The following is a 230,686-nucleotide window of genomic DNA, read 5'->3' as shown; positions in this document are numbered from 1 at the left end:
GCCCGATGTCGAGCACATGCTCGCGGTCGACCCCGCCGAGTTCTACGCCGGACTGGCCGCGCGCGGACTGGAATACGGCCCGACCTTCCAGCGCGCCACCGCGATCCGGATCTCGCCGGACACCGTGGTCGCACAACTCGACGGCACCATCGGCCAGGGGGAGCGGTACCTCGCCCACCCCGCGATCGTCGATGCGGCGCTGCAGAGTGTGGCCGCCCTGCTCGCCGGGCGCGGTGGGGCCCACGAGGGTGCGATGGTGCCGGTCGGCGTGCGCACCGTGCGCCGCCTGGCGCCGCTGCCGATCGAGGTCACCGCCGTGGCCCGGTTCACCGAGGGTGACCGGCCACTGGCCGATATCGATCTGCTCGACGCCGAAGGCACCGTGGTCATGCAGATCAGGGGGATGGAATTCGGATCCCTGACTCCGGGCCGCGGCCCACTGCAGCGTATGACCGACATGTTCTACGAGGAACGGTGGGAGCTGCGCGATCCGGTCGACACGACCGCACTCCCCGGCAACGACGGCCTCTACACCTTGGTCGTCGGCTACGGCGAGAACATCGACTCGCGGATCGAGCGGGTGCGCGATGCCGTCGCGGGCGGCGCCGGCTCGGCCGTCCTCCTGCTGGACCCGGCCGATACCGAGCTGGAACAGCGACTGGCACAGCGGCTTCGCGACATCTTCGGCGACGAGGACGTGCGACGGCTGCACGTCTGCGTGGTCCCCGGACACACACCCGACGGTGATGTGGCCGCGCTGTGGATGTTGCGCCGGATCGCGGTGACGCTGGACGGCTATCTCGAGGAGCGGGTCACCGAGCACGACATCGAGATTCCGCTGACCGGCGACGGCTCGATATACGCGACCGTGGTCAGCGCCCACGCCTACGCCCATCCCGCGGACGAGACGGCGCCGGATCCCAGCCAGGCGGCCATCGCCGGCGCTCGTCGCGTCCTGCTCAACGAACAGTCCCGGCTGCGCTGGCGACTGGTCGACATCGATGCCGGCACGACGGTCGCGGACCTGTCCGCGGAACTGGCGATCCCCGGTGGCTTCCAGTACGACCTGGTCGACGAGGCCGTGTTGCGCAACGGCCTGCGCTGGACCACGGTCGTGACCCGAACGCTGCCCGAGCGGCTCGACGCCCTCGACACCGCCGAACCGCTCACCGATCCCGAGGCGAATTTCGAACTGGAACTGCCCCGTTCGCGCACCTTCGCGCGGCTGGGCTGGCGGCGTTGCGATCGGCGCGAACCCGGTCCGGGCGAGGTCGAGGTCCGCATGCGTGCGGTGGGCCTCAACTACAAGGACGCGTTGAAGGTGATCGGCGTCCTAGGCGAACGTGAACTGTCGGAGACGTTCTTCGGCCTGGTGCCGGGCATGGAAGGCGGCGGCGAGGTGGTCCGGGTCGGTCCCGGCGTCACCGACTACGCTCCCGGCGACGCGGTGAGCCTGACCTCCAAGGGTATGGTCGCGCGCTTTCACACCACCTCGACCGATTCGCTCACCCACGTCCGCCCCGACACCGACGCGGGCCGGTGCAGCAGCGTCACCGCCTTCACCACCGCCGAATACTCGCTGCTCGAACTCGCGCGGATCCGGGCCGGCGAGACCGTGCTCGTGCACGGTGCGGCCGGTGGCGTCGGCAGCGCGGCGGTGCAGATCGCGAAATTGCACGGCGCCATCGTGATCGGGACCGCGAGCAGCGAACAGCGGCGCGCCTACGTCCTGGCCGAGGGTGCCGATCACGCGGTCGGATCGCGGTCGCTCACCTTCGTCGACGAGGTTCTCGCTCTCACCGGCGGCCGCGGCGTGGACGTGATCATCAGCTCCGCGCCGGGTGAGATCCTGCGCCAGAACTTCGCGGTGATCGCCGAATTCGGTCGCATCGTGGAGATCGGCAAGGCCGATATCTACACCGGCGGCATGCTGGATCTGTCGGCGTTCGACAAGAACGTCTCCTATTTCTCCTTCGATCTGGATCGGATGCTGCGGCTGCGGCACGCCGAGGTGATGGCGCTGGGCCGCAAGGTCAACGCCAGCTTCGACGACGGCACCTATCGTCCGCTGCCGTTCCAGAAGTACGGAACCGCCGACGTCGCTCAGGCCTTCGAGGAGGTGGCCCGCTCGACCCGGATCGGCCGCGTCGCGCTGGATCTGACCGAGGACCGACCGCTGGTCCGTCCGCGGCTGCCCGAGATCGAGATCGATCCCACGGCCCAGTACCTGATCACCGGCGGTTTCGGCGCCTTCGGCCTGGCCACCGGACGATGGCTGGTGGGCCACGGCGCTCGCCGGCTGACGCTCCTCGGCCGCGGCGGCGCCACCACCGAGGCCGCGGTCGCGCAGCTCGCGGCCTGGGAGGCCCAGGGCATCGAGATCACGATCGAGCGGGTAGACATCACCGATGCCGATGCCGTGGCGGCGGTCGTCGCTCGCGCCCACCGGCCCGAGCATCCGCTGCGCGGGGCGTTCCACACCGCGGGCGCCATCGACGACAAGCGCATCACCGTCATGGATGCCGAGAGTCTGGCCAAGGTGTTCCGGGCGAAGGCCGACGGGGCGCGTGCACTCGTCGCCGGTGTCCGAGCCGCGGGGGCGCGGCTCGACCAGTTCGCGCTGTGGTCCTCCGGCAGTGCGATGTTCGGCGGTGTCGGCCAATACGCTTACACCGCAGCCAATATCGCGCTGCAGGCCATCGGGGATACGGTGATCCGCGCGGGCGGCACCGCACTGGTCGTCGGCTGGGGTCATATGTCCGGCGGCGGTATGGCCGACGACGAGCACATCGCGCGATATCTGCGCAACACCGGCTTCGATTCGATCACCATGGACGAGGGGACCGAATATCTGGAGCAGGCGCTGCGATTGGGCGTCACGCAGGCCTCGATCATTCCGGTCGACTGGGCCAAGGTGAACGCCACCGCGCCGTTCTTCGCCCAGACCGGGCGCACGAAGGAACTGATCGCCGCCGCGGCACAGGATGATTCGGCCGCCGCGCGGCTGCGTGTCCAGCTCGCCGAACTCGACGAGGGCAAGCGCAACGAGGTCGTCGCCTTCATGTTGGCCGAGCAATTGGCGCAGGTCATGGGCGTTTCCGCGGACTCGATCGACCTGACCGTCCCGGTGCCCGAGCTCGGATTGGATTCGCTGATGGCGGTGGAATTCGGTGCGCTGGTCACGAAATCGCTGGGTGTGGAACTGATGTCGATGAAGATGGGCCGCTCGTTCAGCCTCGAACAAGCGGGTGCGCGGGTGGCCGAGGCGATCGTGCAGGGGGCGACGGGATGAGAAGGCCGCAGCCGCCTGCTGCGCCGGAAAGGATGCGGGATGAGTGAATCGGCGCGGGAGCTGGCGCGGAAGTTGTTGTCCGGCACGGCGTCCGGTGGTACCGCCGCGCCGGCGGCCACTCCCGTGACGTCCGTCGGCTCGAGCGGTACGGTCAGGGGCGCCGACACCCGACCGGCCCGCCCGCGCCGCGGCCCCGGACGCCAATTCGCCGACCACCCCGAGGTCGCGGCGATGGTGCAGAAGCGTGCGGCGATCGCTGCCGTGCACGAGCACAGCGGCACCCCGAATCCCATGTTCCTCGTGCGAGAGAGCCCGAACGACACCGTGATTCGGTGGCAGGGCCGCGATCTGGTGAATTTCAGCGCCTACAACTATCTCGGCCTGGGCAACCATCCGAAGGTGGTGCAAGCCGCCAAGGACGCGCTGGACACCTATGGCGCCTCCGCCTCGGCCAGCCGCATCGTCGCCGGGGAGATCCCGATCTACGCCGAACTCGAACAGCGCCTGGCCGCGATGTACGACGTCGGCGACGCGATGGTCACGACCAGCGGCTATCTCACCAACGCCGGCGTGATCGGCTTCCTGCTGGGCGCCGACGACGTCGCGATCTGCGATTCGCTCATCCACGGCAGCGTAATCTCCGGCGTGCAGTGGTCGGGAGCGCGGCGGCTCAACTTCCGCCACAACGATCCGGAGTCGCTGCGTTCGGTGTTGCGCATGTCGCGCGGGAACTTCGATCGCGCGCTGGTCGTGGTCGAAGGTCATTACAGCATGGACGGCACGGTCGGGCGGGTGAGAGAAATAGCCGCCATCGCACGGGAATTCGACTGTGCCGTACTTGTCGACGAGGCGCATTCCCTCGGCGTCTTCGGAGAGCGCGGCCACGGCATCCGCGAGCACTACGGGATGCCCGGCGACGCGGTCGACATCTGGATGGGCACCCTGTCGAAAGCGCTGGGCAGCTGCGGGGGTTTCATCGCCGCCGACGCTGACCTGATCGCGGCGATGAAGGCCGCCGCGCCGGGTGTGGCCATGCTGACCGGCGGCCCCGCACCCTCGACCATCGGTGCCGCGCTGGCCGCGCTCGACGTCCTAGAGGCCGAACCGCAGCGACTGCGCCGGCTCTGGTCCAACGCCGAGCACTTCCGCACCCTGCTCGACGAGCGCGGCATAGACCTCGGCATCTCCGAAGGCACCCCGATCTGCCCGGTGATCGTCCCCGGCGAACTGCGCGCCGGTTACGTCGCCACGACGCTGCTGCAGAACGGCGTCTACGCGGGCGCGATCTCGTCACCGGCCGTGCCCGCCGGTCAGGAACGCCTGCGCTTCTTCCTGACCTCCGAACACGAACCCGCCCAGCTGGAGGCCACCGCCGACCTGTTGCGGGAGGCCGTCGCCGGCGCCGCACAACTGCCGGACCTGGGAGTGACCGGCTGATCGCCACGCCGGCGGATCGGTCCGTGGCGGACCGGTACGTTGGTGCTCGTGGAACTACGAATCTTCACCGAGCCCCAGCAAGGGGCTACCTACGACGATCTGCTCCGGGTTGCGAAGGTGACCGAGGAGGCGGGGTTCGACGCATTCTTCCGGTCGGATCACTATCTGAAGATGGGCGGGGTGTCCGGTCTGCCGGGCCCGACCGACGCGTGGATCACGCTGGCCGGGCTCGCGCGTGAGACCTCCCGGATCCGGCTGGGCACACTGGTCACCGCGGCGACGTTCCGGCATCCGTCGGTGCTGGCGATCTCGGTCGCCCAGGTCGACCAGATGTCCGGCGGCCGGGTCGAGCTCGGGCTCGGTTCGGGCTGGTTCGCCGACGAGCATCGCGCCTACGGCATCGATCTGCCGGATCTCGGTGAGCGCTTCGACCGCTACGCCGAGCAACTGGCGGTCATCACCGGCCTGTGGCAGACGCCGGTGGGGGAGACCTTCGATTTCACGGGCAAACACTATGTGCTGCAGGGCAGTCCGGCCCTGCCCAAGCCGGTGCAGCAGCCGGGCCCGCCGGTGATCATCGGTGGTGCGGGCAAGAAGCGCACACCGGCTCTGGCCGCGCGGTACGCGCACGAGTTCAACCTGCCGTTCGCGGATGCGGAAACGGCTGCGGCGCAATTCGATCGGGTCGCCGCGGCGGCCCGCGACATCGGTCGCGATCCGGGTGAGATCGTCCGCTCGGCCGCGCAGGTGCTGTGCGTGGGCCGTGACGAGGCCGAGATCGCCCGCCGCGCCGAGGCGATCGGCCGCGAGGCGGGCGAACTGCGCAGCAACGGCCTGGCCGGCACCCCGGCGGAGGTGGTCGACAAGATCGGCCGCTACCGCGAGACCACCGGCATCACCCGGCTCTACCTGCAGGTACTGGACCTGTCCGACCTCGACCACCTGGAATTGGTCGCCGGCGAGGTCGCCGCCCAGCTGGGCTGAACGACCCGGTGCGAGGTGGCGGCGTCGGCTCAGCCGACCTTCACCGGACTCCTGGGCTCGTCCGGATCGTCGACGTGGAGCTCGCGCAACCGCGCACCCTCCACGTCGATATCCGGCACGATCCGGCTCAGCCACCCCGGAATCCACCAGGCCGCTCCGCCCATCAGCACCAGCAGCGACGGAATCAGGACCATCCGCACCAGAAAGGCGTCGAACAGCACGCCCGCGGCGAGCGCGAAACCCATCGACTTGGCCGTCGCATCCGATTCCAGCAGGAACGAACCGAAGACCGAGATCATGATGACTGCGGCCGAGGTCACCACGCGCGCGCCGTGGTGGTAACCGGAGATCATCGCGTCGGTGGGTGATTTCCCGTGCACATATTCCTCGCGCATGCGGGTGACGAGGAAGACCTGGTAGTCCATGGCGAGGCCGAAGACCAAGCCGATCAACATGATCGGCAGGAAGCTCACGATCGGCCGGGGTTCGGAGATGAGGCCGAGCGCACCCTTCTGGAATATCAGCACGGTGGCGCCGAACGTCGCCGCCATGGAGAGCAGGAATCCCAACGCGGCGGTGAAAGGCACCAGCACCGAACGGAATACCGCGATCAGCAACAGGAATGCCGCGCCCGCCACGATGGCCAGATAGGGCAGGATCTTACTGAGCAGCGCATGGTCGACATCCGCGTAAATGGCTGTGGTACCGGTGATTCCGTATTCGATGCCATATCGGTCGCGCAGTGCGGATTCGGCGTCGCGGGCATGGCGAACCAGATCCTTGGTGGCCTGATCATTGGGTCCGGTGGTGGGTACGGCGGTCATCAACGCACCCGCGCCGTCGCTGCTCGGCTGCGGCTGGGTCACATAATCCATACCCGGATACGCGGCCAATTCGTCGTGCAGTGCGGTGAGCGCGGCCTGACGCTGATCGGCGGACACCTGCGACAGATCGGCGACGACCTGCAGCTTGCCGTTGCTGCCCGCGCCGAACCCCTCGGTGCGCAGGTCGTAGGCCTTGCGGATGGTCGTGGCCCGGGGCTGGCTGTCCTCACCCGGCAGGCCCAGATTCAGGCTCAACGCCGGGGCGGCAAGCAGACCCAGCACGATGATGCTCGCGACCAGTGTCAGCCACGGCATCCGCCCGATCACCCGTGCCACCCGCATACCGTTGGTGACCACCGAATCGTCCTCGGGATCGTGTTGCGCGATCACCGGAAGCTTCGGCTTGAACAGGTACTTTCCGAAGGCGCCGAGCAGTGCCGGCATCAGAGTGATGGCGGTGAGCACCGCGAACGCCGCCGCGATCGCCCCACCCAGACCCATGAAGGTGAGGAAGCGGATGTTCACGATGGCCAGGGCGACCAGTGCGATGATCACCGTCGCGCCCGCGAACACCACCGCCGAACCGGCCGTGCCCAGCGCCGTGCCGGCGGCTATCTCCGGCGAACTCTGCACGGCGCGTTCGTGTTTGTAACGGGAGACGATGAACAGCGCGTAATCGATCGAGAGCGCGATGCCGATCATCGAGGCCAGGAAGGTGGTGAAGCTCGGAACCGACATGAACGACGTGCCGAGGAAGATCACCGAGGTCGCCAATCCGAGTCCGACGATCGCGGTGATGATCGGCACGAAGGCGGCCACGATCGCGCCGAAGGCCACCACCATCACCACCAGCGCCACCGCCATGCCGATCATCTCGGCCTGCCCACTGGGCTGTTGTTGTTCCATCGCCAGCGACCCGCTCATCTCCACCTGCAGTCCGGCGGCGCGCGCATCGTCACCGACCGCGTAGGCGGCCGCGCGATCATCGGCGGTGATGTCGGTGAACTTCTGGATCGTGAACGGAACGGTCAGCACCGCAACGGTATCCGGATTCTCCTTGTTCAGGACGTTCACCGGCGCGGCACTGCAGCGCGAGACGAATTCCGGCGAACCGCGATCGGGAGCGAAGCAGCCCATCTGTTCGGTGGCGGTGATCGGATCGACCAGGGGAGTCTTGTGGTCGACGATGTTCAGATCGTTCAGCTTGGCGACCGTCCCCGCGACGGGCGCCCGCTGGGATGCGTCGGTGAGTTTCTGCCCCGGTGCCGCCCCGAAGACGTAGGTGCCGGTCACCGCCTCGAAACTGAACGCCTCCGACATCCCCGGAAAGTGTTTGTCCATGATCTCGGTGGCACGTTCCGACGGCAGATTCGGAATCGTGAAGTCGTCGTTCATCGGCTTCTTCAGCTGCGTGCCCAGGCTGCCGATGATCACGAACAGAATCAGCCAGACCGGGAGCACGATCCACTTGTGCCGAAAGGCGAATCTTCCCCACCGATACAGATACACGGACACGAGGCGCTCCTAGTGGTCGCTGGCCTCGATTGGCGATGACTGCGAACCGGGGCCGATCGCTGATCGAGCTGTGCGGTTGCCGGTGCACTCGCCGTTCCGGTCGGTCCGTCGAGTGGCCGAGCTGGAGAGCATTAGGTTCGAGTGTGCTGTTTCATTGCTGCAAGATCAAGATCTTCGCGGTCCGAGATCGGCCGGTCCTGATACGGCACGAGCCCCCATCCGGTGTTCGGATGAGGGCTCGTGCCGTGGGTTCGCGGATCAGCCGACCGGGACCGGCTCCTTCTCCGCCGCGGTCTCGCGGTCACGCTGCTGCAGTTCGCGCAGCTTGGTGCCCTCGACGTCGATATCGGGCAGGATCCGGTCCAGCCACTTCGGCATCCACCAGGCCCACTTGCCCAGCAGCACCAGCAGTGACGGGATCAGCACCATCCGCACCAGGAAGGCGTCGAACAGCACACCGGCCGCCAGTGCGAAGCCCATCGACTTCGCGGTCACGTCCGGCATCAGCACGAATCCGGCGAAGACCGAGATCATGATGACGGCGGCCGAGGTCACCACGCGCGCGCCGTGATGGTAGCCGGAGACCATGGCCTCCTTGGGCGACTTGCCGTGGATGTATTCCTCGCGCATGCGGGTGACGAGGAAGACCTGGTAGTCCATGGCGAGGCCGAACACCAAGCCGATCAACATGATCGGCAGGAAGCTCACGATCGGATGCTGGTCACCGATCAGGCCCAGCTTGTCCTGCTGGAAGATCAGCACCGTGGCACCGAAGGTCGCCGCCATCGAGAGCAGGAAGCCCAGCGCCGCCGTCAGCGGCACCAGCACCGAGCGGAACACCAGCACCAGCAGCAGGAACGCCGCGATCGCCACGATCGTCATATACGGAACGATCTTGCCGAGCAGGGCATTCGACACATCGGAGTAGATCGCCGTGGTGCCGGTGATGCCGTACTCCATGCCGTACTTCGCCTGCAGGTCCGATTCCGCGTCCCGGGCGTGTTTCACCAAATCCTGGGTATCGGAGTTGTTCGGGCCGTAATCGGGTACCGCGGTCAGCTGCGCACCGGTGCTGTTGATGTAGTCCGGCGTCTTGTCCGCGTTGAACTTGTTGGTCGACGGCATGGTCACGAAGTCCATGCCCGGATAGGCGGCCAGCTTGTCGTGCAGCGCCATGACGGCTTCCTGCCGCTGCTCCGGCTTCACATTCGTGAGATCCGCCGCGACCAGCAGGGTGCCGTTGCTGCCCTCGCCGAAGCCCTCGGTGCGCAAGTCGTAGGCCTTGCGGACCGTGGTGGTCTTGGGCTGGCTGTCCTCACCCGGCAGGCCGAGGCTCAGATTCACCGCGGGCGCGGCGAGCAGGCCGAGCACGATCACGCTGGCGCCCAGCGTCAGCCACGGCGCCTTCGCGATCACCCGGGCGAAACGCTTGCCGTTGGTGACGGCGTTGTCGTCCTCGGTGTCGGCGCGCGCGACCAGCGGCAACTTCGGCTTGAACAGGAAGCGGCCGAACGCACCCATCACCGCGGGCAGCAGGGTCAAGGCGACCAGAATCGCGAAGAACGCCGCGAGCGCGCCACCCAGACCCATCCAGGTCAGGAAGCTGACGCCGACGATGCTCAGTCCGCACAGTGCGATGATCACCGTCATACCGGCGAAGACCACCGCGGAGCCGGCGGTGCCGATGGCGACGCCGGCGGCTTCCTCCGGCGAATCCTGTACGGCCAGTTCGTGTTTGTACCGCGAGACGATGAACAGCGCGTAGTCGATCGACAGCGCGATACCGATCATCGAGGCGAGGACCGTCGTGAAGTTCGGGATATTCGCGATGGAGGTACCCGCCATGATCAGCGCGCCCGCCATACCCACGCCGACGATGCCGGTGAGGATGGGCACGAACGCGGCCAGCAGGGCGCCGAAGGCGATCATCATGACGATGAACGCCACGACGTAACCGATCATCTCCGAGGCGCCGCCGGTCTCCATCTGCTCCGTGGCGATGGAACCGCTGATCTCCACGTCCAGGCCGGCCTGACGCGCCTCGTCGGCGACGTTGTAGGCCTTGTCACGGTCGGCCTGGGTCAGGTCGGAGAACGACTTGATGTCGAACGGCACGGTGAAGTAGGCGACGGTGTCGGCGTTGTTGTTCTTGCCGAGCACGTTCAGCGGCGCCAGACCGCATTTGGCGATGAAGTTCGGGTCGGTGCGATCACCCGAGGTACAGCCGATCGCCGACGTGGCGGTGACCGGGTCCGCGAGGACGCCCGGATGCTGCGGGTCGGACTTGATCTTGGACTTGTCGACGATGTCGAGGTTGTTGATCTTCTCCACCAGCGCGGTGAGCGCCTTGTGGTTGTCCGGATCGGTGAGTTTGCCGTGCTGCGCGGCGACCACGTAGGTGCCGGTCACAGCATCGAACTTGAATGCCTCGGAGGCCCCCGGGAATTGCTTGTCCAGGATGTCGGTGGCCTTCTGCGAGGGCAGATTGGGCATGTTGAAGTCGTCTTGGCTCTGTTTCTTCAGCCCGACGCCGACGGCGCCCACGATCACGAAGATCAGCAACCAGACCGGTAGCACGATCCATTTTCGGCGGAAGGCGAACTTCCCCCACCGATAGAGGTACACGGACACGCGGTATCTCCTAGCGATAGCTGATTTGCGGTGCTGAGTTCAGGCCCCGTAGACAGCACTACTGCGGACGCCGCACTGCGATCCGCCTCCATCGACGCTTTCTGCCTACCGTGCGGTAGGTAGACTACCCAATCGATAAGCGGAGGAACAACCTCGATTTTCGGGGCGTGCCCTCCGCTTCGATCGGTGGATGAGAGGATCATCGCATGAGCGCCCGAACTACCTCCGGATCAGTTGTCGCAGGTCAGAGCACCAAGGACGCGATTCGTGAGGCGGCGATCCGGCTTTTTTCGAACAAAGGATTCGAGCAGACCAGCCTGCGCGAGGTCGCGGATGCGGTGGGAATCACAAAGGCGTCGCTCTACTATCACTACGCGTCCAAGCTCGATCTGCTGCTCGCGATCATCGAACCGATCTTCGACGACATGAAGCTCGTGGTCGACGAACTCGACGGGGTGCCGCACAGTCCGGCGGGCGCGCGGGAGGTGCTGAACCGCCAGCTCCGGACCCTGTTACGGCACCGCACCGCGGGCGCGATGTGTGTACGCGACACCGTGGCCATCCTCAACGCGATCGGAGATCGGCACCCCGACATGTTCGATATGCACCGGCGTCTGTGTGTCTGGCTGGCCGGGCCCGACCCCTCGCACGAGGCGCAATTGCGGGCCAGTGCCGCCCTGGAGGTGCTGGGCACGGCGCTGTGGTCGAACGAACTCGTGCCCGATGCCGGCGACGAGGTGATCGAGCGAGTCCTGATCGAGGCCGCTCTCGGCGTGCTGAACGGACCGGGTGGACAGCGCTAGTGCACATCTCGGCAAGGATCGATTACGCGGTCCGCATCCTCTTGGAAATCGCTCGCGCACAACCGAATTCGGTGAAGGCGGAGACGATCGCCACGGCGCAGGACATTTCGCCGAAGATTCTGGAATCCATTGCGGCGCAACTGCGCCGGGCCGATCTGGTGGTCAGCCGCCGCGGCCCCGACGGCGGATACCGGCTGGCCCGCCCGGCCGCTGAGATCAGCATCGCCGATGTGATCCGCGCGGTCGAGGGACCGCTGGCCTCGGTGCGCGGCCAGCGTCCCGAGGACGTGGCGTATTCGGGGGTGGCCGAACCGCTACAGCGGGTGTGGATCGCGCTGCGGGTCAATATCCGTGCCGTGCTGGAACAGGTGTCGATCGCCGATATCGCCACCGACGAGCTGCCGGCTTTCGTCGCCGACCTGGTGGCCGATCCCGGTGCCTGGACGCGGCGGCCCGCCCCCGTCCCGCCCGGCGTCGACGCGTAGCCGGGGAGGTGGGGACCGTGCCGGTCGAGCCGGTTTCACCGGTGTCCGGGCCCTCTTTCGCCGAGCGAAAAATCTTGCCGACACCACCCCGGAATGACGGTAGCCTGCACCCATCATGTTGATCAGGTTGCTGCGCGCCTTTCTCGCCCCCTACCGCACCCAGTTGGCGGGGGTTGTTGTGTTGCAGCTCATCTCCGTCATCGCGATGCTCTATCTGCCCAGTCTGAACGCCGACATCATCGACAACGGCGTCACCAAGGGCGATATCGGCTACATCTGGACCACGGGACTCTGGATGCTGCTGGTGTCGGGCGTGCAGATCGTCGCATCGGCGAGTTCGGTCTATCTGGGCGCACAGGCCGCGATGGGTGCGGGGCGGGAGATGCGCGCGGCGCTGCTGCACCGGGTGGGCACCTTCTCCGCCCGCGAGGTCGGCATCTTCGGCGCGCCGTCGCTGATCACCCGCAACACCAACGATGTGCAGCAGGTGCAGCTGCTGGTCGTGATGAGCGTGACCATTTTGGTGATGGCGCCGATCATGTGCATCGGCGGCATCGTGATGGCCCTGCGCCAGGACCTCGGACTCTCCTGGATCCTGCTGGTCGCCGTGCCGCTGCTCGGCCTGACGATGGCGTTGATCATCTCCCGGATGGTTCCCGGATTCCGGCGCGTGCAGGAGCGCATCGACGCGGTGAACCGGGTGCTGCGCGAGCAGATCACCGGTATCCGCGTGGTGCGGGCGTTCGTGCGCGAGCGCTACGAATCGCAGCGTTTCGGCGTGGCCAACGACGAGCTGACCTCGGCCTCGCTGTTCGTGGGCCGGTTGGCCGCGTTGATGTTCCCGGCCGTGATGCTGATCAGCAACGTGACCACGGTCGCGGTGATCTGGTTCGGCGGGCACGCCATCGACTCCGGCAGTATGCAGATCGGTTCGCTGACCGCGCTGCTGTCCTACATCATGCAGATCCTGATGGCGGTCATGATGGCCTCCTTCCTGGCGATGATCGCGCCGCGCGCGGCGGTGTCGGCCGAGCGCATCGCCGAGGTGCTGGAAACCGATTCCTCGGTGGTGCCGCCGGCGCAGCCGCAGGCCTTCGCCGCCGACCCGGGAACCGTCGAGCTGGCCGCCGCGGAATTCGCGTTCCCGGGAGCCGCGGAACCGGTGCTGCGCGATATCAGCTTCCGGGTCTCGCCCGGGCAGACCACCGCGATCGTCGGTTCCACCGGATCCGGTAAGACCACGCTGATCAATCTGATTCCGCGGCTGATCGACGTCACCTCCGGCGTGGTGCGCGTCGGCGGCACCGATGTGCGGCAGGTGGATATGGAGCTGCTGCGCTCGCAGATCGGTCTGGTGCCGCAGAAGGCCTACCTGTTCTCCGGCACCATCGCGGAGAATCTGCGCTACGGCGATCCCGGGGCGACCGACGAACAACTTTGGCACGCACTGGAAATCGCGCAGGCCGCCGATTTCGTGCGGGATATGCCCGAAGGGTTGCAGACCCCCGTCGCCCAGGGCGGCACCACCGTCTCGGGCGGTCAGCGGCAACGGCTCGCCATCGCCCGAGCCCTGGTGAAGAAGCCCAAGATCTACCTGTTCGACGACTGTTTCTCCGCGCTCGACGTCGCCACCGACGCGCGGGTGCGCGACGCGCTGCGTCCGGAGACGCGCGAATCCGCGGTGATCACCGTGGCCCAGCGTGTGTCGACGATCCGCGACGCCGACCAGATCGTCGTCCTCGAGGACGGTGCCATGGTCGGCCTCGGCACCCACGAACAGCTGTTGCGCGAATGCGAGGAGTACCGGGAAATCGTGGAATCGCAGTTCAGTCCGGAAGAGGCGGCGCGATGAGCTACCTTGGCGCAGCTGCTGATCGGGCCGCCCCGGGTGCGGGTGTCCCGCAGAACACAGCAGGCGGCGCGATGAGCTACCTTGGCGCAGCTGCTGATCGGGCCGCCCGGGTGTGGGTGTCCCACAGAACACAGGAGGCGGCGCGATGAGGCCCGGGGGGCCGATGCCGGGTGCTCCCGGGCAGAAGGCGAAATCGTTCGGACCGACGCTGAAGCGGTTGCTGCGCCGCCTGGCTCCGGACCGGGTGGCGGTGATCGCGATCCTGGTGCTGGCCGTCGCGTCGGTCGTCATGAACACCCTGGGGCCGCAGATCCTCGGCAAGGCCACCAACCTCATCTTCGACGGTGTCGTCAGCAAGCAGTTGCCGGCGGGGCTCACCAAGGATCAGGCGGTGGCGTCCCTGCGCGCGCAGGGCCAGGACCGGCTCGCGGACATGATGTCCTCGATGAACATCAACCCCGGTCACGGCGTCGACTTCGGCGCGGTGGGCCAGGTGCTGACGCTGGTTCTGGTGCTGTACGTGCTGGCCGCGCTGTTCAACTGGTTGCAGGCGTATCTGCTGGCCACGGTGATCAACCGCGCGGTGCAGCGGCTGCGCAGCGAGGTGGAGGACAAGATCCACCGGCTGCCGCTGAGCTACTTCGACACCAACGCCCGCGGCGATGTGCTCTCCCGCGTGACCAACGACGTCGACAATGTGGCGCAGAGCCTGCAGCAGACCATGAGCCAGCTGGTCATATCGGTGCTGTCGGTGATCGGCATCCTGATCATGATGTTCTGGATCTCGCCGCTGCTGGCGGTGATCGCACTGCTGACGGTGCCGGCCGCGGTGATCGTCACGGCCCAGATCGCGAAGCGGTCGAAACCGCATTTCGTCGATCAATGGAAGTACACCGGTCTGGTCAACGCGCAGGTCGAGGAGGCCTTCACCGGCCACGAGGTGGTCACGGCATTCGGCCGCATCCGCGAGGTCGGCGAGGAATTCGACAAGCGCAACGACAAGCTCTACCAGGCCAGCTTCAAAGCGCAGTTCATCTCCGGGCTGATCATGCCGGTGATGATGTTCATCGGGAACCTGAACTATGTGCTGATCGCCGTGGTCGGTGGTCTGCGCGTGGCCTCGGGCAGTCTGTCGCTGGGTGAGGTGCAGGCATTCATCCAGTACTCCCGACAGTTCAGCCAGCCGCTCACCCAGATCGGCTCGATGGTCAACCTGCTGCAGTCGGGTGTCGCCTCGGCCGAGCGGATCTTCGAAATCCTCGATGCCGACGAGCAGGTTCCGGATCCGCGTGCGGAGGACCCGCGTCCGATCGATCGCGGCCGGGTCGAATTCGACGCGGTGTCGTTCCGCTACGAGCCCGACAAGCCGGTGATCGACGATCTCTCCCTGGTCGCCGAGCCCGGCCACGTGGTCGCCATCGTGGGACCGACGGGCGCCGGTAAGACGACGCTGGTCAATCTGCTCGAGCGGTTCTACGAACTGGATTCCGGCGCGATCACCATCGACGGGGTCGACATCACCGGCATCGGCCGCGACCGGCTGCGCTCGCGGATCGGCATGGTGTTGCAGGACACCTGGTTGTTCGGCGGCACCATCCGAGAGAACATCGCCTACGGAAATCCGGAGGCGAGCGAAGAGGAGATCCTCGCGGCCGCCCGCGCCGCCTATGTGGACCGCTTCGTCCATTCGCTGCCGCAGGGTTACGCCACGGTGATCGACGAGGAGGGCTCCGGGGTCAGCGCTGGTGAGAAACAGCTGATCACCATCGCCCGCGCCTTCCTGGCCAAGCCGACCATCCTGATCCTCGACGAGGCCACCAGTTCGGTCGACACCCGCACCGAACTACTGGTGCAGCAGGCCATGGCCGCGCTGCGCCGCGATCGCACCAGTTTCGTTATCGCGCACCGGCTTTCGACCATCCGCGATGCCGATCTGATCGTGGTGATGGAGGGCGGCCACATCGTCGAGCAGGGCGCCCACGAGCGGCTGCTGGCCGCCCGCGGCGCCTACTTCCGTCTCTACAACGCGCAGTTCACCGGTGCGGCGATCGATCAGGATCTGGTCGACGAGGAGCCGCTGGACGTGGTGTAGGGGCCGTGGTCACCGGCCTGGCAGGATAGCGGCGTGTCCGATCCCGACCAGTTCTCCTTCACCGTCGGTACGTCGCTACCGGGGCGCCGCGGCGGCGGGCCGCCTGTCAGACACGGCCGCACCGGTGTGATCACCACCCCGCACGGGCAGATCGCCACTCCGGCGTTCATCCCGGTCGGCACCAAGGCCACGGTCAAGGCGGTCCTGCCGGAGGCGATGGCCGAGATCGGCGCGCAGGCCCTGCTCGCCAACGCCTACCACCTGTATCTGCAGCCGGGTTCCGACATCGTGGACGAGGCGGGCGGTCTGGGCCGGTTCATGAACTGGCCGGGCCCCACCTTCACCGACAGCGGCGGATTCCAGGTGATGTCGCTGGGCGTCGGCTTCAAGAAGGTGCTGGCCATGGAGGCCGTCGGCGTGCGGAGCGACGAGGTGATCGCGAAGGGGAAGGAGCGGCTGGCCGTGGTCGACGACGACGGCGTCACCTTCCGCTCTCATCTGGACGGTTCGAGCCACCGGTTCACCCCGGAGGTGTCGATGGGGATCCAGCACCGCCTCGGCGCCGACATCATGTTCGCCTTCGACGAACTGACCACGCTGTTCAATACCCGTGGCTATCAGGAGAAGTCGCTGCGCCGCACGCACGAGTGGGCGCAGCGCTGCATCGACGAACACGAGCGGCTCACCGCCGAACGCGCGCACCGCCCGTATCAGGCGTTGTTCGCGGTGATTCAGGGCGCGCAGTACGAAGATCTGCGCCGCAAGGCATGTCGCGATCTGGACGCGATGCGGGGAAGCGGCGGAACGGGTTTCGACGGTTACGGCATCGGCGGTGCGCTCGAGAAGGCCAATCTCGGCACCATCGTGGGCTGGTGCTGCGACGAACTGCCGCCGGAGAAACCGCGGCATCTGCTGGGTATCAGCGAACCCGAGGACTTCTTCGTCGCGATCGAGAACGGCGCCGACACCTTCGACTGCGTCAATCCGTCCCGCGTCGCGCGCAATGCCGCGATCTATGTGGCCGCCGGCCGATTCAACATCAACACCAGCCGCTTCCGCCGCGATTTCACCCCGATCGACGACACCTGCGACTGCTACACCTGCGCTCATTACACCCGCGCCTATATCCATCACCTGTTCAAGGCGAAGGAGATGCTGGCCGCGACGCTGTGCACGATTCACAACGAGCGCTTCACGATTCGGCTCGTGGACGATATCCGCGCGAGTATCGAGGGCGGGTACTACGACGACTTCAAGGCGGAGTTCCTGGGGCGGTGGCAGGGCCGGATCCGCTTCGACTGAACGGAAAGGCCCTGCCCCCGGTGCCGCGTCAGCTGTAGAGCGCGGGCTTGTCCAGTGGTGCGTAGCTGGGTTCGTGCTTCTTCAGGTAGGCGATGCAGCGGTAGCTGATCGGCATGATCAGCACCTCGCACAGCGTCTTCCATACGAAGCCGACGATCACGTAGTTGATGAACGCGCCCCAGGTGTTGATCCCGATGGCGGTCGCCGCGATCGAGCAGAACACCAGCGTGTCACCGAATTCGCCGGCGACGGTGGAGCCCAGCAGCCGCGCCCACAGATGTTTCTCCTTGGTGCGCTCCTTGATCAGCACCAGCGTCACCGAGTTCAGGAACTGGCCTACCACATAACCGGCGAGCCCGGCGGCGACGAGCTGCGGCGTGGTTCCGGCGACGGTGCGGAAGGCGTCCTGATTCTCGTAGAACCCGGCCGCCGGCAGTCCGATCGCGATCCAGAAGCAGACCACCATCAGAATCAGCATGCCGAAGCCGTAGTAGATGGTGCGGCGGGCGGCCTTGAAGCCGTACACCTCGCTCAGCACGTCGCCGATCACATAGGCGAGCGGAAACAGGAAGAACGCTCCGTCGGTGGTGATCGGCAGGATTTCGATGGGTCCGAGGGACACCTCGTGGCCGGTGAAGAACTGCACGCCCTTGGTCGCGCAGATGTTGGAAATCATCAGCGTCGCCGTGAACAAGGTCACGATCAACGTGAAGGGACCCCCCGCGGCCTGCGCGAATGCTGCGTGTTCGACCGCGGGGCGTCCAGACTCCCCGGTCGGTGTCGTTTCTTGTGTCTCACTCACGACCTGTGCACGATACCGGCAACCGGGCCCGGTGGAATAGGCTGGACCGATGACGAATCCCGGCGATTCCGACGAATGGTGGAAACAGTACGGCGGCGAAGGTGTCTCGTCCGATTCGGGCGGCCACCAGTCGGTTCCGCCGACCCCGTCGCAGCAGCCCACCCCGCCGCCCAATCCGCAGGCCGGGTACTCCTCGGCCCCGCATCAGCAGTCGTCTCCCTACCAGCAGCCGACCCCGCCGCCGCAACAGCAGCAGTCCTATCCGAGCTATCCGCAGCAGCAGCCCTACGGCCAGCCCGGTTACGGCTATCCGGCCGCGACGCCGTATCAGCCCTACGGCTACGCGGCGCCGCAGCAGGGTACCAACGGCCTGGCGATCGGTTCGCTGATCGCGTCGATCCTGGGGCTGTGCACCTGTATCGGATCGATCGTCGGGATCATCCTGGGTGTGATCGCGCTGAACCAGATCAAGGAGCGCGGCGGCCAAGGCCGCGGTATGGCGCTCGGCGGGATCTGGGTCGGTGCCGTCGGCATCGTGCTCACCATCGTGTGGGTGATCGTCAACATCGCGGCGGCGAACTGGTAGGAGCGGCAGTGCGTCCGGAACACCGGACGCACGTTCGCCGGATCAGCTGTGCCGCAGCGGCTCCGGATGTGCGGGGTCCAGAATCCACGGTGCGTGCGGCACCGTCGCCGGAGTGAACTGATCCAGCAGTGCTCGCGGTGTCTCGCCCCGCAGGCCGAGCGAGGCCGCGAGCATGGTGAAAACCTGACGCGGCGTCTCGCCGAGAGCTGTTCTGTCGCGCAGGGTTACGGCCCCGTCGCGCTTGGCCAGTCGCGCGCCGTCGGTGTTGAGCACCAGCGGGACGTGCGCGTACGCGGGTACGGCGAGTCCGAGGACCGTGGCCAGATAGGCTTGCCGCGGTGTCGAGGGCAGCAGATCGTCACCGCGAACGACCTGGTCGAAGCCCTGTGCCGCATCGTCGACCACGACCGCGAGATTGTAGGCCGCCGTTCCGTCGCCACGCCGCAGCACGAAATCGTCGACCAGCCCTCGGTACCGGCCGTGGATCTCGTCGGTGATCTCGAATTCCGTTGTCTGTGAGCGCAACCGCAGTGCGGCGGGCCGGCCCTCGGCGCGCTTGGCCGCTCGCTGCGCCTCGGTGAGGTCGCGGCAGGTTCCCGGGTAGGCGCCCATCGGGCCGTGCGGTGCGGAGACGGCCTTCTGGATCTCTTTTCGCGTGCAATAACATTCGTAGGTCATTCCGGCCGCGCCGAGTCGCTCGATCGCCGCCGCGTAGCGCGGGGCGCGGTCCGATTGCCGGACCACCTCGCCGTCCCAGTCCAGTCCGATCGCGGCCAGATCTTCGAGCTGGCGCTGCTCCGCACCCGCCCGCACCCGGTCCAGGTCTTCGATGCGCAGCCGGAAATTGCGGGCCGTGCTGCGGGCGAACAGCCATGCCAGCAGGGCGGTGCGGAGATTGCCCAGATGCAGATCGCCGGAGGGGCTGGGGGCGAAGCGGCCGGCGCCGGCGGTGTGCGGAATCATCCGCGCAGCCGGGGGCACAGCGCGTCCTCCGGAATCTCGCGGCCGGCATCCAGATCCGCCAGCAGCCCCTCGGCATGTGCGACGAGCCCGGCCGCATCGATGCCGTACGGCGGCGACGGCGTGGCCGACAACCGGCCGATCGCCCGCTCGAGCAGGGTGCGAGCGCCCTTCGGATTACCGCGCTGGATGTGGGTGAGGCCCACCGCGTACTGGGCCAGACCCTGCCACAGCATCCTTTCCGCGAACGGTCCGTTCTTCCATGCCGCCTCCAGCACCTCGTGTGCGTTGAAGGCCAGTCCGTCGTCCAGGAGGCGTTGGGCATAGTCCAGGGTTTCGGCCGGTGGGAGGTCGAGATCATCCGGAATACGGGCGACGCCCACGCTACCGGGCGGTAGTGGTCGCCCGAACCGGTCTCGAGGACGGGCATTTCGGGCGTGTCCGGCATCGTCGCGATCTCGTTCCACCACTACTCCATGATCCATACCGAGCAACCGCACGGTTTATCCGGGGCAGGGCACGGCCGCGGATGGGAGAATTTCCCGGGCCAGTTTTGTTTAGCGGATCATTCTCCGGTCATTTGGCAATTATCCCGCTATTAGTGAACGGGAATTCTTTACCAGCAATTCGAGTGATTGAAAGTGAAAAGACGCGGGACAGCGATTGTGGGTGCTGCTAGGGTGCTCTCCCGGGATCAATGCGAGGACGCACCACGGCGGTGCGTGCCTCGTGAACCAGTCCGTTCATCGAGTAGTTCGTGCGCTATGACCAGGCGCATTGTGGAGCCGTCGAGTCTCGAGAAGTCCGGGTCCGGCGACGAGGGAAGCACTATTGTCGCGTTATCTACGGTGGTAAAGGAGAGGTTGAGGTGAAGGTTGATTCGACCGGTGCGGTGTGGCGCAAGAGTAAATACAGCGGTCCCGACGGAAACTGTGTCGAGGTCGCATTTCTGGGGGACGGCAATGTCGGGGTTCGCGATACCAAAGACTGCGGCCGCGGGCCGATTCTGGCTTTCACACCCGGCGAGTGGGATGCGTTCGTCTCGGGTGTGACCGACGGGAAGCTGGGTTCCGCCTGAGCGACCGTCAGTGTGGCCGATCCTGATGGTCGCGCAGTGCGGCCGTCAGGCGGCGCTCTTGCTCGTGTGTGGCCGCAGCGACGCGTTCCCGCTGTCCGGACGGATCGGGTCGCAGGAAGCCGCCGCTGCCGGACGCCCCGGACAGGCCCAGCCGGTTGACCTTCTTCGGAACCGGCGCGCCCTGATATTCCAGCGGCACCGGCTGCCCGGCACGATCCACTGGTCCGAGCGGTTGATGGATTTCGATGTACTCGCCGTGCGGCAGCCGGCGCAGGATGCCGGTTTCGATGCCGTGGGCCAGGACGGCCCGGTCCGCGCGCTGCAACGCCAGGCACATCCGGTACGCGAGAAAGTAGGCGAGCGGTGGAACGAGCAGCAGCGCGATCCGGAAGAACCACGTCGTGGCATTGAGCGAGATATCGAATTTCAGCGCGATGATGTCGTTGACGCAGGCCAGTGTCAGGACCAGATAGAAGGCGAGGGCCATCGCGCCGATCGCGGTGCGCACCGGCACATCGCGCGGGCGTTGCAGCAGATTGTGTGACGCACGGTCGCGCGTGAGCCGCTTCTCGATCCACGGATAGCCGATCAGCAGGGCGAACACGAGCGTCATCACGACCGCCACCGCGAATGCGCTCGGCACGGTATGCCCGAACAGATACAGCTCCCACGGCGGGAACAGGCGCAGGAAACCGTCGGTCCACATCAGGTAGAAATCGGGTTGGGTGCCGGCCGAGACGTGGGAAGGGTTGTAGGGACCCAGATTCCAGATCGGATTGATCTGCAGCAGCCCGCCCATGGTCGCGACCACGGCGAGGGTGAACATGAAGAACGCGCCCTGATCCAGGACGAAGACGGGCACGATCCGCGTGCCCACCACGTTCTTCTCGGTGCGCGCCGGCCCGGGGAACTGCGTGTGCTTCTGATACCAGACGATGGCGATGTGCGCGGCGATCAATGCCAGCATGATGCCGGGCAGGAGCAGCACGTGCGCGATGTACAGGCGCGGAAGGATGATCGTGCCCGGGAAGTCGCCCCCGAACATCAACCAGTGCAGCCAGGTGCCGATCAGCGGAATACCCATGGTGATTCCGGCGAACGCCGCCCGCAGGCCCGTTCCGGACAGCAGATCGTCGGGCAGCGAGTAGCCGAAGAAGCCCTCGAACATCGCCAGGATCAGCAACAACGAGCCGATCACCCAATTGCCCTCGCGTGGTTTGCGAAACGCGCCGGTGAAGAATATGCGGCACAGATGCACGACGATCGAGGTGGCGAAAAGCAATGCGGCCCAATGATGCACCTGCCGCACGAACAGGCCGCCGCGCACCTCGAACGAGAGATTCAGCGCCGATTCGTAGGCCCGCGACATCGATACGCCCCGCAACGGCTGGTAGGAGCCCTGATACACGACCTCGGTCATCGACGGATCGAAGAACAGTGTCAGATAGACGCCCGACAGCAGCAGAATGACGAAGCTGTAGAGCGCGATCTCCCCGAGCAGGAACGACCAGTGTGTCGGAAAGACCTTGTTGATGGATCTTCTGAGGAAGGGCGCCGCGCGGAATCTCTCGTCGGCGCCGTCCGGGATTGCCATGGCACTCACCCCGCCCCGGGTGTATGAGAGTGGTCGAGACTGTCTACTACAGAGCGTAGCACTCGAGTTGACCTGCGTCGATAGCGTCGGTGCGGGAATTGTGGACGGATGTGGATATCGTCGGCGGGTGGATCTACTGACGCCGCAGGATGCCACCAGGTTCTGGCTGTCGCGCCGAGCCTGCAACGACCTGTACCTGCTCTACTGCTTCGACGACACCGGACGGTCCGCGGACGCGCTGCGGGCAGCGGTGATCGCGCGCAGCGCCGAAATCCCGGATTTGCGCGTCCGGATCCGCGAACATCGCTTCGCCTATCCCGCCTGGGAGCCTGCGGATTTCGATGACGCGCAGGTCGTCGTCCACACGCTCGCGGAGTCGCTGTGGACGACTGTGGAAGCTTCACTGGGGGAGATTCTCGGGGAAGCGGTACCGGCGCGGCGATACACCTGGCGCGTTCATCTGTATCGCGGAATCCGGGACGCACCGGGTGGCTCCATGCCCGCACTCGTTGTGGTGCTGCAACTTTCGCATGCGCTGGCCGACGGGCAACGGGCCGCCACCATCGCGCGCGAGTTGTTGCGGGGTCTGGATACGGCAGCGCGGGGGGACGCCGATTTCGGTGGCGGTTCGGGCGACACGGGTTCACCCGTCGATGCGGTTTCGCCGGACGGTTCGGCGGTGAATCGGCACCACCGCGGGTGGATCCGCCCCGACCTCGGGCGAAGCGCGAAAACTCTCGCTGTCGAGGCGATCTCGCTGGTGTCGTTTCTGCCCCGGATGGCGCGCACGGTGCGGCGGGGCCTTGTCGCGGCTCGTGCGGATCGGGAACTGCACAGCCTCGCCGAGGCAGGTGAGATTCCGCCCGCCGCACCGAACTTCGCTCCCACCGCACTGAACCGCCCGCCGGCGCCCGCGCGTCGGGTCGTCCGCGTGATCGCGGGGGAGCAGCTGCACGTTCCCGGGTACACGGTCACGGTCGTCGCGTTGACCGCGATATCCGTCGCGATGAGTCGCTATCTCGCCCTCCACGGCGAATCCGGCGACCCGTTGGGTGCGCAGGTCTCGATGGCCGGGCCCGTGTCGGCCGATCGAAAAGCGGTCCCGCGCAACAACTATCGCGACCTCGGCGTCGATCTGTGCGCCTCGGAATCGGACCTGCCTCTGCGGGCGCGCCGCATCGCCGCGGCGCTGGCCGAACGACGAGTCCGCGCCACGCATCCGCTGCAGTCCGCGCGCGACCGCGTCACCGACGCGATCCCCGCCCCGGTTCTCCGTCGCGATATCGCTGGCTACCCGCTGGACCTGGTCCCCGAGCGGATATCGGGTCATACGGTGCTGTCCAGCGTCCACCGCGGCGAGGCGGATCTGTCGATCGCCGGCGGGGTGGTCCGCTTCACCGCCGGTTTCCCCGCCCTCGGCGCGGTGATGCATCTGACCCACGGCCTGCACGGGCTGGGAACGACGGTCACCCTGTCCATCCACGCCGACCCTCAGGTGGTGGATGTGGACGACTACGCGAACATGGTGCGGGCCGCGGTCCGCGAGGTGGCCACGCAGCTCACGGGAGACCGATCCGAGGGGTAGGAGAGACGGAAGAGGGCTCCGCACCTCTTTCCATATTCAATATATAGCGGAGTGGGGGGCTTGCGGCAAGGCCCCGGTTGTGCCGCACAATGTCCCGCCGAGGCCGTGTACCTGCGAAAACGGGAGGAGACGCGCAGCGGCCGAGACGGACACAGGTGTCCACATGAACCATGTCGAGCCAGGGAAGTGAGGGACACATGTCGGATCCGGGGTACCAGGACGAGTTGCGTGCCGAACAGGAGTACGTGTCCGGGCTCTACGCGCGACTTGACGGCGAGCGCGCCGAGGCGAAGCGCCGCTACGCGGCGGCGTTGCGCGGCAACGGGGGTGCGCTGGTGGATCGCGATGTGGAGGTGCGGACGCTGGCGCGCGAGGTGAAGCGGTTGGACGTGGCCGACAACGGATTGTGTTTCGGCCGATTGGACAGCGACTCCGGCGAGCGCTCGTATATCGGCCGGATCGGGCTGTTCGACCAGGACGACGACTTCGAGCCGTTGCTGCTGGACTGGCGGGCCCCGGCGGCACGCGCGTTCTACACCGCCACCGCCGCCAGCCCGGAGCAGATGCGCCGGCGCCGCCAGTTCCATTCCCGTGGGCGTCGCGTCGTCGACTACACCGACGAGATCTTCGGCCGCCCGGGGGCCGGGGAGCGCAGGGATGCGGCGCTGCTCGCGGCGGTCGACGCGCCTCGCGGCGAGGGGATGCGCGACATCGTCGCGACCATCCAGGCCGAACAGGACGAGATCATCCGGCTCGATCATCCCGGCGTACTGGTGATCGAGGGCGGTCCCGGGACCGGCAAGACGGTGGTGGCGCTGCACCGCGTCGCCTATCTGCTCTACACCCAGCGCGAGCAGATGGAACGTCACGGCGTGCTCGTGGTCGGCCCCAATCCGGCCTTCCTGCGCCATATCGATCGGGTGCTGCCGTCGCTCGGCGAAACCAACGTCGTCTTCACCACCACGGGCGATCTGGTGCCGGGCCTGCACGTCACCGCCGAGGACACTCCGGATGCGGTGCGCGTCAAGGGTTCGCTGCGCATGCTGGATGTGCTCGCGGCCGCGGTCGCGGACCGGCAGTGCCTGCCGGCGGAACCGCTGACCATCGAATTGGCCGATGTCACGGCGCGCATCGACGCGGCGACCGCGGAATGGGCGCGGGAGGAGGCGCGTACGAGCGGTCTGCCGCACAACGAGGCGCGTGCGGTGTTCCGCGAGATCGTCACCTATGTGATCACCGAGCGCGCGATCGCCCGGATCGGCAAGGGCTGGATCACCCGTGACGACCGGGAGGCGTGGGAGAACCTGCGCGCCGACCTCGTCGCCGAGCTCGCCGAGAGTGAGCAGTTCACCGCCGCGCTCGACCGGCTCTGGCCCGTGCTCACCCCGGAAAAGCTGTTGGCCGAGCTGTTTTCGTCGTCGGAGCGGCTGCGCGCGGCAGGCGCCGACCCGGCCCTGTGGCGTGCCGACGGCGGCGCGTGGACGGTGTCGGATGTACCGCTGCTCGACGAATTGGTCGACCTGCTGGGCCGGGAGAAGCCGGTGGACGACACCGCGGAACGCGAACGCGCGGCCGAAGCCCGATATGCCGCAGGCGTCTTGGAGCTCATGACCGGGCGCGAGGACTCGATGGACGACGAGGACCACCTCTTCGCCACCGACCTGCTCTACGCCGAGGACCTCGCCGACCGATTCGCCGATCGCGACACCCGCGATCTCGCCGAACGAGCTGCCGCCGATCGGGATTGGACCTATCGCCACATCGTGGTCGACGAGGCGCAGGAACTCTCCGAGATGGATTGGCGGGTGCTGATGCGGCGGTGTCCGGGCCGCTCCTTCACCGTGGTCGGCGATCTCGCCCAGCGTAGGTCGACCGCCGGTGCGACGTCGTGGGATGCCGTGCTCGAGCCCTATGTCCCCGGCCGGTGGCGCTACCGCTCGCTCACCGTGAACTACCGCACGCCGGCGGAGATCATGGCGGTCGCCGCCGCAGTACTCGCCGAGTTCGCTCCGGCTGTGCGCCCGCCCGAGTCGGTGCGCGCCTGTGGCGTGCGCCCGTGGTCGCGCCGAGTGGACGAGAACGAATTGGCCTCCGCCATAGAGGAATTCGTTCGCGACGAGGAAGGCCGTGAGGGCACCGCCGTCGTGATCGGCCCGCCCGGACTGCCCGGAACGGTCCCGGCGTCGGAGACCAAGGGCCTCGAGTTCGATGCCGTCCTCGTCGTGGAACCCGAGCGCATCCTCGCCGACGGGCCGCGTGGCGCGGCCGAACTCTACGTGGCCCTCACTCGCGCGACCCAGCGGCTCGGAGTGCTGCACCGAGCCCCGCTGCCCGCGGCACTCACCGGTCTGGTCCCGGTCGGCGCGCCCGCGGCGGCCGGAAATCGACGCTCCGCGTAGCGATGTCGCGGGCCGTCTACTCGGGCGGCCCGCACCCGCCGCGCATGATCAGCGCATGCGCCGGACACCATTGGGTCACCGGTAATCGACTGCGCCCGTTCCCGGTGCGCAACTCGAATTCCACCAGCCCCAACCACGTTCCGTCCGCCGCTCGCGCCCAGGCATGCAAACGCCCCGGAATACGCCCCGTGATCTCGAGCCCACCCGCCCGCACCGGTCCCGCCACCGCCTCGTGTCCGGCCATCCGTGGATACGTGGGGATAGCGGCAGCCACGTCCACCAGCACCGGCATCGGCGGAACCACCACCCGATGCAACGCGAACTCCCCCTTCTCCGGCCAATGCTCGAACATGTGTTCGATCATAAACCGGAGCGCCGACAAATAGCTCGTGGTTTCCGAGTGTCATCGAGCCCGGAATTCCAAGGCGGTCCGCCCGTCCGCCGCCGGGGCCGAGGTCACCAGGGCCAGGCCACATCGCGCACCGAGCTCGGCTGGCTCCGTACCGTCTGTTCGATCACCACCTATCCGCCGCTACCGCAGCCGCCACCGAATTTCGTTGTGGCGCAGGGGCTGTGCGCGCTCCGCCTCAGCGGCTGACCGTGATCTGCTGTTCGACGCGCGAGAGCTTCTCCGGATTGCGGACCACGTAGAGGCCGGTGATGCGGCCGTCGTCGAGTCGCATCGCCACCACGTCGTCGATGCGTCCGTCGATCCGCACGATCAGCGCGGGGCAGCCGTTGATCTGCACCGCTTCGACGGTCGCCTCGGCGCGCAGTCGTGGCAGTCCGGTGCGCAGGGCACGTGCGACCCGGTCGGCGCCCGCGATCGGGCGCAGGACCGCCTGGACCACGCCGCCGCCGTCGCCGAGCAGCACCACGTCGGGAGCCAGCATGTCGACGAGATTCTGGAGGTCGCCGGTTTCGATGGCGTGCTGGAAGGCTTCGACGGCCCGGCGGGATTCGTCGGCGGACACCGCCCCGCGAGGGCGGCGCGCGGCGACGTGAGCCCGTGCGCGGTGGGCGATCTGGCGCACGGCGGCGGATGTCTTGTCGACGGCCGCGGCGATCTCGTCGTAGCTCAGATCGAACACCTCGCGCAGCACGAACACCGCACGTTCCGTCGGTGCGAGGGTTTCCAGAACCAGCAGCATCGCCATCGACACGCTGTCGGCCAGTTCGACGTCCTCGGCCACATCGGGCGCGGTCAGCAGCGGTTCCGGCAGCCACGGGCCGACGTAGGACTCCTTGCGGCGGCCGAGCGTGCGGAGCCGGGTCAACGCCTGGCGGGTGACGATCCGGACCAGGTACGCACGCTGGTCACGCACCTCGTCGAGGTCCACGTCCACCCATCGCAACCAGGTCTCCTGCAGGACGTCCTCGGCGTCGGCCGCCGAACCGAGCATTTCGTAGGCAACCGTGAACAGCAGGTTGCGGTGGGTGACGAACGCTTCGGTGGCGCCGTCGATGCGCTCGCTCATGGGTGGCTCCTGTCCCTGCTCTGTCGGCTCCGGCACCTCACGAGACGCTCGCCGGCCGCGCGATGTGACACCGCCTGCCAGTGATGTGCGTCACTGTGACCGTCCGGCGATGGCCGGGGCGACCCATGTCGTGAGATAGCGACGTAGTTCGGCGCCACCCCGGGGCGGGCGGCCCGGGTCCACGACGAACGACTGCACGATGCGAAGCATATGTTCGACGAGTTCGTCCAGATCGGCGCCGGACAATCCGGCCGTGGTCCAGTCGACGGCGAAGCGCTGCAGGATCGATCGGCCGAATGTCAGTGCGGTGTCGGAGGTTACGCCCGCGGAGAAGGCCCCGGCGCGGCCGGGGGTGAGCAGCAGGTTGAGGTATTTCTCGTGTGGTAGCCGTTCGAGGGTGTAGGCGATGCCCTCGACCACCGCCGTCGCGGGGTCGCGGATGTCGCTCAGATGCTCGGCCAGCACGTCGAGGAAATGTCCCGTCTGCGCGACGGCCGTCGCGGTCAGAAGGCCCTCGGCGCTGGGGAAGTAGCGGTACACGGTCTGACGGGTGACGCCGAGTTCCCGCGCGACCTCGGCGATGCTGAATTCGCTGCCGGATCGATCGATCGCGGTGCGGGCGGCGGCAAGGATCCGTGCGACGGCTTCGTCGTCGTTCGCGGGCGTCGCCCCCGCCCAGCCGTGCGTGCGCACCGATCGCCTGTCCCTTCCTCGAATCGTGGTGGACCGTACCGATTCTGCCGGGTGACAGCCCTCGCCTCTTGACCATACATACGAACTCAACTGTATGGTCGAGCGGAAGTCCCCGGACAGGAGGAAGACCATGCCGACGACGACGCCACCCCGGCCGAAACAACTCGATTCGCCGCTGCTGCCCAAGATCTTCAAGATCGTGGGCCGTGCGCAGGTGTGGACCTACCGGCGCACCGGCGGCCGCATCGGCGGCAAGTGGCGTATCGGGGCAGGCTTCCGTAAGCCGGTGCCGACTCTGCTGCTCGAACATCGCGGCCGAAAGTCGGGCGTGGTCTACACGACGCCGCTGCTCTACATCGCCGACGGTGCGAACACCGTCATCGTCGCCTCGCAGGGCGGGCTACCGAAGCATCCGCAGTGGTATCTCAATCTGCGCGCCGAGCCCGATACGCACATCCAGATCGGCCGGGACCGCCGGCCCGTCCACGCCGTCACCGCCGACCCGCGGGAACGGGCCCGCCTGTGGCCGCTGCTCGTCGACGCCTATGCCGACTTCGACACCTACCAGGCGTGGACCGAACGCGAAATCCCCGTGGTCGTCCTGCATCCCCGCCCGGCCGGCCGCTGACGTGCCGGACCTCCGACAACAGAAACGCCCGCTACCACTCGGGTAGCGGGCGTTTCGCGGCGGAGGATAGGGGATTTGAACCCCTGAGGGCGTTAACCCAACCCGCGTTCCAGGCGAGCGCCATAGGCCACTAGGCGAATCCTCCGCAGAGCAATATACCGGGTGGACCCCCCGGAACAGCAAACCGGGCTATTTGTGCAGGCCGGCGAGGGCCTTCTTCAGTTGGTCCTTGCAGGTGGTGCCGACGTCGTCGCTGTTGATGCTGCCCTCGGCCTGAATCCGCAGCTCCACCTTGACCGAGACGTTGGAGTCCAGGGCCGCGCAGGTGTAGTCGAGGGTGACGAAGCTCGAGTAGTTCTGCTGGTAGGCCGCGTAATAGGCCTGGCTGCCGATGCCCGCGATATCGCCGGAGGTGCGGCCGCTGCCGGTGGTCTTGGTGTCGTAGTTCTTCCAGCTGTTGAACTGCGGATCGCTGTATTTGCTCTGGAAGTCGGCTTCGAGGTCGATATCGGAGCCGTCGGTACCGTACTTGCCGGCGCCGTCGTAGCGGGCGCGGCAGGTCAGGTTGCCGCCGCCGAAGCTGGCGTCCGGTGCGCGTTCGGTGTGCTCCGGGGCGTCCTTGGGCGTCGGCGCCCACTTGCGCAGGACCGTCGGATCGATGAGTGAGCAGGCGTCGGTGACGTTGGCCATCGAGTAGTTGCCGTCGACACCCTTCTTGTCGCCGAGCGGACCCTTGCCCCCGCTCCCGCTACCGCCGGTGAGCGCGATCACGCCGATCACGATGCCGATCACCACGACCAGGCCGACCACGCCGCCGACGATCCACGGCGCGTTGTTCTTCTTGGGCGGCTGTGGATAGCCCGGCTGTTGTGCATAGGGGGGCGGGAACTGCTGCTGTGGAAAATTCGGCACGGACGGCGGCTGCTGCCCGTAGGGCTGCTGCGGAGGCCCACCGTGATAGGCGTCGAAACCCGCCCCCAGAACCGTCGGATCCGTACCGGTCACGGGTCCGGGCCGCCCGCCCATCACGGTCGGATCGGTACCGGTGAGCGGCTGCTCCGGAGCCGCCGGCGTCGACCACCAGTGCACGGTTTCGTTGGGCGGATGTCCCTGCCCCTGATACTCGGGCCCACCGTGCGGTGGATTGCTGCCTGTCACGTCTTTCCTCCGGTCCTGGCGCGGAAGCCCCCTCGAGAAATGTCGCAGGTGATCGTATCGACTCCGCCCGGATTCCACTCGAGTGGACAGTTGTGACTACACTGGCCGACGGATCCCGCGCGGCGCGCATCCTGTGAACTCCCCCAGGGCCGGAAGGCAGCAAGGGTCAACGGGCTCTGCCGGGTGCGCGGGGTCCCCTTACTTTCTCGGGGGAAATCTTCTTCACTGCCGCGGGGCGCATCCGGCGGGTAACGTGGTCGGCTGGGTCCGCGCCAGAAGCGCACGATCCGTCAACCTGTTACCTCGCTGCTTGAAAGGCTGCTCAGGATGCCCCGGCAAACGCAGATCGGTTTGATGAGCCATGCGGAACTCGTATCGGAACACGAGACGCAGACCGCGAACTACGCGAAGCTCCAGACCGAGAAGCTCACGCTGGATCTGACGAGGGGTAAGCCCTCGCCGGAACAACTCGATCTCTCCACCGGCCTGCTCGCCCTGCCGGGCGCCGACGACTACCGCGACGGCACCGGCACCGACTGCCGCAACTACGGCGGCCTGCACGGACTGCCGGAGTTGCGCGCGATCTTCGGTGAACTGCTGGGCATTCCGGTCGAGAATCTGCTCGCCGGCAACAACGCCAGCCTGGAACTGATGCACGACGTGATCGTGTTCGCGATGCTGCACGGCACGGCCGATTCACCGAGCCGCTGGGCCGACGAACCGATCAAGTTCCTGTGCCCGAGCCCGGGTTACGACCGCCACTTCGCGATCACCGAATCGCTGGGCGTGCAGATGATTCCGATCGCCGTCAACCATGACGGCCCGGATGTGCACGCCATCGCGGAACTGGTCGCGTCCGACCCGCAGATCAAGGGTCTGTGGGCGGTTCCCAACTATTCCAACCCGACCGGCGTGAACTTCTCCGAAGAGGTTGTGCGCGAACTGGTTTCGATGCCCGCCGCGGCGCCGGACTTCCGCCTGTTCTGGGACAACGCGTACGCGGTGCACCCGCTGACCGATACCGCCGCCCCGGTGTTCGACGTTCTCGGACTGGCGGCCGCGGCCGGAAACCCCAACCGGCCCTTCGTCTTCGCCTCCACCTCGAAGATCACCTTCGCCGGCTCCGGCGTCAGCTTCTTCGGCGCGTCCACCGAGAACCTGACCTGGTACCTGAAGTACGCCGCGAAGAAGAGCATCGGCCCGGACAAGGTGAACCAGCTGCGTCACCTGCGTTTCTTCGGTGATGCCGAGGGTGTGCGCCGGCATATGCAGGCCCACCGTGCGCTGCTCGAGCCGAAATTCAAGCTGGTGCTGCGGATCCTGGAGGATCGTCTGGGCGCCTCGAAGATCGCCTCCTGGACCGAGCCCAAGGGCGGCTACTTCATCAGCCTGGATGTGGTCGAGGGCACGGCCGGACGAGTGGTGGCGCTGGCCAAGGAGGCCGGAATCGCCCTGACACCCGCCGGTTCGGCGTTCCCCTACGGAAAAGATCCGGAAGACAAGAACATTCGCATCGCCCCCAGTTTCCCGTCGCTCGCCGATCTGGAGAAGGCGATGCACGGTCTGGCGACCTGCGTCCTGCTCGCCGCGACCGAGAAGCTGCTGGAGAAGTAGAGGCGACGCGGACCGGACAGCCGTGATGTGCGGCTGTCCGGAGGGAATCGACTACTGCGGCTTGTGCGCCAGCACCGCGAACATCGTCACCGAGAGGTGAATGTCACCGGTGCGCGCACCGGCTTCCAACTCCGCCAGCAATTCCCGCCGCTGCGCCTCGGTGATCGCCCCGCGCGCCTCCGCCATCCCGGCGATGCGGGCCACCAGCGCACCGGCGCCGGCGCTCGCGTCCTGCACCAGCGCATGCGAGCCGATATCGTCGACGACCAGTCCGGCTCGGGTGAGCAGGCCGGGCAGCCGCCGTCCCGAGAACGGATTGGTGGTGTTGGTGATCAGGGTTTCGATCACCTCGTGCACGACCCGCCGGTCACCGGGGTGCACGATGGCGGTGCCCCAGTCGCTGTCCATGACGACGACGCGTCCGCCCGGTTTCAGCACCCGGGCGATCTCCCGGGCGGCGCGCTCCGGGGAGGTCAGATGCTGGAAGACCCGCTCACACAGGGCGACGTCGAAGGTGTCACCGCCGAACGGCAGCCCGTAGGCATCGCCGGGGACGAACCGGGCCGGCGAATCGTGCTGGGCGGCACGGTGTTCCGCCCCGGCCAGCAGATTCGGATCGGGTTCGACGCCGACCGCGTTACCGGTCGGGCCGACGGCATCGGCGAAGACCAGCACCTCCGAGCCGGTGCCGGAGCCGATGTCGACCGCGCTTTCGCCCGGAGCGACGGCCAGGGCGTCGTGCGCCCAGCGGCGTAGTCCGCGAATTCCGGGAAGTGCGGCCTGCAGATCGTGCACATCGATGAGTTGGTCGCGGCCCGCGCGGTCGAAGCGGTCCGGCCTCAGTCCCGAGGATGAGGAGTTGTCTGCCGAGGAGCTGTGTGTAGGCGCCATATCTTCCACCGTGGGTGTTGCCAAAGTGTCGGGCATGAAGATTCACCCTACGCGCGCAGAAAATCTACGGGTGGGTAGACATGTGAGTCCGGTCACGCCGGTCGGTGGCGGATATTCGCTCGTCTGCCATGATCGATACATGGTGAGCCGCAAAGTGTGCCTCGCGCAGGAACCGGAGTCGGACAAGCTGTTGTCGGAGGACGACTTCGCCCTCTTGACCGGGATGCTGCTGGATCAGCAGTTTCCCCTCGAACATGCTTTCCGCGGTCCGAAGAAGATCGCCGACCGCATGAACGGTTTCGATATCCACCGGATCGCGGAGGCCGATCCGGAGGAATTCGAGGAATTGGGCGCGACCCCGCCCGCCATTCACCGCTACGGCCGGTCGATGGCCCGGCGCACTCAGGAACTGGCCCGATACGTCGTCGAACACTACGACGGCACCACCTCCGAGATCTGGACTCGCGACGATCCCGACGGCAAGGAGGTGCTGCGCCGGCTGAAGGAGTTGCCCGGCTACGGCGATCAGAAGGCACGCATCTTCCTGGCACTGCTGGGCAAACAACTCGGTGTGCGCCCGGCGGGCTGGGAGAAGGCCGCAGGTGCCTATTCGGAGCCGAATTCCCGCCGCTCGGCCGCAGATATCGTCGACAACGAGTCGCTGCTCGAGGTGCGAGCCTTCAAGAAGCAGATGAAGGCCGCCGCGAAGGAAGCCAAGGCGAAATAGCTTCCGGCGATCCGGCTACTGCGCGGTGTATCCGCCGTCGACCAGGTGATAACTGCCGGTGATGAACGTGGCCGCATCGCTGGCCAGGAATGCGACCAGCCCTGCGACCTCCTCGGGGGTGCCCAGCCTGCCCAGGGCGTGTTTCTGAGCGAGGAAAGCCTGGGTTTCGTCGTCGAGGTTCGCCCCGAGCAGCGGCGTGTGGATGAATCCGGGCCCGACCGCGGTGACACGGACGCCCTGGGCGGCGTATTCGAGGGCCGCGTTCTGGGTCAGGCCGAGCAGGCCGTGTTTGGCCGTGACGTACGCCGACGAATTCGCGAAGCCGACGCTGCCGAGAATCGACGCCATATTGACGATGGCCCCACCGCCGGCGGCCGCGACGGCCGGAAGTTGTTCGCGCAGTGCGTAGAACACGCCGTCGAGGTTCACCGACAAGACCTTGCGCCAGCCGTCCAGCGAATAGTCACCGATCAGCGCGCTCTCGCCGCTGATGCCGGCATTGTTGACCGCGATCCGCAGCGGTCCCAGTTCGCCGGCCGCCGCGACGCTGCGCCGGACGGTATCCGGATCGGAGGCGTCGCCGGCGAAGCCGGCCGCCTGCCCGCCCGCACCGCGAATCTCCTCGACCACGGTGTTCGCATTGTCCTCGTCGAGATCGAACACCAGGACCGCGGCACCGCTGCGCGCGAGTTCGTGCGCGACCGCACGTCCGATCCCGGAGCCGCCGCCGCTGACTATTGCCGCCCGGTTGCTTACGTCGTATACGGCCATGATCGACACCCTCTCCGAGACATCGGGAAGCTCATGTACAGGGTCATGATCGTTCAACGACGAGTGTAGCTATGAGTTAGCGACCACGTCCTCTGTGGAGCGGATTCGGATCTCGATCCGAATTTCTCCGCAGCCGTTTCGAACCAGGCGGCCGTAGTGGGACAGATCGTCGTCGTCCCACTCGATACTCTTTTCGAGCTCCCGGAGTTCGGCGAGTCGATGTTCCAGTTTTGCCGCGGATTTGGTCAGGTTGGCCCGGCGCTCTTCGGGTTCGACGGTGCCGAGCAGGAAGACGCGCAACATTGCCTCGTCGCGGCGGACCGGTTGCGGATCGACGTCGATCATCCAGTGGCGCAGTGCCTTTCGGCCCGCTTCGGTGATCTCGTACTGTTTGCGGTGCGGGCGCCGGATTTCCCGGACTAACTGCTGCTCGCGGTCGCGGTGGCGAACGGTGTTGTGGTGACGCGGTTTTCGCGATGCGCGGGCGGCTGCCACAGTCCGCGGCGCTGCAGGATCGGCAGGACACCTTCGCCGAACCAGTACGCCTCCTCCACATGCGGGTAACCGGAGAGGATGAACTGCGTGATGCCGAGGCGGGAGTATTCGATCAACCGCTCGGCCACCTCTTCGTGCGAGCCGACCAGCGCCGTTCCGGCCCCGCCGCGCACCAGTCCGACACCGGCCCACAGGTTGGGCGCGATCTCGAGCCGATCGGTGTTGCCACCGTGCAGTTCCAGCATCCGCCGCTGGCCCTCGGATTCACTCTGGGCCAGATTCGCCTGCACCCGTTCGATATCCGCGGGGTTCACCGCTTCCAGCAGACGATCGGCCTCGGCCCAGGCCTGCTCCGACGTGTCGCGGGAGATGACGTGGATGCGCAGGCCGTAATCGAGAATTCGGCCCTCGTCCACCGCGAGCCGGCGGATCCACTCCAGTTTCTTGCTCACCGCGAACAGTGGCTCACCCCAGGTGAGGTAGGTATCGGTGTAACGGGCGGCGACCGGTCCGGCGGCGGCCGACGAACCGCCGAAGAACACCGGCGGAATCGGATCCGGCCGGTTGTTCAATTGCGCGTCGCGCACCCGAAGGTGCTTGCCTTCGAACGTCACCGGAGCGTCGGACTCCCACAGCTCGCGCACGATGTGCAGGAATTCACCGGTGCGCTCGTACCGCTGTTCCTTGTCCAGGAAGTCGCCGTAGGCCTGCTGTTCGTGCGGTTCGCCACCGGTCACCACGTTCAGCAACAGCCGTCCGCGCGAATGCCGCTGGAAGGTTCCCGCCATCTGCGCGGCGAGGGTGGGACTCACCACACCGGGCCGGAAGGCGACCAGGAATTTCAGGGTTTCGGTGGTCTCCACCAGCATGGCCGTCGTCAGCCAGGCGTCCTCACACCATGCGCCCGTCGGTGTCAGCACCGCCTCGAAGCCGTTCTCCTCCGCCGCACCCGCGATCTGGTTCAGATAGCGCAGCGAGGCCGGACGGTCGCCCGACATCGAGGTGCCGTGACCGCCCGCGACCAGATTGCGGGAATCGCCATACGTGGGAAGAAACCAGTGGAACGAAAGGCTCATTTCGGACATGATGGCCGATGGCCGGAAGTGTGTCACCGGTTGTAATCGGGCTGGTTCTTAATCTGGCCCATCCGCATCGAACGCCCGCAAACTCCACCGATGCCGTGTGTCTGTGCCGGACACGGCAACCTGTGCTGCCGCGTGCCGGCAGTCGGAAAGTCGAGGAATCAAGCAGTGAAGATGAGGAAATTCGCCGTGCTGACGGCGCTGGTCGCGACGACGTTGGGTGCGCTGGCGGGGACGGTTCAGGCCGCTCCGGCCGCCGACGACGGCGTGGTGAACTATCAGGCGAGGTCCACCGAGAACGCGGCGATCATTTCGACCGACGCCGGGTCGATGGATGTCCAGGACGGCGTCTTCAAGATCAAGGCCGCCAACGGAACCACCGTGGCCGGAACCGAATTGAAGTTCCGGGTCGACGATTTCGAGTTCCCGATCGCGGCCGACATCTCCGGTCGCACGGCGACGCTGACCCCACAGTTCGATCTGCAGCACGCGGTCTACAAGCCGGTCGCGCTCCCCTTCGAGGACAGCGCCCCGTGGAAGACCCCTTACGAGCGTGAGGTCGCCGCCTTCACCCGCCTCAAGGACACCATCGCCACCGGCGCTGCCATCGGCACCGCGGCCGGTGGTATCGGTGGCGCGGTCATCGGCTGCATCGCGGGCGCTGCCCTCGGTGTCGTGGCCACCGGTGCGCTGGCCACCCTGTTCGGCCTCGGCCCGCTCGGCGGCTGTGTCGCCGGTGCCGCCGCTGTCGGCTTCCTGGGTGTGCTCGCCGGCCAGATCTTCGTGACCGCTCCGGTCGCGATCGGCGCCGCGATCCAGTACTTCTCCACCATCAACGAGCCGTTCAAGGCCCCGGCCAAGTGAAGCGGTTGCCGGCCCCACCCCTGAGCCGGTAATTATTTCAGTGGTCGAATTAAAAGGACCCCCGCACTTTCGAGTGCGGGGGTTCTTTTTTAATTTGTGAGATTCGATTTATTTTTCCTCGTCGGGGAATTCGAATCCATCTGGTTATTAACCTCGTCGCTTTTTCGCATTCACCACAAACTGGATAAAGCCGCTCCGGCGGAATGCAATGAGTGATGAGGAAAAAGCAGTGAAGATGAGGAACTTTGCCGCGGTCGCGGCCACGGTGGCCGCCGCCGTCGGCGTGACGGCCGGCACCGTGAATGCCGCACCCGCCGCACCCGACGAGGGTGTCGTCAATTACCAGGCATCGACGAACGAGAAGTCGACGATCATATCCACCGACGCCGGTTCGCTGGACGTGGACAATGGTGTCTTCAAGATCAAGGCAGCCAATGGGACCACGCTCGCCGGAACCGAATTGAAGTTCCGGGTCGACGATTTCGAATTCCCGATCGCGGCCGATATCGCAGGTCGCACCGCCACCCTGACCCCGCAGTTCGATCTGCAGCACGCGGTCTACAAGCCGGTCGCGCTCCCGTTCGAGGACCAGGCGCCGTGGAAGACGCCCTATGACCGGGAAGTGGCGGCCTGGACCCGCCTGACCAGCACCATTACCGCGGGCGCCACGATCGGCACGCTGGTCGGTGGTATCACCGGCGGAGCGGTGGGCTGCTTGCTCGGCGGCATCGCGGGGGCGACCGTCGCCGCGGCCGCGATCGTCGGCCTGTTCGGTGCCTTTCTGCCCGCGGCCGTGATCGGCTGCTTCGGCGGCATCATCGCCGTCGGTGCGCTGGGCACGCTGGCGGGCCAGTTGCTGGTCACCGCGCCGGTGGCGATCGCGGCGGTCACCCAGTACTTCACGACCATCAATGCGCCGTTCACCCCTGCTCCGGCTCCGGCCAAGTAGGGGGAGCGGTATCCCGCCGGGTACCCGGGTCGATCGGCACCGACCTGGGTACCCGGCCTTTGCGGAAAACCTGGTGCCACAGGGTGATTCGGCACATTCAGCGCGGAATCGGGGTGCCGTCCAGCGTGGCGATCGCGATCGTGGCGGCACGGGCGATCGCCGCGTTGTCGTATTCGGCGTCCGGCCGATCGCGGGTGGACAGGATCGTCAGCACGATCGGCGCGCGACCCGGCGGCCACGCCACGGCGATATCGTTGCGCGTTCCGTAGGCGCCGGCGCCGGTCTTGTCGCCGACCTGCCAGCCCGCCGGCGCCCCGGCCCGGATCAGCGCAGCACCGGTGGTGTTGGCACGCAGCAGACCGGTGAGCACGTCGCGATCGTCGGCGGCGACCGACGGGTCGAGCACGTAGTGCCGCAGATCGGCGGCCAGCGCGCGCGGCGTACTGGTGTCGCGCTCATCGCCGGGCAGGGCCTCGTTCAGCGTGGTCTCGGTGCGGTCCATCCGCGTGCTCGTATCGCCGACGGCGCGCAGCCGCTGCTGCAACCCCTGCGGCCCGCCGAGTTCGGCGAACATCAGATTGCCGGCGGTGTTGTCGCTGAACCGCACCGCGGCGTCCATGATCTCCCGCAGGGTCATGCCCTGATCGACGTGCTGTTCGGTGACCGGCGAATTCGGCACCAGATCGGCCCGGGTGTAGGTGACGCGGCGGTCGAGCTCGGCGGGCGGGAGGGAGCTCAGCAGCGCGCCCGCGGCCAGTGCCTTGAACGTCGAACAGTACGGAAACCGCTCGTCCGGACGGTATTCGACGGTCCGTCCGGTTCCGGTGTCGAGCGCGTAGACGCCCAGCCGGCCGTGCAGGCGAGCCTCCAAATCGCGGAATTCGGCCAGCGACTCGGCGGCGAGTGGAACCGTCGAGGTGGGCGCGGTGGCCGATACGGGTGCGGTCGATTCGGGCGCGGCGCTTCGATCGGCACCGCAGGCGCTCAGCGGTACGAGGGTGGCAGCGGCCGCGACCAGCACGGCCGAGCGGGTGAGGCGAGGGGGCATCATAGGCGTTCCTTGTCGGATCGATGGCGGTGAGCGCTCGCAGCAAGGGTGGCAGCCCTCGCGCATGCTGTCCAAGACACCTGTGGCGGTATCCATGCCGATTCGGCATAGACTGCGCGATCGTGGATATGGTCGCCGCCTGTAAGGCCTTCGTCGCGGTGAGCGGTCTCGGGAGTTTCACCGCGGGGGCCGCCGCCGCGCAGATCCCGCAGTCGGTGGCCAGTCGCCGGATCGCGGCGCTGGAACGGCACTTCGGCGCGCGACTGCTCGAACGGACCTCGCGCACCGCCACATTGACCTCGTTCGGCCGCGATATGTTGCCGTCGGCGCGACGGCTGGTCGAGGCGGCCGAGGCTCTGGAGGAGCATGCCGAGCGGGCCCGGCAGCGCCCGTTCCGATTGGCGCTGCCCGCCATCTGCGGACCGGTGCCGCTGGCCGGGCTGGTCGCCGAATGCCGCCGCGCGCGGCTTCGGCTCGAACCGGAGCCCGCCGACCCCGGCCGGCGCGCGGAACTCACCCGCACCCACGAGGTGCGTGCCGCGATTCTGGCCGTGCCCGCCGACCGCGGCATCTGGCGCGTGCCGCTGGGCCTGGCCGGCGCCACGGGCCCGCACAGCACGCCGCTCTACCTGGAAACCCTTCGGGTACTGCGTCTTTCGGAACAGCAACGTCGGCGCAGCGTGTGGATACAGCCCGAGGACGATGTGCCGCACATCCGCGATCGGATCATCCGGCTGCGCGATTCGCTCGGCCTGCGCCCGGCCCAGGTGGTGGTCGCGCGGTCGCTGGTCACCGCGGTCGCCGAGGTACTCGACGGCACCGATCTGCTGCTGTGCTCGCCCGCCCAGGCCGGCGAACTGGGCCTGCACTGGCGGCCGATCGGGGAGTTGGAGCTTGCCCGGGGTTACGACATCGCGGCCGGATCACGCGAGGACGCGGAACGGGTTCGCGCACTGGGCGCCGGACCGATCGGTCGCTGTCTCGGTGTGCCGGACGACAACCGCCGCCACGACGACGTCTCCCACCACGATCTCCCTCACAACGATCTCCCTCACAACGATCTGTGCCGCAACGACTTTCGACACGTCGACGCGCACAACGAGGGGAGCTGACCATGGGCGTCTCGACCGCACTGCGACGCGCGCGCACGGAACTGCGCGACGCCGGACTCGACGGCTCCATCCTGGTGCGCGATCTCGACACCGGTGACGAGCTGGGCCTCGACGCCGAAGTCGAATTGCCGATCGCCTCGCTGGTGAAGGTGCCGCTCGCGCTGGCGACGATGGAACGGGTGATGCGCGGCGAGATCGACCCGGCGACCCCGATCCGGGTACTGCCCGGCCGCAGTACGGTGGCGGGCCCGACCGGGTTGAGCAGATTTCGCCATCCGGCGACGGTCGCGGTCGAGGATCTGATGTATCTGAGCATCGCGATCAGCGACGGCGGCGCGACCGACGCCCTGTTCGAGCTGACTCCGCCCGACGCGGTGACCGCCGAATTGCGCCGCCTGGGCCATGAGGGCATCGCGGTCCGGCATCTGGCCGACGATCTGGTGCGGACCCCGGCCGAGCAGTTCGCCCCGGCGGACGGTCACCTCGCCCACGCCCTGGCCATCGAGGCCGCGACGGCCGGGCGCGGGCATCCGGTCACGCAACTCGACATCAGCCACGCCAACACCGGCACCGCGCGGGCGTTCGTCGATCTGCTCGCCGAACTGTGGCGGCCGGTGCGAGCCCACCACGACGCCGCCGCGCGAGTGCGAGAATTCCTGTCGGGCAACCTGTTACGTCAACGACTCGCCCCCGACTTCAGCTCCGACGCCACCCGGTGGTCGTCGAAGACGGGCACGCTGCTGAATCTGCGCCACGAGGCGGGCGTGGCCGAACACGCCGACGGGCAGACCCTGGCCGTGGCCGTGCTGACCCGATCGCGGGTGCCCGCCGTGGTGCAACCCGGCGCGGAGGCCGCGATGGCGACCGCGGCGCGGATCCTGCACGACGAACTGCGGATGCGGCCGTCCTGAAGGTGACCGCCGCGTGTGACGGATAGTTATGTTCCCGCTGCGTGTAACGGGTGAGCGAATCGCGTTGCCGGGTCATCGTCGGGTATGGCCTCCACAGCACCGCAGCAGATCTCCGATCGCGACCTCGACGACATCTTCGCCCCCGTTTTCGACCGCATCGCCGCCGGGGCGGTGGCGCGTGAAATCGATCGTCGCCTGGCCTACGAGGAGGTCGACTGGCTGCGCCAGGCCGGATTCGGCGCGCTGCGGGTGCCGGCCGAATACGGTGGCTTCGGCGTCAGCGTGCGCCAGCTGTTCCGGCTGCTGATCGACCTCGCGGCCGCGGAATCCAATCTGCCGCAGGCACTTCGGGTGCATTTCTCCTTCGTCGAGGATCAGCTGCTGGCCGAGCCCGGTCCCGCGCGTGAGCACTGGCTGCGCGCGGCCGGATCCGGTGCCCTGGTGGGCAATGCCATCACCGAACCGGGCATCGGCGCGGTCGACCGCTACCGCACCCGGCTGACCCGCGGCTCCGGCGATGACTGGCTGCTCAACGGCACCAAGTACTACAGCACCGGCTCGCTGTACGCGGACTACATCCTCGCCGCGGCCGATCGTGACGGGGAGCGGGTATCGGTGCTGGTGGACGCGAACGCCGACGGCGTACGGCAGAGCGACGACTGGGACGGTTTCGGGCAGCGGCTGACCGCGAGCGGCACAACGGAATTCAATGATGTGCGGATCCCCGGCGAGCGGGTGCTCGGCCCGGGGTACGGCGCGCCCGGTCGCACCTACGCCACCTCGTACCTGCAGCTGGTGCAGTTGGCGGTGCTGGCCGGTATCGCGCAGCGGGCCGAATCCGATGTGCGGGCGTGGGTCGCCGACCGCACGCGCAGCTACACCCATTCGGCGGCCGACCTGCCGCGCCACGATCCGCTGGTCCAGCAGGTGATCGGGAAATTGTCGGCGGCCGCCTTCGGAGCGCGGGCGAGCGTGCTGGCCGTCGCCGACCTGCTGGACGAGGTGCTGGCGGCCGGCGCCCAGGACGACGCGGCGCTGGATGCGGTCGAATTGGCCTCGGCCCAGGCACAACTCGGTGTGATCGACACCGTGCTGACCGCGACCACCCAGCTGTTCGAGGTCGGCGGTGCCTCGATCACCTCCGAAGATCTGCGACTGGACCGGCATTGGCGCAATGCGCGCACCATCTCGGTGCACAATCCCGCCGTGCAGAAGGCGCGGGCGATCGGCGATCATCTGCTCAACGGAACCGAACTCCCGTACGCGTGGAGCGCGGGCAGCCGCGAGAGCCAGGTGCGGTCATGACCCGGCGGATCCGTTTCAACGCCTTCGATATGAACTGTGTGGCGCACCAGTCCCCGGGACTGTGGCGACACCCCGAGGACCAGTCGCATCGCTACAAGGAGCTGAGCTACTGGACCGAATTGGCGAAACTGCTGGAACGCGGCCGTTTCGACGGGATCTTCATCGCCGATGTGCTGGGCATCTACGACGTGTACGGCGGCAACGACATCGCCGCGCTGCGTCAGGGCGCGCAGGTGCCGGTCGCCGATCCGCTGCTGCTGGTCTCGGCGATGGCGGCGGTGACCGACCATCTGGGCTTCGGCATCACCACCGGCACCGGGTTCGAGCATCCCTTCCCGTTCGCCCGGCGGCTGTCGACGCTGGACCATCTGACCAACGGCCGCTTGGGCTGGAATGTGGTGACCGGATATCTGCCCTCGGCCGCCGCCAATATGGGTGAGTCCGAACATCTCGACCACGACGAGCGCTACAACCACGCCGACGAATATCTCGAGGTGTTGTACAAGCTCTGGGAAGGTTCCTGGGAGGACGACGCGGTCGTGCGCGACCGGGCGCAGGGCATCTACGTCGATCCGGCGAAGGTGCATCACATCGGCCACGCCGGAAAGCACTTCACGGTGCCGGGCATTCACCTGTCCGAGCCCTCGCCGCAGCGCACGCCGGTGATCTACCAGGCCGGCGCCTCACCGCGCGGCGTGGCCTTCGCCGCCGAGAACGCCGAGGCGATCTTCGTCGCCGCACCCTCGAAACGGGTTCTGGGACAGACGGTCACCCGCATCCGCGACGCACTGGAGGCGGCGGGCCGTGACCGCTACGCGGCCCGGATCTACGCGCTCGCCACCATCATCACCGACGCCACCGATGAAGCGGCACAACGCAAATACGACGAATACCGCTCGTACGCCAGCGTCGAGGGCGGTCTGGTGTTCATGTCCGGCTGGATGGGCATCGACCTGTCGCGCTACGACCTCGACGACCCGATCGGCGAGGTGAAAAGCAACGCGATCCTGTCCGCCGTCGCCGCGTTCCAGGAATTCGACGACGACGGCCGGGAATGGACCGTGCGGGATATCGCGGCCTGGGCCGGCATCGGCGGGATGGGACCCGTATTCGTCGGCTCGGGGACGACGGTGGCGGATCGGCTCCAGGAATGGGTCGACGAGACCGATATCGACGGCTACAACCTGGCCTACGCGATCACTCCCGGAACATTCGAAGATATTGTGCAGTACGTGATTCCGGTGCTTACCGAGCGTGGCGCCTATCCGAGTGAGTACGTTCCGGGCACCCTGCGCAACGCGCTGTTCGGCGCGGGCGACCGGCTGCCGGACGACCATCGCGGCGCGCGCTACCGGCTCGGCGGACCGGGTTCGACGGCGCTGCCGGACGAGCGGGCGCGACCGCAGGCGGGCGTCACCGCGACCTGACCGATCGGCGGTGCGCGACATCGATTCCCGGTGATCGCAACTGTCAACGAAAGCCACTGGCAAGCGCACTATTTCGTTATGACGAACCAGAATTCGAAACGCACCGCCGCCATCGTCGGCGCCGGCATCGCCGGTGTCACCGCCGCTCTCGGACTGCAGCAGGCCGGGTTCGACGTCACGGTCTACAGCGATCGCGATCAACGCGGTCTGCGTGACGACATCCCTGCCACCGGAACCGCGCTCATCTTCGGTGAGGCCCAGGCCGCCGAAACCGCCCTCGGACTCGACACCTACGTGAATCGGGCCCCGCAGCACACCGGACTCAGTGTGCGGATCGCGGGTCCGGGGCCGGAACGGCCCGAATTGATCGGATTCGACGGCGATTTCGACGGCTTCGTCGGCGTCGCGGTCGACACCCGGCTCAAGGTCGACGAGCGACTGACCGCATTCGTCGAGGCCGGTGGGCGCTTCGTGGTCGAGAAGGTGACCCCGGAGAGCCTGGACACCATCGCCGCCGCGCACGATCTGGTGCTGGTCGCGACCGGTAAGGCAGGTTTGGCGGAGCTGTTCCCGATCGACACCGAGCGCACCGTCTACGACGCGCCGCAGCGCAGCCTGCTCACCGTCACGGTGACCGGATTGGGTTACGAGCCGGAGGTTTTCGCGCACCGCAGCGCCTCCGGCGGGCAGCACAGCGGATTCTCGATCTTCGCCGAGCAGGGTGAGGCGTGGTGGGGTCCGTATCTGCACAAGGACGCCGGGCCGAGCTGGGCCTTCCTCGGCTGGGCGCGGCCGGGCAGCGAATGGGAGAGCCGGTTCGCCGCCGCCGATTCCGCCGAGTCGGCGCACCGCATCGTCACCGAGCTGTATCGGGACTACATCGACTGGGATCTGCCGGAAGTGCTGGCCACCAAGGTGATTGCCGAGGACCCGCACTCCTGGCTGAAGGGTGCGGTGCGGCCGGTGGTCCGGCACGGCGTCGGCCGCACGGCGGGCGGGCATGTCGTGGCGGCGCTCGGGGACACCGCGGTCGCCTACGACCCGATCGCCGGACAGGGCGCGCAGAGCGGACTCATCCAGGCGCAGCGGCTCGTCGCGGCCGCCTCCGCGCACGAGGGGCCCTTCGACGCCGAGTGGATCGAGGAGCAGTACACCGCGTTCCTGCTCGCCCGCTCCGACGCCGCCGCCAAGGTGACTCGCCTGTTCCTCGGCGATCCGGAACTGGCCGAGATCGGCAACCGGTTCTTCGCCGCGGCGGCCGTCGACCCGCGCGTCGCCTCGGTGCTGGTGAGTACCCTGCACAAGCCGCAGCCGCTGCTGCAGATCAACTCCCTCGCCGACGCGGACGCGCTGCTCGAGCAGATCACGGGTGAGAGCGCCGACGAGTTGGTGGCCCGGTTCCAGCCCGCGGGCCGTTTCGAACGCTCGGGCTACGGCTCGGCGGTCGCGCCGGCATAACGGCGGGCCGCGGGCTCGGATGAGCGCCGCTGATCCGATCCTGAGGATTCAAACCCTCGTCCCCGCCGGTCAGCGGTGTTGAAGTGGAGGTGCGCCGGGTGCACGGTTGCCGCACTCGGCGCACCGACCACGGAGTGCGTACCGAACAGCCCGGCCGTCGGCGCGACCGGGTGCGGATGTCCCAACCACAGGAGTGTCGATGACCACCGAGAAGATCGCCGAGCAGACTCAGTTCGCCTACTGGGTGCCCAACGTCAGTGGCGGGCTGGTGACCAGCACGATCGATCAGCGCACCAGCTGGGATTTCGAATACAACAAGAAGCTGGCGCGCACGGCCGAGAACAACGGCTTCGACTACGCCCTCTCCCAGGTGCGTTACACCGCCTCCTACGGCGCGGAATATCAGCACGAGTCGACGTCGTTCAGCCTCGCCCTCCTGGGCGCCACCGAGCGGCTGAAGGTGATCGCGGCCGTGCACCCTGGGCTGTGGCATCCGGCGGTGCTGGCGAAATTCGGGGTCACCGCCGACCATCTGTCCGGCGGGCGCTTCGCGATCAATGTCGTATCCGGTTGGTTCGGTGGGGAGTTCACCGCGCTCGGGGAGCCGTGGCTCGAGCACGATGAGCGGTACCGGCGCAGCGCCGAATTCCTCGAGGTCGTCCGCAAACTGTGGACCGAGGACGAGGTGAACTACGCCGGGGACTTCTACCGGATTCGCGACCTGACGCTGAAGCCCAAGCCGCTCAACACCCCGCAGCGGCCGAATCCCGAACTGTTCCAAGGCGGGAACTCGACGGCGGCGCGGCGCAACGGTGGCCGCTACGCCGACTGGTACTTCTCCAACGGCAAGGATTTCGACGGCGTCACCGAACAGATCGAGGACGTGCGCGCGGTCGCCCGCGAGCACAACCGTGAGGTCAAATTCGGCCTGAACGGATTCATCATCGCCCGCGATACCGAGGCCGAGGCCCGCGACACCCTGCGCGAGATCATCGAGAAGGCCAACCGGCCCGCCGTGGAGGGTTTCCGCGACGCGGTACAGCAGGCGGGCGCCTCCACGCGGGACGGCAAGGGCATGTGGGCCGATTCCACCTACGAGGATCTGGTCCAGTACAACGACGGCTTCCGTACGCAGCTCATCGGCACTCCCGAGCAGATCGCCGAGCGGATCGTCGCCTACCGCGATCTCGGCGTCGACCTCATCCTCGGCGGTTTCCTGCACTTCCAGGAGGAGATCGAATACTTCGGCGCCAAGGTGCTGCCGCTGGTCCGGGAGTTGGAGGCCCAGCGCGAACCCGAATTGGCGGCGAGTCGATGACTGCCGTCGCCGCCGCGCGGATCACCTCCGCCGCCCAGGCTAACGAGACGGCCGCACGCCTGGCCGCGCAGTTCGCGGTCGATGCGGCCCGGCGCGACAGCGCCCGGGAGTTGCCGCACCGGGAGCTGGATCAGCTGTCGGCCAGTGGGCTGCTGGCCGTCACCGTGCCGGCCGAATTCGGTGGCGCGGATCTGGCGCCCGCACAGGTGGCGGAGGTGTTCCGGCTGCTGGCGGCGGCGGATCCGAATATCGCGCAGATTCCGCACAGCCACTTCGTCTATCTGAATCTGTTGCGGCTGGCGGGAACTCGCACCCAGCGGGAACGCTATTTCGGGCGAGTGCTCGCCGGTGCGCGGATCGCGAACGCGCAGTCGGAGCGCACCAGCGCGACCATCGCCGACATCGGCACCACCGTGCGTCCCGTCGACGGCGAATTCGTTGACGGCGAATTCCGGATCGACGGCACCAAATTCTATTGTACGGGTTCACTTTTCGCGGATCTGCTGGCGGTGCTGACCCGTCTGGACGATCCCGACGGTCGCAGCGGTCTCGATCCCGGCGAGTACATCGCCTTCCTGCCCGCCGACACCGCCGGTGTGAGGATCGTCGACGACTGGAACGGCATCGGCCAGCGCACGACGGGCAGCGGGACCGTGACCCTCGATGCGGTGCGAGTGACCGCTGACCAGCTGATTCCGCGGGCAGCGGCGGTGCGCGCCCCCACCGGATACGGCGCCTTCGCGCAGTTGCTGCACGTCGCGATCGATGTGGGCATCGCACGCGGTGCGCTGGACGCGGCCACGGACTTCGTGCGCACCAAGAGCCGTCCGTGGTTCGAGGCCGACGTCGATCGGGCGAGTGAGGATCCACTGGTGATCCAGCGCATCGGCGAACTGGCGGTCACCGTGGCCGCCGCCGAGGCGACCTTCGAGGTGGCGGGCCGGACGGTGGATCACGTTGTCGCGCAGACGAACAGCGGTGACCTCGCCACCGAGACGGCCGCCGCGCTCGCGGCGGAGGCATCGATCGCGGTCGCCACCGCCAAGATCACCTCGGACCGGGCCGCCAACGAGGTGTCCGCCGCCCTGTTCGAGGTGAGCGGAACACGCAGCGCCGCCGCCGATCTCGATCTGGACCGGTTCTGGCGCAATGCCCGCACACATACGCTGCACGATCCGGTGCGGTGGAAGTACCAGCACATCGGGCGAGCGGTGCTCAACGGCACCGCACCCCCGTTGCACGGCGTCGTCTGATTCGACGACCGCGAGTGAGCCGAGAAGTGGTAACCATGTCTGATCTGATCGAAATACCTTCCGACAGTACGGGTTTGCGCCGCGCTTTCGCGCATTTCCCGAGTGGTGTGGTCGCGGTCTGCGCGGAATTCGACGACGTGCCCGCCGGTTTGGTGGTGAGCACCTTCGTGCCCGTATCCCTGGATCCGCCGCTCGTGTCCTTCTGCGTGCAGAACAGCTCGACCACCTGGCCCAAGCTGGTCGGCGCCCAGCGCTTGGGCTTGAGCCTGCTCAGTGCCCACCAGGACGAGGCGGCGCAGCGGATGAGCAGCCGGCACGGCGACCGTTTCGGCGATGTCGACCTGCACCGGGGAGAGGGCGGTTCCATCTTCGTCGGCGGCGCGGCGGCCTGGTTGGAGGGCACCGTGCACACCCAGGTGTCGGCCGGCGACCATCAGGTCGTCCTGGTGCGGATCACTCGTCTGGCGACGCGCTCCCAGCACGAGCCGCTGGTCTTCCACGGCAGCCGGTTCCGCCGCCTGCATCCCGGCGCCGATCCGGCCTCAGCCGAGGTCGCGTAACCCGTCCGAGCCCGGCCGCGAGGGCCGGAAACAGAGCCGTCGCCGAGGTCCGGGATCGGGAGCGGTGTGATCGAGCACCGAGGAGGCGAGTCCGCGCGCTCGCATTCCCGCGCGGTCCATGTCCTGACTCAGCGCGTCCAGGTGAATCAGCGTGTGCCGCAGCAGAAGCGGGCCGATATCGGCCGGTTCGACGCACGCGTCGTGATAGGCCCGCATCGCACGGGGATCCTCGGTGAGTGCGGCGATGCCGCCCAGTCGTACCCGCTGCGTCAATCCGGTCCAGATCCGCTCGTCCTCCGCGTTGCGCAGATCCCGCCAGCCCCCGCGGTAGTCCAGGTCGCGGATGATCGCGTCGGCCGGTTTGCCGGTCCGCGTCTCACCGACGACCGCCCAGAGCGCCAGCAGCCAACTCAGGGCCCAGAGAACGGTATCCGGTTCGCTGCGGTACAGCGTGTGCAGATCCGACCACGCCTCGTACTGGGTGAGCAGATTGGCCCAGTCGAAGACCAGAGTCTCGACCTCACGCAGTAGCGGAGCGGGCAGATCGTCGTTCGAGGGCCGCACGATCTCGACTGCGCGCCCGGACACCGGATCGCGCAGTTCGACCATATCGGTCTCGCCTGTGGCGACCCATCTATACGGTTCCCCGGCCATCCTTCGGATTGAGCCACGAATTCGCCGGGGGTGCAAGCAAAAACGCCTGAGAATTCGCCGAACCCGGTGTCGCGGTGCGGCGCGGTCCGCTCCGCGACACCGGCCCGGGTCAGGGCTGGCCGCTGACGACCGCGTTGACGGCGTCCAGGAACGGCTGGCCGCCCATCGCGTATCCACCCGCGATGGCGCCGACCACCATGCCGATCGGTCCGGTGACGATGCTGAGGAAGCCCATCCCGAGTACGGCGCCGATCAAGCCGCCGAGCACGCCACCGGCCACCAGGCCGACGACGTTCTGATTGATTTCGTTGGTGAGCCGCGCCATCGAATTGATCGGCTGCATCTCACCGATTTCGGTAGCGGTGGCCTTGGGCTCGAGCACGACCTTGTGCCCGTCGTCGCTGATGTGTTGCGCGACATGAACTGTGCTGCCGGCCATCCGGTACGTCAGCGGCACCGTGACGAGGTCGGTGCCGTTGTCGGACTTCAGGGCGACAGCGGTCGCATCCTTGTTCACCTCGAATCGCCCGTGCTCGACGACCGTGGTCAGGACTCGCGAAAAGTCGCTGAGCACAGCGTGGTAGGTGACTCCGCGGTCGGTACCGGAGCTGGTGATCTCCTTGGCGGCGGCCGGTGGTGCGGCCGGGGGACTGGCGTTCACGGTTCCCGCGGTGATCCCGACCGTGGCCACCGCCAGGATCGAGGTTGCGGCGAACGTGCCGAACTTCATTCAGGATTCCTTCTCACGAGACTTCCGGCCGAGCGGCCCGGACGGAAGCTGACAATAACGCGTCGAGCGCTTTTTGCCAGACTCGGGAATTGCGAAACCTCGACGGCGCCAATGTTGCACGATTGTGATCGTCGGAATTAGTGAAAAAGAAAGATTTCTATTTTCCGGCCTCGGGCTCTCGCCGTTGCCTCGACGCGAACGCCCGGATCGTGTAAGCATTTGCGAGGTCTGCAAATCCGCAAGTGTTCTTCGATCATCGTTCGGGGTGGTTCGAAGTGTTACCGCTCTGGAGGACGAGTACGTGTCGCGCCGACGTGTTCAAGCCGGTGTCACCCTGACGGGTTTCGTGATTGCCGCCGCGTTGTCGGCGGCATGCCTGATCGCCGCCGCGCTGTCGTTCACCGCCGGGCGGCATCATTCGGACGAAACCCGTGCCGCGGCAGCGGTATCACCGACCACCACCGTCGCGCCCGTGGCCGCCGAGGCGCCGGCCCAGCCGACCGCCACCAGCGTCACCGCCTCGGCCTCGGACGAGCCGCTGGTGCTGAACAAGGGGGCCGATCAGAAGCATCAGGGTGAGACGGTGGCCGTCGGCGATTGTGTGGCCGCGGTCGTCGCTACCCCCGACGCCGGTGCTCCCGTGCAGAAGACCGCCTGTGCGAGTACCGATTCGCGCTACAAGATCACCGCCAAGGCCGTCGCCGGCGCGCACTGCCCGGCGGACGCGGACCGCTCGGTGGCCGAGACGTTGCCCGGCGGCGCCACCGACACGCTCTGCCTCGACTTCAACTGGGTCACCGGCAGTTGTATGAACATCGCCGACGGCAGCCCCACTCCCGTCGACTGTGCCACCGCCGCCCCCGGCCGGGTGCGCGTGGTGGAGATCAAGAACGGCACCACCGACGTCAACAGCTGCTCCGACGGTGATCGCGGATTCGTCTACAACGAAAGGCGTTTCGTGGTCTGCGTGACGCACTACTGAGTGCCGGGCGCCGGCGCCGGCAGCAGTTTGCTGAACTCGCGGTTGGCAATTCGCGCCACCATCTCGTACGGCCACGCGAACTTGCGGGCGAACCAATACCCGATGCGGATATCGGGCGAGGTGTGCACCAGGAAGCGGTTGTGCCGGACGCCTGCGATGATTCGGTCGGCGACCTTTTCCGGTGAAACCGCGTGTCCCTCGAACAGTTTCACCATCCGCCGCACCCGTGGATCGTCGCGATCCACCCCGACGATCTGCACGGTGCCCACCAGTGGCGTGCGCACCGCGCCCGGCACCACCAGGCTCACGCCGATGTCGTGGCGCTCCAGGTCGAATCGCAGCACCTCCGACACTCCGCGCAGCCCGAATTTCGCGGCGCTGTAGGCGGCATGCCACGGCAGTGCGAGCAGTCCCGCGGCCGAGGAGACGTTGACCAGGTGCCCCCCGCGCCCCGCGGCCACCATCGGCGGCACGAAGTTCTCGATGATGTGGATCGGGCCCATCAGATTCACATCGACCATCGACTTCCAGTGCCGGTGCTCGAGGTTCTCGACCGTGCCCCAGGTGGCGATGCCGGCGATATTCATGACCACGTCGAGGCTGCCGTACTCCTCGTGCACCCGTTTCGCCCATGTGGTCACCGCCTCGTAATCGGAGACATCGAGCACTTGCGTCTCCAGCACCTCGCCCCCGCCGGCGCGAATTCGCTCCGCCGTCTCGGCCAGGCCGTCGGCGTGGATATCGGTCAGCACCAGCCGCATGCCCGCCGCGGCGGCAGCGGCCGCGGTAGCCCGGCCGATCCCGCTGGCCGCGCCGGTGATCAGGCACTTCCGGCCGGACAGATCTTTCATCGTGGTCTCCCCTTATTTACGAACACCGATGTTCACAATAGAGGTTTTCCGTCGCGGCACCAGGCACCCTAGGGGTATTTTCGACTACCGCGCGCGGTGACCTGGTCCGGAAGGGTTCTCCGACAAGCGCCGCGGGAGCGAAGCTCTGGGATCCGTGTACGCAGATTCCGGATGATGTACTGCGGCATGCGGGGGTTGATCCGGCTTCCTTGCGGAGCGGAATCCTTGTCACCGGAAGGCGTTACGGTCTTTCCGCAACAGCATCAACGCACGATGGAGACGACGATGGCTCGCACGACACCGCTCCGGCCCGTGGATGTGGAGGGGCTCTTCCCGGAGCTGGTGCCTCTGCGTCGTACGGCGATACGTCTCCACCCCCGCGCCGGTACCCCGTTCCCGGGTGAGAGCTCGGTCGGCGGGCCGCTGATGTGGCCGGCCGACGAGCCGTGGCCTTCCTGCCCATGCACCAGCCACCCGCAGGGCTGGGACCGGCCGGCGACGGATGGGCCCGTGCCGTTGGTCAGCGTTGCCCAGATCTACCGGCGGGACGTGCCACAGCTTGTCTTCCCCGATGGATGTGACCTGCTTCAGGTGCTCTGGTGCCCGTTCATCGTCGACGGGTGTACCGCGCCGACACCGCGGGTGTATTGGCGCAGTGCGGAGTCGATCGAATGGATTCTCGAAGCGACACCGCCGACCGTGAGCACCGCACCGGAGGACAGCATCCCGGACCCCTGCGTCCTTCATCCCGAGCCGGTGACCGAGTATCCGAGCTGGGACATGCCGGATGATCTGCGCGATGCACTGCGGGAACGCATGGAGGCCATGGAGGCTCGTACCGGCTGGATGTACCACTACCACCTGGCTGACGCGCCGGGAACCAAGCTCGGCGGGTTCCCGGGCTGGACCCAGGAGCCCTGGTGGCCGGAGTGCCCGGGTTGCGGGCAGACGATGGAGCACTTGCTGACAGTGAGCAGTTGGGAGTACGACGGCGAGTCCTGGCGAAGCTGGCTCCCGGCCGAGGACCGCGACAGCGAGACAGGACAGGAGAGGAGGGATCCTGCCGGCAATCGTGCAGCACACAATCCGGCGAATGTGATGATCGGTGATGCCGGCGGGGTCTATATCTTCCAGTGCTCCACGTGCCCGGACCGACCTGTGGAACATCACTGGGACTGCTCCTGAACCAGGCGCGAGCGCGGGAGCGGCCAGGGCATGAGAACTCCCCGGACATGAATTGCGGATTCGGGCCGAGCTCTCAATTCGGCGTCGGGGCCCAATCGCCGGGGAAGGCGCGATAGGTTCCCAGGGGCAGGCGGGCGTCGTAGACCATCTCGCCTGTCGGCGCGAATTCCGAGATGTGCGGTGCCATTCCCCAGCCCACCAGGGTGTTGCCGTTGGGCAGCGGCTGGGCGTCGCCCATGGCGAAGGCGGTCAGGCCGTCGGGGTGGGTTTGGTTGCGTACCAACGTGGCTCGGTGGTTGTCGAGATCCAGGTGGATCCACTGCACACTCGACACACCCAGCGTTTGGAAGCCGCTGGAGTTGTTGTTGAACAGGCGCAGGGTGCTGGGGTCGGCGAACTCCGCATCGTGTTGAAAGGCGAATTCGACGCCGGGGCCGAGAGCGAAAGTCGAGTGCAATCCACCGAGTTGCCAGTTGATGGCACCGCTGTGGACGTCCACGTCGTAGATGGTGGACGTGTCGCGCATCGAGATCACCAGATTGCCGGCGGGGTCCAGCGCGATCGAATTCATGTGGTACGGGTCGTAGGTATCGCTGCCGGGGAGTTTGCCGGGCGTGGTGGTGTCGGTGAGCGGGACGTGCTCGGCGGCGCTCCAGCGCAACAACACTCGCTTGGTCGCCACGTCGACCACCGTGGCGACGGTGTCGTACATTTTGCCGTCCTTCGGGCCGCCGATCGCGGACAGATCGGCGTCCACCTCCTGGTACGACGTGATCAACGCGCGGCCGTCGGGGGTCAGGCGGAATTCGTGCACGTCGCTGGGAACGCCTCCGGCGTCGAGGGTTTCGATGACGTTGCCGTGTTCGTCGACGATGTAGTCGGCGCCCGAACCGTGCCCGCCGACGGTCCCGCCCTGCCACCACGTCAGCACCCGCTTGCCCTGATACGTCTGGGTGCGGAAATTGGAGACGTCCTGCCCGGCGGGAGGGGTGTAGCGCCAGACCTCGCGCCCGGCCTTGTCCACGACGATATTCGCCGGCGCGGTCGCCGGAACGTCCGATAACGCCTCACCCGCCCCGGGCACCAGCGCCGCCGCGCTGACACCGTTGCTGTAGTAGATGTAGCCGGGCGCGGCGGCCGGAGTATTCACCTCCACGGTGTATTCGGGTGCGCCGATCGGGAACGTCGGCAGCGGCGCCGCGCTCGCGGTGAACGCCGTCGACGCCGCACCGACCCCGACCGACGTCGCGACCAGCGTTGCGGCGGCGCGCCGAAGATTCCTCGCGATCCGGGTCATCCGTGTTCCTTTGCTGAATCGACCGACAGTTGCGCAGAGCGTAGACCCGATTTCTGAGGAGGTGATGAAGGCGGCCCCGTACTCGCCGAGCATCGCAAGCCGGATCCAGCGTTCACTTGGACTAGCTCTTACTTAACCTTAAGTCATCAAGGTTAAGTAAGATGGCGGCATGGTTGACGTTCCCGCGAGTACGTCGTGGCCACCCGTTACGTACGAACAACGCCCATGGGCCGTCCAGGACGTGGCGGCCTCGCGGACACAGCTGCGCCGACATGCCGGCCCGTATTCGGCTGCGGTGGTGCCGGCCATCGCGGCGTTGCCGGTCGGGCTGCCGGTGGAACTGTTGGCCGAGGCCGAAGAAGCGGCCGCCGAATTGGCCCGCTTCGACGCACATGTTTCCGCTGAGCTCGGTGGAGACTGCGAACTCGGGCCGATGAGCGCGATCCTGTTGCGGACCGAAAGCGCGGCCTCGTCCCAAATCGAGAATCTCACCGCCGGCGCCCGCCAGCTCGCACTGGCTGAGCTCGGTGAGCACGCCAACCGCAATGCGCACATCGTCGCAGCGAACGTACGGGCTATGGAAGCCGCGCTCGAGCTCGGCCGTGAAGTCCACGCCGAGGCGCTGTTGTCGATGCATCGGGCGCTGATGTCCGCGACGGATCCGGACCATGCCGGACGTTGGCGCACCGAGCAGGTGTGGATCGGGGGTGCGAATCTCGGACCGCATCGCGCCGATTTCGTACCGCCGCATCACGACCGCGTGGTTGTGGCGATGGACGATCTGATCCGATTCGTCCAGCGCGAAGACATTCCGGCACTTGTGCACGCAGCCCTTGCGCATGCTCAGTTCGAGACGATTCACCCGTTCACCGACGGCAACGGTCGTACCGGGCGCGCTCTCGTCCATGCCATGCTGGGCGGCAGGGGACTCACTCGCCATGTGACGGTTCCGATCTCGGCGGGGCTGCTGGTGAATACCTCCGCTTACTTCGATGCACTGGATAGGTTCCGAGCCGGGGACATCCAGCCGATCGTCCGGCAGTTCGTCGACGCGACGTTCTTCGCGATAGGCGATGGCCGCACACTGGTGGAACAACTGCGATCCGTTCGAGCTCGATATCGAGCGATCACCACCGCCCGTGCCGATTCGGTGGTATGGGCGGTGATCGATTCTCTCGTTGCTCAGCCCATCGTCACGACGGCCTACCTGATCCGGACCTTCGATATCAGTGGCGTGGCCGCGCATCGGGCCATCGACCGTCTGGTCGAGGCCGGCGTACTTCGTGAGGTAACTCGGCAAGCCCGAAACCGAGTCTGGCAGGCCGACGAGATACTTGCTGCGCTGGACGAATTCGCCGCGGGCATCCGTCGCGTTCGCGGCCGGTAGCGCGGCGAATCATCGTCCTCGTTACCTCAGGCCGCCTCCAGGGTGCGGCGGGCGTAGGCGCGGACGTCGGCGTCGGTGTCGGCGAGTACGACCTGTAGGGCGGCTCGGACGGCCGCATGGTCGGGCCAGTGGGAGAGCGTCAGGACGGAGGCTTTGCGGACGTCCGGGTGGGGGTCGGTCAGGGACGATTCCAGCGCGGCGGCCGCGGATTCGGGGCCCAGTCCCGCCCAGCCGCGGGCACCGCCCTCGCGCACCTGCCAGGCCGAATCCTTCAGCGCGGCAGCCAGAATCGTCGCGTCGGACGAATCACCGAGCCGGGCCAGCGCGGCCAGGGCGGCCGCGCGGACGAGCGGATCGCGGTCGCCGACCAGGGCGCGGACGGTGTCGGCGCCGCCGGCGCCGACCTCGGCCAGGCCGCGAGCGACAGCCACCCGCACCTCCCGGTTCTCGTCGAATGCCGCGGCGGTGAGTGCCGTCCAGTCGTCGAGGGAGACCAGTGCGCGCACCCCTTCGATGCGCACGCGGTGGTCGCTGTCCACCACAGCCTTGCCGAACAGGTCCGCCGAGCCGCGGCGCTGCGCGCGCAGCAGGTCCACTACCGCGGCTCGCACGAGCGGATCGGGCGACCCCGCGTGTGCGGTCAATTGCTCTGCGGGCGGCAGGATTTCGATCAGCTCACGCAGGCCGGAGACGGCGGCCGCGCGCACCGCCGCGTCGTCGTCGCCGAGTGCGGCGATCAGGGAGTCGGCGAATCCGTCGGGAGTGCCCTCGGTCAACACCGACAGGGCCGTGGCTCGCACCCGCGGGTCGGTGTCGTCCAGGTAGTCCCGGAGTTCGGCGACCGTCGGGCCGTCCAGGCTGAGCAGAATCGCGATCCGGGGTGCGGCGGAGTCGTCCGCGGCAGCGGGGATCGTGATGCCCGGCCGGGGCGCGGCGCCGGTGGCCGCGCCTGCCGTCCGGGGTGGGCCGGCGATCAGTTCCGGCTGTGTCACCGCGACCGGCTCGAGGTCGGCGCGCGGCAGATCCTCCCATTCCGGTACCGGGACGAAATACGGCGCGACCGGGCGCTTCAGGAATTCCATCTCGCCGTCGGCGCCCTTGCGCAGGTTCAGGTGGTAGCGCCAGTCCTCGTCGTTGCGTTCGGGCAGGTCGGCGCGGTCGTGGTACAGACCCCAGCGGGATTCGGTGCGGGTGAGTGAGGAGCGCGCCGCCATCTCGGCGCAGTCGCGGATGAAGTCGACCTCGGCGCAGCGCATGAGTTGGTGCGGGGTGTCCGCGCCCATTTCGGCGATCTCCTGCCGCATGCGCTCGAAGGTCTCCACCGCCAGCGACAGTTTGGTCTGCGTCTTCGGCGGAGCCACATAGTCGTTGACGAAACGACGCAACTTGTATTCGACCTGCTGCTGCGGCGGGCCGTCGGGATGGCGCAGCGGACGGTAGATCAGTTCGTGCGCCGCGGTCAGCTGGTCGGAGGGAAGTGATTGCGGCGCAGCGACTTCCGTGAGAGTCGACGACGCGTGCTCGCCCGCCAGGTCCCCGTAGACGAACGCGCCGATCATGTAGTTGTGCGGTACGCACGCCAGATCGCCCGCCGCGTACAGTCCCGGCACCGTGGTGCGCGCATGTTCGTCCACCCAGACGCCGGACGCGGAATGCCCACTGCACAAACCGATTTCGGAGATGTGCATCTCGATGTCGTGAGTGCGGTAGTCGTGGCCACGGTTGGCGTGGAAGGTACCCCGGGTCGGCCGCTCGGTGGTGTGCAGGATGCCCTCGAGCGCGTCGAGTGTCTCCTCGGGCAGATGCGAGACCTTCAGATAGATGGGCCCGCGCGCGGACTCGATCTCCCGCTTCACCTCGGCCATCATCTGCCCGGACCAGTAGTCCGAGTCGACGAAGCGCTCACCGGCGGCGTTCACCTGATAACCGCCGAACGGGTTGGCGACATAAGCGCAGGCCGGTCCGTTGTAGTCCTTGATCAGCGGATTGATCTGGAAGCATTCGATGCCGGACAACTCCGCGCCGGCGTGATACGCCATCGCGTACCCGTCGCCGGCATTGGTCGGATTCTCGTACGTGCCGTACAGATATCCCGATGCCGGCAGACCCAGTCGCCCGCACGGGCCGGTCGCCAGGATCACCGCCTTCGCGCCGACCGCCACGAACTCCCCGGTCCGGGTGTTCAGCGCGGCGGCTCCGACCGCGCGTCCGTTGTCGGTGAGGACCCGCACCGGCATGAGCCGGTTCTCGATCCGGATCCGTTCCCGCATCTTGCGTTGCCGCAGGACGCGGTAGAGCGCCTTCTTGACGTCCTTGCCCTCCGGCATCGGCAGCACATAGGAGCCCGAGCGGTGCACGCGGCGCACCGCGTACTCGCCGTAGGCGTCCTTCTCGAATTTCACGCCGTAGCGTTCCAGTCGCTGCACCATGGCGAATCCGCGGGTCGCGGTCTGATACACCGTGCGCTGGTTGACGATTCCGTCGTTCGCGCGGGTGATCTCGGCGACGTAGTCCTCCGGCTCAGCCTTACCCGGGATGACGGCGTTGTTCACGCCGTCCATACCCATGGCCAGTGCGCCGGAGTGCCGCACGTGCGCCTTCTCCAGCAGCAGTACGTTCGCGCCGTTCTCCGCGGCGGTGAGCGCGGCCATGGTACCGGCGGTTCCGCCGCCGATCACCAGCACATCGCAGTCCAGCCGCACGGTTTCGGACAGCTCGGGAATCTTCATCAGCACACTCCACAGAGGTGAATGGTCGGGGCGGCGACGCACGCCGGTGCCAGGCGGCCGGAACGGCGCCGCCGTGGCCGGGGCGCCCAGGTGGTGCCTCGTTCGGGCGACGGGCTCAGGCGGCGGCCGGGTGGGACGAATGGTCCAGGGCAGCAAGGATTTCGGCGCGCTCGGCACTGCGGTCGACGTCTTTGACGCGCGGATTCGGCACCGTCAGCAGCGATCGCAGCGCCCGGTCGGTTCCGCCGAGGACCGCGACTCGGTCGCCGAGGGTCAATGCCTCGTCCACATCGTGGGTGACGAACACGACCGTGGTCGGATGTGTCTGCCAGGTCTGGATCAGCAAGCGCTGCATGGTGATCCGAGTCGGTGTGTCGAGGGCGCCGAACGGCTCGTCCATCAGCACCGCCCGCGGCGCGCCCGCCAGACCGCGGGCGAGTTGGACACGCTGGCGCATACCGCCGGACAGGCTTTTGGGCAGGTAGTCGCCGAAGCCGGTGAGCCCGACCTCCTCGATCCAGCGCTCGGCCTGTGCCGCGCGACCGGCCCGCGGCACGCCGCGCAACCTCAGCGCCAGGTCGATATTGGAACGGACTGTGCGCCAAGGCAACAGCGCGTTGTCCTGGAACACCATCGCCCGATCGCGCGAGGGACCGGTGATCTGGTCACCGTCCGCGAGTGCCTGCCCCGAGCGGGGCGGCAGCAGACCGGCCAGTGCGCGCAGCACCGTGGACTTCCCACATCCCGACGGCCCGGTCAGCACCAGGATCTCGCCCGCGCGGATATCGAGTGTCAGCTCGTCCAGCACGGGAGCGCCACCGTAGCGCAGTTCGACCTTGTCGAGTCGCAGACTCATCGCGGTGCCGGTCATTTCGAAACCTCCTGCGCCCGCGGCAGCCAGCGAGTGGCGCGCCGTCCCAACAGTTCGATGGCCGCCGAGGTGGCGAAGCCGAGCACGCCGATGGTGATGATGCCGACGAACACGCCGGGATAGTCGACGATGGTGTACGCCTGCCAGGTGCGATAGCCGACGCCGAGCCGTCCCGAGATCATCTCGGCCGAGACCACACAGATCCAGGCCACGCCGATCCCGACCGACAGGCCGCTGAACACGCCCGGCAGGCTACCGGGCAACACCACCCGCACCAGGACGTCCCAGCGGCTGCCGCCCAGCGTGCGCACCGATTCCTCCCAGATGGTCGGCAGCGCCCGCACCGCGTGGCGCGTGCTCACCATGATCGGGAAATAGGCGGCGAGGAAGGTGATGAAGACGATGCCGGCCTCGTCGGTGGGAAACAGCAGAATCGCCACCGGCACGATCGCGATCGCCGGAATCGGTCGGGCCAGCTCGGTCAGCGGTCCGAAGATATCGGCGAACCAGCGGGAACGTCCCAGCGCCACTCCGGTCGCGACGCCGATCACCGCGGCCAGGCCGAACCCGCTGAGAATGCGGATCAACGACTGCCCGAGGTCCAGCCAATAGGTGTCGGTCTGCAACTGCAGCCGCAGGGTGTGCACGATCTGGGTGACGGTCGGCAGCGTATCGAAACGCACCCACAGCCGAATGTGGTTGGCGGTCAGCAACTGCCAGGCGACGAGCGCGACGGCGATCGACGCCACCCGCATCAGCCGCGACGTCCACAGCCGCGCCGGGGGCACGCCCGCGGTGGTGCCGCGCTCGGCGACGGCGGCGGGAGCAGCGGTGGCCGGAACCGGCGCGTCGACGGGCAGGGTGGTGGCGCTCATGACCGCACCTCACCGATGGCCTGGTCATAACTCACCGCGACCGCGCCGGGGTGGCGGGCCTGATACCGCTGCACCGCACTGGGAGTGATGAAGGGCAGGTACGTATCGCCCTCGCGCACCCACTGCGCCTTGTCCGCGAACCAGCGGGTGCCGAGTTCCGCATCCGGCACGTACGCCGCGCGGACCTTCTTCCCTTGGGCCCGAGCAGTTTTCACCGCACGCAACAGATCGGTCGGACTGACCGCCGGCTGGGCGGTGGACTGGCCGTCGAACCAGATCTCGCCCGCGAGGGCCGGATCGGAGACAGGTTTGCCGGTGCTCGGGTCGGTGCCGGTGATCGGCGCCGGATTGGCGAAGTTCGCCACCGCCGCGTCGTAGTTCGCGCCGCGCTCGGCGAAGACCTTGCGCAGCGGGGCATCGTCGACGAACTTGTCGATGTCGAATTCGGCGAAATCACCGATCGACTTCAGATACGGAACGTCACCCTTGAACGCCTGGACGAGCTGCGGCTTCAGGGGAGTGTCGAACGAGGTTCCCCCGGGTCCGTTGTAGAGGTAGACGACCTCCGCCGGCAGTCCGGAGTTGTCAGCGACCAGCTGCGCGGCTTCGAGCGGTTTCGCGTGCAGGAAATCGGTGGCGTCAAGTTGCGCCTGCAGGAATGCATCGAGCACCTCGGGATGGGATTTCGAATAATCACGACGTGCCACCACTCCGTGGAACGTCGGCACGTTCAATTCGGCACCATCGTAGAGCAGCTTCGCCTTGTCCTGGAAAACGAGCAGACCTGGCCATGCCACGAATTGCGAAAGTGCCTGCACCTGACCGGATTCCAGCGCGGACGCGCCGATCTGCGGTTGCTGATTCAACACGTCCACACCGTGAGCCGGATCGATGTTCGCGCGGCTCAGCGCCTGGCGCAGCGTGCCGTCACCGGCGGAGCCGACGCTCGCGGACACCTTTTTTCCGGCGAGATCCGACAGCGTCGTCGCCGTCGAATTCGGCGCGGTGACAACCATGTTCAGCGATCCGCGCGGCTGGTAACCGGTGATCGAGACCAGTTCGGTGGCCGAACGCTCACTCGCCGACGTGCGGGAACCGTTGATCAGCAACGGATAATCGCCCATCGAACCGATATCGATCTTCTCCGCGACCATCTGCGCGGTGATCGGCGCCCCGGTGTCGTAGTCCTGCCATTCGACCTGATATTTCGGGCCGCCCTTCGCGGTCAGGTCGTTCAGGCGCTTCTCCAGGAAACCCTTGGCGCGCAGCAGAGTTCCGGCGGTGACGGTATTGATGGTTTTGGACTGATAGCCCACGACCACCCGGACGGTGTCCCCGGAACCGGTCTGCTCGAGCGAGCATCCGGCGGCCAGGGTGGCGATCAGGGCGGCGGCGGCCAGGACGCGGGCACGACGGTACTTCATGGTATTTCCTCGAAATCGGGCCGTGGGCGGCCACTGAAAGATTCCGCGGCGCGATTCAGCGCAGCAGATACGGCATGTTCACGGTCACGGCGCCGGTGGGGCAGCGTGCCGCGCACGGACCGCAGTACCAGCATTCGTCGACGTGCATGAACGCCTTGCCGTTGTCCGGATTGATCGCCAGCGAATCCAGCGGGCAGATCTCCACACACAGCGTGCACCCTTCGATGCACAGCGATTCGTCGATGGTTACCGGGACATCAGCCCGCTGATTGACCGACGCCATGGCGGCTCAGCCTCCAATCGTTGCTTTCCGTGGTGCGAATCAGACTGTCGCGCAGGGTGATCCGATCACCACGCATGCGTATGTATTCCAGGTCCACCGGCCGCCCGTCGGCGAGATAGGTCAGTCGCTCCAGCAACAGCAGGGCACTGCCCTCGGGGGCCTGCAGGGTGGCGGCGCTGTGGATATCGGCGGTGATCGCCTCCACCGCCAGATCGGCCGACCCGAGCGACTGGCCGCTGATCTGTTCGATGAGTCCGAAGATGTCCTCGGACCGCAGATCGCAGTCGAGTACCTGCTCGCCGATGTCCGGGGCCAGATAGGTGTGATCCAGGCTGAGGGGGAGATCACCCAGATAGCGCAGCCGCTCCAGGTAGACCGCGGATTCGCCGGGTTCGAGGCCGAGCCGGTTGGCGACCGCGGGCGGCGGTGTGAGGCGCAGTGCCGCGCGCACCTCGTTGCGCACCTCACCGTGGCCGCGCAGCGTTTCCTTCAGGCCGCGCAGGCTTTCCAGGCCGTGATCGTATTTGCGTTGTGCCACGTAGGTGCCGACCCGGGGAACGCGGCCGATGAGGCCTTCGTCGCGCAGCAGTGCCAGTGCCTCGCGCACCGCGTTGCGGGACACCGCGAATTCCGCGGCGAGTTCGGATTCGGTGGGCAGCGGGTCCGGGCACTGTCCGGTGTGGATCTGCTGGCGCAGGACGTCGGCCACCTGGCGGGCCCGATCGGCCTTGCGAATGGTGCGGGCGCCGGCGCCGGGCGCCGTCGTCTCCGCCCCGGCGGACGGGTGGTCGGCAGCGGAGCCGCGCTGCTGCCGCAGGGGTACCGGATCGGCCGTCATCTCCACCTCCTAACGCTTGTGACCTGCGGTTTCCGAGCGTAACGGGGGTGCCGGGGCCGGGTTGCCGCCCGCACGGCCGGCGGCGGCCCGGGGTGCGGTTATCCGCCGCCCGCCCGAGCGGCGGACCTGCTGAAATCCCGGCGATCGAAGGTAATGCGCCACCTGCGGCGATGCGGGTCCGCATTCAAATCAGTGTGAGCGCAATATGTGCCGTGACCATTCGCTGGCGCGGCGCGGAATCGGGATGTTACCGTTTTACACATGTCCACCAGCCGTTCGAACCGCGCACGAGTCACCTACGTGACCGTGGCGCTCGGTGTGCGGCTGCCGCGGCAGCGGGAACTGTGTTGTTCCCGGCCGCGCAGCTGAGACCGCTCCAGTCGTCCGTCTGTCGACCCTTTCGGGCCCTTCTCGCTGCCTTGTTGCCGATGTAGTTCCGTCTCTTCACGAGACTTTCGACAAGGACTTCGCCCCATGACGAGCCCCACCCTCGAACGACAGTCTTCCCCCTCTCGTCCGCGGCCGGTACGTAGTGTGCCGCGGCCGGTGGTTCCGCCGGAATTGCGGATCACCGACAACCCGGCGGCCGCCGTCCTGCGCGCCGCCACCCGCGGGCCGATCTTCCGCGACAATGCTGCTCAGACAACGGGTTTGAGCATCGCCACCGTGAATCGCCAAGTGTCGGCGCTACTTTCGGCCGGCCTATTGCGAGAACGCGCTGACCTCACCGCATCCGGTGCGGTCGGGCGCCCGCGCGTGCCGTTCGAGGTCGAGACCGACCGCTTCGCCACGCTGGGCGTCCACATCGGCGCGAACCTCACCCGGATCGTGGCCGCCGACCTGTCCGGCCGCATTCTGGGCGGCCTGGAGATCGCCACCCCGCAGGCCGCGCAGGAGGCGGCCATCACCATCATCGCCCGCAGCGCGAAGGCCTTCCTCGACCGATTACCGCGGCGCCGGCCGTTGTGGGTCGGTGTGGCGCTGGCCGGACGGGTCGATCCCGTCGCCGGCGTCGTGGATCACCCCCGCCTGGATTGGCAGTCGGCGCCGGTCGGCCCGATTTTCGCCACTGTGCTGGACCTGCCGGTTTCGGTCGCCGCCCACGTGGAGGCGATGGCTGCCGCCGAACTGCTGCTCACCACCGGTACACCGGACCGGTCCGGTGCCCAGGAACGGCCCGGCAGCAGCCTCTACATCTACGGCCGGGAGACGGTCGGCGTGGCGGTCACGCTGCACGATCGCGTCTACACCCCGGCGAACGGCCCGGGTTCGATCGCGCATCTGCCGACCGGATCCGATATCGATTGCTCGTGCGGCCGGCGCGGCTGCTTGGAGGCCACGGTCGGTGAGGCGGCGGTGCTGGCTCGCGCCGTGCGCGCCGGCATCGTGCCGAAGCGGGAGGCGCCGCGGAAGCCGGTGATCGCCGAGTTGTACAAGGCCGCCGAACAGGGGTCCGCCCCGGCTCGCGACATGCTGTTCGAGCGGGCCGAGATCCTCGGCAACACCGCGGCTCTGGTGCGCGACATGTTCAACCCCGATCGGGTGGTCCTGGGCGGTCAGGCCTTCACCGGCTACCGGCCGGGACTCGAACGAGTCGTGCAGGCCTTCGGTCGCGCCACCACCCTCGCCCCGGCCGACCTGCGGATCAGCCGATTCGGCGGGCGGGTCCAGGAGCACGCCGCAGCCGTCACCTCGCTCAGCGTCTGCTACGCCGATCCGCTGTCGGCACTGCGCCGGGCCACGCGCTCGCGCTGAGCCGGCGTATACGGTCGGGGTGGTACGGCCACCCCGACCGAGGGCGCTCAGCTGGGCTTGACGCCGGTCAGCACACCTGTGGACGGCTTGATCGTCCGATAGTCGAAATCCTGAAATCCCTTCTCCCGCAGCGCTTTCCGATACCGTCTGATGTCGATCTCGGCGGGATCCATATGCCTGCTGAGTCGTTTCGTCAGCTGTCCGTGCACGCCCGCTGGCGCCATATCGGCGAGCAGCACTCGTCCGCCGGGCCGTAGTACGCGCCACATCTCCGCCAGCGCGCGACCGCGGTCCGCCTCGGGAATGTGGTGCATACCGAACGTGCAGGTGACCACGTCGAACGCCGCATCCGGCAGCTCCAGCGACTGGGCCACGCCGAAGTCGAAGCGGCAGTTCGACCGGCCCCGGGAGCGCGCGGCGGCGTAGTCGACCATTTCCCGCGCCGCGTCGACACCGACGACTTCGCCGCCCGGGCCGACACGGTCCGCTAGCGCGAACACCAAGGTGCCCGGGCCGCTGGCGATATCGAGCGCGCGCCCGCCCGGCCGGGCGCCACTGGCGGCGGCGAGGGCCGCCGCGTGCCGGCGACGTCTGCCGCCGAAGAAGACACTGGTGAACGCGCTGTAGCCGCGCGGGTTGGTGATCAGGATGCCGTGGGGGTCTTGTTCGATTCGGAACATGTGTTCATGATCTGAGGGAAGTGCCTGCCCCACCAGGAGCAAAAGCACCGAATCCGTTCGATTCCGCACATCCGGAGGCACAGTGTCCGAGAACGATCGCCGCGTCCGACGGACCCGGAGCACCCTGCATCGTGCCCTGATCGAGCTCATGATCGAACGGCCCTACGACCGCATCACCGTGCAGGACATCCTCGACCGCGCCGACGTCGGCCGCTCGACGTTCTACGCCCACTTCCGCAGCAAGGACGACCTGCTCGTGGTGAGTGGCACCGAATTCCTGCGTGCGGCGCTCGCCCGGCGCTCCGGCGACCCGATACGAGCCATCGTCGAATTGGCCGAGGGCCACCGCGAGGTCTACCGGGCGCTTCTCGGCCCGAAGAGCACCATGGTCGTCGTGCGCGGCACCCAGCAGATGATCGCCGGAATTCTGGCCGATCAGGGTAGTACGGAGCCCGACACCACATTCCTGTCGTGGGGATTGGTCGGGCTGCTGCCCGCCGTGGCCGAAGGCCGCACCACCGCTCGGGCGGCCTACGAGGTCGTCCGGCGGATCAGTGACCCGACGTCGTGAACAGCCCCTCCAGTGCGGTGATGAAATACGGGAAATGCCCGGCGAACCGGTGCAGATTCCGGTCGCGATCGAAGCCGCCGAACCAGTAGAGCCCGGCCTGACGGTCGGCCCCGGGATCCACGTCGCGGAAGGTGCGGATCCAGTTGTCGGCCCGGCCACCGATGATCGTGAACGGCAGCGCCCGCGAGAACAGCAGTTCGCGATCGGCCGGCGGGATCTGCTCGGGCCGCTGGGCGTCCAGTCCGTTCTGCAGGGCCTTCACCTGTGCGGCGAGCGCGCGGCCCGCGGCGGTCCGCACCGGCAGATACCGGCCGAGCAGCAGGATGGCCGCACCGCCGAGCGCGACGGCCACGCCGACCAGCGCGTGTCCGCCGGCGATGGCGAGGCCGACGGTGGCCCCCACCCCGATCACCAGCAGCGCGATGCCGATCCAGAAGGCGAGGCCGCGACGGTCGTGATCGAGCAACGTGCCGCGTTCGAGCGCATCGCGCCGCAGCGCCGAGCGGACGGGCTCGGCGGCGACGCGCCCCGGCGCCCGCAATTCCGACAGCAGCACCGAGTCGGCGCCCTCGGGCAGCAGTGTCGTGTACACGTGCTTTTCGTAGCTGCGCAGTTGATCGTCGGCGGGATTCACCCGGGTGATGCGCCAGTCCGAATCGCTCACCGCCGCGATCCACAGGTAGCGCCGCACCGCCAGATCGACCACGGTGGCGGCGACATCGGCGGCATCGGCGGAGCCGTCGAGCAACAGGCCCGCCTCACCCGGCAGGATGCCGTCGGGAGAGACGAATTCGCTGTGTTTTCCGTTGCGCTGCACCGGATCCAGGGTCTCGGTGGAGGTCAGGGCCGCGGTGTCCTGGCGGCGAGATCGGGCCAGATAGGCGCCGAAGGCGGCCAGCGCCGCCAGCAGGACACCGAAGGCGATCAGCACCGGGGCGGTGACGGCGAAGGCGCCCGACCCCCGGCCGCCGCGAATATCGGCGTTGGCCTTCACCGTGCCGGGCGGCACCTGCAGTGTCACATCGAGGATGTCACCCTTGTGCAGGTTCTCCTCGTGCATGGTGAGGACGCCGTCCGGTTCGACGCGGGCGTCGTTGCATTTGCGGGTGCTACCCACCGAGCCGACCGTGCAGTCGGCGATTCCCATCTGATAACTCGGGCTGATCACCGACCCGTCGAACGAGGCGACATCGGTGTTGAGGACCCCCGTCCAGTGGAACAACTGCGTCCCCGGTGCATCGCTGACCGTCCCGTGCACGGTGTACTTGAACGACGATTCCCCCGGCGGCGCGTCCACGCTGAACACATCACCCGCTACCTTCGCCGAACCCGGTCCGGTACTGGAGATGTCGGTCACGCCGAAGCGGCGTTCACTCCCGTCGTCGCGCCCCACTCGCAGCGGCAGCGCCATATGGAACTGCCCACCCGGCGGCACCTTCACGGTTTCGGCCACCTCGAGCAGACCGGCCTCGCTGAGTTTGACATCCGCGATGATCGACACACCCGTGGGCTCCTGCGCCCATGCGGCCGGTGCTGCGGCGAACAGCCCGACCGCGGTCAACAACAGAGCGCCGAATGCGCCCCCCCGAAAGATCAGCATGGGCCAGTAGCTTAGCGGTGGGCCACCGTGCGAGCAGGGGCCGACGAATCCGGCGGCTTGCTATTCTGCGTCGGCGGCTGTCGCCGGAGAGTGGTGGCTGTCGCCGGATGAGGAACGGACAAGGGGGAGTGGGGGAGTGAGTCGACCACCCTACGGGCACGGCCCGAATCCGCCGGGCGGACGGCCGGTTCCACCCTATGGTCCGGGCGGTCCTCGTCGCCCGGGGCCGCCGCCGGGATACGGTCCCCCGCCCGGCCATTCGGCACAGCCCGGTTATCCGCCCCCACCCGGTTATCCGCCCGCTCCGGGTTACGCTGCGCCCGCGGGATCTCCGCCGCGCGGATACCCCACACCGGCCGGTTACGTGGCGAACCCCGGATACGTTGCGGGACAGGGTTATCGGGCCGTCGCGCCGCCCGGGCATCGTCCGCCGATTCCGCCGCCGCGGCCGTACGGCCCGGCAGGCCCGCGACCCGCTCCGCCGCGTAAGCGAGGCGGGGGATTCGGCGCGGTCGCCGTCGTGATCTTGTTGATCGTCACCTCGGGCCTCATCCGCTTCGCCGTGCGGACCGGATTCGACGCCGCCTCCCATACGGGGGAACTCGGCAACTACAGCTACAACCCTGCGCCCGGAAAGGATTCCGCGGGCGTCCCCGAAACCGGCGCCAATCCACTACTGGCCGACCCGGGTTCGCCGCTGAGTCCGGCGCGCTGCCCGTATACCCCGTGGAGCACGCAGGTCGACGCCGCACGCGCGTTCTTCGACAGTGCCGCGGCCTGTCTGGCCGACGCCTGGAAACCGGTGCTGGAGAATGCGAAATTGAGTTTCACGCCACCGAAACTCGTCGTCACCGCGACCACTTCGGGCATCACCACACCGTGCAGCGGCTCCAGCAGCAATTTCGCGGCCTTCTACTGCGGTGCGGATCAGACGATCTACATGCCGATCAGTCAGCTGCAGACCGATATGTTCCACGATCACTGGGAGATCTACCTCTCGGTCTTCGCCCACGAATACGGCCATCACATACAGGCGCTGTCCGGGATCCTCGGCGCCGCGAACAAACAACGCCGCCAGACCGGCCTCTACAGCGACGAGGGGCTCGACCTCTCGCGACGAATCGAATTGCAGGCCAACTGTTTCGACGGCATGTACTTCGCATCCTCGGCCGGGGGGAAATCGCTGACGCCGGTGCAGTCGCAGTCCGCGCGCAAGGACGCCTACGGCCGAGGTGACAGCGCCGGCGACATGCGCAGTCACGGCACCGCCGAACACGCCGGCGACTGGTGGAGTACCGGATTCGACAAGAACGCGACCGCGCCCTGTAACACCTTCATCGCGCCGTCCGGACAGGTGAGCTGAACCGTCATGCCGCAACCGCCGAGATACCCACCGCCGCAGGGGATTCCGCCACACGGTCGCCCGCCCTACGGCCCGCCGCCCGGGTACGGGCCACCACCCGGATACGGCCCGCCTCCGGGGTATCCGCCGCCCGGTCCGCGCCCACCGTACGGTGCGCCGCTACCGCCGCCGGGTGCCTATCCGGTCGGGCCGTACGGCGGACCGCCGTTGCCGCCGCCCGGCTATTACGGCCGTCCCTATCCGCCGCCGCGGTCCGGCGGCGGCGCGGTCGGCGCGGTCCTCGCCGTGCTGTTCGTCTTCGTGGTGGTCGGCGGGCTGGTCGCGTTCGCGACCATGGGCGGTCGTGACAATTCGTCGGCGTCGTCGTATTCGACGTCGGCGCCGAGTTTCACGTATACGACGCCGGCGTGGGCCACGAGCACGAGCGACCCGTCCACATCGAGCGCCCAGGTCACCACGTATTCCACGTCGGCGCGCTCCACGACCACCCGGTCGGCGCCGGGCACCACACGTGCGGCGCCGACGCCGGCGAAGCCGGCCGGACCGCAGCCGGTGGTCGCCACGGCGAGCAATCCGCTGTTCGGCGATCACGACTCGGGCCTGATCAATATCGAATGTGGTTATCCGCGTTGGGGTTCGAGTGTCGCGGCGGCCACTGCCTTCTTCGACGCGGAGAAGGACTGCCTGGACCGGATGTGGCAGCCCGTCCTGCGGGGAGCGAATCTGCCGTTCTCGAGTCCGACGGTCAGCGTCCCCGCGAGCGGTATGGACGCCGTCTCGCCCTGCACCAGCTCGGGCGGCAATTACGCGGCGTTCTACTGCTCGACCAACCACACGATCTACATGCCGCTCGATCACCTGCAGATCGACCGATTCGGTGACCAAGCCGAAATCTATGCCTCGGTGTTCGCGCACGAGTACGGGCATCACATCCAAGGCATCTCCGGCATCTCGGAGAAGGAGAACAAGGATCGCTACGACGCGGGGGCGCGGTCCGCGGCCGGATTGGAGTTGTCGCGCCGCCTGGAGTTGGAAGCGCAGTGCTTCGGCGGAATGTGGGTGGGCTCATCGCAATTCGTCGGCTCGCTCTCCGCGGATCAGGTCGGAAGGATTCGCCAGACCAATTATCGTCGTGGCGACCAAGCGGGCGATATGCGTGATCACGGCACCCCCGACCACTACGGCGCATGGTACGACCAAGGCCACGACAACAACCGGACCTGGATGTGCAACACCTGGAACTCCCCGTCGGATTCGGTGTCGTGACCGGCGCCGGGATCTCCTGGGCCTGAGCGTTACCGGTCCTCGCGCCACTGCGCCAACCGGCGCGCACCCTCGTCGGGGTCCGGTGTCTCCCCGCCGATGATGTCCAGCACCGCATGTCCGAGGCAGGCCGCAGCCATCACCCGGTCGGCGACGGCCTCGGCATCGCCCCACGGCAGATGGGGTTTGGCGATGATCAGTGACGCGATACCGTGCGCGGCGGCCCAGAGCTCGAGCACCAGCGGCATCGGATCGCCGGGTGCGATCACGCCGGCGTCCATCGCCTCCCGTACGGTCTGCGAAAACCGTTGGAAAGCACCACTTCCCAGCACCATATCCACCGCGGAGGGGCCTTCGCCGGGCGAGGCGGCGGTGGCGACGCGGTATTGACCGGGGTGCTGCAGGGCGAAGCGCACGTAGGCCAGGCCCTGCTGACGCAACCGGGACATGGGCGAGACGGTGGGATCGGTCGCGGCGCCGATGGCGGCGTCGAGATCTTCGAACACCTCCGCCACCGCGGCATCGATGAGCTCGTCCTTGTCTGCGAAGTGGCGGTAGATCGACGGTGCGGTGACGCCGACCAGCCCGCCGACCTCACGAATCGACACCGAATCGGCATTACCGGTGCGCGCCAGCAACTCTCGCGTCGCGGCCAGGATCTCGGCGCGTAACTCGGTACCGGAGCCGCGGGCCGAACGGGGACGGCTGGAACGCGTCACGGCCGTCCCGCCGAGGCCGGTTCCGCGGTTCGTCGCGGCGCTGCGGGCGTGGCATGTTCGGTGAGGCCGAACCGTTCGTGCCAGCGCGCCAACGGCCCTGGGGCCCACCAGTTTCCGCGACCCATCAGGCGCATCAGGGCGGGAACCAGCAGCATGCGGATGACGGTGGCGTCGGCCAGCACGGTGATCGTGAGGCCGAGTCCGAACATCTGCATGAACGACACCTTCGCGGTGATCATGGCGCCCAGCACGATCGCCATCAACAGCGCGGCGGCGGTGACGATGCGCCCGGTCCGGGCCACACCGATGGCCACCGAACGGTCGTTGTCCGCGGCGGTGCGGTCGGAGGCCAGCCAGGCCTCGCGGATGCGGGAGAGCAGGAACACCTCGTAGTCCATCGACATGCCGAAGGCCAGGCAGAACATCAGAATCGGCATCGTCGGCACCAGGAAGCCGGTGGGTGTGAAGCCGAGCAGCCCCGAGAAATGTCCCTGCTGGAAGATCCACACCATCATCCCGAACATCGCGGTGAGCGACAGCGAGTTGATCACCACGGCTTTCAGTGGAAGCACCACGCTGCCGGTGAACAGGAACAGGACCACGAAGGTGGCGAGTGCGATCAGCGCGATCGCCAGCGGCAACCGTTGTCCCAATGCGTCGAGCGAGTCCACGTTCATCGCCGCCGCACCGCCGAACAGCGCCGGTGAGGGCGCGGGCACATCGCGCAACGCCTGCAACTGATCCTTGGCCTGTGGCGAGTAGGGATCGAATGTCGATGTGACGGTGAGGTATTGACCCGAGTCGTTGGCCATGCCCGGCGCGGCGCCGCCCATCCGCGCGCCGGACACGTAGACACCGCTGCTGGACAGCACCGCGTTCACGCCCTCGACCTTCGACAACGCCGTGGCATAGCCGCTGATCGCCTGGGGTTCGTTCGGCGCACCCGGCAACACGATCGTCGTTCCCGTTCCGGAATTCACGGCGGGGAACTCCGCTCGCAGTTCGTCGCCGACCGCGCGGCTGGTCGAACCGGTGGGCAGCACCCGGTCGTCGGGATAGCCGAACTTCACCCCGAGGAAGGGCGCGCCGACCGCGAGCAGCACCGCGACGATCGCGACGGAGACCGGCAACGCCCGCCGCATCACCCAGGTGACGGTGCGATACCAGCCGGATTCCCGCTCCGGTCGCGCAGTGGGCTCGGGGCGCCCGAACAGTTTCCGGATCGCCACCCGCAGATTCCAGGAATTGATCCGATCGCCGAGCAGCACCAGCGCCGCGGGCAGGACCACGATCGAGGCGATGGCCGCGGCCGCCACCACCGCGACCCCGGCATAGGCGAACGACTTCAGGAAGTACATGTCGAAGACGCTGAGCACCGCCAGCGCGAGCGCGACCGTCAGCGCCGAGAACAGCACCGTGCGCCCCGCGGTCTGCACCGCGCGCACCGCCGCCGCCTCGTGGCTCGAGCCGGCGGCCAATTCCTCGCGGTATCGGCTGACGATGAACAGGCTGTAGTCGATCGCCAGGGCGAGTCCCAGCGCGGTGGTCATATTCAGCGCGTAGATCGACACATCGGTGAAGAGGGTGAAACTGCGCAGAATCGCGAGTGTGCAGAGAATCGCGAAGATTCCGACCGCCAGCGGCAGCGAGGCCGCGATGACGCTGCCGAACACCAGGATCAGCACGATCGCCGTGAGCGGGACCGCGATGCCCTCGGCCATCGCCAGATCCTTGGTGACCTGGTTGTTGACATCGTGATAGACGGCGGCGATTCCGCCTGCCTGCACGGTCACACCGGGTGTGGAGGCGGGCAGGGTGCTCGCGATCTCACCGGCGGTGCGCTGGGCTTTGTCGTCGCCGCCCGTGAGGTAGGCCATGACCAGTGCGCTCTTGCCGTCGGTACTGCGCAGGGCGGCGGCCAGTTGCGGTGGACTGGTCCAATACGAGCGGACGCCGATGGTATCGGTGCGACTGCCGAGCCGGTCGGCGATATCGGCGCCGACCGCACGGGCCGCCGCCGACTCCACGCCCTCGTCGGCGTGCACGAGCAGTACCAGATTGGGCTGGGCGCCGTTGAACTGATCGGCCACCAGCTGTGCCGCGCGCGTGGATTCGGCCTTGTCCGAGGTGAATCCGCCGGCTTGCAGATGGGCGGTGACCGTCGCGCCGAAGCCGCCGCAGATCAGTGCCAGGGCGAGGGCGGCGAGGAGGACCCGTTTCGGATACCGGGTGGCGAGCCGTGCGATTCGGGTCAGCATGCGTGCTCCTCGGGCGGCCGGTATGGGTAACGGTGTTAGCGTAACGCCGTTACCCCAGCCCGGCGCAAGAGGAGACGCGGATCGGCGTCAGCGATCCCCGTCACCCGCGGGACGCTCCCCGCCGCCATGGGGATGATGGCCGAACAGGCCGCGCGGTGCGTGGCCGTGCACACCCTCGACATAGGCGGTCTCCGCGTGCAGCGCGAAGTCGATACCGCCGACCTCGTCCTCCTTGCTGACCCGGAAGCCCATCACCCGATCGATCACCTTGCCGATCAGATAGGAAACGCCGAACGCCCACGCCGCGACCACCACGACACCGACCGCTTGTTTGCCGAGCTGCGCGAGTCCGCCGCCGTAGAACAATCCGCGCGCTCCGCCGGTCATCACCCGGTTCGCCAGCAGTCCGATCAGCAGGGTGCCGACCACGCCGCCGGTGAAGTGCACGCCGACGACGTCGAGCGAATCGTCATAGCCCGCCTTGAATTTCCAGCCGACGGCGAACGAACAGACCACACCCGCCGCCAGGCCCACGATCACCGCGCCGAGCGCGTTGACCGAACCGCACGAGGGCGTGATCGCGACCAATCCGGCGACCGCGCCCGAGGCCGCACCGAAGGTGGTCGGGCGCCCGTCGCGGATCTGCTCCACGATCAACCAGCCGAGCATGCCCAGACAGCCCGCGACCAAGGTGTTCAGGAACACCGCGGCCGCCAGTCCATCGGCCTTGAACGCGGATCCGGCGTTGAAGCCGAACCAGCCGAACCACAGCAGTCCGGCGCCCAGTAGCACGAACGGCAGATTGTGCGGGCGCATCGCGTCCACCTTGAACCCGATCCGCGGTCCCAGAACCAGGGCCAAAGCCAGAGCCGAAGCGCCGGAAGCGATTTCGACCACCAGACCACCGGCGAAGTCGAGTACGCCGAAGGAAGTCAGCCAGCCGTTCGGACCCCAGACCCAGTGCGCGATCGGAGCGAACACCACCAGTGCCCACACCGGGACGAAGACCATCCACGCGGAGAACTTGGCGCGATCGGCGATGGCGCCGCTGACGAGTGCGACGGTGAGGATCGCGAAGGTCAACTCGAAGGTCGCGTACAGCAGTTCCGGAACGCCGCTGCGCACGGTGCCCGGGGTGATGCCGGTCATCGCGAAATGTTCCAGTCCGCCGATCAATCCGCCACCGGCGTCGTCACCGAAGGCCAGGGTGTAGCCGAACAGCAGCCACACCACGGTCACCAGCGGGATGGAGATGAAGCTCATCATCAGCATGTTCAGCACGCCGGTCGTGCGCACCATGCCGCCGTAGAAGATCGCCAGGCCGGGGGTCATGAGCAGGACCAGCGCGGTGCTGGTCAACAGCCACGCCGTGGCGGCGGGGTCGATGGTCGGGGGCACGGACAACTCCTTTTCCACACGCGTTCGCGTGGCAAGAAACTACCGAACCCCCTGTGTTCCGCCGATGAGCGAGTCTGGTACTTCCGTTCGGATTCAATTTCCGCGCTTGCGGGCCTGCCGGGTCAGCGCGCGCCGACCACGGGCCCCGGGGACCGGCAGATCGTCCTCGAGCGCGAGCCATTGCGCGGTGACGAGCCACCGCTGCTGGGCACGAGCGTCGGCGGTGTCGTTGAAGACGCGTCGGCCGCGGTCGTCGCGCAGCTCGTGCGCGAGGATCGACCAGCGCGGCGGGCGGCCGTGCGTGGTGCGGTAGGTGTCCAGGAACGCGGCCACGAGGGTGCCGATGGTGTTGACCGGACGCAGCGACACGCGGTTGCCGTATTTCGCGGAGTGGAAACGCCGGGCCGCGCACAGCGATCGTGGCGTGGCATCGAAGGCTATCCATCCCGCGCGCTGCGCCCGTTCGACCAGCCACAGATGTTTGACCGCGTTCGGGGCGATATCGCCGACGCGTTCGCGGATCAACGTCACCATCGGTTCGGCGGTGAGAATATCGCGGCGGGTGGGTCCCATAGCGTGGGTGTTTCGATAGTTCTCTGTCAGCTCGGCGAGTGTGCGGCCGAATTCGTCGATACTGCGCTGCGCGCGCCGGCCCAGCCGTTCGATGCGAGCGGCCTCGGCGCGTATCCGATTCTGCGCGATCAGGGTGTCGATGGCCGGCAGGGTCGGAACCTGGCCGCGGTCCAGCAATTCGAGAATGGCGCCCGCGGTGGTCGGATCGGCGGCGGCGGATACCGGCAGCGAATCGCGGTTGCGCGAGAAATCGCGGGGGCTGATGGCGCGGCGGAGCAGATCGGTGGCGGCTCGATCGCCGGCGAAATCGGTGTGTGAGAGCCAGGCGGCGGCGATGTCGTCACACGACGGCACGGTCGTCATTACCCGTCATTACCTCCGAAACGGGCGGGATGTTCGGCGCCGCTCGAGGGGAGAACTCCCGCTGCGCTGCTTTTCATGGCGGTACTGATGATTGGTGCGGTGCTGTTCATTGTTGTGCCCCGGTCGGGATGAGGGACCGACCGGGGACACCAACCTGATGAAGGTTTGGCTACCGAAGTTGCCGAAATCAAACTTAGTGAGCGGAGCGCATCGGGCGCTAATCGGGTGACGGAATCGTTACGTCCAAAATTTCGGTCGCAAACGGGGAGCGAGTCCGAAAGTTTTCGCAGCTCGACGGCTCGCAGACGAAATCGGCATTATCTTTACACCGTTTCCAATTGTCGGGCGCGAACCGATTGTTGGTGTGGTCGGTTGTCCGCGCCGAGATCGGACGAAAAGAATGCTTGTGATATAGATCATAGTTTATTCATGGCTGCGAGCGGTTCGGCTGAGGGGCTCGATACCCGGTGCGCGAATGGTTTCCTGTCGGTGTTCGCCGGTACCCTCGGGCCGTGGCTCTGTACCGGAAGTATCGACCGGCAACCTTCGCCGAGGTAGTGGGGCAGGAGCACGTCACCGATCCGCTGAGTACCGCGCTCGACACCGGGCGGATCAGTCATGCCTACCTGTTCTCCGGCCCGCGAGGTTGTGGCAAGACCTCCTCGGCGCGCATTCTGGCGCGCTCGCTCAACTGCGCCGAGGGCCCGACCTCGCGGCCGTGCGGAGTGTGCCCGTCGTGTGTCGCGCTCGCCCCGGGCGGGCCGGGCAATCTCGACGTCATCGAACTCGACGCCGCCAGCCACGGTGGCGTGGACGATACCCGTGAGCTGCGCGATCGTGCGTTCTACGCACCCGCGGAATCGCGGTACCGCGTCTTCATCGTGGACGAGGCGCATATGGTCACCACGGCCGGATTCAACGCGCTGCTGAAGATCGTCGAGGAGCCGCCGGCCCATCTGATCTTCATCTTCGCCACCACCGAGCCGGACAAGGTGCTGCCGACCATTCGCTCGCGCACCCATCACTATCCGTTCCGGCTGCTGCCGCCGGCCACGATGCGCGGGCTGCTCGGCAAGATCTGCGAGCAGGAGCGGGTGCGGGTCGAGGAATCGGTCTATCCGCTGGTGATCCGGGCCGGCGGTGGTTCACCGCGCGACAGCCTCAGCGTGCTCGATCAGCTGCTGGCCGGCGCCGGCGCCGAAGGCGTCACCTATCCCCGGGCGCTGGCTCTGCTCGGCGTCACCGATATCGCGCTGATCGACGAGGCCGTCGACGCGCTGGCCGCCGACGACGGTGCGGCCCTGTTCGCCACCATCGATCGAGTGGTGGAGGCCGGCCACGATCCACGCCGCTTCGCCACCGACCTGCTCGAACGCATCCGCGATCTGATCCTGCTGCGTGCGGTTCCCGATGCCGTCGAACGCAATCTGGTCACCGGACCCGGCGATGTCATCGACCGGATGTCGGCCCAGGCCGACCGCATCGGCCCGGCCACCCTGGCCCGCTACGCCGAACTGCTGCACGAGGGCCTCGGCGAGATGCGCGGCGCGACCGCGCCGCGCCTCCTGCTCGAGGTGGTGTGTGCCCGCATGCTGCTGCCCTCGGTCTCGGAGGCCGAATCGGCGGCGTTGCAGCGGCTGGAACGTCTGGAGCGACGGATGGAGTCGGGTGGAGCCCCGGCAACCGCGCCTGCCGCCGCGCCGCAGCCCGCCGCCTCGGCTTCGGAGGCTGCCGATGGCGCGGCCCGGTCTTCCGGAGAGCCGCGTCGCCGTGGCGCGGAAGCGCTGGCCGCGCTGCGGGAGAAGAAGAGTGCGCCGCATCCGGCGCAGCGGGCGCAGTCGCCGACCGGCCCGCAATCACCGGCGGCGCCGCAATCGCAGAACGAATCGGAAGATCAACGGCCGCAAGAAGTTTCGGCCGAGCCGCAGGATGCGTCCCCGGCAGCGGCCGATCGCCCGTCTTCGGACGACCGCCCCGCACCCGGTGCCGCCGGCGTTCCGGCGAGCGATGAGCAGATCTCCGCGACCGGTTCCGCGGTGACCGCCGGTGCCGGATCGGCCGGCAGTGAGACCGCCCGCCCGGCGTCGGCCGGTGCGGAAGGGAGTGAAAAGTCCACGGCGGCAACCGATTCCGAGCGACAGGCCGGAGCGGACTCTGCTCTCGATCCGGGCGCACCCGAGTCGGTCGCTGTCGATCGGCCGCCCGCCGCGGATTCCGTGGCCCCGCCGGAATCGTCCGGCCCGACGCCTCCCGCGCCCGGCGACGCCGCCTCCACCGCCCATCAGGGCTCGGTGCCGGCCGGGTCCGATGACGCCGCCGAGCGTGGCCCCGCCCGGTCGACGAGTGCCGCGAGTTCGACCGGTCCGGATGCCCTCGCGGGTCCGGATGCCCACGGTCCCGAAGTCGAATCCGTCACCGATTCTGGTGCTGCCCGGTCTTCCGCTGCCGAGTCGGCCTCGGCCGGCGGCCCGGAGAAGCGGGAGCCGTCGGATGCGGACGGGGCGGACCGGATCGCGGATGAGCCCGCGGCGCCGGTGACCTCGCCCGCCGAGGCGGACAGTGGCGATGTCCTGCGGGAGATCGAGGCCGCCTGGGTCGATATCCGAGCCAAGGCCCGGGAGTCGAGCGCCGCCCTGCCGGCGTTGCTCTCGGGTGCGGTGGGGGCCGTCCGGGTAGAGGGCGACACGATCGTGTTCGCCCATCCGCATGCTCCGCTCGCGCAGCGGTTGTCCATTCCACAGAACATCGAGGCCGTGCGGGCCGCGGTGCACGCGGTGATCGGCCGGCAGTACGGCGTCCGGTGGGAAGTCGGGTCGGGCGATGCCGGTGGTGCGCGCACCGGTGGCGCGGCATCCGAGCGGCCCGCGCGAGGCGGCGCCGAACCGCAGGCAGGCCGTGGTGGGCGTGGGGACAATCCGGGGCAGTCGCAACCGCCGCGATTCGTCCGGCCCAGCCAGAGTCAGGCGCAGCCGGCGGAGGGCGATACCCGCGGCGGTCAGACCGATACCCGGGGCGCCGCGGCCGATCGCCGCGACGGTCAGGGGCAGGGGCAGCGGAGGGAGTTCCGCCCGCCGCGCGGTGCCGGCGCCGCCGACCGAACCGCGCCCGACGACGATATTCCGCCGCCCGAGGCGCCGGACCTCCCGGACGACCCCGGGCCGCCGGACTACTCGCCGGTAGGTTACGACGGTGTCCCACCTGCGTTGACGCCGGAAGAAGAGCAGGAGATGCTCGCGGAATCGGCGCGACCGGTCCCGCCGGAACAGCGCCGCGACCCCGATGAGGTGGCCTTGGAGTTGCTGCGAACTGAGTTGGGTGCCACACATCTGGGTGGTTGACAGTCACCTGCCGGAATACGTTAAGTTAACCGGAGTTCGCATCCCGCTGTACTATGAACGGGTGGTCGTCAGCATCGGTGCTACGAGGTTCTATGGTATGCCCAGGCATACGGGCGCCCCGGAGCCTCGTAGGTCGATGCGTGTCGGCGTTTGTACAGCGTTATGCGCTCGGCGGACTTCCGGAGGAAACCGTGTGTGACCTCCCGGTTCGCCGGTGTGGTGTGCCTGAGGGCTCGCCGGGATCGAACACGGTCGGTCGGATGGCCGGTCGGCACCTTTAAGGAAGGAAACACTCCGATATGACCACAGAGGCCTACATTTTCGAGGCCATCCGCACCCCGCGCGGCCGCAACAAGAAGGGCTCGCTGCACTCGGTCAAGCCGATCGATCTGACGACCGGTCTGGTCCAGGAGCTGCGCAACCGCTTCCCGAACCTCGACGAGGACCGCATCTCGGACATCATCCTGGGTGTCGTGTCGCCGATCGGCGACCAGGGTGCCGACATCGCCCGCACCACCGTGCTGACCGCGGGCCTGCCCGACACGGTCGGCGGTGTGCAGATCAACCGCTTCTGCGCCTCCGGTCTCGAGGCCGTGAACATGGCCGCGCAGAAGGTCCGCTCCGGCTTCGAAGACCTGGTCATCGCCGGTGGTGTCGAGTCGATGTCGCGCGTTCCGATGGGCTCCGACGGCGGTGCGCTGTTCGCCGACCCGACCACCAGCTACGACCTCTACATCGCGCCCCAGGGCATCGGTGCCGACCTGATCGCCACCATCGAGGGCTTCAGCCGCGAGGACGTCGACAAGTTCGCCGTGCGCTCGCAGGAGCTCGCCGCCGCGGCCTGGTCCGGCGGCTACTTCGCCAAGTCCGTGGTTCCGGTCAAGGATCTCAACGGCCTGACCATCCTCGACCAGGACGAGCACATGCGTCCCGGCACCACCGTCGAGGATCTGGCCAAGCTGAAGCCGTCCTTCGCGGGCATCGGCGAGATGGGTGGCTTCGACGCCGTCGCGCTGCAGAAGTTCCACTACATCGAGCAGATCGACCACGTGCACCACGGCGGTAACAGCTCGGGCATCGTCGACGGCGCCGCGCTGGTGCTGGTCGGCACCGAAGAGGCCGGCGCCGCTTCGGGCCTGACCCCGCGCGCCCGCATCGTCGCCACCGCCACCAGCGGCGCCGACGCCACCATCATGCTCACCGGCCCGACCCCGGCGGCGCACAAGGCGCTGGCCAAGGCCGGTCTGTCGGTCGACGACATCGATCTGTTCGAGATCAACGAGGCCTTCGCCTCGGTCGCGCTGAAGTTCCAGAAGGATCTGAAGATCCCGGACGAGAAGCTGAACGTCAACGGCGGCGCCATCGCGATGGGCCACCCGCTGGGCGCCACCGGCGCGATGATCACCGGCACCATGGTCGACGAGCTGGAGCGCCGCAACGCCCGCTACGCCCTGGTGACCCTGTGCATCGGCGGCGGCATGGGTGTGGCCACCATCATCGAGCGCGTCTGACGCCCAACCCTTCACATTCTCCAGGAGAACGAAAAACTATGACAGAGAACATGATCGGCTGGGAAAAGGACGCCGACGGCATCGTCGTGCTGACCATGGACGACCCGAACCAGGGCGCCAACACGATGAACGAGCTCTACAAGAGCTCGATGCACGCCACGGTGGACCGCCTGGTGGCCGAGGTCGACGACATCACCGGTGTCGTCATCACCTCCGCGAAGAAGACCTTCTTCGCCGGTGGTGACCTCAAGAACATGATGAAGACCACTCCGGAGAACGCTCCGGACATCATGGAAGAGCTCACCAGCATCAAGGCCGACCTGCGTCGCCTCGAGACCCTGGGCAAGCCGGTCGTGGCCGCCATCAACGGCGCCGCGCTCGGCGGTGGCCTGGAGATCGCGCTGGCCACGCACTACCGCATCGCCGCCGACGTCAAGGGCGTGCAGATCGGTCTGCCCGAGGTCTCGCTCGGCCTGCTCCCGGCCGGTGGCGGTGTCACCCGCATCACCCGCATGCTCGGCATCGCCGACGGCCTGATGAGCGTGCTGTTGCAGGGCAACAAGTTCAACGCGCAGAAGGCCAAGGCCAAGGGCCTGATCAACGAGGTCGTCGGCAGCGTCGAGGAGCTCGTCCCGGCCGCCAAGGCGTGGATCAAGGCCAACAAGGACAACGCCGAGGCCGCCACCCAGCCGTGGGACCGCAAGGGCTTCAAGATCCCCGGCGGCTCGCCGTCGAGCCCGGCGCTGGCCGCCAACCTGCCGGCCTTCCCGGCCAACCTGCGCAAGCAGCTCAAGGGCCAGAACATGCCGGCGCCGCGGGCCATCATGGCCGCCGCGGTCGAGGGCGCGCAGGTCGACTTCGACAACGCGTCGCTGATCGAGTCGCGCTACTTCGTCTCCCTGCTGACCGGCCCGGTCGCGAAGAACATGATTCAGGCGTTCTTCTTCGACCTGCAGGCCATCAACAACGGTGGTTCGCGTCCGAAGGACGTGGCCAAGCGTGAGATCAAGAAGGTCGGCGTGCTCGGCGCCGGCATGATGGGCGCGGGCATCGCCTACGTGTCGGCCAAGGCCGGCTTCGAGGTCGTGCTGAAGGACGTCTCCCAGGAGAACGCCGACCGGGGTAAGGACTACTCGGTCAAGCTGGAGGAGAAGGCGCTCTCGCGTGGCAAGACCACCGAGGAGAAGTCCAAGGCGCTGCTGGATCGCATTCACCCGACCGCCGATCCCAAGGATCTGGCCGGCGTGGACTTCGTGATCGAAGCCGTCTTCGAGAACCCCGACCTGAAGGCCAAGGTCTTCCAGGAGATCGAGGACGTCGTCGACGCCGACGCGCTGCTGGGCTCCAACACCTCCACTCTGCCGATCACCCTGCTGGCCAACGGTGTGAAGCGGGCCGAGGACTTCATCGGCATCCACTTCTTCTCCCCGGTCGACAAGATGCCGCTGGTGGAGATCATCCGTGGTGAGAAGACCTCCGACGAGGCGCTGGCCCGGGTGTACGACTACACCCTCGCGATCCGCAAGACCCCGATCGTGGTCAACGACAGCCGCGGCTTCTTCACCTCTCGCGTCATCGGCACGTTCATCAACGAGGCCATCATGATGCTCGAGGAGAACATCGACCCGCAGACCATCGAGCAGGCCGGTCTGCAGGCGGGCTACCCGGCCGCGCCGCTGAAGCTGAGCGACGAGCTCAACTTCGAGACCATGCAGAAGATCTTCAAGGAGACCAAGGAGGCCGCCGAGAAGGACGGCATCGCGATCTCCGCCGCTTCGCTGGCCTCGGGCCGCGTGGTCGAGACCATGATCGACAAGTTCGATCGCAAGGGCAAGCTGCACGGTGCGGGCTTCTACAACTACGCCGACGGCAAGACCGCCGGCCTGTGGGAGGGCCTGCGCGACGCCTTCAACTCCAAGCGTGAGCTGCCCGAGGGCGTCACGCTGCAGGATCTGAAGGACCGCATGCTGTTCATCGAGGCCATCGAGACCCAGAAGTGCTTCGACGAAGGGGTGCTGACCAGCACCGCCGACGCGAACATCGGCTCGATCTTCGGTATCGGCTACCCGGCCTGGACCGGTGGTGTGCACCAGTTCATCGTCGGCTACCCCGGTGGCACGGAGGGCTTCATCGCCCGCGCCGAGGAGCTGGCCGCGAAGTTCGGTGAGCGCTTCCAGGTGCCGGACTCGCTGCGCAAGTAAGGTTCTCGCCACGCCGAGATTCCCTGGGACGGCCCGGATCACGTTCCCGCGTGATCCGGGCCGTTTGCTGTCTCGTCGCCCTCACCCGCATGGGCGCGGCCGACGGAAACGGTCGCGACTCGAAGCGACCGGAACTGCGCCCGGATGCGCACGGACCGCGCTACGTTGGAATGAGGGCGGAACGTTCGAGGTGGCCAGATGAACCCACAAACGGGCAAGGGCCCCAGCACGGACGACCCCGCGGCGGACTCGGGGGTAGCCGCGGGGGCGAATACCCAGCGCTACCAACCGATTCGCATCGCCGACGAACTCGAGGCGATGGGACTGTTCGATGCCCAGGAGATCGGGCGCGGCGGTTTCGGGGTGGTCTATCGCTGTGCGCAGCGGGCGCTGGATCGCGTGGTGGCGGTGAAGGTGCTGTCCTCGGAGATCGACGAGGAGAGCCGGGAGCGGTTCCTGCGCGAGGAACATGCCATGGGCCGGCTGTCGGGCCATCCGAATATCGTCGACGTCCTGCAGGTCGACGTCACGCCCAGTGGCCTGCCGTTCCTCGTCATGCCGTTCGCCGCGCACGGCTCGCTGGAACAGCTGATTCGCGATCACGGCCCGCTGAGCTGGTCGGATTCGCTGCGGGTGGGCGTGAAACTCGCGGGCGCGATCGAGAGCGCGCATCGCGTGCACGTGCTGCATCGCGATGTGAAACCGGCGAACGTGCTGCTGAGCCGCTACGGTGAACCGCAGTTGACCGATTTCGGCATCGCGCGCATTCCGGGTGGTTTTCAGACCTCGACCAGCATGATCACCGGATCGCCGGCCTTCACCGCGCCCGAGGTGCTCAAAGGTGAGGAACCGACCGTGCGGTCCGATGTGTACGGTTTGGGCGCCACGCTGTTCGCGCTGCTGACCGGGCACGCCGCCTTCGAACGCCGCTCCGGTGAGCGGGTGGTCGCCCAATTCCTGCGGATCACCACCCAGCCGGTTCCCGACCTGCGGGAACAGGACATTCCGGCCGATGTGGCGGGCGTGATCGAATCGGCGATGGCTCAGGATCCGGCCGATCGCCCGGCCTCGGCCCTGGAGTTCGGGCAGGACATGCGGGCCGTGCAGATCGCGCACGGGGAGACGGCCGACGAGATGGCTCTGCTCGACGGCGAAACCACCGACGGCCGCACGGCCGAACCCGCAACGACGGCTTATCCGATCACCTCGCGCCGCAGCCGCGCTGTCCTCGGCCTGCCCGCGCTGCGCACGCCGGGGCCGTCCGGCCTCGCCCAGCCTGCGACGCTACCGCCTACGGCCGCAACGAAATTCCGTCCGCCGACCCCGGCCCGCGAGCCGATTGCCCGGCCCCGGCTGCTCGATATCCTGCGCACGGGTGGCCGCCGCCGCTTGGCCGTGATCCACGGTCCGGCGGGCTTCGGAAAAAGTACGATCGCCGCACAGTGGCGCACCGAACTCGCCGCCGACGGCATCGCGGTGGCGTGGATCGGGATCGATCACGACGACGACAACGAGGTGTGGCTGCTGGCCCATCTGATCCAGGCGATCCGGCGCGTGGCGCCGGATATCGGTTCCGGTTTGGCGGAGGTGCTCGAGGAACGCCCCGCGGAGGCGGTGCCCTATGCGATCTCCACGCTGATCGACGAGGTCCACAGCGGCGGGCAGGTCGTCGTGGTGGTGGTGGAGAACTGGGATCGGGTCACCGACGAAGGCGCGCACCGGGTGATGGATGCGTTGCTGGAGAACGGATGTCACCATCTGCGCTTCGTGATCACCACCCGCGAGCAGGCCGGTCTGCCGCTGAGCCGGATGCGGGTGTGCGACGAGCTGGTCGAGATCGGCAGTCACGAACTGCGGCTCACGCTCGCCGAGACGCGGCAGATCTTGTTGGAGCGCAACAAGTTTCCGCTCACCGATGAACAGGTCGAGCAGATCCACGCCGCCACCGACGGATGGCCGGCGGCGATCCAGCTGGTCAGCTTGTCGCTGCGCGGGGCAACGACGGGCGCTCCGGTGGATCCGGCGCGGCTGATCGCCCATCTGTCGGGCGGAAACCAGGCCATCCGGGAGTATCTGGCCGAGAACGTGCTGGCGGGGCTCGAACCGCGCATGCTCGAATTCCTCATGTCGATCTCGGTCGCGGAGAAACTCAACGGCGGGCTGGCCGCGGCGCTCAGCGGCGAACCGGATGCCGAGCAACTGCTGGAGCAGGCGCAACAGCGCGAACTGTTCGTCACCCGCGTCGAACACGATCCGGGCTGGTTCCGGATCCAGCCGCTGTTCGCCGAGCAGTTGCGTGCCCGGCTCGAACGAGTGCATCCCGGCAAGTTGAAGTCGTTGCACCGCAAGGCGTCTCGCTGGTACGCCGAACATCAGCAACTGCGCAAGTCGGTGGACCATGCCCTGGCCGCCACCGACCTGAAGATGGCGGTGGATCTGGTCGAGAACGGCGGGATGGATCTGATCGACACCTCCCGCCTGGCGACCCTGCTCGGCACCGTGTCCAAACTACCTGTGCAGCAGGTGACTTCGCGGTCGAAGCTGTTGATGACGCTGGCGCGGGCCAATATCAACCTGCAGCAGTCCGGAGCGGCCCGCACCGCGCTCGGACGCCTGTCGAATATGCTCGCCCGCAGCTCACCCTCGGATGCCGATGCCACCCGCCAGCGGTGTGAAGCCGCGGTGTTGTCGGCCGCCGACCTGGTGGCCCGCGACCGTACCGACGGTGTGCTCGAGAAGGTGCTGCCGTGTCTGGAGGAGCCCGACGAACTCCCGCCGTGGACGGTCTCCACAGCCGCGAATCTGGTGTCGTTCGTGCGCTTGTGCGACTTCGATTTCGACGGCGCGCTGGCCATTCAGGATTGGGCCGCGCCCTATCACAGCAGGTCCAAGGATCCGCTCGGTGTGGTGCTGGGACTGCTCAACACCGGTGCGGTCGCCTATGAACAGCTCGATATCGACACCGCCACTCGGTGTTACGAGAAGGCATGGCAGATCGGGCGGGAGCGCTCGGGCCCGCGCTCGCACGCGGTGCGGGTGGCCGCGGCGCTGCTGGGGGAGCTGACCTATCGGCGCGGCGACTTGGAGGCGGCCGATCGGCTGCTCGAGCAGAGCCATCGGTTGCCGGCGCGGATCGGTGCGGTGGATTTCATGATCACCACCTTCGTCGTGGGTGCGCGGGTCAAGGCGGTGCTCGGCGATACCGAGACCGCCCGCGCCCGGCTCGACGACGGCGCGCGGATGGCCGCCGAGCGCAAACTCCCGCGCATGGCCGCCCACATCCGGGCGGAACGGCTGCGGTTGGGGCTGGTCGAGCCACCCGCCGGGCCGGAGCCGCCGGCACCGGTGCTGCGCCAGTCTGCGGGCACCGTCGCCCTCACCACCGAGGCGGAGGAGGTCGCCGCCGTGCGGGTGCTGCTGGCGCGGCACTATCGCGGTCTGGACGGGGCGAACGCGGAGGCCGAGGGCCTCGAATCGGCGGTGAAACGGGCGCGCGCGCTCTACGGCCGGATGGTCGAACAGAACCGTCCCCGAGCGGAATTGGATGCCGCGCTACTGCTGGTCGAATGCCTGTCGGTCGCCGGATGGAACGGCGAGGCGATCACCTCACTGCTGCCGGCGCTGGACCGCTGTGCCCGATTGGGCTGGACCAGACCACTTCTCGACGCCGGCCCGGAATTGAGCTATCTGCTGCATTCACTGCGTGACGACATGCTGCTCGCCGGTGAGGGCACCGGATCGTTCGATATTCCGCGGCCGTTCCTGAACGCACTGCTGCACTGAGAACGCCGGCGGGCCGGATTCGTCACCACGAATCCGGCCCGCCGGCACCACGTTTCGTGCCGAATCAGGCGTTCCACCAGGGACGCAGCGGCACGTCCCAGGTCTGCTCGTTCCCGAGCTTCATCCCGAGCACCTGGTGCAGCTGCACCACGTTGCGCTCGAAGCCCAGCTGGGAGCCGGCCATGTACAGGCCCCACACCTTGGCCGTGCCCTCACCGACCTCCGCGACGCACTCGTCCCAGTTCGCGACCAGGTTCTTGCACCATTCGTGCAGGGTCAGCGCGTAGTGCGGGCGCAGATTCTCCTCGTGCACCACCTCGAGCCCGATGTTCTGGATATCGGAGATGATGCGCCCGGAACCGATCAGCTCACCGTCCGGGAAGACGTAACGGTCGATGAAGTCGCCGGCCTTGGTCGTGCGGGTGTTGTCGGGGCGGGTGATGCAGTGGTTCAGGAACAGGCCGCCGTCGCGCAGCTTGCTCTTGATGAAGCCGAAATAGCTCGGGTAGTTCTGCACCCCGATGTGCTCGGTGAGGCCGATCGAGGACAGCGCGTCGAAACCGGATTCGGCGATATCGCGGTAGTCGCTGTGGCGGACCTCGGCAAGGTCCTGCAGACCCTCCTCGACGATCTTGGCCTGCGCCCATTCGGCCTGTTCCTTGGACAGGGTGGCGCCGATGACCTTGACGCCGCGCCGGGCCGCGTAGCGGACCATGCCACCCCAGCCGCAGCCGATATCGAGAAGTCGATCGCCTTCTTTCAGCCGCAGTTTCTCGAACACCAGGCGGTACTTGTTCTCCTGGGCCTCTTCGAGGGTCTGGTTCTCGTCGGCGTAGCAGGCGCAGGTGTAGGTCATCGACGGGCCGAGCACCAGTTCGTAGAACCGGTTGGACACGTCGTAGTGATGGTGGATCACCTCGGCGTCGCGGTTCTTCGAATGCCGCAGCCCCTCGAGCGCGATGCGCCGCCAGCGCGGCAGCGTCTCCTGCGGCGGCGGCGCGATCGGCTTGAGAGCGTCCCAGCCCAGCGAGCGCGCGATGGTGACCAGTGCCAGCGCCGAGGGCCGCCGGAACTTCAGGTCGGTCATCGCCTTGAGGATGTCGTACGGGTCGCCCGGGTGGACGCCGTCGACCGCCATATCGCCGGAGATGTAGGCCCGCGCCATGCCGAGATCGCCCGGTGCTGTGGCGATGTAGTTGATACCCCGCGGCGTCGTGATCTCGAGGCTGAACTTCGAATCGTCGGGTCCGGTGCTGCTGCCGTCGTAGGCGGAGAACCGGATCGGGACGCCGCCGTCGACGAGCGTCTCGAAGATGTCGGCAATGCTGAGTTTCGTTCCCAGCTCCGAGAACGGGGGCAGCTGGGAATCCTTGAATGTCGTCACTTGCGTTGCACCGCCTTCGAATACAAATCCAGCAAACGATGATCGGGGTCGTATCGTTTCTTCAGATTCGCGTAGTGATCGCCTCCGTAGAGGCGCGCGAAATCGTCTTCTGCGTAGTAGGAATCCGAGTAGAGGGACTTGTGCCCGTCCAGGCGGGCGACCTCGTCCTCGATCGCGCGATTGGCCGCACCCTCGATCTGCCCGGGCTGTTCGGGCACCGCCGACCAGAAACCGACATTGACGTAGGTGCGATCCGGTTCCAGCGGATACAGCGGCCACGGACGCGACGGATCCTCGGGTTTGCCCGGTACTTCCGCACTGTCGCGCAGCCTGAGCGGGCACAGCCACAGCGGTTCGATCGGAATTTCGCGCAGGAACCAGTGCAGGAAATCGGCGGTGCGCTCGATCGGCACCTCGATGTCCTGTACCACGCGCTCCTGCGGCGGATTTCCCTTGCGTGCCTGGAGCTTGTCGCCGATGTTGTATTTGTGATCGAGTGCGATCAGCTTCCAATAGAAGCTCGAGCGGCGGTACTGCTTCGGCCAGAACCGGCGGATCTTCGGGTTCTGGGTGCCGAATGCCCGTGAGCACCAGAACCAGTCGGTGTCCCAGCGCCACAGATAGTCGTGGATGGTCAGCCGGTCGCGCTTGGGCTCGGCGCTGTCGTGCCGCAGGGACTGGTAGTAGATATCCATCCCGGTGTAGTCGCTGACCGGGCCGGGCTCGTCGGTCTGGCGACCCAGGACGAGATAGCTCTCCTCGGCGGTGAATACCGCGCCGTCGAGATAGTCGACCCGCTCGCCGCCGTAGCTGCGGTCGGTGACGATCTGTGCCATCACGGTTTCGAGTTCGCCCAGATCGTGGAAACGTACATGGCGCAGTGCCACATACGGCTGCACCGATTCCAGTTCGATCTTCAGGCGAGTCGAATAGCCGAGCGTGCCATAGGAATTCGGGAAACCGCGGAACAGATCGGCGTATTCGCCGTCCGGGGTGGCGGTGATGATCTCGCCCGCACCGGTCAGCACGTCGATCTCGAGGACGGATTCGTGCGGCAAACCGTTGCGGAACGACGTCGATTCGATTCCCAGGCCGGTGACCGCGCCACCCAGCGTGATCGTCTTCAACTGCGGAACCACGAAGGGCGCCAGACCGTACGGCAGGGTGGCGGCGACCAGATCCTCGTAGGTCGTCATACCGGCCACATCCGCGGTTTTCGCCTGGGGATCGACCGCGATCACCCGGTTCAGCCCCGAAACATCCAGTCCGGGTGCGGGGTTCTTCGCCCGGGCGCGAAACAGGTTCGACGTCTTTTTCGCCAACCGCACGTTGGCATCCGAAGGAATCGCACGATAGCTGGCGAGCAGACGCTCGACACCTTCTCGGTGCGCGGCAAAACCTGATTCGCGTGCGGCCGGCGCGCGGCCGGCCTTCCCCAACAGACTCACTGCCACCCCCTGACGCTATCTCTCCTGGTTTCCCCCGGCCACCGCGAGGGTACCTATGGGCGCGATTCTTCACGCATATGTTGCATTGCGTTCGATCACGGGCCGGGCCCGCGCTTATGGGTCATCCGCCCAGCTCGCGGACATGTTTCCGAGCGGAATCGTGCGGCTGTGTCCCGTCTCGGGGCTTGTGGCGAACCCGTCGAAATTCGTCGCCCGTCCCGGAACGAGCGTTCCGGATCGGGGTCGATAGGGACGCTCGACACCTCATCCCCCCCGGGCGTAGCCGCGGGCCGAGCGAAACCGCGTCTGCCGGTCCGGAACTGCACCGGACGCGGCGTAGCATGGCCCCGCAGAACGGCCCGAACAAACCCGAACGACCCCGGATCGACTAGGAGCTCATTGTGGGACAGGTCAGTGCATCCAGCTCGACCGTCGTCGCTGCGGAACCGCAGCGTGCGCTGGAAGCGATCGCGGACTATCAGGATGTGCGCCCCCGCATCCTGTCTTCGCACTACCACGACTACAAGGTGCTCGAAGGCGGAAAGGGCGCCGGAACCGTCGCCGAATGGACGCTGCAGGCGACGCAGAAGCGCTCCCGCAACGTCCACGCGGTCGTCTCGGTCTCCGATTCGATGGTGACCGAGCGGGATTCGAATTCCACGCTGGTCACCACCTGGACCGTCACCCCTTCGGGTGAGGGTTCGCAGGTGACGGTCCGCACCAGCTGGAAGGGTGCGGGCGGAGTCCCCGGCTTCTTCGAGGGCATCTTCGCCCCGCTCGGCCTGAAGAAGATCCAGGCCGAGGTTCTGGAAAACCTGAAGCGCGAGCTGAGTTAGTCTGCCTCCGCTTCGCTCCGGCGGGTGATCCGCCGACCCGGGGAGTGCTTGCCTGCACCTTCCCGGAGCGGGTCAGTGCTGGTGGGCGATGTCGAACAGGTTGCCCTCGGGGTCGGTGAGGGTGACCCACTGCACGCCGTATTCCTCGAAGTCGCCGATGTGTTTCGCGCCCAGCGAGACCGCCCGCTCGATCTGAGCGCGCCAGTCCGGTGCGCTCAGATCGAGGTGGACCACGTTCTTGCCCGGGGTCTTGTCGGGAACCTGGATGAACATCAGCCCCGGGCCGCGGTCGTCACCGCGGCCGATCGAGGCGAAATACTCGTTGGCGTCCGCGTCCACCGGACGCTCCAGCAACTGTGCGTAGAAGTTCGCCAAGGCGGCGGCGTCGCGGCAGTCGAAGGTGACGGCGGCCAGATTGATCGACATGAAATGTCCTCTCTTGGTGAGAAATTCGTGAAAATGCCCGGCAGATCGCAGTCGGCCGATCACGCCGGTGCGATCGGCCAGCAGACGTCGGTGCGCTGCGCGGACGGGGCCGCGCAGTCCTGCGGGCCGACCACGTAGATCTCGCGGATCGGCTCCGCCAGCGCGGTATCGTGTTCGGCCACATGCGAACCCAGCGCGCCATAGGTGCGGTCGAAGTCGGTGAACGGCCCGGCGTGGACCGCAATCGCGAAGCGGCGCTGCGGAAATCGCCGCACCGCGACCTCCCGGTGCCGGTCGAAGGCGGCGCCCGGATCCGCTGCCAGCGGAACGAACGCCACCACCTCCCCGATCTCGTTCTCGAAGAAGTCCGCCGAATACGTCGCCCCGCTCGGGCCGGCCGGGGCCACACCCGCCATCGCGAGCACGTCGTACAGGCGGGGGAAGACCGCCCCGCACCACCCCCCGATCTCCGCCCGCGACACCAGTGCGCGAATCGCCAAGGCGGCGAACTCCGGAACCAGGCGGTACCGCACGTCGATCGGCGCACCGGGGGACAGCAGCGCCCGCAGCGAGGCCACCACATCACGCGTCCGCAGCAACTCCGCTTCCATCCGCTCCAGATGTGCGGCCAGTGCGGCATCGCGGGTGGCTCGGTCCGGCGCCGCGAGGACCGCGCGGATCTGCGGCATCGGCATATCCAGATCGCGCAGGCGGCGGATCAGGTGCGCCTGTTCCACCTGCGCGGTCGAATACCGCCGATACCCCGAGCCGGGATCGACCGACACCGGCTCGAGCAACTCGATCTCGTGGTAGTACCGCAGCGTTTTCACACTGAGACAGGTGAGGCGGGAGAACTCGCCGATGGAGACTGTCGCGGGCATGAGGACGAGGGAACACCCTCCAGCAATGGGAGAGTCAAGCCCTATTGCTCGGTGAGGGCGAACGTCAGCAACGAAGTGGTCTGGAAATACCCACGCCACCAGGAGTAACCGAACCAGACGCCGGGGGTGATCTGGCGAATCTCGTCGAGGATCTGTGGCGTGATCGAGGGTGCGTAGTCCAGCAGCCAGGCCGGTTGGCCGTCGATGCGAGAAGGGCCGGCATAGACGTTGGCGGGGAATCCCTCGATACCGGCCGCGGTGATGCGGTTGGTGAGACTACCGCCGTCGGGACCGGTATAGAAGGTCTTGCCGATCCACAACGGGGGCGCGACCGTCTCCATCACGGGCGGACTGGTCACCCAGCCGTCGGTGACGCCGGTCGGGACATCGCCGCGCGGGGCCGCGCGGAATATCGCATATTGCTGCTCGACCGAACAGTGGTCGTGCAGTGCGTCGACCGTCGCGGCGGGATTGTCGGCGTAGAGCACACATCCGCCGCCGTAGTCCTGATCCGCCGCGGCGGTGGGCGCCTGCACGGCGGGGGCGATGCCCAGCACCGCGGCGACGACAACCGCGGCCAAGGCCGACCGTTGCCGGACGCGCGGTCGCCGATTCGTCTCCGCTACCGGACGTGCCGGTGCGAACAATGTGCGCTCGTCTCGATTGCGATACATGGCCGGCCTCCACCGGATGGTTCCCGACCCTGTGTCCGTCCCCGACTCCGCATCAGATGGTAGATCGGCCCGCCTGGGCCGATGCCAACCGCTACCCAAACGTGACTACGCTGGTGCACATCCGCATCCCGCAGAGAGGACATCACCGTGGAGCCTGGTGGACAGCTCGATATGCAGGCCCTGCTCGCGCAGGCGCAGCAGATGCAGCAGGCGGTGATGGCCGCGCAGGCCGAAATCGCCGCCACCGATGTGACGGGTGAGGCCGGCGGCGGTCTGGTGCGGGTGACGATCAAGGCCAGCGGCGAGGTGCAGTCGCTGCAGATCGATCCGAAGGTGGTCGATCCCGAAGACGTGGAGACGCTGCAGGATCTGATCGTCGGGGCGGTCAACAACGCGATGGCCAACGCGCAGCAGCTGGCCGCCGAGAAACTGGGCCCGCTCGCCGGCGGCATGGGCGGCGGTTCCGTGCCCGGCCTGCCGTTCTGAGCGGCCCGATAGGACGAATCCGTGTATGAGGGTCCGGTCCAGGATCTGATCGACGAACTGGGGAAACTGCCCGGCGTCGGTCCGAAGAGCGCGCAGCGCATCGCCTTCCATCTGCTGTCGGTCGAGCCGCCGGAGATCGATCGGCTGCAGTCGGCGCTGCAGAAGGTGCGCGACGGTGTGCGGTTCTGCGCGGTCTGCGGCACCGTCTCCGACGGAGAGTTGTGCCGCATCTGCGCCGACCCCCGCCGGGACCGGACCATGATCTGCGTCGTCGAGGAACCCAAGGACGTCCAGGCCATCGAGCGCACCCGCGAATTCCGCGGCCGCTACCACGTGCTCGGCGGGGCGCTGGACCCGCTCTCGGGGGTCGGCCCGGATCAGCTGCGCATTCGAGAGTTGTTGGCGCGCATCGGAAATCAGGAGGACGGTATCGATGTCACCGAGGTGATCATCGCCACCGATCCCAATACCGAGGGCGAGGCGACGGCCACCTACCTGGTGCGGATGCTGCGGGATTTCCCGGGCCTGTCGGTCACCCGGCTCGCCTCCGGTCTGCCGATGGGCGGCGACCTGGAATTCGCCGACGAACTGACCCTGGGCCGTGCCCTGTCGGGACGGCGAACGCTCTGACGTCGCGGGAGGCGGCGATCGGAACGTCCGTCAGGTCAGAAGGTCACTGCCTCCCAGTCGAGCGCGTCCAGGCGGCCGCGATTCCCGGCGGTCCAGTCCCAGACGAGTGCGGCCACCTGGTCGCCGTCCTCCAGCTGCACCGCGAAATGCCGGTCGGGGCCGCCGTCGCGATACTCCAGCGTGTACAGGCCGGGCTCGTCGCGATAGGTCTGGATGTAGACGTGGTCGGCGCGTTCCACGATCAGATACGGATTCGGTTCCCCGAGTTCGGTGATCCACCGGTGCGCGAGTTGCTCGGTGAGGTAAGGGAATTCGCCCGCACCGCCGTGGGTGACGGTGACGTCGACGCGACCGGTGGGATCGATCAGCCAGTTCAGCTGCGGATCGTAGAGCGCGTAGTCACGCGGGGTCGCGAGTTCGAACAGCAGGTTGCGCACGTGGCCGATGGCGTCGTAGCGGGCGGCGACGTACAGCGCGCCGCCGGTGCCGTCGCCGCCGGTGGCGACACTGAGGAACGCCTCCTCCTCCGGCAGCGCGTCGTTGCGCCGGTTCACCTCGGCCGCGATCGCCGCCACGGTGTCGGTCTGCGGCCGTCCCTGCTGTGCGGCCAGGTAGGTTTCCACCGCATCGGGCGAGGTGGCGATGCCCGCGGGGAGCAGCACGTGGTCGTAACTCATCCGGCCAGGCTACGTGGGGGTGTGGCGAGGGTCCTTTTCCCGGCCGCGGACCGACCTGTAAACTGGCCGACATCATGCAGCGGGCACTCCTCCTCGGCCGCCGCGACGGGGTCTGAATCGGACCGGCTCCCGTCGCGGGGTTCAGCTGTGCCGGTCGACCCCAATACTTGGGACACCCACCCACACCCTCGGAGAAACGCCATGTCACCCGCTGACGCCTTCGTATCCGGCACGCGCACCATCACCGCGCCGTCCAAACCCGCGCCCGCCGATCAGCCCGCGTGGAATCAGCAGAAGAACTCCTCGATGCCGACCTTCCGGTACCGGCCCTTCGCCGAGGAGGTCCCGGGCGGCAGCCCGGCATTCGACGCCGCGCCCATTCCGTTCGACCGCACGTGGCCGGACAAGGTCGTGGACCGGGCTCCCGGCTGGTGCGCGGTCGACCTGCGCGACGGCAACCAGGCCCTGATCGACCCGATGAGCCCGGCCCGCAAGCGCCGCATGTTCGACCTGCTGGTGCGGATGGGATACAAGGAGATCGAGGTCGGCTTCCCCTCGGCCAGCCAGACCGACTTCGATTTCGTCCGCGAGATCATCGAGGACGGTGCGATTCCGGACGACGTCAGCATCCAGGTGCTGACCCAGTGCCGCCCCGAGCTGATCGAGCGCACCTTCGAGGCCTGCCAGGGCGCCGCCAACGTGATCGTCCATTTCTACAACTCCACCTCGATCCTGCAGCGTCGCGTGGTGTTCCGCGCCGACCGCGACGCGGTGAAGAAGATCGCGACCGACGCCGCGACGTTGTGCCTGGAGATCGAGCAGCGCTACCCGGACACCAACTGGCGCTACGAATACAGCCCGGAGTCCTACACCGGCACCGAACTGGACTACGCCCGCGAGGTGTGCGACGCGGTCTCGGAGATCATCGCGCCGACCCCGGACAAGCCGCTGATCATCAACCTGCCGGCGACGGTCGAGATGGCGACGCCGAACGTGTACGCCGATTCGATCGAGTGGATGAGCCGCAACCTGGCCCGCCGCGATTCGATCGTGCTGTCGCTGCACCCGCACAATGACCGCGGCACCGCGGTCGCGGCCGCCGAACTGGGCTATCAGGCCGGCGCCGACCGCATCGAGGGCTGCCTGTTCGGCAACGGTGAGCGGACCGGAAACGTCTGCCTGGTCACCTTGGGGATGAACCTGTTCTCCCGCGGTGTGGATCCGCAGATCGACTTCTCCGATATCGACGAGATCCGCCGCACGGTCGAATACTGCAACCAGCTGCCGGTGCACGAGCGCCACCCCTACGGTGGCGATCTGGTCTACACCGCCTTCTCCGGCAGCCACCAGGACGCGATCAACAAGGGCCTGGATGCCATGAAAGACACGGCAGACGCCTCCGATTCCGATATCGACGACATCGTCTGGGAGGTTCCGTACCTGCCGATCGATCCCAAGGATGTGGGCCGCACCTACGAGGCCGTGATCCGGGTGAACTCGCAGTCCGGCAAGGGCGGCGTCGCCTACATCATGAAGACCGACCACGGGCTGGTGTTGCCGCGGCGGTTGCAGATCGAGTTCTCGCAGGCGATTCAGAAGATCACCGACGGCGAGGGTGGCGAGGTCACGCCCAAGGAGATGTGGGACGTCTTCGCCGAGGAGTATCTGAACCCCGTGCTGCCGCTGGAGCGCATCCGGCAGAAGATGACGGCCGCCGAAACCGATTCCGGCACCGACACCATCACCGCGGTGGTGAAGGTGGACGGAGCCGAACAGGAGATCGTCGGTTCCGGCAACGGCCCGCTGGCCTCGTTCGTCGACGCGCTGGCGACCATCGGCTACGACGTGCGCGTGCTGGACTACTCCGAGCACGCGATGTCCTCCGGTGACGACGCACAGGCCGCCGCCTACGTCGAATGCGCGATCGGGGACAAGGTGACCTGGGGTGTCGGCATCGCGACCTCCATCACCACCGCCTCGCTGCGCGCGGTCGTCTCCGCGGTGAACCGCGCACAGCGCACTCGCTGATCCGCACACCCCGCTCGACAGCAGGGACCGCCCACCGCCGGGAAGGTGGTGGGCGGTGTTCTGCGGCAACCCGTCCGGTACGGGGTGCGGCCCCTGTTCACCGGGGGACTCGTATTCGGCCAGCGTGCTAGCGTTGTGGCGCATTGGCCGCGAGCTCTCTGCTCGAACTCTGTCGAGCAGATGGGGGAAACGTGACGACTAACGACAACTCCACTTCACCGCCTTGGTTGCAGGGGCAGGGAATGGGCGATACAGCTGCCGACCAGGACAATCCGACCTCGCTGCCGTCGCAGGACGAATCCGACGCGGACACAACGGCATCCGACGGGACGGCGAGCGTGACGTCCGAAGCCGAACCGAACGGCGCACCCGCCGACGAATCCGCGGAGTTCGAACACGCGGCGTCCGGGATCATTCCGCCGGTGCCCGACGGTATCGAGCAGACCACGTTCGCACCCGGTCCGCAGTTCGGACCCGATGGCTTCGCCCCGCCCGAACAGGGGGGATTCGCACCGGGCCCGTTCGCGCCGCCGGGAGCGAATCCGTATCCGCCGAATCAGGGTTTCGCGCCGCCGGGTTTCCCGATGAACGACCATGCCGGTCCGTTCGCCCCGCCGGGAGATCCGAGCGGGTTCCCGCCGCCGTGGGCGGGTGGTCCCGGCCCGGACGGTTTCGCGCCCAATGGATTCCCCGGTGAGCAGGGCGGTTTCGCGCCGCCCGGCGGCCCCGCCGATCAGGGTGGCTTCCCGCCGCCGGGACACCCCGGCGACCCGGGTGGCTTCGCACCGGCCGCCTTCCCCGGCGAAGCGGGCAATTTCGCGCCGCCCGGAAACCCCGGCGACCCGGGTGGTTTCGCGCCGGGGGGATTCCCGGGTGAGCAAGGCGGTTTCGCGCCTCCCGGTGAGCAGGGTGGTTTTGCGCCGCCCGGAAACCCCGGGGAGCCGGGTGGATTCGCGCCGCACGGCAATCCGGGCGATCCGGGTGGTTTCGCCGCGCAGGGCAATCCCGGTGAGCAGGGCGGCTTCCGGCCCGGTGCCGGTGAGCCGGGACCCGGGTACGGCGAGGTTCGCCAGGAAACGCCGTACGGTGAGATCCGCCAGGAGATCGGCGCCGACGGTATGGTCCGCCGGGTCTTCGACGAGCGGCAGGGGCCGCCGCCCGGTCCCGAGCAGCAGGGTGGGGACGCCGATGCGGGCGGACCGATCTTCAGCTGGGCGCCGCCGCCGCTGCCGTCGACTCCGCCGCAGCAGCCCCAGCAGTATCAACCGCAGCAGCAGGGCGGCTGGCAGGGCGGTCCCGGACCGCAACAGCAACTGCCGCAGGCGTATCAGCAGCAGCCGCCGCAGTCGACGTTCCAGCCGCAGCACATGACCCAGCCGGTGCAGCCGGGCAATTCGGTCAACGACCTGAATCTGCTCAAGCGGGCGCGGCGTTCACCGCGCAGCGGCTGGCGCCGGGCCGTGCACAAGGTGACCGGTGGCGCCATCAATCCGGGCGAATCGTCGGCCGATGTGATCTACCGCGAACTGGTGGATCGGGTGAATCAGCCGGTGCGCGGTGACTACCGGATCGCGATCCTGTCGCTCAAGGGCGGCGTCGGAAAGACCACGACCACAGTCGGTTTGGGCTCGACCTTCGCTTCGCTGCGCGGTGATCGCGTCATCGCCATCGACGCCAATCCCGACCTCGGGACCCTGGCCCACCGGGTGCCGCGTCAGACCCGCTCGACGGTCCGCAATCTGCTCGAGGATCAGCACATCGGCCGCTACTCGGATGTGCGGGCCCACACCTCGCAGGCGCCGAGCCGGCTGGAAGTGCTTGCCAGCGAACAGGATCCGGCCGTTTCGGAGGCTTTCAGCGAGGCCGATTACCGGCGCGCGATCGGCATCCTGCAGCAGTTCTACAACATCATTCTCACCGACTGCGGTACCGGACTGATGCATTCGGCGATGGCCGGTGTGCTGGATATGGCGAGTTCGCTGATCCTGGTCACCTCCCCGGCCATCGACGGCGCGCGCAGTGCCTCGGCGACGCTGGACTGGCTGGAGCACCACGGCTACAGCAAGCTGGTGGAGCGGACCGTGGTGGTGGTCAACGCCTCCCGCCGCGGCGCCTCGACCGTCGACCTGGACCAGCTGCGCAAACTGTTCCTCGACCGCACCCGCGCGGTGCAGGTGGTGCCGTTCGACGATCATCTCGCCGAGGGCGCGGAGATCGATCTGGAACTGGTCGGCAAGCCGACCCGGCGGGCGCTGCTGGAATTGGCGGCCATGGTCGCCGACGATTTCGGATATCACGTCCCGCAGCCGCCGTTCCCGGGTCCGCAGACCCAGTACCCGGGTCCGCAGGGGCACTATCCGGGCCCGCAGGGCTACTGATTCGCGCCGGGCACCGGTTTGCGAGGATTTCCTCCCCGCCGAATTGCTGCCCGGCCGAATTGTTACCCCAATCGATACGAGGCCCGGCCGCACCGCATACAGTTACCCGCGGTGTGGAGGTCCCGATAGATGGCAGAAAAATACGGGGCCGTCTCGCGAAGGACGGTACTTCGCGGGGCGGCCGGCGCGGGTGTGATAACCGCGGGCGCCATGATGCGCCCGAGTCGTGCGAATGCCGATCCCGGTCGGCGGGTCGCGATTTTCGGTGGCGGCGTCGCCGGACTGACTGCGGCGCACGAATTGGCCGAACGCGGATTCGACGTCACGGTCTACGAACGCCGGGCGCTGGGCGGTAAGGCGCGCAGCATTCCGGTGCCGGACAGCGGTCGCGGCGGCCGTGCCGATCTGCCGGGCGAACACGGTTTCCGATTCTTCCCCGGTTTCTATCATCACATTCCCGACACCATGCGGCGAATTCCGTTCGCGGGCAATGCCAACGGTGTCTGGGACAATCTGGTCCCGGCCGCCGAGGCGCGTTTCTCCCGCGCCGGCGCCGACGACACCATCGTGCCGATGGGGCGCGCCGGAAAACCGTGGGCCACCCCCGACGATTTCCGCCAGACCGTCGCCTCGGTGATCTCCACCTCGATGAAGATGCCGATGACCGATGCGGCGTATTTCGCCAATCGGCTGCTGGTTTTCAACACCAGTTGCGATGATCGCCGTTTCGGCGAGTGGGAGAAACTCGCCTGGCGCGATTTCGTGGGCGCCCGCGGTCGCTCCCAGGAATTCCGCATGTTGATGTCGCGCACCCTCACCACACTGCTGGTGGCGGCCAAGGACGATCACGCCAGCACCCGGACCATCGGTTCCATGGGTGAGCAGTTCCTCGGTAATCCGCTGGAGACCGGTAACGACGGACCACTGGACCGGCTGCTGAACGGTCCGACCAACGAGGCCTGGATCGACCCGTGGGTGGCCCATCTGCGCGGCTTGGGGGTGCGTTTCGACACCGCCGAACTGCGCGGGCTGGACGTGCGCGATCGGCGCATCTCGGGCGCCCGGGTGGCTGTCGGCGGCGGCGAGCGGGCGGTCGACGCCGACTTTTTCGTGCTGGCGGTGCCGGTCGAGGTCGCGCGCACACTGTGGACGCCGGAAATTCTGGCCGTGCAGCCGGAATTGGCGGCCATGAACGGCCTGGTCGTGAACTGGATGAGCGGAATACAGTTCTATCTGCGCCGTCCTACCCAGATCGCGCGCGGCCATACCGCCTACGTCGACTCCCCGTGGTCGCTCACCTCCATCGCGCAGAATCAGTTCTGGTCGCGCACAAGGCTTTCCGAATCCGGGGACGGTACGGTCCGGGATTGTCTGTCGGTCGACATCTCGGACTGGAATACCCCCGGCATTCTGTACGGCAAGCCGGCGATCGAATGCACCCACGACGAAATCGCCCGCGAGGTCTGGGCGCAGTTGCAGAAGCATCTGGAAGGCCGTGCCGCGCTGGATGATTCGGATCTGGTGTCGTGGTTCCTGGACACCGGGGTGAGCTGGGATGCCGCGCGGAACCGCAATACCAACGTCGATCCGCTGCTGATCAACACCGCGGGTTCGTGGGCGGCGCGCCCGAACGCGCACGGTGATCTGGAAAACCTTTTCCTCGCAGGCGATTACGTCCGCACGAATATCGATCTCGCGACGATGGAAGGAGCCTGCGAGGCGGCTCGCACCGCGGTGAACGCGCTGCTGGACGTCTCGGGTTCGAACGCCACCCGCTGCCGGTTGTTCGAGCTGTATCGGGCGCCGCAGCTGGAGCCGCTGCGCCAGGCCGACAGCGCGCGCTACGCCGCCGGACAGCCGAATATGTTCGACGTCCCGATGTAGGTGGCGGGCGGCGTATCTCGCGCGTTCAATGGGGTGATGAGCGAGATCACCAGCGCCGCCGAACTTCGGGAACTGCTCGGTGAGCCGGCGCCGCGCGCCGCGACGAAGGAACGGACGCGCCTGCATCCGCTCGATCGGGAGTGGATCGCGACCGCGCCGTTCGCCGTCCTGGCCACCAGCGACGCCGACGGTCGTTGCGATGCCTCGCCGAAGGGCGATCCGGCCGGATTCGTGCACGTGATCGACGACCACACCCTGGCCGTTCCGGAGCGGCCGGGCAATCGGCGGGGCGACGGATACTTCAACATCCTGTCCAATCCGCATGTCGGCGTGCTCTTCCTCATTCCCGGGCGCAACGAGACGCTGCGGATCAACGGCCGGGCGCGGCTGCTGCGCGACGCGCCCTACTTCGACGACATGGTGGTCAAGGGGCACCGGCCGATCCTCGCCATCGAGGTGGCGATCGAGCAGATCTTCTACCACTGCGCCAAGGCGTTGCTGCGCAGCGAGTTGTGGCGGCCCGAACGCTGGCCGGAGGATCCGCTGCCCAGCCATGCGGTCCTGGTGAAGCAGGTGCAGCGCAACACCACCGAATCGCTGGAGGAGCTGTGTGACTACTACTCACCGGAGAACTACCGGCGCATGCTCTACTGACCGCCTCCCGACGCCGGTCGCAGATCACATCGGCCGGTCGCGCACGGGTGTCTGCCCACCAATACACTCGCGTGGTGGCAGACATCTCGGTGCGCGGACGGCTGGCGCTGCGGGCGGCGGCAGCGGCGTCGTGGGCCTCACAGAAGGCCGGACGCGGTAAGGGGTCGATGATCGGCGGGCTGATCGCCCTGCAGATCGCCCCGGACATCATGACCCAGCTGGGCCGTGACCGGCGGACGGTGCTGGTCACCGGTACCAACGGCAAGTCGACGACGACCCGGATGACCGCGGCCGCGCTGGCCGAACTGGGCCACGTCGTGACGCAGGCCGACGGGGCGAATATGGATGCCGGAATCGTCGCCGCGCTCAGTGTCGACCGCGCCGCGCCGCTGGCCGCCATCGAGGTCGACGAACTGCATCTGCCGCACGTGGCCGATGCGCTGAATCCGGCCGCGGTGGTGCTGCTGAATCTGAGCCGTGATCAGCTCGACCGGGTCGGCGAGATCAACATGATCGAGCGCAAGCTGCGCGAGGGTATGGCCCGCCATCCCGACACCGTGCTGATCGCCAACTGTGACGACGTGCTGATCTCCTCGATCGCCTACGACCATCCCCATGTGGTGTGGGTGTCGGCGGGCAGCGGCTGGGCGGTCGACGCCACCAGCTGCCCCCGCAGCGGCGAGCCGATCGTCTGGGAGGGCAACCACTGGCGCAGCACCGGTGCCGACTTCCATCGGCCCGATCCGCAGTGGTGGGTCGACGCCGAGTATCTGTGCGGGCCCGACGGACTGAAACTGCCGCTGCACCTTGCGCTTCCGGGGCGCGCCAATCGCGGCAACGCCGCGCAGGCGGTGGCCGCCGCGGTCGCGCTGGGCGGCCGTGCGGAAACCGCGGCGCAGGCCGCCGGAACCGTTCGCGAGATCGCCGGCCGCTACCGCACCGTGCAGGTGGGTGAGCATTCCGCGCGCCTGCTGCTGGCCAAGAATCCGGCCGGGTGGCAGGAGGCGCTGTCCATGATCGACCCCGACGCGACGGGTTTGGTGATCGCGGTCAACGGCCAGGTGCCCGACGGCGAGGATCTGTCCTGGCTGTGGGATGTGCGCTTCGAGCACTTCGAGGGCACCCAGGTGGTCGCCGCGGGCGAGCGCGCCACCGACCTGGGCGTGCGGCTGACCTACGCCGGTGTCGAGCACACGACGGTGCCGAATCCGTTGCGTGCCATCGCATCCTGTCCGCCCGGGCGGGTCGAGGTGCTCGCCAACTACACCGCCTTCCGGGATTTGAATCGCGATCTGGACGGAAACCACTGATGGCTGAATCGACGGTACGGATCGGGCTGGTGCTGCCCGATGTGATGGGCACCTACGGTGACGGCGGCAATGCGCTGGTCCTGCGGCAGCGGCTGCGCATGCGCGGTATCGATGCCGAGATCGTGGAGATCACGCTCGAGGACGCGGTGCCGGAGACGCTGGACATCTACACCCTCGGCGGCGCCGAGGACTCGGCGCAGCGCTTGGCGACCAGGCATCTGCAGCGCTATCCGGGTCTGCAGCGTGCGGCCGCGAAAGGCGTTCCGGTACTTGCCATCTGCGCTGCGATCCAGGTGCTGGGCAATTGGTACGAAACCTCGGCGGGGGAGCGGGTGGACGGTGTCGGCCTGTTCGACGTGACCACCGCTCCGCAGCGGATCCGGTCCATCGGAGAGGTCGCCACCACGCCGCTGCCGGCCGGCCTGACCCAGCCGCTCACCGGCTTCGAAAATCACCGGGGCGGAACGACTCTCGGCGCGGACGCGACCGGACTGGGCCGGGTCACCAAGGGCGTCGGCAACGGTGTCGGCGACGGCATCGAGGGGGTGGTGCAGGGCTCGGTGATCGGCACCTACATGCACGGCCCGGCACTGGCCCGCAACCCCGAACTGGCCGATTACCTGCTCACGCGCGCCCTCGGCGGTCGCGAACTGGAACCGCTCGACCTGCCCGAGGTCGACCGGCTGCGCCGCGAACGCCTGCGCGCCTGAATCCCCTCCACTACGTGATATAGCGATCGCGCATGTAACAGCGCGGTCGTCGACGCCGATCCTGTTGAGAGATAGGAAGTTCGGCGGTAGTCTCGCGCGCGGCCATGCGTGATGAGGGAGGTGGCCGGTGCGGAGACGTGCCTTTCTACAGGCGGCCGGTGCTGCGGTTTTGCTGGGTGCCACGGGCGCGTTGCGCGAGACCGGAACAGCCGCCGCCGATCCGGCCTGGAACGGAATGTTCCGCAACTGGGTGTCGGAGATCTTCGTACCGCTCGCGGATCCGCCGGAGCATACCGAGGCGATCGTGATCGGCTCCGGATTCGGCGCCGCCGTCGCGGCATTGCGACTGGCCGAGGCGGGGATCGCGAACACGGTGCTGGAGCGCGGGTCGCGCTGGCCGAACGATCCGTGGCGAGAGATCTTCACCGGTGACGATCTGCCCGACGGGCGCGGCTTCTGGCATCGCACCAGTTTCACCGGCGTCACCAAGGTCGCCATGCATTTCGCCGATTTCGGCGGTGTCCTCGATGTCACCGAATTCGACGGGATCGATGTGTGGCGGGCCGCGGCCGTGGGCGGCGGGTCGGTGATCTTCTCCGGGTGCATGATCGCTCCGGAGCGCCGGCATTTCGACGAGATCTTCGGTGGCACAGTCGATTACACCGAATTGGAGCGCATCTACTATCCGCGCGTGCGGCAGATGCTCGGCCTGTCGGTCATGCCGGCCGATATCTACAATTCGGCTCCGTTCGCCCATTCCCGGATGTGGGACGATCAGGTGCGCGCGGCCGGATACGAGCCGCGGCCCAGCGAGTCCATCTTCAAATGGGATACGGTGCGCGCCGAATTGGCCGGTGCCACGCGCGCGTCGGCCACCGCGGCCCGCAGCAATCTCGGCAACTCGAACGGTGCGAAGTTCGACCTCAACCAGAACTATCTGAAGTACGCGCATGCCACGGGCCGCTCGTCGGTGTATGCGGGGCATCGGGTGGACAGCATCGGCCGCGACGGTGACCGCTACGTCGTACGGGTCTCCAAAATCGACCCGACCGGCGCGGTCCTCAGCGTCAGGACTCTGACCTGCGACAAGCTGTTTCTCGGCGCGGGATCCATCGGCACCACCGAACTGCTGGTCCGTGCCCGCGCCACCGGCACGCTGCCCAACCTCGACGAACATGTCGGCGACGGCTGGGGCACCAACGGCGACGTCGCGCTGGCTCGCGGTGAGAGCCGGCTCTCGGGGCTGGGGCAGGGTGTGCCGAGTGCCAGCCGGATCTTCGACGAATCCGGCATGCCGTTGACGTTGGAGAGCTGGTACATCCCCGGAATTCCGGTGGAGACCGGCGCATTGGCCTCACTCGGGCTGGTGATCGATCCGACCCGCACGCGCATCACCTACGACGCCGCGCGCAATACCGCCGCCCTGAGCTGGCCGCGTGCGGCTCAGGATCGGGTCGTGGCCGCCTGCCGCGCGGTCGACCAGCGTATCGCCGAGCGGTCGGGCGCGCTGTTCGACTATCAGGCGCTGGGCTACGACGCCAATGCCCCGTTCACCGCGCATCCCCTCGGCGGTGCGGTACTGGGCCGGGCCACCGACAACTACGGCCGGGTCAACGGCTGTCCCGGGCTGTACGTGGTCGACGGCGCGGCGATTCCGGGCAGCACGGGCGCGGCCAACCCGTCGCTGACGATCACCGCGCTGGCCGAACGCAACGTCGAGGCGATCATCCGCGCCGGGCGCTGATTCCCGCCGCCCCGGGCCCCGGGGCGGCTTCCCGGCGTCGCCGGTGCCGCTACTCTCGGCAGGTACCCGTTCGATGTGGAAGGGACCGTTGTGGCGCAGTACCCGGCTGGATCGTTGCCCGAGGAGTATCCGCGCAAGCCGCCGGCGCTGTGGACCGACCTGCTGATGCTGGCGCTCGCCGTGGTTTCGGTGGGTCTGGTCACCTGGACCACATTCTTCACGGTGCCCCAGCACACGTATCACGTGATCGTGGTGGTCGACATCTCGATCTGCGCGGTGTTCGCCCTCGAATTCCTCTGGCGCTGGCGGCGGGCGGATTGGTCGTGGACCTTCCCGTTCGTCTACTGGTACGAGGTCCTGGGCATGATCCCGGTGACCAGCCCGTTCTTCCGGGGCTTCCGGTTGCTGCGCATCATCGTGATCCTGGTCCGGCTGGCCCGCGTCGCCGACCGGGCATTCGGCGATCGGGTCACCGCCGCGGTGGTGAACCGCTCGGTCGGCGTGATCGTCGACGCGGTCCGGCGCCCGGTCACCATGGCCGTGCTGGAGGAGGTCGCCGATGTGCTGCGCCGCGGCCGGTACACCCACAATATCGCCGCGGCGCTGGAGGAGAATCGCGCCGAACTCGACGCCATGATCCTCGAGCTGATCAAGAAGGATCCGGCGGTCGGGCGGGTGCGCTACCTGCCGTTCCACGAGGAGATCATCCGCGGTATCGCCGACACCAGTTTCCGGATCATCTTCCAGGTGCTGGCCGATCCGCGCACCGACGAACTGGTCGGAGATGTGTTGCGCGAGAACATCGATCAGATGCGGGACGCGGTGCGCGAGGGCGGGCACGCGCCGGAGGCGGTGGATCACAAACTCCAGCAGCGTATTTCGCCCGATCGCGCACCGCGCTAGTCCCTTCGGTCAGTGCGCGTGCCGCACCGCGTCGCGTGGCTGCGCGTAACGCACTGTCTCCCAGACGATCAGCACGGTGAGCACGGCACACAACAGCCCCAGTGCGGCCATCGCCGGCAGCTGTCCGGCGAGCGGAACCAGAGCGATCAGCACCGCCGCGGTCACCAGGCGCGGCCACAGCACCACCCGGGTCGCGTAGTGCCGGAACCAGACCAGTGCCAGCAGGTACAGCACCACGCCGCCGTAGAGCGCGAACAGGGGGATGCCGTGCAGCCGATCGTGCAGGGTATGGCCGGCCGCGCCACCGAGATAGTTCAGCGTCTTCTTCAATCCGAGCGACAGCGCGACGATGCCGGCCACCATCGGGAAGTGCAAAAAGGTGTAGCAATTGCGCGCGATCCGGATCCGGCGCGAACCCGAGGTCTCGGTCATCGCGCGTTCCACGACGGTCGCGGCGACGTCGAAGTAGGCCCACCACAGCAGGCCCGAAACCGCCAGTGCCAGCAGCGATCCCACGGTGATCGGCCACGAGATCGGCAGCCCGGCGACGCCCACGCCGATGGAGACGATCGATTCACCCAGCGCGACGATCACGATCAGACCGTGCCGCTCGGCGAAGTGCGAGGCCGAATTCACGCGCCAGTCGTTACCGGCGAAGAAGGTCCAGACCATATCGCCGGCGATGGCCGCGATCCACAGCACGATCTGTACCGTGCCGTGTTCGACGGCCGCCACGATCAGCAGTGTGGTGCCGATGGTGATCGAGCCGCCCGCCCAGCGGCCGACCTGCCCGCGCAATTGCCGGTCCTCGGTACTGGCCAGCCAGAACATCCCCAGGTGGACCAGCCGGATCACGAGATATCCGATGGCGAACACGAGCGGTCCGTACCAGCCGCCCGGCATGTCGTGGAACGCCTCGGGAATCACCTCGGCCACGATGAGCCCCGCGCCCATGGCCGCGAACATCGCCACCCGGGCCAGCCCCTCGTCGGCCTTCACCACATTGCCCAGCCAGGCGTAGGCGATCCAGACCCACCACATCACCGCGAGGACCAGCAGGGCCCGCAGCATGTTGAGCGCGGTGACGTCGTGGGCGGCCAGATCGGTCACCTGGGTGAAGGCGAAAACCAGGACGAGGTCGAAGAAGAGTTCCAGCTGGGTTACCGAGGCGTCCTCGGTGACCGCTTGAATGCGTGTGCGTCTGACACCGGTCATTCGCACATCGTGGCAGGAAGCCGGCGTCAGCGCCCGCGCCGGCGAACCTCTCGGTCAGCCGACCTCGTAGTTCTCGCCGAAGGGAAATTTTTCGATGTACTCGATGAGGTTCTGCACCGCCTCGTCGTTGGCCCGCGACAGCGTGCGCTTGAGCAGCAGCCCGGGAACGGGAATCGGTAGATACACCTCGGAGTGGTACCAGACTTCGGTGCCCTCGTCGGTCTCCTCGATGTCGAACCAGCCCTTGCCGCCGCCACCGGCGGCGCTCTCCACCACTTCCCAGGAGATGCGTTCCGGGGTGCAGGTGTACTCGAGGACCTGACGGTCGGAGTTGTTGAGGGTCGTCACCGTGGCGTAGACGCGGCGGGGACGGTCGAATTCGTCGCGGGTCGCGACGCGCACATCGCGGTGCGCGGGCGACCATTCCGGAATCCGCTCGACGGCCAGCAATGCTTCCTGAACCTGATCGGGTTCGACATCGATGATGAATCGGTGATCGGTCTTCGTGCGCATGTCTTGCCCTCCACTGCTTCGGCCGATTGTCTCCGCCGTCACACGCGGTCGTCAACCGTGTGGTCTGTTCCTGGAGTTACAGAGACCGACCAGTCTGATTCGGTTCGGCCGGGCGTGCCGAGTTTGCGGTCGCGCTGCCGGGGCGGGTCGGCGGCGCGACCGGCGTCGGTGCACCTCGCTGGTGGCCGGGCGATTGCCGGGCGAGTGGTCGCTTGCCCGAAGAGGACTGCCCCCAGGTGGGAAAGGGGGCTTGACGTTGCTCGTCCGCACAGCTACCGGTGGTGGAGGACCTCCCAGTCGGGCCCCGGAAAGACCAGACTTTCGTGTCCGTCCTCGAACCGTACGACGTAAGGCGGGGCGCCGTCGCTACCGCGCGCCTCGATGATTTCGCCGGTGCGTTCGGGCATTCCCACAGCATTGCTGTGAACGAGGATGTGATCGCCTACATGCGCCTGCATGCCCGCCATTATCGTTCGATGTGATACTGCTCACAAGTCGCTGCCGCAGTTCCTTGCCGCGTGAATCGCCTCCTCGTCGCAATCGTCCGCATCGGCGCGCGGAGACTCCCGATTCCCGCTTGACACCACTGCATCTGTAGTACTACGTTTCAACCACTACATTTAGAGTGCAACGGTCAAGGTGGTATCGGTATGCGAAAGCTCGTCTATTTCGTCGGTGTCTCGCTCGACGGCTATATCGCCGGGCCGGGTGGGGAGTACGACTTCTATCCCGTGGCCGAGGAGATGGTGGAGTTCGTCAAAGTTCGTTATCCGGAGTCGATTCCCGCGCACATCCGCCCGCACGTCGGGATGGCCGTGGACGAGCCCAACAAGGAATGGGACACCCTCGTCATGGGGCGCGGTACCTACGAACCCGCGCTGTCGGCCGGCATCGCGAGCCCCTATCCCCATCTGAAGCAGTACATCGTCTCGGCCACGCTCGATCGCGTCGACGATCCGGAGGTCGAGCTCGTTCCGGGCGATCCGGTGGCCCTGGTGCGTCGCCTGAAGCAGGAGGACGGCAAGGACATCTGGTTGTGCGGGGGCGGACAACTCGCCGGCGCGCTCATCGACGAGATCGACGCGTTGATCATCAAGAGTTATCCGGTGGTCGCGGGCGCCGGCGTCAGCGCGTTCACCGGCAACTTCCGGCCGACCGCGTTCACGCCCGTGCGGCGCCACGAATTCGGCAACGGTGCGCAGATCACCTGGTTCCAGCGCGGCTGACGTCACCGGCCGGGGGATCACCCGGCATCGCGCAGGAAGGACAGGCGCACCCGGCGGACCGGGTTGTCGACGTTGAGGTCCACGAAGGCGATGGACTGCCAGGTGCCGAGCGTCAGCTCGCCGCCCAGCACCGGCACGGTGGCATAAGGCGCGATCAGCGCGGGCATGACGTGCGAGCGGCCGTGCCCGCGCGAGCCGTGGGCGTGGCGCCAGCGATCGTCGGCCGGCAGCAGATCGCGCAGGGCGTGCAGCAGGTCGTCGTCGCTGCCCGCGCCGAGCTCTATCAGGGCCACGCCGGCGGTGGCGTGCGGGACGAAGACGTGCAGCAGTCCGTCGCCCCCACCGGCCTCGCGCAGAAACGTGGCGCACTGCGGGGTGAGGTCGTGGACGACCTCGCGATCGCCGGTGTGCAGCTCGATTTCGATGCTCTTCATAGGCCCATCGTGCGCTTTCGCCGCGCGGTACACCGGGAACTCGGGTGAAGGGGTTCGCCGACCGGGTGCTAAACCGGTCGGTGTGATTACTCACACCGGTACGCCGGCTGTTGGGGCGGCAGCGGATCACGGCCTCCGGCGGACCCGGAAAACCGCTGATGAACGGGGCTGTTCGCGCCGATTCCGATGCCCTGCAAGGGCTCTGCCGTCGCGGCCGCGCCCCGCAGCGCCGGCACGGGACGGGATCGCCGCTGGTCCGGGTAGCGAATTCGGGGGACGAACCCCGCCGGTCCCGGTGGCCGCTCGGAGGTAGCCCACCACCGAGCGGACTCCGATCGGTAGTCTTATTGGCTGTAACAGCAGCTAGTCGATCTTGGAGGACCCCACTGTGGCTCTCGTCGTTCAGAAGTACGGAGGATCTTCGCTCGAGTCTGCCGAGCGGATCCGGCGCGTCGCTGAGCGGATCGTCGAGACGAAGAAGCAGGGGCACGACGTGGTCGTCGTGTGCTCGGCAATGGGTGACACCACCGACGAACTGCTCGACCTGGCCCAGCAGGTGGCGCCCGCGCCGCCGGCCCGTGAACTCGACATGCTGCTGACCTCCGGTGAGCGTATCTCGAATGCGTTGGTGGCCATGGCGATTCACTCGCTCGGCGCCGAGGCGCGGTCGTTCACCGGTTCCCAGGCGGGAGTGATCACCACCGGCACCCACGGCAACGCCCGCATCATCGACGTGACTCCGTCCCGGGTTCGCGATGCCCTCGACGAGGGCATGATCGTGCTGGTCGCGGGTTTCCAGGGCGTCTCGCAGGACAGCCGCGACATCACCACGCTGGGCCGCGGCGGTTCCGACACCACCGCGGTCGCGCTGGCCGCCGCGCTGGAGGCCGATGTCTGCGAGATCTACACCGATGTCGACGGCGTGTTCACCGCCGATCCGCGGATCGTGCCGGATGCGCAGAAGCTGGAGCAGGTGAGCTTCGAGGAGATGCTCGAGCTCGCCGCCACCGGCGCCAAGGTGCTGATGCTGCGCTGCGTCGAATACGCCCGCCGCTACAACGTTCCGGTGCACGTGCGGTCGTCCTATACCGACCGCAAGGGCACCTATATCTACGGATCGATGGAGGACATCCCCTTGGAGGACGCAATTCTCACCGGCGTCGCGCACGATCGCAGCGAGGCCAAGGTGACCGTGGTGGCCCTGCCGGACGAGCCGGGCTACGCGGCCAAGGTGTTCCGGGCCATCGCCGACGCCGAGATCAACATCGACATGGTGTTGCAGAACATCTCCAAGGTCGAGACGGGCAAGACCGACATCACCTTCACCCTGCCCAGGGCCGACGGGCCGCGCGCGGTGGAGTTCCTGACCAAGCGTCAGGGCGAGCTGGGCTTCAGCCAGGTTCTCTACGACGACCACATCGGCAAGGTGTCGCTGGTCGGCGCGGGGATGAAGAGCCACCCCGGCGTCACCGCCACCTTCTGTGAGGCGCTGGCCAAGGCCGGAATCAACATCGACCTGATCTCCACTTCCGAGATCCGCATCTCCGTGCTGGTCAAGGACACCGAGCTGGACGGCGCCGTGCAGGTGTTGCACAAGGCGTTCGACCTCGGCGGCGACGAGGTGGCGGTCGTGCACGCGGGATCGGGGCGCTGACATGGTCGGGTCAAGCGCGGAGGCGGCAGCGCAGCGTAACCACGTAGCGCTCCCGAGCATGTCGAATGGAGCAGAGCCATGGGTGTACGCGTAGGTGTGGTCGGCGCGACCGGGCAGGTCGGCGCCGTCATGCGAAAACTGCTGGAGGAGCGCGACTTTCCCGCCGATGAGGTGCGATTCTTCGCCTCCTCGCGCTCGGCCGGGAAGAAGCTGCCCTGGCGCGGCGGCGAGATCGTGGTCGAGGACACCGAGACCGCGGATCCGTCCGGACTGGATATCGCCCTGTTCTCCGCCGGCGCCACCATGTCCCGGGTGCAGGCGCCGCGGTTCGCGGCCGCGGGCGTGACCGTCATCGACAACTCCTCGGCGTGGCGCAAGGACCCCGAGGTGCCGCTGGTGGTCAGCGAGGTGAACCCCGAACAGACCCGCAATCTGGTCAAGGGCATCATCGCCAACCCGAACTGCACCACGATGGCCGCCATGCCGGTGCTCAAGCCCCTGCACGACGAGGCCGGACTGCAGCGGCTGATCGTCTCCAGCTACCAGGCCGTGTCCGGCAGTGGACTGGCCGGTGTCGAGGAGTTGGCCGGCCAGGCCCGCGCGGTGATCGGGGATGCCGAGAAGCTGACCCACGACGGGAGCGCCGTGCAGTTTCCCGCGCCGAACAAGTACGTCGCGCCGATCGCGTTCAACGTGCTGCCGCTGGCGGGTTCGCTCGTCGACGACGGTTCCGGTGAAACGGACGAGGATCAGAAGCTGCGCAACGAGAGTCGCAAGATTCTCGGCCTGCCGGAGCTGCTGGTCAGCGGCACCTGTGTGCGCGTGCCGGTCTTCACCGGGCATTCGCTGTCGATCAATGCCGAATTCGCGCGGCCGCTCTCGGTGGAGCGGGCGAAGGAACTGCTCGCCGATGCGGCCGGTGTGAAGCTGGTCGACGTCCCGACGCCGCTGGATGCCGCCGGTAAGGACGAGTCGCTGGTCGGCCGGATCCGTCAGGATCCGGGCGTGCCGGAGGGGCGCGGCCTGGCACTGTTCGTCTCGGGTGACAACCTGCGAAAGGGCGCCGCGCTCAACACGATTCAGATCGCGGAAGTGCTGCTCGCGCAGCGCTGACACTGGGTTCTCTGTCGACGTTCACTTCGAACGGGCCGTCCGATTGCGGGCGGCCCGTTTTCTTGTCGCCGCTCAGCGGGTTTCTCGCGGGGGCTCAGCCGGCTGGTGCGCAGCGGGCCCGGAGTCCGTCGAAGACGACGGCGAAAGCGCGGGCTCGCTGATCTCCGGTGGCGGTGTGCGTACCCGCGAAGGTGCCCTTCAGTACCCGCATCAGATCGTCGAAGTCGATATCGCCGCGGATCGCGCCGCCATCCTGCGCGCGCCGCAGCAACCGGGCGATCGCGGCCTGGAATTCTTTTGTGGGACCGGTGATCTCGATCGTCTCGTGACCGCCCAGCGCGTCGGCGAGGTCGCGCTTGACCCCGCCCTCGGCGACCATGTGGTCCAGCAGGTCGAAGAAGGCGGCCCCGGGATCAGCGGCGGACTCGAGGCTGCGCGCGTAGTCGAGCATTCGCTCGATGTTGTCGACGATGGCGGCGTGGAACAGGGCTTCCTTGGTGGGGAAATGGCGGTACACGGTGCCGGGGCCTACCCCGGCGCGCCGCGCGATCTCATCCAAGGGGACCGAAATACCTTCGGCGGCAAAGGCTTCCCGGGCGGCCGCGAGTACCCGTTCCCGGTTGCGGCGGGCGTCGGCGCGCAGGGCGCGGCGTGGTTCGGCCGCCGGGTCCGCTGACTGTTTCTCCGCCACACGGCGAGTCTACCGGTCAACCGTTGACAAACGGGGCGTGCGTTCCGGATTATAAACGGGGCGTACGTTCCGCTTCTAGCATAGGGAGTTTGTCATGGTTTCCAGTTCGGTGCGCAGTGCCCGCCAGGTGGTCGAGGACCTGTTCGCGACATTGCCGGTGCGCGATGCCGATGCCTTCGTCGCGGCGCTCGCCCCCGATGCGGTCTTCGAGATCCCGTTCCCGATTCCGGGAATGCCGCAGCGGCTCGAGGGACGGGAGGCGATCCGCGAACACCTCGCGCAACGCTGGTCGGGTCTGTCCGGCATCGAAGTGCACGGCGTCTATCCCACGGTGTACGAATCGACCGAGGACGGAGTACTTTTCGTGGAGAACGAGGTGGATATGACGCTGCCGGGGGCGCCGCGGGCGCGGGTTCACACCTCGGTCAACGTGGTGCACGTGCGGGACGGCGAGGTCACCCTGTTCCGTGACTATATGGATACCGCGCGGATCGGGCGAATCGCCGGCTGACCCGACCTCGCCGGCCCGGCCCGGGAGCGCGTGCCGGAGCTGTCCGCCCGACTCCGCGCATCACGCCGCCGCGTCAGCGGATTCCGGGTGTGCGGGGATCGGGCCCGAGGCAGACCAGCAGTGCGCAGCCCGGCGGGGCGTCCGAGAACGGCGGTGCCAGTGGCGTATTCAGACAGGACAGCACCGAACAGCCGCGGTAGGCATCGGGCCCGACGCCGAATACCGCCAGGGTGATGTCCGGATCGAAGAACGCCCGCGGATCCAGGGTGACCGGTGGTTCGACATAGGGGCCGGGATCCGGAATCGGCGGCTCCCGGAAGGCGCCGAGTAATCTGCGGAAGAACTCCCAGGTCAACTCCGTCAGGTTCTGCACGATGCCGGTCGGGCCACCGCTGCTGCGGTTGCCGAAGACGCCGGTCCACACCACGGTGAGGTCCAGGCTGGGGATGAAGAAGACGTCCTGCAGGCCGAGCCCGGACATCGCGAACACATCCGGGGGCAGGAACGACGGTATCTCGATACACCCGGGGCGGGCCCAGAACAGATAGCCGTAACACTCGCGGCCCGGGCCCGTCTCCTGGGCCCGGCGCAGATAGTCGGCCGAGACCACCGGCACCCCGTTCCAGTCGCCGTGGTTTGCGACCAGCAGGGCGATCTTCGCCAGATCGTCCGGCGGGATCATCAGGTGCGCGTAGCCGTAGGTGTGACCGGAACGGTCGCGAGCCCAGTAGTAGTCGCTACGCTGAATTCCCAAGGGGGAGAACAGTTCGCGCTGTGCGAACTGTTGCAGCGGTTCACCGACGGCCAGTTCGATCACATACGACAGCAGATCGACGTTGCGCTGACTGTAGGAGAACCGGGTGCCGGGCGGATTGTCGAGCGGGACCCCGAGCGCCTGCACAGCACTGTTCGGATCGATCGGCACCACCCCGGAGACGCCCTCGTTGATCACTCCGACGCGCAGGCCGGAGCGCTCGGTGAGCAAATCCTCGACGGTGATCGCGCGGTGGGCGGCATCGCCGAGTCCGGGCGGCAGGTAGCGGTCGATCGGCGCGTCGATATCGAGTTCGCCCTGATCCCACGCGATTCCGGCGATCAGCGACACCACGCTTTTGGTGACGCTCCAGATATTCCACGGCGTGGTATCGGTGGCGTCGTTGTGCGCGCCGGATCCGATCAGGCAGTTGTGCCGAAAGATTTTGACGTTCAGCCGGTTCCGTTCGTCGGCGAACCGCAGCGCGGAAGCCAGCCGCGCCGAATCCAGGCCCGCCGATTCCGGGGTGGCCCGTTCGAATGCGCGTCCGGACGAGACCGCGCAGGTCGGTGGATCCTCCGCTCGTGCCGGTACCGCGGTGGCGCAGGCGCCACCGATCAGTACGACGACGAGAACCCCGATGAACCAGCCGTGTAGGCGTCCCATGAGTCGAGGTTAACGACGGGCATCCGGCCGTGGTGTCCAACACGCAACCGCCGCAATCAAATCGGAATCGGCACGACAAGGGGGTGCGGCCCGGAGAAAACATCCCCATGAGTCTTTTCTTGACTTATTCCAGAAAAGGGGCAGACTGGGGTCATGCACACCGAGGGTTTCGATCCGCGCGAACGATTGCGTGCGGCCGGCCTGCGGGTTACCCGCCCGCGGGTGGCGGTGTTGGAAGCGGTTGCGGCCCATCCGCATTCGGATGCCGACAGGGTGGCCGCCGCGGTCCGGCGGGAGCTGGGTTCGGTGTCGACACAGGCCGTGTACGACGTATTGCACGCCTGTGTGGGCGCGGGCCTGCTGCGCCGGATCGAACCGGCCGGTTCGGCGGCGCGGTACGAAACCCGCATCACCGACAACCATCACCATCTGGTGTGCAGAAACTGCGGCACGGTCGTGGACGTGGACTGTGTCGTGGGCCGTGCCCCCTGCCTCGACCCGTCGGATGCGCACGGGTTCACGATCGACGAAGCCGAGGTCGTGTTCTGGGGACTCTGCCCGCAATGCCGTCGGTGACGACGCGCCATCACGATGGCCCGGACCTCCCGGGCGACAGCTGAAACAGGAGGCTGCGATGACCAAGCCGATCAGTGGGCCGACCACTACCAACACCGGCACTCCGGTCCCCAGCGACAACGAATCGCTGACCGCCGGCACCGAGGGCCCGATTCTGCTGCACGACCATTACCTGATCGAGAAGCTCGCCCAGTTCAACCGGGAGCGGGTGCCGGAGCGGATCGTGCACGCCAAGGGTGCGGGCGCCTTCGGCGAGCTCGTCGTCACCAACGACGTCAGCCGCTACACCAAGGCGAAGCTGTTCCAGCCGGGTGCGCGGACCGAATCGCTGGCGCGGTTCTCCACCGTCGCCGGTGAACAGGGCAGCCCCGACACCTGGCGCGATCCGCGCGGTTTCGCGGTCAAGTTCTACACCCCCGACGGCAACTACGATCTGGTCGGCAACAACACCCCGGTGTTCTTCATCAAGGACCCGATCAAGTTCCCCGATTTCATCCGTTCGCAGAAGCGACTGCCGGGCAACGGCCTTCGCGATCACAACATGCAGTGGGACTTCTGGACCCTGCGCCCGGAATCGGCGCATCAGGTGACCTGGCTGATGGGTGACCGTGGCATTCCCAAGACCTACCGGCACATGAACGGCTACGGCTCGCACACCTACCAGTGGATCAACGCCGCGGGCGAACGGTTCTGGGTGAAGTACCACTTCAAAACCGATCAGGGCATCGAATTCCTGACTCAGGCGGAGGCCGACCGGCTGGCCGGCACCGATCCCGACTATCACCGCCAGGATCTGTGGGAGGCCATCGGACGGGGTGAATTCCCGAGCTGGACTCTGTATGTACAGATCATGCCGGTGGGCGAGGCGGCGAACTACCGCTTCAACCCGTTCGATCTGACCAAGGTGTGGTCGCACAAGGACTACCCGCTGATCGAGGTCGGCACCTGGACGCTGAACCGCAACCCGCGCAACTACTTCGTCGAGATCGAACAGGCCGCGTTCGAGCCGTCGGCGATCGTGCCGGGTATCGGTTATTCGCCGGACAAGATGCTGCTGGGCCGGGTCTTCGCCTATGCCGACGCCCATCGCTACCGCATCGGCACCAACTACCACCAGTTGCCGCCGAACCGCGCGCGGGCGGCGGAGGTGAACTCCTACTCCAAGGAGGGCGCCATGCGCTACGACTTCAACGCGCCGGAAGTGCCTGTGTACGCGCCGAATTCGTTCGGCGGCCCGCATGCCGACGCGGCCGCCGCCCCGGAGGAGGCGGCGTGGAGTTTCGAGCCCGAGCAGGTGCGGGCCGGCTACGTCCAGCACGCCGAGGACAGCGACTGGGCACAGCCGGGCACGCTGGTGCGTGAGGTGTACAACGACGAACAGCGGGAGCGCTTGGTGGACAACGTGGTCGGGCATGTGCTCGGCGGCGTGCGTGAACCGGTGCTGAGCCGGGTGTTCGACTACTGGAAGAACGTCGATCCGGAGATCGGCAAGCGCATCGAGGAAGGTGTGCGCGCCGGTCTGAACGGCAACGGCTGAAGCTGACGAAATCTGCGGGCCCGCACCGGACTTCGGTGCGGGCCCGTCGCCTGTTATCGATGCCGCGCGGCGCCGGCCGCTACTGGCACCAGGTGGGGCCCTGGTTCATCAGCATCAGGCGAAGGATGGTGCACATGATGGACTGTGTGGACGATCCGCTGCCGCCGTCGGCAACCGGCTGGGTCGCGGACACGGGTGCGGCGGTCTGCGTCGCCGTCTCGGCCTGGGCCGGAGCGAGGGGGAGCAGGACGGCGCCACACACCAGTGCGCCGGCGGTGAGCCGCGAAATCCGAGTCATCGTGAACAGACCTTCCGTCAAGGGTTTTCGATCCGTGGGAACGGATCCGCTCACTCATCTACGGCTGTGCGAGAAGTGTTAACGGGCGGCAGCAGGGTGTCGACGAGCCGGGTCGCGGTGGTGTGGTCGAGTGGGGCGTGGCCGAGCAGGAAGCGGTACCAGAACAGTCCGTAGAGCAGATCCACCAGCAGGTCGGCATCCGTCTCGGCGGGCAGTTCACCTCGGGTGATCGCGCGCTCGAGGATATCGCGCACGGCGGCGCGGCGAGCCGCGGTGAACTCCTGCATCAATTCGGCGAGGTGGGGGTCTCGCGCGGCCTCGCGGACCAGCGCGCGCAGCGCCGGGGCGGTCGAAGCCTGCTGGGCGCCGGCGAAAGTGGAATCGGCGACCGCCAGCAGATCGGTGCGCACCGAGCCGGTGTCGGGAGTCGGGACCGAGCGGCGCGCGCGGTCGAGCAGAGCATCGAGCAGCACCGCACCCTTCGACGGCCACCAGCGGTAGATCGTCTGTTTGCCGACCCCGGCCGCGGCCGCGATGGAATCGACCGTGACCGAGCGGCCGTCGGAGGTGGCGAGTTGGGCCAGGGCGGCGTCGAGAATCGCGCGATGGGTGGCCTCGTTCCGGCGCCGGCCGGTGTGCGCGCGCTCGGGCGGCGCCGAATCCGGCTCCCGCGGTGGTATTCCCATGGCCTGCCTCCCAGCGGTGACGATGTGCGGGAATACCGCACCCGATACGCTCGTTGTCGAGACTGTCAGTCTCGACAAACTGTACAGGACAGGAACAGTAATGAGCGCTTCCAGCACCGGCATCCCGCGCGTCGTCGTCATGGGCGGTAGTTCCGGTATCGGTGCGGCCACCGCCGCGCTGTTCGCGAACGAGGGCGCCGAGGTCGTCATCACCGGCCGCGGTCAGGACAAACTCGACGCGGCAGTGGCTCGGCTGGGCGGTAAGACCAGCGGCTACCGGATGGACGCGACCGATGCCGAGCAGATCGCGGCATTCTTCGCACAGTCCGGTCCCATCGACCACCTCGTCGTCGCGGTCAGCGGTTCGGCGGGCAGCGGTCCGTTCGCCGAACTCGATCTCGACCACCTGGCGCAGGGGTTCGACGGCAAGTTCTGGCCGCAGGTGAGAATTGTCAAAGCCGCTCTGCCGCATCTGGTTTCGAACGGTTCGATCACCCTGATCACCGCGGCGTCGGCGCATGCGGCCTTCCCCGGCACCGCCGGACTCGCCGCGATCAACGGGGCGCTGAACGCCATGGTGCCTCCGCTGGCGGTCGAGCTCGCCCCGCTGCGGGTGAACGCCGTGGCCCCCGGCGTCATCGACACCGAATGGTGGGAGCGGGTGCCGGAGCAACAGCGCCGCACCCTCTTCGACGGCCTCGCCGCCACCACACCCGTTGGGCGCGTAGGGGATCCGGAGGAATTGGCGCGGGCCGTACACATGATCGCCACCAACGGCTTCGTCAGCGGTGTGGTGCTCGACGTCACCGGCGGGGCGAACCTGCCCACCGGCCGCTGAGCTCCGCGGTGGAGGTCCGGGCAGTTGCTCAGGACCTCCGCCGCGCGTGCAGTCCGTCCAGGATCAGGCCGAGTTCCTCGTCGAAATTGTCCTCGCGGATGCGGGCGGAGTCGTGGCCGCGGTGGTCGGCGAAGCGCTGGTAGATCCGGGGATAGGGGCGTGCGGCGATTTCGGCGGCGGCCATGAACTGGTCGAACCAGACCTGTTCGTCGAGGCCGCTGCGCGCGATCGAGGTCAGCATCGCGGCCTCGGTGGAGGTGGCGCCGATGACGTAGGCGAGCAGCGTATTCGAGGCGCGGTCCGCGGTGTCCGTGTCGAAGCCGGCGCCTTCCAATATCGACAGCAACGACTCGGACAGACGCAACATGTTCGGCCCCAGATAGACCAGCCCGGCGGTGGTCATCACCATCGAAGTCCATGGGTGGCGCAGCAGGATGTGCCGGATGTCCTGACATAGTTCGAGCGCGGCGGCCCGCCAGTCGGCGATCGGCTCGGCCGGTAACCGCAGTTCGCCGAAGGCCGCGTCGACGACCAGTTCGAGCAGTTCGTCCTTGTTGGCGACATGGGTGTAGAGCGAGGTCGCGCCCGCGCCCAACCGGCTGCCCAACTTGCGCATGCTCAGCGATTCGAACCCTTCGGCGTCGAGCAGGGCGATCGCCTCGGCGACGATCTGCTCTCGGCTCAGCGCGGGCTGATCGCGGCGCTGCCGGTGCTCGCGGGTCCACACCGAGCGAATCTGCGTGGCTTCCGTGGATCGGGTCGTATCGGGCCGAGACGCCATCGGCTCTCCTTTCGCAGTCGACGTCAGCATAGTCGCGTCCGCACGACGTTCGATCGGGCGAACGTCGTACCCATTGCCGAACACTGTGCGGTGACCGTACAGTGTTCGGCAATGGCGCACGGTGTGCGTCGCTTCGATCTCTCGGAAGGATTCGCGATGGAAACTTCGGAATCGACCGCTGTCGGCAGTGCGCGCCGGTGGCTGATCCTGGTCGTCCTGTGCCTCAGCTCGCTGGTGCTGGTGATCGACAATATGGTGCTGACGGTCGCCATCCCGCAGATCGCCACCGATCTGCATGCCGACGCGCAGCAGATCCAATGGATCATCGACGCCTATCTGCTGGTGTTCGCCGGACTGCTGCTCACGTCCGGCAGTCTCTCCGACCGCTTCGGCCGGCGTCTGGTCATGGTGATCGGACTGGCACTCTTCGGCGGCGCCTCACTGCTGGCCGCCTATGCCGGAAGTCCGGAGACGCTTATCGCCGGGCGGGTCCTGATGGGCATCGGCGGCGTCCTGATCATGCCCAGCACCCTGTCGATCCTCATCACCGTCTTCGACGACCGGGAACGGCCGAAGGCCATCGCGGCGTGGAGTGCGGTCGCCACCCTCGGCATGGTCGGCGGCCCGGTGCTCGGCGGGGCGCTGCTGAACCACTTCTGGTGGGGTTCGGTCTTCGTGATGAATGTGCCGATCGCGGGCATGGCGATCATCGCGGCGTTGGTGCTCATGCCGGAATCGCGGGGGCCGTGGCGTAAGCCGGACCTCCCGGGCACGGTGCTGTCCATCGTCGGGATGACGGCGCTGGTGTGGACGATCATCGCGGTGCCGCAGCGCGGCTGGTCGGACGGTGCGACCATCGCTGCCGCGGCGGTGACGGCCGCCGCGTTGTGTGGCTTCGTGATTCGGGAACTGCGCACCGATTCGCCGATGGTCCCGCTGCATTTGTTCGGCAACCGCACCTTCACCGGGTCCAGCTTCTCGCTGGTGCTGGTGACCTTCGCCAACGGCGGCCTGGTGCTGGTGCTGACGCAATATCTGCAATTCGTGCTCGGTTATTCGCCGATGCGGACCGCGCTCGCGTTCACGCCGATGGCGATCGCGCTGCTGGCGTTCAACGCGCTGGGGGCGAGCGTGGTCGCGAAACTCGGTGCCAAGCCGGTGACCGTCGCCGGGTTGGTCGTCGTCGCCGGAGGCTTCGGGGTGCTGGCCACATTGAACGCCGGAACCGGGTTCTGGCTGCCCGCGCTGGCCATGGCACTGCTCGGCGCGGGAGCCGGTCTGGCGATGCCCGCGGCAATCGGCGCGTTGATGAGCGCGGTGCCCGCCGAACATGCCGGGGTGGGGTCGGCGCTCAACGACACCATTCAGCAGACCGGTGGTGCGCTGGGCGTCGCGGTCCTGGGAGCCATCCTGGCGGGCGGCTATTCCGGCGCGATGCCGGACCGGGCGCCGGCGAGTGCGCGCGAATCCATCGCCGGTGCGCTCGGCCTGGGCGACCCGCACCTGGCGGGACTGGCTCGCGATGCCTTCAGTTCGGGAATGCAGGCCGCCTTCGCGGTCGGCGCGGTGAGCGCGGTGGTCGCGGCACTGGTGGCGGTGTTGTCGATGCGTAACGTGAAAGAGACTGTGGGACAGCAGGACCCGGGTACAGCGGAAGAACTGGTCGGCACGCGCTGACCGGCCGGGACGGACTCCGTCGCGTCCGGAGGTCGAGTCCGTGGCGAGCCGGGGGCTGCCGATCGGTCAGATCAAGCCCCACCAGTAGATCAGGCAAGCCAGGACGAAGACGACCGCAGTTTCCATACCCCCATCATTCCTCGAGTCGGACACCCGCGCCGCTGCCGAATCGTGATCCGCCCGGCCTGTCACCCCTCGTCGACAGACCGAGCGGATCGTCTCGGTCGCAGCCGGTGGGTGATCCTGCCGCCCCCTCTCGCGGCAGGAGCACTCCCGGTGTCGACGACGACATTGCCGGGATGCGCTTGCCGCGCCCTTAACGAGCGCTTGTGGGGGCGCTTGGAAATGAGAGGCCGTCGATCAACCGGCGATGACGACGACCAGCCGTCGCTCGGTCTCCTCGATCACCCCGCCGACCTTGCCGGAATCGGCCTCCGGATCGGTCATGGCGGTCGGGCCGCCGAACCAGGTGATGGACCGGCGCGGGTCCAGCTTGTCCAGGACCTGCGGCAGCGAGTAGTCGATCTGCTCGACGCGGACCACGCAGATGTGACAGTCGGCCAGAACGGCGGCATCGCGGCGGCACTGTCCCGGTCCGCCGTCGAGGATCAGGGTTCCGGCATCGGCTACCGCGCCGGCACATCCGGTGACCACGGCATCGGTGCGTTCACGATCGAGGATCGACAGGTGCGGTTGATCGTCGAGGACACGATGTTCGCCCGTCAGTTCCCAGCGCCGCAGCCAATGCTCGGGCAGGCCGTCGGGGGCCAGCGCCGAGCGGGCGCCGTGGGCGCGCAGGGCCGAGTCGATCGCACCGGGGATCTCGTCCACGCCGACCCGATGAACCTGGGCGCCATGGTGTTTGAGGCGGTCGATGAACAGTTCGACGATCTCGGCCTGGTCCTCGGCCGAGTGCACCGGGGCGTTGCGCTGATAGTTGCGCGGCACCGGCACCATACGTTCGTCATTGGGTAACGCCTCGAGGGCATCGCGCACGCGGCGCAGGAAATCCTCCCGCGAGGTCACCGTGAATCTCCCGTTCCATTGCTCCGGCTCCTCCCGCCGGATCGTACTTCGCGCACCAGGCTACCGTGCGGTAGGAGATCGCGAGCTCAGCCCACGAATTCCCGGCTCGCGCCGGTGCCGGATCAGCGTGACGACCAGATCGCCGCGGTGGCCGTTCATCCCGCCGAGTGCCGGCCGCGACCACGACACCCTCCCTGTTGTGGTCCTGGTCACAGTAGATCCGCGCCGAACGACGTGCTCAGCCCCTTGTTTCGCATGAGGCGATCGGTCAAGCGTGGTCGAGGGTGCCGTTGCGGAGGTCGGTGGTGAAGGCGTCCCATTCGGCAGGGGTGAAGACGAGGGCGGGGCCGGTGGGGTGCTTGGAGTCGCGGACTCCGACATGGCCGCTGGCGAGGAACGCTGTTTCTACGCAGTCCTTGCCGCCCGAACTGCGGCTGGACTTGAACCACTTCGCCCCGGTCAGATCGACGTTCACGCTCGGAACTCCCTTGCTGTGTGCCGCAGAAGACGCTTGCTCTCTGCAACGTCAAGTGCCGCTTGCTGGATGACGTTGTACGCCTGACGATACCGTCCCACATCGGCGTTTCGCTCGAGGTACATATCGCCCGCGTAGGACTCGATATAGACCACGGTTGGCGAGATATCGCGACCCTTCGAGTCTTGACCGAAGTCGAGGATCGTGAACGGTCCCGGCGGTGTTCCCAGCGGAAATCCGGCGGCGAACGGTAGGACGCGCACGGTGACGTTGGCGGGCGCGTCGGCGAGATGACGTAGCTGCTCCGCCATGAGGGCCGGAGTACCGACCATCGTCCGCAGAACGGCTTCTTGAATCACCAAATCCACTTTGGCCGGGTTGGTTTTCCGGGTGACGAGCACTTGTCGTCGGCGTTTCAGCTCCATGCGCCGCTCCAATTCGTCCCTTGCAATTCTCGGGAAATAGATCTGATCCAGGAGACGGGCGTAGTTCGGGGTCTGAAGTAGGCCAGGCAGCATGTCCGGGCGAAAGATCGACAGTTGCCGCGCCGACGACTCCAATCCCACGTACAGGTCGAAGTTCCCCGAAATAACGTCATCGAATGCCTGCCACCAGCTTTTGCCGGTGCTCTGTTTCGCCAGGCCGACCAGTCCGGCAATGACCTCGGGATCGTCGATGTCGTAGATCGCGCACAGCGCCTCCACATCGAGCACGCGGATGGCCGGGGACTTTCCGGCTTCGAGTCGAGACAGCTTGCTCGCCGACCATTGCATAAGTGGCGCAACGTCTTCCAACCGAAGGCCCACGCCGAGGCGGGCCTCCTTGAGATACCTTCCCAATTGCCGCCGGGGCAGGGTGGTCGAGCTGTCCTCACCAACGTTCGTCATGGATTCCTCGTTTGCATCGTGAGTGGTCTCCGTTTGCACGAGGAAAGAAATCGGCTACCCCCGTGCGGACCGCTCTGGGCCGTTGCAGAACTTCCGTTGCATATGCATGGCGCTATTGTCCCGCCGGCTCAGTCGGTGGTCTTCTTGAGCCACCCCGATGGCCGGGAAACTCGAATCGGCAAGTCGCACAACCGTTGCCCCCGGATGCGACTACAACCGTGATGATACCGACGAGACATTACCGCGTAGCACCGACGCCGCAAGGTGGTGGCCGAAAAATGGCCCCGGCCATCGGGAGTACCACCAGCCGCATGCCCGCTGGTGCCCCGACGATGTCCGGAGGTGTTCTCCCGTGCACGGTCTGCGACCGATCATCCACAGCGCCTTGCCGACCATGACCACCGCGCTCGCTCACCGCATCATGCAGGACCATCTCGATTGCCCGATAACGGTGTGCGCCAGAAAGTTACAGGCCAAACTCTGGCTGGTCGCGACCGGCGCCATGCACCCCGCCGACCGCCCGCACTTCGGGATCTGAGCATGACCAATCCGGTCTTCCACGGCCCGCTCGCCAACCCGATCTCCCCCGAGCGGATGCACCGCGAGATCCACGCCGAACGCCACGCCAACTGCACCCCGCAGACCTGCGACATGCTCAGCAGCTGCCGCAACATCCTCACAACCCTCGGCCACGACCCAGACGCCGCGACCCCCGCCCGATGCCCCGGCTGCCGCACCGGGCCCACCATGAAAACGACTCGCTCGCAGGACGTTCCGACGCCACCGTCCACACTCCCCACCGAGTGCCGCGAGCGAGCCTGAGGTGCCTGTGGGGTCCCCTCCCGACCCCGCAGGCCACCGCAACTCGACAAGGAACGATGTATGACACCTTCTCTGCCGCAACGCATTCCACGGACATCATCGGCACCGGCGATCCAAGGCGACCCCCACTGGTACGCGGCAATCGCGCAAGCCCTACGCGCCACCCCCGCCACCAGCTTCCCCTGCCTGAACGACCTGCTACCCCGCCACCCGACCCCGCCCGCCGGAACGGATGCTGCGCAGCGCTCCGGGCGGCGCGGATGACAAATCACCGCTTCGGGATAAAGCGGCCGACCACCACCGCCTCCTCGGGAACGCCCACCGTTCACCGTCGACACGATCTCGGCGACATCAGACTCCCCGACGACGACGGCCCCGGTTGCGATCGGAGATCACAACCGGGGCCGGCCGGGCGATGCGAATTACGCTGAGGCAGTGATGAATTCGGCGGCCTTCTCACCGATCATGTAGCACGGCGCGTTGGTGTTGCCGCCGGTGATGCTCGGCATGATCGAAGCGTCGGCCACACGCAGGCCCTCGATGCCGCGCACCCGCAGCTGCGGGTCGACGACCGCGCGCTCGTCAACACCCATCCGGCAGGTGCCGACCGGGTGATAGACCGAGTGGATACGCATCGGCAGCTCGCGGCGCAGCGCGGTCTCGTCCTGGAACGCGGGGCCGGGGGAGAATTCCTCGGTGATATCGCCCGCGATCGCCTTGTTCGCCGCCGCCTCGCGGATCATGCCGATGGCCTCGACCAGGAAGTCCATATCGGCCGGATCCGAGAGGTAGCCCGGGTCGATCAGCGGCGAGGTCAGCGGGTCGGTCGAGGCCAGGCGCAGTTCGCCGCGGCTCTTCGGGTAGATCAGGGTCGGGAAGATGGTCAGAGCCTCCCGCTTGTCCACCATGTGCAGCTTGTCCTCGTCCTGGTTGGGCGTCGGGTAGCTCCACGGCAGGGTGTGGATCTGCATATCCGGGATGTCCTTGGCGAACGAGGTCCGCACGAAGCCCACGGATTCGAAGACCGTGCGCCCGAACCAGGAGCTGCCGGGGCTGCGCAGTTCCTTGAGGAAACCGGCCGCGAAATGCGACGGAATGCCGCGGTGCAGCGCCTTCTTCGAGATGAAGGTCATCGGGACGAACAGGTGGTCGTGCAGGTTCTGACCGACCGGCAGATCCGCGTTGACCTCGATGCCGAGGTCGCGCAGGTGTCCCGCCGGGCCGACTCCGGACAGCATCAGGATGTGCGCGGAACCCATCACGCCACCGGAGACCACGACCTCCTTCTCGGCGCGGATGATCCGGCGGCCCTTCTTCTCGATCACCTCGACGCCGATGGCGCGGCCCTTCTCGATCACCACGCGCGCCACGTGCGCCTTGGTGACGACCTTCAGATTCGGATTGGGGCGGTTGGTGATGAAGCCGCGCGAGGAGCTGAAGCGCAGGCCGTCCTTCACGCTCTGCTGGAAGATGCTGATGCCCTCTTGGGACTCGCCGTTGTAGTCCTCGATGACCGGGACGCCGAAGGTGTCGGCCGCGGCCTCCATCCACTCCTTGGCGATCGGGGTGAGGTCCTTCTGCCGGGTCACCTCGATGGGACCGCCGGAGCCGCGCAGGTCGCTGGCGCCGTCCTCCCAGTTCTCCAGGCGCTTGTAGGCCGGCAGCACGTCCTCGTAGCTCCAGCCCTCACATCCCTCGGCGGCCCAGGAATCGAAGTTGGCCTTGTTGCCGCGCACGAAGAGCATGCCGTTGACCGAACTCGAACCGCCCAGCACCTTGCCGCGCGTCATCGGTACCCGGCGTTCCGCGGCGTGCTTCTGCGGAATCGAGTACTGCGACCAGGTGACCTGGTGCTTGAGCTGCGGAACCGTGTGAACCGTCGTGATCATGCCCGGAACCGTGACCAACTTGGTGTTGTCCTTGCGGCCGGCCTCGAGCAGGATGACGCTGGCGCCCTGCTCGGCGAGCCGACTAGCGACAGTGGCACCGGAGCTGCCCGCGCCGATGACGATGTAATCGGCTGCGCTGGTGTCGGTCATGTTCGGTTACCTCATCTTCGAAGTGGTAGCGGCTGATCGCGGCTCCGCTCGGCGCGGGAGCGTGCCTCAGATCACTGTAGAACAAGTTCTAATAATGGTGAAGACGCGCACTGGGGAAAAATGCCCCACGGGACGCGGTACGGGAGCGACTTCCTGGCTATGAGCAGCGCTGTTGCTCACGTCACACTATAGAACAGGTTGCAATTCGTTCGCCGGTGCGGGGATCTGGCGACCGGTGGTGCGACCATCGGCGGCCCGTCTGCGGGCGGGTCCGGCGACGGAAGTCGCGCTCGCGCCCGCCGAGATTCCACCTATCATTTCGACTGTGACCGATATTCGTGAAATTCCCGTCCAGACCCTCGCCGGCGAACCCGCGACCCTGGCCGAACTCGCCGGTGACAAGGCCCTGCTCGTGGTCAACGTCGCCTCGAAATGCGGTCTGACGCCGCAATACACCGGTTTGGTGGCGCTGCAGCAGGCCTACGGCTCGCGCGGATTCAGCGTCGTCGGCGTGCCGTGCAACCAGTTCATGGGGCAGGAACCCGGCAGCGCGGAGGAGATCCAGCAGTTCTGCTCGACCACCTATGGAGTGGATTTCCCGCTGCTCGCCAAGGTCGACGTGAACGGTGACGACCGGCATCCGCTGTATCGCGAACTCGTGCAGACCGCCGATGCCGAAGGCGACGCCGGCGATATTCAGTGGAATTTCGAGAAATTCCTCGTCGATCGCGACGGTAAGGTCGTCGGCCGTTTCCGCCCGCGCACCGAACCGCAGGATCCGAGTGTGGTCGCCGCCATCGAGGCGGTATTGCCGTAATTTTCCGGAATGCGCCGGGAATTGCGTGATCAGTCCCGCAGCACCTGCAGGGCCGACTTTTCCAGTCGATCGGCGATTTCGGCGTACGAGGCGTAACCCACGCCGGCGCGCACCAGAGCGCCGGCGTAAAGCAATTCCAGCGTTTCCACCACATCGGGATCGGCATCCGGGCCCAGGGCGTCCAGCAGGCGCCGCCGGATCTCGGTCCCGATGCGCGTGCGCAGATGTGCGACGTCGGGGTCTGTGCCCAGCAGGGCGCTGGTCACCGCGCCCGCCAGTGCGGGTTCGTCGGCGACCAGCATGGCGATCTGCCGCAACACCGCGACCACCCGGGTGATCCGGTCGGCGCCGGCCTCGGGCTCCGGCGGCGTGTCGGCCGCCAGTCGCCGCCAGAAGACCTCGGCGACCAGGTGTTCCTTGGAGGAGAAATAGGTGTAGGCGGTGGCCGTACCCACTCCGGCGGCCGCGGCCACCATGCGCACGGTGAGGCCGGCGAAGCCTTCGCGCGACAGCACCTCCAGCGCGGCCTTGGTCAGCCGGTCGACGGTATCGGCCTGCTTCTCGGTGAGGCGGCGGCGAGTTGCCTCCATATTCACCGGTGTAGGCTCGGTGGAAATGGGATCGGACACGTGTCTGGATGCTACTGTAGTGAAGCTTCGAAAGCAACTCGCATACCCGTTGCCGGAGCGGATACAGTCGCAAATCACAAAATATCGCATCCGCTCGAAAAGTATCGAGAGATGATTTCCGAAAGGTGTTCTTCTGATGACTCGTGCCGATTCGATAATTCCCGCGGAATCCGATATTTCCGCGGATACTCGGCGATTGTTCGAGCTGGCCGAGCAGGCGACGGGATTCATGCCGACCGAGGAGGGCCGCGCGCTCTACGAGGCCGCGCGACGGTACGCGGGCGACGGAATAATCGTGGAAATCGGCACCTACTGCGGTAAGTCGGCGATATACCTCGGCGCGGCGGCCCGCGACACCGGCGCCACCGTCTACACCATCGACCATCATCACGGGTCCGAGGAACATCAGCCCGGCTGGGAATATCACGACACCTCGCTGGTCGACCCCGAAACCGGCCGCTTCGACACCGTGACCACGTTCCGCCGCACCATGGTGCGCGCGGAATTGACCGATACCGTGATCGGCGTGGTGGGCCCCTCGGCAACCGTGGCGAAGCATTGGCGCAGCCCGATCCGGCTGCTGTTCATCGACGGCGGACATACCGAGGCCGCGGCCCAGCGCGATTACGACGGCTGGGCGCACTGGGTGGCGGCCGGTGGCGTGCTGGCCATCCACGACGTCTTCCCGGATCCGGCCGACGGCGGCCAGGCTCCGTACCACATCTATCGAAAGGCGTTGGACAGCGGCAATTTCCGCGAGGTCGCGGCCATCGGATCGCTGCGGCTGCTCGAGCGCGGCACGGGGTGCGGCGGTAAGGGCTGAAGCGATAGGGGCTGAGGCGATACGGCCGCGTCGCGGCCGGCTCAGCTGGGCGAGCGCACGCAGTCGCAGGTGAGGCCGGTCGCGATATCCGCACTGGGCGCCAGGTCGCGGAAGATGCCGTTGCCGCCGGTGGTGCGAGTCAGCGCGTCGGCGGCCAGCACCGCCGCCGCTCCGGTCCAGGTCGTGCGCTCCTCCGGCCAGCGCTTACCATCGGCGAAAACCAATCCCGTCCAATAGGATCCGTCGTCCTCGCGCAAGTGCTGGATGCTCGCCAGCAGTCGCAGCGCGCGATCGGCATCGCCGAGCGTGTCCAGTGCCAGTGCCAGTTCGCAGGTCTCGGCGCCGGTCACCCACGGGCGGTCGGAGACGCACCGAATGCCGATCTCGCCGACCACGAAATCGCTCCAGCGCGCGGCGATCCGGGCATGTCCGGCCTCCCCGCGCAGCGCACCGCCCAGCACCGGGTAGTACCAGTCCATCGAATACCGGTCCTTCTCGGCGAAGGATTCCGGATGATGCCGCAGCGCGTGGCCGAGGCGCAGGGCCGCGACTTCCCATTCCGGCTGGGCCAGGCCGAGCAGTTCCGCGATCGCCAGCCCGCAGCCGATGCTGTGGAACATACTCGAGCAGCCGGTCAGCAACGCCTCGGGCAGGATGCCCTGTTCGGTCTGCAGCCAATAGATCTCGCCGTTGCGGCCCTGCTGCAACGAGATGACGTAGTCGATGGCCGCGCGCACGGTCGGCCACATCGTGTCCACGAAGCGACGATCACCGGTGCAGCGGTAGTAGTGCCAGACGCCGGTGGCGATGTAGGCGCAGAAGTTGGTGTCGGTGTCGGCGGTCTCGACGACGTCGCCGCGGAACTGCGACGGCCAGGAGCCGTCCGCCCGCTGGGTGTCCGCCGACCAGGCATAGGCGGCGCGCGCGGCATCGTGCAGACCCGCCACCGTCAGCGCCATCGCCGACTCGACATGGTCCCAGGGGTCGGTGTGCCCGCCCCGGAACCACGGGATGGCGCCATCGCTGTGCTGTTGTGCGGCAATGGATTCCGCGGTGGCCAGGCATTGCCTGGCGGTGAGGACGCCGGGAATCGAGGGCAGCTCAGCGGCGCGCACCGGACACCGCCGGCTTGGTGAAGTACAGGGCGACGCTCTTGCCGATCACCGGGTCCAGGGCCGATTCGGCGACACGGGTCGGCCACGGCCGTTTCATCATGTCCCACACCAGCATCCGGTGATACAGCTGCACCGGCCGGGCATCGGGCTTGTCCACCCCGACCAGGCATTTCAGCCACCAGTACGGAGCGTGCAGGGCGTGCGCGTGTTCGCTGTGGATGAATCGCATCCCGCGTGCGGTGACCTTGCCGCGCAGCTCGTCGGCGCGGTAGATGCGCACATGCCCGCCCTCGTTGGCGTGATATTCGTCCGAGAGCAGCCAGCAGATCCGCTCGGGCAGCCAGCGCGGCACCGTGATCGCCAGGGCCCCACCGGGTTTGAGGATGCGCACCAGTTCCGCGATGGCGCCGTCGTCGGCCGGAATGTGCTCGAGGATCTCCGAGGCGATGACGACGTCGAATTCGCCGTCCTCGAAGGGCATGGCCAGCGCGTCGCCCTGGACCGTCTCGGCCTGCGCGTAATCGGGGGCCTCACCGGCCTCGGCCAGGGCGCCGAACATGACCTTCACATCGGCGAGGTCGTCGGCGTTCTGATCGAAGGCGACGATATCGGCGCCGCGCCGATACGCCTCGAAGGAATGGCGACCCTGGCCGCATCCCACATCGATGACCCGCAGGCCCGGACCGATTCCCAAGCGGTCGAAATCGACGGTCAGCATACGTTCGCCTCCTGTGTATCGGCGGTCAGATCGGTGCCCTGGCGGCGGGCGATGGCGCGTTCGTACACCGAAACGGTTTGGGCTGCCACCGCCTCCCAGCTGAAGACGGTGAGTGCGCGGTGGCGCCCGGCGGCGCCGAGGTCGTCGATGCGACGCGGATTGTCGAGCAATTTTCCGAGGACGCCGGTCAGTTCGTCCACATTGCCGGGCTCCACCAGTTCGGCACAGTCGGCCGCCACCTCCGGCAGCGCGCCGGCCCGGCTGGCGACCAGCGCGGTGCCGCTGGCCAGCGCCTCCACGGCGGGCAGCGAGAAACCCTCGTACATGGACGGAATGCAGGAGATCTGCGCCGAGGCCAGCAGTTCGGCCAGTGCCTCGTCGGACAGTCCGCTCGACACCGTGACGATATCGGAGATGCCCAGTTCGGCGATCAGCTTCTCGGTGGGGCCGTTCGGTTCCAGCTTGGCCACCAACTGCAACTCGACGTCGTGGGTGAGCCGCAATCGCGCGAGCGCCTGCAGCAGGTGGGAGATGCCCTTGAGCGGTTTGTCGGCGCTGGCCACGGCCACGATCCGGCCCGGGACGCGGCGTGCGCGCGGCCGGAACAGTTCGGTGTCGACGCCGAGCGGAACCACCCGCAACTGGGAGGCGTCGACGCCGAAGTCGTCGGCGATATCGGCGGCCGAGGTCGAGGAGACGGTGATCAGATCCGGGATCAGCCGGGCGACGCGCTGCTGCATACCGAGGAATCCGTACCAGCGGTGGACGAACGCCTTGCGCCGCCACGGCGCGGCCGCCAGATCGACGGCCCGGTCGCGGGTGATCGGATGGTGAATCGTGGCCACCAGCGGCACCCGCCGGGCGATGTCGAGCAGTCCCGAACCGAGGCACTGGTTGTCGTGCACAACATCGAAATCCGTTGCGCGCGAACGCAACAGCCGGGCCGCGCGCAGGCTGAACGTGCGCGGCTCGGGGAAGCCCGCCGTCCACATCGTGCCCAGTTCCAGCAGGTCGATGCGGTCGCGGATCTCGCCGGGCCGCGGCGTGCGGAACGGGTCGGAATCGCGGTACAGATCCAGGCTCGGCACCTCGGTCAGCCGCACTCGGGGATCGAGCAGTTCCGGGTACGGCTGACCGGAGAAGACCTCGACCTCATGGCCGAGTTCGGCCAGGCCGTGACTCAACTTCCGGACATACACCCCCTGCCCGCCACAGTGGGTCTTGCTGCGGTAGGACAGCAGGGCGATACGCACGTCTTCGGCTCACTTCCTGTTCAGGCGCCAGGTCGCGTGGTGGTTCAGGCGCTCGCGCGCAGGGGCGCGAGCTTGCCGGCCAGGCGGTCGAGGTAGGCCAGCACCTCGGCTTCGGACTTGTCCGGCAGTCCGTACAGTACGTCGGTCACCCCGGCGGCGCTCCATTCGGTGAGCCGTTGCGTGTCGGGTTTGCCGTCGAGGGCGACCACCCGCGGGGTGTCCTCGCGGCCGGCCTCCTGCCACACCTTGGTCAGCAGCTGCAGGCGTTCCAGCAGCGTGTGGGTCTCGTACGGGGTGGTGATCCAGCCGTCGGCCGACCGCGCGATCCAGCGGAAACCCTGTTCGGTGCCCGCGGTGCCGATCAGCACCGGCACCTTGGCCTGCACCGGCTTCGGCCACGCCCAGCTGGGGCCGAACTTGACGAAGTCACCGTCGTAGCTCGCCTCCTCCTCGGTCCACAGCGCTCGCATGGCCTCGAGGTATTCGCGCAGCACCGTGCGGCGCTTGTTGCCCGGCACGCCGTGGTCGGCGAGTTCGTCGGTGTTCCAACCGAATCCGGCGCCGACGCTGACCCGGCCGCCGGACAGATGGTCCAGGGTCGCGATGGTCTTGGCCAGCGTGATCGGGTCGTGCTCGGTGGGAAGTGCCACCGCGGTGGACAATTCGATGCGTTCGGTGACCGCCGCCGCGGTGGCGAGCGCGACCCACGGGTCGAGGGTGCGCATGTACCGGTCGTCGGGCAGGCTCTCGTCGCCGGTGAGCGGATGCGCCGCCTCCCGTTTGATCGGGATGTGGGTGTGCTCGGGCACGAAGAACGACTCGAAGCCGCGTTCCTCGGCGGCCTTGGCCGCGACCGCGGGCCGGATGCCGCGATCGCTGGTGAACAGGACGATGCCGAAACGCATGGTGTTCCTTTCGGTTCGGTCGGGCATCAGCTCGATGCCGGACCGTCGTTGGCGGCGGCGCGGCCCGCGCGGCGACCGTAGAAGCTGCCGTCGCCGAGGGAGGTGCCGCTGGCATAGCCGCCCGCGCAGACGCCGGAGGTGCAGCGGCCCGCGGCGTACAGGCCGGGGATCGGCTCGCCCGTGACGTGGATGACCCGGGAATCCAGATCGGTGCGCAGACCGCCGAGGGTGAAGCCGGCGGTGAAGTTGCGCATGTCGAAACCGGCCACCGGCGTGCCGATCGGCTTCACCCACTCCGGCTTCTTGCCGAGCAGCGGATCGGCGCCGGATTCGGCGTGCCGGTTGTAGACCTCGACGGTGGCCTGCAGCGAACCCGCGGGCAGGCCCATATCGCTTTCGAGTTCCTCGACCGTCTCCGCCGCCCAGGTGGGGGGCTGGCGGAAGAAGGGGGTGCTGGACTCGGTCTTCAGCGCTTCCTCGAGCGCGGCCTCGTCGATGATCAGGTAGGCCTGGTTGTCCTGCTGGATCAGCGTGGCCTGGCCGATCCGGCCCGGATAGGTGTCCTCGGCGATGTAGCGCTGCCCCCGGCCGTTGACCAGGATGCCGCGCACCATCATCTGCGGATCGCCGAAGAAGGCGACCTCGGTGGCGTCCATATGCGCCAGTTCGGCGCCGAGCGCCTGGGCGACCCGGATGCCGATGCCGTCGTGTTCCTCGATCGCGGCGGCGGGCCGGCCGATGAGTCGCGGGGCGTAGCCCTCGATCATCCGCTGCTCGTAGGCGAAGCTGCCGGTGGCCAGCACCACGCCGCGGCGGGCGCGGACGGTGATCTCCTTGCCGTAGCGCTTGGCCACCACGCCGACTACGCGATTGTCGGCCGCGACCACGAGCCGCTGGATCCGGATGTCGTATTCGGCTCGTACACCGAGGGATTCGGCGGTGTCGGTGAGCGGCTTCATCAGCATGTAGCCGCCGCCCTGCTCGCCGATGCGCTTGTTCTGCATCTGCGGCAGATGACCGCGCGGGGCCGGGGTGGCGATGTCTTTGAAGGGCGCGGCGTTCTCACCGCCCGAATACATCAGGCCCTCGTCGTGCGGGGGTTCCCAGCCCGGCTCGCCCCAGAATTCCTCCTTGAACGGAACGCCCTGGGCGACGAGCCAATTGAAGTGTTCGACGCTGCCCTGGCAGTAGTCGTGGATCTTGGCCTCGTCCACGCCGGGCCCGAGGGCGGCCAGCATGAACTTCTCCATGTTCTCCGGGGTGTCCTCGAAACCGAGCGCCTTCTGCAGCGGAGTGCCGCCACCCAGATAGATGAATCCGCCCGACAGGGAGGCCGCACCGCCCCAGCCGCCGGTGCGCTCGAGCACCAGCACGTCGGCGCCGGCCCGGGCGGCCTCGATCGCCGCGGCGACGCCGGCGATGCCGTACCCCGCGATGACCACATCGGCCTCGTAGTCCCAGTCGGTGATATCGGCGGCGGGCTGTGGTCGCACACCCAGGGTGTCGGACATGGTGGGTTCGTTCCTCACTTCTCGGCGGACTTCTTTTCGGCAGCCTTCTTCTCGGCGGCCACGACTTTGCCGACGACGCTGTCGAGCTTGGTCCCGGCGGCCCAGCCGGTGTAGTGGCACAGGAAGATCGCGATCTCGCGCAACTGTTGCTCGGTCAGTTCACCGTTGCGCAGGGCCGCGCTGACCTGGATCTCGGTGACGTCGAGGTGGCCCTGTGCGGTGAGCGCACCGAGCAGCAGCAGGCGGCGATCACGCACGGACAGTTCCGGGCGGCTCCAGATGTCGGCGAACAGATGGTCCGCCGTCACGGCGAAATGCGCGCCGGGTCCGTCGGACATCTCCCAGCCGTAGACCTCGCCCATCTTGGCCACCCCGCGCGCGCGACGCTGCTCGGGGGTGAGGCCGTCGGTTTCAGCGCTCATCGCTCTCCTCGGAAGTGTCGGTGGCCGTCCGCGCGGCTCGGGAAACATCGCCGGGCCCGACGCCGAGACCGTCGCCGAGTCCGCTCAAAGCCATTCGGGCGAAAGGTAATTCGACGCCGAGCCGCTCGCCCAGGGACAGGGCCAGCGACAGATCCTTCTCGCCGAGATCGCGCGTGTGGGTGAAGATCGAATGCCAGAAGTCGTCCGCGGCGACCGGCGCGGTGGTGTCGCGCAGCATGATCGCGCCCGCACCGCCGGTGATGGCATCCGAATGCCGGACCACCTTGCCCAGGTCGACGATGTTCAGCCCCGCCGCCTCGGCCAGTCGCTGTGCCTCCGCGGTGGCCGTGAACGAGACGAAATGCAGCAGGTTGCGGGCCAGTTTCATGCGGGTGCCGGCACCGACATCGCCCGCGTGCACCACCAGGTCGGCCCAGTAGCCGAACGGTTCGCGCACCTTCTCGAAGGCGGCGTCGCCGCCGCCCACCATGACCGCGAGCGAGCCCTTCTTGGCCCCCGCGCCGCCACCGCTGACCGGGGCGTCGACGAAGTCCACCTCGTGTTCGGCGCAGATGCCGGCGAGTTCGACGGCGGTCCGGTCGCTGATGGTCGAATGCACGGCGATCACCGTGCCAGGTCGTGCGGTGCTCAGGAGTCCGTCCGGACCGGTCACCACGGATCGGACCTGCTCGTCGTTGAGGACGACCACCGAGATCACCTCGGCGCGCTCGGCGACCTCGGCCGCCGTCTTCGCCGGTTCGGCGCCGCCGTCGACGAACGGTTGCACGGCCTCCGCCCGGGTGTCGCAGACGACGAGGCCACCGGGGCGGTTCAGCAGCCGCTCGGCCATCGGCGCACCCATATTGCCGAGGCCGATGAAACCCGCGGCGCTCGGGCTGTCGTTCGTGGACCCGCTCATGGGTACCTTTCGGAGCTGTCTGGACACGTGTACGGAACTATAGGTTCGACTCTGATCTTGGCGCAAGAACTTGTTTCAATTCCGCGGCTGTGCCGGGTACGCGGAATCGGCGCCGACCACGGCGTGGACGGCCCGCCGCACCCTGGTCGAACGACCGCCTCTCGGTGGCAAAAATGGTCGATCCGTTGTCGGCCCTCGCTCGCGGTGGTACCGTCCAGACACATGTCCAGCGATGTGTCTTTCGCGCCGGTCCGCGAGGGATGTGCCGGCCTGAACTCGTTCTCGAAAACGGGCTGACGGACCACGACGTTCGCGGTCGCCGCAGCCCGGTGACCGCCCGGATCAGGCCACGCCGGATATCGGCGCCGGCCCTCGACACAGAATGTGAAGGAAGCTGCGATGTCCGGTTTTTCCCGGGACGAACTCGACGAGATGGTCCGCCGCTGGGTGGTCGAGAACGAACGCTGCGAGGCGGCGGGCGACTGGCGGCCGCTGGCCGACATGTACACCGAGGACGCCACCTACGGCTGGAACTACGGCCCGACCCAGGAGTTCATGGCAGTGGGCCGCGACGAGATCCGCGAACTCGCGCTGGGGCAGGAGATGGACGGGCTCGAAGGCTGGACCTACCCGTACCAGGAATTCGTCGTCGACGAGCGCAGCGGCACCGTGATCGGCCTGTGGAAGCAGGTCAACGAGAACACTCGCCCCGACGGGCGCCACTACAGCCCGGAGGGCATCGGCGGCAGCTGGTTCCGCTACGGCGGCGACTTCCAATGGTCCTGGCAGCGTGACTTTTTCGACTTCGGCAACGTCTCCGCGCTGTTCGTGGAGATGATCACCGCGAACGCGCTCTCGGAGGGCATGCAGAAGCGGATCGAGCGCTCGGGCGCCGGGCCGCTGCCGGGCTGGTACAAGATCGGCGAGTCGCCGGTCCCGCTGTGGTGAGTCCGATGCCTGCGAGTCGCTTCGCCGCACTGAGCCGGGAGCAGCTGGCGGCCCTGGTGCCCGAACTGCTGCTGTGCGGGCATCTCATCGATCGCTCGGGCATGGCGCATTCGATCGGCGCCTTCGGGCGCGACGGGATGGCCGAGGTGGCGATCGAGGAATGGCAGCTGGCCAGCCCGATCTACACCCGCCGGATGCGTGCGGCCCTCGACATCCCCGGCGACGGCGTCGTCACCATATTCAAAGGGCTGCAACTGGATATCGGCGCGCCGCCGCAGTTCATGGACTTCCGGTTCCGCGTCGACGACGACCACAACGGTGAGTTCTGGCTCGACCACTGCGGTGCGCTCGCCGACGTCGAGCCGATGGGTGAGGACTACGTGGTGGCCATGTGCCACACCATCGAGGACCCCACCTTCGACGCGACCGCACTGGCCACCAACCCGCACGCGCAGGTGCGCCCGATCCATCGGCCGCCCCGGCGGCCGGCCGATCGAGTACCGGTGTGCGCGTGGACGGTTCGCATCGATCCCGCCAACGAACCGCCCGCGGTACCGCGCAACGCGGCACGCATGGCCGAATTCGCCGCTGTCGATATCGAATTGGCGCCGATCGAAGCCGGCGGGCCGGGCCGGTCGGACTACCGCGGGCCGCTGCTGAGCGATATCGACTTCGCGAGTTTCTCGCATTCGGCGCTGGTCCGGATGGCCGACGAGGTGTGCCTGCAGCAGCATCTGCTGAACCTCGGATTCCTGATCGCGGTCGGCGAGCGCGCGGACGCGGAGACCACCGCCGCGATCGCGCGCAAACAGTTCACCGGGATAGCCGGGCTCACCTCCGAACGGCTGCGTGCGGTCCTGGGTCTCGGTACCGGCTTCGACGATCTCGCTCAGGTTCTGCGGCTGCATCCGGCGTGGAATCCGCTGCCCTACGTCGACATGCAGGTCGACGCCTATCACGATTCCGCGGTCCTGCGCATCGCGCGCGACAGCCCGGGTGTACGCGACGGCGGCTGGCCGGCCGCGGTCGACGCCGAACATCTGGAGCCGCTGGCCGCCATGGTGCGCGTGGTGAACCCACGGTTCGACGTGCATGCCCGCGAGGGTGACGAGCGTGAACTCGTCGTCGAGATCACCGCCGCATCGACACCTTTCCGCGAGTCGCCGGAGGTGGCGATCACGCGGTTCAGCACCGGGGCGGACTTCCACTTCAGCCCCCGGCAGTCGCTGCCGCTGACGGTCGTCTGACCGCCCTCAGTCCCGAACCGCCGCAATCGACGAGAGATCTCAGATATGCCGAACAATTTCGCCGACCTGTTCGAGCACGCCGTGGACGCCATGCCGGATCGGGTGGCGCTGATTCAGGGCGAGCGCCAGGTCACGTATCAGGACCTGGAACGCCGCGCCAACCAGCTCGCCCACCACCTGGCCGCGAGGGGGCTGGGGGAGGGCAGCCACATCGGCTTCCAGATGCACAACAGCATCGAGACGATGGAAACCCTGATCGCCGCCTTCAAGATTCGGGCGGTGCCGATCAACATCAACTACCGCTACGGCGCGGACGAACTGCGCTACGTCTACGACAACGCCGATCTCGAAGCGGTGGTGCACCACCGCTGCTACGCACAGGTCGTCGATCAGGTGCGTCCGCAGGTGACCACGCTGCGCCACGCCTTCGTCGTCGACGACGATCAGGGCGGCGCCGGCCTCCCCAGTGAATCCACTCCCTACGCCGAAGCGTTCGAAAGCAGCTCCAGCGCACGGGATTTCGGCGAGCGCAGCGCCGACGACCTGTTCATGATGTACACCGGCGGCACCACCGGCATGCCCAAGGGCGTGATGTGGCGCCAGGAGGACATGTGGCGGGTGCTCGGCGGCGGCATCGACTTCTACACCAATGTGCCGGTGGCCGACGAGTTCGAACAGTCCCGGGTCGGCTCGCAGAACGACCCGCTGCGCTGGCTGCTCCTGCCGCCCCTGATCCACGCCGCGGCGCTGATGCCCACCTTCACCGCGCTGTGGTCGGGCAATACCGTCGTGTACGAGCCGCGCTTCGACGCCGACCGGGTCTGGCAGGTGGTCGCGTCCCAGCGGGTCAACATCGTGGTCATCACCGGTGACGCCATGGCGCGGCCGCTGCTCAACTCCTATCGGCAGTCACCGGTGGACGCCTCCTCGGTGGTCGCCCTGGCTTCCGGGGCGGCACTGCTGTCGCAGCCGGTGAAGAACGAGATGCTGGAGCTGTTCCCGCATGCGGTGATCACCGATTCGATCGGCTCCTCCGAAACCGGATTCGGTGGCATCGGCGTGGCACAGAAGGACGACGACCCGTCCCGCGGGCCGCGCGTGCAGACCGGACGCGGTGCGGTCGTGGTGAACGAGGAGGGCCGGGAGGTGGCGCCCGGCGAAGAGGGCTGGATGGCCAAGAAGGGGTCGGTGCCCCTCGGCTACTACAAGGACCAGGCCAAGTCCGACAAGTTGTTCAAGACCGTCGACGGTGTCCGCATGGTCATCACCGACGACCGCGCGCGGGTGGAGGCCGACGGCACCATCACCCTGATCGGACGTGGCAACATGGTGATCAACACCGGTGGCGAGAAGGTGTTCGTCGAAGAGGTGGAGGCCGTCGTCAAGGCCCATGAAGGCGTCTACGACGTGGTGGTCATCGGAGTTCCGCACGAGCGCTGGGGCCATCAGGTCGCGGCGGTGGTGTCGACCGCCGGCACCGATCCGCTGGATTTCGCCGACCTCGAGGCGCATGTCCGCAAACACCTCGCCGGATACAAACTGCCGCGCAGCATCTGGGTGGTCGACGCCGTCGGGCGCACACCCAGCGGCAAACCGGACTATCGGTGGGCGAAGGGTCATGCCGAATCCCACCCGCCGACCTACACCGTCGGCTCCTGAATCCACCGCATCGCCGCCGGCCGTCCCGATTCGAGTGCTCGCGCTCGACCCGGGGCGGCCTCGGTGCGTTCGGGCGTCGTCGTGCGGCCGGATGCGGCCGGGCTGGTCGGCCGGGCGCGACACCGCGGCCGCGGGAGCGGACCGTCTCGGTGAGTGGGATTTCGGGGACGAGAAGGTCTGTGCAATCAAATTGGAACGTGTTCTACTTGGAGGATGACAGCGGTGCATTCCGTACTCGGTGAAAAAGTCAGGATGCCGGTCGAGATCCGCGACGCCGACGCCTGTGCGGCGACATTTCTCGTCGACGCGGGGGCGGCCCGGGAGATCGTGGCGCCGACCGGACTAGAACCACTCACGGTCGCCGGGCGCGGGGTGTGCTCGCTGGTTTTCGTGCGATACGTGGACGGCGACCTGGGGCCGTATCACGAATTCGGCCTCACCCTGATGGTGCGCGGCCGGGACAAGGACCTCGGCGTCTACATCCCGTGGCTGCCGGTGAACCAGACCTTCACCTGCGCCGCCGGCCGCGAGATCTGGGGTTTTCCCAAGGAGATCGCCGATATCCGGATCACGCCGGTGCGTCGTGGCAAGCGCTGCGAGGTGCGGATCGACGACCGTCCGGTGGTGGCGATGGAAGTCGGTGGCGGTGTGCCGTCACCGGGCGGAATGGGCGGTGCGTCGATCGCGGCCTACACCCATATGGACGGCATACTGCGCCGCACCCCGTGGGTGATGAACCCGTCGCAGGTGCGAATGGGGCTGGGCGGCACCAGGATCGAGCTCGGCGATCACCCCGTCGCCGAACAGATGCGTGCCCTGGGGTTGCCCAAGCGCGCACTCTTCAGCAGCCGGATCGGACTGCTGCGCATGACTTTCGAAGACGCGGTGGAGGTTCGATGAGCAAGACGGCAGTGGTGACCGGTGCGGCCAGCGGTATGGGGCGCATGGCGGCCCAGCGGCTGGCGGCCGGGGGGTATCGGGTGGCCGCACTCGACATCAACGAGACCGGCCTGGCCGAGACGGCCCGGCGCTCACCGAACATGAGCACCTACACATGCGATGTCGCCGACGATCAGGCGGTACGAGCGGTGGTCGACAAGGTCCGCTCCGACCTCGGCCCGATCGAGCACGTCGTGCACGCGGCCGCGCTGTGCCGGGTGGGATCGGCTCTGACGCACGATGTTTCGGATATGCGCCGGGTGATGGACATCAACTACGGCGGCACGATCAATATCTGCCAGGCCATCGTGCCGGAGATGAAGAAGGACGGTCGCGGCACCCTGGTGCTGTTCGCCTCGGTGGCGGGCTGGCTGCCCTCGCCCGGCCTGGCCGCCTACTCGGCCTCCAAATTCGCCGTCGTCTGCTATCACGAAGCGCTGGCGCAGGAGTTGAACGGGACCGGGGTCCGGGTGATCTCGATCTGCCCGCCGATCGTGGAAACCCCTCTGCTGGACGGCATTCGGGCTGCCAACGAGGCGGTGGTCGCAGGCCAGAAGGGCATCACCCCGGACCGGGTGCTGGATGCGACCGAACGCGCCGTCGCCGACCCGAAGGCGCCGCTGTTCATCTTCCCCGGCCCCGCCAAGCCGCTGTGGCTGGCACGACGTTTCGCCCCGAACTTCCTGCGCAAGCAGGTCACTCGGATGGTGAAGCCGGAATTGTGATGGTGCTGAACTGATCGTGCAAACCTCGGCGCGAAATCGAGTTTTCTCGCAATCTTGTCGAGGTTCGCACGATGTGTTCAGCCTCTTCCCGCCCGGTGGACAACCGGATGCGGTGTCAGCGGCCCTTGAACTCCGGCTTGCGGCGCTCGGCGAAGGCCCGCGGACCTTCCTTGGCGTCGTCACTGCGGAAGACGGTGAGGCCGAGCTGCGCGTCGATCTTGAAGGCCTCGTTCTCGTGCATGCCCTCGGTGTCGCGCATGGTCTTCAGAATCGCCTGCACCGCCAGCGGCCCGTTGGCGTTGATCTTCTCGGCGAGTTCGAGCGCCTTGTCCAGCGCGGTCCCGTCCGGCACCACATGTCCGATCAGGCCGTACTCCTTGGCCTCCGCGGCGGTGATGTGACGGCCGGTGAGCAGAATGTCGGCGGCGACGGTGTAGGGGATCTGCCGGGGCAGTCGCACCGCCGAGCCGCCCATGGGGAACAGGCTCCAGCGTGCCTCGGACACACCGAATTTCGCGCTCTCGCCGGCGACCCGGATATCGGTGCCCTGCAGAATCTCGGTTCCGCCGGCGATGGCGGCGCCCTCGACGGCGGCGATCAGCGGCTTGGTCAGGCGGCGGCCCTTGAGCAGACCCGGGATGTTGGTCGGATCGAACGCGCCGCCCGCGCTCATGTTCTTGGCCGGATCCTGTTTGGTCATCGCCTTGAGGTCGGCGCCCGCGCAGAACGCGCCACCGGCGCCGGTGAGAATGCAGGAGCGGATCTCCGGGTCGTTGTCGACGGTGTCCCAGGCCTGCACCATCAGGTCGAGCATCTCGGCCGACAGCGCATTGCGGACGGCCGGGCGGTTCATGGTGACGATCAGGGTGGCGCCGCGTCGCTCCAGCAGCGCATGGGGTTCTGTGTTGCTACCTGTTTCAGTTGCTGCCGTCGTCATCGCCGACCCACTTTCCTCATGGTATTACTCGCGTTTTGCGGACGAAGTTACCCCGCAACGTTGTACAGAACAATAACGTGTTCTAGTTTGGATCATGGTGACCGCCGTCACGGGCGGCAAGTTATGGAGATCGCTGATGGAGACAACCACGCACAGCGGCGCCGCGAGCACGCTGCCGCCGCGGATCACGAAGACGCTGATCGACCGCCTCACCGGGCTGATCACCGCGGGCATCGCGGGGGAGAAGCGCGAACCCTACGACATGATCGAGGTCTACACCGGCGCGGTCGTCGGTGAGCTGCCGCAGTCCTCGCCCGAGGACGTCGCCGCGGCGGCCGACAAGGCGCGCGCGGCGCAGCGGGAATGGGCGAACTGGCCGGTCAAGCGCCGGTTGCAGGTCTTCGAGAAGGCCCATGAGCTGATTCTCTCCGAACTCGACACCATCGCGGACCTGATTCAGATCGGTTGCGGCAAGACCCGCCGGATGGCCATCGAGGAATCGTGCGATCCGGTGATGGTGATCAGCCACTACCTCAAACACGCCGAGCGGATCCTGAAGCCGATCCGGCGCGGCGGCGCGATGCCCATCATCTCCACCTCCACCGAACAGCATCGGCCCAAGGGCGTCGTCGCGGTGATCGCGCCCTGGAACTTCCCCTTCGCGATCTCGATCTCCGATTCGATCCCGGCCCTCATCGCCGGCAACGGCGTGGTGATCAAGCCGGACAACAAGACCGCGCTGTGCACGCTCTACGGTGTCGAACTTCTGCGCAAGGCGGGGCTGCCGCGCGATCTGATCCAGGTCGTCTGCGGTACCGGACCCGACGTCGGCCCCACCCTGATCGACCACAGCGATTTCGTGATGTTCACCGGCTCCACCGCCACCGGCCGCACCATCGGCGAGCGCGCGGGCCGCAACCTGATCAGCTGCAGCCTCGAACTCGGCGGCAAGAATCCGATGATCGTGCTGGAGGACGCCAACCTCGACGAGGTCATCCCGGGTGCGATCTTCGCGGTGTACGGCAACTCCGGCCAGGCGTGTATGCATATCGAGCGCATCTATGTGCACGATCGCGTCCACGACGAGTTCGTGCGCCGATTCGTCGCGGCGGCGGAGGAATTGGGGTCGAAGGCGGGTGCGTCGTACACCGCCGATCCGGAATTCGGCTCGCTGGTCTCGGTCGATCACATGCGGCGGGTGGCCTCCCACGTCGACGACGCCGTCGCCAAGGGTGCGACCGTGCTGACCGGCGGCAAGGCCCGCCCGGATATCGGCCCCGCTTTCTATGAGCCGACCGTGCTGACCGGTGTGACCCCCGAGATGGAGCACGCGACCGTCGAAACCTTCGGCCCGGTCGTCACCGTCTACCGCTACACCGACGAGAACGAGGCCGTCCGGCAGGCCAATGCGACCACCTACGGCCTCAACGCCAGCATCTGGAGTACGGATCTCGCTCGCGCCGAGAAGCTCGCCGACCGGCTCGAGGCGGGCAATGTCAATGTCAACGACGGGTTCGTCGCGACCTATTCGGCGAAGATGACGCCCTCGGGTGGCGTGAAGCAGTCCGGCGTCGGCACTCGGCACGGCGACGCGGGGCTGCTCAAGTACACCGATACGGTCAATGTCGGCGTGCAGAAGAAGCAGGTGCTCTCGGCGCGGGCGGGCATGCCGTTCGAGAAGCAGCTCAAGAGCACCCTGCTGACACTGCGTCTGAGCCGGCGGCTGCGCATTCGCTGACCGGCGCACCGGTACTCGAAGGGCCCGTTCGCCTCCCACGTCGAACGGGCCCTTCTCCTCCCCGCACCTCGTTGTGCCGGGCGTCTCGCGCCGATCGGGCGCTCCGGTCTACTTCACGCCGATCGGCTTGCCGAACAACGACGCGAAGGTCTCGCCGAAGGTCGAGGCCAGCATCTGGAAACCGTTGGGGTCCAGCAACAACCATCCGGCATCGGCGGTGTGGCACCCCGGCGCGACCGGCACGCCGTCGAGACGGTCGCGCAACCACAGCATCGCGGCACCGCCGCCGGAAATCTCGGTGGCCACGTGCTCGGCGAAGTGTTCCCGGGTGTATTGCACTGTGGCGGAAGGGTTTCGGCAGTAGGTGTCGACGAGGGTGTTCACCTGGCCGACCGGGATGATCTCGTCCGGATTGCCCTGCCAGATGTACATCGGCATATCCGGCACCGATTTGCCCATCCGAGTCTCGTCGAGCACGGCGGCCACCGCGGGCTGCTGCATCGGATCGCCCGGAACCCGCAGCATCCCTTTCAGATTCAGGAACGGCAGCAACGCGCTGACATATTGCACGCACAATCCGCTCTGCAGCGTGGTCAGGCCCTTGCCCAGCGGGTCCATATGCTCGTCGACGAAGCGGGCGAACTCCGGAAACTCGCGCGTCAGGCCCATCACCGCGGCCAGCACCAGGCCTGAGGTCGCCTGCCCGTTGGCCACGTTCAGCGTCGTGCCGAGATCTGCGGGCACACCGCCCTCGGCCGCGCCGACGATATTCAGATCCGGGGCGTAGCTGCCTTTCAGTTCGGCGGCGTGGCCGGTCGCGATCGCGCCGCCGGAGTAGCCGTAGAGGCCGATCCTGGTCTGCGGGCTCAACCGCATCGGCTCGAAGTCGCGGGCCGCGCGAATACCGTCGAGGGTGATCCGGCCGGCCAGCGGACCCGCCGCGTAGGCGTTGTTCGGTCCCTCGTGATCGGGGATCACCACCGCCCAGCCCTGCTGCAACGCCCCTTGGGCGATGACGAATTCGGCCGGGGCGACGATCTGGCCCAGGAACGGACCGGCCGAGAAGTGCTGGATCGCGTAGGACGGTGCGCAATAGCCGGCCAGGGAGTCCTCGGCGATCTGCATGGAGACCAGTTTGTCCGGCGCCGAACCACGTGGTTTCAGAACTGTCGCCACCGCCGGAATCGGTTGGTCGCGGCTGTCGTTCGATCGAAAGGAGATCTGCCATGCGTCGACGTTGACCGGGATCAGCCCGAGATTGGCCACCCGCACCTGCCGCGCGGTGATGATCTCGCCGGGCTGTTTCGCCGCGACGATCTCCGCTGCGGGGTGGTAGAAGCCCGGATCCAGCTCGGGCGGAAGAGGTATCGGGGCCGCGGGTGCGACCGGCGCGGGTTCGGCGGTGGCGCTGGGCGGATGGGCCACCAGCGCCGCCGAGACGGTCAGCGCCGCCGCCGCGGCGAGTACGCGGGTCGTCCGGCGGATGCGGCGCGTCCAGGGTTCGGTCACACTCGGCTCCTTCGCTAATGCGAGACTGCTCCGTCTCACATGTGCAGCGAACTATGGCACAGGTGTGATCGCCGTCGCAAGAATTTCGGTCGGCCGCCGGTTGGTGTGGCTCGACGAGCTGCGGTTCGCCGTCAGGCCGATTCTTCGGTCGGCGTGGGCGCCCAGCGCTCGTCCACCTTCGCCAGCCGCCAGTAGGCGACCGCGACAACCCAGGCGAGGACGAACAATCCGACGATCGCGAATCCCGCGTTGTTGAGGTCGATACCGGCGATCCACTCCGCCACCGGACCGCCGAATCCGGTGTCGTCGTGCAGTACCTTGATCAGCTCGATCGAGCCGATGAACAGGGCCACCGCGATCGACAGGCCGGTGATGGCCAGGTTGTAGAAGATCTTGCGCACCGGATCGGAGAACGCCCAGTCGTAGGCGACGTTCATGAACAGACCGTCGACCGTGTCCATCACGCTCATCCCGGCCGCGAACAGCAGCGGCAGCACCACGATCGCGTACCAGGGCAGTCCCGCCGCCGCGCCGGATCCGGCCAGTGCGAGCAGCGCCACCTCGGTCGCGGTGTCGAAACCCAGGCCGAACAGCACACCGACCGGATAGACGTGCACCGGCCGCCCCACCATCCGCATCACCGGCGCCAGCAGGCGTGCCAGGAATCCGCGCGAATCGAGCGCCGCCTCCAGCTCCGCGCGATCATATTGCCCGCTGTCGCGCAGCCGGCGGAACACCCGCCAGATACCTATCAGCGCAACCACATTGAGCAAACCGATCAGATACAGGAACGAGCCGGAGGCGACGGTGGAGATGGTGCCGAGGGTCTTGCGGGTCGAGGAGTCCTCGTCGACCAGTGTGCCCACCACGTGCGCACCGGCCACCACCAGCGCGGCGAGGACGAACACGATCGTGGAATGCCCCATCGCGAACCAGAATCCGACCGACTTGGGGCGTTTGCCGTCGCTCATCAGCTTGCGCGTGGTGTTGTCGATGGCGGCGATGTGGTCGGCGTCGAAGGCGTGACGCAGCCCGAAGGTGTAGGCGGTGATGCCCAGCCCGATACCGAAGACCTCGGTGCCGATGCGATAACCGTGCGGAGCGATCGCGCCGAACAACAGGCCGAATCCGATCAGATGCATCAGCGCGACCACGCCGAGCAGCACCCCGGCCTCCAGCCAGTCGCGCCGGGACCAGTCCCGCAGGACATCGCGAAGTAGACGGCGACGAGAGGACATGGGCCCCAACCCTTCTGGGGAACCCGCGTCCCCGTCCGTGCGCAGCGACGAAAGGGGTCTGGCTGACAGCATCGGCTGAACACAGTGGCGCGACCGCACCGGATTGGCACCGGTTTCCCGTTCCCATCGCGAGAACTCTGCGGACTATACCAACGAACGGCGTCCGGCCGGCCACGGTCATCGCAGGTCGCGACGACGGGGCGAGAGGATTTCCGAGCGATGAAATGTCGGGTATGCGCCCGTAAGCCCAGGAAATAGGGGAGACTCGGCGTAACACAGTCTGTAGTGCGACGGCTGTGTGCCGGGTACCAGTTCCACAGGGTCAGCGTTTCAGCAATGCCGTTTCAGCAATGCCAGGGGAGCCTTCATGTCGCAGTCTTCTGCCGCGTACCCGAGTGTGGTGCCGGTCGGGGTGGATACCGCTCGTGCCAGTATCGCGCGCGTCTACGATGCCGCCCTGCACGGCAAGGACAACTTCGAAGTCGATCGTGAAGTGCTCGCGCAGGTGCGTGCCGTGGCCCCGCAGGTGAACGATCTGGCCTGGGCGAACCGGGACTTCCTGATCAGAGCGTGCCGCTTCCTGGCCGCGCAGGCCGGGATCGACCAGTATCTCGACCTGGGTTCGGGGCTGCCGACGGCGGAGAACACCCATCAGGTGGTGCAGCGGATCCGGCCCGAGGCCCGGGTGGTCTACGTCGACAACGATCCGATGGTGCTGGCGTACGCACGGGCGCTGCTCGAGGCGAATTCGCAGACCAGCATCGTCGCCTGCGACATCTTCCGCCCGCACGAAGTGCTCACCGATCCGACCGTGCGCGACGACCTCGACTTCTCCCGGCCGATGGCGCTCTTCCAGATCGGGACCCTGCAGCACTATCTCGATGACGACGCCCCGGCCCTGATGCAGACCTATATCGACGCGCTGCCCTCCGGTTCGTACGTGGCGATCGCGCATTTCTACGATCCGGAGGACTCCGGTCCGAGCGAACTGGCCCGCAAGATGGAGGACAGGTTCGTCCACAGCCCGATGGGCAGCGGGCGATTCCGCACCCGCGACCAGATTCAGGCCCTGTTCGGCGGACTGAAGATGATCGAACCGGGGCTCGTGCTGTGCGACGACTGGTGGCCGGACGGCCCGCGACTCACACCGTTGTCGGACGTGCGCCGGTGCATCCTGGGTGGAGTCGGTCGCAAGCCCTGAGTCAATACGCTCCCGCGGGTGCGCCCGGGGCGATGCCGTGATGCAGTTCGGCGACGTCCGGATGGGCCCGGATGCGTGATTTCCAGGCGTTGCGGCCGTAGGTGTCGAAAATCGGGTTGTCCGGGTCGGCCGTGACTCCGTGTGCGGCCGCGGCCAATTCGGGTGGCAGCGGCAGCAGCGGTATGCGGGCGTCCAGCGCCGGATTCAGGAAATACGGGACGGAGATACGGTCGGTGCCCGGTTCCGGGGCGAGTACGCGGTGACGGGTGGCACGTAGATAGCCGCCGCTGGCCACCTCGAGCAATTCGCCGATATTCACGATGAAGGCACCCGGTAGCGGCGGCGCGTCCACCCACTCCCCGGACGACAGTTCCACCTGCAGACCGTGCGAATCCGGTTCCACCAGAAGCAGCGTGAGCACACCGGAATCCTTGTGCGCGCCGACGCCCTGGGGATTGTCCGGGTTACCGGGATAGCGAACCACCTTGATCAGGGTGGCCGGGCGGTCGGCGAAGGCGGGATCGAAGAAGTTCTCCGGCGCACCCAGGGCCGCGGCCCAGTGCCGCAGCAGGGCACGCCCGACCCGGGCGAGAGATGCGTCCCAATCACGCAGTGCGGGACGGAGTTCCGGGAGCGCGGTCGGCCAGAGGTTGGGGCCCTGCAGTCGCCAGTACCCCTCCGCCCCGGCGATCGCCTCGGCCTCCGGCCCGATATCGATCTGCTCGCGCCAGTCGACCCGGCCGTTGGTCAGTTCGCCGCCGAGTCGCGAATAGCCGCGGAACTGCGGGCTGCGCAACTGACTGATCTCCTGCTTGGCCGGCTCCGGCAGCGCGAAGAACCGCCGGGCCAAGGCGAGCAGTTCTGCACCGCGCTCGGGTGCGACGCCGTGACCGACCAGATAGAAGAATCCGAATTCGTGTGTGGTCGCGCGTAATTCGCTGCGGAACCGCTGTGGATCGGCATCCGCGGTCGTCAGATCGAGTACCGGGAGTACGCGGTCGGTCATCGCACATCCTTATCCTCGTTCGCGGTCGATAATCCCCAGATCTACCGCATTCGCGCAGGTGTCGAAAGGGTTCGACTCGGCCGGAATGCAAATCGCTCCAAACCGAATCGTCGTGATTCAAAGGGGCGGCTTCGCAATTCACACCACCTAGGCTCGGCCGGGCCGACGCGCACCACCGTGCCGTCGTGCGCAGTGTCGAGAGGAATTACCTGATGTCCGGACGTATCCGCACCGCATTATCCGTATTCGCAGCCGGTACGGCTGCCGCTGTGCTGCTCACCGCCTGCGGCAGCGGAGGATCCGCCCACACCGAGAACGGGGTGACCTCGCTGCGGTATCTGGGCTGGACCGATCAGGTCACGCTTCCGGAGCTCGCGGAGAACCTCGGATTCTTCGACGGCAAGATCAAACTCGACTACGTCGGCAACACCATCAGCGGACCGCAGGAAATCCAGACCGCCGCGACCGGGCAGGTCGACTTCGGCGGGGCCTTCGCCGGTGCGGTCGCCAAACTGGCCGGCGCCGGGGCGCCCATCACCGCGGTGGTCAACTACTACGGGTCGGACGAAAAGTCCTTCCAGGGCTATTACACGCTCGACAACAGCCCGATTCGTTCGGCCGCAGATCTGGTCGGCAAGAAGGTCGGCGTGAATACGCTCGGTGGCCAGAACGAGGCCGATATCCACGATGCGTTGAAGAAGGCCGGACTGAGCGTCGAGCAGATCAAATCGGTGCAATTGGTGGCGCTGCCGCCGCCGAATATCGAACAGGCGCTGCGGCAAGGACAGATCGACGCCGCGGCATTGAACGGCCAGTTCCAGCAGCGTGCGGTGGCCAACGGCGGGGTGCGTCCGATCTTCACCGAACTCGACGAATATGGCGGTCCGATCAACGGCGGACCCTACGTCTTCCGCAACGACTTCATCGCGAAGAACCCCGACGTGGTCCGCGCCTTCACCACCGGCGTCGCGAAGGCGATCGAGTGGGAGCGCAGCACGCCGCGCGAGCAGGTGATCGCGAAATTCACCGAGATCATCAACGCCCGCCACCGCGCCGGTGAGGACACTTCGACGCTGAAATACTGGCTGTCCGTGGGCGTTCCGGCCCGCTACGGCAAGGTGTCGGACGAGGACTTCACCCGTTGGCAGAGCTGGCTCGAGGACACCGGGGCCATCGATCACAAGCTGGATCCGAGCAAGTTCTACACGAACAAGTTCAACTCGCTGCTGCAGTCCTCGGACGCGTCCGGAAAGTAGCGCGCACGCACGTCGTGCCCCGGCGGGTCGGTAAGAGGCGAGCCGACCCGCCGGTACGGCATCATCGGTGCCCATGAGCGACTCCGTGACCACCGGCGGCGCCCGCGGGCCGGCGCACCGCCGCATCCCGATGACCGGCCGCGATCCCGACGAACCCGGACGGGTGTCCTCACCGCTGGAGCTGCTGTTCGATCTGACCTTCGTGGTCGCGGTCGGCACCTCGGCGTCGTATTTCGCCGAGATGGTGGCCGACGGGCATGCGGGCAAGGCGGTGGTCGCCTTCGTGCTGGCGATGTTCGCCATCGTCAACGCCTGGATCAATTTCAGCTGGTTCGCCTCCGCGTTCGACACCGACGACTGGCTGTACCGCGTGCTCACCATGGTGGTGATGATCGGCGTCGTGGTCTTCGCCCTCGGCCTGCCCGCGATGTTCCATTCGGTCGACGTGGGCGATCACCTCGACGTGCGGGTGATGGTCGTCGGCTACATCGTGATGCGGATCGCGATGGTGCTGCAGTGGTGGCGCGCCGGACGGGAGTCGCCCCCCTTCCGGCACGTCGGCTACGGGAGTATCCGCTGGACGATCATCGCCCAAATCGGTTGGGTGATCATCGGATTCGTCCACATGCCGCTGCTCGTGGCCGGTGTGGGATGCGTGCTGCTCGGCGTGCTGGAACTGCTCGTACCGGTGCTGACCCAGGGCCGCGCGAGCGGCACCCCGTGGCATCCGCACCACGTCGCCGAACGCTACAGCCTGTTCGCCATCATCGCGCTCGGTGAGGGCGTGGTCGGCACGGTCGCCTCCTCGGGTGGGCTGCTCGGCGGCAGCGACGGTGCGAACTGGAGCGCCGACGCGATCGCGATCGTGATCGCCGGCGTGGGCCTGACCTTCGGCATGTGGTGGGTGTACTTCACCACCCCGTTCGGCGAGATCCTCGTGCACCGCCGCAACCGCGGCTACCTGTTCGGATACGGCCACATCCCGCTCTACATGGGTATCGCCGGCGCCGGCGCGGGCCTGCACGTCGCGGGCCTGTCACTCGAGCACCACTCCCGTATCGGCCCGGTCGCGGTGGTCCTGGCCCTGGCGCTGCCGGTCGGCGTCTACCTGCTGATGGTCTACCTGCTGCACACGCTGCTGCTGTCGGCGCCCGACCCGTTCCACATCCTGCTGCTGACCCTCACGGCCGTGGTTCTGGCCGTCGCGGTCGTCCTGGCCGCGCTCGGCGTCTCGATCTCCGTCTGCCTGCTGGTCGTGATGATCTCCCCGTTCATCACCGTGGTCGGCTACGAAACCATCGGCTACCGGCACCAGCGCGAGATGCTGGCGAATCTGGAGTGAGGACGGTACGGCCCGCGCTGCTGCCTCGGGCCCGTCGCCGGTCTACCGCGGTCCGGACGACCAATACGGCGTCTGCGGCTGCTGGGCCGAATTCTGCTGGGCCGAATTCTGCTGCGGCGGGCTCCACAGCGGGACGTCCTGCTTCTGCGGAGGCGACCACAGCGGCACATCCTGGTTCTGCGGCGGGGTCCACATCGGCAGATTCTGATTCTGCGGCGGCGTCCACATCGGCAGATCCTGGTTCTGCGGTGCCACCGGCACAGCACCACCCTGCCTCCGCCCGGACGCCTTGACCAGACTGACGACCAACAGAACCGCTCCCGCGATGAGGATGATGATCCCCAAGATCGCCATCAAGCCGATGAGTGCCACCACGAACAAAGTTGTAGCACAAGGAGTTCCGGTGGTCCCGGAAATGGGAAGCGAGCGCGCCCAGAGGATCGGGCCGTGGATGGTGAAGTCTCCCGAACCCGACACCGCGAAACGCATCCGGCAAAGCAAGAGGCCCCGACCAGTGGATTGGTCAGGGCCTCTGCCGTGTCTCCACACACGAGTCGGGGTGACAGGATTTGAACCTGCGACCTCTTCGTCCCGAACGAAGCGCGCTACCAAGCTGCGCCACACCCCGTGAGTTGAGCCTGTCGTAGCTTACAGCAGGGGGGAGCGGATCATTAAATCCGCTGGTCAGCGGGCAGGCAGGGGGCGGATGGTGGAGAGGATGCGCTTGGCGGTTTCCCTGTCCACGGACTTGTCGACGCCGGTGTCGGCGGCGACGGTCATGACGAAGTTCCCGTTCTCGCTGGGGAAGGCGAAGGTGTAGACCGCGAAGGTCGTGGCGCAGCCGGGAGCCGGTGGCGGCGCGCTGCCGGTGGTCTCGACGAAGGAGCCGTGCAGCTGCCCGTCCAGCGAAACCATCGGCTGGGCCGGGGCCGGGGCGGCGACGGTGGCGTTCGACCAGCCGAACTTGGCCATCCGGGCCCCGATATCGGCGGCGGCCGCGGCCGGGTCCGCCTGAGGAGACATGGTGAGGAAGGCGTTGGTCCGGGTGTAGTTCGGGCAGTAGTTCTTGCCGTCCTGTGCCAAGCCGGCGATTTCCAGCGGATTCGATCCCGAACCCCAGGCGGCGGTACCGACCGGATCGACCTTCCACTCCGCGGGGGCGTCGTAGGCCGCACCGCGATCGAGGATCTGAACGACCTGGTAGCCCGGAACCATCGGCGGAGGCGCGGCGCCGGGCTGCGGCTTCGGCGCAGACTGCTGCGGCGCGGTCTGTTGCGGCCGCGACGGCGGTGGGGGAGGCTGGTTTTCGCTACTGAGCGCGCTGACCATGGACGGCTTGCCGGACCCCGCGGCGGCCGGCGAGTCGGAATGCCGGCTCGCGACCACCGCCACGGTCGCGCCGATCGCCGCGACGACAAGCACTCCTATTACGCTGAGCAGCAGAGCCTTTCGCCGCCGGGGCGGCTGCTCGGCCGGTACCTGCAGCAGTGCGGTGTGCGGATGCTGGGCTGTCGGTGGCCCCCAGGACGCCTGCTGCGGTGCGGGGTGTGATCCGACCCCCAATTGCCAATCCGGCTCGGGGCGACCGCTACCCGGCGGCGCCGAGAACTGTTGCTGGGAGGGAGTATTCGCGCCCGGCATCGCGCTGCCCGGCCACGGCGGCATCCCGGTTTGGGCTCCGAAGGCGGTGGTGGGCGCATCGGATCCGCCCGGCCCCGACGGTGCGCCCGGCGCACCGGAATTCCACTGCCCGCCGAAGGGATTCGGGTTGTGCGGCCCGCCGGGCCCACCCGGGGTGCCGAAACCGTGCGGCGACGGAGCGAAGCCCGGCGGCGTGCCCGGCGAGGTCGGAGGAACGTCGGGATGATGGGGCGCCGACCCCTCAGGCCCGATACGAGGCGCCTGGAAAGCGGTAGGGGCACCGGAATTCGGCTGACCGTTGCCGGAACCCGGGTCGGCATTCGGGCCGCGAGAGGCGTCTCCGCTCGCGCCGCCCTGCGGCGACCACGGATGGAGCGGCGCGGATTGCCCTCCGGCAGCGTTGTTCCCGTCGAACAGCGACCCGGACGACCGGCCCGCGTCCGGCGCCGCGGGCTTCATAGGTTCGGCCGGAGAGCCGGATCGCGCGGGTTCGGCCGGGCCGCCGGGAGCCGTAGGCACCGACCCGGGCCGGGCCCACGGAGACCCTTGTGACACAGGGAAATTCGCGCCCGGCACCCGTCGGATCGCCAGTGTCGGCGGGGTCTCGTTCGAGTCCGGAGTGGGTTCTCGTCGCGCGGTCGGGTCGTCGTTCCGCTCGAACCCACTGTTCACCGTGTACCCCTGCCTGATGTCGTGCCTCGGCACGCCACCCTAGCGCGCCACGGCCTCCGATTCCGAGACGCCATGGCCACTGTCGGCGACGGGGCCTTTCGGCGGGGCGGCGACCAGCGTCAGCAAGGTCGCCTCGGGGCGGCAGCAGAAGCGGTACGGCGCCCACGGCGAGGTGCCCAGACCCGCGGACACGTGCAGCCGCGTGTGCGCACCCCAGCGCGACGGCCCCTTCACCCGGGACCGATCGATACCGCAGTTGGTGACCAGCGCGCCGAATCCCGGCAGGCACAGCTGCCCGCCGTGGGTGTGGCCGGCCAGCACGAGGTCGTACCCGTCACCGGCGAACCGATCGAGCACCCGCGGTTCGGGCGAATGGGTGAGTCCGATGCTCAGATCGGCCAGGGGATTCGGCGAGCCGGCGACCGTGTCGTAGCGATCGCGAGCCAGGTGCGGGTCGTCGACGCCGGCCGTGGAGATCTTGATTCCGGCGACCTCGAGATCGCGCCGCACATGCGTCAGATCCAGCCAGCCGCGTTCGGTGAACGCCGCGCGCAGATCCTGCCAGGGCAGCGGATCGCCGTGCACGCGCTTGTGGTTCTTGTCGAAGTACTTGAGCGGATTCTTCGGGACGGGCGCGAAGTAGTCGTTACTGCCGAACACGAAGATGCCCGGACGGGAGAGCAACGCCGTCAGCGACTGCACCACCGCGGGCACCGCCTTCGGATGCGCGAGATTGTCGCCGGTGTTGACGATCAGGTCCGGTTCCAGGGCGGCGAGTTCGCGAACCCAGGCTTGTTTGAGTTTCTGGCCGGGCGTCATGTGCAGGTCGCTGATGTGCAGCACACGCAGGCTCGACGAGCCCGGCTGCAGCACCGGCATCGTGGCCTCGCGCAGGACGAAGGCATTGCGTTCGATCAGCGAGGCATAGCCGATTCCGGCCACTGCGGTACCGGCGGCCGCGGCGGCGACCTTAGCTCCGGAGCCCAGCGCTGCTCGTCGAAGTGCGGGGGACGAGAATACGGGCATCAGCCCAGAATAGGCGACCACTGTGACGAATACCGAGTGTGATTCCGCACAGGCATCCGGTTTGCCGGGGGTTGTCGTGCCCGTCCACCCGGCTCGACACGCGGAAATGCGGTGGGAGGGTCCGCGCGCAACGGCTAGCGTGTGGCGCATGTCGGAACTCAAATCGAAGTTGCGCGCCGATCTGACCGCGGCGATGAAGGCCAAGGACACGTTGCGCCTCAGCACGCTGCGCATGCTGCTGGCAGCCGTGCAGAACGCCGAGGTCGCCGGTACCGAGGCGAAGGAGCTCTCCGATGCCGAGGTGATCGCGGTCCTCGGCAAGGAGGCCAAGAAGCGCAATGAGGCGGCCGTCGTCTACGAACAGAACGGTCGCGGCGAGCTGGCCGCCAACGAGCGCGCCGAGCAGGAGATCATCGACGAATATCTGCCGACCCCGCTCACCGAAGCCGAGGTCGCCGACATCGCCGATACCGCCATCGCCGATGTGGCCGAGCAGCTGGGCGAGCGGCCGGGCATGAAGCAGATGGGCCAGGTCATGAAGGTCGCGACGGCGCTGGCCGCGGGCCGGGCCGACGGTTCGCGGATCTCGGCCGCGGTCAAAGCCCGGTTGTAGGGCCCGGCTACCCGGACAAAGCAGGAGGCCGGCGAATGTGTCGCACATTCGCCGGCCTCTCGCGTATCGCTACCGGGGGATCGGAATCGGAATCGGTGGCAGCCTGGGTATCTGCGGAAGACCCGGGAGCACCGGCGGCGCGGGCGCCGGTCCGGGGCGCGGGATCTCCCGCTGTGTGCCGTCGCTGACGAGCACCGTGATCACCGATCCGGGGATGGCCGAGCCGTTCGGCGTCGTAGCGGTGACCGTGCCCTTCGCCGCCGACCCGGGCGAGGTGACCGTCGACACCTGGAACCCCGCGCCGATGAGCACCGAGCGGGCCTCGGACTCCGACATGCCGTTCACATCCGGAATCTGAGCGTTGTTCGAGCCGCGCACGTACTTGTCGTCCAGCGGCGGCAGCGCCGGCGGCGGGAATTTGTCGAGTACCGGCTTGATACCGCCGAACCAGCTGCGAGCCGGTTCGTTACCGCCGTAGAGGTTGCCGTCACCGCAGGTACGCAGCGGGAACGAGCAGATCTCGCCGGGCGTCGGGGAGTCGCCGTAGATGTAGGCGGCGCCGGCCATCGAATTGGTGAACCCGAGGAATGCCGAGGACCGGTGGGTTTCGGTGGTTCCCGTCTTGGCCGACACCGGGGCGTTCCAGCCCACCACATGCGCGGAACCGGCCGCGGTACCGCCCACGGCGTCCTGGCTCAGCGCGTTGGCCAGCGTATTCGCCAAGCCCGGCTCGACGACCTGTTCACAGGCCTGCTGGGTGAGCGGCACCTGCTTGCCGTCGCGGTCGAGAACCTCGGCGATCGGCGACGGCGGGCACCACTTTCCGCCGGAGGCCAGCGTCGCGGCGACATTGGACAGTTCCAGCGGATTGATCGCGACCGGGCCCAGGGTGAACGAGCCGAGATTCTGCTGTTTGATCATGTCCGCCAGGCTCTGATTACCGTGGCCGGAGGTGCCCGCTTCGGTGTAGGAACGCATCCCGAGCCGTACCGCCATATCGACCGTCGGTGTCACGCCGACGTCCTGAATGAGCTTGACGAACGCGGTATTCGGTGACTGCGCCAACGCTTCGGTCACCGATTCCGGTGATTTGTAATTACCGGCGTTCTTCACGCAGTAGGTGGCGGGTGGGCAGCCCACGGCGCCACCGTTACCCATACCCTTCGCGGCGAAGAACGAGGGCACGTCCAGCTGAGCGCTGGTGCCCAGGCCCTTCTCCATGGCGGCGGCCGTGGTGAAGATCTTGAAAATGGATCCGGCGCCGTCACCGACCATCGAATACGGCTGCGGTTGGACGGTTTGATGCGCGCCCTGATCCAGGCCGTAGGTGCGGCTCGAGGTCATCGCCAGGATGTGGTGGGAGTCCTGGCCGGGAGCGATGATGCTCATGACCTCGGCGATATTCTCCAGATTCGGATCGGTGTTCGCCGTGACGGCGGCCTTGACCGAATTCTGCACCGCCGGATCCAAGGTGGTGCGGATCAGATATCCGCCCTTGTCCATCTGATCCTTGCTGATACCGGAATTGGCCAGATATTGCAGTGCGTAATCACAGAAATAACCGCGGTCACCTGCGGCGATGCATCCGCGCGGCAGGCCCTTGGGCTCCGGCAGCACACCCAGCGGCTGCTCCTTGGCGGCCCGGAATTCGTCGGCCCGGCTCGGAATGTTCTGGATCAGGGTGTCCAGCACGGTATTACGCCGCTCCAGCACGCCCTTGGGATTGGTGTACGGGTTGAGTTTGGAGCTGGACTGGACCATACCGGCGAGCATGGCGGCCTGCGCGACCTTCAAATCCTTGGCGTCGACGCCGAAATAGGTCTGCGCCGCGTCCTGAATGCCGTAGGAGCCGTTGCCGAACGGGACCAGGTTCAGATAGCGGGTGAGAATCTCGTCCTTGGTGAGTTCTTTCTCCAAGGTCAGCGCCATTCGGATTTCGCGCAGTTTACGCGCCGGCGTGGTCTCGATGGCGGCACGGCGTTCGGCGTCGGTTTTCGCGACCACCAGCAGTTGGAAGTTCTTCACGTACTGCTGGTCGATGGTCGAGGCGCCCTGCTGGACTTCACCGCTCGAGGTGTTGGTCAGGAATGCGCGCAGCGTGCCCTGCCAGTCGACGCCGCCGTGTTCGGCGAAGCGTTTGTCCTCGATGGAGACGATCGCCAACTTCATATCGTTGGAGATCTTGTCGCTGGGGACCTCGAAACGTCTCTGCTCGTACAGCCACGCGATGGGGGCTCCGGTCGCATCGACCATCGTCGACACCGCCGGTGCGGTGCCCTCCACCAATTCCGCGGAAACGTTGTCCACGGCATCGGCTGCGCGGTTCGACAGGTACCCGAAGCCGCCTGCGAGCGGGAACAGCAATCCGGCGACGAGTACGGCCGCTAGGACGCAGGCGCCGGCGAGCCTCGCGAGCGTTTGTGAGATCGGCACGCGCCCCAGCCTAATTGCCCGCCGTCACACGCGCGGTGCGCGGTCGGCGGCGCGCCATGACACCTGGTCGCGCGGCCTCCGCAGGGACGGGCGTACCAGAAATTACGGGCACGGTCTTGCGCTGGGCCCATACCTTTACCTAGATTGAGAACCCAGTGTGATAGAGCTAACACTCAAAGTGGAATGTGGTGCGGAGCGCAGCGGGGTTGGGTTGCTGTGGGCTGCACGCGATTCCGGAGCGCCGTTGACCCGGTGTTCGGACTGCAAAGGGGCACACCAAATGCACATGACTACCCCCATCGCTCGATTGGACGTGGAGCAGGCCGAAGCGAGAATCGCCTGGGTGTCCCAGGCCCGATGCAAGGAAGTGGATCCCGACCAGTTGTTCGTGCGTGGTGCCGCCCAGCGCAAGGCGGCCACCATCTGTCGGCACTGCCCGGTGCTCATGGAGTGCGGTGCCGACGCCCTGGACAATCGAGTGGAATTCGGTGTGTGGGGTGGGATGACCGAGCGGCAGCGGCGTGCGCTGCTCAAGCAGCATCCCGAGGTGACCTCCTGGGCGGACTTCTTCCGCGCCCAGCGTCAGCAGAAGGTCGCGATGTAGTCGATCAGCTCTACGGTCCGAGCCCGCGGGGTGCGGGCTCGGATCGCTTTCAGCCCGGTGACGTGCGGAATCGGGGCCGCGCGTCATCACCATTGGAGAATTCAGGCGGCGTCGGATCCGGCGAGCTGTTCGCCGACCGCGCGCAACGCGTCCAGATCGGACACTTCGAACGGCAGCGCGGTCACCGTCACGATCGGCACCCGCGGATGGGCGCTGGTGAAGCGGTGCAGCAGATGCTGTTCGCGTTTGGCGGTGACCGCGCGATGGGCGTGGATGCGCAGGATGTCGGCGGTCAGCGTCGCGGGATCGGTGGCGGCGTCCGTGGCGGCCACGGCCTCCTTCGTGGTGCCGTCGGAGGCGCTGCCCGGGCCGGGGCTCAGCCGGTCCGCGGCGGCGGTCGCCTGAGCCGACGAGAGGGTGCACAGCACCGGATGGGTGCGATTGAGAACCAGCCCGGCCAGCGGCATTCCGTCGGTGGAGAGCCGATCCACGAAGAACGACGCCTCGCGCAGCGCGTCCGGCTCGGCCGCGGCGACCACCACGAAATGGGTTCCGGGCCGCGAGAGCATGGCGTAGGTGCGTTCGGCGCGGTCCTGGAAGCCGCCGAACATCGATTCCAGCGACTGCAGGAACAGCGAAGCGTCCTTGAGCATCTGCCCGCCCACGACCGTGGACACCCCGCGCACGGCGAGGCTCATCGCACCGGTGACGAAGCGGCCCACGCCGCGCCCGGGCGCCATGATGACCCGGATCATCCGGCCGTTGAGGAAATTGCCGAGCCGCTTGGGCGCGTCGAGGAAGTCCAGAGCGTTGCGGGAGGGCGGGGTGTCGACGACGACCAGATCCCACTCGCGCTTGGCGACCAGCTGGCCCAGCTTCTCCATCGCCATGTACTCCTGCGTTCCGCCGAAGGAGGACGCGACGGTCTGATAGAAGGGGTTGGCGAAGATCTGCTCGGCCTTGTCCGGGCTGGTGTGCTCGAGCACCATGTCGTCGAAGGTGCGGCGCATGTTGAGCATCATCGCGTACAGCTCACCCTTGGCCGTCTCGGGCAGTTGGACGCGCTGGGGAGCGTTGCCGAGGTCGCTGACGCCCAGGGACTGGGCCAGCCGCCGCGCCGGGTCGATGGTCAGCACCACGACCTTGCGGCCCTGTTCGGCCGCGCGCAGGGCGATCGCCGCGGCGGTGGTGGTCTTGCCGACTCCGCCGGAGCCGCAGCACACCACCACCCGGGCGGTCGGGTCGGCGATGACGGCCTCGACATCCAGCAGCGGAGTCGCCGGCGGGATCAGCGGGCTCGGATGGCTCATCAGCGGACTCCCTGCGCGCTCAGGTGTTCGGCCAGTTCGTACAGTCCGCCCAGGTCCATACCGTCGGGCAACGCCGGCAGATACAAGCGGCTGATATCCACCTTCGCCAGTTCGGCGGAGCTGTCGTCCTGGGCCTGCAGGGTGGCCGAATGTTCCACGGCTTCCTGGATCAGGCCCTGGAAGTCGTTGTCGTCCACCGTGATTCCGGCCTCGGCCAGCCCCGCGCGGACGGCGTCCAGATCGAGGTCACCGGTCGCGACGCGGGCGCGCACCGGGGCGGGGAGAAAGCCCTCGGTGGCGCGATTGACGATGACCGTGCCGATGCGGAAATCCGATTCGGTCAACTCGGCGATCGCATCCGCGGTCTCCTGCACCGGCAGCGCCTCGAGCAGGGTCACCAGGTGGACGACGGTCTGCTCGGAATGCAGCAGCGCCGCCACGCCCTCCGCCTGCCCGGCGATCGGCCCACCCTTGGCTACCTCGGCCATGGCCTTGGTGACGTCGAGGAATCCGGCGATGCGACCGGTCGGCGGGGCGTCGACCACGATCTCGTCGTAGACGCGCTTACCGGATTTGTCGGTGCGGACCGCGCATTCCTTGATCTTGCCGGTCAGTATCACGTCGCGCAGACCCGGAGCGATGGTCGTGACGAATTCGATGGCGCCCATCCGGCGCATCGCCCGGCCCGCGAAGCCGAGGTTGTAGAACATGTCGAGGTATTCGAGGAAGGCGTGTTCGATATCGAGGGCCAGCGCCATCACCTCGCCGCCACCGTCGGCGGTGGCGATCTTGGTTTCGGTGGGCGGCAGCGGCGGCAGATCGAACAATTGGGCAATCGACTGGCGGCCCTCCACCTCGACCAGCAGCACCCGCCGCCCGCCGGCGGCCAACGCGAGCGCCAAAGCGCCTGCGACCGTGGATTTTCCGGTCCCGCCCTTGCCGGACACGTAATGCAGCCGCGCTTTGTCGGCTCGGTCCGGCCACCCTAATTTCAGTCCCGGCTCTTGCGAAACGGGTACTGCTGTCGGTACTCCCACGCTCGCGAGCCTATAACCCGTTACGAAACAGCGACCAGAGGATCGCCCTACTGTCTGGTAGACCACAGCGCACTTCCGTGCGAGCCGCGAATGTGCTGATCGGTCCGCGACGAGTCGCTCGGCCGCACAATTCACCGTCGGTCCACCCAGTACGCTTCTGCGACATGAGCGATGTGACGGTCTGGGAATACGCGACGGTGCCGCTGTTGACGCATGCGACCAAACAGATTCTGGATCAGTGGGGCGCCGACGGCTGGGAGCTGGTCACGGTGCTGCCGGGGCCGACCGGTGAACAGCACGTGGCCTACCTGAAGCGGCCCAAGCAGTGACGGCCGGCACCGACTGGCGCGCCAACCTCGAACGACTGGGTCTCGCCCTGCCGCCGGTCGCGGCTCCGGCGGGCGCCTACATTCCGGCGGTGCGCAGCGGTTCGCTGGTCTACACCGCCGGCCAGCTGCCGTTCGTCGACGGCGCGCTGTCGGCGACCGGCAAAGTCGGCGCCGACGTGAGCGTCGAGGACGCCGCGCGTGCGGCCGGCCTGTGCGCGTTGAACGCGCTGGCCGCGGTCCACGATCTGGTCGGGCTGGACGCGGTCGTGCGGATCGTGAAGGTGGTGGGATTCGTCGCCTCGGCGCCGGGGTTCACCGACCAGCCGCTGGTGATCAACGGCGCGTCCGAGCTGTTGGGCGAGGTCTTCGGCGCGGCTGGAGTGCACGCCCGGTCCGCGGTCGGCGTTTTCGAGTTGCCCAAGAACACTCCGGTCGAGGTGGAGCTGATCGCCGAAGTGCGGTAGGCAAGGGAGATGACCCTCACTCATCCCGCGTACGGGCAACTGCGGCCGGTCACCGGGACCGCTTCGGTGCTGTTGGCCGACAATCCGAACCAGATGACCCTGGAGGGTACGAACACCTGGATTCTGCGGGCGCCGGATCGATCCGACTGTGTGGTGATCGATCCGGGGCCCAAGGACAAGGCGCACAGCGAGGCGATCGCCCGCGCCACCGACGGCAATATCGCGCTGACGCTGATCACCCATCACCATCACGACCACACCGGCGGCATCGATCGGCTGGTGAAGCTGACCGGAACGCCGGTACGGGCGATGGATCCGAAATATCTGTCCGGCTCCTCGGCGCCACTCACCGACGGCGAGGTCGTCGAGGCGGCCGGGCTGCGCCTGACGGTGCTGGGCACCCCGGGACACACCCAGGATTCGGTCAGCTTGCTGCTCGACGACGCGCTGATCACCGGCGATACCGTGCTCGGCAGTGGTACGACGGTGCTGGAATCGCGGGACGGCGCGCTCGGCGACTATCTCGACTCGCTCGCGCTGCTCGCCCGGCACGCCCCCGGCCGTGCGCTGCTCCCGGCGCACGGCCCCGACCACCCGCAGGCCGAGCCGGTGATCGGTTACTACATCGAGCATCGGCGTCAGCGCCTGGACCAGGTGCGGGCGGCCTTGCGCGAACTGGGTGAGAACGCGACGCCGCTGCAGATCGTGGCGAAGGTCTACGCCGATGTGGACAAACGGCTGTGGCCGGCCGCGCGCAGCTCGGTCAAGGCCCAGCTCGCTTACCTGCGCGGCCGGAACTGAGCCGGATGCGCCGGAGCGCGGTGGGAATCCCTACCGCGCCCGGCGAGCCAGCCGCTCCGAATCGGAGATCAGCACGCTCTTACCCTCGAGCCGCAGCCACCCGCGGTGGGCGAAATCGGCCAGGGCCTTGTTCACCGTCTCGCGCGAGGCGCCGACCAGCTGGGCGATCTCTTCCTGGGTGAGGTCGTGGGTGACCCGCAGGGCACCGGCCTCCTGAGTGCCGAACCGCTGCGCGAGCTGCAGCAGCGCCTTGGCGACTCGACCCGGGACATCGGTGAAGATCAGGTCGGCCAGGTTGTTGTTGGTACGCCGGAGGCGACGGGCGAGCACCCGCAGCAACTGTTCGGCGATCTCCGGCCGCTGGTCGATCCAGGCCTTGAGCGCATCGCGATCCATGGTCACCGCACGCACCTCGGTCACCGTGGTGGCCGTGGAGGTACGCGGGCCCGGATCGAAGATCGACAGCTCGCCGAACATGTCCGACGGGCCCATGATGGTCAGCAGGTTCTCGCGCCCGTCCGGGGAACGGCGGCCGATCTTCACCTTGCCCGACGTGATGATGTACAGCCGATCGCCGGGTTCGCCCTCATTGAAAATGACATGGCCGCGTGGAAAATCCACAGGCTGAAGCTGTTTGGCGAGAGCAGCCACCGCGGTGGGCTCGACGCCTTGGAAGATGCCTGCTCTGGCGAGGGCCTCGTCCACGAATGTGCTCCTTATGGGAATTGACGGTGCTTACTGCGGCGTCAGCGGGTCCCTACGTGTACGCAGGCTGCCGCCTGGCTCGGCGTCGCTCGCCACAGTGCTGGACCGAAGCGTTCGGCCGACAGTGCAGTCTACTTGCCATCCACGCAGCGTAGTGACAGACACCACGTAACGTGCGGTTTGTGAACGGGCGCGGCGTCGCGGAAAGTTCCCGGGCTCGGGTATTCGCGGGTCGGGGCGGCGGTATCGCCGGACGGGCGGAATCGGGTCAGCTGGCCTGGGCGACGTCCAATTCGTCGCGATTACGGCGGCGGCCGGCGGAGCCGGCGTGTGCGGGCACGCCCAACTTGGCCAGCTCGTTGACCTCGGCATTGCTGGCCCTGTCCAGATATTGCTGGACCTCTTCACCCGGTTCGAGCAGCTTGCGCAGCCGGTTTTCGACACGTTCCATGAACAGTGCGAAAAGCATCAACACCACCGGGAAGAGCACCACAGCGAGTCCTTGCATACGGGTGAGTAAACACGGAGAAGGTCTCAGATGGAACACGGGGATTGTTCGCGATCGCGCTCACGTCGGTGCGGTTCCGTATGGTGGACGAGTGCGTGAACCCAGATCCACCGCCGTGAACGGGCACGAGACGGCCGCGACGGCCACCGATGCGGCGTCGGTCACATCGACCGAATCGAGTTCTGCGGCTCGGAAAAAATCTCCGCAGAAATCTGTGGGTGCGAACTCGAAACCGGCCGCCCGATTCTCCGACGAAACCCGGCTGGGGCTGGTACGCCGCGCCCGGCGGATGAATCGCACGCTGGCGCTGGCATTTCCCGATGCGCACTGCGAACTGGATTTCACCACCCCGCTCGAATTGGCCGTTGCCACAATCCTTTCCGCGCAATGCACCGACGTCCGGGTGAACCAGACGACTCCGGCGTTGTTCGCCCGGTACCGCGACGCCGAGGCCTATGCCGCGGCCGACCGCACGGAACTCGAGGAATACATCCGGCCCACCGGCTTCTACCGCAACAAGACGAGTTCGCTGATCGGGCTGGGGCAGGCGCTGATGGAACAGCACGACGGCGTGCTGCCGCACACGATGTCCGAATTGGTGAAATTGCCGGGAATCGGGCGCAAGACCGCCAATGTCATCCTCGGCAATGCCTTCGATGTGCCGGGAATCACTGTCGATACCCATTTCTCGCGGCTGGTGCAGCGATGGAAATGGACCACCGAGGACGATCCGGTCAAGATCGAACACGCCGTCGGCGAACTGATCGAGCGCAAGGAATGGACGATGCTCTCGCATCGGGTGATCTTCCACGGCCGCCGCGTCTGCCATTCCCGTAAACCGGCGTGCGGCGCCTGCCTGCTGGCCAAGGATTGCCCCTCGTTCGGAATCGGCCCGACCGACCCCGTGACGGCCGCCGCACTGGTGAAGGGACCCGAGGCCGAGCATCTGCTCGAATTGGTGGGCCGGTGAAATCGGTTCCGACGGCGTGGCGATGGGCGTTCGTCATCCTCATAGCGGTGGTGGCGCTCGCGGTCGCGGTCTGGCCGCGCGGCGACGACCACACTCCGACCGTGACCACCACCGCGGTGCGCGGCGGTCCCGCCTCGCCCTCCGACGGTCAGCGTGCCGCGGCGGCGCTGGCCGACTGTCCGCGCCCGGGTGATCCGACGGGCCGGCCGCCGACGCCGGCCGCCGGTCCGCTGGCCGGAATCACGCTCGAATGTCTGGCCGACGGGCGACCGGTCGACCTCGGCGAGGCGCTGGCCGGACGTCCGGCCCTGGTGAATCTGTGGGCCTACTGGTGCGAGCCGTGCGCGCGGGAACTGCCCGCGCTGCAGCAATTCTCGGCCCGCGCCGGTAGCGCGCTCACGGTACTGACCGTGCACAGCGATCCCGACGAGGGCAAGGCGCTGGCCCGCCTGCGTGATCTCGATGTGCGTCTGCCGGGCGTCCAGGACGGCTCCGGCAAGGTGCGTACCGCGGTTCGGGCGCCGTCCGTACTGCCGGTCTCGGTCCTCGTGCGCGCCGACGGGTCGATCGCGAAAGTGGTGGTGCACCCGTTCGACACCGCCGACGAGGTCGCCGCCACGGTCGCGCAGGAACTGGGGGTCCGGCTGTGAGCGGACAGGTCGCCGCCCGCGTGGGCGGGGACGAGCACGGAAGGTTTCGGTTCAGCCCGATGGACCCAGCATGAGCGACGGCTCGACCGGTGAGAAGCGGCCGCAACCGGTAGCCATCGACATCCCGGAATGGTTGCGCGGCGTGGCCGAACACGAGCCGGCCGATCCCACGGGCGTGAATCAGGTGCTCAATCGCACCGCGGGCAAGCTGGTGTCGGCCGCGTTGCGACCGCGGGAGGCCGCGGTACTCGTGCTGTTCGGCGGTTCGCCGGACGTCGATCCGGGAGCTCGTGGCGGCCTGCCCGCCGACGCGGACGTATTGCTGACTCAGCGCGCCGCCACCCTGCGCCAGCATCGCGGGCAGGTCGCGTTCCCGGGCGGCGGCGTGGAGCCGGGTGACGACGGTCCGATCGGCACCGCGCTGCGCGAGGCGCGCGAGGAGACCGGCCTGGACCCCGTGGGCGTGCAACCGTTCGCCGTCCTGCCCAAGATCTTCGTCCCGCCTTCCCGGTTCGACGTCACACCCGTGGTCGCGTATTGGCGCACGCCCGGTGAGGTGGGGGTGGTCAGCGAAACCGAAGCCGCTCGCGTGGTGCGGGTGCCGCTGGCGGATCTGATCGACCCGGCGAACCGGTTCGTCGTTCGCCATCCTCTGGGGTACATGGGACCGGCCTTCGCCGTCGATGGCATGCTCGTCTGGGGTTTCACCGCCGGCGTGCTCGCCGGTCTGCTTGCGGTATCGGGATGGGAGCGGGACTGGGATCACCACGACGTGCGTGATCTGCAGGCTTCGCTCGCGGCAGTGGGGATGACGTTATGAGTAGTTCCGGGTGGCTCGACCTCGCGGTCGTCATCATCGCGCTGTTGGCCGCCACCTCGGGGTGGAGACAGGGTGCGGTGGCCTCGGCGCTCGGATTTCTCGGCGTGGTGCTCGGCGCTGTGGCCGGCATTCTGATCGCGCCGCACATCCTGCAGCACATCAGCGAGGGCCGTAAGCGCGTCCTCGTGGGCGTCGTGCTCATCGTCGCGCTGGTGATCGTGGGCGAGGTGGCGGGCATGGTCCTGGGCCGCGCGGCGCGCAGCGGGATGCGGCATCCGTTCACCCGCAGTATCGACAGCGTGGTGGGCGCGGCGCTGCAGTGTGTGGCCGTGATGGTCACCGCCTGGCTGCTGGCGTTGCCGCTGGCATCGTCGTCCCAGCCGGGTATCGCGGCCGCGGTCAACGGCTCCCGGGTGCTCGCCGACGTGAACCAGGTCGCACCGAACTGGCTGCGCCGGGTGCCGAACGAATTCTCCAACCTGCTCAACACCTCGGGCCTGCCGGAGGTGATCGGCCCGTTCGGCCGCGCGCCGATCGCCGCGGTCGAGCCGCCGGACCCGAGCGTTCTCGACACGCCCGTCGCGCTGAATCTTCAGCACAGCGTGTTGCGGGTGAACGGTGTCGCACCGAGTTGCCAGCGCGCGCTGGAGGGTTCCGGCTTCGTCGTGGCGCCCGAGCGCATCATGACCAACGCGCACGTGGTCGCGGGCACCTCCACCGTGCAGGTCGACACCGCGCGCGGTCGCCTGGACGCGACGGTCGTGCTGTTCGATCCGTCCAAGGACGTCGCCATTCTGGCCGTTCCCGGACTCAACGCGCCGGTGATCCCGCTCGCGCCCTCGCCCGGAAAATCCGGTCAGAGCTCGATCGTCCTCGGCTACCCCGGCGGTGGTCCCTACACCGCCAGCGCGGCCCGGGTCCGGGAGACGCTCGAACTGACCGGTCCCGATATCTACAAGAGCAACACCGTCGAACGCCAGGTGTACACCGTGCGCGGCCGGGTCCGCGCCGGCAATTCCGGTGGCCCGCTGGTCGACACCGACGGTGAGGTGCTGGGCGTGGTCTTCGGCGCGGCGGTCACCGACGACGACACCGGCTATGTGCTCACCTTGAAGGAGGTCGAGTCCGATCTGGAGGCCGCGTCCAATTCGACCGCGCCCGTCGGCACCGGTGACTGCGTGCTGAGCTGAGGGATCCGCTCGCGTCAGGCGTATTGCGGGGTGGCCGGGTCGCCCAGCAGTTTCGACAGTTCCGTCGTGACGGCGTCCGGGTTCTCCTGGTGGGCGAAGTGTCCCGCCTCCGGAATCGTGACCACGCGGCGGCCGGGCGCGAGTTTGCCGGCGCCGCGCACGGTGGATTCGAGCATGTAGAGGTCGGCGTCGCCGCGCAGGATCAGCGTCGGCACGCGGACGGGTTCGCGCATCGCCGCCAGGAAGCGGCGGCCGTCGGGACGCCACTGACTGCGGAAGGCCCAGCGCTGATACTCCAGCGCACAGTGCGCCGCGCCGGGTATCCGGATCGCCGAGCGCATGCGCTGGGCGGTATCGACGAACTCCGTAGTGCCCGCCCACCGCGGCGCGACCCGCTCGCGCACAAGACGTTCGATTTCGAATCCGTCCTGGCGGGTCAGCCGGCGCTCGCCGTACCGCGGCAGCTGATACCGCAGGAAATTCGGCAGATAGGCGGCGCGCTGGCGACGATCGCGCAACACGGCCCGTTTCAACGCCACCGGATGCGGTGACGCGATCAGCGCGATCGACCGCACCACCCGCGGATGCAGCACCGCGGTCGCCCAGCACACCAGTCCGCCCTCGGCATGGCCGACCAGGGTGGCGTCGGAATGCCCGAGCGCCCGCACCAGGCCGGCGATGTCACCGGCCAGTGTCCAGCCGTCGTAGCCGCGCGGAGGTTTGTCGGAATCGCCGTACCCGCGCAGATCGACCGCGACCGCGCGATAACCCGCCCGGGTGAGCCCGGTCAGCTGATGCCGCCACGACCACCAGAAATCGCCGAAGCCGTGCAGCAGGACGACCAGCGGCCGCGCGGGGTCGCCCACCGCATCGTCGGTGCCGCCCTCGGCGATGTGGAAGCGGATGCCGTTGGCGTGCACGTCGCGATGCGTCCACGGGCCGTCGAAGCGGACGCTGGACGGATCGGGAATCGGATTCGACGACACGCCGAAAGCGTAATCGCCGGACTATGCGGTCGGCTTGGCGGCCGGGCCGTCGGCGTGCGATCCGAAGCCGTGCGGCAGCACCGTCCGGGTTTCCTTGAGGGATTCGATCGTCTTCTCCGGCGCTCGCAGCTTGCGCACCTTCCGGTAACCGAGGAACGCCAGGACCGCCACCACGACGATCATCAGCGCGAAGACGATCAGGAACGCCGCCCACCGGTACAGCCACACATCCAGCAGTTCGGCGAGGAAGAAGAAAAAGAAGAACGACGAGAACAGCAGCACCGTCAGCGCGCCGATGAAGAAGACGCTGCCCTGCAGGCCCTTCTTGATCTCGCCGGTCACCTCTGCCTTGGCCAGCTCCACCTCGGCGCGGACCAGGGTCGACATCTGCTCGGCGGCGTCGCGCACCAGATCCCCGACGCTGGCATTCGCGGTGGTATCGACCTCGGACAGCGGAATCGAGGTGATGGTCCGGTTTCGGCCCGCGTCGTTACCGCCGTGTGTGAAGCTCAATTGCTCGACCCTTCTCCATGTCCCGGTGCTGTCCGGCCTTCACTCGTATTCGGTGGCCGCACTCGCGTCTCGCCGCGCCTGATGCGCCCGCCCACGCCGCAACAGTAGCGCCGAACCGAGCAGAGAGGCCGCCAAGGACGTCATCAACACGGCGGCTTTCGCCAGTTCGGTCGCGGCCCGGTCGGGCAACGCGAGTTCTGCCACCAAGAGGCTAACGGTGAAACCGATCCCGCCCAGTACCGACAGGGCCGACATATCCCGATTGCCGAGACCGGCGGGCCGCCTGGCGATTCCGAACCGGATCGCCAGCCAGCTCGATCCGAAGATGCCCACGGTCTTGCCGATCAGCAGTCCGGCGATGATCGCCAGCGACAGCCGCGAGGTGAACATCTCGCCGAAAACCTTGGTGGACAACGGGACTCCGGAGGCGAACAGCGCGAACAGCGGGACGCACACGCCCGCGGAGATCGGCTGGAACAGATGCTCGAGCCGGGCCGCCGGCGCCTCGTCCTCCTCCGGATCCGGACGTACTCGGGTCAGCAGCCCGCAGATCACCCCCGCCAGCGTGGGATGAATCCCGGCCTCGTGCAGGGCGTACCACGACAGCAGCGCCAGCGGCACATACACCAGGGGGGTACGAATGCGCAGCCGTTGCGCCACGGCCCAGCTCGCGAAGCAGGCGGCCGCGCCGGCCAGCCAGCCGACGGCCACCGTGGTCGTGAACAGCACGGCGATCAGGACGATCGCCATCAGATCGTCGACGACGGCCAGGCTGAGCAGAAACACCCTCGCCCCGGCCGGAATTCGCGAACCGGTCATGGCCAGCACCGCGAGCGCGAAGGCGATATCGGTCGCCACCGGGATCGCCCAGCCGCGATCCATCCCCGGTACACCCCAGCCGATGGTGAAGGCGATCACCGCCGGGACGATCACGCCGCCCACCGCGGCCACCACCGGGAGCGTGGCCCGTTTGCGATCGGCCAGCTCACCGACGACGAGTTCGCGTTTGAGCTCCAGCCCGGCGACGAAGAAGAACACCGCGAGCAGACCGTCCTCGGTCCAATCGCCCAGAGTGAGGTTCAGATGCAGCGCCGGGATCGCCAGCGGCGTGTCCCCCATCGTGAAATAGCTGTCGCGCCAGGGAGAATTGGCCCACAGCAGTGCCGCCGCCGCGGCGACGAGCAGCAAGGCGCCGCCGACGGTTTCGGTGCGGAGATAACGAGCGAGCTCGGAGCGCAGCGCGACGATCACGGAGATCCTTTCGGGAGCGGACGGCGACTGCGGCGGGCACTCCCGCAACGGGCTCACCAACCACACGCCGACCAGACTTCCCGGCACTCCTGGACGAAATTTTACCGGTTCAGGCGTGACTGTTTACGGTCGCCTCCGGGCGTCGCGGTGGCGAACGGGCGAGCCCACGCCCGGTGCGGCACCGGGCGTGGGCTCGAACGACGCGATCGATCAGGTGTTGGAGGCGCGGATGGCTTCGAACACGTTGGGGTCGACCAGGGTGGAGGTGTCGCCGAGTTCGCGGCCCTCGGCGACGTCGCGCAGCAGGCGGCGCATGATCTTGCCGGAGCGGGTTTTGGGCAGTTCGGGGACGATGTGGATTTCGCGGGGGCGGGCGATCGGGCTGATCTCGCGGGAGACCTCGGCCTTGAGCTCGTCCACCAGCTGCTGTCCGGAGTTGTTCGAGCCGCCGGTGAGGATGACGAAGGCGACGATGCCCTGTCCGGTGGTGGCATCGCTGGCGCCGACGACCGCGGCTTCGGCGACGCTGTGGTGTCCGACGAGCGCGGACTCGACTTCGGCGGTGGAGATGCGGTGGCCGGAGACGTTCATGACGTCGTCGACGCGGCCCAGGACCCACAGGGCGCCGTCGGCGTCGATCTTGGCGCCGTCGCCGGCGAAGTACCAGCCCTGAGAGGCGAAGCGTTCCCAGTAGGTGGCCTTGTAGCGTTCGTCGTCGCCCCAGATGCCACGCAGCATCGACGGCCACGGCTGGTCGAGGACCAAGTAGCCGACGACCGCGGAGCGGTCCGAAGATTCGGCTTCGGTTCGATCGATTTCGACGGAGTTGCCTTCCTCGTCGACGACTTTCGCGGAGATGCCGGGCAGTGGTGCCATGGCGGCGCCGGGTTTGGCGGCGGTGACGCCCGGCAGCGGGGAGATCATGATGGCGCCGGTTTCGGTCTGCCACCAGGTGTCGACGATGGGTGCGGTGCCGGCGCCGATGACTTCGCGGTACCAGCGCCACGCTTCGGGGTTGATCGGTTCGCCGACCGAGCCGAGCACGCGCAGCGAGGACAGGTCGTGGGCATCGGGGATCTCGCGGCCCCACTTCATGAAGGTGCGGATCAGCGTGGGGGCGGTGTAATAGATTGTGACGCCGTACTTTTCGATGATCTGCCAGTGCCGGTGCTCGTCGGGGAAGTTGGGGGTGCCCTCGTAGACGACCTGGGTGGCGCGGTTTGCCAGCGGGCCGTACACGATGTAGGAGTGCCCGGTGACCCAGCCGATGTCGGCGGTGCACCAGTACACGTCGGCGCCGGGTTTGTGGTCGAAGACGTAGTGGTGGGTGTAGGCGACCTGGGTCAGGTAGCCGCCCGAGGTGTGCAGGATGCCCTTGGGTTTTCCGGTGGTGCCGGAGGTGTAGAGGATGTAGAGCGGGTGCTCGGCATCGAAAGGCTGGGCCTCGTGGTCCGTTGATGCCTGGGCGACGGTGTCGTGCCACCACAGGTCGCGGCCCTGCGTCCACGGGATCTCGATGTTCGTGCGCCGCACCACCAGCACGTGTTCCACGCTGTGCGGCACGTCGCCGTGGGCGTAGAGCGCCTCGTCGACGGCTTCCTTCAGTGGTGCGGCCTTACCGCGGCGCCACTGGCCGTCGGTGGTGATCACCAGGCGGGCCTCGGCGTCGTCGACGCGCTGGCGCAGGGCGCTGGGGGAGAAGCCGGCGAAGACCACCGAATGGGTCAGGCCCAGCCGCGCGCAGGCCAGCATGGACACGATGGCCTCGGGGACCATCGGCATGTAGATCGCGACCCGGTCGCCGGCGACCAGGCCGAGTTCGGTGAAGTAGTTCGCGGCCTGGGAGACCTCGGCCTGCAGCTGGGCGTAGGTGATCGAGCGGGAATCGCCGGGCTCACCCTCCCAGTGGATGGCGACCTGGTCGCCGTAACCGTCGGCGACGTGGCGGTCCACGCAGTTGTAGGCGACATTGAGCTTGCCGCCGGTGAACCAGCGCGCGAACGGGGCGTCGTCCCAGTCCAGCACCTGATCCCAAGGCTGATGCCAGTGCAGCCGCTGCGCCTGCTCGGCCCAGAACCCGTCGCGATCCGCCGTCGCCCGCTCGTAGATGGACGCATCGGCATTGGCTGCCGCGGCGAATTCGGCGGTAGGCGGGTACACGTCTCGGTGCTCAGCGGTGGTGTCGGTCATCTCGCCTCCATCGGGCCTGTCCATCGGATACGCGTCGGCCGCAGCGTGACCGCGGCCACGATGTGACCCTAACGGACTGTGACCTGCGCCGCGTACCGGTCCCGAACGGTGGGCCAGGGACGCGGACCCCGGTCGGGCGTGTGGTGTGCTCGGCTAGCGTGTGGGTCGTGACCGACGTGCTGCAACCCCTGGTCGACCTGCCCGGTGTCCGCGATGCGGCCGACCGCGCCCGCGATGCGCTCGCCGAAGTCCACCGGCACAAGGCGAACCGGCGGGGCTGGCCGACGACGGCGGCCGAGGCGGCGGTGCGCGCGGCGCGGTCCTCGGCGGCGATCGACGGCGGGGCCACCGAACTGCCCGCCGACGGCCGGGTCGCCGACCCGATTCTGGCGGGGGCGCTGCGGGTCGGGCAGGCCCTCGACGGTGACGCGCTGCGCAATCTGGTCGGTGTGTGGCAACGCGCGCCGCTGCAGGCGCTGGCTCGTCTGCATCTGCTCGCCGCGGCCGATCTGGTCGACGACGAAATCGGTCTCGGCCGTCCGCGACCGGAACCTGGTGTCGCCGAACGGCTCGATCTGCTGGCCCAGACCGTGCTGACCTCGAATGCGCCGGCCCCCGTGCTGGCCGCGGTGGTGCACGGCGAGTTGATGTCGTTGCGCCCCTTCGGTTCCGCCGACGGCGTCGTGGCGCGGGCGGCGTCACGGCTGGTGGCCGTGGCGAGCGGCCTGGATCCGCACAGCCTGGGCGTGCCCGAGGTCTTCTGGTTGCGGCGCCGTCAGGCCTATGCCGACGCCGCGGCGGGCTTCGCCGAGGGGACGGCCGAGGGTGTGGGCGGTTGGGTGGTGTTCTGCTGCGGCGCGCTGGAGGACGGTGCCCGCGAGGCGCGATCGATCGCCGATGCGGCCGGATGAACGGGGCGCGACGAGCGCTGATCACCGCGATGGCGAAACGGGTCCGCACATCGAAGCGGGCGGCGTAGCCGTCGTCGGCCTCACCGCCCGCTAGCACGGACTACCCGGTTACCAAGCGTGCTTGTCGGGTTGTGTTCTGCGGCCTCGGCGATCATCCGAACCCCGCCGGTTCATCCCCGCAACCTGTGCGAGGCCATTGCCGACGTGAATTCGAATTTCGCAGGCCCACAACGCTTCTGCCCTTGTCGCGGCGCGCTCCGCGTGGGTGCCTGGCGTCCGTGCTGGGAAGTGCGGATGGGAGATCGAACCTTCTCTTCCGTTTCGATCTTGGCCTTCCGCCCCTCCGTGCGTCCATTGTTACTCTGTGAGACCCCTCACATCAAGGGTCGAAAGGACATTACTCATAATCGGCGTGTGGCCCCTCGAATCGTGGTTACATCGATGGGTTGCGCGTCGTTGACCAGCCGCGATGCCCCCGGAGCGCCGCCTTCAGCGACGCCGGCGCAGCAACCGGTAACTGAGGGCGCCGGCCAGTACCGCACTCACCCCGACCACCGCCGTGGCGGCCACCGTCGTGGTCGACGGCGCGGGAATGCGCGACCACAGTGACACCGGATTCGAGAAGGTCAGGATCGGCCACTCCCGTGCCATCGCCTCGCGGCGCAGATTCCGGTCGGGATTGACCGCGGTGGGATGTCCGACCGCCGACAGCATCGGCAGATCGGTGATCGAATCGGAGTAGGCGTAGCAGCGCGAGAGGTCGTAGCGTTGCGTCGCGGCCAGTTCCTCGATCGCCTCGACCTTGCCCTCGCCGTAACAGTAGAACTCGACTTCGCCTGTGTACTTACCGTTTTCGACCACCATGCGAGTGGCCGCGGTATGTGTGGCACCCAGCGCGGCGGCGATCGGGGCGACGATCTCCTCGCCCGACGCCGAGACGATCACGACGTCGTGGCCGCGGATCTTGTGGTCGGCGATCAGATCCGAGGCCTCGGCATAGATCAGCGGATCCACCAGTTCGTGCAGTGTTTCGGCGACGATCGAGCGCACCTGCGACACATCCCAGCCGGCCGTCATCTTCGTCAGATGTTCGCGCATCCGCTCCATCTGGTCGTGGTCGGCACCGGAGAGCAGGAACAGGAAGTGCGCGTAACTGGACTCCAGCACGGTGCGCCGATCGATCAATCCCTGGGCGAAGAACGGCCGGCTGAAGACGAACGCACTCGACTTCGCGATGACCGTCTTGTCCAGATCGAAGAAGGCGGCGATCCGGGGTGCGGACGGCGCATCCCTCGTCTCGTGCGCCCGGTTCGCTGCTGCGTCGTTGCGGTGTCGCGGGTGCCCGGTATCCCCGGCGGCCCGATCGTTCGTAGCTGTTTGGTCGCCCTCGGCCGTCACGGCTCCAGAATAGGGAGCTTTCCCGCCGACGCGGCGTTCAGCCCGCCCACACGCCCCGTTCGATGCCCCGGGAACCGCCCCGATCCGGCCGAAACTTCGTCGCGCGATGGACTTGCATTGCGGCCGGTTTCTGGGTGTAGTATTGCTGGCACCTGGACATGGTCCAGGCGCGTTCAGCCCGACCCCCCGGGGCTGAACCCCGACGGCCCCAGCCTCCTCCCCCCCCGGCTGGGGCCGTCCTCTATTTCCGGACCGTTCAGCTGTTACTCGGCGTGCAGTGTTTGTCCACAGCCCGCGAGTTGTCCACATTCGGCGTTCGGGCCCTGGTTCGCCCGGACGAACCGGGTGAGGCTGGCGGACATGAATTCCGTTGCAGCAGTTCCCCCTCCGGCGCTGGTGCTGGTGGGCGACCGCCGGTTGCGCGACGAAGTGCGTCGCATCGCGGCCGCCGCCGACCGCGGCCTGGACGAACGGTCGATGCCCGTCGGCAGGCATGCCTGGGGCGCGGCCGCGCTGGTGATCCTCGACCTGGCGGCAGCGCGTACCTGCGCCGACGCCGGATATCCGCGTCGCTCGGGCGTGGTGCTGGTCGGCGGCGGCGAACCGGATCTCGACCATTGGCAGGCCGCGGCGGCGGTCGGCGCCGAGCAGGTCATCGCGCTGCCGGGCAACACCGAGACGCTGATCGAGGCCTTCGCCGCCTATGCCTGGCGCGATCCCGGCGACGGACTCGTCCTGGCGGTCGTCGGCGCCGGGGGCGGTGCCGGGGCCTCGGTCTTCGCCGCGACACTGGCCTTGACGGCCGCGGCCCGGCGGTTCCGGCCGCAGATCCTGCTCGTCGACGGCGACCCGCTCGGCGGCGGCATCGATCTGCTGCTGGGTATCGAGTCGGTGCCGGGACTGCGCTGGCCCGACCTGTCCATCGAGGACGGACGGGTGGCCGCGCAAGCCCTGCACGACGCCCTACCCGCCGCGGCACCGGGACTCGGTGTTCTGGCGTGCAGCAGACCGGCCGGTTCCGGACCGGACGACATCGGCACCGGTGCCGCCCGCGCCGTCGTCGAGGCCGGTCGCGCCGCCGGTGATCTGGTGGTGTGCGATATCTCCGGCAGCCGGGGTCCGCACACCGATCACCTCCTCGATGCCGCCGATCTCGTCGTCTTCGTGGTGCCGGCCCGGTTGCGCGCGGTGGCCGCGGCGGGGGCCGTCGTGGCGGATGTCCGTCGTCGAAATCCCAATCAGGCCTTGGTCGTTCGGGGGCCGGCGCCCGGCGGGCTGCGCGGACGAGACATCGCGGAGGCATTGGGGCTGCCGCTGCTGGCCGCCATGCGCGCTCAACCCGGACTCGCGGGCACTCTGGAACGCGGCGGCCTGACGCTCGGCCGCGGCCCGCTGTTCGCCGGGGCGGAGTCGGTGCTGTCCGCACTGCCGGACGGTGACCGATGAGCGGAGTGGTGAGCGCCGAACTCCTCGACCGGGTGCGAGAGCGACTGGCCGCCCAGCCCGGTGAACACGATCCGGCACGTCTGGCCGCCGCCATCCGTGCCGAAGCCGGCCGAGTCCTCGGCGATACGGACCTGCTGCGCGCACTGCGTCTGCTGCAGACGGAGATGACCGGCGCCGGCGCGCTGGAACCGCTGCTGCACGATGCCCGGGTCTCCGATGTGCTGGTGACCGCACCCGACGCGGTGTGGATCGACCGCGGGAGCGGTCTGGAACGCACCTCGATCCGATTCCCGGACGAAGCGGCGGTGCGGCGGCTGGCTCAGCGCCTGGCCCTCGCCGCCGGTCGCAGGCTCGACGACGCGCAGCCATGGGTGGACGGGCGGCTACCGGAATACGAGCGAGCACCCGGCGAGAGCTTCGGAGTCCGGTTGCACGCGGTCCTCGCGCCCATCGCGCAGGGCGGAACGTGTATTTCGCTGCGCGTCCTGCGTCCGGTCGGCCACAGCCTGCGCGGGCTGACCGCCTCCGGCACACTCACCCCGGAGTCGGAACTGCTGCTGGAGAAGATCATTCGCGCACGGCTGGCATTCCTCGTGGTCGGCGGTACCGGCGCCGGGAAGACCACGCTGCTGTCGGCTCTGCTGGCGCACGTCGACCCCACCGAACGGATCGTGTGCGTCGAGGATGCCGCCGAACTGTCGCCGCCGCATCCGCATGTCGTCCGGCTGGTCGCGCGCATCGCCAATGTGGAGGGCGCGGGTGCCATCACGGTTCGGGACCTGGTCCGGCAGGCGCTGCGTATGCGGCCGGATCGGATCGTCATCGGCGAGGTGCGCGGGGCCGAGGTGGTGGACCTGCTCACCGCGCTGAATACCGGACACGACGGGGGCGCCGGAACGGTCCATGCGAACTCGCCCCGCGAAGTGCCCGCTCGGTTGGAAGCCCTTGCGGCACTGGGTGGAATGGGGCGTGCGGGACTGCACAGTCAGCTCGCGGCGGCGGTCCAGGTCGTGCTCGCCATGCGGCGCCGCCCCGACGGCGGGCGAGTCCTGCAGGAAATCGGACTGGTGACCCGCGACGGGGAGGCCGGTGTGCGCATCGAGACGGCGTGGTCGGCGGATGTTGTTGCGGCACCGGCGAATACCGCGCTGCACCGGTTGCTGGACGAACGGTTGCGGCAATGACGGTGAGTCTGCTGTGCGGTGCGGGAGCCCTGCTGCTCCTGCCGACCCCGACCCGGCGGCACCGGCTGCGTGCTCTGTATGGACGGCCGAACGGGAATCGAAATATTCGGAGTCGCTGGATCATTCGCGGCGTGACGGCTTCGGCCGTGGTGGCGGCGGTCGTCCTCGGTCCCGGGGTAGCGGGTGCGGCCGTGGTGCTGGCCGCCACGTTGACCGTGCGCGCGAAGAATCGCCGTGCGGAACGCCGCCACGACAGCGAATGCCGGAAACTGCTGGAAGGACTGGAAGTGGTGATCGGTGAACTGCGCACGGGCGCGCATCCCAGCGCTGCCGCCGCGGTCGCGGCCGCGGAGATCGGCGGAGCCGCCGGAGCGGCCTTCGCGGTGAGTGCCGCCCGGGCCCGGCTCGGTGGTTCGGCCGCGGACGGATTGCGCGGCCGAACCTGCGCCGTCACAAGCGAACTCGATCGTGTCGCGGACGCGTGGGAGGTGGCCGAGCGGCACGGCCTGGCACTGGCGGAACTGTTGAGCGCGGCCCGCGACGATCTCGCCGGGCGGATGCGATTCAGCGACCGCACGACCGCAGCGCTGGCGGGTGCACGTGCCAGCGCAGCGGTGCTGGCCGGTCTTCCGCTCCTGGGCATCGCGCTCGGACAGTTGATGGGCGCGCACCCGCTGCAGGTGCTGATGAGCCGAGGGGTCGGAACCATCGTCTCTCCACTGGGCGCCGGACTGATCGGCGTGGGATTGCTGTGGGCGGATGCCATCACTCGGCGGGTATCGGTATGAGCGGCCTTCCGATGGCACTGCTCTGTTCCGGTGCCGCGCTGCTGGCCCTTCCGGGCCGGATCACACCGGTCGCCCGCCTCCGCGTGGCTCGCGGCGCCCCACCCATGCCGCGACAAGACCTGCGCCCGGCCGCCGGTGACCCGCTGGCGGTGGCCTCGGCACTCGATCTGCTCGCCTCCTGCCTGCGGGCGGGCCTGCCGACCGCCACTGCGGCGCGCGCGGTGGCCCCGATCGCCCCGGAACCCTTCGCCTCGGCGCTGCGCCGGGCGGCGGATCTGCTGGCGCTGGGCGCGGATCCGGTCACCGCATGGGAGCGCGCGGCCCGGGAAGCGCCCGGGGCGGAGATGTCCGCGCTCGCCCGGCTGGTACGCCGTTCGGCCCGCTCCGGTGCGGCCCTGACCGGTGCGGTCTCCGAACTCGCCGAGAAGTGCCGCGCGGCGGTCGAGGATGCGGCCGCCGCGCGTGCGGAACGCGCGGGCGTACTCATCAGCGGTCCGCTCGGGCTGTGCTTCCTGCCGGCCTTCGTCTGTCTCGGCATCGTGCCGGTGGTCGCCGGACTGGCCGGTCGAGTACTCGGCGGTGGGTTGTGGTGACCACACGAGAGACTCGGTGCGGATCCGCCGCGCCGACCGTAGAGAAAGGGGAGAGCGATGCTGACGGCAACGCAATCGGTTGTGCGAGAACTACGTTCGCGGCTGATCCAGGCAGCGGTGTCCGACGACGGCATGAGTACGGCCGAATACGCCATCGGGACGATCGCCGCGGCGGCGTTCGGGGCGGTGCTCTACACCGTGGTGACCGGCGACTCCATCGTCAACGCGCTGACCAAGATCATCGACAGGGCGCTGAACACCACCGTATGAGGTCGGCCCGCACGAGCGAGCGGGGCGCGGTCACGGTCGAGGCGGCGATCGCGCTGGCGGCGGTGGTCGTGGTCGTCGTGCTCTGCCTGGGAGCGTTGCTGGCGGCGTCGATGCAGATCCGCTGTATCGACGCCGCTCGCGAAGCGGCTCGTCTCACGGCGCGCGGCGCGGAAGTGGAGGCCCTGCCGGCAGCACAGCGGGTGGCACCGCCCGGTGCCGATATCGAGGTGCGTGCGGAGGGTGACCGGGTCGTCGCCGTCGTCCGGGCGCGGGCGCCGCTGCTGCCCATGCTGCGGTTACGGGCCGAGGCGGTCGCCGTGCGCGAACCGGGAGAGTCCCGATGACAGCGGACGGACTGGCGCGGGCCACGACGGCGCCGGCCGCGTGCCGCTGCCGCCGGTGCGACGGGGGCGCCACCGTCACCGCATGTCTGGCACTCACCGCACTGCTGGTGGTGACGATCGTCATCGTGCAGTTCGCGGCGGTGGTCTGCGGACGCCACCTGGCGCAGAGTGCCGCCGATTCGGCGGCATTGGCCGCGGCGGGCGCGCTGGATTCCGGCGCCGAGGCGGCCTGTGAACAAGCGGATTCGGTGGTGCGGCGAATGCGTATGCGGCTGCGCACATGTTCGATCCGGGATTGGGATGTGACGGTCACCGTCGACGGTTCGGTGCCGCTCGCTCTTTTGGGCAAGCGATCAGTTGTGGCGGTCGCGCGGGCCGGTCCGGTGAGTGCGGGAAAGCGATCATGAATACCGGGCGGTTGGTGTGAGAAAGAATGGGTGACCGGAGCCACAGCATGTCGCGTTAAGTGTCGTGATTTCCCATTCGCTCGGCATTCAATTCCGTGGGCGCAATTGTGCAAGCATTCGGCGCTGCGGGATTCAGATAAATGCACACATGTGAATGCCCACATGGCCGTTATTCGCTAGGGCAATGCGCCGGTTAACATGATCGACTTCCTCTTTATTCGAGCAGAGGGTAGTCGCCCTCGAATCCGGGACGCGGCCCGCCGGTGTGGGAGGCGCCCACGTCTACCGACGGTGTCCGCATCGTCACGAAACGGATTCGAGCAGGTCATGGCCCGAAATGTGGGCCGCTCCGATCAGTTCGGTGCCTCGTCGGGCAGATCGGAGAGGACGGCCGTCAGCAGGGCGGCCGCGCCTTCCTTGTCCAACGGGGAATTGCCGTTGCCGCATTTGGGGGATTGCACGCACGAGGGGCAGCCCTGTGGGCACGAACAGGAGGCGATGGCCGCCCGCGTCGCCGCCAACCAGGTCCGCAACCGGGCGAAGCCGCGCTCGGCGAACCCTGCCCCGCCCCGATGGCCGTCGTAGACGAAGACGGTGGGCAGCCCGGTATCGGGGTGCTCGGCGATGGACACGCCGCCCACATCCCAGCGGTCGCAGCTCGCGACCAGCGGCAACATCCCGATCGCGGCATGTTCGGCGGCGTGCAGGGCGCCGGCCACGCGGCGCGGCTCGATCCCCGCCGCGGCCAGTAGTCGCGGCGTGACGGTGTAGAACACGGCCTGGGTCGGCAGCGTCTGCTCGGGCATATCGAGTTCGATGAGGTCGAGGACCTCTCCGCTGGGAAGCGTGCGCAGATAACCGACCACCTGGCGCGTTACCCGGACCCTGGCCAGGGCGGCGGTCACGCGGCCGTACGCCTGTTCGTGGGTGCGATCGTCGATCGCGACCGAGGTGACCATCCGGGCGCTGGTGGTCCAACCGGGCTGCTCGGGGTGGACGAACGCGACCCCGGCCTCGAGGTCCAGTTCGTCGACCACGTAGGTCTCGCCTTGATGGAGATGCACGGCACCGGCGTGCAGCGTCGCGGGCGCCCGCCCGGAATCCGCGCTGCCCAGCAGCCTGCCGCTGGTCGCGTCGACGATCGCGATCTGGGAGCCGATTCCGCCCCGGACGTCGACGTCGTCGTGCGGATAGGCGCTCGAGGTCGGATACCAGCGGGCCGGTCCACCGCCGTTCTCCCGGCGCTTGATCAGCCCCTGCGCGGCGAGGTCGGCGGCCACGTCCCCGACGCCGAGGTCGTCGATCTCGGCGTCGGTCAGGGGATGTTCGCAGGCCGCGCACAGCAGATGCGGTCCGGCTACGTAGGGATTGTGCGGATCGGTGATGGTCGCCTCGACCGGCTTGTCCAGCAGGGCGTGCGGGTGATGGACGAGGTAGGTGTCGAGCGGATCGTCGCGGGCTACCAGTAGCACCAGCGAGCCCTGGGTGCGACGTCCGGCTCGGCCCGCCTGCTGCCAGAACGAGGCGACGGTTCCCGGAAAACCCGCCATCACCACGGCATCCAGTCCGGCGATGTCGACGCCCAGTTCGAGTGCGGTCGTGGTGGCCGCCCCCAGCAGCGACCCGTCCGCGAGGCCGTTCTCCAGTTCGCGCCGGTCCTCGGCCAGATATCCGGCCCGGTAGGCCGCCACGCGCCCGGCCAGCGACGGGTCCACCTCGGCGAGCATGCGCTGCACGTCGATGGCGACGACCTCGGCGGCCCGGCGGGAGCGAACGAAGGTCAATGTCCGCGCACCCTCGACGACCAGGTCGGTCATGATCCGGGCGGCCTCCGTGGTGGCCGCCCGCCGCACCGGGGCGCCGTTCTCGCCGCTGAGCTCGCCGAGCAGCGGGGGTTCCCACAGGGCGACCGTCCGCGCGCCCTGTGGGGAACCGTCGTCGGTCACCGCGGTCACCGGCGCACCGATCAGCCGTTCGGCGGCCGCGGCCGGATCCGCGCTGGTCGCCGAGCACAGGACGAAGGTCGGGTTCGCGCCGTAGTGTGCGGCCAGCCGCCGCAGCCGGCGTAGCACCATCGCGACCTGGGATCCGAATACACCTCGATAGGCATGGCATTCGTCGACCACCACGTAACGCAGCCGCCGCAGCATCCGCGCCCAGCGCTGGTGGGCCCGCAGGATGCCGATGTGGAGCATGTCGGGATTGGTGAACAACCACCGCGCATTCGCCCGCACCCACTGCCTGACCTCGGGCGGAGTATCGCCGTCGTAGGTGGCCGGATGGATATCACGCAGGCTGCCGGCATGGGTCAGCTGCGCTGCCGCGCGGAATTGATCGGCCCCGAGCGCTTTGGTCGGCGATATATACAGAGCGGTCGCTCGCGGATCCCGCCGCAGGTCGGTCAATACCGGCAGCTGATAACCCAGGGATTTGCCCGAGGCGGTGCCGGTGCAGACGACGACGTGTGTGCCGGCGGCGGCCAGCTCCGCGGTTCGAATCTGATGCGTCCACGGCGCGTCGACACCAGATTCCCGCAGCGCGTCGACTACGTCCGGGGCAGCCCAGGAAGGCCAGCCGGTGCTGCGCGCCGCCCGGGCCGGGAGTTCGGTCACATGAGTGATACGACTCTCCGCATCGGGCACTCCGAATAGGACACGATTCAGCAACGATGTCCCGTAGCCGGTCGTCTCGGCGGGGGCGGCGTCCGATCCCGGGCCTTTCGGATTCATCGGACCGAGACCCTGCGACGCGAAGAAAGTGTGAACCGTGTGTGCCGCGTTCGCCCGAGCTGCCAATTCACTACCGAGTAGCGACCTGCGTCACAGTCTGTTTGCCTGACGCCTGCTCGGTTATCGCCAAGCAAACCTACTTCAAGTTTGGATTTGGGCATTGTGCCCCTCACCTGCACATTCGCAAGATCATCTTTTTTGCAAATTGTCGGTAACTCGGCTGTCGAATTGCGCGCGGACATGGTTCACTGGTTCTCGGTCGCAAGCTTCTGTGTTCGAGGGAACGGATCAAAGGTCCAAACCATCAGCAGGATCGATGTTGCGAACGGTGTGCTTGAAGCTTCCTGCAGGGGGAACAGAGTACAGCGGTCGGAACGGACCCGGTGGACCAACCTAACTTGTCCGCCGTTCCGGTATGGAAAGAGAAGGAACAGAATGGCACAGGGAACTGTGAAGTGGTTCAACGCGGAGAAGGGGTTCGGCTTCATCGCGCCCGAGGACGGCTCCGCTGACGTCTTCGTCCACTACTCCGAGATTCAGGGTTCGGGCTTCCGTACCCTCGAGGAGAACCAGAAGGTCGAATTCGAGGTCGGCCAGGGCACCAAGGGCCCGCAGGCCACCGGAGTTCGCGCGCTCAGCTGAGCGAGTAACCCAACAAGTCCGATCTCTCGTCCCTCACCGCGAGCACGCGGTGAGGGACGAGTCATATGCGGGGGAAGTAGACTCGATCGAAAACCGGGGCTTTTCGATGTGATCGAGTTGCCCACAAGGGTGTTTTTCTGCAGTTCGCAGCCATTTCGGTTCGGACGGTACCGACGGGGAAGTACCGCGCAGAACAGCCGAGACTCCTGGGTCGCGGGTCCGCAGTGCGGACTCCACGACAGCGAAACACGGTATAAACGTCTCTGGCGGGAGACATTTGTCTCTCCCTCTTGCCCCAGCCGCGCGCCGCGCGCCTGCGCCGCGCGGGTCGACAGGAAAGGTGTGTTCGCCGGTGGCAACACGAGACCGCGGTGCATCGCCGACTCCCGATGCGGCCTCCGCCGGGCCCGATGCGGCCGCAGCCGGCCGGGGGCGTCCCCTGCGTCGTCTCGTCATCGTCGAGTCGCCGACCAAGGCACGCAAGATCGCGCCCTATCTGGGCCGCGGTTATACGGTCGAGGCGTCCGTCGGCCATATCCGGGATCTTCCGCGCGGTGCCGCGGATGTGCCGGCCAAATACAAGGGCCAGTCCTGGGCCCGGCTGGGTGTCGACGTCGACCACGATTTCGAGCCGATCTATGTCGTCAGTCCGGACAAGAAGGCCAAGGTCTCGGAGCTGAAGACGCTGCTGCGCGATGCCGACGAGCTCTATCTGGCCACCGACCCCGACCGCGAGGGCGAGGCCATCGCCTGGCATCTGCTCGAGACGCTGAAGCCGAAGATTCCGGTCCGGCGCATGGTGTTCCACGAAATCACCGAGCCGGCCATTCGCGCCGCCGCGGCCGACACCCGCGAACTCGACAACGACCTCGTCGACGCACAGGAAACCCGGCGCATCCTCGACCGTCTCTACGGCTACGAGGTCAGCCCCGTGCTGTGGAAGAAGGTCATGCCGCGGCTGTCGGCGGGACGTGTGCAGTCGGTGGCGACGCGGATCGTCGTGCAGCGCGAGCGGGAGCGCATCGCGTTCCGTTCCGCGGAGTACTGGGATATCGCGGCGAAATTCGACGCCGGTGGCCGTGAGAGCGATGAGGCCAACCCGCGGATCTTCGGTGCGCGGCTCGTCACCGTCGACGGTTCCCGCGTCGCGGGCGGCCGGGATTTCGGATCCGACGGTCAGCTCAAGTCCCGCAACGGTGTCACCGTCCTCGACGAAGCCGCGGCACGGCGGCTGGCCGCCGGGTTGGAGAAGGCGGATTTCCAGGTCACCTCGGTCGAATCCAAGCCGTACACCCGTCGGCCCTATGCGCCCTTCATGACCTCGACGCTGCAGCAGGAGGCCGCGCGCAAACTCCGGTTCGGTTCCGAGCGCACGATGCGGGTGGCGCAGCGGCTGTACGAGAACGGCTACATCACCTACATGCGAACCGACTCCACGACGTTGTCGGAGTCGGCGATCAGCGCGGCGCGGGCGCAGGCGACCCAGCTGTACGGCCCGGAGTTCGTCCATCCGACGCCGCGGCAGTACACCCGCAAGGTCAAGAACGCGCAGGAGGCGCACGAGGCGATCCGGCCCGCCGGTGATACGTTCGCCACGCCGGGCCAGCTGCATGCCCGGCTGGATCAGGACGAATTCCGGCTCTACGAGCTGATCTGGCAGCGCACGGTCGCCTCGCAGATGGCCGACGCGCGCGGCACCACGCTGACGGTCCGGATCACCGGCCGCGCCGGCACCGGCGAGGAATGCGTGTTCTCCGCGTCCGGCCGCACCATCACCTTCGCGGGCTTCCTCAAGGCCTACGTGGAAAGTGTCGACGAGGACGCGGGCGGTCAGTCCGACGATGCGGAATCGCGGCTGCCCGCCCTGACCGAGGGCCAGAACGTCAACGCCACCGAGCTGACGCCCGACGGGCACACCACCAACCCGCCCCCGCGCTACAACGAGGCGTCGTTGATCAAGGCGCTGGAGGAACTGGGCATCGGTCGCCCCTCGACGTACGCCTCGATCATCAAGACCATCCTGGACCGCGGCTACGTCTACAAACGCGGCAGCGCGCTGGTGCCGTCCTGGGTGGCCTTCGCGGTGGTCGGGCTGCTGGAGGAGTATTTCGGCCGCTTGGTCGACTTCGACTTCACCGCGGCGATGGAAGACGATCTCGACGCCATCGCCGGCGGTCGTGAACAGCGCGGAAACTGGCTGACCAGCTTCTACTTCGGTGGTGACCACGGGGCCGAGGGATCGGTGGCGCGCTCCGGTGGTCTGAAGCGGATGGTCGGTGAGCGGCTCGACGATATCGATGCCCGCGAGGTCAACTCGATCAAGATGTTCACCGACGACCAGGACCGCGACATCGTGGTCCGGGTCGGGCGCTTCGGTCCGTATCTGGAGCGCATGGTCCAGAACCCGGACGATCCGGATGGCGATCCCGTTTCCCAGCGCGCCAATCTGCCCGACGATCTGCCGCCGGACGAGTTGACTCCCGAGGTGGCGGAGAAGCTGTTCGCGACCCCACAGGAGGGGCGCTCGCTCGGCGTGGACCCCGAAACCGGGCACCGGATCGTGGCCAAGGAGGGCCGCTTCGGGCCGTATGTCACCGAAATCCTGCCCGAGCCGGAGGCCGATCTCGACGCCAAGAAGGGCGCCAAGAAGGCAGCCGCACCCAAACCGCGGACCGGCTCGCTGCTCAAGTCGATGGACCTGTCGACCATCACCCTCGAGGACGCGCTGAAATTGCTGTCGCTGCCTCGCGTGGTCGGCAAGGATCCTGAATCGGGTGACGAGATCACCGCGCAGAACGGCCGCTACGGCCCGTATCTGAAGAAGGGCACGGACTCTCGCTCCCTGGCCACCGAGGATCAGATCTTCACCGTGACCTTGGACGAGGCATTGAAGATCTACGCCGAACCCAAACGGCGCGGACGTCAGGCGGCGAGTGCGGCGCCGCTGCGGGAGATGGGCAACGATTCCGCCACCGGCAAGCCGATGGTGATCAAGGACGGGCGGTTCGGTCCGTATGTCACCGATGGCGAAACCAATGCCAGCCTGCGCAAGGGTGACGAGGTGGAGTCGATCACCGATGAGCGGGCCTCCGAACTGCTCGCCGATCGCCGCGCCAAGGGGCCGGTGAAGAAGGCGACCAAGAAGACCGCGAAGAAGGCGCCCGCCAAGAAGACCGCGGCGAAGGCGACGGCCAAGAAGACCACCGCGACCGCGAAGAAGACCGCGGCCAAGAAGGCGCCCGCGAAGAAGGCCGCAGCGAAGTCGACGGCCGAGTCGTAGCAGGCGGTGTCGTCAGCAGGCGGTGTCGAAGCGGGCAGCTGCTCGGCACCGGTCGGCTTGTCGGTCCGGCCGATTAGGGTGTAGCCCGTGGCAGGTGTCTTCGATCGGCTCGTGGGCCAGGACTCGGTCGAGTCCGAGTTGACCGCTGCCGCCGTGGCGGCGCGTACCGGGATCGCTTCCTCGGTGATGACGCACTCCTGGCTGTTCACCGGTCCGCCCGGATCCGGCAGATCCGTTGCGGCGCTGTGCTTTGCGGCCGCGCTGCAATGTACCGCCGACGGCTCGCCGGGCTGCGGTCACTGCCATGCCTGCACCACAACCATGGCCGGTACCCACGGCGATGTGCGGCGGGTGATTCCGGAGGGGCTGAGCATCGGCACCAAGGAAATGCGGGAGATCGTGCAGGTCGCGGCCCGGCGTCCCAGCACCGGGCGGTGGCAGGTGGTGGTGATCGAGGATGCCGACCGATTGACCGAGGCCGCGGGCAACGTGCTGCTGAAGGTGGTCGAGGAACCGCCCGAGCGGACCGTATTCCTGCTGTGCGCACCGTCGGTGGACCCGGAGGACATCTCGGTCACGCTGCGATCCCGCTGCCGGCATGTCCATCTGGTCACGCCGTCCGTGGACGCCATCGCGCAGGTGCTGCGCGAGCGCGACGGTCTGAGTCCGGACCAGGCGGCGTGGGCGGCCTCGGTGAGCGGCGGACATGTCGGCCGAGCCCGTCGGCTCGCGACCGATGAGCAGGCCCGCACCCGCCGGACCCGCGCACTGTCGCTGGTCTCGGCGGTCACTCGTCCGGCCGCCGCTTATGCCGCCGGTGACGAGCTGGTCAAATCCGCCGAGGAGGAGGCCAAACAGGTCAGCGCGGAACGCGACGAGCGCGAACGCGACGAGCTGGCGACCGCGCTGGGCGCCGGCGGCACCGGGAAGGGCGCCGCCTCGGCGACCCGCGGTTCCGCGGGTGTCCTGAAGGATCTCGAGCGCCGTCAGAAATCCCGCGCGACCCGCACCAGCCGCGACGCCCTCGACCGGGCGCTGATCGATGTCGCGGGCCTGTACCGCGACGCGCTGGCCCTGCGCTTCGGCGCCTCCGCCACGAATCCGTCCCCGGCCATCACCCTGACCCACCCCGACCTGTCGGATCAGATCCGCGATCTGGCCGACGAGGTGCGACCCGAGGGGCTGTTGCGTTCCATCGAAGCCGTCCTCGCCTGCCGCGAGGCCCTCGATCTGAACGTCAAGCCCCGCTTCGCCATCGCGGCGATGGTCGCGGGCCTCATCGCGGCCCGCTCCGCCTGATCTACCGGCGCGACGGACCTTCGGCGATTTCATCGAGAAAAGTGCTCAAAAGATGAGCACTTCGAAGGGCAGCATGGAGTTCGACGAAAGGACGAACCCGTGGTGCGAAAACTCCGAAAACTCCCTGCCGCCAACTGCTTTCCCGATGCCGCCGCCTGGGCCGACTGGCTCGACGGTCACCACACCGACGACGACGGCGCCTGGCTGATGATCGCCCGCAAAGGTTCGTCCGCGCCCCTGATCACCATCGACGAGGCGGCCGAGGTGGCCCTGTGCTACGGCTGGATCGACGGTCACCGGCGCGCTCACGACGACCGCTCGTTCCTTCAGCGTTACTCGCGCCGGCGTCCCGGCAGCACCTGGTCCCAGGTGAATGTCGTGCGAGCCGAGGCCCTGATCGCCACGGGCCGGATGCGCCCACCCGGCCTCCGCGCGGTCGAGGCCGCCCGCGCCGACGGGCGTTGGGATGCCGCTTACGCGCCCCAGCGCTCGGCACCCGTTCCGCCCGAGCTTTCCGAGGCCCTGGCCGCAGATACCGCGGCGGCGGATCGCTTCGCCGCTCTGGACCGAACCGCCCGCTACCTCCTGGTCCTACCCCTGCTGAAGGCCCGGACACCGACCACCAAGGCCCGCCGCCTGGCCGAGATCATGTCGACGCTGCGGCGATGACCTGCCGTTTTCGTGTTCGGTCACCGAAGACGATAGACTCGCACCGCCGAAAGGCACGCCGCCTTAGCTCAGTCGGTAGAGCGCTTCACTCGTAATGAAAAGGTCGGGGGTTCGATTCCCCCAGGCGGCTCCACCTTTTTCCTCGTGCCGAGAGCCGTTGACGACAGTTCCTGACGACAATCTGGGCCCGGCCGGCGCGGGGCAACCGAAGACCAACGGGCCGGGGCCATCCGACGCCGGCCGAACGGGCTGATATGCCGATGACCGTGCCACTGCCTCGTGGTCGACGTGGAAGACGGGTGGCGCGGTCACGGCTGTGGGAAAAATATGGGATGTGTCGGAATTCTCGGCGCGATGAATCAATGGGAATATTCAGCTTCGACATTCTGTTCGCGTGCGATCGAATTGGTATTACCGATCCCGTCACGGTGATTTCCGTGGCTGGTTCGGTCGGGTGTCGGTGCAGCGGCTGCACTGCCTCGTCCGCGGCTGCCGGGTGGTGGTGGCTCTCCACTCGCAGGTCGTTCTCGCTGGTCAGCGCGGGTTAGGGCGGCGTGAAAATGGAGCAGAGCGGACACTGCTAGGGAATTCTCGGTGGCCGGCTTTTGCGGCGGCAGGGCGTTTCAAGTCGTATACTCCCGTTATGGCGGATGACCAGTCCTCCACAGAATTTCCCGAGGCGCCCGTTCTTGTGGTGCAGACGCGAGAGCGCGTCTATCGGCTGCACGCGGGAGGTTCATACAATGTCGGCCGCGATCTGGCGGCCGACATCGTGGTGACCGATCCGCGGGTATCTTCCGTGCACGCCGTCTTGGAGCGCGGGTCGGACGGTTGGGAAATCGAGGACGCGCACAGCCTCAACGGCACCTTTTTCGACGGTCAGCGCGTCGAGCGGATGCTGATCGATCATGACGAGACGTTCCAGCTCGGTCACGCCGTGAACGGCGAGCAGTTGTCCTGTTCGGTGGAGGGACAAAAAGGACAGCACGGCGGCGAGTCGTCCGGCGATGTCGGCGGCGACACGATGCTCGTCCCCGATCCCGGCTACCAGCTCGATGATGAAGCCACGAGGACGACGTTCCATCCGGAGGGCCACCCCCGGCAGGTTGCGCGGTCGTCGCCTCCGGCGGCTCACCCCAGCGCGGTCGTCCGGATCGTCTCGGACACATTCCGGATCGGGCGGGCCTCCGACAACGACATCGTCGTGCCCGACCTGATGGTCTCCCGTCATCACGCCGAACTGCGAGTGACCGGCGCGGGCCGGTATCGGGTCGTCGACCTCGACAGCCACAACGGCACCTACGTCAACGGCGCCCGGATCGATTCGGCGGACCTGTCCGAATCCGACTTGATCGGCATGGGACATACCACCTACCGGCTGGTCGGCGACGAACTGCGGGAGTACGTCGACACCGGTGACGTGTCGGTCTCGGTGCAGAACCTCATCGTGCGGACACCGGAAGGCAAGGTTCTCCTCGACGAGGTGAGCTTCCCGATTCCGCAACGCTCGCTCGTCGGGGTCATCGGACCCAGTGGAGCGGGCAAATCGACGTTGCTCGGCGCGGTGACCGGGTTGCGTCCGGCGACAGAGGGGACGGTTCGGTACGACGGACGCGACCTCTACACCGACTACGACGAACTCCGCCACCGCATCGGACTGGTTCCACAAGAAGACATCCTGCACAGCCAACTTCCGACGCGGCGCGCGCTACTGTACGCGGCCGAACTCCGCTTCCCTGGTGACACGCGCCCCGAGGAGCGCGAGCAGCGGGTCGATGAGGTCCTCGCCGAGCTCGGCTTGGCCCGGCATGCCGACACCCGCATCGATAGACTCTCCGGTGGCCAGCGCAAACGGGTGAGCGTCGCACTGGAGTTGCTGACCAAACCGTCCCTGCTGTTCCTCGACGAGCCGACCTCGGGCCTCGACCCGGGCCTGGACAAGACGGTCATGGATATGCTGTCCGAACTGGCCCACGACGGACGCACCGTGATCGTCGTCACCCATAGTGTCGCGAACCTCGATTCCTGCGACCGCCTCCTCGTGTTGGTACCCGGCGGTCGGCTGGCCTATTACGGACCGCCCGCGGAGGGGTTGCAGCAGTTCGGGAAGCGCAGTTGGGCCGAGGTGTTCCAGTCCTTCGACCGCGAGGAGGACCGCGACTGGGCTGCTGAATTCCGGGAATCGCCACGCTTCGAGCAGTACGTGGAGGTCGGGCCGACCGACGATGTGGGCCCGGCGGACGTACACGCACCGGCACCCCCGCCCGCGTCGCAGTCCAAGCTCAGCCAGCTCAGTACGGTGTGCCGACGATACCTGGCGGTCATCGCCTCGGACCGGAGTTACCTGGCGCTGCTCGGCGTGATGCCGCTGATTCTCGGTGGCTTGATCGCCGCAGTGCCGTCGGGCGAGGGTTTCGCCGGGGCGCCCGGAACCAACACCGATGCCCCCACCAAGCTCATGATCTTGGTATTCGGTGCCTGTTTCATCGGCACCGGCAACTCGATTCGCGAGATCGTCAAGGAGCAGACGATCTACCGCAGAGAACGCGCGGCCGGACTGTCCGCAGGGGTCTACCTGATGTCGAAGCTCCTGGTCTTGGGCGTGATCACCATCCTCCAGGCGGCGGTGCTGTTCTTGATCGGCACCATCGGGGTGAGCATGCCGGCGAAAGGCGTATTCACCTCGGTCCCGCTGGAGTTGATCCTGGCGATGGCGCTACTGGGCATTGCCTCGCTGGCGTTGGGCTTGCTGGTCTCGGTGTCAGTCAACACCTCGGAGAAGACGCTGCCACTGCTGATTGTGCTGTCCATGGCGCAGCTGGTGTTCACCGGCGGTTTGGTACGGCTGCCCGGCACCCCTGTTCTGGAACAGCTGTCCTACCTGTCGCCGTCCCGCTGGGGCTACGCCGCGGCAGCGGCCACCCTCGACATGGACACCCTGTCGCCGCACAAGGGCGCACCCGACCCGCTGTGGCGACATGCCCTGGGCACGTGGCTGCTCGACATGGGGGTCGTCGCCGGCCTGGGGTCCGTCTTCCTCGCGCTGGCCGGATACCGGCTGTATCAGCTGCGTCCACGGCGGCGCGGCGCCCGCCTCGCGCGGATTTGACGCCGACACACCGATTACGGCACGACCTCGAAGACGTCGCCCGGATCGACGTGGTCGTAGAAGGCCTTGGCGCCCCGAGGGTCGACCGGATGCAGCCGTGCGATTTCTCCTCGATCGGACCGCCTCTCGGGGATGATGGTGGTGGGTGTGGTGGATCGCATCCATCGCTTCACCGACCGGCCAGTGCGCGGTTCGGATTCGACAGGAGCGGATATGACCGACGGCTCCGGCTCAGACAGTGGCTTCGGACGATCAACGGCCGGAATCGAATCCGGCGCGGTGGCCGCCTTCGCAGCCGCGTGGGAGTCGGCTGCCCCCGCCCCGGCCATCAGCGATTACCTGCCCGACGCAGAGACCTTGCGCTTGGACGCGTTGATCGAACTGATCCGCGTCGACCTGCGCCAGCGCTGGCTGCGCCGGCCCGCGCTCACGCCGTCCGGCGGACCCGAGCCGACCCGCAAGCGGCTCCGGAACTACTGCGCGGAATTCGCCGAGCTGTCGCCGGACCGCGTTCCGGCCAGCCTGGTCTATGAGGAGTTCGTGATCCGCCGGCACAGCGGCGAGCGGGTCGATCCGCGCGAATATCTGCGCGAATATCCCGCGCAAGCGTCCGAGCTGAGCGAGTTGCTCAATGCCGGCGACGAGGATCAGAGCACTCAACGCGCCGGTGCGGACCCGACTGCCATCGCCTCGACCATGGTCTCCCCCGAAGGCACCCGCACCACCGGCGACCTGTTCGCCGAACAGGAGACGACGGGATCGCAGGTCGCTCGGCTGGACAGCATCCAGGTAGGCGATTGCATCGATGATTTCGATCTGCTCACCGGGCTGGGGAGCGGAGCCTTCGCGCGGGTGTTCCTGGCCCGGCAGCGCTCGTTGCAGCGGCTGGTGGCGGTGAAGATCTCCGCCGACCGCGGCACCGAACCGCAGACGCTGGCCCAGCTCGACCACGACTACATCGTCCGAATCTTCGACCAGCGGCTGCTGGGCGAACTGGACCCGCACGGCGATTCCCACAGCCGCCGAATGCGGCTGCTGTACATGCAGTTTCTGCCCGGTGGCACCCTGCTGGGTGTGTTGCGCTGGGTCCGGTCCACCCCTGCCGACCAGCGCAGCGGTCGGTTGCTGCTGGCCGCGGTCGACGCCGCGATGGAGGAGAAGGGTGAGATCCGCCCGACCGATTCCAGCGTGCGCGCCGAGATCGCGGCGCTGTCGTGGCCGGAAACCGTGGCCTGGCTGGGCCGCCGGCTCGCCGAGGCGCTGGCCTACGCCGACGAGCACGGCGTGCTGCATCGCGACGTCAAACCGGCGAACGTGCTGCTCACCGCGGAGGCGGTGCCGAAACTCGCCGATTTCAACATCAGTTTCAGCCGCGCGGTGGCCGGCGCCAATCCGGTGGCGTACTTCGGTGGGTCGCTGTCGTACATGTCGCCGGAACAGTTGGAGGCCTGCCATCCCGGCTACCGTCGTTCCGCCGACGATCTGGATACCCGTTCCGACATCTACTCGCTGGGTGTGGTGCTGTGGGAGCTGCTGACCGCTGCCAAGCCGTTCGACGACCGCACCGCGGGTGAGCGCAGCGACTCCACCGCGCTGGGGGCGATGCTCGCACGTCGTCGTGCTGGTGTGGATTCGGCTGCGCTGCAACGGATTCCGCCCGATTGTCCGGCGGCACTGCGCAGGGTGTTGCTGACCTGCCTGGCGCCCACGCGTGACAAGCGGTGGTCCAACGGCAACGAACTGGCCCAGCAGTTCGAACTGTGCCTGGACGCGCGGGCCCGCGAACTGGTGGATCCGGCACCCACCAGCTGGCGTTTCCGGGCGCGGAGGTGGCTGGTGCCGCTGGTGGTGCTGGCCTTCGGCGTCCCGAATGTGCTTGCGGCCGTGTACAACACGGTGCACAATCGAACCCTGATCATCGACCGGATGAGTGTGCCCGCCCAGCACACATGGTGGATTTTCACCAGCACGGTGAACGCGGTCTTCTTCCCGGTGGGCGTCGTGACCGTGCTGTACTTGTCGCGCTATCTGCTCACCGTTCGGCGCGGTATGCGGCGCGGACGCGACTATGACTCCCGGATACTCGCCCGAGCCAGATCCGATGCCCTGCTGTTCGGTGATCGGTGTGTGGTGGTGGCGTTCTCGCTCTGGAGCCTGTCGGCGATTCTGTTCCCGCTCGTGCTGCACTTCGCGACCCACGAGCTCACCGGACAGGAGATGGTGCACTTCGTGGGCGGGCTGCTGGTGTGCGGCGGGATGGCGGTGGCATATCCGTTCTTCCTGGTGACGTTCTACATGGTCCGCTGCGTCTACCCGCTGTTTCTCCGGCACGGCGACATCAGCCCCGAGGATGCGGTGCGCCTGCGCCGGCTCGATCGCCGCTGCAACGGATATCTCGCGGTGGCGGCGTCGGTGCCACTGCTGGCGGTGGCCGGGGTGACATTCCTGCCGCTGAGCGATACTCCGAAGATCATCGTCGCGGTGCGGGTGTTGTGCGTGGGGTCCATCGTCGCCTTCGTGGTCGCCTATGTGCTGTTCCGGGCGCTCGAGTTCGATCTACGCGCACTGGAGCGAGTGGTGGATCCTGAACATCAGGAGGCTGCCGCTCGGCTATGAGTTTCACGGATATCGGATCGGACCGCGGTGATCCCGCGGTGGCGGTGGTGGCACGTTTCGCCGCGGACTGGGCGGCGAGCCGGCCGACAGCCGTCGACGAGCCAGGCTTCTCCTCGTTTCCAACGCCCCGATCAGCGAATCGTCCATGTGGTGAAGAGAGTTCGTTTCACTCCGAGATATGCGGGTATCGGATGGTTCGAGCCACCGCTGATCGCAGCCGGTCGCCGGATCGGTGCGAGGTGAGCGAAAGTGAGGAGATTGCTGTGATCACTCTCGGGGTTGTCCTTCTGGTTCTCGGGTTCCTGCTCGGGATTCCGATCCTGTGGACTCTGGGCATCATCGCGCTGGTCGTGGGGGCGGCGCTGGCTCTGTTGGGAGCGCTGGGCCGCCCGGTGGCCGGCCGTGCGCACTACTACTGACGCACTCGGCCGCCGCGGGCTGCGCGCGGCAGCGGCGTGACAACGCGACCGCCCCGGAATCCGATTTCCGGGGCGGTCGCGCATATGTCGCGGGATGTCAGCGCAACAGGAACTCCGTGGTGATCCGCTCGAACGCCTCCTTGGCCTCGATCATCACCCAGTGTCCGCAGTTCGGGAAGATGTGCAGTTCGGCGTTGGGAATCAGGCGCATCGGAATCATCGGCATGTCGGGTGGGCACTGCCGGTCGTCGCGACCCCAGGTCAGCAGGGTGGGGCACTGCACGGTACCCAGCATGGACCAGTACGGCGGCACGCCGGAGGCGGCCATCATCTGCTGTTGCGCGGCGAACGCCCGGGAGCCGTACATCGCCGCGAGCGTCTGGTGCGAGTCCGGGTCCTTCGCGGTTTCCCAGCGCTCCTCGATCCGTTCCTCGGTGATCAGGGCGCGGTCGTAGACCATGCATTCCAGCCAGCGCACCAGTTTCTCGCGACTCGGTGCGTCGGCGAATTCCTGCAGCAGTCGCGTGCCCTCGCTCGGGTTCTGGCTGAAGATGTTGGGGCCCACCCCGCCGATGGTGACCAATTTGCGCACGCGCGCAGGGTGTTTCATCGCCACGTTGACGCCGACCACCCCGCCCATCGAGTTGCCGATCATCGCGGCGGATTCGATGCCCAGCGCATCCATGAATCGGACGACAGACGACCCGGCGGTCAGCACGGGATGCCCGTCGACGGGATCGCTCACTCCGAATCCCGGGAACTCCAGCACGTAGCAGTGGAACCTGTCCGCGAACGCGCCGAGATTGCCTCGGTAGTTCCGCCACCCGCTGACGCCGATCCCGGAGCCGTGCAGCAGCAACAGCGGCGGACCCTCCCCGGCCTCGTGGTATCGCAGCACGCCCTTGTCCGTCGAGATCTCCCGCGCGGTCCCCTCGTAACTCACATCCATGCCGCCACACTAGAACAGGTTTCAGTTCTGTGGCGGGAGCCGTCACGCCAGCAGGACGTGCTGGCGGACGTCGATGTAGCCGTCGCGGAAGAGGTCGGCGCAGCCGGTCAGGTAGCGGATGTAGCGATCGTAGACGGTGGGGGAGGTCAGGGCGACGGCTTCGGGCCGGTGGTCGCGGAGGGCCTGGGCCCAGAGGTCGAGGGTGTGGGCGTAGTGCGGCTGCAACGATTGGACGTCGTGCAGGGTGAAGCCGGCCCGCCCGGCGTATTCGCCGATCCACTGCGGCTGCGGAAGTTGCCCGCCGGGGAAGATCTCGTCGAGGACGAACTTGCTGAACGCCAGATATTCGTGGGTGAGGGGGATGCCCATCTCGCGGAGTTGGTGGCGGTGGAAGCCGATGATGGTGTGCAGCATCATGCGGCCGTCCGGGGGCAGCAGCCGATGACAGCGGTCGAAGAACGCGTCGTAGCGTTCGCGCCGGAAATGCTCGAAGGCTCCGATCGAGACGATCCGGTCGACCGGATGGTCGAATTCCTCCCACCCGCGCAGATGCACCTCGCCGGTGCCGGGCGGCAGCCGGTCCAGCAGCTCTTTCACGTGTTCGTACTGGTTGTGGCTCAGCGTCAGGCCGATCACACGCACGTCGTATTTCTCGACGGCGCGCAGCATGGTCGAACCCCAGCCGCAGCCGATGTCGAGCAGGGTCATCCCCGGATGCAGATCGCATTTGCCGAGCGACAGGTCGATCTTGGCGAGCTGTGCCTGTTCCAGGGTGAGGTCCGGTTCGCGGAAGTACGCGCAACTGTAGGTGCGCGTGGGATCCAGGAAGAGGGCGAAGAAATCGTCGGACAGGTCGTAGTGGGCCTGCACGTCGGCGTAGAACGGTGACAGATCGGTCATGGTGACCTCTGGTGGTCGGTTTCGGGAAACGTCCTGTCTCTGATAAGAGGTACCCCGGCGGTGGGTTCGCCCCGGCCGCCGCACCGTGCGCGTTCGACCAGTATGCACCTCTCGCCATCGCGGAGGGGCGCGATCGGCGGATCGGCCGAGGTCCGGGCATGTGGCCGCCGAAACCGTCAGTCGTTCCCGCGCGCCGTCCCGCTCTCCCACGCGCGGCGCCGAAGCAGGCGCAGACCGTTGAGCCCGACGATGACCGTGGAACCCTCGTGACCGGCCACGCCCAGTGGTAGCGGAAGGTGGCCGACGAGATCCCAGGTGGTCAGGACGGCGATGAAGGTCGCGGCGATGATCAGATTGGCGATCACGGTGCGGCGCGCGCGGCGCGACAGAGCGATGACCGCGGGGACGGTGGTCAGGTCGTCGCGGATGACGACCGCGTCGGCGGTGTGCAGCGTGAGGTCGGATCCGTTGCCGCCCATAGCGATTCCGGCGTGCGCGGCGGCGAGCGCGGGTGCGTCGTTGATGCCGTCGCCCACCGCCGTGACCCGGTCGCCCGCGGCTTCCAGTTCTTCGATCGCGGCGACCTTACCTTCCGGCAGCAGCTCCGCCCGGACATCGGTGAGCCCGAGCCGGCCGGCGAGCTGCCGGGCCGCGGCGAGATTGTCGCCGGTGAGCAGAACCGGTGTGGCTCCGGTGATTTCGGTGAGCGCGGCGACGGAATCGGCCGCTTCGGGACGTGCCTGATCGGTGATGCCGGCGATCGCGATCGGCCGGCGCTCGCGCCGCACGATCACAGCGGTGTGCCCCGCGGCTTGGATCTCGGCCACGACCGCCGCGGCGTCGGTGTCAGCCGAATTCAGCAGTGCGGCAGGCGATCCCACCTCGATGACGTGACCGTCCACGGTGGCGGTGACTCCGCGACCGGGTTGCGCGCTGAAGTGGTCGACGGGCGGCAGCGCGAGTCCGCGTTCATGACAGGCGCGGACGACCGCGGTGGCCAGCGGGTGCTCGCTCGAGTATTCCGCGCCCGCCGCCCAGCGCAGGACCTCCTCGGCCGTGCTCGGGCAACCGGGCAGCACCCGGATATCGGTGAGTGCCGGGACGCCGCGGGTGAGCGTGCCGGTCTTGTCGAAGGCCACGCGAGTGGTGCTGCCCAGCCGTTCCATCACGACCGCGGATTTCACCAGCACGCCGTGCCGGCCGGCGTTGGCGATCGCGGCGAGCAGGGGCGGCATGGTGGACAGCACCACCGCGCACGGTGAGGCGACGATCATGAACGTCATGGCGCGAAGCAGCGAATCGCGCAGCGCCGCACCGAAGATCAACGGCACGGCGAACACCGCGAGCGTCACCGCGACCATGCCCACCGAATAGCGCTGCTCGATCTTCTCGATGAACAGCTGTGCCCGCGCCTTGGTCCGGCCGGCCTGTTCGACCAGCGCGGCGATCCGGGCCACCACCGAATCCTCGGCCCGGCGCACGACCCGCACGCGCAGCACGCCGGTGCCGTTCGAGGTTCCGGCGAACACCTGGTCACCGGGAGTTTTGTCCACCGGCATGGGCTCGCCGGTGATGGTTGCCTGGTCGACCTCGCTCGCGCCCGCCACGACCGCGCCGTCGGCCGCGATGCGATCTCCGGGGCGGACGAGGATCACATCACCCACTTCCAGATCCGCTGCCCTGACGGTTGTTTCGACGCCGTCGTCGATCCGGGTGGCGGTGTCGGGGGCCAGATCGAGCAGCCCGCGCACCGAATCCTCGGTGCGCGCGGTCGCGAACGCCTCCAGCGCGCCCGAGGTGGCGAAGATGACGATCAGCAGTGCGCCGTCGGTGATCTGCCCGATCGCGGCGGCGCCGATCGCGGCCACCACCATCAGCAGGTCGACGTCCAGCGTCCTTTCGCGCAGGGCGCGCACTCCGGCCACGGCGGGTTCCCAGCCGCCGGTGAGATAGCAGGCCAGATAGAGCGACCACCACACCTCGGGAGGTGTGTGCAGGAGCCGGGCCGCCGAGCCGGCCGCGAAGAGCAGGAGAGCCGCTGCGGCCCAACGAATTTCGGGAAGCGTGAACAACCGCGTCCGCCGCGCCGGTATCGCCGTGAGCGCGGCGGGTCGCGTGGCGGCCGGTGCGGACACGAGAAACCTCCGAAGGTCGGGAGCGGACAACCCGAGAATAACAGAACACGTGAAGAGGTCTTCATGTATACCTGGTCCGCTAAACTCCACGGTTATGGGACATGGGGTCGAGGGCCGAGATCGGCCGATTGCCCGGCTGGACAGTGAGTCCGCCGCGCATGTGGCGACCACCCTGCAGGCCCTGGCCACGCCGAGCCGGCTGCTGATCCTCAGCGAATTGCGCCAGGGGCCGCGGCCGGTCTCCGAACTCGCCGAGGCGGTGGGGATGGAACAGTCCGCGGTTTCCCATCAGCTCCGCCTGCTGCGCAACCTCGGGCTCGTCACCGGAACTCGCGCGGGGCGCAGCATCGTCTACAGCCTCTACGACACACATGTCGCGCAATTGCTGGACGAGGCGGTGTATCACAGCGAGCATCTGCGACTCGGCCTGTCCGATCGACCGCGAACGGCCGGCTGAGGACGCCTCCGAGGCCCTTTCGTAGACCTCTCGGTCCTGTGGCGAGTCGGCTCGCGGTGTCTTCGTATGTGTTTGCGCCGGCAGGAATCGGCCTGCGGTGGCGGCAAGTGCCGGCCACCTTCGCGGACGTCATCGACCCAGGTCGTCCGATATCGCGTCGATAGCGCGGCCCTTGTGCGCGCTCCCCCCGTTCCTGTTGACAACACCCCACTTCTCGCGCACACTGCTCTTATTAGAGAGCGCTGCTCTCCAGAAAATGAGAGGGCAGTCATGCAGGAACTGTGGAAGTGGGCCAACCTGACCGTCGCGTTCGCCGTGGAACTCGGCGCGCTGGCGGTGCTGGGACTGTGGGGATGGCGCGCCGGTGACAGCACCGTGGTGAAAGCGGTTCTGGCGCTGGGCATCCCGCTGGCCGCCGCGGTGGCGTGGGGAATGTTCGCGGCGCCGAAGGCGAGTTTCGATATTCCGCTGCTCGCGGTGATCACCAAGGTCGTGGTGTTCGGTGGCGCAGCGGCCGCGCTGTGGGGCCTGGGCCGTCGGGTGGCGGCGGTCGTCTTCGCCGGCGTCGTGATCGCGAATCTGCTGGCGATCAAGCTGGGCCACCTGAATTCGTAGCGCGCCGGCCCGGAGTCCGGGCCGGCGCCCACGCTCACGGCACGACTTCGAAGACGTCACCCGGGTTGACGTAGTCGTAGAAAGCCTTGGCGCCCTCGGGAGTCATCCGGATGCAGCCGTGGGACTGCTCCTCGATGGGCCCGATATGGGTGGCGATATCGCCGTTGAAGAAGACGGCCCACCGCATTTCGGCGTTGTGCATGGTGCTCCAGTGGTACGGCTCCTTGAACGCGACATGGAAGGTGCCGGGCGGTGTTTCGTACCCGGGCCGCCCGTGCGAGATGGGGGTCGGACCGTAGACCACGCGGCCGTTGTCCATCAGCCAGCCCTCATTGGTCGACAGGCGCAGGCAGGCGCGTGCGGCGGCCGAACACGGAGCCGAGATCTGGCCGGGCGGGGAGGGTACGAGTTGCGGAACGCCGGGGATGTCGGGGCCGCCGGGCCACACCGGATCGGCGCCCGCGGGCACCGTGACAGCGAATCCGGCGGCCGCGATCGCGGTCGCGGCCGCCGCTCGGATCGTCCATCGGGTGATGCTCGTGCAGTTCATATGCGTCCGACCTCTCTACCCGGCCCGCTGTCCGGCCGAGCCGGGCGGCGGGCACATTCGTCGACAAGCTGGGACGGCACCGTAGGCGATCGATGTGTGCTCGATCACAGTGCATAGTTGATCATTGTGACCCGCCGCGGGTCCCGATGGTGCCGAAGAATCCGGCTTGTTATCACAAATCGGGCAGACCGAGTTCCAGGTTGGGTGCGGCGATACCGCCGTCGATCTCGAGAATCTTGCCGGTGAGATAACTGCCCGCGGGGGAGCACAGGTAGACGATGCCGGCCGCGATATCGGTGGGATCGCCCAGCCGATGCAACGGCGTATCGGCCTCCATCTTCGCCTTGACCTCGGGATTCTGGGCCACGACCTCGAGTGCGGAGGTCAGCACCGAGCCGACCGCGATGCCGTTGACCCGGATCCGCGGCGACAGATCCGCGGCGGCCAGCCGGGTCCAGTGCGCGAGCGCCGCCTTGGCCGTGCCGTAGGCGAGGAAGCCGCGCCCGGGCGCCCGGCCCATCATCGAGGAGATGTTGACCACCGAGCCGCCCTCACCGGCGAGCATGTGCGGGACCGCCGCGCGGGTGAGGGCGTGCGCGGTGGAGACGTTGAAGCGGAACGCCTCTTCGAGGAATTCCGGCGAGGTGGTCAGGAAGGTGTTCGGCATGGTGCCACCGACATTGTTGACCACGATGTCGATGCGGCCGAACTCGGTGGCGGCGGCGTCGGCCAGTGCCGTGACGGCGTCGAGATCCGACAGATCGCAGGCCACGGCGAGGGCGCGCCGGCCCGTCGCGCGGATCTGTTCGGCGACCGCGTCCAGCTGAGACTGCGTGCGGGCGGCGATCGCGACATCGGCGCCCGCCTCGGCCAGGGCGAGGGCGGTGGCGGCGCCGATGCCGCGGCCGGCACCGGTGACGACGGCGACGCGGCCGTCGAGTCGGAATTTGTCCAGGATCATCGCTAGTCCTCTCGATTGTGGTCCTCGCAGTGTTAAGAATGAACTCTTAACTGTCAAGGACTAGTGCTCAATTCCCTGGTAGGACGTATCGTGCTCAGGGTGGAAGCAGTGAGTGCCCGGGAGCGGTTGATGGTGGCGGGGGAACGGCTGATCGCCGAGCGGGGATATCTGGTGCCGCTGCGCGATATCGCGGCCGCGGCCGGGCAGCGCAACAACTCGGCGATCCCGTATCACTTCGGCTCACGCGACGGACTCGTCGAGGCGGTGGTGCAGCAGCGGCTGGCGACCCTGGAGGTGCGCCGGCTGGAGTTGCTGGCACAGCGCCCGGCCGCGGCCGCCGACGATGTGCACACTCTGCTCGACGCGCTGGTCATCCCCATGTTCGAACTGGGAGCGCGTGACGAAAGATCCTATTACGCAAGGTTTCTCGAACAGATCCGCACCCATCCGGCGGTATCGGACGCGGCCAATCTCGACAGCGCCGAACGGACCTCGGTGCGAGTGATCGTGAGCGGGCTCGACCGCGCCCTTACGGACCTGCCGCCGCGCCTGCGGCATCGCCGGCTGCGCAGCCTCACCACGGTGCTGTTCGCGCTGCTGGCCGACCATGAACGGGCCGTCGAGGCGGGGCGGATCGCCGCCGACGACCGCGAGGCCTGGGACCAGGTCATCGACATGCTCGCCGGCACCCTCACCGCGTCGGTCACGACGCGGGCCCGGTGAATATGTGACGATCGGGCCATGCACAGCGACGCGATCGGATTCGCCGCCCCGATACCGGTATTGCGGATCTACGACGTCGGCGTGGCGTACGAGTTCTACCGGGACTTCCTCGGTTTCACCGTGGACTGGGAGCATCGTTTCGGTGCGAATTTCCCGCTGTACACGCAGGTTTCACGTGCGGCGGCCCGGCTGCATCTCAGTGAGCATTACGGCGACGGCACGCCGGGATCGGTGGTGTGGATCGCTGTGGACGATATCGACGCCTGGCAATCCGAGTTGGCCGTGGCGGAATACCGGTTCGCCAAACCCGGGCGGCCGGACGACGGCCCCGGCGGCCGGGGTTTCGCCGTGACCGACCCGTTCGGCAACATCCTGCGATTCGCGCAACCGGCCTGAACCCACATCCGGCGCCGTGGCGATGGCTGGCGGCTCACCCGTGCCGCCGATTACCGTGAACACTGTGGATATCGCGCGCGAGCTGCCCGGCGAACGGTCGGTGCCGCGCACCGGATGGCGTACTCAGGGCGGGCCGCTGCTGGCGGCCGGTGCGGTGGTCGCCGCGGCCACGATGCTGCACTTCCGCGATCCGCACAGCCAGGGGGCGTACGGGATATGTCCGTTCTACGCGCTGACCGGATGGTGGTGCCCGGGATGCGGCGGATTGCGCGCTGTGCACAATCTCACCGAAGGCCGGGTGCTCGACGCGCTGCACAGCAATGTCTTCGTGCTTCCGCTGCTGCTCACCCTCGCATTGTGGTGGGGACGGTGGGCCCTGGGCCGATGGCACGGCAGAGCCGACACCGCCTTTCCGTTCACGCTTCGTGGCCAGGCGCAATGGTGGTTGATCGGGTCGCTCGTGGCGTTCACCGTGGTCCGCAACACCCCGTGGGGTACATGGTTGGCCCCGGTCTAGGCGGGCATGCTGGAAGTATGACCCAGGAAATCGCTGATTCACTGAAGGCTCGGGTTCGCGAGAAGATGCTGCGCCAATTGAACGAGGACGGCGCGCCCGACGCCGAACAGGACGATCCGCGCCAGATCGCCATCGAGAAGGACCTCGAGGCCATCGATTCCGTTCCCGACGGCGATCCGCTGATCGAAGAATTGGCCGCCCGCTACCTCGTGCCGTGAATCGAATCGTGCCGAATCAGATCGTGCAGGGTGCCGCGCCCTGCCCCGCCTCGGTCAAGCCGGGCCGGGTCTCCGGCAGCGGGGACCACTGACCGCCGGCATACGTGTAAGTCCACGACGCTCCGTCTCGAACCAGTCGGCTCAGCGCCTCGATCAGGCGATCCACATCCGCGACCGACGTGCCCAAACCGATGCTCGCGCGCACCGCGCCGTCGACACCGAGCCGCCGCAGCAGAGGATGGGCGCAGAATCGCCCGTCGCGCACGCCGATGCCGAATTCGGCCGACAGATACGCCGCCACCCGGCCGGGCTCGAACCCGTCGACGGTGAACGCGACGATGCCCACACTGTCCGCGCTGTCGGAGAAGATCCGCAGTTGCCGAAGGCCCGCAACGGTTTTCAGTCCGTCGCGCAGGCGGTGGATCAGATGGTGTTCGTGCTCGACCACGGCCTGTTCGTCGAGGGCGTACAACGTTTCGCAGGCCGCCGCGACGGCCGCCGCGCCCAAGACGTTCGGTGATCCCGCCTCGTGCCGCTGCGGCGCGGGCGCCCAGTGCGCCTGCTCGGTGGTGACGGCGGTGACCGCCCCGCCGCCGGCCAGATACGGCGGCGCCGCGTCCAGCCAGTCCCGGCGGCCCACCAGCACCCCGGCGCCGAAGGGCGCGTACAACTTGTGCCCGGAGAAGGCCAGGTAGTCGATGCCGGTTCCGCCGGATTCCGCGAACGACTGCAGGTCGATTCGGCGATGCGGGGCCAGCTGCGCGGCATCGACCAGGATGCGGGCACCGTGGCGATGCGCGATCGCGGTCAGGTCCGCCAGCGGCAGCACCTCACCGGTCACATTCGACGCCCCCGTAACCGCAAGCAGCGCAGCGGGTTCGGCGCACAGCTCGGCCTCGATCCGCCGCAGCGTCTCCGCGATCGTCTCGGCGGCGGGAACCACCCGGCGGCCGCGGCGCGTCCAGGGCAGGAAATTCGCGTGGTGTTCGATATCGAGCACCACGGTGTCGCCGGGAACGCAGCAGGCCAGCAGATTCAGCGAATCGGTGGTGTTGCGGGTGAACACCACCACCTGGTCGTCGGCGCAGTTCACCGCCCGTGCGACCGAAACACGCGCGGCCTCGTAGCGATCGGTGCTGATACGGGAGGCGTATCCGGCGCCGCGGTGCACGCTGGCGTAGTAGGGGAGCAGCTCGTTCACGCGCTCGGTGACCTGGGCCAGGGCGGGGGCGCTGGCGGCGTAGTCGAAGTTGGCGTAGGTGCGGAAACCGCCCTGTATCAACGGAACTCGCAGATCGCAGCCGGAGACGCGCGCGATCGGCGCACCGGTGCGGCAGGCACGGCTGGCGTGGCCGGCGCAGGCGGACGCCGAGCAGGTGCAGGAGGCGCCGGAGCGGGAGGTGCAGCCTCGGTGCGAGCAAACCTGTTCCGGGACAACGGTTTCGGCGGTAGCGGCGGCAATTGTCGAGACAGCAGTACGCATCGGGGGTATCCCTTTGTTCAGGGACTCCGGATGTGGAGGGTGGTCGGAGTCCGCGCTTGCCGTGCTCGGTCGAGCATCGGCCGGGTCGTCACCCGGAGCACCCCACCGCGGAGGAGGGTTGCCGACCAGCTAGCCGGGGCTTGACGCTGGTACTCGTGACCTGAGCTGAGAGTGGCAGAACCGGCCCGGCATTGTCAAGCACCGGCCGCGAGCGAGCAGTGGCACCGGACCGCCCCGGAAATCGAGGGGCGTGAAAGGGATTGCGGCTCAGTCCAATCCGGCCGGACGGTGATAGGTGCCGTTGTAGTACAGCAGCGGGTTGCGCATCGGCTCGCCACCGGTGTCGTCGTGCACCCGGGTGACCAATCCGACCACCAGAGTGTGGTCGCCGATGGGAATCAACCGATGCACGGTGGCCCGCACCCAGATCGGAGTGCCGTGCAGCACCGGTTCGCCCGTGTCCAGCGTCGACCACAACTCCGGGTCGGCGAAACGCTGTTCGGCGGCGCGCGAAAACCGTTGTGCCAGATGCTGTTGATGTTCACCGAGGAAGTGCACGACGACCGAATCGGCCTCACTCATCGCGTCGATGGACGAGGAGGTGTGCGCGATGTTGAACGAGATCAGCGGCGGATCCAGCGACAGCGACGCGAATGAGGTGGCGGTGAAGCCCACCGGGCGTTCCGGCCGGCTCAGGGTGACGATCGTCACTCCCGCGGGATAGTGGCGCATGGCCGCCCGGTACTGCGCTGCCGTGACGCCGTCGTGCCGGGGTTCGAGATGCTCGGGGTCGAGATCGGCCAGCTCGGCGTCGGGTCGCTGGGAACTGCTCACGCCTCCAACCTACGTCGTGCCCGCCCTCCCGCAATCCCGACGCCGTCCCGGCGCCGCCGAACTGCCCCGATACGCTGGACGAATGAGTGATTGGAAGGCTTTCGACGTCGAGCGCACCGGTCACGTCGCGCGAGTGACGCTGACCGGGCCCGGCAAGGGCAACGCCATGGGCCCGGATTTCTGGAGCGAGCTGCCGCTGATCTTCGGCGAGCTGGACGCCGACCCGGAGATCCGCGCGATCGTGCTCACCGGTTCCGGTAAGCACTTCTCCTACGGCCTCGATCTGCCCGCGATGAGCCCGACCTTCGGTCCGCTGCTGGGCGAGAAGGCCCTGGCCGCACCGCGCACCGATTTTCTCTACGAGATCCGCCGCATGCAGGCGTCGGTGACCGCGGTCGCCGACTGCCGCAAACCCGTGATCGCCGCGATCTCCGGGTGGTGCGTGGGTGGCGGACTCGATCTCATCGCCGCCGCGGATATCCGCCTGGCCAGCGCGGAGGCCAGCTTCAGCCTGCGCGAGGCCAAGGTCGCCATCGTCGCCGACATCGGATCGCTGCACCGGCTGCCGGGCATCATCGGCGAGGGCCATCTGCGCGAACTCGCCTACACCGGCAAGGACATCGACGCCGCCCGTGCGGAGAAGATCGGCCTGATCAACGACGTCTACCCGGATCAGGAAGCGGTTCTGGCCGCCGCGCACACGCTGGCGGAGGAGATCGCCGCGAATCCGCCGCTGGTCGTACAGGGCATCAAGGACGTGCTGGATCAGCCCAAGGCCGGCAAGGTGGCCGACGGCCTGCGCTACGTCTCGGCATGGAACGCGGCCTTCCTGCCCTCGGAGGATCTGACCGAGGCGATTCAGGCCGTCTTCGAGAAGCGCAAGCCGAACTTCCAGGGCAAGTAGCGCACGAGCCGGCGCCCTGCCGAAAAGGGCCGCCGAATCGGCGAAGGCGCCCGCGGGACGCATACGCCCGCGAGCGCCCTCGCTCGGTATGGATGCCCGGCGGCCCGGCGGTGCGGGCCGCCTGCGGCACTCAGTGCCCGCCCTGCTCCTGCAGCCGCTCGATCGCCTCGGTGGTGAGCGTCTCGGCCTTGGCCCGGCCGTCCCAGCCGTCGACCTTGACCCACTTGCCGGGCTCGAGGTCCTTGTAGTGCTCGAAGAAGTGCTCGATGGCCTTGCGCTCGAATTCCGGGATGTCGTTCACGTCCTGGATGTGATCCCAGCGCTTGTCACCGGCCGGCACCGCGACGACCTTCTCGTCGCCTCCGGCCTCGTCGCTCATCAGCAGCACGCCGACCGGGCGGGCCTCGACGATCACGCCGGGGAACACCGACTCGGGCAGCAGCACCAGGCAGTCCAGCGGATCGCCGTCGGAGCCGAGAGTGTTCTCGATGTAGCCGTAGTCGGCCGGATAGACCATCGGGGTGTAGAGGTAGCGGTCCAGCCGCACCCGACCCGTCTCGTGGTCGACCTCGTACTTGTTGCGCTGCCCCTTGGGGATCTCGATGGTGACGTCGAACTCCACGTCATCTCCTTCGTCCGATGCGTATGCGTTGATGCGGTACGGCTGCTCGCCGGCGTGTGCCGCGGCCGACTCGCCGACCGGTTCGGTGGGCTGCCGACTCGCCAGCTCGTTCGGTGGAACGCCGGCGAGGTGAGGATAGTGTGGTCGATGCGCGCATGGGTGCGGCAGGGAGCGTCCGCCTCACACGGGTGAATAGGGAGACAACTGTCACGTGGTAGGTCGAGGTAGGAAGAACATCGGTGGGCTGGCCGCTCGCCGACGCCGCAATATGTGGGTCGCGGTGCTGGTCGCGACCGTTGTCGCCGTCGTCGTGGCCGCGGTGGCCCTGGTGACGGTGCGGCCGTGGACCGAGGAGTTCCGGCACGGGGGTCTGACGATAGCCGCACCCCCGGCCCCCGTGAAGCCCTTTCCCCAGCTGAATCCCGCCTCGGCGAGCGCGCCCGAACCCAGCCGCCAGGGTCTGGCCACTGCCTTGGCCCAGGTGGCGACCAGTCCGGATCTGGGCAATTTCGCCGGATCGATCTCCGATCCCGACACCCGCGCCACGCTGTGGAGCGCCGATCCGGACAAGCCGATGATCCCGGCGTCCACCCTGAAGGTCATGACCGCGGCGGCGGCGCTGCTGGTCTTGCCGCCGGACCATCGGCTCACCACGCGGGTGGTGGCCGGTTCGGCGCCCGGTGAGGTGGTGCTGGTCGGCGCCGGCGATCCGACTCTGACCGCGCAGGCCGACGGCAAGGGCTACTACCCGAACGGGCCGAAGTTGTCGGATCTGGTGGCTCAGATCCGTGCCGCCGGGCATCCGGTCGACACGGTCGTGGTCGACACCTCGCTGTATTCGGGTCCGACTTCGCCGGCCGGCTGGGATCCGGCCGATATCGCGGGCGGTTCGTGGGCGCCGATCGAGCCGGTGATGATCGACGGCGGTCGCCTCGACCCGCTGGTCGAATATTCGCCACGTTCGGCCACACCGGCCCTGGACGCCGGTCGCCGGCTGGCGCTGGAACTGGGCGCCGACCCGGCGAAGGTGCGGCTGGGCAAGGCCGCGCCCGGCGTCCCCGAATTGGCCCGCGTGGATTCCGCGGAACTACGGGACCGCTTGCGGGACATGATGATTCACTCCGACGACGTGCTCGCCGAGACGATCGGCCGGGAGATCGCGGCGGCGACCGGCGGCGAGCAGTCGTTCGCCGGTGCCGCCTCCGCCACCCTGACGGCGTTGAAGGCGGCGGGTTTCGACACCGCGGGCGTCACCCAGATCGACAACAGCGGACTGTCCACCGACGACCGGGTTCCGGCGCGACTGCTCGACCGGATCATCGCCGAATCGGCCGCGTCCGCGCAGCCGGGCGGTGCGGATCCGGGCGGCACCACTCCGCCCTCGGTCGTGAACACCGGCGACGCCGCGGCGGTCGCCTCCCCGCTGGCGCCGCTGCTGGACTATCTGCCGGTCGCCGGTGGCACCGGATCGCTGGCGGTGCGGTTCGTCGACGGCGGCCCCGAACGCGCCGGAGCGGGCTGGGTGCGGGCCAAGACCGGAACTCTGTCGGTGTCGAGTGCGTTGGCTGGATATGTGTTGGATCGCGACGGCCGCGTCATGACCTTCGCGCTGATGTCGAACGACCGGCCCCCCGAGGCCAGCCGCCCGGCATTGGACGCCGTCGCCACCACGCTTCGCAACTGTGGATGCTCCTGACGGATGGAAATGCGATGACCGGATCCGGTGACCCCGCCGATGGCCGTACCGCCGACGATGCCGTGGTCGCCGGTAGCGAAGCCACGGACGTGGCGAAGAACGCGTCCGCGAAACGCTCGGTGCTGGCCGGCTCGGTCGATTGGCGGCTGGCCGCACGGGCCGGTAGTGCCGTCGTGCCGTCCGGTCCGCGCACCACGCGGTATTCCGCCGAACAGGTCGTCGAGGAACTGTCCGAGGCGTCCGTGCGGGCCGAGGGGCCGGTGCGCGAGGTGAGTCTGCTCCTCGACGACCAGCCCGTCCCGCAGGCCACGATCGTCGATCGCCGCGGCTGGATCCGCGCGGCCGCCGAATCCATGTCCGAACTCACCGGATCCGCCGACGACGACCGCGGACGCTTCGCCGGGAAACCGGCCGGCGTCCAGGCCGGGGCGATGCTGGCCTTCCTGTCCACCGCGATCCTCGGCCAATACGATCCGTTCAGCGGGCCGGACGGCACCTTGCTGCTGGTCGCGCCCAACATCATGGCCGTGGAACGCGCTCTGGGCGTCTCGCCCAGCGATTTCCGGCTGTGGGTATGCCTGCACGAGGTGACGCACCGGGTGCAGTTCTCCTCCGCGCCGTGGCTGGCCGACTATATGAAGCAGAACGTCGACACCCTCGGCGCCGTCGGCGACGAATCGGTGAACGAGGTACTCACCCGGCTGCTGGAGGAAATGCGTCGCCGGCGCGACAACGGGGTGAGCGACGATCCCGCCGATCGCGGCATCCTCGGCCTGCTGCGCGCCACCCAGCCGCCGCCGCAGCGCGACGCGCTGGACCGGTTGCTGATGCTCGGGACGCTGCTGGAGGGCCACGCCGACCACGTGATGGACGCCGTCGGCCCGGCCGTGATCCCCACCGTCGCGCAGATCCGCGAGGCCTTCGATCAGCGTCGCCGACGCCCGGCCAATCCGATTCAACGTCTGTTGCGCGCCCTGCTCGGGGTCGACGCGAAGGTCGCGCAGTACGTGCGCGGCAAGGCGTTCGTCGACGAGGTCGTCGGCACGGTCGGCATGCAGCGGTTCAACACCGTGTGGACCGATGCCGACACTCTGCCCCGGCCCGACGAGATCAGCACCCCGCAACGATGGATCGACCGAGTCCTGGGGTGAACCCGGCGGATCTGCCCGCGGAGGCGCCGGGAACGGATCCGGTGCCGGCGGCGGAGATCCGATCGCCCGACGATGCGGAGTCCTCGTCGGCGTCCGAGCCGGTCCGACTGGGCGAACAGGAGGCGCGGGCAGCGGAGCGGGTCCGGCTACCGGAGACCCGAGCGGTCTTGGTCATGCGCCACGCCGTGCGGGATTGGCTCGTGCGCTACGCGCCGGGCGGGGTGGTTGCCGTCGCGCTCTCGGGCGGGGCGGATTCGCTGGCACTGACGGCTGCGGCGCTGGCCGAGGCCGTGGCGGTCGATGCGCTCATCGTGGATCACGGGCTGCAGGACGGGTCCGCGGAGGTCGCCGCCGAGGCCGCCGCCGTGGCCCGGCGACTGGGATGTCGATCCGCGCGGGTGTGCCGGGTGCGGGTGAGCGGCGCGGGTGGCCCGGAAGCCGCCGCCCGGGAGGCGCGCTACCGGGCACTGGACGAGGCGCGAGACGGACTCCCGGTGTTGTTCGGGCACACCCTCGACGACCAGGCGGAAACCGTGCTGCTCGGATTGGCGCGCGGCTCGGGCCCGCGTTCGATTCGGGGGATGGCGGAATTCGACCAGCCCTGGGGCCGGCCGCTGCTGGATGTGCGGCGCGCGGTTACTCGGGAGATGTGCCGGGATCTGGGTCTGGTGCCGCACGAGGACCCGCACAACGCCGCCCCCGAATTCACCCGTGTTCGGTTGCGGACCGAGGTGCTGCCGCTGCTGGAGGAGGTCCTCGGCGGGGGTGTGGCACCGGCGCTGGCTCGAACGGCCGCGCAACTGCGCGAGGACGGCGAGGCGCTCGATGCGATTGCCGATCGATTGCTGATCGACGCGCGTGATGGTTCGTCGCTGTCGGTCGAGACACTCGCCACGGTTCCGCCCTCGATCCGTCGGCGAGTCATCCGGGCCTGGCTCCTCGATGGCGGCGCAAAGGCCTTGACGGACAAGCATTTACGTGCGGTGGAGTCCTTGATCACCGATTGGCACGGGCAGGGCGGCGTCGCGGTCGGCGGAGGAATGCCGGGGATCAGGTTGGTTGCCAGGCGCGAACGTGGCAGGCTGACGTTGGCGTTCGCACGATAACGACCCGAAGGGAAGCCAGCACACGTGTACGGGGACGACATAGCGTCGGTGCTGATCACCGAGGAGCAGATCCGAGCCAAGGTCGACGAGCTGGCCGAACTCATCGCGAAGCGATATCCCCCGGACGCGCCCGAGGGTGATCTGCTGCTGGTCGGAGTGCTCAAGGGTGCGATCTTCTTCATGACCGAACTGGCGCAGGCGCTGCCGATCCCGACGCAGATGGAGTTCATGGCCGTCTCGTCCTACGGATCGTCCACCTCCTCCTCCGGCGTGGTCCGGATTCTGAAGGATCTGGACAAGGACATCGCCGGGCGCAACGTGCTGATCGTCGAGGACATCATCGACTCCGGACTCACCCTGTCGTGGCTGATGCGCAACCTCTCCAGCCGCAACCCCGCCTCGCTGGAGGTGGTGACGCTGCTGCGCAAGCCCGATGCGCTGCGCACCCACATCGAGGTCGGGCACGTCGGATTCGACATCCCGAACGAATTCGTCGTCGGGTACGGATTGGACTACGCCGAGCGTTACCGCGATCTGCCCTACATCGGCACCCTGAACCCGCGGGTCTACAGCGCCTGAACTGGGCACATGACCGAATTGGTGACCGAATTCCGCCGGAGTGTGGCGAAAATCACCGTTTGACGATGTTCCCTGCGCAATCGCTATCGATGAAAGTTGCTGATCGGCCGGGATGGCGGGCCGTATCGGCGGCGGAACTCTCCGCGCCGCGCTGGATATGACAACGCCGCAGGTCGACGCCTGCGGTGACGTCGTTTCATCGGCTTCTCGCGACGGCTGTCGCATTCGCTGGAAATTGTCCGAGGCGATTGTGCTGGAGTTATGGCGGAGCCCTATGCTGTCAGTAACAAACCGTTTGGCTGTTTATGACCCTCTATTCAGACTCGAAGGTCTAAAGCGGCTAGATTTCCCTGACCGATTCTGATAGCAAGGTGCTATGGACCCGCATTTGCGCGACCTGCGGTACTTCGTCGCCGTCGCTGAGGAACTGCACTTCACCAATGCCGCGCAGCGGCTGCACATCGCTCAACCCACCCTCTCGCGGCAGATCCGCCAGCTCGAGCGTCAGCTCGACGTGGTCCTGTTCGATCGCAACCAGCGCAGCGTCGCGCTGACCGTCGCCGGTAAAGAACTGCTCGAGGGCGCCCGCCGCATCCTGGAGCTGTGGGAGGTCACCAACGTGGCCCTCCAGGAAGCCGGTGAGGTGTTGCGGGTCGGTATCCAGAGCTCGATCGGACGCGGTCTGATCGCCGAACTGGAAAGCGCCAGCGGACATCGCCTGGCCCTGCATTCGGCATCCTGGACCGATCCCTCCAGCGGCCTCGCGGGCCGGCAGGCCGATCTGGCGTTGATGTGGTTACCGGTGCCCGATTCCGGGCGCTACCGCTGGCAGGTGCTACGCACCGAGGCGAGGTGGGTGCTGCTCCCCGAGAACCACCGGCTGGCCGACCAGGAGGCCATCGAATTCGCCGATCTGATCGACGAGCCGTTCATCGCGATGCCCGCCGAAGCCGGTGCGGCACGCGACTTCTGGCTCGGCGGTGACGCCCGCGGCGGGCGGCAGGCCAAGATCGGCGGCGAGGCCGCCACCGCCGAGGAACGGCTCGAGGCCGTCAGCCTCGGGCTCGGTGTCTGCCTGCTGGCCGAGAACAACGTGCCGATGTACCGGTGGCCCGGGCTCACCGCCCGCCCGGTCGCCGGCCTCGCGCCGTGTGAACTCGCCATGGTGTGGCGCGCGGACGACGACCGGCCGACCATTCTCGATTTCGCCAATCGCGTTGTGGCCGGAGGATTTTCCGTCGTCGAAGACGACTGATAAACGCGGTCGTCGAAGACGAGCGGTAGGGCTCAGGCGGTGCGCTGCCAGGGCTGAGCCGTCTCCAACTGGGCGGCCAGGCGTAGCAGCGTCGATTCGCTGCCGGGCGGCCCGGCCAGCTGCGCGGCCACCGGCGTCCCGGTGCGCGGGTGCAGCCCCATCGGGACGCTCACCGCGGGCCAGCCGACCAGATTCCACAGCGGCGTGAACGGCGAGAAGCGAACGTTGGCAACGACATTGGCCAGCCAGCCCCGGGCGTGCCAATTGCGCGCCGCGGGGGCGGGCGTGGCCAGCGTCGGGGTGATCACCACATCGTGCTGCTCGAAGAAGTCGAGCAGCCGCGCCTCGATCCGGTCGACCTGATTCGGCCGGACCAGGCCGGTTCTCAGCACCGCCCGGCCCAGCGCGATATGCACGCGGCTACGGCGTTGCAGCAGTTCCGGATTCGCGACCGCACCCGCCTCGCGTGCCGCGTTGGCCAGCCAGCGCCACGCCAGCGCGGTGGTCGCGCCCTGATACGGAAGTGCGGCGGGCACGACGCCGTGACCGGCCTCGTCGGCGAGCCGGGCGGCGGTCTGCGCGGCCGCGGCCCAGTGCTTGTCCACCCGGACCAGCTGGGACGGCGATCCGGGTGCGATCGCGATGCGCAGCGGCGTCGGCGGTTCCAGATCGGCCAGGGCCGGCCGGTCGGCCAGCACCGACAGCATGAGCGCCGCATCGGCGACCGTGGTCGCGAGCACCCCGTTCTCGGTCATGCCGCTCCAGGAGTCGACACCGACCTGGGCCGGGACCACGCCGCGTCCCGGCTTGATGCCGACTACGCCGCAGCACGCGGCGGGTATGCGCACGGACCCGAGTCCGTCGTTACCGTGGGCCACCGGCACGAGTCCGGCGCCGACCGCGGCACCCGATCCACCCGAGGAGCCACCGGCGCTGTGACGAATATTCCACGGGGAACGAGCAATTCGCTCGGGCGTGTCGGAGGTGCCCCACAACCCGCCCTCCGGCATCTCGGTCAGGCCCACCACGACCGCGCCCGCGGCCCGCAACCGCCGCACCACCGGGTGATCGGCGGCAGCGGGGACGCCCGAGCCCGCGCGCGAACCCGCGTCGGTGATCTCACCGGCCACATCGATGTTGTTCTTCACCGCGACGGGGACGCCGGCCAGCGGGAGGATGTCGAGGTCGGCGCGGTCGGCCAGGGCGCGGCTCTCTTCCCGTGCCCGCTCCGCGCGGACGGTGTGGAAGGCGCCCACCCGCGTATCGCCCCCGGCGATGCGATCCAGCGCGGCGTCGACGACCTGCCCGGCCGTGACCAGACCGTCGCGCACCGCGGCGGCGATCGCGATGGCGGTCGTCAACTTCGCCGGGTTCGGGACGCCCTCGGCGTCCGCCGGCTGCTCCATGGGAGGGGCCTGCTCCGCGCCCGCCGGTTGCCCGGCCTCGGTGGATGTGCCTTCCGCCCGCGTCTTCGCGGGCGGTTGCGACGGATTGTCCGATGCGGACCCCGCCTCGGCGTCGGCGGGGGAATCCTGCTGCGGCATATCGGTTTCGGATTCCGGGCCGGAGGCCGGATCAGCTGGTCCCGAACCGGTGGTTTCGTCTGCGTCCACTGCTACCTCCCGGGTGGCGCGCGAGACGGCGTTCGATATCGCGTCGGCTAGTGCGGTGCCCTCGTCGTGCATATGTCAAAGCCCCCGTCGCGTTGTGATCGATATGGGCTGTTTCGATGTTGTCGCGCAAGTTATCACTTTCGGCGACGCACACCGTTGATGATCACGGGGCGTGGCGGATGGTGCCGCCGAACCACCACCGCGCCGATACCGAATGCACGGTGGCCGCGGCGCCCCACTGGACACCGCGGCCGGACAGTTCGTCTCGCTCCGCGCTATTCGGTTCCGCCGCGGACCCGTTCCTCGTAGGCCTTGCGGGCCGCCGAATCGACGTCGCCGAGGAAGGTCTGCTGGGCGCCCAGGGCACGCCCGATCGCATCGCCCAGCGATTCCGGCAGCAGTCCGACCACCTGCGAGATGGCGCCGGCCACCTTGGTTACGCGGACCTTCGACTTCGGCGCCACCAGGAGTTTCGCGATGGCCTCGGCGATCTCCTCCGGCTCGGCCGGGCGCATCAGCTTCGGCGCCGAAACACCAGATCCCAGTTCGGTATTCGTCAGCGTCGGCAGCACCGAGGAGAACGACACGCCCGTATCGCGATACTCCTCCCGCAGCGTGTCGGTGAAGCCCAGGACCGCGTGCTTGGTCGCGTTGTAGGTCGCCAGACCGGGGATGTGGGTCTCACCGGCGAGGGAGGCGATATTGATGATGTGGCCGCTGCGCCGCGGCAACATCCGGCCCAGCGCCAGTTTCGAGCCCAGGATGACGCCGTAGACATTGATATCGATGATGCGGCGGGTCAACGCATCCGGTTCGTCGACCACCTTGCCGGTGGGCATGATGCCGGCGTTGTTGATCAGCACATCGACGGGTCCCAGCGCCCGTTCCACCTCGTCGAGGAAACCGCTGAACGACTGCTGGTCGGTGACGTCCACCCGGCCGTAGTGATCGAAATCGTGGTCGGTGCCGGACTGTTTGACGGCCGTCTCGTCCACATCGCCGATGGCGATCTTCGCGCCGAGTTGCTGCAGCCGGGTCGCGGTCGCCAGGCCGATACCGCGGGCGCCGCCCGTGATGACGACGACCTTGCCGTTGATCTTGCCGAAGTCGGTCACTTCTTCCCTCCGACCGTGTCGAGCACGTCCTTGATGCCCAGCCGGCGCATGCCGCGCGCACCCGCGGCGCGCATCGCGGCCAGCGCGAAACCGAGTTTGGTGGTGTTGTACGGGAACCACATGAGTTCTTTTTCCTGCGTGGGCAGGATCGGCACGGTGATGGCCTGTTTGCGGCAGTACTTGCGCACGCCGTCGGCGCCGCCCCAGCGCGCGCCCACACCGGACTGCTGCCAGCCGCCCATGGGCAGTGCGAAACTGAACATGTTGGCGAAGACGTCGTTGATGTTCACCGCGCCCGCGTTCAGTTGGCGCGCAACGCGTTCCCCGCGAGCCTTGTCGCCGGTCCAGACCGACGCCGACAGGCCGTAGATCGAATCATTGGCCAGCCGAACGGCTTCGGCCTCGTCGGCGACCTTCATCACCGGGATGGTCGGGCCGAAGGTCTCCTCGGTCATACAGCTCATCGAGTGATCGACGTCGGCCAGCACGGTCGGCTGGTAGAAGGTACCCACACCGGTGGCCTTGCCGCCGGTCACCGCTCGCGCGCCCTTGGCGATCGCATCCTCGACGTGGCCGGAGACGATGGCTTTCTGCGCGTCGTTGGCCAGCGCGCCGACATCGTATTTCGGCTCCCGCCCGTCGGCGCCCTGCCGCAGTTCGCGCACGTGCGCGGCCAGTTTCTCGACGAAGGTGTCGTAGACCGGCGCCTCGACATACACCCGCTCGACCGAGATGCACACCTGCCCGGCGTTGAACAGGCCGCCGAAGGCGATGCCGTAGGCGGCGCGGTCGATATCGGCATCGGCCAGCACGATCGCCGGATCCTTGCCGCCGAGTTCCAGACTGTAGGGGATGAGCCGCTCCACACAGGCGGCGGCGATCCGCTTACCGGTCTTCGTCGACCCCGTGAACTGCACGTAGTCGACGTTGTCGACGACCGCCGCACCCGTCTCGCCGGCGCCGGTCACCACGGCCAGCACCGGCGGCGCACCGATTTCGGCCCAGCCGCGCGCCAATTCCAGGGCGGACAGCGGGGTCACCTCGGACGGCTTGAGGACGACCGCCGCACCGGCGGCCAGCGCCGGAATCACGTCGATCACCGGCATCGCCAGCGGGAAGTTCCACGGCGTGATCACGCCGACCACGGGATAGGGCCGGTAGGCGGTGGTCAGCTTCTTGACCCGGGCCAGCGGGCTGTGCGGGGAGGGATGTTCGTCGGAGAGGAACTTGCCGGCGCGCCGGGCGTAGTAGCCGGTGAGGTCGACCGAGAAGCTCGGATCGATCAGCGCGTCGACGCGGGCCTTGCCGGTTTCGGACTGCAGCACATCGGCGAGATGGTCGGTGTGATCGATGATCCAGTCCTGCAGTTTCAGCAGCCACTCCTTGCGGCCCTCCGGCCCGATGGCCTCCCATTCGGGCTGGTACAGCCGCAATTCGCGCACCTTGGCGGCGACCGCGTCGGCCGATTCGGCGGGGACGGTGCCCACCAGCTCGCCGGTCGCGGGGTTACGCACCTCGATGTCGGTGACCACCGCGGTCGCCGCCGTGGCCTGCCGCGCGGGTGCCGGGTCCTTCTTCACGGTGGCCGCCGGGGCCGATTTCGTCGCCGCCGGTGTGCTCGACTTCGCGGCCGGGACGGACTTCGCCGCCTTCGCGGGCGTCTTCTTGGCCGCGGTCCGGCCCGCGGTCTTACGGGCGGCCGGCTTGCCGGCGCCGGTCGATTTCCCGGCCGTGGATTCGCCGGGTGACGGTTCGGTATTCGGCACGATGCTGTCTCTCCCCACGTGCGCTGCGCTGCGAACGGTTGACATTGTGAATCACTTCACTGATCTATGATCGTGTCACAATGATTCGCGCGCTGCTTGGTCTTTGCGGTCAAGGTATCGACCGGAATTTGGCACCGGAGCACAAAAATTCAGCGTCCGCCGGCGTGCTGCGAAACGAGATCGGGTGAACGAGGGGAATCGGTGATGGCGACAGCCCCGTCCGATGTGGCGGTCCGGCAGTGGATGGCCGATTTCGTCGCCGAGACACTGCGCGGCGAGACCCTCGAACAGATGGTGGCGCGGCTCGACGCGCAGATCATCGGCCGCGTGCAGGAGCTGGCCGACCGCGATCTGCGCCGCGATCTGGAATCCAGCACCCGGGCACACGCCCTGGCCGTCCTCAGCGGTCTGACCCAGGACGCGATGGAGTACGCGGTCCCCGAACAGGCGCACGCCTTCGCTCGCACGCTGGCCCGCCGCGGCTACGACCTGCGGCTGTTGCTGCGCGTCTACCACGCCGGCCAGGAGGCCGCGATCGACTACATGACCGAGGTGATCGACGAGCGCCGGCTGCCCGAGCAGTTCGAGCGCTCGGCGCTGATCCGGCTGTTCGAACGCTCCACTCGCTGGGTGAACACCTCCGTCGAGGCGCTGACCGACACCTATATGCAGGAGCGGGAGCGCGGCCTGCGCGCGGCGCTCAACCAGCGCACCGAGATCGTGCGGACCTTGCTGTCGGGGGAGGACGTCGACGCGGACCACGCCTCGGCGCGGCTGGGATTCCGTCTCGCGCAACGCCAGGTCGCGATCGTGCTGTGGACCGATTCCGCTGCGCGCGGTGCCGGGACGCTCCTGGCCACCCCGGCGGACGGGTTCGCCGGTGCCGGGAACCGTTTCGACCTCCCCGGCCCGGGCGACGGCCGGCGGGAAGGCCCGGACACCGGGACCGGACCGCTGGGCGACGGTATCGCCGGAAACGACGGCGCCGCGGGCGACCCCGCCACACCCATCGCGGACGACCGGCTGGCGGCCGGCAGCGACGAACTCGGGCGGCTGGAGCGGACGGCCACGCGGCTGGCCGGCGCGCTCGGCGGGGTCGGCGTCCTCACCGTCCCGGCGGGATCGGCGGCGCTGTGGGCGTGGCTCGCGGCCGATGCCGAGGCGGTCGCCGCGGTCGCCGCCGATATCGTCGCCGCGCCGATACGCCTCACGCTGGGGTCGTCCGCGACGGGTGTGGCGGGGTTCCGGCAGAGCCATCGCGATGCGATCGCGGCCAGGCAGGTGGCCGAGCGGGCGGCCGTCGATCTCGGCCGGGTGCTGCCGTACGCGCGGGTCGAACCCGCCTATCTGGCCGGCGCGGACGTCGCGGCGATGCGCGCGCTGATCCGGCGGGAACTCGGACCGCTGGCCGCGCCGGATGCGAATTCGGCGCGGCTGCGCGAGACGCTGCTCGCCTATCTGCGCTGTCACCGCAGCCCGGAGGGCGCGGCGGCGCGCCTGGGCGTGCACAAGAACACGGTCCGCTACCGCATTCAGCGCATCGAGGAAACACTCGGGCGTCGCATCGAGGAATGCGGCCTGCGGCTCGAGCTGGCGCTGGAATGCGTCGCGGTCTACGGGGTGTGAGCGCTCAGACGCGGTCGCCGGTCGCGCGCAGCGGCGGTTCCGCGGCCGCGGTCACCGGATGGTCGGGCAGTTCGGCCAGCAGCGTCGTCGTCGCCGCGGCCACCGCGGCCACCGCCTTGTCGAACGCCGGTTTCGTGACATACGACAGACCGGTCAGGCCACCCACCTTCCGCACGTATTCCTGTGCGGCAGCGAAGATTTCCTGCTCGGTGGCGCGGGGTTCGAGCCCGCGCAGCACGGTGATGTTGCTACCCATGGCGCCGAGAGTAGCCCTAGGCAGGGGCTTACGGCGCCCGATGAAACGGCAAATGTGAAAAATGTGTGTATCGGACTGCGGCGGTATGTCCAGAAGCGCCGGAATCCGGCTTTCCGGGTCACAGTCGACACGGCATCGGGAGATAACCGAACCCCCGGATGGCGGATGCGACACAATCGGAACCATGGCTGCCCGCGACATGCCGACCCTGACCACATTCCCCTATCCGGAACTGGACGAGCGCGAGGACGACCACTGGTCCGGCGCTCAGGTTTCCGACGACGAACTGCGCGCGCTGTCCCTGGGGGCGTTCTACTCCGCCCGCTGGGACGCCTTCCACGATGCCCTGCTGCTGGGACCCGAACGAGAACATCCGCTCGGCGACCGCCGCGAACTGGCCATCGACACTCTGACCGGGGCCTGGGGTATCACCGACGGGACCGAGGCGATGGCGTCGATGGAACAGCTGCTCGACGGGATGCACGCCCCGCTGTACGCGCTGGTCCATCCGCTGGTGAACGCGGCCCTCCATTCGCCCGAACGGGACCGCTTCGGCGAGCGCGCCGATCGGCATCGCGCCTTTCTGCGGCAGGTCGGGGCGTTTCGGGGAATGGACAACCCGGAGGCGCTGGTTCGCGACTACGACATCTGGTCCCAGGCGATCAAACTCGATCTGACCGGCCATCTGGTGCAGCCGCTGCCCGCCGACATCCAGGCCTGGGATCTGGCCCGGGTGGTGGCGGTGGCGCGGATGGCCTTCACCGCGGGCTACCTCGAGGCCGATACGGCCTGGGATTATGTGATGCGCGCGCTGCCGCCGGCGCAGAAGCGTTACCGCAACTGGCGGCAGTTCGGCGACGCCTATCTCACCGGCTGGACCTACTGGCAGGCCTGTGAGGACATGGCCGTGCTCAAGTCCGGCGGCACCGATCGCCGGCTCGAACTGGTCCGACTATGGATGCGGCCGACCAGTCCGTGGCGGCGCATCGCACTTCAGGGGGAGTAGCGCGCCTCAGTCGGGGAGCGAGCGCAGGATCCCGCGGCCGTAACGCTGGAACTGCGCATCGTCCACCATCGCCAGCGAATGCCGCTCGACCAGCAGTTCCCACTCCGAATACAGCTGTGCCACGCCCGGATCCGGCGGCGCCACGGCGCCGTCGGCGGATTCTCGCTGAATCGCGAAGTTCACCGCGCCGACGATCCGATCGGTATCGGCCCGGTCGGTCCCCAGAAAACTCAGCGTCGTGTTGCCGTCGGTGAGGTCGATGCCGTAATCGCCACCCGGCTCGTCGCCCGAACCCTTGCCGACCTCGGCCGAGATCAGCGCCGAGACCGGCATCTCGTGTGCGTAGCGCGGGGTGGAACCGATCGAGAGCAGCAGCACCCGCGCGGTGGTGACGGCCAGCAGTCCGCGCCCGCGTCCGGCCGGCGGGACCGCGGTGACCATCGCCGTCTCCAACATGAACTCGTCGGGGGTGACCATCGTGTGCAGTACTCCGGCGGCCGAGCGGGTCTCCCGCCGCGGCGCCATCCGCCGGACCGCGCGGTCCACGTCGGCGCGGGTCGGGCCGGTCTTACCCCAGACCGGGGCGGGTGGCACCAGATCGGGCGCCGACATATCGATGCGCTGGGTGGCCACGATCTGGGAGTTGATCCGTTCCACGATCACGGTCGCGGCCGGCACGTCGTGTTCGGCGATCAGCACCGGGAGCGGGGTGCGGTCGGCCGGGACGCCGGTGAGGACCGGACTGGGATAACGCAGGTAGATCTCGATCACGACGGCGTCGTCGGCGCGCCGGTTCAGCCGGACCTTCAGCAGGTCCGACACCGGAACGTCGAGCACCCGCTCGCCATCGGTGCCCGGCCGCAGAACCTGGAGTCGCCCGCCGCCGTGGCGCAGTATCGCTGTGGGTGTCCGTAGCTCGACTATGTCCATACCCCCTGCGTTCGTCCTGTGTTGTCGCTCACAATAGGTCGTGCATGCCATGATTGGGACCACTTGGACGGACACCGCGAGGTGATCGCCCGATAGGTCGGGAACCACCAGCGTTCTCCGACCGTTTACCTGTTGAACTGCATCAGCTGCCGAACTGCGCGATGTATCGAGTAGACCGTACGCGGTAACGTGGCTTGTCCGCATCCGTTCTGCCCGACCCGGTCGGTGCCGGTATGGATACGGCCCCGCCCGACGCATAGTAGGCATACACCGGAAACACCGGAAAGGACTGGCCCGCCGGCCGACGCTCTATGAACCGCAAGACAGTGTTTCGCAACCTGGCCATAGTCGCGGGCATCCTGCTCGTGATCTATCTGGTCAGCTACTTCAGCAACGACACGCGCGGCTGGAAGAACGTCGATACCTCGGTGGCGCTCACCCAGCTTGCCGACAAGCAGAACGTCAAGCAGGTCCAGATCGATGACAAAGAACAGCAGCTGCGCATCACCCTGAAACAGGGCAACGACGCGACCGGCGGGCAGAGCCAGATCATGGCCAAGTACCCCGGCGGCAGCGAGGTCTCCGCGCAGATCCTGCGCGATGTGCAGCAGTCCGGCGCGCCGTACAACACCGCGGTCAAACAGGACTCCTGGTTCACCCAGGTACTGCTGTTCGTGCTGCCGATGGTGATTCTGCTGGGCCTGTTCGTCTTCGTGATGGCCCGCATGCAGGGCGGTGGCCGCGGCGGCATGATGGGCTTCGGTAAATCCAAGGCCAAACAGCTGTCGAAGGATATGCCGAAGACCACATTCGCCGATGTGGCCGGCGCCGACGAGGCCGTCGAAGAGCTCTACGAGATCAAGGACTTCCTGCAGAATCCGGCTCGCTACCAGGCGCTGGGCGCCAAGATCCCCAAGGGCGTGCTGCTCTACGGTCCGCCCGGAACCGGTAAGACGCTGCTGGCCCGCGCGGTCGCGGGCGAGGCCGGGGTGCCGTTCTTCACCATCTCCGGTTCCGACTTCGTCGAGATGTTCGTCGGTGTCGGCGCCTCGCGCGTGCGCGACCTGTTCGACCAGGCCAAGCAGAACAGCCCCTGCATCATCTTCGTCGACGAGATCGACGCGGTCGGCCGCCAGCGCGGCGCCGGCCTCGGCGGTGGTCACGACGAGCGGGAGCAGACGCTGAACCAGTTGCTGGTCGAGATGGACGGTTTCGGCGACCGCACCGGCGTCATCATCATCGCGGCCACCAACCGGCCCGACATCCTGGACCCGGCGCTGCTGCGCCCGGGCCGCTTCGACCGCCAGATCCCGGTCGGCAATCCGGACCTCGCCGGTCGTCGCGCGATTCTGCGGGTGCATTCGCAGGGCAAGCCGATCGCGCCCGATGCCGATCTGGACGGCCTCGCCAAGCGCACCGTCGGCATGTCGGGTGCGGATCTGGCCAATGTGATCAACGAGGCGGCGCTGCTCACCGCGCGTGAGCACGGCAACGTCATCACGGGACCGGCCCTGGAGGAATCGGTCGACCGGGTGATCGGCGGTCCGCGTCGCAAGAGCCGGATCATCAGCGAACACGAGAAGAAGATCACCGCCTACCACGAGGGTGGTCACACCCTGGCCGCGTGGGCGATGCCCGATATCGAGCCCGTCTACAAGGTCACCATCCTGGCCCGCGGTCGTACCGGCGGCCACGCCATGACCGTGCCCGAGGACGACAAGGGCCTGATGACCCGGTCGGAGATGATCGCGCGCCTGGTGATGGCGATGGGTGGCCGCGCGGCCGAGGAGCTGGTCTTCCACGAGCCGACCACCGGCGCCTCGTCCGATATCGACCAGGCGACCAAGATCGCGCGTGCGATGGTCACCGAATACGGCATGAGTGCCCGGCTGGGCGCGGTGCGCTACGGGCAGGAACAGGGCGACCCGTTCCTGGGCCGCACGATGGGCACCGGCTCGGACTACTCGCACGAGGTTGCCCGCGAGATCGACGAGGAGGTGCGCAACCTCATCGAGGCCGCGCACACCGAGGCATGGGCGATCCTCAACGAATATCGCGACGAGCTCGACGCGCTGGCCAGTGCGCTGCTGGAACGCGAGACCCTGCACCGCAAGGATCTCGAACAGGTGCTCGCCACCGTCGACAAGCGGCCGCGCATCACCGCCTTCAACGATTTCGGTGAACGGGTGCCCTCGGACCGGCCGCCGGTGAAGACCCCGCGCGAACTCGCCGCCGAACGCGGCGAACCGTGGCCGGAGGAGGCCGAGACCCGCAAGCCGAGCCAGCCCGCTCCACAGCCGGTGCCGGCCAACGGCTATCCGCAGGAGGGCCATCGCAACCCGGCCCCGGCTCCGACCCCCGGCTACGGCTATCCGGCCCCGCAGCCCGGTAACTACCCGCGGCCCGCGAATGGCCCGGGATATCCGCCGCGGCAGGGTACGCACGGCTCCCGGCCGGATTACGGCGCTCCCGCCGGCTGGTCGGCTCCGGGCTGGCCGCCGCAGGAGGATTCGTCCGCGGGCGGTTCGTCGCAGCAGCCGGAGTACGGCGGCGGCTACGGCGGCGGATCCCAGGGATATGGCGAGCCTCAGCGCTACGGCGGTGGTCATCGCCGGCCCGAGTGGTCCGGAGATCAGGAGAGTTCGACGCAGAACGGCACCCAGGATCACGGCGATTGGGACGGACCGAACAGCCACCGCTGACCGGCTGCGATTAGGCTCGACGGTCGAACCGCGCTGTCGGCGCGTTGATTTACGTGATTGTGGAGGTGTCCTCGTATGTCGGCCAACAACAGCGCTCCCGCCGGGTCCGAGTCGGCGTCGGGCGCGGGTGCCGCCGTGGTTGCGGAGGCACCGGCGCCGATCGCGCTGGGTACCGGTCGGACCTTCGATCAGAAGCGGGCCGAGGCCGCGGTGCGGGAGCTGCTGGTCGCGGTCGGGGAAGACCCCGACCGTCCCGGGCTGATCGATACCCCGGCCCGGGTCGCGCGCGCCTATCTCGAAATGTTCGCGGGCCTGTACGTGGAACCGGATTCGGTGCTGAACACCACCTTCGACGAAGGGCATCAGGAATTGGTGCTCGTGCGTGACATACCGATGTATTCGACCTGCGAACACCACCTGGTGTCCTTCCACGGGGTCGCGCACGTCGGGTACATCCCGGGTCCGCAGGGGCGGGTCACCGGTCTGTCCAAACTGGCCCGCCTGGTGGACCTGTACGCCAAGCGGCCGCAGGTCCAGGAGCGACTGACCAGCCAGATCGCCGACGCGGTGATGCGGAAACTGGATCCGCGCGGCGCCATCGTGGTGGTCGAGGCCGAGCATCTGTGCATGGCGATGCGCGGTATCCGCAAGCCGGGCGCGAGCACCACCACCTCCGCGGTGCGGGGCCTGCTGCAGACCAACGCCTCCTCGCGCGCCGAGGCCCTCGACCTGATCCTGCGCAAATGAGCGATCGCCCATGAGCGCAGTGATCACTCCTCGGGACGGGCGCTCGTGCGTGGTGATGGGCGTGGTGAACGTCACCAGCGACTCCTTCTCCGACGGTGGCCGCTATCTCGATCCGGCGGTCGCGGTCGCTCACGGGGTGCGGCTGTACGAGGCGGGCGCCGACATCATCGATGTGGGCGGTGAATCCACCCGCCCGGGTGCCGTTCGCATCGATCCCGAGACCGAGGCCCAGCGGGTGGTCCCGGTGATTCGCGGCCTGGTGGAGGCCGGCGTGCCGACCAGCGTGGACACCATGCGGGCGAGTGTCGCGGCCGCCGCGATCGACGTCGGAGTGAGCGTGGTCAACGATGTCTCCGGTGGTCGCGCGGATGCCGAGATGGTGAAAGTCGTTGCCGCCGCGGAGATTCCGTGGATTCTGATGCACTGGCGGGCGAATGCCGACCATCGCCACATCGGCCCGGCCGACCATTACGACGATGTCGTGGGCGAAGTGCTGGCCGAACTCTCGGCGCAGGTGGATCTGGCCATGGCGGCCGGCGTGCATCCGAGCCGGCTCGTCCTGGACCCGGGCCTCGGCTTCGCCAAGAACGCCGAGCACAACTGGGCCCTGCTGGGCGCACTACCGGAACTGACTGCCCAGGGGTTGCCGATTCTGGTCGGCGCCTCCCGCAAGCGTTTCCTGGGTTCGCTGCTGGCCGACGAGTCCGGACCGCGTCCGCCCGACGGGCGTGAGGTCGCCACCGCCACCATCTCGGCCCTGGCCGCCCAGCACGGCGCGTGGGGCGTGCGAGTGCACGATGTGCGGTCGTCGCTCGACGCCATCGCCGTCGCGGATGCCTGGCGGCGGGCCGCCGAATCAACAGAGCGGCGGGCCGCCGAATCCGGTTCACACCATCAGGGGAGCGAGTGAGTACCGATCGCATCGAGCTGCGCGGCCTGCGCGCCTACGGTCACCACGGCTGCTTCGACTTCGAGCGCCGCGACGGCCAGGAATTCCTGGTCGACATCACACTCTGGCTGGATTTCGCGAAGGCGGCCGCGACCGATGAGCTGTCGGCCACCGTCGACTACGGTGAGCTGGCGCAACGCGCGGTCGCGATCGTCTCCGGTCCGCCGCGCAATCTGATCGAGACCGTCGCCGCCGAGATCGCCGACGATGTGATGCGCGACGAGCGCGTCGTCGCCGCGGAGGTGGTGGTGCACAAGCCCTCGGCGCCGATTCCGCACGCCTTCGCCGATGTCCGCGTGGTGGCCACCCGGCGGCGAGACGTACCGACCCCGGAGGTGGCCGGATGAGCCGTGCGGTGTTGTCGATCGGCTCGAATCTGGGGGATCGGCTCGCCCATCTCCGCAGCGTGGTGGAGGCGCTGTCACCGCAGCTGGTCGCGGTCTCGCCGGTGTATTCGACCGCGCCGTGGGGCGGAGTGCCGCAGGAAGACTTCCTCAATGCCGTTGTGGTGGTGGAGGATTCGGAGCTGGGCCCGCGCGATTGGCTGGCACGCGGACAGCAGCTCGAGCAGCGGTCCGGGCGTGTCCGCGAGATCCGCTGGGGCGCACGGACTTTGGATGTCGACGTGATCTGGTGCGCCGAGCTCCGCCCGGAGGGGCCGCGGCCGGTGACCAGTGCGGACCCGGAACTGACATTGCCGCATCCGCAGGCGCACAACCGCGCGTTCGTCCTGGTGCCGTGGGCCGAGGTCGAACCCGATGCGACGCTGGAGGTCGCCGGCCGGATCCGTCCGATCCGGGACCTGCTGGCCGAGCTCGACCCGGCCGACGTCGAGGGCGTCCGGCTCACCGACCTGTCGCTGTCCGCGGCGCAACGATGATCGGTGGCTGGTCATGAACGTCATGAGGCCGACCAAGATTCTGGATCTGCTCGCGAACGTCCTGATCGCCGCCGCGGTGGCGTGGGTGGCGACTCGCTGGGCCTATTCGAGCTTTCCGCCGATCACTGTGATCGCGGGCGCCTCGCTGTATCCGGTGGCCGCTGTGGAAGCGGTGCTGGCGTTCGTGATTCGCGCCCGCGTCGGCGATCACCGCATCGGTGACGGTCCGAAACAGTTGCATCCGATCACCGCGGCCCGCGCGGTGGCGCTCGCGAAGGCCTCGGCGCAGGTGGGGTCCTTGGCGGCCGGCGTGTGGCTGGGCTTTCTGATCTGGGTGCTGCCGCAGCGGTCGGATATGCGCGCGGCCGCCTCGGACACCCCCGGCGCCATCGTGGGTTTGATCGCCGGTGTGGTGTTGGTGGCCGCCGCGCTGTGGCTGGAGTATTGCTGCCGCGCGCCACATGAGCCACCAGACGAACCAGCTACCTCATAGCTAACACGATTGAGTCGAGTTCCGGACCAGCTGCGCGCCGAAATCCGCTATTCGAGTTACCCTTGCGGACATGGTTTCACCCTCCCGTAGCAGTGCTTCCCCGCGACAGCGGGACAACGCGGGAAAAATCGTCGTCGGCGTATTAATTCTGCTCGGTCTGATTGCCAGCGTGTTTCTGATTTTCAGCAACAATGTGCAGTTGGTCCGGGTCGGTTTGGTCGCGGCTCTGTGGGCCGCCGCGGTGGCCGCGCTGGCGGCGACCCGCTATCGCCGGGATGCGGCGATCGATCAGGCCAAGGCTCGTGACCTGCAGAAGGTCTACGAGTTGCAGCTCGAACGCGAGATCACCGCCCGGCGCGAATACGAACTCGGCGTCGAATCGCGGGTGCGCCGGGAGATCGGCGCGGACGCCGCCGAACTGGCCGCGCTGCGGGGTGAGCTGACCGTGTTGCGCGAAAGCCTGCAGCGGCTGTTCGACGGCGACCTACTGGTCGACCGACCGGCGCTGCGCGCCGAGGCTGTGCGCGTGCAGGCGCTCACCCACGCCACCGTGGCGAACGGTAGCTCGCAGGAAACCGACACCTGGGACGCGTGGAGTGCACCGGCCGTGCCGCTGCACGTGGTCTCACCGGTCTTCGACCCCGACCATCCCGAACCCCCGGTCTTCGCCACTCCGTACGACGATCCGGTGACGGCCGAGACTGCCGTGGTGTCGGCGGAGGCGTCGGATGAGGAGGGGGAATCGGCGGATGACGAAGGCGACGGCGACCGCCGGGGTGCGCCCGCGGAGTCCGGGCAGCCGGATCCGTCGGGGTCCGGATCGCCGAAGGCCGGATCCTCGAACGCAGAAGCGTCGAAGGCCGCATCGCCGAAGGTCGAGGCTCCCGGCCCCGCATCCGCCCGGACGGCCGACGACGGGCAGGTCGGCCCGGCGGCGACCTCGGTGAAATCCGGCACCGCGTCGGCGAACGAAACTTCCGAATCGGCGGCGGGCTCCGCCGAATCCGGCGACTCGCGCCCGAGTTCGTCGGTGCCGCGGCTGGCCCCCGCCCAACCGGCGACGACCATGGGTACCGCCGGTTCCCGCCGCCGTCGTCACGCCGATTCCGGCGAGGATCAGCCGGGACGCAAGCTCACCGTCGCGGAAATCATGGCGAATCTGCGATCGGAGCAGAACAGCTCCTCGTAATGCCCGCGCCGGCGGCCGTGAAACAGGTTGCATGTAACGCGCAGTATCGGTAACTTTCGCAGGAGGAGTACGCGAAGGAGACACCGAAGATGCTGTCCACTGCCGTAAAGAACACGTCGGCCGATCCCGAGTATCACGAGATCCTGCGTGGTCTGTCCGAGGGGTCGGTGCACAAGAACTTCGATCCCTACGTCGACATCGATTGGGACTCACCGGAATTCGCGGTCGATCCGACCGACACCCGCTGGGTCATGCCGGACGAGGACCCGCTGGGCCGCCACCCCTGGTACAAGGCGCAGCCGGTGGAACGCCAGATCGCGATGGGTATGTGGCGGCAGGCCGGCATCGCCAAGGTCGGCCTGGATTTCGAACAGCTGCTGATCCGTGGCCTGATGCAGTACCTGGTGTCGGTGCCCAACGGTGATCCCGAATTCCGCTACGTGACGCACGAGGCGGCCGAAGAGTGCAACCACACGATGATGTTCCAGGAGATGATCAACCGCATCGGCGAGGATGTGGTCGGCATGGGCACCATCGACCGCAAGCTCACCATGATCATCTGGCCGGCTGTGAAGTACTTTCCGGAACTGTTCTTCACGATGATCCTCGGCGGTGAGGAGCCCATCGACCATCTGCAGAAGTCGCTGCTGCGCGCCGGCACCGACCTGCATCCGATGGTGCAGCGGGTGATGCAGATCCACGTGGCCGAAGAGGCCCGCCACATCTCCTTCGCGCACGAATATCTGCGCCGCAACGTGCCCGGCATGAATCCGGCCACGAAGTTCGTGCTCTCGCTGCTCTTCCCGACCGCGATGCGGATCATGCTCGACATGATCATGACTCCGCCCAAGGAGTTCGTGGAGAAGTTCGACATCCCCGCGGAGGTGATGCGCGAGGCCTACTGGGGCAGCACCGAATCCCAGGTCACCATGCGCAACATCTTCGGCGACGTCCGGGCCCTGGCCACCACCAGCGGCCTGATGAACCCCGTGGCCAAGGTCGCCTGGCGCCTCCTGGGCATCCACGGCCCCACCTCCCGCTACCGCAGCGAACCCGCCCGCAAGGCCGCGTAGGGCGGGGCCGAGACCCCCGCCGCAGCGAAGCGGAGGCCAAAGGTACTGCCACAGGTACTGAGGGAAATATCACGCGCGGGTCCTCTGGCAGCGCCCCCGGTCACTACCTATTCTCGACTCGTAACGTCCGGTACCCGCCATGCGGGACTGGAACGCCTTCCGAGAGGACAACGGTGACCTCCGATTTTTCGCGGCCCGACGAGGCCGATTCATCGCGCCCCGCCGCGCCCGCGGTATCGGGCTCGTCGGCTGTTTCCGGCTCTGATCCGGCGCCGGCCCGGCTGACGGTCGGCATCGTGTCGGCGGGCCGGGTGGGTTCGGCGCTGGGCGTCGCGCTGGAGCGCGCCGGGCATGTGGTGTTCGGGGTGTCCGCGATCTCCGATGCGTCGCGGCATCGCGCACGGACGCGGTTGCCGGAGTCTCGGATCCTGCCGGTGGAGGAGATCGCGGCGCGCAGCGAACTGTTGATCCTGGCGGTGCCGGACAGTGAACTGCCCGCTCTGGTGGCCGGTTTGGCGGCCGCGCAGGTGGTCCGTCCGGGAACGATCGTCGCGCATACCTCGGGGGCGAACGGCGTGGCCGTACTGTCCCCGCTGACCGGTGTCCGCCCGCTGGCGATCCATCCGGCGATGACCTTCACCGGCCACGACGAGGACACCGCCCGCTTGGCGAATGCCTGTTTCGGCATCACCGCGGCCGACGAGATCGGTTATGCGATCGCGCAGTCGCTGGTGATCGAGATGGGCGGCGAACCGGTGCGGGTGCCGGAGGAGAATCGAGCGCTCTATCACGCGGCTCTCGCGCACGGCAGTAATCATCTGGTCACCCTGATCGTCGATGCGGTGGCGGCGTTGCGGGCGGCGCTGGACGGCCCGGGTCTGCTCGGGCAGCAGGTGGTCGACGAGCAGCCCAACGGATTGGCGGAGCGGATGCTGGCACCGCTGGCGTCGGCGGCGCTGGACAACGCGCTGCGCCGGGGTCTGCCCGCGTTGACCGGTCCGGTGGCGCGTGGTGACGCCCTCGCGGTGTCGGCGCACTTGGAGGCACTGGCCGCGGCCGATGCGGAGCTGGCCGCGGGCTATCGCGCGATGTCGCTGCGGACGGCGCAGCTGGCCCGCACGAGTCCGGATCTGATCGGCCTGCTGGAGGGACACTGATGTCGAATTCGCGAGCGAAGAAGCTGACCCCGGAGCAGTTGCGCACCCTGTATCGCCCGGGCGATACGACGGTGGTGCACGAGCCGGCGGGGCTCTCGGCGGTGACCTCCGCGCTGCGCGGGGTGGGGCGCACGGTCGCGCTGGTGCCGACGATGGGTGCCCTGCACGAGGGTCATCTGGAGTTGGTGCGCCGCGCCAAGCGCACGAATCAGATTGTGGTGGTGTCGATCTTCGTCAATCCGCTGCAGTTCGGCGAGAACGAGGACTTCGACAAGTATCCGCGCACACTCGACAGCGATGTGGCGCTGTTGCGTGCGGAAGGCGTGGCGCTGGTGTTCGCGCCGAGCGTGGCCCAGATGTATCCGGAGGGTCCGCGGACCTCGGTCCATCCGGGACCGCTCGGCGCCGAGTTGGAGGGCGCCAGCCGTCCGACCCACTTCGCCGGAATGTTGACGGTGGTGGCGAAACTGCTGCAGATCGTCCGTCCGCACGAGGCGTTCTTCGGCGAGAAGGATTATCAGCAGCTGACTCTGATCCGGCAGATGGTCCGGGATCTGAACTTCGACGTCGAGATCGTCGCGGTCCCGACGGTGCGCGAATCCGACGGCTTGGCGCTGTCCTCACGCAACCGCTATCTGGACGAGCAGCAGCGCGAATCGGCGATCACGCTGTCCGCCGCGCTGGCCGCGGGCCGGCATGCGGCGGGGCGTGGACCCGATGCGGTGGTGGCCGCGGCCCGTTCGGTGCTCGACGGCGCGACCGGTGTCGACGTCGACTACCTGGAGTTGCGCGGTTCGGATCTGGGCCCCATTCCGAGCAGCGGGAACGCTCGTCTGCTGGTGGCCGCCCGCATCGGCGCCACTCGTTTGATCGACAACGTGCCCGTCACCGTCCCCGCCGCGGGCGGCCACAACGCTATCCCCGATTTCCAGCCTGCCCAGGCCGACGCATAGGAAAGGCGACCACGATGTTGCGCACCATGATGAAGTCGAAGATCCACCGTGCCACGGTGACTCACGCCGATCTGCACTATGTGGGTTCGGTGACCGTGGACCCGGATCTGATGGATGCCGCCGATCTGCTCGAGGGTGAGCAGGTCTGCATCGTCGATATCGACAACGGCGCTCGGCTGGAAACCTATGTGATCGCCGGTGAGCGCGGTTCGGGCGTGATCGGAATCAACGGCGCCGCAGCGCATCTGGTGAATCCGGGTGATCTCGTCATCCTGATCGCCTACGGCATGATGGACGAGTCCGAGCTGCGCGAGTACCAGCCGCGGGTGGTGTTCGTCGACGACCGCAACCGTCCGGTGGAGCTGGGTTCGGACCCGGCGCACGCCCCGGAGGGTTCGGGGTTGACCTCGCCGCGCTCGCTGACCTTCGCCTGAGCCGCGGGCAGCGGGGCGAGGATGCTGCTGACGATCGACGTCCGCAACACCAGTATCGAGATCGGCCTGTTCTCGGGCAGTGGTGCGCACGCGGAACTGGCGCACACCTGGCGGGTGCACACCAATCCGTTGCTGACCGCCGACGAATTCGCCATGCAGGTACGGGGTTTGGTGGGCGAGCGGCTGGATCAGGTGGTCGGGGTCTCGGCCCTGTCGACGGTGCCGCCGGTGCTGCGGGAGTTGCGAACCATGTTGGGCCGCTACTGGTCGCATGTGCCGCACGTGCTGGTGGAACCCGGCGTGCGCACCGGAATTCCGCTGCTGGTCGACAATCCGAAGGAGGTCGGCGCCGACCGGATCGTGAATTGCCTTGCGGCATATCATCGTTTCGATTCACCGGCGATCGTGGTCGATTTCGGTACCGCCATCTGTGTCGACCTGGTGTCGGCGAAGGGGGAATTCCTCGGCGGGACGATCGCGCCCGGGGTGGAGATCTCCACCGAGGCGCTGGTGGCCCGCAGTGCGCTGCGGCGCGCGGAGCTGGCCCGCCCGCGTTCGGTGGTGGGTAAGAACAGCATGGAATGCATGCAGTCCGGTGCGGTGTTCGGCTTCGCAGGGCTGGTCGACGGCTTGATCGACCGGATCCGCGACGAGCTCGACGCCTTCGCCGGTGACGACGTGTCGGTGGTGGCGACGGGCCCGACCGCACCGCTGATCGTCCCCGAATCCGAGACCATCGATCACCACGAGCCGCATCTGACGCTGGACGGCCTGCGTCTGGTCTACGAGCGCAACCAGCAGCGCCGCCGCCCCTGACGGCGGCGCTGTGGGGTGGAACACACCGCTCTTGCGCGCACCGGCCGCCCTGCTAGACTTCGGCTCGTGACTTTCCGCGTGAGCACCCAGGAGTGTTGTCGAGGCTGATTCGCCTCGGCTGATTGTCGAGGCTGCGTATCCGCCCTCGGCCATCCACTACTCCTGGAGCTTCGCTCATGCGTTCCTCTGTAATCACCTCTGCTGTTACCTCCGCCGCGAGCGCTGACGCCGCGCATCGCCGGACGGGGCAGTTGCCGCCCGCTCGCCCGGCCAACCGGCTCGTCGCGGAGATCACCGATCGCTCGGTCTCGTCCGCGTTGCCGACCCGGCTGCGTCCGG

Annotated in this window: 210 protein-coding genes, 3 tRNA genes, 1 other RNA gene and 1 riboswitch (2 of these 215 only partly in view); of the genes, 121 read left to right on the top strand and 93 right to left on the bottom strand. The window is 67.7% G+C overall.

Features of this window, described 5'->3' with window-relative positions; translation table 11 throughout:
- The 3 genes in view from NMI01S_RS04705 to NMI01S_RS04695 are tightly spaced (at most 48 nt apart) and all read left to right on the top strand, a layout consistent with a single transcriptional unit that may run on beyond the window.
- Positions 1-3,292: the 3' portion of a type I polyketide synthase gene (locus NMI01S_RS04705; RefSeq protein ID WP_063920643.1), read on the top strand. 3,035 nt of this gene lie to the left of the window's left edge; the window shows 3,292 of its 6,327 coding nt (coding positions 3,036-6,327); its start codon lies off the left edge, out of view; its stop codon occupies positions 3,290-3,292.
- Positions 3,293-3,331: 39 nt separating this feature from the next.
- Positions 3,332-4,729: an aminotransferase class I/II-fold pyridoxal phosphate-dependent enzyme gene (locus tag NMI01S_RS04700; protein ID WP_062994683.1), complete on the top strand. Its 1,398-nt coding sequence runs from the start codon at positions 3,332-3,334 to the stop codon at positions 4,727-4,729.
- Between the two features lie 48 nt (positions 4,730-4,777).
- Entirely contained in the window at positions 4,778-5,713 is a 936-nt protein-coding gene (locus NMI01S_RS04695) for an LLM class F420-dependent oxidoreductase (protein ID WP_062994819.1), read from the top strand.
- Between the two features lie 29 nt (positions 5,714-5,742).
- On the opposite strand, the gene NMI01S_RS04690 is transcribed toward NMI01S_RS04695, so the two are convergent.
- Positions 5,743-8,052 carry an MMPL family transporter gene (locus tag NMI01S_RS04690; RefSeq protein WP_062994682.1) on the bottom strand — a complete coding sequence of 770 codons (2,310 nt, stop codon included), beginning with the start codon at positions 8,050-8,052 and terminating at the stop codon, positions 5,743-5,745.
- Positions 8,053-8,310: 258 nt separating this feature from the next.
- Positions 8,311-10,683 carry an MMPL family transporter gene (locus NMI01S_RS04685; protein ID WP_062994681.1) on the bottom strand — a complete coding sequence of 791 codons (2,373 nt, stop codon included), beginning with the start codon at positions 10,681-10,683 and terminating at the stop codon, positions 8,311-8,313.
- 206 nt (positions 10,684-10,889) lie between these two features.
- On the opposite strand from NMI01S_RS04685, the gene NMI01S_RS04680 reads away from it, so the two are divergent.
- The 5 genes from NMI01S_RS04680 (at position 10,890) to tgt (ending at position 17,217) form a co-directional block, all read left to right on the top strand.
- On the top strand, positions 10,890-11,486 hold the full coding sequence (locus tag NMI01S_RS04680; RefSeq protein WP_062994680.1) for a TetR/AcrR family transcriptional regulator: 597 nt from the start codon (positions 10,890-10,892) through the stop codon (positions 11,484-11,486).
- Entirely contained in the window at positions 11,486-11,971 is a 486-nt protein-coding gene (locus tag NMI01S_RS04675; protein ID WP_062994679.1) for an RrF2 family transcriptional regulator, read from the top strand. Before NMI01S_RS04680 ends, NMI01S_RS04675 begins: the two co-directional genes overlap by 1 nt.
- A gap of 115 nt (positions 11,972-12,086) precedes the next feature.
- Positions 12,087-13,823: an ABC transporter ATP-binding protein gene (locus NMI01S_RS04670; RefSeq protein ID WP_062994678.1), complete on the top strand. Its 1,737-nt coding sequence runs from the start codon at positions 12,087-12,089 to the stop codon at positions 13,821-13,823.
- Positions 13,824-13,968: 145 nt separating this feature from the next.
- Positions 13,969-15,915 (top strand): ABC transporter ATP-binding protein, encoded by a 1,947-nt coding sequence (locus NMI01S_RS04665; RefSeq protein ID WP_062994677.1) that lies wholly within the window; start codon positions 13,969-13,971, stop codon positions 15,913-15,915.
- Positions 15,916-15,948: 33 nt separating this feature from the next.
- On the top strand, positions 15,949-17,217 hold the full coding sequence (tgt, locus tag NMI01S_RS04660; protein ID WP_062994676.1) for a tRNA guanosine(34) transglycosylase Tgt: 1,269 nt from the start codon (positions 15,949-15,951) through the stop codon (positions 17,215-17,217).
- Between the two features lie 28 nt (positions 17,218-17,245).
- Here tgt and NMI01S_RS04655 read toward each other — a convergent pair whose 3' ends face one another.
- Positions 17,246-18,019, bottom strand: a complete 774-nt coding sequence (locus NMI01S_RS04655; RefSeq protein WP_036497164.1) for a queuosine precursor transporter — start codon at positions 18,017-18,019, stop codon at positions 17,246-17,248.
- Positions 18,020-18,068: 49 nt separating this feature from the next.
- Between NMI01S_RS04655 and NMI01S_RS04650 the strand changes: the two genes are divergently transcribed.
- Entirely contained in the window at positions 18,069-18,605 is a 537-nt protein-coding gene (locus tag NMI01S_RS04650; protein ID WP_062994675.1) for a DUF4190 domain-containing protein, read from the top strand.
- Between the two features lie 42 nt (positions 18,606-18,647).
- Here NMI01S_RS04650 and gluQRS read toward each other — a convergent pair whose 3' ends face one another.
- Both gluQRS and NMI01S_RS04640 read right to left on the bottom strand, forming a co-directional pair.
- On the bottom strand, positions 18,648-19,568 hold the full coding sequence (gluQRS, locus tag NMI01S_RS04645; RefSeq protein WP_062994674.1) for a tRNA glutamyl-Q(34) synthetase GluQRS: 921 nt from the start codon (positions 19,566-19,568) through the stop codon (positions 18,648-18,650).
- Complete coding sequence (locus NMI01S_RS04640; RefSeq protein ID WP_157126044.1) at positions 19,565-20,035, bottom strand: DUF309 domain-containing protein; 471 nt, start codon at positions 20,033-20,035, stop codon at positions 19,565-19,567. Before NMI01S_RS04640 ends, gluQRS begins: the two co-directional genes overlap by 4 nt.
- 398 nt (positions 20,036-20,433) lie before the next feature.
- Here NMI01S_RS04640 and NMI01S_RS04635 point away from each other — a divergent pair, with 398 nt between their 5' ends.
- Positions 20,434-20,643, top strand: coding sequence for a DUF397 domain-containing protein (locus NMI01S_RS04635; RefSeq protein ID WP_062994672.1), 210 nt, complete (start codon positions 20,434-20,436; stop codon positions 20,641-20,643).
- A gap of 7 nt (positions 20,644-20,650) precedes the next feature.
- Here NMI01S_RS04635 and qcrB read toward each other — a convergent pair whose 3' ends face one another.
- Entirely contained in the window at positions 20,651-22,237 is a 1,587-nt protein-coding gene (gene qcrB, locus NMI01S_RS04630) for a cytochrome bc1 complex cytochrome b subunit (protein ID WP_062994671.1), read from the bottom strand.
- A 127-nt stretch (positions 22,238-22,364) separates the two neighbouring features.
- Here qcrB and NMI01S_RS04625 point away from each other — a divergent pair, with 127 nt between their 5' ends.
- Positions 22,365-23,822 (top strand): WS/DGAT/MGAT family O-acyltransferase, encoded by a 1,458-nt coding sequence (locus tag NMI01S_RS04625; protein ID WP_062994670.1) that lies wholly within the window; start codon positions 22,365-22,367, stop codon positions 23,820-23,822.
- Positions 23,823-24,019: 197 nt separating this feature from the next.
- Positions 24,020-26,221 (top strand): RNA polymerase recycling motor ATPase HelR, encoded by a 2,202-nt coding sequence (gene helR / locus NMI01S_RS04620; RefSeq protein ID WP_062994669.1) that lies wholly within the window; start codon positions 24,020-24,022, stop codon positions 26,219-26,221.
- A gap of 16 nt (positions 26,222-26,237) precedes the next feature.
- Here helR and NMI01S_RS04615 read toward each other — a convergent pair whose 3' ends face one another.
- The 3 genes from NMI01S_RS04615 to NMI01S_RS04605 form a co-directional block, all read right to left on the bottom strand.
- Complete coding sequence (locus tag NMI01S_RS04615; protein ID WP_157126028.1) at positions 26,238-26,573, bottom strand: hypothetical protein; 336 nt, start codon at positions 26,571-26,573, stop codon at positions 26,238-26,240.
- Positions 26,574-26,808: 235 nt separating this feature from the next.
- A complete protein-coding gene (locus NMI01S_RS04610) occupies positions 26,809-27,699 on the bottom strand; it encodes an RNA polymerase sigma-70 factor (protein ID WP_062994668.1) in 891 nt (296 codons plus the stop codon).
- A 90-nt stretch (positions 27,700-27,789) separates the two neighbouring features.
- The gene (locus NMI01S_RS04605) at positions 27,790-28,392 is read right to left on the bottom strand and encodes a TetR/AcrR family transcriptional regulator (protein ID WP_062994667.1); all 603 of its coding nucleotides are present in this window, start codon (positions 28,390-28,392) and stop codon (positions 27,790-27,792) included.
- Positions 28,393-28,522: 130 nt separating this feature from the next.
- On the opposite strand from NMI01S_RS04605, the gene NMI01S_RS04600 reads away from it, so the two are divergent.
- Positions 28,523-29,020 carry a nitroreductase family deazaflavin-dependent oxidoreductase gene (locus NMI01S_RS04600; protein ID WP_062994666.1) on the top strand — a complete coding sequence of 166 codons (498 nt, stop codon included), beginning with the start codon at positions 28,523-28,525 and terminating at the stop codon, positions 29,018-29,020.
- A 60-nt stretch (positions 29,021-29,080) separates the two neighbouring features.
- On the opposite strand, the gene NMI01S_RS04595 is transcribed toward NMI01S_RS04600, so the two are convergent.
- Both NMI01S_RS04595 and NMI01S_RS04590 read right to left on the bottom strand, forming a co-directional pair.
- Positions 29,081-29,165 (bottom strand) — tRNA-Ser (locus NMI01S_RS04595).
- 44 nt (positions 29,166-29,209) lie between these two features.
- Entirely contained in the window at positions 29,210-30,178 is a 969-nt protein-coding gene (locus NMI01S_RS04590) for a hypothetical protein (RefSeq protein WP_157126027.1), read from the bottom strand.
- A 107-nt stretch (positions 30,179-30,285) separates the two neighbouring features.
- Here NMI01S_RS04590 and ffs point away from each other — a divergent pair.
- Together ffs and NMI01S_RS04580 are read left to right on the top strand one after the other, a co-directional pair.
- Positions 30,286-30,380: signal recognition particle sRNA small type (ffs, locus tag NMI01S_RS04585), an RNA gene on the top strand.
- Positions 30,381-30,505: 125 nt separating this feature from the next.
- A complete protein-coding gene (locus tag NMI01S_RS04580; protein ID WP_062994664.1) occupies positions 30,506-31,792 on the top strand; it encodes an aspartate aminotransferase type Ic in 1,287 nt (428 codons plus the stop codon).
- Positions 31,793-31,843: 51 nt separating this feature from the next.
- Here the strand turns inward: NMI01S_RS04580 and NMI01S_RS04575 are convergent, their stop codons facing one another.
- Positions 31,844-32,683, bottom strand: a complete 840-nt coding sequence (locus tag NMI01S_RS04575; protein WP_062994663.1) for a methyltransferase domain-containing protein — start codon at positions 32,681-32,683, stop codon at positions 31,844-31,846.
- Between the two features lie 139 nt (positions 32,684-32,822).
- Here NMI01S_RS04575 and NMI01S_RS04570 point away from each other — a divergent pair, with 139 nt between their 5' ends.
- Entirely contained in the window at positions 32,823-33,410 is a 588-nt protein-coding gene (locus NMI01S_RS04570; RefSeq protein ID WP_062994662.1) for an HhH-GPD-type base excision DNA repair protein, read from the top strand.
- Positions 33,411-33,425: 15 nt separating this feature from the next.
- Here the strand turns inward: NMI01S_RS04570 and NMI01S_RS04565 are convergent, their stop codons facing one another.
- The 3 genes from NMI01S_RS04565 to NMI01S_RS04555 all read right to left on the bottom strand — a co-directional run bounded on the left by NMI01S_RS04565 (position 33,426) and on the right by NMI01S_RS04555 (position 35,752).
- Entirely contained in the window at positions 33,426-34,181 is a 756-nt protein-coding gene (locus NMI01S_RS04565) for an SDR family NAD(P)-dependent oxidoreductase (protein ID WP_062994661.1), read from the bottom strand.
- Between the two features lie 69 nt (positions 34,182-34,250).
- On the bottom strand, positions 34,251-34,526 hold the full coding sequence (locus tag NMI01S_RS04560; RefSeq protein ID WP_062994660.1) for a virulence activator alpha C-terminal domain-containing protein: 276 nt from the start codon (positions 34,524-34,526) through the stop codon (positions 34,251-34,253).
- Between the two features lie 74 nt (positions 34,527-34,600).
- Positions 34,601-35,752 (bottom strand): LLM class flavin-dependent oxidoreductase, encoded by a 1,152-nt coding sequence (locus NMI01S_RS04555; protein ID WP_062994659.1) that lies wholly within the window; start codon positions 35,750-35,752, stop codon positions 34,601-34,603.
- A 174-nt stretch (positions 35,753-35,926) separates the two neighbouring features.
- On the opposite strand from NMI01S_RS04555, the gene NMI01S_RS04550 reads away from it, so the two are divergent.
- Together NMI01S_RS04550 and NMI01S_RS04545 are read left to right on the top strand one after the other, a co-directional pair.
- Complete coding sequence (locus NMI01S_RS04550; RefSeq protein WP_062994658.1) at positions 35,927-36,622, top strand: DUF8020 domain-containing protein; 696 nt, start codon at positions 35,927-35,929, stop codon at positions 36,620-36,622.
- 235 nt (positions 36,623-36,857) lie between these two features.
- Positions 36,858-37,571: a DUF8020 domain-containing protein gene (locus NMI01S_RS04545; RefSeq protein ID WP_157126026.1), complete on the top strand. Its 714-nt coding sequence runs from the start codon at positions 36,858-36,860 to the stop codon at positions 37,569-37,571.
- Positions 37,572-37,668: 97 nt separating this feature from the next.
- Here the strand turns inward: NMI01S_RS04545 and bla are convergent, their stop codons facing one another.
- Positions 37,669-38,619, bottom strand: a complete 951-nt coding sequence (gene bla, locus NMI01S_RS04540) for a class A beta-lactamase (protein ID WP_063920651.1) — start codon at positions 38,617-38,619, stop codon at positions 37,669-37,671.
- A 128-nt stretch (positions 38,620-38,747) separates the two neighbouring features.
- Here bla and NMI01S_RS04535 point away from each other — a divergent pair, with 128 nt between their 5' ends.
- The 8 genes from NMI01S_RS04535 (at position 38,748) to NMI01S_RS04500 (ending at position 47,963) form a co-directional block, all read left to right on the top strand.
- Positions 38,748-39,731, top strand: coding sequence for a LysR family transcriptional regulator (locus NMI01S_RS04535; RefSeq protein ID WP_245716707.1), 984 nt, complete (start codon positions 38,748-38,750; stop codon positions 39,729-39,731).
- A gap of 2 nt (positions 39,732-39,733) precedes the next feature.
- The gene (locus NMI01S_RS04530; RefSeq protein ID WP_062994655.1) at positions 39,734-40,642 is read left to right on the top strand and encodes a serine hydrolase; all 909 of its coding nucleotides are present in this window, start codon (positions 39,734-39,736) and stop codon (positions 40,640-40,642) included.
- 84 nt (positions 40,643-40,726) lie between these two features.
- Positions 40,727-41,947, top strand: coding sequence for an acyl-CoA dehydrogenase family protein (locus tag NMI01S_RS04525; RefSeq protein ID WP_062994654.1), 1,221 nt, complete (start codon positions 40,727-40,729; stop codon positions 41,945-41,947).
- Positions 41,944-43,374 carry an LLM class flavin-dependent oxidoreductase gene (locus tag NMI01S_RS04520; RefSeq protein ID WP_062994817.1) on the top strand — a complete coding sequence of 477 codons (1,431 nt, stop codon included), beginning with the start codon at positions 41,944-41,946 and terminating at the stop codon, positions 43,372-43,374. The genes NMI01S_RS04525 and NMI01S_RS04520 overlap by 4 nt, the downstream gene beginning before the upstream one ends.
- Positions 43,375-43,452: 78 nt before the next feature.
- Positions 43,453-44,832: a styrene monooxygenase/indole monooxygenase family protein gene (locus NMI01S_RS04515; protein WP_062994653.1), complete on the top strand. Its 1,380-nt coding sequence runs from the start codon at positions 43,453-43,455 to the stop codon at positions 44,830-44,832.
- A gap of 199 nt (positions 44,833-45,031) precedes the next feature.
- Positions 45,032-46,150, top strand: a complete 1,119-nt coding sequence (gene sfnG / locus NMI01S_RS04510) for a dimethylsulfone monooxygenase SfnG (protein WP_062994816.1) — start codon at positions 45,032-45,034, stop codon at positions 46,148-46,150.
- Positions 46,147-47,403, top strand: a complete 1,257-nt coding sequence (locus NMI01S_RS04505; RefSeq protein WP_062994652.1) for an SfnB family sulfur acquisition oxidoreductase — start codon at positions 46,147-46,149, stop codon at positions 47,401-47,403. Before sfnG ends, NMI01S_RS04505 begins: the two co-directional genes overlap by 4 nt.
- 35 nt (positions 47,404-47,438) lie before the next feature.
- A complete protein-coding gene (locus NMI01S_RS04500; protein ID WP_062994651.1) occupies positions 47,439-47,963 on the top strand; it encodes a flavin reductase family protein in 525 nt (174 codons plus the stop codon).
- Here the strand turns inward: NMI01S_RS04500 and NMI01S_RS04495 are convergent.
- Positions 47,946-48,572, bottom strand: coding sequence for a hypothetical protein (locus NMI01S_RS04495; protein WP_062994650.1), 627 nt, complete (start codon positions 48,570-48,572; stop codon positions 47,946-47,948). The genes NMI01S_RS04500 and NMI01S_RS04495 overlap by 18 nt on opposite strands.
- 154 nt (positions 48,573-48,726) lie before the next feature.
- On the bottom strand, positions 48,727-49,347 hold the full coding sequence (locus tag NMI01S_RS04490) for a DUF8020 domain-containing protein (protein WP_062994649.1): 621 nt from the start codon (positions 49,345-49,347) through the stop codon (positions 48,727-48,729).
- A gap of 301 nt (positions 49,348-49,648) precedes the next feature.
- On the opposite strand from NMI01S_RS04490, the gene lppU reads away from it, so the two are divergent.
- Complete coding sequence (gene lppU / locus NMI01S_RS04485) at positions 49,649-50,329, top strand: LppU family putative lipoprotein (RefSeq protein WP_062994648.1); 681 nt, start codon at positions 49,649-49,651, stop codon at positions 50,327-50,329.
- On the opposite strand, the gene NMI01S_RS04480 is transcribed toward lppU, so the two are convergent.
- On the bottom strand, positions 50,323-51,180 hold the full coding sequence (locus NMI01S_RS04480; RefSeq protein WP_062994647.1) for an SDR family oxidoreductase: 858 nt from the start codon (positions 51,178-51,180) through the stop codon (positions 50,323-50,325). The genes lppU and NMI01S_RS04480 overlap by 7 nt on opposite strands.
- Positions 51,181-51,690: 510 nt before the next feature.
- On the opposite strand from NMI01S_RS04480, the gene NMI01S_RS04475 reads away from it, so the two are divergent.
- Positions 51,691-52,365 (top strand): hypothetical protein, encoded by a 675-nt coding sequence (locus tag NMI01S_RS04475; protein ID WP_218020905.1) that lies wholly within the window; start codon positions 51,691-51,693, stop codon positions 52,363-52,365.
- A gap of 73 nt (positions 52,366-52,438) precedes the next feature.
- Here the strand turns inward: NMI01S_RS04475 and NMI01S_RS04470 are convergent, their stop codons facing one another.
- Positions 52,439-53,662, bottom strand: a complete 1,224-nt coding sequence (locus NMI01S_RS04470) for an arylsulfotransferase family protein (RefSeq protein WP_062994646.1) — start codon at positions 53,660-53,662, stop codon at positions 52,439-52,441.
- A gap of 169 nt (positions 53,663-53,831) precedes the next feature.
- On the opposite strand from NMI01S_RS04470, the gene NMI01S_RS04465 reads away from it, so the two are divergent.
- The gene (locus NMI01S_RS04465) at positions 53,832-55,049 is read left to right on the top strand and encodes a Fic family protein (protein ID WP_062994645.1); all 1,218 of its coding nucleotides are present in this window, start codon (positions 53,832-53,834) and stop codon (positions 55,047-55,049) included.
- Positions 55,050-55,075: 26 nt separating this feature from the next.
- Here NMI01S_RS04465 and NMI01S_RS04460 read toward each other — a convergent pair whose 3' ends face one another.
- The 6 genes from NMI01S_RS04460 to NMI01S_RS04435 all read right to left on the bottom strand — a co-directional run bounded on the left by NMI01S_RS04460 (position 55,076) and on the right by NMI01S_RS04435 (position 62,069).
- Positions 55,076-57,778 (bottom strand): fumarate reductase/succinate dehydrogenase flavoprotein subunit, encoded by a 2,703-nt coding sequence (locus tag NMI01S_RS04460; protein WP_062994644.1) that lies wholly within the window; start codon positions 57,776-57,778, stop codon positions 55,076-55,078.
- Between the two features lie 115 nt (positions 57,779-57,893).
- Complete coding sequence (locus tag NMI01S_RS04455; protein WP_062994643.1) at positions 57,894-58,649, bottom strand: ABC transporter ATP-binding protein; 756 nt, start codon at positions 58,647-58,649, stop codon at positions 57,894-57,896.
- A complete protein-coding gene (locus NMI01S_RS04450) occupies positions 58,646-59,524 on the bottom strand; it encodes an ABC transporter permease (RefSeq protein ID WP_084512279.1) in 879 nt (292 codons plus the stop codon). The genes NMI01S_RS04455 and NMI01S_RS04450 overlap by 4 nt, the downstream gene beginning before the upstream one ends.
- The gene (locus tag NMI01S_RS04445; RefSeq protein WP_062994642.1) at positions 59,521-60,948 is read right to left on the bottom strand and encodes an ABC transporter substrate-binding protein; all 1,428 of its coding nucleotides are present in this window, start codon (positions 60,946-60,948) and stop codon (positions 59,521-59,523) included. Before NMI01S_RS04445 ends, NMI01S_RS04450 begins: the two co-directional genes overlap by 4 nt.
- A 55-nt stretch (positions 60,949-61,003) precedes the next feature.
- Positions 61,004-61,231 carry a 4Fe-4S dicluster domain-containing protein gene (locus NMI01S_RS04440; RefSeq protein WP_030516520.1) on the bottom strand — a complete coding sequence of 76 codons (228 nt, stop codon included), beginning with the start codon at positions 61,229-61,231 and terminating at the stop codon, positions 61,004-61,006.
- Positions 61,206-62,069: a GntR family transcriptional regulator gene (locus NMI01S_RS04435; RefSeq protein ID WP_084512401.1), complete on the bottom strand. Its 864-nt coding sequence runs from the start codon at positions 62,067-62,069 to the stop codon at positions 61,206-61,208. Before NMI01S_RS04435 ends, NMI01S_RS04440 begins: the two co-directional genes overlap by 26 nt.
- Positions 62,070-62,543: 474 nt before the next feature.
- Here NMI01S_RS04435 and NMI01S_RS04430 point away from each other — a divergent pair, with 474 nt between their 5' ends.
- On the top strand, positions 62,544-63,824 hold the full coding sequence (locus NMI01S_RS04430) for an ROK family protein (RefSeq protein ID WP_062994641.1): 1,281 nt from the start codon (positions 62,544-62,546) through the stop codon (positions 63,822-63,824).
- 47 nt (positions 63,825-63,871) lie between these two features.
- On the opposite strand, the gene NMI01S_RS04425 is transcribed toward NMI01S_RS04430, so the two are convergent.
- Positions 63,872-64,504, bottom strand: coding sequence for a class I SAM-dependent methyltransferase (locus tag NMI01S_RS04425; protein ID WP_063920650.1), 633 nt, complete (start codon positions 64,502-64,504; stop codon positions 63,872-63,874).
- An 82-nt stretch (positions 64,505-64,586) separates the two neighbouring features.
- On the opposite strand from NMI01S_RS04425, the gene NMI01S_RS04420 reads away from it, so the two are divergent.
- Positions 64,587-65,075 carry a TetR/AcrR family transcriptional regulator gene (locus tag NMI01S_RS04420; protein ID WP_245716695.1) on the top strand — a complete coding sequence of 163 codons (489 nt, stop codon included), beginning with the start codon at positions 64,587-64,589 and terminating at the stop codon, positions 65,073-65,075.
- On the opposite strand, the gene NMI01S_RS04415 is transcribed toward NMI01S_RS04420, so the two are convergent.
- Positions 65,056-66,675, bottom strand: a complete 1,620-nt coding sequence (locus NMI01S_RS04415) for a DUF2207 family protein (RefSeq protein WP_062994639.1) — start codon at positions 66,673-66,675, stop codon at positions 65,056-65,058. The two genes, NMI01S_RS04420 and NMI01S_RS04415, sit on opposite strands and share 20 nt — an antisense overlap.
- 520 nt (positions 66,676-67,195) lie before the next feature.
- Here NMI01S_RS04415 and NMI01S_RS04410 point away from each other — a divergent pair.
- Positions 67,196-68,038, top strand: a complete 843-nt coding sequence (locus NMI01S_RS04410) for a neutral zinc metallopeptidase (RefSeq protein ID WP_245716694.1) — start codon at positions 67,196-67,198, stop codon at positions 68,036-68,038.
- Between the two features lie 236 nt (positions 68,039-68,274).
- Here the strand turns inward: NMI01S_RS04410 and NMI01S_RS35270 are convergent, their stop codons facing one another.
- Positions 68,275-68,601, bottom strand: coding sequence for a hypothetical protein (locus tag NMI01S_RS35270; protein WP_167669864.1), 327 nt, complete (start codon positions 68,599-68,601; stop codon positions 68,275-68,277).
- On the opposite strand from NMI01S_RS35270, the gene NMI01S_RS35265 reads away from it, so the two are divergent.
- Positions 68,591-69,304, top strand: a complete 714-nt coding sequence (locus NMI01S_RS35265) for a neutral zinc metallopeptidase (protein WP_167669863.1) — start codon at positions 68,591-68,593, stop codon at positions 69,302-69,304. The two genes, NMI01S_RS35270 and NMI01S_RS35265, sit on opposite strands and share 11 nt — an antisense overlap.
- A 29-nt stretch (positions 69,305-69,333) precedes the next feature.
- On the opposite strand, the gene NMI01S_RS04400 is transcribed toward NMI01S_RS35265, so the two are convergent.
- The 4 genes from NMI01S_RS04400 to NMI01S_RS04385 form a co-directional block, all read right to left on the bottom strand.
- Positions 69,334-70,020 (bottom strand): TetR/AcrR family transcriptional regulator, encoded by a 687-nt coding sequence (locus NMI01S_RS04400; RefSeq protein WP_062994638.1) that lies wholly within the window; start codon positions 70,018-70,020, stop codon positions 69,334-69,336.
- Entirely contained in the window at positions 70,017-72,278 is a 2,262-nt protein-coding gene (locus NMI01S_RS04395; protein WP_062994637.1) for an MMPL family transporter, read from the bottom strand. The genes NMI01S_RS04400 and NMI01S_RS04395 overlap by 4 nt, the downstream gene beginning before the upstream one ends.
- Positions 72,279-72,365: 87 nt before the next feature.
- Positions 72,366-73,676 carry an ammonium transporter gene (locus NMI01S_RS04390; RefSeq protein ID WP_062994809.1) on the bottom strand — a complete coding sequence of 437 codons (1,311 nt, stop codon included), beginning with the start codon at positions 73,674-73,676 and terminating at the stop codon, positions 72,366-72,368.
- 93 nt (positions 73,677-73,769) lie between these two features.
- Entirely contained in the window at positions 73,770-74,612 is an 843-nt protein-coding gene (locus tag NMI01S_RS04385) for a hypothetical protein (protein ID WP_245716693.1), read from the bottom strand.
- A gap of 512 nt (positions 74,613-75,124) precedes the next feature.
- Here NMI01S_RS04385 and NMI01S_RS04380 point away from each other — a divergent pair.
- The 4 genes from NMI01S_RS04380 to NMI01S_RS04365 all read left to right on the top strand — a co-directional run bounded on the left by NMI01S_RS04380 (position 75,125) and on the right by NMI01S_RS04365 (position 85,445).
- The gene (locus NMI01S_RS04380; protein ID WP_084512276.1) at positions 75,125-77,950 is read left to right on the top strand and encodes a DNA polymerase III subunit gamma and tau; all 2,826 of its coding nucleotides are present in this window, start codon (positions 75,125-75,127) and stop codon (positions 77,948-77,950) included.
- Between the two features lie 299 nt (positions 77,951-78,249).
- A complete protein-coding gene (locus NMI01S_RS04375; protein WP_062994635.1) occupies positions 78,250-79,461 on the top strand; it encodes an acetyl-CoA C-acetyltransferase in 1,212 nt (403 codons plus the stop codon).
- 38 nt (positions 79,462-79,499) lie between these two features.
- Complete coding sequence (locus NMI01S_RS04370; protein ID WP_062994634.1) at positions 79,500-81,662, top strand: 3-hydroxyacyl-CoA dehydrogenase NAD-binding domain-containing protein; 2,163 nt, start codon at positions 79,500-79,502, stop codon at positions 81,660-81,662.
- A 198-nt stretch (positions 81,663-81,860) separates the two neighbouring features.
- On the top strand, positions 81,861-85,445 hold the full coding sequence (locus NMI01S_RS04365) for a serine/threonine-protein kinase (RefSeq protein WP_062994633.1): 3,585 nt from the start codon (positions 81,861-81,863) through the stop codon (positions 85,443-85,445).
- A gap of 64 nt (positions 85,446-85,509) precedes the next feature.
- Here NMI01S_RS04365 and NMI01S_RS04360 read toward each other — a convergent pair whose 3' ends face one another.
- On the bottom strand, positions 85,510-86,829 hold the full coding sequence (locus NMI01S_RS04360) for a class I SAM-dependent methyltransferase (protein WP_062994632.1): 1,320 nt from the start codon (positions 86,827-86,829) through the stop codon (positions 85,510-85,512).
- Positions 86,826-88,277, bottom strand: a complete 1,452-nt coding sequence (locus NMI01S_RS04355) for an FAD-binding oxidoreductase (protein ID WP_062994631.1) — start codon at positions 88,275-88,277, stop codon at positions 86,826-86,828. Before NMI01S_RS04355 ends, NMI01S_RS04360 begins: the two co-directional genes overlap by 4 nt.
- 401 nt (positions 88,278-88,678) lie before the next feature.
- Between NMI01S_RS04355 and NMI01S_RS04350 the strand changes: the two genes are divergently transcribed.
- Positions 88,679-89,113: an SRPBCC family protein gene (locus NMI01S_RS04350; protein ID WP_036497274.1), complete on the top strand. Its 435-nt coding sequence runs from the start codon at positions 88,679-88,681 to the stop codon at positions 89,111-89,113.
- A 72-nt stretch (positions 89,114-89,185) separates the two neighbouring features.
- Here NMI01S_RS04350 and NMI01S_RS04345 read toward each other — a convergent pair whose 3' ends face one another.
- Genes NMI01S_RS04345 through NMI01S_RS04335 form a run of 3 tightly spaced genes read right to left on the bottom strand, consistent with a single transcriptional unit; the run spans position 89,186 to position 91,094 of the window.
- Entirely contained in the window at positions 89,186-89,539 is a 354-nt protein-coding gene (locus NMI01S_RS04345; RefSeq protein WP_062994807.1) for a VOC family protein, read from the bottom strand.
- Between the two features lie 59 nt (positions 89,540-89,598).
- Positions 89,599-90,420, bottom strand: a complete 822-nt coding sequence (locus NMI01S_RS04340) for a MerR family transcriptional regulator (RefSeq protein WP_062994630.1) — start codon at positions 90,418-90,420, stop codon at positions 89,599-89,601.
- Positions 90,421-90,461: 41 nt separating this feature from the next.
- Positions 90,462-91,094 (bottom strand): hypothetical protein, encoded by a 633-nt coding sequence (locus NMI01S_RS04335; RefSeq protein WP_157126024.1) that lies wholly within the window; start codon positions 91,092-91,094, stop codon positions 90,462-90,464.
- Positions 91,095-91,241: 147 nt separating this feature from the next.
- Here NMI01S_RS04335 and NMI01S_RS04330 point away from each other — a divergent pair, with 147 nt between their 5' ends.
- Both NMI01S_RS04330 and recR read left to right on the top strand, forming a co-directional pair.
- Positions 91,242-91,580: a YbaB/EbfC family nucleoid-associated protein gene (locus NMI01S_RS04330; RefSeq protein WP_083870525.1), complete on the top strand. Its 339-nt coding sequence runs from the start codon at positions 91,242-91,244 to the stop codon at positions 91,578-91,580.
- Positions 91,581-91,601: 21 nt separating this feature from the next.
- Positions 91,602-92,210 carry a recombination mediator RecR gene (recR, locus tag NMI01S_RS04325; RefSeq protein WP_062994629.1) on the top strand — a complete coding sequence of 203 codons (609 nt, stop codon included), beginning with the start codon at positions 91,602-91,604 and terminating at the stop codon, positions 92,208-92,210.
- Between the two features lie 35 nt (positions 92,211-92,245).
- Here the strand turns inward: recR and NMI01S_RS04320 are convergent, their stop codons facing one another.
- Positions 92,246-92,887 carry a hypothetical protein gene (locus NMI01S_RS04320; protein ID WP_062994628.1) on the bottom strand — a complete coding sequence of 214 codons (642 nt, stop codon included), beginning with the start codon at positions 92,885-92,887 and terminating at the stop codon, positions 92,246-92,248.
- Between the two features lie 201 nt (positions 92,888-93,088).
- Between NMI01S_RS04320 and leuA the strand changes: the two genes are divergently transcribed.
- The 8 genes from leuA to NMI01S_RS04280 all read left to right on the top strand — a co-directional run bounded on the left by leuA (position 93,089) and on the right by NMI01S_RS04280 (position 104,498).
- Positions 93,089-94,915 (top strand): 2-isopropylmalate synthase, encoded by a 1,827-nt coding sequence (leuA, locus tag NMI01S_RS04315; RefSeq protein WP_062994627.1) that lies wholly within the window; start codon positions 93,089-93,091, stop codon positions 94,913-94,915.
- A gap of 242 nt (positions 94,916-95,157) precedes the next feature.
- On the top strand, positions 95,158-97,293 hold the full coding sequence (locus tag NMI01S_RS04310; RefSeq protein ID WP_084512273.1) for a MinD/ParA family ATP-binding protein: 2,136 nt from the start codon (positions 95,158-95,160) through the stop codon (positions 97,291-97,293).
- A gap of 210 nt (positions 97,294-97,503) precedes the next feature.
- Positions 97,504-99,177: a hydroxysqualene dehydroxylase gene (locus NMI01S_RS04305; protein WP_245716692.1), complete on the top strand. Its 1,674-nt coding sequence runs from the start codon at positions 97,504-97,506 to the stop codon at positions 99,175-99,177.
- Between the two features lie 36 nt (positions 99,178-99,213).
- On the top strand, positions 99,214-99,831 hold the full coding sequence (locus tag NMI01S_RS04300; RefSeq protein WP_062994805.1) for a pyridoxamine 5'-phosphate oxidase family protein: 618 nt from the start codon (positions 99,214-99,216) through the stop codon (positions 99,829-99,831).
- A 74-nt stretch (positions 99,832-99,905) separates the two neighbouring features.
- Positions 99,906-101,141, top strand: coding sequence for a Mur ligase family protein (locus NMI01S_RS04295; RefSeq protein ID WP_062994804.1), 1,236 nt, complete (start codon positions 99,906-99,908; stop codon positions 101,139-101,141).
- The gene (locus NMI01S_RS04290; protein WP_062994625.1) at positions 101,141-101,851 is read left to right on the top strand and encodes a type 1 glutamine amidotransferase; all 711 of its coding nucleotides are present in this window, start codon (positions 101,141-101,143) and stop codon (positions 101,849-101,851) included. The genes NMI01S_RS04295 and NMI01S_RS04290 overlap by 1 nt, the downstream gene beginning before the upstream one ends.
- Before the next feature lie 169 nt (positions 101,852-102,020).
- Positions 102,021-103,595, top strand: a complete 1,575-nt coding sequence (locus NMI01S_RS04285; RefSeq protein ID WP_245716691.1) for a GMC oxidoreductase — start codon at positions 102,021-102,023, stop codon at positions 103,593-103,595.
- Between the two features lie 75 nt (positions 103,596-103,670).
- Positions 103,671-104,498 (top strand): hypothetical protein, encoded by an 828-nt coding sequence (locus NMI01S_RS04280; protein ID WP_062994623.1) that lies wholly within the window; start codon positions 103,671-103,673, stop codon positions 104,496-104,498.
- Positions 104,499-104,507: 9 nt separating this feature from the next.
- Here the strand turns inward: NMI01S_RS04280 and NMI01S_RS04275 are convergent, their stop codons facing one another.
- The 3 genes from NMI01S_RS04275 to NMI01S_RS04265 form a co-directional block, all read right to left on the bottom strand.
- Positions 104,508-105,713, bottom strand: a complete 1,206-nt coding sequence (locus tag NMI01S_RS04275) for a low temperature requirement protein A (protein ID WP_062994622.1) — start codon at positions 105,711-105,713, stop codon at positions 104,508-104,510.
- Positions 105,714-105,767: 54 nt separating this feature from the next.
- Complete coding sequence (locus NMI01S_RS04270; RefSeq protein WP_062994621.1) at positions 105,768-106,226, bottom strand: SRPBCC family protein; 459 nt, start codon at positions 106,224-106,226, stop codon at positions 105,768-105,770.
- A 272-nt stretch (positions 106,227-106,498) separates the two neighbouring features.
- Positions 106,499-106,684 carry a DUF1918 domain-containing protein gene (locus tag NMI01S_RS04265; protein WP_036497343.1) on the bottom strand — a complete coding sequence of 62 codons (186 nt, stop codon included), beginning with the start codon at positions 106,682-106,684 and terminating at the stop codon, positions 106,499-106,501.
- 192 nt (positions 106,685-106,876) lie between these two features.
- On the opposite strand from NMI01S_RS04265, the gene NMI01S_RS04260 reads away from it, so the two are divergent.
- A complete protein-coding gene (locus NMI01S_RS04260; protein ID WP_062994620.1) occupies positions 106,877-107,452 on the top strand; it encodes a dihydrofolate reductase family protein in 576 nt (191 codons plus the stop codon).
- A gap of 17 nt (positions 107,453-107,469) precedes the next feature.
- Here NMI01S_RS04260 and NMI01S_RS04255 read toward each other — a convergent pair whose 3' ends face one another.
- Complete coding sequence (locus NMI01S_RS04255; protein ID WP_062994619.1) at positions 107,470-107,886, bottom strand: secondary thiamine-phosphate synthase enzyme YjbQ; 417 nt, start codon at positions 107,884-107,886, stop codon at positions 107,470-107,472.
- Between the two features lie 388 nt (positions 107,887-108,274).
- Between NMI01S_RS04255 and NMI01S_RS04250 the strand changes: the two genes are divergently transcribed.
- Together NMI01S_RS04250 and NMI01S_RS04245 are read left to right on the top strand one after the other, a co-directional pair.
- Entirely contained in the window at positions 108,275-109,540 is a 1,266-nt protein-coding gene (locus tag NMI01S_RS04250; RefSeq protein ID WP_062994618.1) for an aspartate kinase, read from the top strand.
- 78 nt (positions 109,541-109,618) lie between these two features.
- The gene (locus NMI01S_RS04245; protein WP_062994617.1) at positions 109,619-110,653 is read left to right on the top strand and encodes an aspartate-semialdehyde dehydrogenase; all 1,035 of its coding nucleotides are present in this window, start codon (positions 109,619-109,621) and stop codon (positions 110,651-110,653) included.
- Between the two features lie 94 nt (positions 110,654-110,747).
- Here the strand turns inward: NMI01S_RS04245 and NMI01S_RS04240 are convergent, their stop codons facing one another.
- Positions 110,748-111,344: a TetR/AcrR family transcriptional regulator gene (locus NMI01S_RS04240; protein WP_062994616.1), complete on the bottom strand. Its 597-nt coding sequence runs from the start codon at positions 111,342-111,344 to the stop codon at positions 110,748-110,750.
- Positions 111,345-111,438: 94 nt separating this feature from the next.
- On the opposite strand from NMI01S_RS04240, the gene NMI01S_RS04235 reads away from it, so the two are divergent.
- Positions 111,439-111,855, top strand: coding sequence for a nuclear transport factor 2 family protein (locus NMI01S_RS04235; RefSeq protein ID WP_062994615.1), 417 nt, complete (start codon positions 111,439-111,441; stop codon positions 111,853-111,855).
- A gap of 73 nt (positions 111,856-111,928) precedes the next feature.
- On the opposite strand, the gene NMI01S_RS04230 is transcribed toward NMI01S_RS04235, so the two are convergent.
- On the bottom strand, positions 111,929-113,275 hold the full coding sequence (locus NMI01S_RS04230; protein WP_062994614.1) for a serine hydrolase domain-containing protein: 1,347 nt from the start codon (positions 113,273-113,275) through the stop codon (positions 111,929-111,931).
- 153 nt (positions 113,276-113,428) lie between these two features.
- Between NMI01S_RS04230 and NMI01S_RS04225 the strand changes: the two genes are divergently transcribed.
- Positions 113,429-113,851, top strand: coding sequence for a Fur family transcriptional regulator (locus NMI01S_RS04225; RefSeq protein ID WP_062994613.1), 423 nt, complete (start codon positions 113,429-113,431; stop codon positions 113,849-113,851).
- 70 nt (positions 113,852-113,921) lie between these two features.
- Entirely contained in the window at positions 113,922-115,388 is a 1,467-nt protein-coding gene (locus NMI01S_RS04220; protein WP_062994803.1) for a catalase, read from the top strand.
- Between the two features lie 79 nt (positions 115,389-115,467).
- Here the strand turns inward: NMI01S_RS04220 and NMI01S_RS04215 are convergent, their stop codons facing one another.
- Positions 115,468-115,686, bottom strand: coding sequence for a hypothetical protein (locus tag NMI01S_RS04215; protein WP_062994612.1), 219 nt, complete (start codon positions 115,684-115,686; stop codon positions 115,468-115,470).
- 50 nt (positions 115,687-115,736) lie between these two features.
- A complete protein-coding gene (locus tag NMI01S_RS04210) occupies positions 115,737-116,372 on the bottom strand; it encodes a TetR/AcrR family transcriptional regulator (protein WP_062994611.1) in 636 nt (211 codons plus the stop codon).
- A 100-nt stretch (positions 116,373-116,472) separates the two neighbouring features.
- Here NMI01S_RS04210 and NMI01S_RS04205 point away from each other — a divergent pair, with 100 nt between their 5' ends.
- Positions 116,473-117,210, top strand: a complete 738-nt coding sequence (locus NMI01S_RS04205) for an SDR family oxidoreductase (protein WP_062994610.1) — start codon at positions 116,473-116,475, stop codon at positions 117,208-117,210.
- Positions 117,211-117,238: 28 nt separating this feature from the next.
- Here the strand turns inward: NMI01S_RS04205 and NMI01S_RS04200 are convergent, their stop codons facing one another.
- Positions 117,239-117,991 carry a TetR/AcrR family transcriptional regulator gene (locus tag NMI01S_RS04200; RefSeq protein WP_062994609.1) on the bottom strand — a complete coding sequence of 251 codons (753 nt, stop codon included), beginning with the start codon at positions 117,989-117,991 and terminating at the stop codon, positions 117,239-117,241.
- Positions 117,992-118,147: 156 nt separating this feature from the next.
- Here NMI01S_RS04200 and NMI01S_RS04195 point away from each other — a divergent pair, with 156 nt between their 5' ends.
- Positions 118,148-119,668 carry an MFS transporter gene (locus tag NMI01S_RS04195; RefSeq protein WP_062994802.1) on the top strand — a complete coding sequence of 507 codons (1,521 nt, stop codon included), beginning with the start codon at positions 118,148-118,150 and terminating at the stop codon, positions 119,666-119,668.
- Positions 119,669-120,028: 360 nt separating this feature from the next.
- On the opposite strand, the gene NMI01S_RS04190 is transcribed toward NMI01S_RS04195, so the two are convergent.
- From NMI01S_RS04190 to NMI01S_RS04180, 3 genes are all read right to left on the bottom strand, one after another.
- A complete protein-coding gene (locus tag NMI01S_RS04190) occupies positions 120,029-120,694 on the bottom strand; it encodes a LutC/YkgG family protein (protein ID WP_062994608.1) in 666 nt (221 codons plus the stop codon).
- Between the two features lie 268 nt (positions 120,695-120,962).
- Complete coding sequence (locus tag NMI01S_RS04185) at positions 120,963-121,169, bottom strand: DUF397 domain-containing protein (RefSeq protein WP_062994607.1); 207 nt, start codon at positions 121,167-121,169, stop codon at positions 120,963-120,965.
- Positions 121,166-122,056: a helix-turn-helix domain-containing protein gene (locus NMI01S_RS04180; protein ID WP_062994801.1), complete on the bottom strand. Its 891-nt coding sequence runs from the start codon at positions 122,054-122,056 to the stop codon at positions 121,166-121,168. The genes NMI01S_RS04185 and NMI01S_RS04180 overlap by 4 nt, the downstream gene beginning before the upstream one ends.
- Before the next feature lie 352 nt (positions 122,057-122,408).
- On the opposite strand from NMI01S_RS04180, the gene NMI01S_RS04175 reads away from it, so the two are divergent.
- Both NMI01S_RS04175 and NMI01S_RS04170 read left to right on the top strand, forming a co-directional pair.
- Positions 122,409-122,594 (top strand): hypothetical protein, encoded by a 186-nt coding sequence (locus tag NMI01S_RS04175; RefSeq protein WP_062994606.1) that lies wholly within the window; start codon positions 122,409-122,411, stop codon positions 122,592-122,594.
- A 2-nt stretch (positions 122,595-122,596) separates the two neighbouring features.
- Positions 122,597-122,878 carry a hypothetical protein gene (locus tag NMI01S_RS04170; RefSeq protein ID WP_062994605.1) on the top strand — a complete coding sequence of 94 codons (282 nt, stop codon included), beginning with the start codon at positions 122,597-122,599 and terminating at the stop codon, positions 122,876-122,878.
- A 422-nt stretch (positions 122,879-123,300) separates the two neighbouring features.
- Here NMI01S_RS04170 and NMI01S_RS04165 read toward each other — a convergent pair whose 3' ends face one another.
- Positions 123,301-124,917: a GMC family oxidoreductase gene (locus NMI01S_RS04165; protein WP_062994604.1), complete on the bottom strand. Its 1,617-nt coding sequence runs from the start codon at positions 124,915-124,917 to the stop codon at positions 123,301-123,303.
- 325 nt (positions 124,918-125,242) lie between these two features.
- Here NMI01S_RS04165 and NMI01S_RS04160 point away from each other — a divergent pair, with 325 nt between their 5' ends.
- Positions 125,243-125,734, top strand: a complete 492-nt coding sequence (locus tag NMI01S_RS04160) for a glutathione peroxidase (RefSeq protein WP_062994603.1) — start codon at positions 125,243-125,245, stop codon at positions 125,732-125,734.
- Positions 125,735-125,763: 29 nt separating this feature from the next.
- Here the strand turns inward: NMI01S_RS04160 and NMI01S_RS04155 are convergent, their stop codons facing one another.
- A complete protein-coding gene (locus NMI01S_RS04155; protein ID WP_084512392.1) occupies positions 125,764-126,330 on the bottom strand; it encodes a TetR/AcrR family transcriptional regulator in 567 nt (188 codons plus the stop codon).
- Positions 126,331-126,499: 169 nt separating this feature from the next.
- On the opposite strand from NMI01S_RS04155, the gene NMI01S_RS04150 reads away from it, so the two are divergent.
- Entirely contained in the window at positions 126,500-127,186 is a 687-nt protein-coding gene (locus NMI01S_RS04150; protein ID WP_062994602.1) for a class I SAM-dependent methyltransferase, read from the top strand.
- A 41-nt stretch (positions 127,187-127,227) separates the two neighbouring features.
- Here the strand turns inward: NMI01S_RS04150 and NMI01S_RS04145 are convergent, their stop codons facing one another.
- Genes NMI01S_RS04145 through NMI01S_RS04115 form a run of 7 tightly spaced genes read right to left on the bottom strand, consistent with a single transcriptional unit; the run spans position 127,228 to position 134,029 of the window.
- Positions 127,228-128,301: an alpha-L-rhamnosidase-related protein gene (locus tag NMI01S_RS04145; RefSeq protein ID WP_062994601.1), complete on the bottom strand. Its 1,074-nt coding sequence runs from the start codon at positions 128,299-128,301 to the stop codon at positions 127,228-127,230.
- A complete protein-coding gene (locus tag NMI01S_RS04140; protein ID WP_062994600.1) occupies positions 128,288-129,019 on the bottom strand; it encodes a class I SAM-dependent methyltransferase in 732 nt (243 codons plus the stop codon). The genes NMI01S_RS04145 and NMI01S_RS04140 overlap by 14 nt, the downstream gene beginning before the upstream one ends.
- On the bottom strand, positions 129,013-130,272 hold the full coding sequence (locus tag NMI01S_RS04135) for a glycosyltransferase family 4 protein (RefSeq protein ID WP_062994599.1): 1,260 nt from the start codon (positions 130,270-130,272) through the stop codon (positions 129,013-129,015). The genes NMI01S_RS04140 and NMI01S_RS04135 overlap by 7 nt, the downstream gene beginning before the upstream one ends.
- Before the next feature lie 44 nt (positions 130,273-130,316).
- A complete protein-coding gene (locus tag NMI01S_RS04130; RefSeq protein WP_062994799.1) occupies positions 130,317-131,177 on the bottom strand; it encodes an LLM class F420-dependent oxidoreductase in 861 nt (286 codons plus the stop codon).
- Positions 131,178-131,203: 26 nt separating this feature from the next.
- Positions 131,204-132,688 carry an FAD-dependent oxidoreductase gene (locus NMI01S_RS04125; protein WP_062994598.1) on the bottom strand — a complete coding sequence of 495 codons (1,485 nt, stop codon included), beginning with the start codon at positions 132,686-132,688 and terminating at the stop codon, positions 131,204-131,206.
- A 14-nt stretch (positions 132,689-132,702) separates the two neighbouring features.
- Positions 132,703-133,110, bottom strand: coding sequence for a carboxymuconolactone decarboxylase family protein (locus tag NMI01S_RS04120; RefSeq protein ID WP_062994597.1), 408 nt, complete (start codon positions 133,108-133,110; stop codon positions 132,703-132,705).
- Entirely contained in the window at positions 133,100-134,029 is a 930-nt protein-coding gene (locus NMI01S_RS04115; RefSeq protein WP_062994596.1) for an NAD(P)-dependent oxidoreductase, read from the bottom strand. Before NMI01S_RS04115 ends, NMI01S_RS04120 begins: the two co-directional genes overlap by 11 nt.
- A gap of 399 nt (positions 134,030-134,428) precedes the next feature.
- Here NMI01S_RS04115 and NMI01S_RS04110 point away from each other — a divergent pair, with 399 nt between their 5' ends.
- The 5 genes from NMI01S_RS04110 to NMI01S_RS04090 all read left to right on the top strand — a co-directional run bounded on the left by NMI01S_RS04110 (position 134,429) and on the right by NMI01S_RS04090 (position 139,547).
- Positions 134,429-134,977: a Cif family virulence factor gene (locus tag NMI01S_RS04110; RefSeq protein ID WP_062994595.1), complete on the top strand. Its 549-nt coding sequence runs from the start codon at positions 134,429-134,431 to the stop codon at positions 134,975-134,977.
- 5 nt (positions 134,978-134,982) lie between these two features.
- The gene (locus tag NMI01S_RS04105; protein WP_174554433.1) at positions 134,983-136,224 is read left to right on the top strand and encodes a hypothetical protein; all 1,242 of its coding nucleotides are present in this window, start codon (positions 134,983-134,985) and stop codon (positions 136,222-136,224) included.
- Between the two features lie 45 nt (positions 136,225-136,269).
- Positions 136,270-137,883, top strand: coding sequence for an acyl-CoA synthetase (locus NMI01S_RS04100; protein WP_062994593.1), 1,614 nt, complete (start codon positions 136,270-136,272; stop codon positions 137,881-137,883).
- Between the two features lie 213 nt (positions 137,884-138,096).
- Positions 138,097-138,783 carry an acetoacetate decarboxylase family protein gene (locus NMI01S_RS04095; RefSeq protein WP_062994592.1) on the top strand — a complete coding sequence of 229 codons (687 nt, stop codon included), beginning with the start codon at positions 138,097-138,099 and terminating at the stop codon, positions 138,781-138,783.
- Positions 138,780-139,547, top strand: coding sequence for an SDR family NAD(P)-dependent oxidoreductase (locus NMI01S_RS04090; RefSeq protein ID WP_062994591.1), 768 nt, complete (start codon positions 138,780-138,782; stop codon positions 139,545-139,547). The genes NMI01S_RS04095 and NMI01S_RS04090 overlap by 4 nt, the downstream gene beginning before the upstream one ends.
- Positions 139,548-139,662: 115 nt before the next feature.
- On the opposite strand, the gene NMI01S_RS04085 is transcribed toward NMI01S_RS04090, so the two are convergent.
- The gene (locus tag NMI01S_RS04085) at positions 139,663-140,484 is read right to left on the bottom strand and encodes a crotonase/enoyl-CoA hydratase family protein (protein ID WP_062994590.1); all 822 of its coding nucleotides are present in this window, start codon (positions 140,482-140,484) and stop codon (positions 139,663-139,665) included.
- 136 nt (positions 140,485-140,620) lie between these two features.
- On the opposite strand from NMI01S_RS04085, the gene NMI01S_RS04080 reads away from it, so the two are divergent.
- Entirely contained in the window at positions 140,621-142,222 is a 1,602-nt protein-coding gene (locus NMI01S_RS04080; protein ID WP_062994798.1) for a succinic semialdehyde dehydrogenase, read from the top strand.
- A gap of 108 nt (positions 142,223-142,330) precedes the next feature.
- On the opposite strand, the gene NMI01S_RS04075 is transcribed toward NMI01S_RS04080, so the two are convergent.
- Positions 142,331-143,731 (bottom strand): lipase family protein, encoded by a 1,401-nt coding sequence (locus NMI01S_RS04075; RefSeq protein ID WP_245716690.1) that lies wholly within the window; start codon positions 143,729-143,731, stop codon positions 142,331-142,333.
- Positions 143,732-143,862: 131 nt separating this feature from the next.
- On the bottom strand, positions 143,863-144,969 hold the full coding sequence (gene nicT, locus NMI01S_RS04070) for a Nickel transporter NicT (protein ID WP_062994589.1): 1,107 nt from the start codon (positions 144,967-144,969) through the stop codon (positions 143,863-143,865).
- Between the two features lie 367 nt (positions 144,970-145,336).
- On the opposite strand from nicT, the gene NMI01S_RS04065 reads away from it, so the two are divergent.
- A complete protein-coding gene (locus tag NMI01S_RS04065) occupies positions 145,337-146,170 on the top strand; it encodes an SAM-dependent methyltransferase (RefSeq protein ID WP_062994588.1) in 834 nt (277 codons plus the stop codon).
- 1 nt (position 146,171) lies between these two features.
- Here NMI01S_RS04065 and NMI01S_RS04060 read toward each other — a convergent pair whose 3' ends face one another.
- Positions 146,172-147,176, bottom strand: a complete 1,005-nt coding sequence (locus NMI01S_RS04060; RefSeq protein WP_062994587.1) for an isopenicillin N synthase family dioxygenase — start codon at positions 147,174-147,176, stop codon at positions 146,172-146,174.
- A gap of 212 nt (positions 147,177-147,388) precedes the next feature.
- Here NMI01S_RS04060 and NMI01S_RS04055 point away from each other — a divergent pair, with 212 nt between their 5' ends.
- The gene (locus NMI01S_RS04055) at positions 147,389-148,432 is read left to right on the top strand and encodes an ABC transporter substrate-binding protein (RefSeq protein WP_062994586.1); all 1,044 of its coding nucleotides are present in this window, start codon (positions 147,389-147,391) and stop codon (positions 148,430-148,432) included.
- 73 nt (positions 148,433-148,505) lie between these two features.
- On the top strand, positions 148,506-149,774 hold the full coding sequence (locus NMI01S_RS04050) for a low temperature requirement protein A (RefSeq protein WP_062994585.1): 1,269 nt from the start codon (positions 148,506-148,508) through the stop codon (positions 149,772-149,774).
- A gap of 42 nt (positions 149,775-149,816) precedes the next feature.
- On the opposite strand, the gene NMI01S_RS04045 is transcribed toward NMI01S_RS04050, so the two are convergent.
- The 4 genes from NMI01S_RS04045 to NMI01S_RS04030 all read right to left on the bottom strand — a co-directional run bounded on the left by NMI01S_RS04045 (position 149,817) and on the right by NMI01S_RS04030 (position 153,113).
- A complete protein-coding gene (locus NMI01S_RS04045; protein WP_157126023.1) occupies positions 149,817-150,149 on the bottom strand; it encodes a hypothetical protein in 333 nt (110 codons plus the stop codon).
- 179 nt (positions 150,150-150,328) lie between these two features.
- Positions 150,329-150,402: transfer RNA gene (locus tag NMI01S_RS04040), tRNA-Pro, on the bottom strand.
- A 56-nt stretch (positions 150,403-150,458) separates the two neighbouring features.
- Entirely contained in the window at positions 150,459-151,874 is a 1,416-nt protein-coding gene (locus NMI01S_RS04035; RefSeq protein WP_062994583.1) for a DUF8017 domain-containing protein, read from the bottom strand.
- A gap of 252 nt (positions 151,875-152,126) precedes the next feature.
- Positions 152,127-153,113, bottom strand: a complete 987-nt coding sequence (locus NMI01S_RS04030; protein WP_062994582.1) for a metallophosphoesterase — start codon at positions 153,111-153,113, stop codon at positions 152,127-152,129.
- Between the two features lie 148 nt (positions 153,114-153,261).
- On the opposite strand from NMI01S_RS04030, the gene NMI01S_RS04025 reads away from it, so the two are divergent.
- Positions 153,262-153,726 carry a GatB/YqeY domain-containing protein gene (locus NMI01S_RS04025; RefSeq protein WP_062994581.1) on the top strand — a complete coding sequence of 155 codons (465 nt, stop codon included), beginning with the start codon at positions 153,262-153,264 and terminating at the stop codon, positions 153,724-153,726.
- Positions 153,727-153,795: 69 nt separating this feature from the next.
- Here NMI01S_RS04025 and NMI01S_RS04020 read toward each other — a convergent pair whose 3' ends face one another.
- Positions 153,796-156,159 (bottom strand): penicillin-binding protein, encoded by a 2,364-nt coding sequence (locus NMI01S_RS04020; protein ID WP_062994580.1) that lies wholly within the window; start codon positions 156,157-156,159, stop codon positions 153,796-153,798.
- Between the two features lie 280 nt (positions 156,160-156,439).
- Here NMI01S_RS04020 and NMI01S_RS04015 point away from each other — a divergent pair, with 280 nt between their 5' ends.
- Positions 156,440-156,763, top strand: coding sequence for a WhiB family transcriptional regulator (locus NMI01S_RS04015; protein ID WP_030516437.1), 324 nt, complete (start codon positions 156,440-156,442; stop codon positions 156,761-156,763).
- Positions 156,764-156,864: 101 nt separating this feature from the next.
- Here NMI01S_RS04015 and bagB read toward each other — a convergent pair whose 3' ends face one another.
- Both bagB and bagA read right to left on the bottom strand, forming a co-directional pair.
- Positions 156,865-158,073, bottom strand: coding sequence for an ATPase BagB (bagB, locus tag NMI01S_RS04010; RefSeq protein WP_062994579.1), 1,209 nt, complete (start codon positions 158,071-158,073; stop codon positions 156,865-156,867).
- A complete protein-coding gene (gene bagA, locus NMI01S_RS04005) occupies positions 158,073-159,110 on the bottom strand; it encodes an ATPase BagA (protein WP_051024132.1) in 1,038 nt (345 codons plus the stop codon). The genes bagB and bagA overlap by 1 nt, the downstream gene beginning before the upstream one ends.
- Positions 159,111-159,274: 164 nt before the next feature.
- Here bagA and sp36 point away from each other — a divergent pair, with 164 nt between their 5' ends.
- The 3 genes from sp36 to NMI01S_RS03995 are packed head-to-tail and all read left to right on the top strand — an operon-like array spanning position 159,275 to position 160,704.
- A complete protein-coding gene (gene sp36, locus NMI01S_RS34690) occupies positions 159,275-159,439 on the top strand; it encodes a Sp36 family protein (RefSeq protein ID WP_085997207.1) in 165 nt (54 codons plus the stop codon).
- Entirely contained in the window at positions 159,436-159,903 is a 468-nt protein-coding gene (locus NMI01S_RS04000) for a RidA family protein (protein ID WP_036497372.1), read from the top strand. The genes sp36 and NMI01S_RS04000 overlap by 4 nt, the downstream gene beginning before the upstream one ends.
- Before the next feature lie 9 nt (positions 159,904-159,912).
- Positions 159,913-160,704: an MBL fold metallo-hydrolase gene (locus tag NMI01S_RS03995; RefSeq protein WP_062994578.1), complete on the top strand. Its 792-nt coding sequence runs from the start codon at positions 159,913-159,915 to the stop codon at positions 160,702-160,704.
- Positions 160,705-160,734: 30 nt separating this feature from the next.
- On the opposite strand, the gene NMI01S_RS03990 is transcribed toward NMI01S_RS03995, so the two are convergent.
- Positions 160,735-161,409, bottom strand: a complete 675-nt coding sequence (locus tag NMI01S_RS03990) for a Crp/Fnr family transcriptional regulator (protein ID WP_019044571.1) — start codon at positions 161,407-161,409, stop codon at positions 160,735-160,737.
- Between the two features lie 268 nt (positions 161,410-161,677).
- The gene (locus tag NMI01S_RS03985; protein ID WP_063920640.1) at positions 161,678-161,917 is read right to left on the bottom strand and encodes a hypothetical protein; all 240 of its coding nucleotides are present in this window, start codon (positions 161,915-161,917) and stop codon (positions 161,678-161,680) included.
- 214 nt (positions 161,918-162,131) lie between these two features.
- Between NMI01S_RS03985 and nth the strand changes: the two genes are divergently transcribed.
- The 4 genes from nth (at position 162,132) to NMI01S_RS03965 (ending at position 165,547) form a co-directional block, all read left to right on the top strand.
- On the top strand, positions 162,132-162,887 hold the full coding sequence (nth, locus tag NMI01S_RS03980; protein WP_062994796.1) for an endonuclease III: 756 nt from the start codon (positions 162,132-162,134) through the stop codon (positions 162,885-162,887).
- Positions 162,884-163,537: a TlpA family protein disulfide reductase gene (locus NMI01S_RS03975; protein ID WP_062994576.1), complete on the top strand. Its 654-nt coding sequence runs from the start codon at positions 162,884-162,886 to the stop codon at positions 163,535-163,537. The genes nth and NMI01S_RS03975 overlap by 4 nt, the downstream gene beginning before the upstream one ends.
- A gap of 70 nt (positions 163,538-163,607) precedes the next feature.
- On the top strand, positions 163,608-164,357 hold the full coding sequence (locus NMI01S_RS03970; protein ID WP_062994575.1) for an NUDIX hydrolase: 750 nt from the start codon (positions 163,608-163,610) through the stop codon (positions 164,355-164,357).
- Complete coding sequence (locus NMI01S_RS03965; RefSeq protein WP_062994574.1) at positions 164,354-165,547, top strand: MarP family serine protease; 1,194 nt, start codon at positions 164,354-164,356, stop codon at positions 165,545-165,547. The genes NMI01S_RS03970 and NMI01S_RS03965 overlap by 4 nt, the downstream gene beginning before the upstream one ends.
- A 14-nt stretch (positions 165,548-165,561) precedes the next feature.
- On the opposite strand, the gene NMI01S_RS03960 is transcribed toward NMI01S_RS03965, so the two are convergent.
- From NMI01S_RS03960 to acs, 4 genes are all read right to left on the bottom strand, one after another.
- Complete coding sequence (locus NMI01S_RS03960) at positions 165,562-166,533, bottom strand: alpha/beta fold hydrolase (protein ID WP_062994573.1); 972 nt, start codon at positions 166,531-166,533, stop codon at positions 165,562-165,564.
- Between the two features lie 21 nt (positions 166,534-166,554).
- Positions 166,555-167,046, bottom strand: coding sequence for a phage holin family protein (locus NMI01S_RS03955; protein ID WP_062994572.1), 492 nt, complete (start codon positions 167,044-167,046; stop codon positions 166,555-166,557).
- 39 nt (positions 167,047-167,085) lie between these two features.
- The gene (gene nhaA / locus NMI01S_RS03950) at positions 167,086-168,297 is read right to left on the bottom strand and encodes a Na+/H+ antiporter NhaA (RefSeq protein WP_062994795.1); all 1,212 of its coding nucleotides are present in this window, start codon (positions 168,295-168,297) and stop codon (positions 167,086-167,088) included.
- A 210-nt stretch (positions 168,298-168,507) separates the two neighbouring features.
- Entirely contained in the window at positions 168,508-170,487 is a 1,980-nt protein-coding gene (gene acs / locus NMI01S_RS03945) for an acetate--CoA ligase (RefSeq protein WP_062994571.1), read from the bottom strand.
- A gap of 167 nt (positions 170,488-170,654) precedes the next feature.
- Between acs and NMI01S_RS03940 the strand changes: the two genes are divergently transcribed.
- On the top strand, positions 170,655-171,398 hold the full coding sequence (locus NMI01S_RS03940; RefSeq protein WP_062994794.1) for a Fic family protein: 744 nt from the start codon (positions 170,655-170,657) through the stop codon (positions 171,396-171,398).
- Between the two features lie 489 nt (positions 171,399-171,887).
- Here NMI01S_RS03940 and NMI01S_RS03935 read toward each other — a convergent pair whose 3' ends face one another.
- Positions 171,888-172,667, bottom strand: coding sequence for an HAD-IB family hydrolase (locus NMI01S_RS03935; RefSeq protein ID WP_062994793.1), 780 nt, complete (start codon positions 172,665-172,667; stop codon positions 171,888-171,890).
- Positions 172,668-173,156: 489 nt separating this feature from the next.
- Here NMI01S_RS03935 and ssd point away from each other — a divergent pair, with 489 nt between their 5' ends.
- The 7 genes from ssd to NMI01S_RS03900 all read left to right on the top strand — a co-directional run bounded on the left by ssd (position 173,157) and on the right by NMI01S_RS03900 (position 177,828).
- Positions 173,157-174,242 (top strand): septum site-determining protein Ssd, encoded by a 1,086-nt coding sequence (ssd, locus tag NMI01S_RS03930; protein ID WP_062994570.1) that lies wholly within the window; start codon positions 173,157-173,159, stop codon positions 174,240-174,242.
- A complete protein-coding gene (locus NMI01S_RS03925) occupies positions 174,239-175,426 on the top strand; it encodes a TadA family conjugal transfer-associated ATPase (RefSeq protein WP_062994569.1) in 1,188 nt (395 codons plus the stop codon). Before ssd ends, NMI01S_RS03925 begins: the two co-directional genes overlap by 4 nt.
- A gap of 131 nt (positions 175,427-175,557) precedes the next feature.
- Positions 175,558-176,214, top strand: a complete 657-nt coding sequence (locus NMI01S_RS03920) for a type II secretion system F family protein (protein ID WP_369689899.1) — start codon at positions 175,558-175,560, stop codon at positions 176,212-176,214.
- Positions 176,211-176,807, top strand: a complete 597-nt coding sequence (locus tag NMI01S_RS03915) for a type II secretion system F family protein (protein WP_062994567.1) — start codon at positions 176,211-176,213, stop codon at positions 176,805-176,807. Before NMI01S_RS03920 ends, NMI01S_RS03915 begins: the two co-directional genes overlap by 4 nt.
- Before the next feature lie 57 nt (positions 176,808-176,864).
- Positions 176,865-177,077, top strand: coding sequence for a DUF4244 domain-containing protein (locus NMI01S_RS03910; RefSeq protein WP_062994566.1), 213 nt, complete (start codon positions 176,865-176,867; stop codon positions 177,075-177,077).
- A complete protein-coding gene (locus tag NMI01S_RS03905) occupies positions 177,074-177,421 on the top strand; it encodes a TadE family type IV pilus minor pilin (RefSeq protein WP_062994565.1) in 348 nt (115 codons plus the stop codon). Before NMI01S_RS03910 ends, NMI01S_RS03905 begins: the two co-directional genes overlap by 4 nt.
- Positions 177,418-177,828, top strand: a complete 411-nt coding sequence (locus NMI01S_RS03900; protein ID WP_084512267.1) for an Rv3654c family TadE-like protein — start codon at positions 177,418-177,420, stop codon at positions 177,826-177,828. Before NMI01S_RS03905 ends, NMI01S_RS03900 begins: the two co-directional genes overlap by 4 nt.
- A gap of 353 nt (positions 177,829-178,181) precedes the next feature.
- Here the strand turns inward: NMI01S_RS03900 and NMI01S_RS03895 are convergent, their stop codons facing one another.
- On the bottom strand, positions 178,182-180,557 hold the full coding sequence (locus NMI01S_RS03895; RefSeq protein ID WP_062994564.1) for a DEAD/DEAH box helicase: 2,376 nt from the start codon (positions 180,555-180,557) through the stop codon (positions 178,182-178,184).
- A 435-nt stretch (positions 180,558-180,992) separates the two neighbouring features.
- Between NMI01S_RS03895 and NMI01S_RS03890 the strand changes: the two genes are divergently transcribed.
- The 6 genes from NMI01S_RS03890 (at position 180,993) to NMI01S_RS03865 (ending at position 189,556) form a co-directional block, all read left to right on the top strand.
- A complete protein-coding gene (locus tag NMI01S_RS03890) occupies positions 180,993-181,199 on the top strand; it encodes a cold-shock protein (protein WP_011206895.1) in 207 nt (68 codons plus the stop codon).
- A gap of 439 nt (positions 181,200-181,638) precedes the next feature.
- Entirely contained in the window at positions 181,639-184,479 is a 2,841-nt protein-coding gene (gene topA / locus NMI01S_RS03885) for a type I DNA topoisomerase (protein WP_062994791.1), read from the top strand.
- Positions 184,480-184,566: 87 nt separating this feature from the next.
- On the top strand, positions 184,567-185,778 hold the full coding sequence (locus tag NMI01S_RS03880) for a DNA polymerase III subunit delta' (RefSeq protein ID WP_062994563.1): 1,212 nt from the start codon (positions 184,567-184,569) through the stop codon (positions 185,776-185,778).
- Between the two features lie 99 nt (positions 185,779-185,877).
- Positions 185,878-186,447 (top strand): YdeI/OmpD-associated family protein, encoded by a 570-nt coding sequence (locus NMI01S_RS03875; RefSeq protein ID WP_245716689.1) that lies wholly within the window; start codon positions 185,878-185,880, stop codon positions 186,445-186,447.
- 57 nt (positions 186,448-186,504) lie between these two features.
- Positions 186,505-186,580, top strand: a tRNA-Thr gene (locus NMI01S_RS03870).
- A gap of 261 nt (positions 186,581-186,841) precedes the next feature.
- Positions 186,842-189,556: an FHA domain-containing protein gene (locus NMI01S_RS03865; RefSeq protein ID WP_157126022.1), complete on the top strand. Its 2,715-nt coding sequence runs from the start codon at positions 186,842-186,844 to the stop codon at positions 189,554-189,556.
- 14 nt (positions 189,557-189,570) lie between these two features.
- Here the strand turns inward: NMI01S_RS03865 and NMI01S_RS34685 are convergent, their stop codons facing one another.
- A complete protein-coding gene (locus NMI01S_RS34685; protein WP_157126021.1) occupies positions 189,571-189,717 on the bottom strand; it encodes a hypothetical protein in 147 nt (48 codons plus the stop codon).
- Positions 189,718-189,769: 52 nt separating this feature from the next.
- Here NMI01S_RS34685 and NMI01S_RS03860 point away from each other — a divergent pair, with 52 nt between their 5' ends.
- On the top strand, positions 189,770-192,172 hold the full coding sequence (locus NMI01S_RS03860; RefSeq protein WP_062994789.1) for a serine/threonine-protein kinase: 2,403 nt from the start codon (positions 189,770-189,772) through the stop codon (positions 192,170-192,172).
- A gap of 263 nt (positions 192,173-192,435) precedes the next feature.
- Positions 192,436-192,591, top strand: coding sequence for a DUF6131 family protein (locus NMI01S_RS35260; protein WP_086006819.1), 156 nt, complete (start codon positions 192,436-192,438; stop codon positions 192,589-192,591).
- Positions 192,592-192,688: 97 nt separating this feature from the next.
- On the opposite strand, the gene NMI01S_RS03850 is transcribed toward NMI01S_RS35260, so the two are convergent.
- The 3 genes from NMI01S_RS03850 to NMI01S_RS03840 form a co-directional block, all read right to left on the bottom strand.
- Positions 192,689-193,540, bottom strand: coding sequence for an alpha/beta fold hydrolase (locus NMI01S_RS03850; RefSeq protein ID WP_062994561.1), 852 nt, complete (start codon positions 193,538-193,540; stop codon positions 192,689-192,691).
- A gap of 42 nt (positions 193,541-193,582) precedes the next feature.
- The gene (locus NMI01S_RS03845) at positions 193,583-194,440 is read right to left on the bottom strand and encodes a cyclopropane mycolic acid synthase family methyltransferase (protein ID WP_062994560.1); all 858 of its coding nucleotides are present in this window, start codon (positions 194,438-194,440) and stop codon (positions 193,583-193,585) included.
- Between the two features lie 176 nt (positions 194,441-194,616).
- Positions 194,617-196,575 carry a heavy metal translocating P-type ATPase gene (locus NMI01S_RS03840; RefSeq protein WP_062994559.1) on the bottom strand — a complete coding sequence of 653 codons (1,959 nt, stop codon included), beginning with the start codon at positions 196,573-196,575 and terminating at the stop codon, positions 194,617-194,619.
- A 94-nt stretch (positions 196,576-196,669) separates the two neighbouring features.
- Here NMI01S_RS03840 and NMI01S_RS03835 point away from each other — a divergent pair, with 94 nt between their 5' ends.
- Positions 196,670-197,032 carry an ArsR/SmtB family transcription factor gene (locus NMI01S_RS03835; protein ID WP_062962144.1) on the top strand — a complete coding sequence of 121 codons (363 nt, stop codon included), beginning with the start codon at positions 196,670-196,672 and terminating at the stop codon, positions 197,030-197,032.
- A 270-nt stretch (positions 197,033-197,302) separates the two neighbouring features.
- The gene (locus tag NMI01S_RS03830; RefSeq protein WP_062994558.1) at positions 197,303-197,647 is read left to right on the top strand and encodes a YrdB family protein; all 345 of its coding nucleotides are present in this window, start codon (positions 197,303-197,305) and stop codon (positions 197,645-197,647) included.
- Positions 197,648-197,681: 34 nt separating this feature from the next.
- Here the strand turns inward: NMI01S_RS03830 and NMI01S_RS03825 are convergent, their stop codons facing one another.
- The gene (locus NMI01S_RS03825; RefSeq protein WP_051024145.1) at positions 197,682-198,197 is read right to left on the bottom strand and encodes a L,D-transpeptidase; all 516 of its coding nucleotides are present in this window, start codon (positions 198,195-198,197) and stop codon (positions 197,682-197,684) included.
- 172 nt (positions 198,198-198,369) lie between these two features.
- Entirely contained in the window at positions 198,370-199,158 is a 789-nt protein-coding gene (locus NMI01S_RS03820) for an SDR family oxidoreductase (RefSeq protein ID WP_062994557.1), read from the bottom strand.
- A gap of 99 nt (positions 199,159-199,257) precedes the next feature.
- Between NMI01S_RS03820 and NMI01S_RS03815 the strand changes: the two genes are divergently transcribed.
- The 4 genes from NMI01S_RS03815 (at position 199,258) to NMI01S_RS03800 (ending at position 201,012) form a co-directional block, all read left to right on the top strand.
- Entirely contained in the window at positions 199,258-199,881 is a 624-nt protein-coding gene (locus NMI01S_RS03815; protein ID WP_157126020.1) for a TetR/AcrR family transcriptional regulator, read from the top strand.
- Between the two features lie 18 nt (positions 199,882-199,899).
- Positions 199,900-200,277: a glyoxalase superfamily protein gene (locus NMI01S_RS03810; protein ID WP_062994555.1), complete on the top strand. Its 378-nt coding sequence runs from the start codon at positions 199,900-199,902 to the stop codon at positions 200,275-200,277.
- Between the two features lie 64 nt (positions 200,278-200,341).
- Positions 200,342-200,794 carry a DUF2752 domain-containing protein gene (locus NMI01S_RS03805; RefSeq protein WP_062994554.1) on the top strand — a complete coding sequence of 151 codons (453 nt, stop codon included), beginning with the start codon at positions 200,342-200,344 and terminating at the stop codon, positions 200,792-200,794.
- A 29-nt stretch (positions 200,795-200,823) separates the two neighbouring features.
- Positions 200,824-201,012: a hypothetical protein gene (locus tag NMI01S_RS03800; protein ID WP_036497470.1), complete on the top strand. Its 189-nt coding sequence runs from the start codon at positions 200,824-200,826 to the stop codon at positions 201,010-201,012.
- Between the two features lie 16 nt (positions 201,013-201,028).
- On the opposite strand, the gene NMI01S_RS03795 is transcribed toward NMI01S_RS03800, so the two are convergent.
- Positions 201,029-202,495: an aminotransferase class V-fold PLP-dependent enzyme gene (locus NMI01S_RS03795; RefSeq protein WP_084512262.1), complete on the bottom strand. Its 1,467-nt coding sequence runs from the start codon at positions 202,493-202,495 to the stop codon at positions 201,029-201,031.
- A 47-nt stretch (positions 202,496-202,542) separates the two neighbouring features.
- A riboswitch (SAM riboswitch) is annotated at positions 202,543-202,656 on the bottom strand.
- Between the two features lie 106 nt (positions 202,657-202,762).
- Entirely contained in the window at positions 202,763-203,227 is a 465-nt protein-coding gene (locus NMI01S_RS03790; protein WP_084512377.1) for a flavin reductase family protein, read from the bottom strand.
- Between the two features lie 184 nt (positions 203,228-203,411).
- Here NMI01S_RS03790 and NMI01S_RS03785 point away from each other — a divergent pair, with 184 nt between their 5' ends.
- Positions 203,412-204,233 carry a crotonase/enoyl-CoA hydratase family protein gene (locus NMI01S_RS03785; RefSeq protein WP_062994552.1) on the top strand — a complete coding sequence of 274 codons (822 nt, stop codon included), beginning with the start codon at positions 203,412-203,414 and terminating at the stop codon, positions 204,231-204,233.
- A 130-nt stretch (positions 204,234-204,363) separates the two neighbouring features.
- Here NMI01S_RS03785 and ppa read toward each other — a convergent pair whose 3' ends face one another.
- Positions 204,364-204,855 carry an inorganic diphosphatase gene (ppa, locus tag NMI01S_RS03780; RefSeq protein WP_062994551.1) on the bottom strand — a complete coding sequence of 164 codons (492 nt, stop codon included), beginning with the start codon at positions 204,853-204,855 and terminating at the stop codon, positions 204,364-204,366.
- Between the two features lie 268 nt (positions 204,856-205,123).
- Between ppa and NMI01S_RS03775 the strand changes: the two genes are divergently transcribed.
- From NMI01S_RS03775 to NMI01S_RS03755, 5 genes are all read left to right on the top strand, one after another.
- Positions 205,124-206,551: a D-alanyl-D-alanine carboxypeptidase/D-alanyl-D-alanine-endopeptidase gene (locus NMI01S_RS03775; RefSeq protein ID WP_084512258.1), complete on the top strand. Its 1,428-nt coding sequence runs from the start codon at positions 205,124-205,126 to the stop codon at positions 206,549-206,551.
- 14 nt (positions 206,552-206,565) lie between these two features.
- The gene (locus tag NMI01S_RS03770; protein WP_084512255.1) at positions 206,566-207,702 is read left to right on the top strand and encodes a zinc-dependent metalloprotease; all 1,137 of its coding nucleotides are present in this window, start codon (positions 206,566-206,568) and stop codon (positions 207,700-207,702) included.
- Positions 207,703-207,875: 173 nt separating this feature from the next.
- Positions 207,876-208,808 (top strand): tRNA lysidine(34) synthetase TilS, encoded by a 933-nt coding sequence (tilS, locus tag NMI01S_RS03765; protein ID WP_062994785.1) that lies wholly within the window; start codon positions 207,876-207,878, stop codon positions 208,806-208,808.
- A 24-nt stretch (positions 208,809-208,832) separates the two neighbouring features.
- Positions 208,833-209,387 carry a hypoxanthine phosphoribosyltransferase gene (gene hpt / locus NMI01S_RS03760; RefSeq protein WP_062994550.1) on the top strand — a complete coding sequence of 185 codons (555 nt, stop codon included), beginning with the start codon at positions 208,833-208,835 and terminating at the stop codon, positions 209,385-209,387.
- 376 nt (positions 209,388-209,763) lie between these two features.
- The gene (locus NMI01S_RS03755) at positions 209,764-210,642 is read left to right on the top strand and encodes a LysR family transcriptional regulator (protein WP_062994549.1); all 879 of its coding nucleotides are present in this window, start codon (positions 209,764-209,766) and stop codon (positions 210,640-210,642) included.
- Positions 210,643-210,674: 32 nt separating this feature from the next.
- On the opposite strand, the gene NMI01S_RS03750 is transcribed toward NMI01S_RS03755, so the two are convergent.
- From NMI01S_RS03750 to NMI01S_RS03740, 3 genes are all read right to left on the bottom strand, one after another.
- Positions 210,675-212,048, bottom strand: coding sequence for an amidase (locus NMI01S_RS03750; RefSeq protein ID WP_062994784.1), 1,374 nt, complete (start codon positions 212,046-212,048; stop codon positions 210,675-210,677).
- 482 nt (positions 212,049-212,530) lie between these two features.
- The gene (locus tag NMI01S_RS03745) at positions 212,531-213,370 is read right to left on the bottom strand and encodes an SDR family oxidoreductase (protein WP_062994548.1); all 840 of its coding nucleotides are present in this window, start codon (positions 213,368-213,370) and stop codon (positions 212,531-212,533) included.
- Positions 213,367-214,950 (bottom strand): aldehyde dehydrogenase family protein, encoded by a 1,584-nt coding sequence (locus tag NMI01S_RS03740; RefSeq protein WP_062994783.1) that lies wholly within the window; start codon positions 214,948-214,950, stop codon positions 213,367-213,369. The genes NMI01S_RS03745 and NMI01S_RS03740 overlap by 4 nt, the downstream gene beginning before the upstream one ends.
- Before the next feature lie 390 nt (positions 214,951-215,340).
- Between NMI01S_RS03740 and NMI01S_RS03735 the strand changes: the two genes are divergently transcribed.
- Positions 215,341-216,762: a PucR family transcriptional regulator gene (locus NMI01S_RS03735; RefSeq protein ID WP_062994547.1), complete on the top strand. Its 1,422-nt coding sequence runs from the start codon at positions 215,341-215,343 to the stop codon at positions 216,760-216,762.
- Positions 216,763-216,766: 4 nt separating this feature from the next.
- Here NMI01S_RS03735 and NMI01S_RS03730 read toward each other — a convergent pair whose 3' ends face one another.
- Positions 216,767-217,018: a DUF2277 domain-containing protein gene (locus NMI01S_RS03730; protein WP_062962132.1), complete on the bottom strand. Its 252-nt coding sequence runs from the start codon at positions 217,016-217,018 to the stop codon at positions 216,767-216,769.
- Positions 217,019-217,202: 184 nt separating this feature from the next.
- Here NMI01S_RS03730 and NMI01S_RS03725 point away from each other — a divergent pair, with 184 nt between their 5' ends.
- The gene (locus NMI01S_RS03725; protein WP_245716688.1) at positions 217,203-218,024 is read left to right on the top strand and encodes a DUF1266 domain-containing protein; all 822 of its coding nucleotides are present in this window, start codon (positions 217,203-217,205) and stop codon (positions 218,022-218,024) included.
- 6 nt (positions 218,025-218,030) lie between these two features.
- Here the strand turns inward: NMI01S_RS03725 and NMI01S_RS03720 are convergent, their stop codons facing one another.
- Positions 218,031-218,954: a hypothetical protein gene (locus NMI01S_RS03720; protein ID WP_062994546.1), complete on the bottom strand. Its 924-nt coding sequence runs from the start codon at positions 218,952-218,954 to the stop codon at positions 218,031-218,033.
- 311 nt (positions 218,955-219,265) lie between these two features.
- Between NMI01S_RS03720 and ftsH the strand changes: the two genes are divergently transcribed.
- From ftsH to NMI01S_RS03655, 13 genes are all read left to right on the top strand, one after another.
- Positions 219,266-221,656, top strand: coding sequence for an ATP-dependent zinc metalloprotease FtsH (ftsH, locus tag NMI01S_RS03715; protein WP_062994545.1), 2,391 nt, complete (start codon positions 219,266-219,268; stop codon positions 221,654-221,656).
- Between the two features lie 75 nt (positions 221,657-221,731).
- Positions 221,732-222,403, top strand: coding sequence for a GTP cyclohydrolase I FolE (gene folE, locus NMI01S_RS03710; RefSeq protein WP_062994544.1), 672 nt, complete (start codon positions 221,732-221,734; stop codon positions 222,401-222,403).
- A 10-nt stretch (positions 222,404-222,413) separates the two neighbouring features.
- Entirely contained in the window at positions 222,414-223,313 is a 900-nt protein-coding gene (gene folP, locus NMI01S_RS03705; protein WP_174554432.1) for a dihydropteroate synthase, read from the top strand.
- Positions 223,310-223,699 (top strand): dihydroneopterin aldolase, encoded by a 390-nt coding sequence (gene folB / locus NMI01S_RS03700; protein WP_062994542.1) that lies wholly within the window; start codon positions 223,310-223,312, stop codon positions 223,697-223,699. Before folP ends, folB begins: the two co-directional genes overlap by 4 nt.
- Positions 223,696-224,232, top strand: a complete 537-nt coding sequence (gene folK, locus NMI01S_RS03695) for a 2-amino-4-hydroxy-6-hydroxymethyldihydropteridine diphosphokinase (protein WP_062994541.1) — start codon at positions 223,696-223,698, stop codon at positions 224,230-224,232. Before folB ends, folK begins: the two co-directional genes overlap by 4 nt.
- Before the next feature lie 22 nt (positions 224,233-224,254).
- On the top strand, positions 224,255-224,725 hold the full coding sequence (locus NMI01S_RS03690; RefSeq protein ID WP_062994781.1) for a DUF3180 domain-containing protein: 471 nt from the start codon (positions 224,255-224,257) through the stop codon (positions 224,723-224,725).
- A 70-nt stretch (positions 224,726-224,795) separates the two neighbouring features.
- Positions 224,796-225,914 carry a DUF6779 domain-containing protein gene (locus NMI01S_RS03685; protein ID WP_218020904.1) on the top strand — a complete coding sequence of 373 codons (1,119 nt, stop codon included), beginning with the start codon at positions 224,796-224,798 and terminating at the stop codon, positions 225,912-225,914.
- A gap of 89 nt (positions 225,915-226,003) precedes the next feature.
- Positions 226,004-226,987 (top strand): AurF N-oxygenase family protein, encoded by a 984-nt coding sequence (locus NMI01S_RS03680; protein WP_062994540.1) that lies wholly within the window; start codon positions 226,004-226,006, stop codon positions 226,985-226,987.
- A 281-nt stretch (positions 226,988-227,268) separates the two neighbouring features.
- A complete protein-coding gene (locus NMI01S_RS03675) occupies positions 227,269-228,144 on the top strand; it encodes a Rossmann-like and DUF2520 domain-containing protein (protein ID WP_062994779.1) in 876 nt (291 codons plus the stop codon).
- Positions 228,144-229,097 carry a pantoate--beta-alanine ligase gene (gene panC / locus NMI01S_RS03670; RefSeq protein WP_062994539.1) on the top strand — a complete coding sequence of 318 codons (954 nt, stop codon included), beginning with the start codon at positions 228,144-228,146 and terminating at the stop codon, positions 229,095-229,097. Before NMI01S_RS03675 ends, panC begins: the two co-directional genes overlap by 1 nt.
- Positions 229,098-229,111: 14 nt before the next feature.
- Positions 229,112-229,531 (top strand): aspartate 1-decarboxylase, encoded by a 420-nt coding sequence (gene panD, locus NMI01S_RS03665; protein ID WP_062994538.1) that lies wholly within the window; start codon positions 229,112-229,114, stop codon positions 229,529-229,531.
- 21 nt (positions 229,532-229,552) lie between these two features.
- Entirely contained in the window at positions 229,553-230,347 is a 795-nt protein-coding gene (locus tag NMI01S_RS03660; protein WP_062994537.1) for a type III pantothenate kinase, read from the top strand.
- 176 nt (positions 230,348-230,523) lie between these two features.
- A protein-coding gene (locus tag NMI01S_RS03655) for a cupin domain-containing protein (protein WP_084512245.1) crosses the window boundary here: on the top strand, positions 230,524-230,686 show its 5' end (the start). 497 nt of this gene lie beyond the right edge of the window; 163 of the gene's 660 nt are visible here — the first part of the coding sequence; its start codon is at positions 230,524-230,526; the stop codon falls past the right edge of the window.

The sequence above is a fragment of the Nocardia mikamii NBRC 108933 genome (assembly GCF_001613505.1).
Classification (GTDB): Bacteria; Actinomycetota; Actinomycetes; order Mycobacteriales; family Mycobacteriaceae; genus Nocardia; species Nocardia mikamii.
Note: the sequence above shows the minus strand (reverse complement) of the source record. Positions and strands in the feature narration are given on the sequence as shown.

Bases quoted from the DNA above. Each gene is read 5' to 3' on its own strand.
- qcrB (WP_062994671.1), bottom strand. From the start codon at position 22,237: ATGGCAATCCCGGACGGCGCCGACGAGAGATTCCGCGCGGCGCCCTTC.
- ssd (WP_062994570.1), top strand. From the start codon at position 173,157: ATGAATTCCGTTGCAGCAGTTCCCCCTCCGGCGCTGGTGCTGGTGGGC.
- folK (WP_062994541.1), top strand. From the start codon at position 223,696: ATGAGCCGTGCGGTGTTGTCGATCGGCTCGAATCTGGGGGATCGGCTC.
- NMI01S_RS04275 (WP_062994622.1), bottom strand. From the start codon at position 105,713: ATGACCGGTGTCAGACGCACACGCATTCAAGCGGTCACCGAGGACGCC.
- NMI01S_RS04230 (WP_062994614.1), bottom strand. From the start codon at position 113,275: ATGGGACGCCTACACGGCTGGTTCATCGGGGTTCTCGTCGTCGTACTG.
- NMI01S_RS04080 (WP_062994798.1), top strand. From the start codon at position 140,621: ATGGAGACAACCACGCACAGCGGCGCCGCGAGCACGCTGCCGCCGCGG.
- NMI01S_RS04195 (WP_062994802.1), top strand. From the start codon at position 118,148: ATGGAAACTTCGGAATCGACCGCTGTCGGCAGTGCGCGCCGGTGGCTG.
- NMI01S_RS04670 (WP_062994678.1), top strand. From the start codon at position 12,087: ATGTTGATCAGGTTGCTGCGCGCCTTTCTCGCCCCCTACCGCACCCAG.
- NMI01S_RS03995 (WP_062994578.1), top strand. From the start codon at position 159,913: ATGACCCTCACTCATCCCGCGTACGGGCAACTGCGGCCGGTCACCGGG.
- NMI01S_RS04100 (WP_062994593.1), top strand. From the start codon at position 136,270: ATGCCGAACAATTTCGCCGACCTGTTCGAGCACGCCGTGGACGCCATG.
- ftsH (WP_062994545.1), top strand. From the start codon at position 219,266: ATGAACCGCAAGACAGTGTTTCGCAACCTGGCCATAGTCGCGGGCATC.
- NMI01S_RS03755 (WP_062994549.1), top strand. From the start codon at position 209,764: ATGGACCCGCATTTGCGCGACCTGCGGTACTTCGTCGCCGTCGCTGAG.
- NMI01S_RS04500 (WP_062994651.1), top strand. From the start codon at position 47,439: ATGTCTGATCTGATCGAAATACCTTCCGACAGTACGGGTTTGCGCCGC.
- NMI01S_RS04530 (WP_062994655.1), top strand. From the start codon at position 39,734: ATGGGCGTCTCGACCGCACTGCGACGCGCGCGCACGGAACTGCGCGAC.
- NMI01S_RS04415 (WP_062994639.1), bottom strand. From the start codon at position 66,675: ATGCTGATCTTTCGGGGGGGCGCATTCGGCGCTCTGTTGTTGACCGCG.
- NMI01S_RS04450 (WP_084512279.1), bottom strand. From the start codon at position 59,524: ATGAGCGCCACCACCCTGCCCGTCGACGCGCCGGTTCCGGCCACCGCT.
- NMI01S_RS04335 (WP_157126024.1), bottom strand. From the start codon at position 91,094: ATGTATCGCAATCGAGACGAGCGCACATTGTTCGCACCGGCACGTCCG.
- NMI01S_RS04025 (WP_062994581.1), top strand. From the start codon at position 153,262: ATGTCGGAACTCAAATCGAAGTTGCGCGCCGATCTGACCGCGGCGATG.
- NMI01S_RS04395 (WP_062994637.1), bottom strand. From the start codon at position 72,278: ATGCTGACCCGAATCGCACGGCTCGCCACCCGGTATCCGAAACGGGTC.
- NMI01S_RS03720 (WP_062994546.1), bottom strand. From the start codon at position 218,954: ATGGACATAGTCGAGCTACGGACACCCACAGCGATACTGCGCCACGGC.
- NMI01S_RS03685 (WP_218020904.1), top strand. From the start codon at position 224,796: ATGGTTTCACCCTCCCGTAGCAGTGCTTCCCCGCGACAGCGGGACAAC.
- NMI01S_RS04130 (WP_062994799.1), bottom strand. From the start codon at position 131,177: ATGCGTTTCGGCATCGTCCTGTTCACCAGCGATCGCGGCATCCGGCCC.
- NMI01S_RS04520 (WP_062994817.1), top strand. From the start codon at position 41,944: ATGACCCGGCGGATCCGTTTCAACGCCTTCGATATGAACTGTGTGGCG.
- NMI01S_RS03770 (WP_084512255.1), top strand. From the start codon at position 206,566: ATGACCGGATCCGGTGACCCCGCCGATGGCCGTACCGCCGACGATGCC.
- NMI01S_RS04030 (WP_062994582.1), bottom strand. From the start codon at position 153,113: ATGCCCGTATTCTCGTCCCCCGCACTTCGACGAGCAGCGCTGGGCTCC.
- NMI01S_RS04470 (WP_062994646.1), bottom strand. From the start codon at position 53,662: ATGACCCGGATCGCGAGGAATCTTCGGCGCGCCGCCGCAACGCTGGTC.
- NMI01S_RS03965 (WP_062994574.1), top strand. From the start codon at position 164,354: ATGAGTAGTTCCGGGTGGCTCGACCTCGCGGTCGTCATCATCGCGCTG.
- NMI01S_RS04570 (WP_062994662.1), top strand. From the start codon at position 32,823: ATGGTGAGCCGCAAAGTGTGCCTCGCGCAGGAACCGGAGTCGGACAAG.
- NMI01S_RS03860 (WP_062994789.1), top strand. From the start codon at position 189,770: ATGACCGACGGCTCCGGCTCAGACAGTGGCTTCGGACGATCAACGGCC.
- NMI01S_RS03910 (WP_062994566.1), top strand. From the start codon at position 176,865: ATGCTGACGGCAACGCAATCGGTTGTGCGAGAACTACGTTCGCGGCTG.
- folP (WP_174554432.1), top strand. From the start codon at position 222,414: ATGAGCGCAGTGATCACTCCTCGGGACGGGCGCTCGTGCGTGGTGATG.
- helR (WP_062994669.1), top strand. From the start codon at position 24,020: ATGTCGGATCCGGGGTACCAGGACGAGTTGCGTGCCGAACAGGAGTAC.
- NMI01S_RS34685 (WP_157126021.1), bottom strand. From the start codon at position 189,717: ATGCGATCCACCACACCCACCACCATCATCCCCGAGAGGCGGTCCGAT.
- NMI01S_RS03795 (WP_084512262.1), bottom strand. From the start codon at position 202,495: ATGCGTACTGCTGTCTCGACAATTGCCGCCGCTACCGCCGAAACCGTT.
- NMI01S_RS04015 (WP_030516437.1), top strand. From the start codon at position 156,440: ATGCACATGACTACCCCCATCGCTCGATTGGACGTGGAGCAGGCCGAA.
- NMI01S_RS04665 (WP_062994677.1), top strand. From the start codon at position 13,969: ATGAGGCCCGGGGGGCCGATGCCGGGTGCTCCCGGGCAGAAGGCGAAA.
- bla (WP_063920651.1), bottom strand. From the start codon at position 38,619: ATGCCCCCTCGCCTCACCCGCTCGGCCGTGCTGGTCGCGGCCGCTGCC.
- NMI01S_RS03900 (WP_084512267.1), top strand. From the start codon at position 177,418: ATGACAGCGGACGGACTGGCGCGGGCCACGACGGCGCCGGCCGCGTGC.
- NMI01S_RS04165 (WP_062994604.1), bottom strand. From the start codon at position 124,917: ATGACCGACACCAGCGCAGCCGATTACATCGTCATCGGCGCGGGCAGC.
- nicT (WP_062994589.1), bottom strand. From the start codon at position 144,969: ATGTCCTCTCGTCGCCGTCTACTTCGCGATGTCCTGCGGGACTGGTCC.
- NMI01S_RS04480 (WP_062994647.1), bottom strand. From the start codon at position 51,180: ATGAAAGATCTGTCCGGCCGGAAGTGCCTGATCACCGGCGCGGCCAGC.
- NMI01S_RS04565 (WP_062994661.1), bottom strand. From the start codon at position 34,181: ATGGCCGTATACGACGTAAGCAACCGGGCGGCAATAGTCAGCGGCGGC.
- NMI01S_RS04505 (WP_062994652.1), top strand. From the start codon at position 46,147: ATGACTGCCGTCGCCGCCGCGCGGATCACCTCCGCCGCCCAGGCTAAC.
- NMI01S_RS04215 (WP_062994612.1), bottom strand. From the start codon at position 115,686: ATGACTCGGATTTCGCGGCTCACCGCCGGCGCACTGGTGTGTGGCGCC.
- sp36 (WP_085997207.1), top strand. From the start codon at position 159,275: ATGAGCGATGTGACGGTCTGGGAATACGCGACGGTGCCGCTGTTGACG.
- NMI01S_RS03830 (WP_062994558.1), top strand. From the start codon at position 197,303: ATGCAGGAACTGTGGAAGTGGGCCAACCTGACCGTCGCGTTCGCCGTG.
- NMI01S_RS04375 (WP_062994635.1), top strand. From the start codon at position 78,250: ATGACCACAGAGGCCTACATTTTCGAGGCCATCCGCACCCCGCGCGGC.
- NMI01S_RS04560 (WP_062994660.1), bottom strand. From the start codon at position 34,526: ATGATCGACGTCGATCCGCAACCGGTCCGCCGCGACGAGGCAATGTTG.
- NMI01S_RS04345 (WP_062994807.1), bottom strand. From the start codon at position 89,539: ATGTCGATCAATCTGGCCGCCGTCACCTTCGACTGCCGCGACGCCGCC.
- NMI01S_RS03835 (WP_062962144.1), top strand. From the start codon at position 196,670: ATGGGACATGGGGTCGAGGGCCGAGATCGGCCGATTGCCCGGCTGGAC.
- NMI01S_RS04385 (WP_245716693.1), bottom strand. From the start codon at position 74,612: ATGACGACCGTGCCGTCGTGTGACGACATCGCCGCCGCCTGGCTCTCA.
- panC (WP_062994539.1), top strand. From the start codon at position 228,144: ATGTCGAATTCGCGAGCGAAGAAGCTGACCCCGGAGCAGTTGCGCACC.
- NMI01S_RS04110 (WP_062994595.1), top strand. From the start codon at position 134,429: ATGTCCGGTTTTTCCCGGGACGAACTCGACGAGATGGTCCGCCGCTGG.
- NMI01S_RS04205 (WP_062994610.1), top strand. From the start codon at position 116,473: ATGAGCGCTTCCAGCACCGGCATCCCGCGCGTCGTCGTCATGGGCGGT.
- gluQRS (WP_062994674.1), bottom strand. From the start codon at position 19,568: ATGATTCCGCACACCGCCGGCGCCGGCCGCTTCGCCCCCAGCCCCTCC.
- NMI01S_RS04170 (WP_062994605.1), top strand. From the start codon at position 122,597: ATGACCAATCCGGTCTTCCACGGCCCGCTCGCCAACCCGATCTCCCCC.
- leuA (WP_062994627.1), top strand. From the start codon at position 93,089: ATGTCACCCGCTGACGCCTTCGTATCCGGCACGCGCACCATCACCGCG.
- NMI01S_RS03735 (WP_062994547.1), top strand. From the start codon at position 215,341: ATGGCGACAGCCCCGTCCGATGTGGCGGTCCGGCAGTGGATGGCCGAT.
- NMI01S_RS04535 (WP_245716707.1), top strand. From the start codon at position 38,748: ATGGTCGCCGCCTGTAAGGCCTTCGTCGCGGTGAGCGGTCTCGGGAGT.
- NMI01S_RS04300 (WP_062994805.1), top strand. From the start codon at position 99,214: ATGAGCGAGATCACCAGCGCCGCCGAACTTCGGGAACTGCTCGGTGAG.
- NMI01S_RS04465 (WP_062994645.1), top strand. From the start codon at position 53,832: ATGGTTGACGTTCCCGCGAGTACGTCGTGGCCACCCGTTACGTACGAA.
- NMI01S_RS04245 (WP_062994617.1), top strand. From the start codon at position 109,619: ATGGGTGTACGCGTAGGTGTGGTCGGCGCGACCGGGCAGGTCGGCGCC.
- NMI01S_RS03925 (WP_062994569.1), top strand. From the start codon at position 174,239: ATGAGCGGAGTGGTGAGCGCCGAACTCCTCGACCGGGTGCGAGAGCGA.
- NMI01S_RS04435 (WP_084512401.1), bottom strand. From the start codon at position 62,069: ATGACGGCCGATCCGGTACCCCTGCGGCAGCAGCGCGGCTCCGCTGCC.
- NMI01S_RS04680 (WP_062994680.1), top strand. From the start codon at position 10,890: ATGAGCGCCCGAACTACCTCCGGATCAGTTGTCGCAGGTCAGAGCACC.
- NMI01S_RS04290 (WP_062994625.1), top strand. From the start codon at position 101,141: ATGGCTGAATCGACGGTACGGATCGGGCTGGTGCTGCCCGATGTGATG.
- NMI01S_RS04425 (WP_063920650.1), bottom strand. From the start codon at position 64,504: ATGTTCCGAATCGAACAAGACCCCCACGGCATCCTGATCACCAACCCG.
- NMI01S_RS04105 (WP_174554433.1), top strand. From the start codon at position 134,983: ATGCCTGCGAGTCGCTTCGCCGCACTGAGCCGGGAGCAGCTGGCGGCC.
- NMI01S_RS04575 (WP_062994663.1), bottom strand. From the start codon at position 32,683: ATGGCGCCTACACACAGCTCCTCGGCAGACAACTCCTCATCCTCGGGA.
- NMI01S_RS03905 (WP_062994565.1), top strand. From the start codon at position 177,074: ATGAGGTCGGCCCGCACGAGCGAGCGGGGCGCGGTCACGGTCGAGGCG.
- NMI01S_RS04610 (WP_062994668.1), bottom strand. From the start codon at position 27,699: ATGAGCGAGCGCATCGACGGCGCCACCGAAGCGTTCGTCACCCACCGC.
- NMI01S_RS04270 (WP_062994621.1), bottom strand. From the start codon at position 106,226: ATGCGCACGAAGACCGATCACCGATTCATCATCGATGTCGAACCCGAT.
- NMI01S_RS04555 (WP_062994659.1), bottom strand. From the start codon at position 35,752: ATGAGCCTTTCGTTCCACTGGTTTCTTCCCACGTATGGCGATTCCCGC.
- folE (WP_062994544.1), top strand. From the start codon at position 221,732: ATGTCGGCCAACAACAGCGCTCCCGCCGGGTCCGAGTCGGCGTCGGGC.
- NMI01S_RS03850 (WP_062994561.1), bottom strand. From the start codon at position 193,540: ATGGATGTGAGTTACGAGGGGACCGCGCGGGAGATCTCGACGGACAAG.
- NMI01S_RS04235 (WP_062994615.1), top strand. From the start codon at position 111,439: ATGGTTTCCAGTTCGGTGCGCAGTGCCCGCCAGGTGGTCGAGGACCTG.
- NMI01S_RS03915 (WP_062994567.1), top strand. From the start codon at position 176,211: ATGAGCGGCCTTCCGATGGCACTGCTCTGTTCCGGTGCCGCGCTGCTG.
- NMI01S_RS03790 (WP_084512377.1), bottom strand. From the start codon at position 203,227: ATGCGCCACTATCCCGCGGGAGTGACGATCGTCACCCTGAGCCGGCCG.
- NMI01S_RS04115 (WP_062994596.1), bottom strand. From the start codon at position 134,029: ATGAGCGGGTCCACGAACGACAGCCCGAGCGCCGCGGGTTTCATCGGC.
- NMI01S_RS04515 (WP_062994653.1), top strand. From the start codon at position 43,453: ATGACGAACCAGAATTCGAAACGCACCGCCGCCATCGTCGGCGCCGGC.
- NMI01S_RS04150 (WP_062994602.1), top strand. From the start codon at position 126,500: ATGACTCGTGCCGATTCGATAATTCCCGCGGAATCCGATATTTCCGCG.
- NMI01S_RS03845 (WP_062994560.1), bottom strand. From the start codon at position 194,440: ATGACCGATCTGTCACCGTTCTACGCCGACGTGCAGGCCCACTACGAC.
- panD (WP_062994538.1), top strand. From the start codon at position 229,112: ATGTTGCGCACCATGATGAAGTCGAAGATCCACCGTGCCACGGTGACT.
- NMI01S_RS03775 (WP_084512258.1), top strand. From the start codon at position 205,124: ATGTGGGTCGCGGTGCTGGTCGCGACCGTTGTCGCCGTCGTCGTGGCC.
- NMI01S_RS04445 (WP_062994642.1), bottom strand. From the start codon at position 60,948: ATGAAGTACCGTCGTGCCCGCGTCCTGGCCGCCGCCGCCCTGATCGCC.
- NMI01S_RS03690 (WP_062994781.1), top strand. From the start codon at position 224,255: ATGAGGCCGACCAAGATTCTGGATCTGCTCGCGAACGTCCTGATCGCC.
- NMI01S_RS04225 (WP_062994613.1), top strand. From the start codon at position 113,429: ATGCACACCGAGGGTTTCGATCCGCGCGAACGATTGCGTGCGGCCGGC.
- NMI01S_RS04495 (WP_062994650.1), bottom strand. From the start codon at position 48,572: ATGGTCGAACTGCGCGATCCGGTGTCCGGGCGCGCAGTCGAGATCGTG.
- NMI01S_RS04525 (WP_062994654.1), top strand. From the start codon at position 40,727: ATGGCCTCCACAGCACCGCAGCAGATCTCCGATCGCGACCTCGACGAC.
- NMI01S_RS04310 (WP_084512273.1), top strand. From the start codon at position 95,158: ATGGGCGATACAGCTGCCGACCAGGACAATCCGACCTCGCTGCCGTCG.
- NMI01S_RS04140 (WP_062994600.1), bottom strand. From the start codon at position 129,019: ATGCTGACCGTCGATTTCGACCGCTTGGGAATCGGTCCGGGCCTGCGG.
- sfnG (WP_062994816.1), top strand. From the start codon at position 45,032: ATGACCACCGAGAAGATCGCCGAGCAGACTCAGTTCGCCTACTGGGTG.
- NMI01S_RS04320 (WP_062994628.1), bottom strand. From the start codon at position 92,887: ATGAGTTACGACCACGTGCTGCTCCCCGCGGGCATCGCCACCTCGCCC.
- NMI01S_RS04545 (WP_157126026.1), top strand. From the start codon at position 36,858: ATGAGGAACTTTGCCGCGGTCGCGGCCACGGTGGCCGCCGCCGTCGGC.
- NMI01S_RS03660 (WP_062994537.1), top strand. From the start codon at position 229,553: ATGCTGCTGACGATCGACGTCCGCAACACCAGTATCGAGATCGGCCTG.
- NMI01S_RS04180 (WP_062994801.1), bottom strand. From the start codon at position 122,056: ATGACGAACGTTGGTGAGGACAGCTCGACCACCCTGCCCCGGCGGCAA.
- NMI01S_RS04365 (WP_062994633.1), top strand. From the start codon at position 81,861: ATGAACCCACAAACGGGCAAGGGCCCCAGCACGGACGACCCCGCGGCG.
- NMI01S_RS03895 (WP_062994564.1), bottom strand. From the start codon at position 180,557: ATGAATCCGAAAGGCCCGGGATCGGACGCCGCCCCCGCCGAGACGACC.
- NMI01S_RS04055 (WP_062994586.1), top strand. From the start codon at position 147,389: ATGTCCGGACGTATCCGCACCGCATTATCCGTATTCGCAGCCGGTACG.
- NMI01S_RS03820 (WP_062994557.1), bottom strand. From the start codon at position 199,158: ATGATCCTGGACAAATTCCGACTCGACGGCCGCGTCGCCGTCGTCACC.
- NMI01S_RS04060 (WP_062994587.1), bottom strand. From the start codon at position 147,176: ATGACCGACCGCGTACTCCCGGTACTCGATCTGACGACCGCGGATGCC.
- NMI01S_RS03785 (WP_062994552.1), top strand. From the start codon at position 203,412: ATGAGTGATTGGAAGGCTTTCGACGTCGAGCGCACCGGTCACGTCGCG.
- NMI01S_RS04490 (WP_062994649.1), bottom strand. From the start codon at position 49,347: ATGAAGTTCGGCACGTTCGCCGCAACCTCGATCCTGGCGGTGGCCACG.
- NMI01S_RS03825 (WP_051024145.1), bottom strand. From the start codon at position 198,197: ATGAACTGCACGAGCATCACCCGATGGACGATCCGAGCGGCGGCCGCG.
- NMI01S_RS04440 (WP_030516520.1), bottom strand. From the start codon at position 61,231: ATGGCGTCGGTCAATCAGCGGGCTGATGTCCCGGTAACCATCGACGAA.
- NMI01S_RS04085 (WP_062994590.1), bottom strand. From the start codon at position 140,484: ATGACGACGGCAGCAACTGAAACAGGTAGCAACACAGAACCCCATGCG.
- tilS (WP_062994785.1), top strand. From the start codon at position 207,876: ATGCGCCACGCCGTGCGGGATTGGCTCGTGCGCTACGCGCCGGGCGGG.
- bagB (WP_062994579.1), bottom strand. From the start codon at position 158,073: ATGAGCCATCCGAGCCCGCTGATCCCGCCGGCGACTCCGCTGCTGGAT.
- NMI01S_RS04460 (WP_062994644.1), bottom strand. From the start codon at position 57,778: ATGAAGATTCCCGAGCTGTCCGAAACCGTGCGGCTGGACTGCGATGTG.
- NMI01S_RS04200 (WP_062994609.1), bottom strand. From the start codon at position 117,991: ATGGCGTCTCGGCCCGATACGACCCGATCCACGGAAGCCACGCAGATT.
- NMI01S_RS04095 (WP_062994592.1), top strand. From the start codon at position 138,097: ATGACAGCGGTGCATTCCGTACTCGGTGAAAAAGTCAGGATGCCGGTC.
- NMI01S_RS04580 (WP_062994664.1), top strand. From the start codon at position 30,506: ATGCCCCGGCAAACGCAGATCGGTTTGATGAGCCATGCGGAACTCGTA.
- NMI01S_RS03725 (WP_245716688.1), top strand. From the start codon at position 217,203: ATGGCTGCCCGCGACATGCCGACCCTGACCACATTCCCCTATCCGGAA.
- NMI01S_RS04615 (WP_157126028.1), bottom strand. From the start codon at position 26,573: ATGTTCGAGCATTGGCCGGAGAAGGGGGAGTTCGCGTTGCATCGGGTG.
- NMI01S_RS04210 (WP_062994611.1), bottom strand. From the start codon at position 116,372: ATGGGAATACCACCGCGGGAGCCGGATTCGGCGCCGCCCGAGCGCGCG.
- NMI01S_RS03680 (WP_062994540.1), top strand. From the start codon at position 226,004: ATGCTGTCCACTGCCGTAAAGAACACGTCGGCCGATCCCGAGTATCAC.
- NMI01S_RS03810 (WP_062994555.1), top strand. From the start codon at position 199,900: ATGCACAGCGACGCGATCGGATTCGCCGCCCCGATACCGGTATTGCGG.
- NMI01S_RS04090 (WP_062994591.1), top strand. From the start codon at position 138,780: ATGAGCAAGACGGCAGTGGTGACCGGTGCGGCCAGCGGTATGGGGCGC.
- NMI01S_RS03890 (WP_011206895.1), top strand. From the start codon at position 180,993: ATGGCACAGGGAACTGTGAAGTGGTTCAACGCGGAGAAGGGGTTCGGC.
- NMI01S_RS04430 (WP_062994641.1), top strand. From the start codon at position 62,544: ATGACGAGCCCCACCCTCGAACGACAGTCTTCCCCCTCTCGTCCGCGG.
- NMI01S_RS04340 (WP_062994630.1), bottom strand. From the start codon at position 90,420: ATGCCCGCGACAGTCTCCATCGGCGAGTTCTCCCGCCTCACCTGTCTC.
- NMI01S_RS04305 (WP_245716692.1), top strand. From the start codon at position 97,504: ATGATGCGCCCGAGTCGTGCGAATGCCGATCCCGGTCGGCGGGTCGCG.
- acs (WP_062994571.1), bottom strand. From the start codon at position 170,487: ATGACCGACACCACCGCTGAGCACCGAGACGTGTACCCGCCTACCGCC.
- NMI01S_RS03985 (WP_063920640.1), bottom strand. From the start codon at position 161,917: ATGCAAGGACTCGCTGTGGTGCTCTTCCCGGTGGTGTTGATGCTTTTC.
- NMI01S_RS04125 (WP_062994598.1), bottom strand. From the start codon at position 132,688: ATGTCCGACACCCTGGGTGTGCGACCACAGCCCGCCGCCGATATCACC.
- NMI01S_RS04650 (WP_062994675.1), top strand. From the start codon at position 18,069: ATGACGAATCCCGGCGATTCCGACGAATGGTGGAAACAGTACGGCGGC.
- NMI01S_RS04260 (WP_062994620.1), top strand. From the start codon at position 106,877: ATGCGAAAGCTCGTCTATTTCGTCGGTGTCTCGCTCGACGGCTATATC.
- NMI01S_RS03750 (WP_062994784.1), bottom strand. From the start codon at position 212,048: ATGGAGCAGCCGGCGGACGCCGAGGGCGTCCCGAACCCGGCGAAGTTG.
- NMI01S_RS04600 (WP_062994666.1), top strand. From the start codon at position 28,523: ATGCCGACGACGACGCCACCCCGGCCGAAACAACTCGATTCGCCGCTG.
- NMI01S_RS04120 (WP_062994597.1), bottom strand. From the start codon at position 133,110: ATGAGCGCTGAAACCGACGGCCTCACCCCCGAGCAGCGTCGCGCGCGC.
- NMI01S_RS04700 (WP_062994683.1), top strand. From the start codon at position 3,332: ATGAGTGAATCGGCGCGGGAGCTGGCGCGGAAGTTGTTGTCCGGCACG.
- NMI01S_RS04370 (WP_062994634.1), top strand. From the start codon at position 79,500: ATGACAGAGAACATGATCGGCTGGGAAAAGGACGCCGACGGCATCGTC.
- NMI01S_RS04265 (WP_036497343.1), bottom strand. From the start codon at position 106,684: ATGCAGGCGCATGTAGGCGATCACATCCTCGTTCACAGCAATGCTGTG.
- NMI01S_RS04255 (WP_062994619.1), bottom strand. From the start codon at position 107,886: ATGAAGAGCATCGAAATCGAGCTGCACACCGGCGATCGCGAGGTCGTC.
- NMI01S_RS04065 (WP_062994588.1), top strand. From the start codon at position 145,337: ATGTCGCAGTCTTCTGCCGCGTACCCGAGTGTGGTGCCGGTCGGGGTG.
- NMI01S_RS04455 (WP_062994643.1), bottom strand. From the start codon at position 58,649: ATGACCGGCACCGCGATGAGTCTGCGACTCGACAAGGTCGAACTGCGC.
- NMI01S_RS03730 (WP_062962132.1), bottom strand. From the start codon at position 217,018: ATGGGTAGCAACATCACCGTGCTGCGCGGGCTCGAACCCCGCGCCACC.
- NMI01S_RS04050 (WP_062994585.1), top strand. From the start codon at position 148,506: ATGAGCGACTCCGTGACCACCGGCGGCGCCCGCGGGCCGGCGCACCGC.
- NMI01S_RS04035 (WP_062994583.1), bottom strand. From the start codon at position 151,874: ATGAAGCCCGCGGCGCCGGACGCGGGCCGGTCGTCCGGGTCGCTGTTC.
- NMI01S_RS03970 (WP_062994575.1), top strand. From the start codon at position 163,608: ATGAGCGACGGCTCGACCGGTGAGAAGCGGCCGCAACCGGTAGCCATC.